This window comes from Psychrobacter sp. H26, from assembly GCF_059073035.1.
On the sequence record NZ_JCACRW010000001.1, the window covers coordinates 346030 to 576715 of the forward strand.

The window sequence follows — 230686 nt, forward strand, 5'->3', positions numbered from 1 at the left end:
CGCGAGTCATGGCATTACCGCGAGTCAAGGCTTTTAGCTTCTCGTATGGGTTTTCAACGCGGTAGCGACGCATGACCGTTTGAATCGGCTCTGCCAACACTTCTTGCGCTTGATTCAAATCATCATTCAAACGCTGCGCATTCAATTCAAGTTTACCAACGCCTTTTAGGCAAGCATCAAATGCAATCATGCTCTGTGCTAGGCCAACACCAATATTACGCAGTACCGTTGAGTCCGATAGATCGCGCTGCATACGTGAAATTGGTAGTTTTTCACCTAAGTGTGCCAACATAGCATTGGCAACGCCCAAGTTACCTTCAGAGTTTTCAAAGTCAATTGGGTTAACCTTGTGCGGCATGGTAGAAGATCCAACTTCACCATCTTTTAGACGCTGTTTAAAATAGCCTAAGCTGATGTACTGCCAAATATCGCGGTTAAAGTCGATCAATATTGTATTAAAGCGCTTAACAGCATCAAACAGCTCAGCAATATAGTCATGCGGCTCAATCTGAGTCGTATAAGGGTTAAACGTTAGCTCTAGACGCTGATTGATAAACGCTTCAGCATGGCTCTGCCAGTCGACGTCAGGATATGCTGAAAAATGCGCATTATAGTTACCAACGGCACCGTTTATTTTACCAAGTAGCTCTACTTGACCGATTTGCTTGATTTGACGAGCAAGGCGATAGGCCACGTTTGCCATCTCTTTACCAAGCGTCGTTGGACTAGCGGTCTGACCATGTGTGCGTGATAGCATTGGTTGGTCAGCATGCGCAATCGCTAAGTCAACGATACTGTCAGTCACTTGCTGCATTTTGGCAACGACGAGCTCACGGCTGTCTTTGAGCATCAATGCGTATGATAAATTATTGATATCTTCACTGGTACAAGCAAAGTGAATGAACTCAAGCGAATCAATTAAGGCATCCTGACCACGGAATTTGTCTTTGATAAAGTACTCAACTGCTTTTACATCGTGATTGGTCGTTGCTTCGATGTCTTTGATCGCTTGAGCATCTGCTTCGCTAAAGTCATCAACAATCGCATTCAAAAAAGCATTGGTCTGTTCATCAAATGCTGCTAATTCACCAATTGCGTTGTTGTCAGCCAATGACTGCAACCAGCGAATCTCTACCGTAACGCGGGCTTTGATTAGACCAAATTCAGATAAATAAGGACGTAAGCTGTCAGCCTTTGATGCGTAACGACCATCAATTGGAGAGAGAGCGGTAAGTGGGGTCATGGTTATGCCTCAGTAGTTATGAAATAAAAAACTGCAAGAGTCTGGCTAAAAATTACCATACAAAAAACGACATCGAAATCGCTGCGCGTAATATAGCAGAAATATGTTATTAAAAAAGCGGTCTATGCAAATAAAGCGATGTTGAGGCTCGTTAAAATCAATCTATTCACTGCATCAACATCTGTACCTCAAGTTGGGTCTTAGGAAGCAATTAGAATCCACAAGGTGCATCGATAGATTCAATCACGCCGCCGCCCAGACATACGTCATCGATATAAAATACGGCTGACTGACCAGGAGTGACGGCGCGCTGTGGCTCATCAAATATGACACGCACTTCGCTGCCATCAGTATTGGTCGCAAATACGCGACATGCTTGGTCTGGCTGGCGATAGCGAGACTTTTCCATACAGGCTAGACCTTCGTCACTAAACACATCCGCAGGCGGCAGATCATTCGTCCAATCGAGCTTATAAGCTTTTAGCTCGTTACTCATTAGCATGGGATGTTCATGCCCTTGACCAACGATTAAACGGTTTTTTTCTAAATCTTTCGCCAATACAAACCAAGGTTCTTCAGGACGGTCTTTGACACCGCCAATGCCAATGCCGCCGCGTTGACCCAGTGTGTAGTACATGAGGCCATCATGAGTACCGATGACTTTATTGTCATCAGTAAGTATCTCGCCTTTTTGGGCAGGCAGATATTGCTGTAAGAAGTCTTTAAAGCGGCGCTCACCAATAAAGCAAATACCTGTAGAGTCTTTCTTTTTAGCCGTCGCTAGGTCATGCTCTTCGGCAATTTGGCGTACCACTGGCTTTTCAAGCTCACCAACTGGGAATAGCGTTTTAGCGATTTTATCGCCGCCAACCGCATGTAAGAAATAGCTTTGGTCTTTATTGTTATCAAGGCCGCGCAATAACTGGGCAACCTCGTCACCCTCGGCATTTTTGTAATTCACACTGCGGCGCGTATAGTGACCTGTAGCGATATAATCTGCACCAAGGGTCAACGCGTAGTCTAAGAATGCCTTAAACTTGATTTCCTTGTTGCACAAAATATCGGGGTTAGGGGTGCGTCCTGCTTTATATTCCGCCAAAAAATGCTCAAAAACACGGTCCCAATATTCCATAGCAAAGTTGGCAGTGTGTAGCTTCATGCCGATCTTGTCACATACGGCTTGCGCGTCTGCTAGGTCGTCCATTGCCGTACAGTATTCGGTGCCATCGTCTTCTTCCCAGTTCTTCATAAACAGACCTTCGACCTTGAAGCCTGCTTGCTGAAGTAATACGGCTGACACAGAAGAATCGACCCCACCTGACATACCAACAATCACATGTTTGGTGCTAGGGTTTTCGACGTCGGCAAGGGTCAACGGGCGATGAGCATTAAAAGACTCAGAAACGACTGCGCTTGAGGTATTTTGTATGGCTGACATAGAACGGCTCAACTATTTGTACACTATCCAAATGAGACATTACGCCAATAGATATGCCTTAACCACAATAGGTAGTCTGAGCATACCAGTGTCAGCTTGTCTTTTGGATCTGGTATTATGATAAAATAAACGTCATATTATACCAGTTAATTGAAACTGGTGGCGACCGATGCTATCTAGCTATTGGGAAAACCGCTTTGAAAATTCAGATAGTCATTTTGAATTATTTTAATCACGTCTAACTCATCTTGGAACAACAATGATAAAAATTGGTCAAGGTATTGATGTTCACGCGTTTCATAACAATGGTCAGCAGCAGCAATACGTCGTGTTAGCAGGGGTGCCCATTGAGCATTCGCACAGTTTGCTGGCACATTCTGATGGCGATGTGGTCTTGCATGCCTTGGCTGATGCGCTACTTGGTGCTTTAGCACTTGGTGATATTGGTCAGCATTTCCCTGATACAGATGCTGCCCATGCAGGTCTAGACTCGCGTATATTGCTACGCTACGTTTATGGCAAAGTACAAGAGGCAGGTTATAGCCTAGGCAATGCCGATATCACGGTGATGTGTGAACGGCCTAAACTGGCACCGCACAACCAAGCGATGCGCGCTAATATTGCGAGCGACTTGCAAACAGATATTAGCAATATCAGTGTGAAAGCCACTACGACGGAAAAATTGGGATTTACTGGTCGACAAGAAGGCATCATGGCCAACGCCGTGGTATTATTGGTGCCTAATGCGGTTGGTCCATAATGCTATCGAATCTAGGAGCTGTTGAATCTAGAGTTTTTAGATTTAGTAAACAACAACTGGCTAAAACAATATGAAAGGGCGCTTGTAATATACAAGCAGTCACCCCATGTATCAGCCATATCTTCACATAATTATTTTTATATAAATAATCATTTTAATAAACCGCTTTATCAATAGGAGCTTTTATGAGTGAGCAAACCCCAAATACTGCTGCAAACGACGTTGAACAATTGATCCGTGATCAAATCCGTGACAATAAAGTCATTATCTACATGAAAGGCACGCCGCAATTTCCGCAGTGTGGTTTTTCTGCACGCTCTATTGAAGTGTTGACTCAGATTGGTCGTCCATTTGCATTTGTAAACATTTTAGAAAACCCAGAAATCCGCGCAACACTCCCGAAAGTTGCTAACTGGCCAACGTTCCCACAGTTATGGATCGATGGTGAGTTGATGGGCGGATCTGACATTATTTTGCAAATGTATCAATCAGGTGAGCTAAAGCCATTGGTTGAAGCAAACAGCCCTGCTGCTTAATACTTGAAAGTGTTGGTTGGATGTCCAGTTAGCCTTTGCAAGATATGAGCATAGCAAACCCAGATAGTTATTAATGGCTATTTGGGTTTTTTATTGTCCCCATTAGTATTCTCACGCGCCTATATCATTAGGCTTCGTTGTTTTTATAGTATTTACCCCCATATAGTGTCCAAGATATTAGCGATATAAATAATAATTACTAGATGAGTAAGAGAGCTTTATGAATAACAAAACCAATGAAGAGTTAAACGAGCAAAAAGAAGCGGCTGAGCAGGCGGCGATTGAAAAACGTCGTGAGCGTCTAAAAAACGAATCTACGCGTATCATTGAGATTGCTAGTAATGAGTCAAACTCAGCACTCAAGTGTATTCACCAGCTGAGTGTGGCAGGCGGTGCGACAGAAGCGACTTATATCGCTATCGAGCAGCGCGTCGTTGCAGATCAAGATACGGCAGGTGCCTATCACTTAGCATTATTGGCACAAAATACCCCCGATCTACCTATTGATGCGCGCCAGCTGATCGAGTTGGTGGTTAATAAAGGTGACAACGACCAGCGCTTGGCATTGCTCAAGAATTTACCATTACCGCCAGTCGAGCTCATCAAAGAGCAGATCTTAGCAAGTGATGACGGCGATGCCATCGGTCAAATGAATGCCTATTTACAAATCAATCCAGAAGGGTATGGTAGCCACCATATGCTGTCTAGTGGTCAATCGGATCAAATAGTACCGCTAAGCCGTGGTAACGGTAATGGCTGAGATATCATCATAAACTAAAAAGCTAACTATTAAAGTGATGATGGCTGCACCAGTAATGACGGTGTTACTGTCAACATCGTCATTACTGGTATAAATATCTTTTCGCTTAATTATAATAGTTTTTGTCCTAGCGTTTTTTAAGCGTCAAAAAATTGTTATAATGACAGGTTATCTAACCAATTATGAACGACTTATCTGAGTCGTTATCTTTTTTATAAATACGACTGACGTTTATTTGCCGACTACCATGTTATTCAATGAAATGTGGTACCAAGCAGCGTTATGAGTCAAGTGAGGCAAACATGCAATACCCAAAACATTATGACGTGATAGTGATCGGCGGTGGTCATGCTGGCACAGAAGCTGCTCTAGCGGCTGCACGTATGGGCGCACAGACCTTATTGTTGACGCATAATATTGAGACGCTCGGGCAGATGAGTTGTAATCCTGCGATTGGCGGTATTGGTAAATCGCATCTGGTGCGTGAGATTGATGCGTTGGGCGGTGCAATGGCGCTGGCAACGGACAAAGCAGGTATCCAGTTCCGCGTACTAAACAGCCGTAAAGGGGCTGCCGTTCGTGCCACGCGTGCGCAAGCAGACCGTATTCTGTATAAAGCGGCGATTCGCCATACATTAGAAAACCAGCCGAACTTAGATATATTTCAGCAAGCCGCTGACGATATCTTGGTAGAGAATGGCCGTGCGACAGCAGTTGTGACCTCTACAGGTATTGTCTTTAAGACTGAAACAGTGGTGCTGACCTCAGGGACTTTCTTGGGCGGTGTCATTCATATTGGTATGGAAAACTCAAAGGGTGGCCGTGCAGGAGATCAGCCGTCTATCAAACTTGCAGATCGTTTGCGTGAGCTTAAGCTACCAGTAGGTCGTCTAAAAACAGGCACACCAGCGCGTATCGATGCCCGTAGTGTTGATTTTAGCGTGATGACGGTACAGCCGGGTGATACGCCGCTGCCAGTCATGAGCTATATGGGTGATGTCTCTATGCATCCTGAGCAGGTCAACTGCTATATCACCCATACCAATGCGCGTACTCATGACATCATCCGTGAAAATCTCGACCGCTCACCGATGTTTTCTGGCAAAATCGAAGGCGTAGGCCCGCGTTATTGCCCATCTATCGAAGATAAAATCCATCGTTTTGCGGACAAAGACAGCCATCAGATCTTTATCGAGCCTGAAGGTCTCACCACGCATGAGCTATATCCAAACGGTATCTCGACCAGTTTGCCGTTTGATGTGCAACTGGAATTTATTCACAGTATGAAAGGTCTAGAAAACGCCCATATTACTCGTCCAGGCTATGCAATTGAATATGATTATTTTGATCCGCAGAACCTAAAGCCAACGCTTGAAACCAAATCGATTGATCGTCTGTACTTTGCTGGTCAAATTAATGGTACGACGGGCTATGAAGAAGCGGGCGTGCAGGGTCTACTAGCGGGTACTAATGCAGCGTTGGTCACCACTAATAACAGCGAGTTTGACACGTGGACTCCGCGCCGCGATGAAGCCTATCTTGGCGTGCTCGTTGATGACTTGATTACTCATGGTACTACTGAGCCATACCGTATGTTTACGAGCCGCGCAGAGTATCGTCTATTGCTACGTGAAGACAATGCCGATCAGCGCTTGACTGAGACAGGTCGTAAGCTAGGACTGGTAGATGACGTGCGCTGGCAGGCCTACCAAGAGAAAATGGAAGCCATTTCGACAGAAACCTCGCGTCTAAAAGACATGTGGGCAACGCCGAGTAATGCACTAGGTAAGCAAGTAACTGAGCAAACAGGTGAAGTGCTATCTAAAGAGTCGACGGCCTTTGATTTGCTGAAGCGTCCGCAGATCCACTTTGCGGATATTGCTGCTATCACTGATTCAACCGTTGATGCACAAGTGGGCGAGCAGATCGAGATTTCTGTGAAATATGCAGGCTATATTGATCGTCAACAGGAAGACATCGATCAGATGAAGCGACTAGAAAACACAGCGTTACCGCTAGATTTTGACTATAGCGTGGTGTCAGGTCTATCGAACGAGATCGTACAGAAACTTACGCAAGTGCGTCCTGCGACGCTTGCTCAGGCTGGGCGAGTCAGCGGCGTGACACCTGCTGCTATACAGCTATTGGCGATGACGGTCAAAAAATATAAGAAAGCAAAGGCTGCATTGGACTCATAATAGGTATGTAACAAAGCCTTTTATAATAAAGCACTTATCGTATAAGAAGCCTGTAATGACACTTCGTTACAGGCTTTTGTTTGCCAAAATACATGTCATTTTGATAAGAAAGAAGTATGTGAGCTTGTTTTACTATCTGCTTTATCTCTATACTAGGTCACCGAAACTAGGCTGCCGAAATCACCGAACCTCATTAATATTTACTAATTTATCTTGCTGATTCCTATATGATAGTGGGCTTATCAGCAAACTGAGCTTACTTATGATCGATGCTGTTATTTTTGCGATTACTATTGTCTTTCCCAACCTTGCACTAATGTGGTTGGGTTTTTTTATGCAAAGGCGAGGTGAAACCAGCCAAACTTTTATCGATCAGGCATCAAGTTTTGTCTTTAACTACTGCTTACCGTGTTTGTTATTCTTCAGCGTGGTCGATAGTGACGTCGACTATGGTCAGCAAATTAAGCTAATCTTTGTTGGCATCTTGGTGACGTTTGTTTTGTTTATTGGCGCGGAGCTGTATGCCAAGCGTTTTGTCAAACGTCCTGAAGATCAAGGCGTGTTCGTACAGGGTATTTTCCGTAGTAATATGGCAATTATTGGTCTTGCAACGGTTGCCAACGCTTATGGCGCGCAAGGTTTAAGTATCGGCGCTGTCTATATGGGCGTGGTGACGATACTGTTCAATATTTTAGCGGTCATTACCTTGAGCCGGGTCTCCAAAAGCGCAGATGATACCTTGATCAGTCGTAGTATTATGATCATCAAGAAGGTGTTTACCAATCCGCTTATCTTGGCATTGTTATCAGCATTTGCATATAAGGCACTGCCATTGCCACCACTGACAGGTGTGATACATACAACAGGTGACTTGTTGGCAGCGGTCGCATTGCCATTGGCATTGATCTGCGCTGGTGCGAGCATTGATTTGAAATCAATGCTGAGTGCATCAGGATTGTCCATGCAGGCTAGTATTGGACGCATTGTTGTTGCACCATTGGTAGCTGTTGCGATTGGACTGGCATTTGGCTTGTCAAGTGTGCATATGGGCGTGTTATTCCTGATGGTAGCGTCACCAACAGCAGCAGCCAGTTATGTGATGGCAAAAGCGATGGGTGGCAATGACATACTGGCGGCAAATATTTTAGCGTTTACTACGGTCGTTGGCATGTTCGGAATGGCGTTTGGGGCGGCAGCGCTGCGCGCGCTTGGTTTGATGTAGTATTTATTTTCTTAAGGACATCGGTTACATTCAAATTAACAGCATTATTGAGTATTGGCATGTCTTTGAACCAAAAAAAGCCCTTTCTCAAATAAGAAAAAGGGCTTTTTGTTATTGATTTAAATTATCTCGATTGCGCTTGTCTTCTCGGCGCTGTTTGCGTTTTGGGCTAGTACGATAGGTAAGATATGCAAAAATAGCCAGTACTGCAAGGAGCGCCACGATATACATAAATATTGATGAGCCAATCATCAATGACGCGCCAATAATGGGAGTTGCTTCCATGTCAAAGATCCAGTTTTAGGTTTACCAATAATTATGCAAGTCTCTCATTTCATTGTAAAGTAAATAAGTTTAGCTCCGGTGTAAGTTCAAGTGAACGGATACGGGCGGCTTGGTCATAGATGTTGGCCGTCACGATCAGCTCATCCGGCTGGTATCTTGCCAAAAACGCAGACAATTTAGGTTTAACGGTCTCAACAGAGCCAACGAAAGACACTGATAGCGCATTGTCTACCATCATCTTTTCTGCTTGACTCCAGATGCTGTCCATATCGTAAGTGGGTTTTGGCATCTGACCGGTTTCACCGCGGCGCAACCGTACAAAGCTCTGCTGCGCTGAAGTAAAGTGATATTCAGCGGTTTCATCGTCATCAGCAAGTAATAAGTTCGCAGCCAGCATCACATAAGGCTTGTCCAGATATGCAGATGGTTTGAACTGTTCCCGATAGGCATCGATTGCTTGTCCAAGCATCTGCGGTGCAAAGTGCGAGGCAAACACGTAAGGCAGCCCTAAATGGGCGGCCAAAGTAGCGCCAAAAAGAGAAGAGCCCAATATCCAAATAGGAATGCCTGATTTTGCACCAGGGAATGCCTGTACAGGGCTACCGTCAGTATCATTGCCCAAAAAGTACATCAGCTCTTGCACGTCTTGCGGAAAACGCTCAGCGTCTTTCATTTGTCGGCGAAGTGCCTGAAACGTCGCCCCGTCAGTACCAGGTGCGCGTCCCAGACCCAAGTCAACACGGTCACCGTAGAGCGCCTGCAAGGTACCAAACTGCTCAGCGATCACGAGGGGTGCATGGTTAGGTAACATGACGCCGCCCGCGCCAATACGAATGTGCTTGGTTTGACTACCGATATGCGATAGAAGTACCGAGGTTGCTGCACTAGCAATACCTGGCATATTATGATGCTCTGCCATCCAATAACGATTCAAGCCAGACTTTTCTGCTTGCTGTGCGGTTTCAACCGTTTGGGCGATACCTTCAGCGATAGTATGGTCTTCAGGTACGGGTGCTAGATCTAAAAAAGATAAAGGGATGTTGTTATTCATAAATTATCCAGTAGTGTGTAAATTACTGTCTACCGATATGCTCATGATTAGTGATAGTTTCAAGGGCTGCTAGTCGGTGTTAATCAATCATAACAAAGTAAGCTAACTCAGTATTTAAGCTCACTTAATAATCACTCGTTAACCATTGAGCGTCACATATAACGTTGTCATACGACATAGAAGTAGTACAAGCAATATTGCACCACCATAGAGAACAAAAAAGCAGGCAACCTAGGTTACCTGCTTTTTTTGGTTATTGATAAAGTAGCCATGATATGAGTCATCAATGCTTTATCAACATAACGTCATACAGCTGAGTGCCTGTTCAGTCTGTTAGCTATTTAGACTGGCCACCAAGTTTATAAGCCATGACGTAGTCACCAATAGTTGTACCTACTGAACCATGTCCACCAGCAACCAGTAGTACCATCTGCTCACCTTTAGAGTTTAGGTAAGTCATTGGTGTGGCCTGACCACCCGCCGGAATACGAACATTCCACAGCACATCACCGTTCTTTAGGTCATAAGCACGGAAGTTGTTTTCGGTCGCTGCTGATAAGAATGCAACGCCGCCTTTGGTGATCATAGGTCCGCCAATACCAGGGACCCCTAATTCCAGTTTAATTGGGATAGGAGACAGATCTTGTACCGTACCGTTTTTGCGCTGATAGGCAATCTCGCCAGTCGCTAGATCAGCACCTGCTATCGTACCCCATGGTGGCTGCTGGCAAGGGACGCCTAGTGGCGATAAGAAAGGACCTAGCTCGACTGCATAGTCTGCGCCTTCGTTGGCATTGACCCCTTGCTCACCTTTATTGGTCTCCGCATCGCCTAGCGTTTCTCTAGGAATGAGTTTTGAGGTAAATGCTAAATACGTCGGCATACCAAACATTACGCCATTTTCAGGATCGACCGCGATGCCGCCCCAGTTAAAGGTACCGAAGTTACCAGGATAGACCAAGCTACCATTGGTTGATGGTGGTGTATAGCGACCATCATAGTTGAGCTGATTGAACTCGATACGGCACATCATTTGATCAATGAGACTCGCGCCCCACATGTCTTTTTCAGTCATCATTTCAGGCTCAAAGCTCAAACCAGAGTATGGCTGAGTCGGTGCGGCGTGCTCGCCTGCTACCAGATATCCCTGCGGCGCTTCACGTTCTTTGATAGGTACAATAGGCTCGCCTGTTGCACGGTTCAATACGTAGACGTCGCCTTGTTTGGTCGGTACGACCAACGCAGGCTGAACGCCGTCAGCAGTATCTAAGTCAAGCAACGTAGGCTGAGCAGGGGTGTCCATGTCCCAAAGGTCATGATGCACAAACTGCTGAACCCAGCGCGCTTCACCCGTTTCGATATCTAGCGCAACCACAGACGTTGCATACTTTTCTTCAGCAGCGTTACGGTAGCTACCCAGCTGATCGGGAGTACGGTTGCCCATTGGGAAGTATGCCAATCCAAGCTCTTCATCAGCACTAGCAATCGCCCATGAGTTTGGTGAGCTGGTTTTGTAAGTTTGGGTTGGATCATTAACATCAAAAGGTGCGGTGTTTTCAGGATCACCTGAATCCCAGTTCCACATGAGCTCACCAGTATTGACATCATAAGCACGTATCACACCAGAAGGCGAGTTGACATCATAGTTGTCATTGACAGCGCCAGCTACAATAATGACGTCGCCTGCAACAACTGGTGGCGAGGTAGAGTAGTAATATCCTGCCTGAGTAAATGGCATGTTATGCATCAAATCTAATGCACCATCATCACCAAAGTCTTGGCAGCGCTGTCCAGTATTTGGATCAAGTGCATATAGCTTGGCATCAGACGTCGGAATAAATATTTTGGCATCACATTGCTTAGAGGTATTGTCAAATGTATTGCCAGCAATTTTTTGAACCAACGTGTCGCGAGTACCCGCTGCATTAGTCGCAGTAGTATCATCAGCAATCACAGGCGTATTATCAGTGCCAGCTTGCCCCGCATAATAAGAGACGCCGCGGCATGTTTGGTGCTGACGCTGTAAGTTCTCTTCTACTTGAGGGTCAAACTTCCATAGTGTCTCACCAGAGTCTGCATCTAATGCCATAACCCAGTTGTGAGGTGTACATAGATATAGTGCATTGCCAATTTTGAGCGGGGTTACCTGATAGGTGGTCTCACCGACATCGTTAGGACCTTTGACATCACCTGTCTGGATCTGCCAAGCCAGTTCTAAATCTTTGACATTATCAGTGTTGATCTGTGTCAGAGGAGAGTAGCGCTGTCCGTAGTCTGTACGACCATACGCGCTCCACTCGCCATCTGGCGTTTGTTGACCATTGGATAATGGGTCACCAAGATTGGCTGACGTTTCATCTGTACTGTCATCTTGGTCGCTTTTATCGGTCGCAGACAAATCAAGCTCGCCTAGTTTGTCAGTAGCGTTATTTGCCAAGCTCCCAAAAGAGAGCAATGCGCCCACAACGACACTAGCGAGCAGACCCCAATAATATAGGGGACTTTTCTTAACAGAGTCTGTGGTTGGTGATGTGCTCGCGGCTACTTGAGGCTTATGTCCACGCATCTTATTAGCTACCCATGGTAATAGCATGAGCAAACCAAATATCAGTGGGAAACCAACGCGAGGTGCTAGCGCCCACCAATAAAATCCAGATTCCCATAGTGCCCACACCATGGTCGCCACGATAAAGAGGGCGTAGAGTCCGTAAGCACTCCAATGTTTTTTGAACAATAAAAAAGCTGTCGTTAACATGATAACGCCAGCGAAAAGATAGTAAGGACTACCGCCTAGAGAGAGCAGATAAGCGCCGCCGATAAGCAAAGGGGCGGCAAAAACTGCCATAATGATCGCTACGAGTTTTTCCATGAGCGGTATCACCTGTTACATAAGAGCAAATGGACATGTAGTGATCGATACCCAGTAGCCATCAAAGCCTAAATTTTCAAATATTTAGGCCATTAAATGTCTAGGTGTCCAGCAATACATGCATAAATAAAAAATAAAACGTTGGATGACGTTTTGGACTCTATTTTATCATTTATGCATAAGTTCGGTAAAGGTGACGCAAGCTAGCAGTAACGGTTTGGTAGGGTTGTTTTAGTTGTTGAATTGTTTCTGACACAGTTCCATAAAGGCACGACCGTATTGGCGGATTTCGGCATCATCGCGTACTGCCATCCAACTGGTAAAGCGGCCAAAATGGTCTACTGGTATGGCAGTTAGGTTCTGATAATGGCTGGGTTCAAACGCCATTTCTGCGATGATGCCAATCCCCAAACCCAGTCCAACATAGGTACTGATCACATCAGCATCCAGCGCCGCTAGTACGATATCCGGCTCTAAACCTGCTTCTTCAAAGGTTTTATCAATGGCACCGCGTCCAGTAAAGCCGCCATGATAGGTAACAATGGGATAGCTGGCAAGGGTAGGCAAGTCGATAAATTCTTGACTAGCAAGCTCATGATCGCTCGGTACGATAACGCGGTGCGTCCAATCATAGTAACGGTAGCATCTGAGGTAGTTATTTTGCAGCAACGACTCGGTTGCGATACCAATATCCGCCTGACCACGAATCACCATCTGCGCGATGGTCTCAGGATCTGCCTGTTGTAAGATGAGATTTACTTTGGGAAAGCGGTCTTTGAACTCTTTGACCACTTGCGGCAACACATAGCGTGCTTGTGTATGAGTGGTGGCAATCGTTAGTGTGCCTATATTGGGATTGTTAAAATCTAGACTCAAGTTTTCAATGGTACGGATTTCAGCAAAGATAGACTCGATATGAGGCATGAGTGCTGTACCCATAGTGGTCAAACCTGTTAGGCGCTTGCCTTGACGAATGAATACTTCAGTCTTAAGTTGGTTTTCGAGGGCTGCGATATGCTTAGACAAACTCGACTGGCTCGTGTGTAGTACCGTCGCTGCTTGACTTAAGTTATAGCCATTGATCACCGTATGCCATACTGTTTCCAACTGTTTGAGCTGAATCTGCAAATGTCGCTGGTTGACCACTACGTCGATTGCCATAACCTAATCCTATTGTATAACTATATAAACCTTATCTATGTTTGAAAGGTCTGTATATGAAAGTAAAAACATATGAATATACCGCAATAGGCTAGTGTAAAACAAACCTATTATTCTTGTATATAATAAATAGCTATCAATTTATAATAATAATGAATATAGAGGCAGTTGATGTGGTGACATAGCTCTCAACATGGGTCATGATGGCTTATGTCAGTAAAACGTGAATGGCTTATAAGATGGTAGCCACTCATAAAAGACAAATTTCTTATGAAGGATAAGCGGTTTATAAAGCACAGAAAATTACAGCTTTCTAGAAAATAGATTTCAAACGGGTAAATTTTCAGCACAAAAAAACAGCTACCTTCTAGAAGGTAGCTGTTCGTGATTTATAGACTTACTTAATGTTCATGAATCCAATAAATAACGCTTACTTAGCAACATCATAGCGATCTGCATTCATCACTTTGTTCCAAGCGCTCACAAAGTCACGAACAAACTTCTCTACATTATCGTCTTGTGCATATAGTTCAGCATAAGCACGTAAGATAGAGTTTGAGCCAAATACTAGATCGACACGGCGTGCTTGCCATTTAACCTTTCCAGTGCTGCGATCACGCACTTCATAGTCATCAACAGTATTACTTGCTTTGTCGTCCGATTTTACAGGATGCCAAGTATAGTTCATGTCTGTCAAGTTAACAAAGAAGTCATTGGTGAGGACACCAGCACGTTCCGTAAAGACACCATGTTGGCTATGACCATAGTTGGTATCGAGGACTCGCATACCGCCAATCAATACAACCATCTCAGGCGCTGTCAATCCCATCAACTGAGAACGATCAAGTAGCATCTCCTCAGGAGAAACGGCGTAATCTTCTTTGACCCAGTTACGATATCCATCATGTAATGGCTCTAAATCAGCAAAAGATTCAGCATCAGTCATTGATGCATCGGCATCACCGCGACCCGGTGTGAATGGAACGGTTATGTCTACACTTGCCTCTTTTGCTGCTTGCTCGATAGCCGCGTTACCAGCCAACACAATTAGATCGGCTAAACTGATGTCTTTGTCAGAGTCAGCTTGAATGCGTGTCAATGTCTCAAGTACACGTTCTAGCTGCTCTGGCTCATTACCCGCCCAGTCTTTTTGAGGGGCCAAACGGATACGTGCACCGTTGGCACCGCCACGATAGTCTGAGGCACGGAATGTACGTGCGCTATCCCATGCGGTAATGATAAGTTCACGGCGGCTCAACTCACTATCTAATACCTGCGATTTTAGCGTTGCAATATCATCAGCAGTTAACTCTGCATTGCCTGCTGGGATAGGATCTTGCCAGATAAAATCTTCGCTTGGTACATCGGCACCTAAATAGCGAGCTTTAGGTCCCAAATCACGGTGAGTCAGCTTGAACCATGCTTTGGCAAATACTTCATCAAAATACTCTGGGTTGTTGTGGAATTTCTCAGAGATCTCACGATAGATAGGATCTTTAATCAACGCCATATCGGCATCAGTCATGATTGGATTGCGGCGTACACTTGGATCATGAGCATCTAATGGACGATCTTCTTCTTTTATATCGGTTGGTTCCCACTGCCATGCACCTGCTGGACTTTTGGTCAATGCCCAGTTTTGGTTTAATAATAGCTCAAAGTAGCCGTGATCCCACTGAGTAGGATTGGTCGTCCAGGCGCCCTCAATACCACTTGAGACTGTGTTACCTGCATTGCCGTTACCTTTAGGATTGCGCCAGCCTAGACCTTGCTCTTTCACATCAGCGGCTTCTGGCTCATCCTCTAGGGTTGTTGCATCACCATTACCATGACATTTACCCACGGTGTGACCACCAGCTGTTAATGCCACAGTTTCTTCATCATTCATTGACATACGAGCAAAGGTAGTACGCATATCTTGAGCTGTTTTTAGTGGGTCAGGGTTGCCGTCCACACCTTCAGGGTTAACATAGATCAAGCCCATTTGTACTGCTGCTAGTGGGTTTTCGAGCGAGGTACGGTCTTCATCATTGTCGTAACGGTTCTCTGTATCTGCTAACCATTCACGCTCAGAACCCCAATAGATGTCTTTTTCTGGATGCCAAGTATCAGCGCGACCACCAGCAAAACCTATGGTTTTGAAACCCATAGACTCATAAGCCATGTTACCTGCCAAAATCATCAAGTCAGCCCAAGATAGTTTGTTGCCGTATTTTTTCTTAATAGGCCATAATAAACGGCGCGCTTTGTCTAGGTTGACGTTATCTGGCCAGCTGTTCAATGGCGCAAAACGCTGGTTACCCGTGTTAGAGCCACCGCGACCATCAGCACCGCGATACGTACCGGCTGAGTGCCATGCCATGCGAATCATCAAACCGCCATAGTGTCCCCAGTCTGCTGGCCACCATTCTTGTGACTCAGTCATTAGGTTCTTTAAGTCTGTTTTTACCGCTTCTAGATCAAGTTGCTTAAACGCTTCGTTATAGTCAAAATCCGCTCCCATAGGATCGGTCTTTTTGTCTTGCTGATGCAATATGTCTAAATTCAAGCTGTTTGGCCACCAATCGGTTGCAGCAGAAGAAGTAGTGGTATGAGCTTGGTGTATGACAGGACAGCCACCCATGCTAGGACGCTGCGGCGCATGTGATTTGTCAACGTTTTCACTATGAATCGTTGGACCCTTGTTATCTCCTTGATCATAAGTGGTATTGGTTGGTGCATTATTGCTATGATCCACAGGGCAACCAGCAGTATCCTGCGTAGCGTCTTTGTTGGTTGGGGTATTGGTCGAATCGGACATGGTAAAACTCCTGGGCTATGATAATAGAAAGAACAAACAGTTAATCGAAATAATCATTGTTTATACATAGAGCATAGCGAAGCACTGTGTATTTATAAAACTAATATATAAGAATTATAAGTTTTAAATTATTAATCGTAAAAAGCTTGATGTTTTGTTTATCTAAATCGTCATTAACGCCTGTACTCGTTATCGCTAGTTGAGAATAAACCAATAGATTACGCTCAATCAATCAGATCTATTTCAATTTTATAGCTACCTTTATATTACCTATATATCATGACGTTGTCAGGTATGGCTTAAGAGAGAATGTAGCAAGAAAAATAAGGGTTAATTTAACCTTAGAGAAATATTGTTATAATCTGCGTGACTACTACGAAACATAAGTTATCGTACAAGCAGTATAGTCAGTGAGTTAGTGCAAAAACATCTAGTCAAGGTGAAGGTTCTCAAGTACCATAACTGGATTTTGTTGTCATATCTATATTGGTACAACTTTATATTGGTACAACGTCGAGCAGTTTTTATCGATTCTTTTTTATCGCTACTTTATTGAGTAACTGATTTTGAAGAGTGATAAGAATGGTGTGCAGTTGTGTTCCTTGTCTCAATTGTTGGTGAGTTATTATGTCTGCTGTGAAATCTGTACCACCCAATCAACCAATTGCCAAAAAATCATGGGGCGAGGCGACAAAAGCCTATCTAGACCCTCGTGTGATTATCATGTTGTTTTTGGGTTTTTCAGCGGGTATCCCTATTCTGCTTATTTTCTCAAGCTTATCATTATGGCTCAGAGAGGCAGGAATTGATCGTAGCGTCGTTACCATGTTTAGTTGGGCGGCATTAGGATATTCATTTAAGTTTATTTGGGCGCCATTAATCGATGCGCTACCTGTACCGTTTTTGACAAAATGGCTCGGTCGCCGCCGCAGTTGGATGGTGGTATCACAGCTGCTCATTGTGCTGGCCATCGTTCTAATGGCAAGGGTAAACCCTGTCAGTGAAGATGTTTTGGTCTATATGGCAGGTGCTGCGGTGTTGCTTGGCTTCTCTTCTGCGACGCAAGATATTGTGATTGACGCCTACCGTATCGAGCTTGCACCGCCGTCTATGCAGTCTATTTTGTCTTCTATTTATGTGTCAGGTTACCGTATTGGTATGATCGTTGCTGGGGCAGGCGCGTTGTATTTGGCGGACTATTTTGGCTCAAATGAGACTTTTTATAGTTACGAAGCATGGCGCAATACCTATTATATTATGGCAGGGGTCATGACTTTAGGGGTCTTGACGACGTTTGCCAGTTATGAGCCGACGGCTGACGTTTTACAAAACAACAAGCAAAAAGGCAATTTAAAAGTATTTCTTATTTATTCTGCATTACTGCTGATACCAGGGCTGCTATTCGGTTTTGTTTACCTAATTAATATCTTAATCAATACAGTATTTGATAGCACAGTGGCATTGATACCGCTAATGATAATGCCGGCTATCAAGTTTTACTTTTTGGCTTTGGTTGCTTGTGCCCCATTATTACTACTGTACTTCATCGTCAACCAACCCAAAATCATCAACAAAGCCCCACTGGTCGCTGAGACTCGTGAGGATTACGTCAGACTGGTGGCGTTGTTTGTGTTTTCAGTGATTGCCTTTATCGCTGCTTACATAGTGATGGGACAAGTCCTACCAGAATTTGAAGGCGCGTTTTCTAGTTTCTTTGTAGAAACTTTTCATCTAATGTTAAGTTTAGGCGCGGCGATGGTAGCAGGCTACGCATTGGTACAAGTAGGATTAGTCAAAAAAGAAGTGGCGATGGCAACATGGATTGAGCCTGTTTTAGACTTCTTCCGTCGTTATGGCAAAAAAGCCCTGTTGCTGCTGGCGTTGATTGGTCTGTATCGTATATCTGATATCGTAGCCGGCGTTATCTCAAACGTCTTTTATCAAGACATGGGCTTTAGTAAGACGGACATTGCGAATGCTGTGAAGCTTGTCGGTGTGATTATGGCGATTGGAGGTGGGTTTTTGGGCGGAATTTTAGCTCAGCGCTTCCGTATTATGCACGCTATGATGATTGGTGCTATTTTAGCCTGTGCGACCAATTTGTTATTTGTACTATTGACGTATAATCCAGGCAGCTTACCATTCATGTATTTGGCGGTCATTTTTGATAACTTAGCCGCAGGATTGGCAAGCGCTGTATTTATTGCCTTCTTGTCGGCACTGACCTCTATTCGCTTTACCGCTGTACAGTATGCTATTTTTTCTTCACTGATGACGCTCATACCTAAGGTCATGGGTGGGTACTCAGGTGCTATCGTCGACAATATGGGCTACCCGTTCTTCTTTATCTTTACCTTTGCAATTGGTATTCCTATCTTGGCACTGATTTATTTTGTTGATAAGCATATTGTTATTGGTGATAACGATGACATTTATGGCGACGACGATGGCAGCGGCGATAAATTAGCTAAGGCAAATCCAAACCTGGCTGATACCAAAGAGCCACCGCGCGCGTCAGAGTAGTTTAGTCCCTTTACTGATCTTTCTATTATTTTTAAGAGTGACTTATGTCAGCATCAACCATCCGTCAAATTAAGCAACAAATTGGAAAACTGACGAATGACAATACGAGTAACCAGCTGCCGTCGTTTTGGCTAATGGACTGGTTGCTACATGTCATTGATCGGCCAGCACTGTTTTTGATGACGGATGAAGATTACCAGCTGAGTGCCAGCGAGCTTGCACAGTTCACTGATGGTGTGAATAAGATGCAGCAAGGCATACCGCTTGCGTACTTGACTGGGCAGCAAGAATTTTGGTCACTTAATTTTAATGTCAATGAGCATACTCTGATTCCTAGACCGGATACCGAGGTATTGGTCGAGCAGGTACTACAGTGGATCAATGCTCAGCCGACATGTATTAATAATAAGCGTTTGCTAGATTTGGGGACGGGTTCAGGTTGTATCGCTATCAGTCTTGCTCATGAACTTAAGCACGCTAACTGGCAAGTTGTTGCGGTCGATTTATCGCTCGACGCGCTGAAGGTTGCTCAGCATAATGCTGTGAGCAATGACGTTGCTGATATTGAGTTCGTCCAAAGCAGTTGGTATCAGGCACTCGCTACTGGTTCTGAACATCAGTTTGATGTGATTGTCTCTAATCCACCATATATCGATGAGACAGATGAGCATTTGGCTGCGTTAAAGGCAGAGCCGATAAGCGCACTGAGTGCACCCAATCATGGCTTGGCGGATATTGAGCATATTATCCAGCAGGCACCGACATACCTATGCATAGATGGGTTATTGGCTATCGAACATGGCTATGATCAAGGCGCTGCTGTTCGACAGTTATTTTTGGATAATGATTTTGAGTCGGTGCATACGGTACAAGATTATGGTGGTAATGACCGTGTCACGTTAGGGCAAGTTCAATAGACAAGTTTTTTGGTAGTAGATTTCTTTGATTATAGGTTGTAGATAAATATGGTAGAAGAGGTGGTACCGCTATCCGATGATGAGCTGCTCCGTTATGCTCGACACGTTTTATTAGACGGTTGGGATATGGATGCTCAGCTGCGATTAAAATCAGCACGCGTGGTTATGATAGGGGCAGGCGGTCTTGGATGCCCAGCGTCTGAGACACTAGTACGTGCAGGGGTAGGCTATGTTCATCTGATTGATGATGATGAGATTGAGGCGAGTAACCTACAACGACAAACGTTGTTTTTGCCAGAAGATATTGGCAAATCTAAAGCACTGAGTGCAGCTGCCATGTTAGCGCGCATTAATCCTCTGATACAAGCTCACGGGACAGTCGCACGTCTAGATGAAAACAATGCTTATGAGCTGCTAGGGATGGCAACAAACAAGCCTGATTTACTCTTAGACTGTACGGATAATTTTACCACGCGTGATAGTATCAACCGTATCAGCGTGCGCTATAAAATCCCGCTGTTATCAGCTTCAGCAATTGCAATGCAAGGACAGTTGGCGTTGTTTGAGCCTCAGCTTGATACAGGCTGCTACCACTGCGTGTTTGGCTCAGTTGTGCGCGATGATGCCGCTGATGAACGTACCTGTGCCAATTCGGGTGTGCTCGCCAGTACTACAGCCGTCATGGGTAATCTGCAAGCCAATGCCGCCTTACAGTATTTGGGATTAACCAAAAATCCACTGACAAATAAGCTGCTCATATGGGATGGTAGTCAAATGCAGCAGCGGCTGATGGGTTATAGAAAAGACCCCCAATGCCCTGTCTGTAGCAGTGTTAATTAATATGCTAGTGCTGTAACCCTTTATAAATACTTTTAGTACATTATCTATTTTCAAACATCCTTCTTATTACCATAGTTGTTTCTTATGAAAATTCATCGTCCGCATTTATTAAAACATACCTTTAATGTCGTCAACCGTGTTCGCCAGACAGCGAGTGTGGCAGGTCTGTCTGCGCTGAGAGTAGCAAAAGGGGAGAAACCTGACGCGATGCTCCTCAAAGAGACCTTTGAGCAACTCGGCACTACTTATATTAAGATTGGTCAGTTTATTGCCAGTACACCGTCGCTGTTTCCACGAGAGTATGTCAAGGCATTCCAAAGCTGCCTGGATCAGACCACGCCATTATCTTATGCTTATATTGAGCAAGTGTTAAAAGAAGAGCTAGCGACTGAGGGCTTGACCCTTGATGACACGTTTGTGCATATTGACTCAGAACCGCTCGCATCAGCTTCTATTGCCCAAGTGCATGCAGCACGGTTGCATAACGGTGATGAAGTGGTGCTAAAAGTGCAAAAACCTGGCGTCGAGACCATTATGCAGACCGATTTGGGTGTCTTGCATGGCGTGACTAAACTGCTCGAAATTGTAATGCCATCGATGAAATTTGCTAGCATCGCACCGATCATCGATGAGATTCGTCTGCGTATGCTTGCCGAGACTGACTTTATTGCTGAAGCACAAAATATCCGCGATTTTCAGCAGTTCCTAACGGTGTCAGGTAATACGCGCGTAGTGGCGCCGCAAGTATACGAAGCGTTGACGACTAAGCGTGTACTCACAATGAGCCGACTATATGGCGTCTCGATGGTCGATGAGTCACTCATGCGTCAGTACTGTAGCGATCCTGCGCAAGTGATGGCAGATACTCTAAATACATGGTTTGCTAGTCTCATGCTGTGCAACAGTTTCCATGCTGACTTACATGCTGGTAATTTGATGCTGTTGACCGACGGCCGTATTGGCTTTTTAGACTTTGGTATCGTTGGTAAACTAAAAGCTGAGAGCTGGCGCGCGTGCATGGGTATGATGCAAGCGATGCAAGACAATGACTATCAAGCGATGGCCCGTCATATGATTGATATGGAAATGACGCATGGCGATAACAAAGTCGATGTGGCTGCATTGGGCAATGACTTACAACGCATGATGACAACCATCATGGCAGAAGATAAAGCATTTACCAGTGGCGTGCCTTTCAACAGCAAAGAACAAGCAGACGAGCTGAATCAAATGATGCTTGAGATCGTCGAAGTGGGTAAGCGTCATGGTATCCATTTCCCACGTGATTTTGCGCTGTTGACCAAGCAGATGCTATATTTTGATCGGTTTATGCGTACGTTAGCCCCTGATATGGATATGTTCAGTGATCAACGTGTACAGATGCTAGGACAAGATGAGACAGAAATGCCAACGCTAAACGTCTCGTAAATGTTGATTCGATTAGTGGGCTATGGTGACGCTGTTCTATGCACTAGGGCAGTTTTTTGGCTTATTGGTCACAGCCTTGCTGGCAGGGCAGGATGATAATGCTAATACTCCATCGTCCTGCACTAACAGTGGCTTAGATCCTCTAAACCACGCTCCGACTAAACACTTCTCGTAACTCAAAGCTGGTATGTACTTGGGCAACGCCTTCGATACGATTGAGTCGATGTAACAAAAACTCCTCGTAATGTGCCATGTCGCGTACCCTCACTTTGATTAGATAGTCCTCTGTGCGTCCTGTGACAATACTACAGCTAATAACTTCCTCAAAACTCTGAACCTTGCGCTCAAACTGCTCGAAACGCTCGGCTGTATGACGATCCATACTAATAGCGATAAACACGGCAAGTGGGTAACCGAGTTTTTGTGCATCGGTCTTGGTTTGATATCCTGTGATAACATTTGCATCTTCTAAGCGTTTGATTCGCCGCGCGCAGGGCGTGGCAGACAGATTAACGCGCTCAGCAAGTTCAGTTACACTCATGCGGGCTTGTGTTTGTAATAAGCGCAGTAGTTGCCTATCGATCTCATCTATATCTGCTATTACTGTATTCTCGATCTGATGGTCTGGCATTTTTATTGTCTCAATAGTGAATTAACTCGATTATAGAGCCTAATATAGTATTATCCACTAAAATAACAATAAATAGAGTGAAAAAAAGCAGGTTTCTGAGCATCAAACTTTGCTATTATTGTGATATAAACACTAGCTATCTTGTATGATAAATATTGATCTAACCAGCAGCTAATCGCCCACTAAATATACAAATAACGATACCGTCTAAGGATTGATTATGTCTGACCAAGCCACTCGCACTGCAGTCTCAGGGACTGCAAAGATCACACCAAAAAGTGCCGCTTTTGACTTTCGTAAATACCGTCCATTTGCATTTGCACCCTCGTTGCCAGATCGGACGTGGCCGAGCAAAACAATCGAAAAGTCACCGATATGGGCAAGCGTAGATCTGCGTGATGGTAACCAAGCATTGATTGACCCGATGACTATTGAACAAAAAATGCGTTTTTTTAAGACGCTAGTCGATGTTGGTTTTAAAGAAATTGAGATTGGTTTTCCATCAGCGGCACAGGTTGAGTTTGACTTTGCTCGTAAGCTCATTGAAGAAAACCATGTACCTGATGATGTGACACTGCAAGTATTGGTACAAGCGCGAGAGCATTTGATTGCCCGTACCTTTGAATCATTGAAAGGCGCAAAACGCGCAGTCGTTCATGTTTATAATTCAACCAGTCGTGTACAACGCGAAAAAGTATATGGCAAAGACAAAGCTGAAATCAAAGAGATTGCTATTACCGGTGCCAAGCTACTACAAGAATATGCGGCAAAGTATCCTGAGACGGATTGGGTATTTCAATACTCTCCTGAGAGTTTTAGCCAGACAGAGACTGAGTATGCTGTAGAAGTCTGCGACGCAGTTTGTGATGTGTGGCAGCCGAAGAACGGTCAAGAAGTTATTTTTAACCTACCAGCGACTGTTGAGGCATCTATGCCCAATGTCTTTGCTGACCAAGTCGAGTACTTCTGTCGTCATCTTGCCCAGCGTGAGCATGTCATTATTAGTTTGCATACGCACAACGATCGCGGATGTGCAGTGGCAGCAGCTGAATTGGGTGTACTTGCAGGCGCTGATCGTATCGAGGGTACTCTGCTTGGCAATGGCGAGCGTACCGGTAATATGGACATCATGGTCATGGCTATGAACTTGTTTAGCCAAGGTATCGATCCTGATCTTGACTTTAGCAACATGAGTGAAATCGTACAAGTCGTGAGCGAGTGCAATAATTTACCGTTGCATCCACGTCATCCTTATGTAGGCGAGTTGGTCTTTACGGCATTTAGTGGCTCACACCAAGATGCCATCAAAAAGTCTCTCGATTATAATGAAAATCATCAAAACGAGACGGATAACGTTTGGGATGTGGCTTACTTGCCAATCGATCCTGCACATATTGGTCGTAGCTACCAAGATGTGGTGCGTATCAATAGTCAGTCAGGAAAAGGTGGCGTTGCTTATATTCTACAGCGCAATTATGGCTTTAACTTACCGCGCTGGATGCAGATTGACTTTAGTCGCGTGGTACAAAAGCAGGCTGAAGCGGTTGCCCGCGAATTGCAAAACGATGAAATCCTACAGACCTTTGAAGATACTTACTTACAGCAAGGTAAGTTCGAGCTATTAGACTATAGTGTCAATAACAAAGGCGGCGAAGTGTATTTTAGTGGTCAGGTACAGATGAATAGTGACACTATTGATATTGATGGTACTGGTAACGGCCCATTATCATCGTTTATTGATGGTCTTGCACAGCATACGGGTAAGTCTTTGCATATCATTAACTATGCTGAGCATGCGATTAACCCGCACCATAACAGCGGCAATGGCATCGATGACGACACCAACAGTGACAACAAGACTAATGCCAATGCTGCCGCCTATATTCAGCTAAATGTAGATGGTGAAGTATACTCTGGTATCGGTACATGCAGTAGTACAGTATCAGCGATGCTCAAAGGGGCACTGTCAGCTTTTGCTCAAGCATTGAGTCCAGAGGTAGCCTAATACTAAAAAGTGTACTAAACAGCAATCTTTGAGTAGTCCGGTGACCTGCGCTGATCTCAACTTCATAAATATATAGCGCCATAGCTCCTTGTGTCTAACAAGCAAAGTTATGGCGTTATTTTTTGGTAAAAAGAAGACTGAGCGTTGGTCAATGTTCTATCTTCTTATGGATATAGCCTACGGTCATGCTGATATTTTTGAATACTTTATATATGTGATGCTGCGACCAATAGCATAATGTTACTTGTATTTTTGGTGCCTACGACTTACGCTAATGTATATATAAAAACATTATAAATAAAAGGTTAACCATGGAACCTACCACATTTGCTTCGTTCACATTGGCATCTATTCTAGCTTCATTACCTGCAAACGGTGAAGCGGTTACTGAGCCGACAATCACTACTCATATCAGCCCCGCTATTGCAGGACAATGGGAGATTGATTTGGATAGTCCTATCACTATGACTAAAGAGGCGAGGGCTAAGCAAGCGGCTGTGAGTGAGCAAAAACCCAGCAGCGTAGAGCCTAAAGTAATGGCTGGGATAGATGGCGGTATACTGACCCAAAACGAAGAGCGAGTTCTAAAGATTCCGCCAACTACCAGTAATAACCTCATTAGTTCAGCAAATAAGTCTGCGCAGTGCCGCGAGTTGTACAATTTCGGTGCTGATAACGAGATGCGAGCGTCGAGTGGCAAGGAGTGGACCTATGGTCGTTACTTGATCACTCATCGCGAAGAGGGGCTGCCTATTATCGCGATCAAGACCGTCTATGATAATAACGAGGTAGACTGCTCGGGCAATCAGATAGACCAGACTGATGAAGCGTTGATTGCCTTTATCAATCATGATGGCAATCAGATGCAGTGGTGCGCTGACCCTGATGGAAAAGAATGCTTTATGAATTTCAATAGAGTTTTGCCATAGTAGGTGGTATTAATAGTAAGTTATCTATCACATAGAATTCTAATCGTCCTGTTCTAAAACGACAGAAAAAAGCCGCTATCGATATAGCGGCTTTTTTCATATTAAGTTTCTAATAAGTCTGGTTTACAGATTACTAATAAGCGGATTAAAGTCTTTAACTATCTAGCCTCTAGCTATCAAAGCTCTAACTATTGTAATTTATGATTCTTTTTTGGTTTTGTCCGCATTCAACATCTCTCTTTCAAGATAGTGAATGTTTTGTGCTTCTTGAACAAACTGATCATCCGCCAAAATCACATCACGATGAAGTGGGATATTGGTCTTGATACCTTCGATGATTAATTCATCAAGGGCATGTACTGTCTTAGCGATAGCTTGCTGACGCGTTTGACCGTGACAGATAAGCTTACCGATCAACGAATCATAATAAGTCGGTATTTCATAACCAGGATATAAATGCGAGTCAAAACGAATACCAGAACCACTTGGTGTGAACAATTGGCTAATAGTACCAGGGCACGGCACAAAGGTCGCTGGATCTTCAGCATTAATACGGCACTCGATCGCATGACCTTGGATTTCAATCTCACTTTGGCGATAAGATAGACCATAACCAGCGGCGATTTTGAGCTGCTCAACAACAACATCGATACCAGTAATCATCTCAGTTACGGGATGTTCAACCTGCACTCGAGTGTTCATCTCAATAAAGAAAAACTCGTTGTTTTCAAATAAAAACTCAAACGTACCTGCACCGCGATACTTCACAAGCTCACAGGCTTTCACACAAGCTTTTAGAATTGGTTCGCGTACATCATCTGGGATATCTGGTGCAGGCGCTTCTTCTAGTACTTTTTGGTGACGACGCTGTAATGAGCAGTCACGGTCATACAGATGGATGGCATTACCATTCCCATCACCAAGTACCTGTACTTCTACGTGGCGCGGGTTTTGTAGATAGCGCTCCATATAGACTGTATCATCACCGAACCATAGCTCAGCTTCTTGTTTGGCAGCTTGTACTTGACCAACCAATTCATCAAAGCGCTCAACCACACGCATACCGCGTCCACCGCCACCAGAGGCGGCTTTGATCAGTAATGGAAAACCGATATTACGTGCTTGCTCTTCAGCGTTGTGGAGTGTCACAGCGCCAACAGAGCCTGGCACAGTCGGCACGCCTGCTTTTTTCATCGCGTTGATAGCAGAGACTTTATTGCCCATCAAGCGGATGTGATCAGCATTTGGACCAACGAAAGTCAATCCTGCTTCTTCTACTCGTTCAGCAAATTCGGCATTTTCAGACAAAAAACCATAGCCTGGGTGGATAGCATCTGCGCCAGTGATTTCAGCAGCGGTTAAAATGGTATTGATATCCAGATAGCTTTGGTTGGCATTAGGTTTGCCAATACAAATTGCCTCATCAACAAAGCGCAGGTGCATCAAATTGGCGTCAGCGGTAGAGTAGACACCTACTGTTTCAATACCTAGCGCTTTACAAGCTCGAACGATGCGCAGGGCAATCTCACCTCTATTGGCAATGAGCAATTTTTTTATCATGGGTTCATCCTTGTCGAAGCGTCAGTCATTGACCAAGTTTAATATAGCATCGTATTATTCAATATTGATACGATAGGTACACCAAAACTCAGCCATTATGAAATAAAGTATGGCAAATATCGTTACGCTTTATAGCGTATGACAGGTTGGCCGAACTGTACGACTTCAGAGTTGTCTACCAAGATTTCATCAATGATACCGCTTTGAGTTGCTTCAAGTGGATTCATGATTTTCATGGCTTCGATAATACCTAAGGTATCACCTGCTTGAACTTTTTGCCCGACTTTTACAAATGGTGGATCATTCGGCGTTGGTGCTGAATAGAACACACCTACCATAGGTGAGCTTTCGACGTTTCCAGCTTTTGCCGCAGGTTTTGCATCAGCAGCTGCCGTTGGGGCAGCGCCAGCAGTTGGGGCTGCCATCATAGCTGGTACAGGCGCATCATAGTGACGAGTCAAACTAATATGTTCATCATCTGAACTGATTTCTAAATTCACCAGTTCACTTTCTTCCATAAGGGCGATGAGGGTGCGTATTTTTTCAATATCCATAGTTTTTATCTGGCCTTGTACTAAATTCGAGAAATAGTGTAACTAAATATTGTCTAATTAGTTGCTAATGATACCTAGATTCAGGTCAATGAGCAATCAATGTACAGTTGTTAACTGAGAATTTTTACATATTTTGACGTAAGCGCTTTGTTTAGCAAGAAATCTTCTACGATTTATCATAGTCTATGTCACTAAGTAGCGCCAGTCATGTTGTGAGATAAGGTGCTCTATCATCGATGTTAGCCCCACAGTGCTGTCAGACGTTTTTGTTGATAACGCAGACGCAGTGTCAATAGGATAGAGGATAAAAACAGACCAGTGATAAGGGCCATCCAAAACCCCTGTGCACCAACATCAGTGAAACGCACTAAATAAATACCCAGCGGTAATGCAACCAACCAATAGCAAAAGAGCGTCACCCACATCGGTATCGTCGTATCTTGCATACCACGTAATATGCCAGCGACATTGACCTGCCAGCCATCAAATAGCTGATAGGCAAGGGCAAAGATAAGCAGGTGCATAGACTGAGCTCTCACAACGGGGTTATCAGTAAATGCAGCTGCCAATTCTGGCCTAAACAACCATATACCGAGCATGCAAACGACAGCAATAAGGACTGTCCAAATAAGCCCAGTGGCTTGCACTTGGCGTAGTGCCAAGAGATTTTTTTGACCAAATCGATTTGAGATCATGATAGTGAGTGCCATAGCGACGGATATCGGTATCATGAATAGTTGTGAGGTCACGGATAGAGCCACCTGATGCGCTGCTGTCGCAATCTCACCCAATGGGCTAATAACTAGAGCACCCAAACTAAATAAGCTGGCTTCAAAAAAGATAGAGATCCCGATAGGTATACCAAGCTTTAAAAGTTTTTTTATCTGTGTACGATTTGGACGCGTAAACCCATAAAAAAAGCGAGTAGTGGCAAACTCTTTTCGCTTGGTAAAACCAGTATAAGCGGCCAATAAAAGCACATTTATCCATAATACTAACGCGGTTGCCACACCGCAGCCAGCGCCGCCCATCTCAGGCATGCCAAATAAACCATGAATAAAGATATAGTTGAGCGGTATGTCGGCCATCAGACCAATAATACTAATGACAGTCACAGGCTCAGGTCGACCCAGTGCCTCACAGTAACTGCGCAGTACGGCATAGACTGCTAGTGCAGGGAAACCAAAGGACACACCATGCAAATACTGTGTTGCGATCGGCTGAATATTCTCAGGTACACCCATGAGACCCAGAACATTGGGTGCCAAATTGACAACAACAAACCCAATAATCCCAATCACCCCTGCGGTCCATAAGGACTGCTGCGTGATATGTGGAACCTGGTCATGCTGGTTTTGACCAACCGCTTCACCAATCAGAGGGGTCGTCGCGATTAATATACCTGTCGCTAACAAAAACAGTGGGAGCCAAATACCAGATCCAACTGCCACTGCTGCCAAATCAAGCGCAGACACCTGGCCTGCCATGATAGCGTCAACAACACCAAGTGCCGCTTGGCAAAACTGAGTGATCAAAATAGGTAGGGCAAGTACGCCTAAACGTAAACTGTAGCTTTTAAAATCTTTGAAAGACAATGGAAAAACCATGGTGAGCAACTTTTTATTCTTTGCGGTAATTGTTATTAAGAGCATTATTATGAATAAGCCCGCACTACTATTAATCCGAAGAGAGCAATGCATCAAAAATGAAGCAATAGCATAAGCAGAAAAGTCGTGCCGATGATGATACCTCGATAAACGATATGAGCAAGCTCATAAAGACCAAGCACGGCAATGAAAATAAAGGTCTTAAAATAAGGGTTCTAGAATAAAGACACTAAAATAAAAATAACCCGTCGATCCAAGCAGTGGATTGACAGGTCATATATAGATAAGATGGTAAAGAAGCGGCGCTATGATGTCAACGCTTTGAAAGGTCTATATACATATTAATCATAGACGCTTTGTACTTCACTGCTTATCACCGATAAGTGATGTGTTGAATCAATAAATTAATTAATGATTCGTTGTCTGCTCTGGTAATATCTCAAGTGTCTCCGCCATATTCATAATCGCGCGCCAGTGCTTGGGTTCTAATGGGATCACTGTTAATTGTTGACAGCCTTTTCTCAGTAGTAAGGAATCTTCGAGCGCAGGCAAAAATTTTAGCTCTGATAAGGGCAACACCTCGGTAAAAGCGTGCTCAAAAGTGAGATCTACCATGTACCAACGCGGCGCTTCTTCGGTCGCAATAGGGTCGTAGTGTCGATGCTCAGGGTGAAACTGGCTAGGGTCAGGATAGCCTGCTTGGCTCACGGTCATAATACCAGCCACACCAGAGGGTTTGGCACTAGAGTGATAAAAGAAAACCTTGTCACCAACTTTCATATCATCGCGCATAAAGTTACGCGCGCGGTAGTTACGAACACCGTCCCAACCGTCGGTGCCCAAGCGCTGCAAATCTTCAATACCAAAAAATTTAGGGTTGGATTTCATTAACCAGTATGCCATATATCTATCCTTTGAATCTTTGTTTATTCTTTAATTCGTTCTTAAAACTACTAGGGTTAGTTTCTATTAACTCACCCTCAAACATGTTTTAAATAGTGTCTATTCTTAGTAAAGGCTGTTTTTAATAGAGTCTCTATATACTGCCCATAAGTTGTCATGGTGAATAGAGCGTTTATACGTGTTTTTGTTAATAGTTTTATGATAGATAGGCTTTTCTTTATCCCATCTAGTCGCTATCCTAGCGTTACTTTTGATATCGATTATTATTGCTCACTACAAAATAAGTTTATTTATGCCCAAAGTGAATACAGAAAGCATGCCAAACGACCTAAATACATTAAGTCTTACTGAACCAACGACGGATACTATCGCGGTAGATGTGACTGACATTCCATTGTCTCTTTACATTCACATTCCGTGGTGTGTGAAGAAGTGTCCTTATTGTGATTTTAATTCGCATGAGTTGCCTGTAGACAGTCAGATCTCCATATATGATGACTATGTCGATGCGTTACTGCTAGATGCCGCAATGCAGCAATCACTGGTGCAAGGTCGCAAAATTTCTTCTATATTTATCGGTGGTGGCACGCCATCTTTGTTACCTATTGCTCAGTATCAGCGATTGTTCTCTGGTTTACGGTCATGTTTTGAGTTTGCAGCAGATATAGAAGTCACGATGGAGGCCAATCCAGGAACCTTAGAACATGCTCCATTTGCGCAGTATCTAGAGGTTGGCATCAATCGGTTGTCTATCGGCGTACAGAGCTTCGCTGCTGATAAGCTGACAGCGCTTGGACGTATCCATGATCCTGTGCAAGCATTATCAGCGATTAAAGCTGCCAAATCTGCTGGATTTACGCGGGTTAATGTCGATTTGATGCACGGTCTACCGCAGCAAACTATGAAAGAAGCTCTTAATGACATTCAAATGGCGCACGATGCTGGCGCCACGCATATTTCTTGGTATCAATTAACGATTGAACCCAATACTGTGTTCTATCGTAGTCAGCCGGTCTTACCTGATGAAGATAATTTGGCAGATATTGAACAAGCAGGTCAGACATTACTGCAGCAACTGGGCTATAGCAATTATGAAGTGTCGGCATGGGCAGGCGCATCAGACAAGCCATGCCGTCATAATATAAACTATTGGCAGTTTGGCGACTATTTAGCAATAGGTGCAGGAGCGCATGGTAAAGTGACGGTTGGTTATAACCTAAACAATGAGCCGTCAACGCAAAGCAATATGCTAGAGACTGACCTAGTAGCAGAAGCAGGTATTTATCGATTCAGTAAGTCACGTCTGCCGAAGGATTACGTGGGGTCTACAGATATCACTGAGCAGTCTCATATCAAGCAAAGCGCACCCAAAATGGTTGGCTGGCAAGAGATTGATCGTGATGAGCTGGTAAGCGAGTTTATGTTGAATGCGCTGAGGTTGCATGGAGGTGTGGCTTGGTCATTGTTTGAGGAAAGAACGGGGCTTAATCTTGATAGTATTAATGAGCAAGTGGCTGGTTTGATAAAACAAGGGTTGCTGATAGACAGTGATACGCAGTTACAACCGACACTGTTAGGGCAGCGCTACCTTAATCAGATACTACGTGCTTTTTTATAAGATAAATAGCCAAAAATAAAAAAGGCTTACCAAAAAATGGTAAGCCCTTAACAAATCTAAAAAAATCATACCTTAGATTTTGTTTTGTACTTCTTGTGCGCCACCAGTGACAGCATCGCCAGCACTTGATACGTCTTGACCAAAGCCTTTGAACGTGTTGCAACCAGTTAGAACGAACATAGCAGTTAAAGATGCGATGATTACTTTTTTCATAATAGTATCCTCAAAGATAAATGGATGGTTATAAATAACAACAGTGATGCAAAGCGGTCTGCTTAAGCGTCACTGAAGGGGTATTGGATGAGACAGTCACACTTAAATGCTATCGCGTTATCCATTACAGACATCATAGAGAAAGTTAAAAACGCTGCACAGTATCAAAATGTAATTATTGGCAGTAAACTGTAACTTTTAATTACCTGTCGCTCATAAACTTAAATAACAGAGCGTTAAACATTTTTGGAGTAAATAAACATGACCATTCATATCGTGCTGGTTGGCCCAAAGATGCCGAGTAACACAGGCAATATCATTCGCCTGTGTGCCAATAGCGGGGCACAGCTGCATTTAGTCAGACCGTTAGGGTTCGAGCTTGATGATAAAAAGCTACGTCGCGCAGGACTTGATTATCACGAATATGCGCATCTACAAGTACACGATGACTGGGCAGCAGCGAAGCAGGCGTTACAGATAGCGGACTGCCATGTCATTACCGCGCTGACGACTAAACTAAGCAAACCATTCTACGATTATGACTTTGGTAAGCACTCGGACTCTGAAGCATCTGATAAGGCTGCTATGCCCAATATCGCACTGGTATTTGGTTCTGAAACGGCAGGTCTTGCAGATGATATACGTGAGGATATCGGTGCTGATAATTGGTTAAGACTGCCCATGCTGGCTGACTCGCGCAGTTTGAACTTATCCAACAGCGTCGCTATCTGCTTGTATGAAATATGGCGACAGCAAGGGTTTGCAGGCGATGAAGGTCGTAGTATCGGTTATGAGAGCTTGACAGTCTACGACCCAAAGTAGTTATTCTAGCAAACAGCGATTTGTCTGATGAGACCGATAGGATTGCTTATCCTTACTCCATAAAAAATAGAACAGAATAAGCAATGATATGAATTATAAACAGTTGGGCGGTTTGGGTAGACCAGATAAGCGGTTGACATGACGTGCAACCAAACCGGTATTAAACAGCTGCTGCAGTTTTTGATTGCTAATGTCATGTTCTGGCAAGGTCTTTTGTAGCCATTTTATCAATGGGCGCGTTGCAGGTGCGTGGTTGAACTTCTCAAAAAATGCACGCACTTGCTGCAAAACCTGCAAATGCTCAGCTTTCAAATGAACGTCTAATGTGTCAGCCAGTTGCTGCGCGATGTCAGGCGTCCAAATAGTGTGGTCACATAAGTGACCATCTTGATCCAATGCAGCCTCAGTGGCTGCTATCATCACGTTGTTACTAGTTTTGGAGTTGTGATCTGTCATAAGGCAATGGTCACCACTTTATCAAATTGACGGTCCTGAGTCAGATTGACCCATTCAGCGTCTGTTAACACGCCAGTTAGCTTGGTATCTAAATTTAGCTTGCCAGTAGTATTCGCCGAGAGCTGCGCGACATCATCTGCCAATGCATAAATAGCAGCGATGCCATCTATCTCATTATCATTTAAATAAGCACTTAGCCAGTCGATAAAAGCGACCGTTGTACCGAGCAAAACAATGCTGTCGCCATTGTGCCAAGTGCGAGACATCTCTTCAGTGCTACGTCTGAGCGTGTCCATCGTACTGTGTAATTGATATAAAGTCGCCATAAAATTATCCGATGATGTGTTTTGTTATTTTTCTGATTATATAGTCATTTAAAAAATTAAAATCTGCTCAAAGTCTTGCGAGCTGATGATCTCTGGTACCAGTGTAAGCTGTGATGCCAGATCTGTCGGTAGCATACCAATGACCCAACCGCTAAAGACATCGTCAGGTAGCCAAGCTGCGGGCATATCGTAAAGATCAAGCGACTGAATCATACCGTGCAAACGGGACTCCGTTTGCATCAACAAACCAAATACAGGCGCATCCAATGATAACTGCACCTCATGCCCAAATGTTGCTAGTGTTAGCGCCAGTGCACAGCCTTCATAACTAGCCGCTTCAGTGGGCGTATGCAACTGAATTAATAATTTCATGTTATATTCCTAAATAGGTTTGTCGCTGTTGACAGTCGTCATCGTAATGCCATCAAAACTGTATCAATCGGCAGTCATCTTGCATCATTAGAGCAAGCTCACTGAGTCCTACCAACGTAAATCCTGCAGCAAGATTGGCACCCTCTAGCTGATGTCGTGTGCTGTTGTCAGCGTCAATCACACCGCGGCTCAGTGCAGTGCTGACACAAACGGGTAGTGATAATTGATACTGCTCAGCCAACGATTGCCATTCTTTTGTTAAATCTATTTGTTCTGCTGACTGCCAACGTAGACGGTTGGCAGTATGAGCTGAATCGCCGTAAAAAAAGACATTGAGCAACGCCCGTTTGGTGTTAGGATTGTCACTATCGTTTATGTCGTTATCGTCAATTCTACTATTCTCAGAATGGTTTGAGGCCTCTCTAAGATAAGCGTGTGCATAACGTAGTGCTAGGTGCGCCAGTGGGTGGGCGGGATCAGCAGTGATGAGCAGTAATGGAGTAGTCATAAGGTGCGGTATCACATATTGTCAATAAGAGTGTTATGAAAATTAGAAGATAGTAGTGAGTGGTTACGACTGTTTTGTAGACAGCAGTTTGTTTCTTTGATTTGCTTCATTGGTTTATGGTCAGGCATATAGTCTTTAAACACTATTATATCAAAATACTATTTTTATTGGTGAGAAGAGCATGTAGCTACATTACCACGTCGCTATAGTGGTGTAACGACAGTGACGGATCAGCGACGCATTTTAGTATGCTACCATAAAGCGCTTCACATCAAATAGAGCGACTAATTACTAAACGCGTCTTTATCTTTTGTGCTGATATACCAAGTATATCTATCTGACGTTGTGACTGTCTCGTAAGAAAAAACAATAAACTTATGAGCTTGGTTCACGTAGTCTTACCATTCTATGTAAGGAGTTTTTGTCACTATGTTACCTGCTATGCCCTCACGTATGAACAGTGGTACAGATTATCAGCCGACAGCGGAGCAACTACAAGTACTACAAACAGCAAGTGAATTTGCTTATCAGATTTGGGAGAGTCGAACGGTTTCATGTCAGACGTTTTTGCGTAGTTACCCTTTGAGTAGTACGCTAACCCGTCAACAAATCGATGATCTGATACAAGATTATACGCTGGATGAAAACTACCAACTCGCTGATGAAGCCAAAGTCATGAGCGGCTTGCGTAATCTGCGTACACTGTTGATGATGCGCTGGATTTGGCAAGACGCCTTACAGATGATCAGTCTTGAGCAATTGACCGATGAGTTGTCTGAATTTGCAGATGGTTGTATTTCTTTTGCTAAAGGCTATACCTACCAGCACTTAGTTGCCAAATATGGTGAGCCAACCTTTATCAATGCCCAAGGCAATGTACAGATTGATGACATGGCAATCATGGCTATGGGTAAGCTTGGCGCTCAGGAGCTGAATTTATCAAGCGATATCGATCTAATTTTTGTGCATCAAGCGCGCGGTGAGACCAATGGTGACAAAACCAAAGGCACACGTAGTATAGACAACAAGCGTTTTATGACTAGGCTTGGTCAAGGCATTATTAAACTACTCGATAACAAGACGGCTGATGGTTTCGTGTTTCGAGTGGATATGCGCCTGCGACCATGGGGTGATGGTAGTGATTTGGCCATTCACCTGTCGGCATTACAAAAATACTTCACGATGCATGGGCGGGCGTGGGAGCGTTTTGCTTGGTTAAAGGCGCGCGTCGTTGGACAAATAGAACAGCCGTTCTATGATGAGATACAGGCACTGATCAAACCTTTTGTGTTTCGTTACTACGTTGACTATAGTGCATTCTCGGCACTTAGAGAGATGAAGTCTCTCATTCAAAATCAAGTGGCACAGCGTGAAGATCTAGACAATATCAAGCTTGGTGCGGGCGGTATCAGGGATATTGAGTTTATTGTACAAGCATTTCAGTTGATCTATGGTGGCAGGCATCCACAGCTACAAACAAAACCTTGTCTACAAGCAATGAAAGTGTTGCGTGAGCTTGGATATCTAGAGCAGTCAACCTACGATAACTTACAAGCTGCGTATCGTTTCTTGCGCCGGCTTGAGCATGGCATTCAAGCCATCAATGATCAGCAAACTCAGCGCTTACCACACGATATGCAGTGGCAGCACAATCTAGCCGTGACGCTCAATTTTGAAAACTGGCGTGCATTGCTAGATCAGCTTAACCATCACCGAGAGCTCGTCAACGTACCATTTGAGCGTATGGTCACCGAGCGTCAAGTACCTGATAACGAAGACACTGATCTAGAGCCCGAACGCTTAGATGAGCAAATTGCTCGTTTAAATGAGGTATTAACAGAAGATAATCGCGAGCTATTGCAGAGCTTCTGGCAATCAAAGATGGTGGTGAATTTAAGTGAGGAAGCAAGAGAGCGCTTAGATGATGCTTACCCTGTTATTGTCCATGCGCTACTGGCCCATCAAGAGCAGCAAAAACTTGCTAATGCCGCTTTGCCTCGACTGATTTCATTGCTTGAAGCGATTTGCCGTCGTTCCATCTATCTGGTCATGATTGCAGAAAACCCTAATGCAACGATTGAGCTGATCCCGATGCTGTCTGCCAGCCCATGGATTGCAAAAGAGCTGGCACAGTATCCTGTATTGCTAGACACCTTTTTACAGCAGCGCTACCGTCATTTGCCAGACAAACGCGAGCTACGTGATATTTTGCGTCAACAGCTGCTGCGCGTCGAGCCGAACGACGAAGAAGAGCTACTAAGCGTTTTACGACTATTTAAGAAAAACCAAATATTGGCTGTGGCTGCGAGCGATGTATTGGCTGAGCGCCCAATCATGAAAGTATCGGACTCTTTGACGTATATTGCCGAAGTAGTACTGGAGGCCGCACTAGAGCGTGCTTTTGCCGAGATCGTCAACCGTTATGGTTATCCTATCGGCCAAGATGGAGACCCTGTCACTGAAGCTGATTGCGGATTTGCTATCATAGGCTACGGAAAGCTTGGCGGCTTAGAGCTCTCATACTCGTCTGACTTGGATTTAGTGTTTTTGCATAAGATAAAAGAGCGGGGCATGACCACAGGCGAAAAATCAGTGAGCGGAATGAAGTTTGCTGCGCGCTTGGTACAGAAATTGATGAACTATCTCAATACCCAAACGCGAGATGGCAGAGCATACGAGATTGACATGCGTCTACGTCCTTCAGGCAATGCTGGCATGATGGTGGTGTCTTACCATGCGTTTGAAACGTATCAAATGGACAAAGCCTGGTCGTGGGAACATCAAGCGTTGGTACGTGCCCGAGCAATTTGTGGTGACAGACGGGTGACGGCGCTCTTTTGTAACATTCGCCGAGATGTGCTCGCCCTGCCACGGACATTGGATCAAGTGCGTAGTGAAGTCACCAGTATGCGTATCAAAATGCAGAAGCATTTGGGTACCAATCAATGGCAGCAGCAAGCGGGCAAGTTCCATCTTAAACAAGATGCAGGCGGTATCGTAGATATTGAATTCTTGGCACAGTTTGCGGTATTGGCTTATTCGCATGAGTATCCAAGCTTGACCAAATGGAGTGATAACGTTCGTATCTTCGAAGAGGTTGCCTTACTTGGTATATGGCAAGAGCAGGTCTGTCAAGATTTGAGCGATGCGTATCTCAGGATACGTGCTGCCACGCATCAACTGGCATTATCGGAGCAGTCATTGCTGGTCGATGAGTCACTTTGGCAGGAGACACGCGCATTGGTACAAGCACAGTGGCAACACCTAATGGGTGTTGAATCTACCAAAAAGTGATTGATACTTGTGTTATTGAGGTCTTGCTGATAGCTACAGAGACGCTTACACTGTAGGGCCCTATGATGATTGATAAGCGTAATTAAAAGCCATGTGCTCCCAAACCAAAAGATTTCATTTGCCAGTACGGGCAGTGATATAATCGGTCGCGCATCGTCATAGCACTGTCAGCCATTTATCATAATAATGCTGGATTTTAAGCAATAAATAAAGGCAATGCAGTGTTATCATAGGGTGTTAATCACTACTGTTAAATAAAACCTACCTAAAAAAGTTAGACGTCAGTGCTAGCATAAGGACTATAAAATGAATATGGCAACACAAGATGGCAAGCTTTGGATGAATGGCACAATAATTGAACAGCCAGATGCTAAAGTTCACGTGCTTACACACAGCTTGCATTACGGCATGGCTGTGTTTGAAGGTGTGCGCGCTTACCAAACGGCTGACAATCGCACCGCTATTTTTCGCCTAAAAGAACATACTGAGCGTCTGCTTGGTTCAGCAAAAATCTTCCAAATGGATGTGCCTTTTGATGCAGCCGCACTAGAGCAAGCACATAAAGATGTGGTCAAACAAAACAACTTAGCAGAAGCCTATATTCGTCCACTCATTTGGGTCGGTGCAGAAAAACTTGGTCTGTCTTCACGCGAAAACAGTATCAATGCTATGGTTGCCGCTTGGCATTGGGGTGCTTATCTTGGTGAAGAAGGTATCAAAAACGGTATCCGCGTAAAAACCTCTTCATTTACGCACCATATGACCAACGTGACCATGTGTAAGGCAAAAGCATCAAGCAACTATCCTGTGTCTATCATGGCGAACCAAGAAGTCACTCGTAATGGTTACGACGAAGCGATCCTTATGGATCCGCAAGGGTATGTTTGCCAAGGTGCTGGTGAAAACTTGTTCTTGGTGAAAGATGGCGTGTTACATACGCCAGATCTAGCAGGCGGTGCTCTTGACGGTATCACGCGTCGTACGATCATTCAGTTTGCTGATGACTTAGGAATTAAAGTCGTTGAGCGTCGTATCACTCGTGATGAGTTCTACTTAGCAGATGAGATCTTTATGACAGGTACAGCTGCTGAAGTTACGCCTATCCGCGAATATGATGATCGCATCATTGGTAACGGCGGCCGCGGCGAAATCACTGAAAAACTACAAACCTTGTATTTCGATGTGGTTCATGGTCGTAATGAACAGTATATGGACTGGTTAAGCTTTATTGATTAACAATGTCACTACTTCGAAGACCGAAAAGGCTGAACATAATTGTTCAGTCTTTTTTTTATGCTAATATAGCCATCATATTTATTCATAAGATTAAAGCGAGCAGTCAATGCCAACAGATTCTAATATAGTAGATGATAAAAACATTAAGCAAATTATTTGCATCAAATGGGGCACAAAGTATGGTGCTGATTATGCCAATAAACTGTATGGCATGGTGTCTCGCAATATCACACCGCCGTTTCGTTTTGTTTGTTTTACCGATGATACAACCGATGTGCGTCCAGAGATTGAGTGTCAAGAGTTACCACCACTTGATGTGAGTATGCCAACCAATACACTGGGTAAATGGCCAAAATCTCGTTTGTGGGGTGAAAAGCTAGGTGATTTGACAGGCACAGTACTGTTTGTAGATTTGGATGTCATTATAGTAGATAGTCTTGACCCTTTCTTTGAATATGGCGCGCCAGATGACGTTATTTTATCTTATAACCCAAGTAATCCATTAGAGCGCTTGGGACAGACGTCTTGCTTTAGATTTCAGGTAGGCTCGCTTGTATCATTACAAGAGAAGTTCAAAGCAGATCCACAAGGTATCGCTGACGAATATCGTTTTGAGCAGCGTTTTGTTACTCGTAATGCGCCAGGTGGCGTGAAGCTGTTTCCAAAGGCATGGGTGGCTCATTTCAGACGTAAGTGCCGTCAGCCATTTCCACTTAACTATGTTAAAGAGCCAAAGATTCCTAAAGGCGCTCGTATGGTTATCTTCCCAGGCGACTTGTATCCAACCCATGCTATTGAAGGTAGATACAACAAAAACGCGGCCAATAATGCCAAAGACCATCTAAAAAGACTTACTGAGCCCAAAAACCTAAAAAGACCCCTACGTCATTTGCGTCATTTTATTTTGCCAGTAGGATGGATTGAGAAGTATTGGAAAGAGTAGGCTGAACGTTATATTTGAGCGTTATTGCATTAGTAGAAATCAGTATTGAGGTGCTTTATTCTAATGGAAATTAGAATAGAACAAACTCTCCAGTAAGCGGATAAAATTATGAACACAGAAGATACTATTAAAGTCTTTGTTGGCTGTGACCCAAATAACTGTGATCTAGAGCAGATGATGGTATTAGATTATAGTATTCATAAACATACCAGTGTACCTGTTGAGATAGTGTGGATGCAGTTGTCGCGTGATCCTAGCAGCTATTGGTATTCCAATCCTGAGACTGGTGATGGTTGGAATACCATCAAATGGTCAACGCCGTTTTCAGGATTTCGCTGGGCAATTCCGGAATACTGTAATTATTCTGGACGAGCTATCTATATGGATGCCGATGTTGTCATATTAGATGATCTAGTAAAGTTATGGCAGCACCCTATTGAAGGGCAGTCTATAGTAGCTGCCAAGACAAATGCTGATATGACACGACTATGCACGTGCGTATGGGATTGTAAAGCTGCAAAAAGTATTGTTCTACCAACACAAAGGCTCAAGAAAGATCCTAAAAGCCATAAAGAGATGATGGCTGTCTTCAAAAAAAATACACAACTGATTGAGCCTTATCAAGACAGTTACAACTGTATAGACGGTGAGGACCTAGCATTAGAAGATATTAGGATTTTGCATTACTCAGATATGGGTACGCAATTTAGTCATAAATATGCACTGCCAAGAGTGAAAAAAGAAGGGATTGAGCATTGGTTTGATGGTGAGGTAATGCCGCACCCAAGAGAGGATTTGTCCGAGATTTTTGATATCTATTATAATGAAGCGCTTGATAATAAATATTGTTTAGATAATTATCGGGTTGAGCCTTTTGGTGATTTCCCTAAAAAATCTCAGCAAGGTTATATTGGCAATAAGGTAACTCGTCCACACGCCTCTAAGTCATTTTTCTCAAAACTATTCAAACGCTAGTTTTTAATGAAGCAGTGATAAACCTTTTTAAAAAGTCAAAGATTTATTCTATAGGTTGTCGTTTATGAAGCAGCATAAAAAAATAGCGTTACTCGTTATTAATTGTTTACAAGGCGGCGGTGCGGAACGTGTTGTGTTGACATTGGGGCAAGGGTTCTATGAATTAGGATACGAAGTACATATTCTAAGATTCAAGCCACTGGTACAGTATGATTTGAGCCAGAACCTTAATTATCATGTCCTAAAGTTTAAGCCCTATAAATTAATACCAGGGGCACAAAGACGCGATAGAGTGTTTGCGCGCGCTGTTGATAAATACGTTCTGCAACATATCGGTCAGCCTGACGTCATTTTGTCTAATCTAGATCGTGCAGATAGTATTCTAAGTAATAGCAAGCTGTCTAATATTACTTATATTATTCATAACACAGTGTCATTACTCTATAAGTTCAATAAAAATCACGATGCTGAGCAATTAAAGCAAAGAATGGTGGAGATATACGCAAAGCACCCATGTGTGTGTGTGAGCGAAGGCGCGCAAAAAGATTTTATCAAGAGCTTTGGTCGTATTACGCCAACCACTGCCATCCACAATCCAATTGATAGAGACAGTATTCAAAAGCAGGCTGATGCTTTTGTTCCTGAATATCAAAACTATATTATTCATGTTGGCAGTTTCAAAGACGCAAAACGTCATGATATCTTAGTAAAGGCTTACGCACAGACTGATCAATCTATGCCGTTATTACTCTTAGGTCAGGGCAAGCACAAGACTGAGACAGAGCAGCTGGTGGTAGAGTTGAGTTTAGTAGGCAAAGTGGTATTTCTAGGGTTTCGTGACAACCCTTTTCCCTATATTAAGCATGCGCAATTCAAAATATTAACCTCTGACTGGGAAGGCTTTGCTTTGGTTATTGCCGAAGCCCTCGTACTAAATACGCCTGTTATTAGTACCAACTGTCCATCAGGCCCAAGTGAGTTACTGCCAGAAAGTAACTTGATGCCAATGGGTGATATTGATGCCATTGCTGAAAAAATGCGTCAAGCTATGAGTGACCCACAAGCATTTTGTGCGCCATTTGATGAAGCGCTGCTACCAGTCAAAATAGCAGAAAAATACGCAGAGTTCACTCAGAAGCAATAACTGAAAAAACAGTGATATCACTGTTTTTTTAAATCGAAATACTTATCTTTAAGAATACCTGATACATGATTAATAATACTATAGAAATAAAAGAAGATCTGAATAAGAAAGAAAAAGTGTTACTTGTGATTAATTGCCTACAAGGCGGGGGTGCCGAACGTTCGGTTTTAACTCTTGGGCAAGGTTTTCATGAGTTAGGTTACGACGTCCATATTCTACGCTTCAAATCTAAAACATCTTACGAACTCAGCGATGATATTTCCTATCATCAGATTGACTTGAACGACTATAAGTCTATACCTACTAAACAACTGAGGCACTGGTACTTTGCAAAAGTATTAGACAGATACGTGATCAAAGAGATTGGCACTCCAATACTGACGCTTGCGAATTTAGACAAAGCTGATATGGTCTTGCGCCACAGCAAGCTACCTAATATTGCACACGTAATTAGAAATAATCTTTCTAAAAAAATTGAGTTGTTTAGAAGCCAAGGCAAAAAAGCAAATGAGAAAAGGTTAAGCAATATATATTCTCGGCATCCTTGCATATGTATTAGCAAAGGAGTCGAAAAAGACTTTCAGTCTACATTAGGTGTTACAAATACCACGACAATATATAACCCGATTGACCAAATACAGATCATGCAATCGGCGTCAGAGTTTGAGCCAGAGTTTAATAGTTATATTATTCATGTCGGTAGTTTTAAGACTCAAAAAGCTCATGAGGTCTTACTTAGAAGCTATGCAAAAACAAGAAAAGTGGTTCCGCTTTTGTTGTTAGGTGAGGGAGCGTTGTTAGAGCAAATGAAGATGTTGGTTGCCTCTTTAGATCTAGACCATCATGTACATTTTTTAGGTTTTCAAAAGAATCCGTATCCCTATATCCGGAAGGCAAAATTTATGGTGTTATCATCAATATTCGAAGGGTTTGGACGAGTCATTGCTGAGTCACTGGCTTTAGGCACGCCTGTCATCAGTACAGACTGCCCATCAGGTCCAAGTGAGCTATTACCATCATACAATCTTATCCCTGTAGGAGATATTGACGCTTTAGCAGAAAAAATGGATGAGGCAATGATAGATGCTAGTGTGTATGAGTCCACATTTGATAATGAGCTGCTACCAACGAATATTGCTCAACAATATATAGAGTTTATGGCAAGCAGTAATTAGGTTCTTCTTAGTCGTAGCATCGATAAAAATCGAAAGCAGTGGTTCTGAGTAAAAGTATAAAAAAGGTAGCCTAATCCAACCACCATTTAGACCAATCGTCTCTGTGTAATGCTCGTAATGTGGCAAACGCACTATCATTATGCTGTAGTTTCTCAAAAACAGATAATAGTATGCTAGTAGCTAATTTATCGACTTTCTGAAATTTATTATAACGTTTGCACATGTTTCTCAAGCTGTCATCAGTGCCGATGCGAAAATAAGTAAGACCATCGTATAGAGGCAGATCGCCTGCATAAAGCATATCGGTTTTTTCAGTTAGCAATGGCAGAGATTCAGAAGTAGCGGGCAACTGCAGGAAGTTTTTGGTTTCGTAAGTGCGCAAAGTATTCATGAGAGTCACGACATTCATCAAGATAGCTGCTCTACAAGTATCGTCTGAATGGTCAATGAATGTGTCGCAGGCAGAAACAATCCAGCGTAGCGAGAGGTGCTCTAATAAGTAGCCGCTTTCCGCCTCCCATAATCTCTCAAATTCAGCAAACGTTTTAGCTATCTTATATTTACGGCGTATCAAGATAACAAGAGTATTATGATAAAAGCAGAGCTCAGATTCACCAAGTGATTTATATTTCAAATTATTTAAATGACTTTCTAAATCTGTGCTTTTGCGCTCATCAGTTAACGCTTTAATATCACACATCGACTCAGTAATCGTTGTCGCTTTCATCTCATCAAAACTTTTGTCATTATAGTTATTGACAACCTTACCTGCATTTAGTCTTTTTTCGCTTCGAAACAGTAATAGCAGTTTTTTTTGCCAGTTTGCAGGTGTGGTCATGTCATCAAAATCCTTTGAAAAAATACAAAGATGCTAGCGTTTTAATCTCTATAATATAAGTCTTAAAGATTATCACTGCTTATCTAAACTGAATAATATCGTTGATACCAATCGACAAATTGTTTAATACCCTCTTCGATACTAGTCTCAGGTTTAAAGCCGATATCCTCTACTAACTCATCTATATCAGCATAGGTAATAGGCACATCACCTGCTTGCATGGGTAATAAGTTTTCCTGCGCTTTTTTACCACATGCGTCTTCGATAGCAGTAATGAAACGCCGCAGCGTGACTGGCTGATTGTTACCAATATTATAAATCTTGTAGGGGGCGGTTGCTGTTGTGACAGTAGAACACTGAGGAGAGGGCGCTTTGTTGATTATACGAATAATGCCGTTGACGATATCATCAATATACGTAAAGTCACGTTGCATAACACCATTATTGAAGACGTTGATGGGTTCGCCCGCCAAAATTTTCTTAGTAAAAGAAAAATATGCCATATCTGGTCGACCATAAGGGCCGTAAACCGTAAAAAAACGCAGACCTGTGGTAGGGATATTGTATAAATGACTATAGCTATGTGCCATCAGCTCGTTTGATTTTTTCGTAGCCGCATACAAGCTGATAGGAAAGTCAACGCAGTCAGCGGTGGTAAATGGTTGTTTGATATTCATACCATAAACAGAGCTCGAGCTTGCATAAATCAAGTGCTTGATATCGTAGTGACGGCACCCTTCTAATATATTAACGAATCCAACCACGTTTGAGTCGATATAGGCATTTGGGTTTTCGATAGAGTAGCGTACGCCTGCTTGAGCGCCCAGATTAACAACGGTATCGAATTGATGGGTGGCAAAAAGCTCAGACATGGCTTCGCGATCAGCAAGGTCTAACTTGATGAACGTAAATGTGTCTGGCGATGCTATCTCACCTAATATTCTTAAACGCTCTTTTTTTAAATCTACATCATAATAGTCATTGATATTATCGATACCAATAATACAATATTCGCTATCAGATACGCCCGTTTCCAATAATGCTTTGATTAAGTGGAAACCAATAAAGCCCGCCGCACCAGTGACTAAAATTTTCATTAATCGTTCCCAAATAGATCTCTAGTAAATACTTTGTCCGCCACATCTTTTATCTCATCAGATAAGCGGTTGGCGACAATCACATCACTCATTGATTTAAAGGTTTCTAAGTCCTTAATAACCCGCGAGTTAAAGAAATTATCTTCTTTCAACACAGGTTCATAGACAACGACTTCAATCCCCTTTGCTTTGATACGCTTCATGATACCTTGGATCGCAGACGCTCTAAAATTATCTGACCCGCTTTTCATTACTAAGCGATGTATGCCTACGATCTTTGGCTGTCTTTCGATAACTTTATCAGCAATAAAATCTTTGCGAGTTCTATTAGAATCGACAATAGCCTTGATCAGGTTGCTTGGTACTTCATCGTAATTTGCCAGTAGCTGCTTGGTATCTTTGGGGAGACAGTAACCGCCATAGCCAAATGAAGGATTATTATAATGATCACCAATGCGTGGGTCTAAGCCGATACCTTCGATGATTTGTTTGGTGTCAAGTCCAAAGGTTTGAGCATAAGTGTCAAGCTCATTAAAATAAGCCACGCGCATCGCTAGATAGGTATTAGAAAATAACTTAATCGCTTCAGCTTCGGTAGATTCTACAAATAATAGCGGTACGTCCTTTTTGATTGCACCTTCAAGTAATAAGTTGGCAAACACGCGAGCCTGCTCAGACTGTGCACCTACAATGATCCTAGAAGGGTAGAGGTTGTCATGTAGTGCTTTACCTTCACGCAAAAACTCAGGTGAAAATACAATGCGATCAGTCGCGTAACGTTCTCTGATACTTGCTGTATAACCCACTGGTACTGTGGACTTTATGATAATAGTCGCTTGTGAGTTCACTAAGAGCACTTGTTCAATGACCGCTTCTACTGTGGAGGTGTTGAAATAGTTAGTCTTAGTATCATAATCAGTTGGTGTGGCAACGATGATAAAGTCAGCATCTTTGTAAGCTGTACTGGCATCCAGCGTCGCAGAAAAATTGAGGTTTTTATGCGATAAAAAGTCTTCAATATCTTCATCTTCAATAGGAGATTGCTTGGCATTCAACATCTCTATCTTTTCAGCAACCACATCGACAGCGATAACTTCGTTATGCTGTGCCAGTAGCATTGCATTTGATAAGCCTACATAGCCTGTACCTACGACTGTTATTTTCATAATATATCCAAGTAATGTTTATGCTTTTATTGGTTCAAACCAAAATTGGCTAGTTCTTATAGTTGTTTAAGATTGGTAGCTGCTCAAGCTTGAGCTAACCCGCTTTAGGCTTATTCATTAATGCTTGTTACCACAGAGGTAGGTAGATAAGCTGCGAGTTTATGTGTCATGGCTTGGCTGATTTTATTGTGCAAATCTGGCTTGAGTAGGTCCAAGCTTTGAATACAACCGTACTTAATAGATTTATCTTCTAAAGCAGTAATAAAATCATCGACACTACTCTCATTTTTCAGATAATTGACAGAGGTATCAGATTTTAAATGTACTTCACTCTTTTGAATTTTCAGATGATTCATCAGTGTTATAGGATTGACCTGTGCAACATCCCTGAATTTATATTTTATCTGCTCTTCTAGCAGTTTAGGGTTATTTAACAGGTGAGCTTCTAAAATATTTCTATCAACAATATGAGGGTAGTGGTGTATCTCAAAAAATTGATCCATACCTAATATTTTAGCACTTAACATTTGGGCTATAGTATGGCGTGGTTGAACGGGGGTACCAAATAATTTCAAGCGAGATTTTCGGAAATTAAGCTTAGCGCTCAAAATAGCATTATTGCGCCACTGACCGTGAATGATCAGGTTGTTACCATCTAAGAAATCATCTATCGTCACAGGCTGGTTAAAAAAGAAATCATCATTCATATAAACAAAATAGTCAGATAGCCCTTCGATATTCCATATCATTGTCTCAATTGACCGAGTATTAAACGTAGGTAAAAACTGCTCATAACCTGAAAATATTTCTTTATGATCGACGATACGTATTTTATCTGTCGAGCAGATATTCTGCTTGGCAAACTCATCGATGAATGCAGGTTTCTGTTGGTCGGTTACAACATAAATGTGACGGCAAAAAGGCACGTATTTGATGACAGAGGCAATATTATAATATATCTCATCATCGCTTGCGAAACGCGTCGCAGATGTCGCATCTGACGCTACTGCCTTACCTGACTTATAATGCTCTCTTTTTTGTTTGAGGATAGGATCTGCGCCATCCACCCAAGCGATGACAACGTCTACTACTTTTTCATTAAGCGGCTTCATAATAGATCCTACCTTTTGGGAATACATTTTATCAAAATGCTATTATTTTTAGTAGTGACGTTAGCTCAGCTACGATATTTACTGATATCAGTGTTACCAAGGCTTCATCAATTTATAAGAACAATGTTTATCACAAGTTTGCTATGGGTAGGCAGACCAGTTACACCTATACTTAATTAATTAAAATCAGGAGGGCAAAGGTAGATGAGACTAGCATATAAAGCCAGAATGCTGCAATAAATATGGCTACTGATACACTTATTTGGGCAATCAATCATACTAATACGCTTACCAAGCTAAGCTGAGACACGCATGCCACCCGTTATTTTATTTATTCTAAAAGCGCTTGAAGGTCGCGGTGCTGAGCGTATGGTTACTACGCTAGCGAGTACTTATGTACAGATGGGCTATAACGTACATATACTATGTCTGGAAGGAACGCAGGATATGCCGTTAGATACTGGTATTCACTATCATGTCGTACCATACGATGAAGTGTTTATTGAGCAAAATCTTAATCCAGGTTCCAAACAGGCACAGGCTTATAAGAAAGTTGCGACGCGTATTGACAATTATGTGCTTAGTCGAATAGGAACACCAAATCTAACCTTGGTTAACATTTATAAATTGAACTGGATCATGACGTATAGCCGATTGCCAAATGTCGTAAATGTGCTACATACAGCGCTATCTAAACAGTTCGAGCATCAGTTATTAGACATACCAGTACAGACTCTTAATCATTTAAAAATGGTGTATGGTGCACACCCTTGTAGCTGCGTCAGTGAAGGTACACGTAAAGACTTAGTCTCGCTTTTAGGAGAAGTGACTGCTACCACAACAATCTATAATCCTTGCGACGCTGCTTGGATTCAAAGGAAATCAGTGCAAACATCATATATTGAAAAGTTTGGTTTAACCCGTAAGCAGTATATGATTCATGTGGCCTCATTTGACACTATGAAAGGGCATCGCGAGCTATTACAGGCCTATGCACAGACGGCGCAGAAGCTGCCGCTAGTACTGGTGGGTAAAGGCACGCTTGAAGCTGAGATTAAGGCGTTAGCAGTTGAGCTTAATATTAGTAACCATGTTAGGTTTTTGGGTTTTCAGACCAATCCTTATCCACTGATTGCGTCAGCGGCATTGATGGTGGTCACCTCTAATTTCGAAGGTTTTGGCTATGTTATTGTCGAAGCGCAAGCACTTGGTGTACCCGTGATCAGTACCGACTGTCCTTTTGGTCCAAGGGAGCTGTTACCAACTAGAAACTTGATAGCTGTTGGAGATATTGAAGGATTAGCCATACTTATCGATCAAGCGGTAGACAATCTTATACGTTATATCGTGCCATTAAATGAGCAACTATTGCCGAAACAGATCGCGCAGCAATATTTGGAATTTGGTCTCATATCGAATTTACTAGGTAATGAAAGTTATAAAAAAGATTATAGACCATTAAATAAGTCTTTGGAGACGGGCGAATGATTGATAACAGTAACCCCATGTGCTCTGTACGCTCTACCTAGTAAATTAAACGAGGGTACAATGCGCTCGCTCATAACTTTACTCAATGTACTTGGCGCACTGTTGCCATCGTTTTCATAAAAACGCGGTTGATCACTATTGAGTAAGTCAATACCGTATAGATGAATAGTAGCTGCAAGACGAGAAAAAGCCAGTTGGGTGGCGACATAAGCAACGGTACCTGCCTCGACAAATCCATGAGTGACATTAAGAGAAACGCCAATTTCAGCAGCGCTATGAGTGCTCGCAATAACAAAGTTTGGATGATTTATAAAGTAAGACAATGGCGTTTTTTTATTCAGTCGTTTTTTCTTAAATATAAGCTTATTGAATGATAGCTTATTTGACTTAACCCCCCACGGTCTATCCACTGGATACAATACTCGCATGGCATGATGGTAAGTGAGCATGATGTCCGGGTGAGTGGTTGCCATTGCTTCAAAGACAGCCAATGTCGCGTATAAAGGTTGACCCGTATAATGCTGCCGTAGAATTTCAGGTTGATGATTGATAAAGCGGGCATCACTGATAACATAGCCGACGATAGCATTGAAATCATGCTCTGCGGTAAGGCTGATACTGCCGTTTACAAAGATAGTTGGCGTGTCTGATAAATCTGACAATACCATCTGCTGTATTGATGGGCCTGAGGCGATAATATTGACGTCTTTTCCAAGCAAACTTTGCTCTGCTTCATTAGCATTAAAAGCATTGATAACGACGAGCTCGTTATCAATATTGAAACTAGCAGTGGTCGGTAACCTTAAATACAACGCCATACCATTTTCCAGTAGTTGACCTCAATTATTTGATATTTTAATGACTAAACGTTTACTGCCAGTGTTCTTTTAACCAAGGACTTGGCTTCACATGCCGATACCATTTACCGCCGCTACCAGCAATGGCGTCTGGTGGATTAATCTCGCCATGGAATATAACAATCTTTGCATCGTCAGGTAGTGTGGGCGCTCGCACAAAGTTAAACGGAATGGGCGCGATACATTGGTATTTAAAACTCACGCACCATGATTTATCCCAATACTCTAGATGATGATGCTCACGCAGGTAGTTAGATAGATAGGCCTGTTCATGACGTACTTGAGTGCGAATGGTCTCAAAATTTCGCTCAAAGTTTGCTAATAGATCAGGGTAGGTATTCATACCAATATTGAAACGATAGACAGAGCTATTACCAATCATACGCCATGGTTTTTTCCAATCGCGAATGATGACCACACTATCTTCATGCTTTGCTACATAAGTAAAAAAAGCATCGATATTATCAACAATGACGATGTCAATATCCAAAAATAGTGCCACACCTTTTAAATCATACAGCTCAGGCTTAAAGGTTGTGAGCTTTTTCCAGCCACGTTCAGGACCTGCGGGCAAATCCATCTCAGGTATGGGGTAACAAGCAATCGCAGGATCGATACCTGTACTGTCATCGGTCAAACAAACCATTTGAAAATCTAGTGTCAAATGACGGCTTACCATGTTGTAAAGACGATTGACGTATTCGGGACCATATTTATCACCCCATTTCATACAAATAATATAACGCTGTTCAGTATTGTTGCTACTGCGCTGCGCTGGGTCTGTAGGTACGGCTTTGGTTACGTCAGATGTCATAATACACTCGTGATGAGATAATGATAAGGTGAATATAGGATCAATAAAAAAGAAAAGAATTTGAAAGTTAGGCAATATTAGCATAACTGTGATTGATGATACGTCTAAATCATTACATGATAGCACGGTCGTTGCTAGCGATTGTTAAGCTCGGTGCTATCGCTGAGAGCCGTTAAGATCATTGTTGGAACGATCAGTAGTAGCATGATGTGCTTGAATAAAAGCTGCTAGTTTTGCTTTATCCTTTCGGTAAGGGTTGCCTAAATTAGGTATACGTTTAAACCGTCGGTAGCCCCACATATAATGACTGCAATGATCGTTGATCATATGCTCCATAGCCTGGTTGAGCGCATGAGTCGCCACTTCAGCATTACGGTCGTATAAAGCAGAATTATCGAGCTGATAGCAGTAAATATCAAAACCGCGTCCATCAGTACGACGAATACATGCGAGACCAACTAAGGCGCATTTGGTTTTGCTCGCCAATTTTGAGGCAAGGGTGCTGGTTAATGTTTTGACACCAAAGAAGGGCACGACAACGCCGCCTGAGGGGTCTGGGACATGGTCTGGCAGTACAATACTAAAGCCCCCTTGCTTGAGGGTTTTAAAGACGGCTTTTACACCGCTACCGTCAGTAGGTACCAATGTGGCATTAAGACGCGCACGACCTTGCAGGATAAACTCATTAGCGAATCTGCCGTCTACGGGCTTGTACATAATAGTTGGCGAACCAAACTGGTTGAGCCAGGCGTTCATCATCTCCCATGTACCAAGATGGGGTACGATGGCAAGCATGCCATTGGGATTGGCAAGCCCTTCTAATAGAATGTCTTTATTATGGACATCGCAAATTTGAGCGATGCTCCATTCAGGTGGCATCGCCCAGCTTTTGATAGATTCGATACTGGTCAAGCATTGATGGTAGATGATGTCTTTAGTTAGTGCGCGCTTTTGTCGCTCAGACAAGGTATCAGTAATCAGAGCCATGTTGATCCGAATGGTGCGCATGATACTTAGACTGGGTATTTTAACGATAACCCAAGCGACAAAACGTGCCAGCATCTGCAGTACAGACAGTGGCACGAATTTGAAAATATGATACGGATTCATAACCACTCACATGGCAATGAATCACGTAACAAGCACGGTAGACAGCAACTACGCATCATCAAAGGTTTTATTGAGCAGGTTTGTTGGTATCAGCCTGTGCTTTTTCACGCACACGGATACCAAGATCACGTAACTGTTTGCTATCAACGCCAGCAGGTGCTTGGGTCAATGGGCACTCAGCAGTTTTGGTTTTTGGGAAGGCAATCACATCACGGATAGAGTCTGCACCTACCATAAGCATAATCAAGCGATCCAAACCGAATGCCAAACCACCATGCGGCGGTGCACCAAATTTCAATGCATCAAGTAAGAAGCCAAATTTGTCTTCTGCTTCTTGCTCGCCGATACCTAAAGCATCAAGGACAGCTTGCTGCATATCGTAAGTATTGATACGTAAGCTACCACCGCCGACTTCTGTACCATTCAATACCATGTCATAAGCGATAGAAAGCGCAGCTTCTGGGTTGTTTTTCAACTCTTCAACTGAGCCTTTAGGCTTGGTAAATGGATGATGCATTGACGTCCATTGACCGTTGTCAGTTTCTTCAAACATTGGGAAGTCAGTCACCCAAAGCGGCGCCCACTCACAAGTTACCATCTCAAGGTCAAGACCGATTTTTTGGCGTAATGCGCCGATTGCGTCGTTCACGACACTGGCTTTATCTGCACCAAAGAAGATAATATCACCATCTTCTGCAGCAGTACGCTCAATTAAGCTAACAAGCACATCATCAGTCATGTTTTTGATGATCGGAGACTGTAGGCCAGATTCTTTATCTACGCCATTGTTGATGCTGCTTGCATCATTGACTTTGATATAAGCCAAACCGCGTGCGCCATAGATACCAACAAACTTAGTATAAGCATCGATTTGCTTACGGCTCAATGAAGCACCGCCAGGGATACGTAGGGCAGCAACGCGACCTTTAGGATCGTTAGCAGGGCCAGCGAATACTTTGAAATCAACGTCTTTCATCAAATCTGCAACGTCAACCAGTTTCAATGGAATACGTAAGTCAGGCTTGTCTGATGCATAGTCGCGCATTGCTTCAGCATAAGTCATGCGAGGGAACTGCTCAAACTCAACGTCCATCATGGTCTTGAACAAATGCTTGATCAGACCTTCGTTGATGTTCATGATCTCTTCTTCGTTCAAGAAAGACGTCTCGATATCCACCTGAGTAAATTCAGGCTGACGATCAGCACGTAAGTCTTCATCACGGAAGCATTTAGCGATTTGATAATAACGGTCAAAACCTGACACCATTAATAATTGCTTAAATAGCTGTGGTGACTGCGGCAGGGCAAAGAAGTTACCAGGACGCGTACGTGATGGTACAAGATAATCACGCGCACCTTCAGGCGTTGCACGAGTCAAAATAGGCGTCTCGACATCCAAGAAACCATGATCGTCTAAATAGCGACGAATTGCTGAAGTTGCCTTGGCACGGAACACCATACGCTCTTGCATTTGCGGACGACGCATATCAAGATACCGATACTTTAGACGCAAGTCTTCAGATACAGTCGTTTTTTCGTCATTTAATGGGAATGGTGGTGTTTCAGATTTAGCCAATACTTCAATTTCTTTGCCCAATAGCTCGATCTGGCCACTGGTCATATTATTATTTTCAGTACCTTCATAACGACGACGTACGCGGCCAGTGATTTTTAGTACGTATTCAGGACGTACCGCATCAGCAGTTGCGAAAGCTTCTGGTGTGTCAGGGTCGACCACGACCTGCAAGATACCAGCGCGGTCACGCATGTCTAAGAAAATCACACCACCGTGATCGCGACGACGATGTACCCAACCTACGATGCTAATGGTTTGCTCAAGTAAGCTCTCGGTTACGGCTCCGCAATATTCGTCTCGGTATTCGCTATGCGTCATAGTGCTTTGCGTCATAATATAGTTATCCAGTTATCAGCCCAATTCGAAATACAGTAATGCAGCCATTGCTGTGCGTTTCAAGCGATTTGCAAAAAAAACACACAAACAACGCGATCAAGACAAAGGGTCATCACGTTGGCTGCAGAAAATTTGATATAAACGCATATTATGCCTAATATGCCCTTGTTATACAACCGGCTGAGTTCAATCAAAGTGCAGCCATGCACTGGTATCGGCTGTATTCATTGAGCGATATCTAGATTAGGTTAAATATTGTCATTTTGCTTGAAAACACTAACAAGCGTGCGCATATCAACCGCACCTGAATAAAAACATCTATATTGATATATCTACTGACTTGAGGATTTGTAATCATGCTATTTCATCCCCCTAAAAACCCGGTTGAGCTAAAAGTAAGACATCTAAATGAAGCCCAAAAACAGCGTCGCGAAGATTTGATGGAAGCGACCCAGGGCAAAGCCGCGCTTAAAGCATTCAAAAAAGCAATGGCAAAAAAAGCCAAGCAAGCCCTAAAGACAAAAAGCAAAAAGCAGAAAAAAAATACTGACACTGCGTCACAAGTTTTTGTACTCGACTTTGACGGTGACATCAAAGCCACTGCCGTCAATCATTTACGTGAAGAAATTAGTACCCTTATCAGTACAGCGAATAAAGGCGATGAAGTGATCGTACGTCTTGAGTCAGGCGGCGGTTTGGTGCATGGTTATGGTCTGGCAGCCGCGCAATTGGTGCGCTTAAAGGACGCCGGTCTAAAGCTGACAGTATGTGTTGATAAAGTGGCAGCGAGCGGTGGCTATATGATGGCGTGTGTGGCAGACAATGTTGTGGCCGCACCATTTGCGATTATTGGCTCAATCGGGGTGGTATCACAATTGCCAAATTTCCACAAATGGCTCAAAAATCACGACGTCGATTATGAAATGTTTACCGCTGGCGACTACAAACGTACGGTGACTGTGTTCGGGGAAAATGACGCCGAAGATCGTGCTAAGTATCAAGAAGAGCTAGAGCAGACGCACGAGCTATTTAAGCATTTCGTTAATGCTTACCGCCCAGAGTTGGATGTTGCTAAAGTAGCCACAGGTGAGCACTGGTATGGCGAAGACGCGTTGAAGCTTAACCTCGTTGATAGCTTGCAGACCTCTGATAGCTATATTTTGGAGCGTATGGAAAATAGTGAAGTATATTCATTGCATTCACGCCAAAAGCCAACGCTTGCAGAGAAGCTGGGTCTGGCACAAGCTGCCGAAGCAACCCTTAGCATTGCAGTGGATAAATTACCGGATGCATTAGCACGTTTTGAGTTAAACAGTCGTCTGAATATCTTAAAATAGTGTTAGATATCATTATGATGTCTAATAGCTAGTATTTTAGTCGCTTTACTCTTAACTACGCATTGTTTGTATTTTGTAAAAGGCGTGTCCTAGCTGGTCGCGCCTTTTTGCTGTTTATTCATAATTGCTGTGTTATAAATGTAGCATACTAAAAACAGTATACGTCCGTACACTAAAGCTTGCGCTAAAGGTCTAACAGCGCTTTTTATCAAAACTCGATTTAGACAATCAATAAAGAAAAGGAAGTCATTTATGTCTAACGACAATTTAATGTTTACCGCAACAGAACATGGTCAAGCCATGCATGCCAAAGTCAAAGCGTTCATTGAAACAAATATTGAACCCATCGAAGCCCAGTTCTGGGAAGAGTGTCATAAGAAAAACCCTGACGGTAACTGGGAGAACTGGGAATGGCCAGAAGCCTATGAAAACTTACGCAAACAAGCGCGTGAGGAAGGATTGTGGAACCTTTTCTTGCCAGATGATACTTTAGGTGCAGGGCTTTCGGTTACTGATTATGCGCCTATTGCAGAGCTGACTGGTCGTAGTTTGCTCGCGCCACATGTATTTAACTGCAATGCACCTGATAGCGGTAACATGGAGCTACTATGGCGTTATGGTACACAAGAGCAGCAAGACAAATGGCTCACCCCGTTGTTAGAAGGTGAGACGCGTTCTGTCTTTTGTATGACTGAGCCTGATGTGGCCTCAAGTGATGCCACCAATATGCAAGCAACTGCTGTGGTTGATGGTGATGAAATCGTCATCAACGGTAGTAAATGGTGGTCATCGGGTCTTGGTGATCCTGCAGTTGACATCTTGATTGTTATGGCATATACCGCTGACGAAACTGCCGGTCGCCATCATCAGCATTCGATGGTATTAGTTCCAGTCAATACTGCGGGTGTTAAGATCAAGCGCATGCTCAAAGTATTCGGTGATTATGATGCGCCGCATGGTCATGGTGAAATTAGCTTTGAGAATGTACGTGTGCCAGTCAGTCACTTTATTGGTGGACCAGGCAAAGGTTTTGAGATTGCACAAGGCCGCCTAGGACCAGGTCGTATTCACCATTGCATGCGTTGTATCGGTGCGGCTGAAAAATCACTAGAATTGGCTGTTAAGCGCGGCATGTCACGTACCGCTTTTGGTAAGCCATTACTACAATTGGGCGGCAACTTTGAGCGTATCAGCGATGCCCGTATCAAGATTGATCAGGCACGCTTACTAACCCTTTACGCGGCGCAAAAAATGGACGCCCAAGGTACCAAAGCGGCATTGACTGAAATCTCTGCTATTAAAGTAGTCGCGCCAACTGTACTACAAGAAGTGGTCGACATGGCGATTCAAATTCATGGCGGCATGGGTGTATGTCAAGACACGATGCTACCAGGGTTCTATGCCCAAGCCCGTGTACTACGCCTCGCAGATGGCCCTGATGAAGTACACCAAACGATGATTGCCAAGCTAGAGCTAAAGCGTCAAGGTTTTAGTCGTTCTAAATCTGACAAAGCTTAAGACTCATCAATAGGTGTGAGTAAACCTGAAGTTACTCATACCACTATTGCCGAAAATAAAAAAATTGAAAATTCACTATTAACGATTTAGTAGTGAATTTTTCATCACTAACAGTAGCTCATTGCTATTAAATAGTTGACTACTGGCTATAAAAATACATGATCACACGATAAGGAATGTCTCATGGCAACTGATAATAAAGTACTTGATAAAGGCGGTGCCGTACGTGAAGGTGAAGAGCTTGATGCTACAGCAGTGAGCGAATGGCTTCGCAGTCAGGGTGTCGATGTCGTAGGCGAGCCTAAAGTTACTCAGTTCTCTGGCGGAGCGTCAAACTGGACGTATCGATTACAATATGAAGGTGAAGGTAAAAACCAGGATCTTATCTTACGCCGTCCACCAAAAGGTACCAAAGCAAAATCTGCTCATGACATGGTACGTGAGCATACAGTTCAAAAGGCATTGAAAGACGCTTATCCTTATGTACCTGAAATGGTTGCATTATGCACTGATGACAATGTCATTGGTGCTGATTTCTATGTGATGGAGCGTATGGAAGGTATCATTCCTCGAGCCAACTTACCAAAAGGCGTTGAGCTGGACCCTGTACAAACTCGTCTGCTTTGTACCAATGTTTTAGATGCATTGGTAGAGCTACACCAGATAGACTATACAGAGCATCCTGATTTGGTCGATTTAGGACGCGGTGACGGCTATTGCGAGCGCCAAATTAGTGGCTGGGATAAACGTTACGTCAAAGCAAAAACACCTAACGTACCGAGCTTTGCATTGGTCAGACAGTGGCTTAAAAAACACACACCTGCGGATAGCAAAACGTGCATTATTCACAATGACTGGCGTTTTGACAATGTCATACTCGATGCGGATGAGCCGACCAAGGTGATTGGTGTACTCGATTGGGAGATGGCAACCCTTGGTGACCCATTAATGGATTTGGGTAGTGCATTGGCCTACTGGATTGAAGAAGATGACAATATTGTTATGCAGCAGTTCCGTCGCCAGCCAACTCACTTAGAAGGCATGATGACGCGTGATGAAGTGGTTGCTTATTATCTAGAAAAATCTGGACTCAAGATAGATAACTGGACCTTTTATGAAGTATTCGGTCTATTCCGTCTATCAGGTATTATTCAGCAAATCTACTATCGCTACTATCACAAACAAACCACCAATCCAGCATTCAAAAATGCATGGCTTGCTATACACGTCATGCACGCCAAATGTCTCAAACTGATTGCGCAATATGAAGGCGAAGCGCTGTTCAATACACACGTTCAGCCGCATTTAGAAGACAGAGGGGTAGACGCTGCTACCATCGAGCAGCTACCAAGCCCTGTACAGAAGGTTGTTAAAAGTATTTTACCAAAGGGATATTTTGCAAAATCATCTCACACTCCTGAATAAACTGTACTTTGGTAAATATGATAAAAGGTAGTAAGTTATGACAACCATACTTTTAGCCCGTCACGGCCAGGCTTCTTTTGGTCAAGAAAACTACGATCAACTCTCAGAGTTAGGTAGTATTCAAGCAAAAATGCTAGGTCAGCACTACGCTGCAACGCAGCGCCGTATAGATGCAATATTCACTGGTAATTTGGTTCGCCAGCAAGATTCAGCACGCCATTTTTGGGAGGGCTATCAGCCCTTTGTTTGTACCAATAATGGCGATGGCAAACCTACGATGCCAGCAATCGATTTTGATCAGCCCAATAGCTATATCGTGCCACAATTCGATGAGTTTAATCACAAGGACGTCTTTATTAAGTCAACTGACGGACTCAGTAATCGAGCCGATATCTCAGCTGAAATTGCTAAAGCGGAATCACCAGCCACGCGACTGGCAGAATTATTCGATCAGGCAATGCAGCGCTGGCACGGTGGTAACAATGATCAAGATTATGTTGAAAGTTGGCCACAGTTTAGTGAGCGTGCGCAGCAAGCGCTTGAGCAAGTACGTGCAAAAATAGCAAATATGAGCTTAGATCAGGACAGTACAGTACTTGTATTTACGTCAGGCGGTGTTATTGCTGCAATCACTGCGCAGTTGTTACGTCAAGGTAGCCAGACAGCCTACCAGTTGAATAAAAGCTTGGTTAATACAGGTGTGACATCGATCACTCTAAAAAAACAGAGTACTCGCTTGCTGTCTTTAAATGAATATAGCCATTTATTCTCTGAAGGCAAGCCGTTCGTGACATGGCGATAAACTTGTTAGTGATACGATGTTGTGTATACCTAAATGAAGTACACCGTCTGTGCTGATAAGATGCACTGATACAAGCGGACATGACGTTAACGCTATTCATTACTGATATTCAAAGGACTGTATATGCAAAATAAATTGATAAATTTGGTTGCCAAAAGTGCCCGCAATAGTAAAAACCAGTTAGTCGGTGCAGTTCAACCTGCACGTTACTTAAAAGGTCTGAACAGGCAGCAAGTAGGCAAGGATAAAACGGTACTGATCACAGGGGCAAGCTCAGGTTTAGGCGAGGGGATGGCGAGACTTTTTGCCAAATTAGGGTATAACCTGGCAATATGTGCGCGCCGTACGGATCGTTTAGAGCAGCTAAAATCAGAGCTAACGGCGCAATACCCTGATATCCGCATTGAGTATCGTGCTTTAGATGTCAGTGACTACGATGCGATTTTCCAAGTATTTGCGGCTTTTACAGAGGACTTCGGTAGTATTGAGCGCGTAGTAGTCAATGCTGGCATTGGTGACAGTCGCCGAATTGGTCAAGGGCATTTCGAGACCAATCGCCGTACTGCAGATATCAACTTTGTAGCAGCATTGGCACAGTGTGAAGCGGCAATGAGCATCTTTCGTGCCCAAAACAGTGGACACTTAGTAGTGATATCAAGTATGTCAGCCATGCGCGGACTGCCTAGACATCTAACTACCTATGGCGCGAGCAAGGCTGGCTTGGCTCACTTAGCAGAAGGTATTCGCGCGGATATGCTATTGACCAAATTGCCCATCAAAGTATCTACTATCTATCCAGGGTATATCCGTACAGAGATCAACGAGGGCTCCAAGCCATTGCCATTCGAGGTCGATGCAGATACTGGTACCAAAGCGATTGTGGCAGCGATTGAAGCGGAAGTAGATGAAGCCTGTGTACCAAGTCTACCGTGGTCAATGGTCAGTCATGCGATGAAACATTTGCCGTTGCAAGTAATGAGTAAATTAAGCTAGTAGAGTAGAATGGCAAAATATTAGACATGACAAACAAAACAGCCCACTATTATGATAGTGGGCTGTTTTGTACTTATCCAAAAATCATAGTATGAGTACTATAGTGTTTGTGGGTTGTCTGCAATATGCTGCTCACGCAGCTTTTGACGTAGTACTTTACCCACATTGCTTTTTGGTAGTTCGCTGACAAACTCAATATGACGCGGGCATTTGTAACCGGTCAAATTATCCAACGCAAACTCTTTAATGTCCTCTTTAGTGACGTTGTTGTCTGCAGGTACGATATAGATTTTAACGGCTTCACCTTGATGATCATCAGGAATGCCAATGACAGCACAGTCGACAATACCGTCGCAATCAAGCATGACCGCTTCAATCTCATTAGGGAACACGTTGAACCCTGATACTAGAATCATGTCTTTTTTGCGATCCAGCAAGGTGATATAGCCTTTTTCGTCCATGCTAATGATATCGCCAGTACGGAAATAACCATCGCTGGTGAAGTCGTTCGTATTGTCTTTGTTGAAATAACCGGAAGTAATGTTAGGACCTTTGATGCACATCTCACCAGCTTGATTCAATCCAACACGTTTGCCATTATCATCAACTACGATGATGTCAACGCTCGGAACTGGTATACCGATTGTACCGTTGAACTTGCGATCAGTAATGACGTTGGCGGTACCAGCTGCAACACCTTCAGTCATACCCCAACCTTCAACCATCGGGCAGCCAGTCACTTCTAACCAGCGTGCTGCTGTTTGTTCTGTTGCTGCCATACCACCGGCTTGCGTGATACGCAATGAGCTAAAGTCCAAATCTTTGAAATTTGGCTGATCAAGCAAACCTTTAAACAAGGTGTTTACAGCAGGGAAAATATGGAACGGTTGTTTTGATAACGTTTTGATAAACCCTGGCATATCACGTGGGTTAGGTATCAGCACAAAGGTATAACCTGAACGCATACCAAGCAGGCTAAGCATGAATGCAAAAATATGATATAGCGGCAATGCCATTACCATATTGATATATACCTCGTTGATATCCGAGGTAACAGGACGATACCATGCTTCTGATTGCATAGCAGCAGCGACGACGTTACGCTGAGTCAGCACGGCACCTTTAGATAACCCTGTTGTTCCACCAGTATATTGCAAAATAGCTTTCTGCTGCATGGTGGCTTTAGGTGCTTGAATAGGGAGGTTCTTACCTTTCTTAAGCACTTCAGGAAATTTGGTAACATGGTACTTAGGATCGTTAAGGTTGTATTTAGGTACTAAGCGTTTCACCTGACGGATAACGGTATTTACCAAAATACCTTTCAAGCCCATCATATCGCCCATTTTTGAGAGGACAATACGCTTGATATTAGTCTCTTCAATGACTTGCTCTAGCGCTTGAGCGAAGTTGTCAACGACAAAAATAACTTGAGCACCAGAGTCGTTTAATTGATGACGCAGCTCACGGCCAGTATATAGTGGGTTGACAGGGGTGCAAACGTAACCTGCGCGTAAGATGCCAATCATAGTTGGTAGATACTGTGGTACGTTTGGCATCATAAGTGCCACAACGCTGCCTTTAGGTAGGCCTTGAGCTTGTAACCATGCCGCCACTGCAAGTGATGCCTTATCAACGTCACCATAAGTATGAGTAACACCCATACAAATAGTCATAGGATGCATACGAAAACGGTTAAAGCACTCTTCATATAGCTCTATGAGGCTTTCATATTGGTCAGGATTAATAGTCTTGGGTACATTGTCTGGGTATTGAGCAAGCCAAGGTTTATCTACTGTCATGCCTAGCGTCCTTAAATTAAGATAAGCTAAGGTTCTATAGAGAAGTAGTCACATCCATGTCAACAATATAAGTCACTGCCTTATAAGCAGTGCATTGTCGAGTGCTATCCTATTTTTCACATACAGCTAAAATACAGAGGCCTTTATAAAGTTTTATTTAACTACTAAGAGTAAGCCGTTCGAATAGCAGACATCTGAGTAGATTAAACGACTGGTTACTGATTCTACAATCAAAACATTCATTTAAAGCGGTAGCAATAATGTGTCCTGTTTTTAGCCTAGAATCAAATTAAATCGATAGAAAGCATACTGACACATTGCGACATTACATTAACACAACTACAACTAATTTTGTTATTGCTATACAAGAACTTAATAGTTTATATTTAAGTTTGATATAATAAAAAAAATATGTTGCAAGCTAAAAAAGATAAGTGGTTATTTTAAATGGATAAAATTATTGATGAGATCTGAAAGCCTAAAAATTGATACGAGTCAAAAATCAACAGCATCGTAAAACTAACAGAGCAGTTACAACATTATAAGTTCTTGTATATAAAAAATCACTACAAAAAAGCCCCGCATTTAATGTGGGGCTTTTTTTCTGAAATCATGAATTAATATAAAATGATGTTCGAGATCAATATAGACCACTTATAGCTGAGGGTGCTCAGCATTATGTTTTTCACGTAGTTTTTGACGTAGTACTTTACCGACATTACTTTTCGGCAATTCGCTGACAAACTCAATATAACGCGGACATTTGTAACCAGTTAGATTGTCTAACGCAAACTCCTTGATATGTTCTTTAGTAACATTATTGTCTTCAGGGACTACATATAGTTTGACTGCTTCACCTTGACGTTCATCTGGGATACCGATTACTGCGCAGTCCAAAATACCTTTACAATCAAGCATGACTGACTCAAGCTCATTAGGGAACACATTAAAACCTGATACCAAGATCATATCTTTTTTGCGATCCAATAGAGTGAAGTAGCCTCTTTCATCCATGCTAGCGATATCACCAGTCAAGAAGTACCCATCGCTTGTAAAGTCATTGGTACTGTCTCTATTGTAATATCCGGAGGTGATATTAGGTCCTTTGATACACATTTCACCAGCTTGGTTGACGCCCACACGTTGACCATTCTCATCAATGAGTATGATATCAACACTTGGTACTGGTATACCGATAGTGCCATTGAATTTATCATCAGTAAGGATATTGGCAGTCCCGCCAGCCACCCCTTCGGTCATACCCCAACCTTCAACCATAGGACAGCCTGTGATTTCTAACCAACGCTCTGCTGTTTGTTTGGTCGCTGCCATACCACCCGCTTGAGAGATACGTAGTGGTGTAAAATCTAAGGTTTTAAAGGAAGGAGTATCCAGCAATCCTTTGAACAAGGTGTTGACAGCAGGGAATATATGGAACGGTTGTTTTGATAAGGTTTTGACAAACCCTGGCATATCGCGCGGATTGGGTACCAATATAAAGGTATAACCTGAGCGCATACCCAGTAGACTGAGCGAAAATGCGAAAATGTGATATAGCGGTAGCGCCATAACCATATTGATATATACCTCGTTAATCTCTGAGGTAATTGGGCGATACCAAGCTTCCGCCATTAAAGCGGCGGATACGATATTGCGCTGAGTTAATACGGTACCCTTAGATAGTCCTGTGGTACCACCTGTATACTGTAAGATAGCCAGTTGATCCAATGTCATTTTTGGCGCATGAAAGGGCAGATTTTTGCCTTGCTTGAGCACATCAGGGAACTTGGTCACTTCATGCTTGGGATCATTTAGCTTGTATTTGGGTATCAAGCGTTTAACTTGACGGACGATGGTATTTACCAGCATACCTTTTAAGCCCATCATATCGCCCAATTTGGACAAAACAATGCGTTTGATAGCAGTTTCATCAACCACTTGCTCAAGCGCTTGTGCAAAATTATCGACCACAAAAATAACTTGTGCACCAGAGTCGTTCAGTTGATGACGAAGCTCACGACCAGTATAAAGTGGATTGATTGGCGTACAAACATAACCTGCACGCAGGATACCGATCATGGTTGGTAAGTATTGAGGTAAATTTGGCATCATAAGTGCCACAATACTGCCTTTTGGTAACCCCTGTGCTTGTAGCCATGCTGCAATTGCAAGAGAGGCAGTATCCACGTCGTTATAAGTATGAGTTACCCCCATACAGATACTCATTGGATGTCCGCGAAAACGATCGAAGGACTCTTCATACAACTCCATTAAGCTGCCATAGGTATCAGGATTAATGGTTTTTGGTACACTTGCTGGATATTGGGCAAGCCAAGGTTTATTCGGCATCATGGTCAGCGTCCTTGCAATTTAGGATGGGTTAAAGTGTTGTAAGAAAGCAGCCATCTGCACGTAAACATAACAAAACAGCAGTAACCTACTTTATTTTCTGCTGTGTTCGACAACGTCCTTGTCTATCGACTGGCTACTCACTTGTGTTGCTGTTGTTCAATGCTTCTTAATTACCAAAGCAATTGGCTAATTAATTAAGTAACGTTGAACGAGTAGATAATCACCTAAGAGAAATTATAGATATTTCAGGTAAGTATTATCTGCTCTTTGCAACTCAGGTATCAAAAAAACGATACATTTAAGCAATACATTAGCATGAATAGCGTTGAAAACAACAACAGAAAGCAAAACTGAGCAGTCTATACATAAAGCTAAAAAAACTGAAAAATATATGACGTACAAGTATTTGGTAGATATGAGAGGTGCTTTTTTTATCACAATGGATGTGCGAATGGGAAATGACTATTCTATAAATTGACTTAATAATGAGATTTGTTACGGAGCCAGTACTACTCGACGATATCATAAACGCTTTAGAGCGGTGAAGTCTGATCATCAATTTATAGAGAGGAGAGAAAGAGGAAGCTACTGGGGGAGCATAAACTGCTTGCGCTTATTAAAAAAGCGTCGATAAATCAATAAAGCACTGATAGTACAACCAAGCGTGCTACTTGCACAGATCAAAAACATAGTGACAATCTGATAGCGAACAGCCTGTGTAGGATCAGCACCTGCCAATATCTGACCGGTCATCATACCTGGCAAGCTGACAATACCGACGACTAGCATAGAATTCAGCGTTGGGGTCATACCATTGGTTATTGCTGCGCGTATCTGTTCATGTACTGCCTCAAATGGCTTCGCAGAAAGGCTAAGCATCATCTCAATACGCCCTTGCTGCTCGTGAAAAGCTTCAATCAACTGGTTGCTGGTCAACGAGATAGCCGTCAAAGAATTGCCCAGTATCAAACCTAGTACAGGAATGATGAATTGCGGTGTATACCAAGGCTGAACCCCTAAAATAACCACAATAGCTATCGCGGTAACGAGTACAGCCGAGGTGCTCACTGCTAATAAGGTGTCAGTTAGTAAACCCTTATAGCTGCGTTTAACACGATTTTTTGCAGCACTGCCGGCAATAAGCGTCATGATGGTCAAAATCAGCAAAACTTCATACCATTGTTCACGTGCAAAAATCCACGCCAGGATCAGACCAATAAAGCTCAACTGCACGATGGTACGGACAGCCGCGATTAAGAGTGTCTTTGTCAGTTTTAAGCGCAGCTGCCATGACACCAAAAGCACGATAATAATTAGACCGCTGGCAAGAGCGATATCACCATAAGTTAGTAATACTTGCATATCATCCATACCAGTCGTAGGTGCTCATTGTGTAGTCAGTCCACTATAACAGCGTTACAGCGTCAATCTCGCTTAAAGTATGACATATATATCTGTACTCGGTTGTCTTGTAGCAGTCTTAAATTGGATCAACTCTAGATATGAAAAAATAAACGAGTAAAAAAGTGGGGGCAAGGGGGATTAAACTGCTTATCTAGCGTTGGATAATTGTCTCAAAATATCTCAGTTAAGACACCCGCCTGCATTTGCCAATGTCTATTGGCTAGCGACATGATGTCTTTAGTATCGTGAGTGACCCACAATAATGTGCGCTGTTTATTGGCCTGTAACCAGCTCATCAGCAGAGTTACCAATTGTGCTGAGGTATCAACATCCAGTGCAGCTGTTGGTTCATCTAGCAATAACACTCTTGGATTCAGTTGTAATAGACGCAACGTATTGACGAGTTGACGCTCACCACCAGATAGATGATAGGCCTCTTGCTGCAAAAACTCTGCATTTCTATTGAGCGTCTCAAGCTGGACAACATGCCAGTCGATATCAAAGCTTTGAGATTGATGTGCTTGTAGTTGATAAGGCATCTTTAGGTTGTCAAGGACACGGCCTTCCATCAGTTGCGGGTGCTGAGCAAGTAAAGCAACTTGTTTGCGCCATTCTGTAGGCTCAATGACTTCAATACTGTTGCTGCCAATAGGCGCACTGCTACTCTGTAAAAGAATATCACCAGCACTTATTGGTAATAATCCTGCAAGCACGCGTAACAATACGGATTTCCCACTACCAGAAGCCCCTGTCAAAACAGTTATTTGACCTGAATGTAGTTCGCCGCTTGCGCCACTGATTAGTGCGCTGTTATTAGCCGCCCAGTCATCGGGCGTCGTATTGTTCTTGAGCTTACCTGACCAGGTTTGATATATTTTTTGCAGAGCAAAAGCGTTTGTTCGCGTGCCTGTTATATCTTCATTATCAGACGTGCCAACTGCTCGTCTGCCATATACCCAGAGAGTGTCAAATGTAAGTAATGGCTTATCACTATCGATGCTCATAAAGTGCTATTGGTATCCACCCATTTGCGCGCTAATCGCTTGCCCAATACTATCGCGCAGTTGTTTTGGTACACGAATAGGGCGCATTGGGGTGGTATTCACTGTAGTGTCAGTTTTGCTATTATCTGTTTGCTCATTGGCCATTGGCTCTGGTTTGACAAGATTTTGTACACAGGCAATGACGATCTTGGTGCTGCTTAATAGCTGACTACTGGTTGTTTTGGTAGTGTCATCATCAGATAGGGTTCGATGAATGCTTTGATAAAATATCATGCTGGCAGGTTTTAGCTCTACTTTATCGATGCGGACACTGATGATCTCATCTAAGAGAATGGCTCTTTTGTATTGTAAATCTGCCTGACTCACAACAAAATGCTGTACATCGCCATCGTCAGTCTGCAAAAAATAACCATTAAGACCCAGCTTTGTAAACCAATCGCGGCGACAGTTTTCAAAAAATACTAGGTGGTTGGCATGATAAACTATACCGCCAGCATCAGTGTGGTTGATGTAGACGTTATAGTCTTTGGCAAACAGTGGTTCGATATTGTTATTAGGGGCTGTGTTATTAAGGGCTACATTTTTATTTTTTTGATCAGTCGTTGTCATAATAGTGCTCAGTATTTTAATAAGTATTGTTTGATGAAGACGCTATATATACTCGTGCCAATAAAAAAACGTCTATCATATTTATAATAAGAGCTACTCTAGCTCAAGATATAAAGCCATGCAACTGCTCGAACAGACGAGGTCTGTTATCATAGACATTTATAGTGTATTCGTTTTTATTAGCATCGTATTTTAACCAATCAGTATAGGACAATTTATGACCCGTTTTGTCAGTTTTAATATCAATGGTATCCGTGCTCGCCAGCATCAGCTTGAGGCGGTGCGCGAAGTAATCGACCCTGATGTCATGGGTCTGCAAGAGACCAAAGTCCATGATGATCAGTTTCCACTTGATAACATAGAAGGTTTGGGCTACCACGTAGAGTATTTTGGACAAAAAGGACATTATGGTGTGGCACTACTATCGAAAACTGCCCCTATATTTGTACAAAAAGGTTTTCCTGGTGAAGATGTAGAGGCACAAAAGCGTTTTATCCATGCGCGCTATGAGATCGAAGGGCGTGAGATAGATGTGCTCAATGGTTATTTTCCACAAGGAGAGAGCCAAGATCATCCCACCAAGTTTCCAATGAAGCGCGCTTATTATGCAGATTTGATGACCTATATTGACACGCTAAAGGCAGAAGGTCGCTCACTCATTGTGATGGGTGATATGAACATTGCACCAGAAGACATTGATATTGGTATCGGTGAGGTTAATGCAAAGCGCTGGCTGAAAAATAGAAAGACCTCGTTCTTGCCAGAAGAGCGTGAGTGGTATTCAGCATTGATGTCACGTGAATTGACTGATACGTATCGTTTGCATTATCCCGAAAGCACAGAGTTATATAGCTGGTTTGATTATCGCAGTCGCGGCTTCAATGATGAGCCTAAGCGCGGGTTACGTATCGACCATATTTTATGCACATCCGACCTTGTCAGTGAATGTATCGATGCTGGAATCAGCTATGAGCTACGCGCTATGGAAAAGCCCTCTGACCATGCACCAATTTGGTCAGCATTTGATCTAAAAAAACCGTAATATGCCTATAGTGTTTATTACGTTCCCCTTAAAAACAACGACAACAATTAAAAAGTAAGGATTTTATTATGGCTGTTGGAAACGTAGCAGTACCTGATACCATCTATCCGATTGACGGCATTAGACTCAGTGCGACCGCAGCAGGCGTGCGCTACAAAAACCGTGATGACTTGGTTGTCATAGAAATTGCGGAACAAGCGACCACGGCAGTTGTCACGACCAAAAATACATTTTGTGCGGCACCTGTACGCATATTACGTGAGCACTTTGCCAAGTCCAGTCCTCGTTATTTGGTCACTAATACTGGTAATGCGAATGCAGGTACGGGCGCTGATGGCAAACGCCGCGCCGTTGACATCTGTACAGCCTTAGCTGATAAAGCAGGCGTAGATAGTCATGCGATATTGCCGTTTTCTACTGGTGTGATTGGCGAGCCGTTAAATAGTGATGCAGTCATTGCAGGTCTAGATGATGCGTTGGCAACTTTAGCTGATGATAGCTGGCTGGCTGCCGCTAATGGTATTCGAACGACAGATACTATTCCTAAACTTACTAGCCAAAAGATTGAGGTGTCAGGTACCAGTTATCATATCACTGGTATGTCAAAAGGTTCAGGCATGATACGCCCAAATATGGCAACCATGCTCGGCTACGTAGCAACGGATGCCAATATTGCCGCTGACTTATTGCAAGAGATGTTGAGCGCTATTAATGAGCAGTCTTTTAATCGCATTACCGTCGATGGCGATACCTCAACCAATGACTGCTGTGTATTGATTGCAACAGGGGCTGCCAGCTCAGATATGATTGATAGTCCAGCACATCCGCATTATCAGCCCGTCTTTGACGCATTGACCCAAGTCTTTGTGCGTCTGGCACAGTTGATTGTACGTGATGGTGAGGGCGCGACTAAGTTCATGACGGTCAAGGTAACTGGCGGTCAGACCACACAAGAGTGCTGCGATGTGGCTTACGCAGTGGCGCATTCACCGCTAGTAAAAACCGCCTTTTTTGCAAGTGATGCAAACTGGGGACGTATCCTAGCAGCAGTTGGTTATGCGGGTATCGACGACCTAGACACTGAGCAAGTTGATGTATATTTAGATGAGGTCATGATTTGCCAAAATGGTGGTGTTGCGCCGAGCTATACGGAAGAGGCGGGTAAAGCTGTCATGAGCCGCGCTGAGATTACTATTCATATTGATCTTGCTCGTGGTGAAGCTAGCGACACAGTCTATACCTGTGATTTGTCTTACGACTATGTCAAGATTAATGCTGATTATCGTAGCTAACAAGCCTAACCCAAAATAATTCTCGAATACGTTAAAAAAGGCCAAAGCAATACTTGCTTTGGCCTTTTTAGTTTCTAGTCCTTTTTGCATTCTAATGTAGGCCGAGTATCAAAACACTCTGTTATTTAATACGTACTATTAACATGAGTTGCAAAAGCTGACGTTAGTTTACAAAGCAGTCATAGAGAGTAAGTTGGTTTGCAGCATATACTTGCCTAAGTAAATAAATGGCACTGTTTATGAGATACTTATAATATCGATAATAAAAAGAGACTTTGTGAAAAAGTATACTTGGATTGTTATCGCTTAATTAGCAATATAGCTGTCATAGAAAAATAGTTTCAATAATAAATCTAGACACACAATAAATAGTTATTACCACTCACTTGAGGAACACACAATGAAAAAACTAGCACTCGCAGCATTGATGACAACTTTCGCCCTTTCTGGTTGCTCTACTATGAGCATGGATGACGAGCGCATGATGGTTGTTGAAGGGCAGCCTATGAATGTAAAAGTGGTTAATATCCCAAGTTTTGAAGTTGAGATCGCACCGCGCAAAGCAGTTTGTGATCTGACTGCAACAGATGGCAGCATGGTAGAGTCACAGTGCTTACAGTATCGTCAAACCTATCAGAAAAACTACACGACTCTAAATGGTAACATTCAAGGCTTTACTTATGAGCCAAACTATCGTTATGTTCTAGATGTACGCCAAGAAGCAGTCGCTGCTGAAGGATCGAACATGGTGCAGCCTGTTTGGATTCTAAATGAAGTGGTTTCAAAAACTGCTGAGTAATTCTAATACTTAACGTCATGATTTAGTTTTATGAACTTGATGTCATGATGCTATTCATAAAAAGACCTCTAATTTTTTAGAGGTCTTTTTATATTGTTAGTACTGTATCTTTTTTTAGTTATTGTCTACTATTAGTACAACTAATAACTCAGATTAGCATTGACTGTAGTTAACACTAACACCGCGAGTGGCAGTAGGAATTCTGTTATCAGCGTAAACAGCAAGCCCACCACGTGCGGTCTCTTTATATTTATCAGACATATCTGCGCCTGTTTGCTTCATGGTTTCTATGGCTTTGTCCAAAGAGACAAAGTGCTGACCATTCCCTCTACAAGCTAGGCGTGCAGCATTAATCGCCTTGACCGCACCCATCGCATTACGCTCGATACAAGGTACTTGTACCAGACCACCAATAGGATCACAGGTTAGGCCTAGGTTGTGCTCAATACCAATTTCGGCGGCGTTTAAGCATTTGGCTGGTGTGCCGTCCATAATTTCTGCTAATGCTGATCCTGCCATCGCACAAGCAGAGCCCACTTCACCTTGACAGCCGACCTCGGCACCAGATATAGATGCATTTTGTTTGATTAGACTACCGATAGCGGTGGCGTTCAGCAAGAATTTACGAACGCCGTCTTGGCTATAGTTGGGCAAAAAGTCACGGTAGTAGTGCAGTACGGCAGGAATAATACCTGCGGCGCCGTTGGTTGGTGCTGTCACGACCTTACCGCCATTGGCATTTTCTTCATTGACGGCGAGTGCGTATAAGTCTACCCAATCCATAGCGGCGAGTTTATCCGTTTTGGTGATAGGCTGATCTTTTTCAGCGCACAGTTGTACGTGCAAATCTTGTGCACGGCGCTTAACATCTAAGCCACCTGGCAAGATACCACCATTTTCACAGCCTTGCTTTACACAGTCTTGCATGACCTCCCAAATACTATCTAAGTAAGCAAATATCTCTGCTTTATCATGGAAGTGGCACTCATTTGCCAGTACCAATTCGCTAATACTCAAGTCATGCTGACGACATTGCTCTAGAAGTTCTGCTGCGTTGTTGAACGGGTAAGGCACGCTATCGATGGTTGGGCTGGCATGATCTTCGTCTGGGTCGGTAGCATCTTCTTCATTGATAACAAAGCCGCCCCCAATCGAATAGTAGGTCTGTTGATAGCGAGTGCCATCGTTTGATATGGCACGCAGTGTCAGTGCGTTAGGATGGTAGGGCAATACAGTGTCATCGTACCAATGAATATCCTGCTCTGTATCAAAGGCAATGGTGTGAGTACCTGATATGTTCAATACTTTGTCAGAAAAAATAGGGGACAAGTAGCTGCTACTCATACGCGTATCAATAGTGCTTGGCGTATGACCTAGTAATCCTAGCAATATAGCCGTATCTGTGGCATGTCCTTTTCCTGTTGCCGCCAGCGAGCCATAAAGCTCGATTTCTATCTTAGTAACGGCTGTCAATGCTATCTGTCTGGTTAATGAGTCCAAAAACAGGTTGGCGGCTACCATTGGCCCGACAGTATGTGAGCTTGATGGACCAATTCCGATTTTAAATAAATCAAAAACACTAATCATAATAAGTTACCGAAAAGTTTAAGAGCCTTAGCAATCCTCACGATTACATTGAGCGCTTTTATTGAGAATATAACAGACGGTTATCGCCCGCAGCCACCATTAACAGGGGCATGCGAGACACTGTCTATAAAAGAATTAACACGAAAGAGTACAAGTGATGACTGAATAATAACTTTTATTTATTTTGAAACTCCGCTATCATGCTCGGAGTCAACGACTATGTAACATCCTGTAAGTAAATATCGCTACTGAGTATGCTAGCGTGCAAAAGGGCAAGTGTGTTTTTGATAATACTTTTCAGCCTTATGCAGCTATCAAGACTTGGCTATCATACCAAATAATACTTTTGGTTTGTCATATTACAACATAAATGAATGAATTAAGATGACATATTATTGATAGGGGACGTTAGGTTTCTTCGATTTAAATCATCTGTAACTTACGCGGTTTTTTTGGTCAGTCTATCAATCTCATTCAGTTTTTATCTCATTAGTTATTTTAGCCTATTACTTTAGCTCAGCTCACATAGGACAAGCGCGCATGCCATCACAAAAAGACCCATCATCAGCTTCAGAGAACAGCGCTCAAGATCAGTCAGCTCACAATGCATTAGAGGCTGCAGGTATTGATTCAACAGCCATAAACTACCCACACAATCCAGATTTTGAAAATGGTCGCTGGTTTCCGACATGGCGAGCCTACAAAGGTAACTTAGACCGTGATCCAGTTGGTATTAATGAATATCTGCCACCATCAAAGAGTGTCTTGCTAGGGATACAGCATACGTTTGCAATGTTTGGTGCGACGGTACTTGCGCCATTATTGATGGGATTTGATCCTAACTTAGCTATCTTGATGTCTGGTATCTGTACGGTGATGTTCTTTATGATCACTGGTGGACGTATGCCAAGTTACTTGGGATCGAGCTTTGCGTTTATTGGGCCCGTCATTGCGGTGACCGCTTATGCAGGGGCAGGGTTCAATGATAATTTGAATGTCGCGCTAGGCGGCATTATGGCTTGCGGTATTATTTATGCGCTGATTGGTTTGCTAGTGATGAAAACGGGTACAGGCTGGATTGAGCGTTTGATGCCGCCCATTGTGACTGGTGCCATCGTTATGATTATTGGTCTGAATTTGGCACCAGTGACCATTCAAGGTGTCTCTGCCAATCAGTTTGATGCTTGGATGGCCACGTTGACGGTATTACTCATTAGCAGTGTAGCGATATTTACGCGCGGCATGTTACGCCGTCTGTTATTACTGGTAGGTTTGGTGCTGTCCTATTTTGCTTATTTTGTCATGACCAATATCTTAGGGTTTGGTACGCCAATTGATTTTAGTACGGTCGCCGCTGCCTCATGGTTGGGGTTACCCAGTATTCATACCCCAAGTTTTGAGATGAGCGCTATTATTTTAATTGCTCCTGTTGCCTTTATTTTGGTAGCTGAAAATTTAGGGCATTTTAAGGCAGTAGAAGGCATGACTAAGGCTCGTGTCACCCCTTATATGGGTCGAGCATTTTTGGCGGATGGTTTGGCCACGACTTTTTCGGCTGGATTTGGTGGTACAGGGGTAACCACTTATGCTGAAAATATTGGTGTGATGGCAGTTACCAAAGTATATAGCACAACAATATTTGTCGTTGCAGGTATCGTTGCAATTATACTGGGTCTATCACCAAAGTTTGGGGCGATTATCCAAACGATACCAGCTGCGTTATTGGGCGGTGCGTCTATTGTGGTATTTGGTCTTATCACGGTGGCGGGGATAAAAATATGGATAGACAGCAAGATCGACTTCAGTAAAAACAGCAACCTCATTATCGCGGCAGTGACCATAATCATGGGTACGGGAAACTTTAGCTTGCACTTAGGTGGTTTTGATCTGGGCGGTATTGGTACGGCTACTTTGGCTGCTATCGTATTAAATGCATTGTTTAACCAAAGTGCTGAGACCAAAGCAACTAAGCAATCATTGGCTAAATAATTAGACTATATAATAAGTAAATCTGAAATGCTTAAATAAGTAATACAGTCTATTATGCCAATAAAAAGCGCCCATGCTATTGATAGCATGGGCGCTTTTCGTTGTTTGCTTTATTCAGTTACAAAAACAATCTTACTTATAGTCCCGCTTATAAAATTTTGAGAAAAATCCATAACGACGTAGTGCGCGAGGCTTGGGTTTTAGTGATCCTAAATAAATAGCAAACATAGTCAATAAGGCGCCGCCCCATTGTAAGCTATTGATGGGTTTGTCCAGCCAACTGTAATCAATCACGAGAGCGGCGATAGGTTCAGTCAATAGTAATAATCCAGTCAGTGCCAGAGACAGCTTAGGAATCGAGTAGGCAATCAGACCCCATGCCAGACACTGCATCACTGTACCGTAGACGAGTACCCAGCCAATCTCAGACCATGTATTGGGCAATATATGACCAGTATCAAATACGAACATCGGTATGATCATCGCTAAAACACCGCCAATACTGATCAGCTGCATCAGCATAAAGATCGGTACAGGTTCGGTATCGTGTGTCTTACGAATAAAGGTCATTGATGCGGCCAGCATCGCGCCTGAAACAATACCAGTAACAAAGCCCCAAGTAGCAGCTGTATTATGCGCAAACTCAGGACTGCCAATCATGGCCACGCCCAACATCGCCAAAAACAAACTGATGATCTGTACGATAGATTGGCGTTCATTGAAATATAAGAACCCGATTGCAGCCAAGAAAAAGATCTGTAAGCTGTTGAGTAGGGTCGAGATACCAGGACCAACGGCATAGATACTCTCGTGCCAAAGCGCCAAATCTAATCCCAAAAAGGCACCTGATAACAAACCATAAAAAATAGCACGCCTTGACTGAGGTATTCGTTGTCCCATTATTTTGGCTAAAAAGGCAAATACGACACCTGATATGGCCAGTCGCCAAAACGACATCGCCCAGCCACCGATATCGACATGAGCGACAATCAGACTGCCCAAACCAAAAATAATACAACCAATAACCAATCCAATAGGAGCGGCGCGTGAAGAAGCAATTGCCATAAATCGTCCTTATATTATTATTTTAGTCGGCACATATGTTGGTTGACCAAAGGCATATTGTCGTGGTTTTGGGCGAGAAATGAAATGGTAAAACCAAAATTTATTTTAGTTTTAGAAAGATTGCTACGATAAGTAGTGAAAGTGCTCGAATAGAGGGCAGATACAAAGTCAAACATTCACGAGTATTAATTTCCAAAAGCTTAAGTTTTTAAGAATTTATACACTATTTGAGAGTTTATACGCTATATGGCGGTGTTGATATTTATACCACAGCGCTTATATAATCGAGTCACATCCTTACAGGAATGGCGTTGGCGTGCACATGACTATTTGTTAGTCTAATGCCCTACGATGTGGTTAGCGATCAATGTGCTATACCAAACACTCTATACTATTTGCCTAGGTCTGCTCATGCTCCGACATTTTTTGTCAAATATACCGTCAAATGTAATCTCTAAATCTTCCCTAAGAATATCGCAGTTGAGCGTTGCTATTGGTGTTCTCTCTAGTGCTGTACTTTTGATACCAAACGCACAAGCAGCCAGCTGTAAGCTTCCTAAAAGCTACTACAAAAATGTCTCCTGTACGGCTAGTAGTCGTTACTTTTTAGCAGAGAAAGACTTTGGTGCACCAGTGGCTTTGATTGATAGTAAGGGTAAAAGAGTTGTCGACTTATCACGCTATCAAAAAGTTGATGCCAATAAGATATCAGGCGGTCTACTACCTGTGCTACGCAACAGCCATGTCGGTTATCTCAATATGCAGGGCCGTGAGGTTATACCGGTAATGTACGATATGATCACAGGAAACCAAGGATGGGCGCGCCCAGTATCAGATGGGCGTATCGTGGTAAAAAAGGACGGCAACTATGGCGTTGTTGACACGTCCAACAGTACCGTTGTCTCGTTTTCAGCGACAATCGATGAGATTGATGACTATCGTAATGGTGTGACGCGCGTCCGCAAAAACAGCACAACCAGCTGGTTGGACAAAAACGGCAATGCAACTAACGATCCAAACGCTCGGAGTAGCAGTCAGACAACTAAACAACCGACCACGTCTAGCAATACCAATGTATCATCATCACAATCGGAGCGACCCACACCTAGACCCTTTACGACGTTGCAACCCCGACAGCAAGATGGAAAGTGGGGTTTTGTAGATGATAGTGGCGTTACGATGATTACCTATTCATTCGATGAAGCCCGAGCATTTTCTGAGCAATTAGCTGGTGTACGTATTGGTAATGAGTGGGGGTTTGTGAATCTTGGCGGTGAGCTGGTGATTCCTTTTCGCTTTTCTAACGATGGGGTATTGGCCAATGATAGCTACAAAGGCAAGCCGTCATTTTTATTCACGGATGGCAAAGCATGGATTGGTAACCTAAAAAATGGCAATAAGATGTGCATTGATAAAGAAGGTACTGCTATTAGCTGTGAGTAGAGCAGTGCCGTGCTTATATAAGTAGGCAAAAAAAGAGTGTAAACCCCATCAGTGATTGATAAGGTTTACACTCTTTTTCACAACAGCTATTCGTCAGCTCTTTATCATAGACAAATGGTTATTTATCTGACAAGTGATTGCTGATCAAATCGACCATATAAGGCTGATAGTACTCTGGAATATCATGCGCCATGCCTTCGATCAGATGAAACGTAGCATTAGGAATGGTCTTAGCAACTACTCGGCCTTGTGATGCAGGTAATAGCCCATCAGCGCTGCCGTGCAGTACGATAGTCGGTGCCTTGACTTGCTTACTGAAGCGACTGATAGAGCCTGATGCCAAGATCGCATTGAGCTGCTGTACAGTACCAAGGGGATGAAAGTTGCGTTGATAACGGATTTTGGCAATTTCGCGCACCATACGTACATTGACATGACCTGGCGTACCAACCGTCTTCATAAACCACACGCTATGGCGTACGATATCACGCTCAGAGTGACTCTCTGGGCGATTGATGAGCGTATATAGCTGCTTGGGCTTTGGCGGTTTTAAAAAAGCACGATTAGTTGTGGTGAACATCAGTGCCATACGCTGAACCAAACTTGGATAACGCGCGGCCACAATTTGTGCAATCATACCGCCCATAGAGGCCCCAAGCAGGTGCGTTCTACCGAGTTTTAGAACTTTAATCAGACGTGCGGTATCCTCTGCCATATCAGTCAGGTTATAGGCAACCTGAGTGCTCTTATTTGACAGACCCGTTTGTAGACGCATCATCATTTTGAGCTGGCTAATACGGGGCAGACCATCGATCTGAACTTTAGAGGACAGACCGATATCACGATTATCAAAACGAATCACAAAAAAACCAGCATCAATAAAGCGTTTGATAAAATTATCCGGCCAAAATACCATTTGCGACCCCAACCCCATAATCATTAACAAAGGTGGGTTGTTGGGGTTGCCACCAGCTTCGATACATAGCTCAATACCATCACCAATATCAATCATCGCTTGGTAGAGGTGTTTGCTAAGATCGGAGTCTCGCCATTGGTGATCCCCAAACTTTTGCCATTCAGGCGCTGGATAAAAATCTGGCGTCTTGTCTAGATCTGTGTCTGAAGTTTCACGCAATTTGGCACTATTGATGTCATCTGATTTTGTCATGAAGTGTCCTAATTAGAGGGTCGTCTATTACAGCTCAAGCATCTCAAAATCAAGCTTGCCGACACCGCACTCAGGACACGTCCAGTCATCAGGGATATCTTCCCATTTGGTACCAGGTGCAATACCTTCTTCAGGGCAGCCAAGCGCTTCATCATATATCCAGCCGCAGACAATACATTCATAACGTTTCATAAATAGTCCTATCGATCATTGCTAGTGTTATAGTGAGTCATAAACACTCATGTGTAGCATCACAGTCATCATATTAGACTGCAAAAACGCACGTAGTTTAGCATATAACCGTTATTTTCATAGTTAAGTTTACACTTGTATATTGAGATGACTTGCCTTTTATCAAGGATAGCATATGCTCTATTTTGCTGCGATGTAATACAATCTAAGGCGTCAGTCCGCAATACGAAAGCCAGTTATGCTATAATAATCGCCGCTAAATTCACAGAGTCACCCGTTATTGAACGCTGATATATGATTGACCAATTAGTATAGAAGCCATACCCATTCATCATTCAAACCAGATAAACATATAAGTTAAGGGTTAACATGAGTATTAATGCCGCCGCCGCATCTGCCACTACCGAAAATGAGACGACTACCATGCTCAACACTGACCATCCGTTTTGGCAGATTATTCGCACAGTACCAGACTTTCCAAAACCTGGCATTGATTTTTATGATATTACCCCGTTACTGCGCAGTCATGTTGATGCTGTCATCGATGCACTACTTGATGCGTTACCAGAAGGTTTGATGGATGAAGTGGACTGTTTAGGCGCTGTTGAGGCACGCGGTTTTGTATTTGCCAGTATGTTGGCAGGCCGTTTGGGTAAAGGTATGATCTTGCTCCGTAAACCAGGCAAGCTGCCACCACCTGTTGCCAATAAGGCATACGCGCTTGAGTACGGTAAAGATACGCTTGAGATGCAAAACAATCTGCCACCTGAGCGTGTACTATTGGTCGATGATATTTTGGCGACTGGTGGTACGCTGACGACAGCGTATGAGCTGTGTCAATCAGCGGAGCATACGGTAGTAGGTGCATTGGTATTATTAGATTTAGTAGATCTGCATGGCGCGTTTCCAGTCCCCGTCTATACGGTACTAAAAGCCTAAAACCAATACTAAAAGACTAAGATCAATCGCAAGTCGTTGCTGTCAGCTACAAAAAAGCGCCCTGAAAATAATCAGGGCGCTTTTTTTATGATTGGTCTAATATATTATGCTTCATCTTGTTCGTAGCTTTTGCAAGCGCGTTCAACCAGTGTGCGACCGACTGTCTTTGGTGTCGTGACTTTAAAGTCTTTGGTTGTCAGTATGGGTTTTTCTGATTGCCATGACTTGATGACCTTGTTGTCAGCACCATAATTGACATAAGCCCTTTTGTAGTAACTGGCGTCTTTGCAAGAAATCAGAAGCTGCTGGTCACTATGATGAATGTTTTTTTCTTTCACTGTATCTTTTTCTTTTTGCTTAGGATAGGTCCTTAGCATAGAGACAGTGATATTTTCGACCTCTTTTTCATCAATGATCTTGATGTCAGAGCTCTCAATAGAGTCCAAATCTAAACTAAAAACCGATCCAGAGCCGCTCTTGGACACTTCTACCCAATTGGCTGCATGGGCGCTGAACGCTAAAGCACAGCCTGCCAATAACATTGATAGCCGTTTCATACTTAAGCCTTGCTTCTTGTTATCTGAAGTCGCTCATGATAGCCAACTTACTGTGGGCAGGCAAATATCTTTTGTGTGACACCAGTGTGAATCTTGTCTCTTTTATTACCCACGGATTGCAGTTAGTGCTTTGGCAAGCTCATCACGTGCACCAATAAAGCCATCGATACCTTTAGGTAATAAGTCTTGTGTGACTTTATCTTTTTGGTAGGCGGCGCTAAATTCCTCATGGGTTAAGCTGACTTGGGTCATTGCTTGTACGTCCATTGACATAATAGGCGATAGCTGGCGTGTCACCTCAGTGTCCATGGTTGCTAGCTCATCAATGAGATTGGGCGCAATAGTTAACAAATCACAGCCTGCTAATGCCAAAATTTGCTCAGTCGAACGGAAGCTGGCACCCATTACTTGCGTTTGGTAACCATGCTGTTTGTAGTATTGATAGATGAGCTTGACTGATTGTACGCCCATGTCGTCAGAAGCTGGTACGTTTTGACGGTTCTGTTGGCGTTTTTGCCAGTCTAAGATACGTCCCACAAAAGGTGAAATCAAGGTCACGCCAGCATCTGCACAAGCGATAGCCTGATGTTGTCCAAACAACAGAGTCAAATTACAGTGAATACCTTGGGTCTCAAGATAGCGTGCTGCTTCAATGCCTTGCCACGTTGCTGCCATTTTTATCAAGACTCGCTCTGAGTTGACGCCAGCTTTTTGATACGCGTCCATAAAGGCGAGGGCTTTATCTATAGTTGCCCCAGTATCGTAAGACAAACGCGCATCAACTTCGGTTGAAACCCGTCCTTCAATCAGCTCTAAAATATCACAGCCCGCTTGAATGGTCAGTGCATCAATCACGGCATCAACGTCACCATTATGACGGCTCATCGTCTCTGATAGCATGCCTTGATTGTCAGGGTGAGTCATAGCCTTAGTAATTAGACTTGGATTGGTGGTCGCATCGATAGGTTTTAAGCGTGCAATGGCCGAAAGGTCACCAGTATCAGCAACAATGGTAGTCATGGTGCGTAGCTGTTGTAATGCGCTCATCAGGTATCCTTTTTTTTAGTAATGATGTGATGCTCCTCTTATATATAGCAGGGTAGGGAGCTGAACTGAGACTGTAACACAGTTTTGAGCATGTGTTTGCCCAGAGTTGTGCTGTGCGACGCTGTTATGTGCCTTAACTGTGCTAATATTAATGGCTATTGGTATATTTATGCGCATTTACGAATGGGCACTGACTCAAGTTTTTGTTATAGTAGAGCCGACTATATGTCGAGCAGCTGTATTTGATGATGCATATAGTATCAGCAGCAAATGACGCTAATGCGTAACTGACTTTCGAATGACTCCATCATGGGGCTATACACAAATAACATTGTATATAATCATTGATATGTAAAGACAATCAAAGCGCTTAATAGTTAAAGCACCTGACAGTTAAAACATTTAATGATTGAGGCACCTAATAATTGAGGCGCCTAGCAATTAAAGTATATAAAAGACAGTAAGATTAAGCAGTATTAACACCTAAACAATAGCAATACCTAACAGTGATAAAATCTAAAAAGGATGGGCGGTAATGAGCGAGCAGTCACCAGATCAAAATATGGACAATCTAAATCAAACCACCGCAGGCGCTAGCGATACCGCAACTGAAAAAGAGTTTTTAGACAATATTCGCCAAAATATTGACGCAGTCGACTGCGAGATCCAAACACTCATCAATAACCGCGCCAAGCTGGCTCAGCAAGTCGCTACAGTAAAGAAAAACCATATTGCCACTGATGATACCAGTAACCCTATCTTTTATCGTCCTGAGCGCGAAGCACAAGTACTAAAAGCAGTAATGGAGCGTAATACCGGTCCTATCGCTGACGAAAAAATGGCGCGTTTGTTCCGTGAAATCATGTCAGTATGCTTGGATTTAGAAGCACCGCAGCGCATTGCCTTCTTGGGACCAGTCGGTACCTTTACGCATGCCGCCGCGCTTAAGCATTTTGGTAAGGCCGCAGATACCGTGCCTATGACGACGATTACGGATGTGTTCCGTGAAGTTGAAGCGGGTACCGCGATGTATGGCGTGGTTCCTGTCGAAAACTCTTCAGAAGGGGTGGTCAATCATACCTTAGATGGATTCTTATCTTCTACCCTAAAGATCATTGGTGAAGTTGAGCTACCGATTCATCAAAACTTCTTAGTTGCTGAACATACCAAAATTGATGGCTTGAGCCGCATTTACTCACATCAGCAATCGCTTGCCCAGTGCCGCCACTGGCTAGATGTGAACTTTCCCAATGTTGAGCGCGTTGCCGTATCGAGCAATGGTGAAGCCGCCCGCCGTCTAAAAAACGAGTGGCATTCAGCAGCGATTGCAGGTGATGTGGCAGCGGCAGAGTATGACCTGCACAAGCTTTACTCAAACATCGAAGACAACCCAAGCAATACCACGCGCTTCCTAATCATCGGTCATGAAGCCATCGCGCCATCTGGTCAAGATAAAACCTCTATCGTTGTGTCAGCACACGACAAAGCGGGTGCGCTTATCGAGATATTAAAGCCTTTGTCCTATCATGGCGTATCGATGACCAGTATTGAGACCCGTCCTGAGCGTCCTAATAAATGGGCATATGTGTTCTTTATTGATATGAATGGTCATATCAATGATCCAAATGTCAGTGCGGCTATCAATGATATTCGCCCATTGGTGAAAGATTTGCGCATATTAGGCTCGTATCCAAAAGCCGTCCTATAAAATATGTAGGTAGCACTTATTGGTATGAACATACAATAAGTGGGTCTTAGATTTTAAAGGCAGTATTTAGAGACAATATCTAGGGATGAACCATGCAAGATTCTCAATTGACATCATCAGACTTATTACCACTTGTGCCTGCTTATGACAGTATTCTGGCATTAACACCTTATCAAATAGGTAAACCGATTGAGGAGTTGACCCGCGAGTATGGTGTTTCAGATGTGGTCAAGCTGGCTAGCAATGAGAATCCAATGGGGTGCTCACCGCGTGTGACCCTAGCAGTGACTGAACAATTGGGTCAATTGGCACGATATCCCGATGGCAATGGCTATTACCTAAAGCAAGCTTTGGCTGACTTTAACGATGTCAGTGCTGATCAGATTACACTTGGTAATGGCTCTGACGATTTACTTGATATTTTGGCACGTAGTTTTGTTGGTACCGATGATGCTATCGTCTATAGCCAATACGCTTTTGTGGTGTATTCGATGTTAGCGAAAATGCAAGGCGCTGTAGATATTGAAGTGCCTGCCCAGCGTTTTGGTCACGATTTAAAAGCCATGAGCCAAGCGGTTCAGGATAATCCTAATACCAAAATTGTTTTTATTGCCAACCCTAATAATCCAACGGGTACTCAGCTAGAGCAAAAGGCGTTGCGTCAATTTGTTGCTAGTGTACCACCCTCAGTGCTGATCGTATTGGATGAAGCCTATATCGAATACAGTCCTGAGAGTAATAACCGCGCACTATTAGATGAGTTTGATAATGTGGTTATCGTCCGTACGTTTTCTAAAGCTTATGGACTAGCAGGGTTGCGCGTGGGTTATGCCCTAAGCTCAGTCGCTGTTGCGCACTTATTAAACCGTATTCGTCAACCGTTCAATGTCAGCCGCGTAGGTCTAGCAGCAGCAGCAGCGGCACTTGCTGATCAAGACTTTATCGAAGAAACTCGCGTGATGAACGACGAGCAAATGCGCTGGTTAGAAAAGCAGTTTGATGCGTTAGGTCTGGGTTTTGTGAAGTCGCATGCCAATTTTATTATGGTTGAGGTAAAAGTTGAGATGGAAGATATAACTGCTGACTCCATTCATCAAGCACTACTTGAGCAAGGTGTCATCGTCCGTCCATTGGCAGCTTATGGTCTACCTAACTGGTTACGCATTACGGTAGGTTTGGCTGAAGACAATCTGCGTTTGATAGATACGCTGCGCTCTATATTGACTGAAGATTGAGCGGCTTGATAGATGGTTTCAACCAAATAATATGATAATGAGTCATTAAATTTTATAACGCTAGGGTATGCTTTATCTAAGTTTATCTTAGCGTGTTCAACGAGAAAAGCCGTGAGTCATCAGAAAAAAAACAACATTCGACCATCTTTGAATATACCCCAACCTATGTTTAAACAAGTTTGTGTGATCGGACTTGGGCTGATTGGTGCCAGCTTTGCGCAGGCCATCAAAGATAATGGTCTCAGTGAGCGTCTGGTAGCAGTGGACAGACATGCACCAAGTATTGCTGAGGCTATTGAGCACGGCTTAATAGATGCTGGTAGCGCCACCCTTCTAGATGTTGCTCGCGGCAGTGATTTGATTATCATTGCCGTGCCAGTACAGGCAGTACAAGCAGTGTTTGTCGATATCAAGCAAGCAATGGATGATAGACAGCTTGCTACCGATTGCATCATTACGGATGTCTGTAGTACCAAGGTCAATATCATTGATGCTGCAAAAGTCGTATTTGGTTCGTTGCCAGTAGGGCTAGTGCCTGCGCATCCGATTGCTGGGGCTGAAAATTCAGGGTATCATGCCAGACGCGCCAGCTTGTTTGTCAACCATAGCGTCATTGTCTGCGAACTACCGACTACCAACACAGGGTCAATCGCAAGGTTGCGTCTATTGTGGGAAGCCGTAGGTGCAAATGTGATGTCCATGCCAGCCGATCATCATGATCGTATACTGGCGCATACCAGTCACTTGCCGCATTTGCTTGCCTTTAACTTGGTTGAGCAGTTGGCGAGCCATGATGATAATTTAGATATGTTTCGATATGCCGCTGGCGGGTTTCGCGATTTTAGCCGTATTGCCGCCAGCGACCCTAAAATGTGGCATGATATATTTTTTGCCAATCAAAGCGCCATTGTGAGTGCTCTCGATGAGTATGGTGTCTATCTACAAACCATGCGCCAGCTCATCATTGATCAAGATTCAACCGCCCTGATGGGACTTTTGGGCCGTGCGCAAGCCGCACGGCGACATTTTGGCCATATGTTAGCCAGCACCCCTTATACGGATACTTCTGCCATGTCAGCTTCTTATAATATTACCCCTAGCAACACTGTCTCTGGCACCATTGCGATCCCTGGTGATAAATCCATCTCGCATCGCAGTATCATGCTTGGCAGTCTTGCCACAGGCGTGACCAATGTGACCGGATTTTTGGAAGGAGAGGATGCTCTTGCAACACTACAAGCATTCCGTGACATGGGCGTCACTATCGAAGGTCCTGACAATGGAAACTTGATCATCCATGGTGTCGGTATGAATGGTCTAAAACCAAGCAAGACCCCACTATATATGGGCAATTCAGGCACCAGTATGCGCCTGCTATCTGGTATTTTAGCGGCGCAATCGTTTGATAGTGTGTTGACTGGCGATACCAGTCTAAATAAACGCCCGATGGAGCGTGTGGCGGCACCGCTACGGTCTATGGGGGCAGTGATTCAGAGTACGGGTCACAGTGGCACCGCGCCACTGAGCATCACTGGTCGTGACACGGTCGGTAAGCCACTGCAAGGTGCTGAGTATGATATGCCAGTTGCGTCAGCGCAGGTCAAGTCTTGCTTGCTCCTAGCAGGACTGTGGGCAGAGGGTACGACAACCGTCACACAGCCTGAGGTCAGTCGCGACCATACCGAGCGTATGTTATCGGCTTTTGGTTATCCTGTGACTGTAGAAGGCAATCGTATCAGTGTCACTGGCGGCGGTACGCTAACTGGCGGTGATATTGCGGTTCCTGCTGATATTTCTTCTGCGGCATTTTTTATGGTGGCTGCTGCTATCAGTCAAAATAGCGAACTGACACTGACACAAGTCGGTATTAATCCGACACGTACAGGTATTCTCGATATTCTCAAGTTGATGAATGCAGATATTAGCCTAAGCAATGAGACCCACGTTGGCGGTGAGCCAGTAGCTGATGTGACTATTCGCAGCTCAAATCTGGTTGGTATCAACATACCAGAGCATCTCGTACCACTAGCGATTGATGAGTTCCCTGTACTGTTTGTCGCGGCTAGCTGTGCGCAAGGGCGTACCGTATTGACTGGAGCTAAAGAGCTACGCGTCAAAGAGTCAGACCGTATTGCGGTGATGGCAGAGGGCTTACAGACGCTTGGCATCGATTGTACTGTCACTGATGATGGGCTGATTATTGAAGGCAAAGGCACTGCTACTGAGAACGGCGATATAAATAACAGCCAGCCTGTTTTTGGTGGTGGTCACATTGTCTCGCATCATGATCATCGTATTGCGATGAGTTTCTCTGTTGCTAGTTTACGTGCATCCAAGCAAATTACCATTGAAGGGGTTGAGACAGTTAATACCAGCTTCCCAGGTTTTGCGACGCTTGCCAACCAAATCGGTATGTCTATTGACGTTGATCAAGTGGATACTGGTGCCCAATAGATCATCAAATGCCAGTTAGTGTCATCTTCTTGATTGACAACACAGCGCATCAATAAAAATTTAGTATTACATCGTTAGCAATGTACTCATGTCACTACTGACATGAGTACATTGCTTTTTACCTTATAATCTCACTGTAGTAACCCTGCGCTTTCACCATGATGTCGATAATAACAATCAAAACTAGGTGAGGGCGCGCTTTGCTCTAAAAAGTTGTCCTATATTATGACTACCCAAAATGTCATCAAAAAACCTGTTGCTCCCATTACTACTACCAGGCGCGGTATTATCACAGCGCTTATTGCGTTTTTTATCTGGGGCGGATTTCCGTTATACTTCAAAAAACTATCTGATTATGATGCGACTGAGATCATTGGGCATCGTATCGTCTGGACGTTTTGCTGCCTACTGATTGTGTTAGTGGCTACCAAACGCTGGGGGTGGATAGAGACACTCAAAAAGAACCCAAGATGGATTGCACTATCGCTAGTATCTGGTTTGATTATCGCCACCAACTGGCTCACCTATGTCTGGGCGGTCAATCATGACCGTATCCTTGAGGCCAGTTTGGGATATTTTATTGGACCGTTGGTAGGCGTCGCATTATCAATGATATTATTTAAAGAGCGCTTGCGTCCTTTGCAGTGGATTGCTATTGGGTTTGCACTGCTGTCTGTCGTCATTCAAGTGGTGATGATTGGCAGCCTGCCATGGATATCGTTGATTTTGGCATTTAGCTTTAGTACTTATGGCACTATTCAACGACAAACGCCATTGACTGCTGTGGACGCTATGTTTGTTGAGACGGCGATGTTGGTACCGCTATGCCTGTGGTGGTTTTGGCAGTCTGATGTGGTTAGTCACCAGCTAAGCTTTTGGTTTAGCTCAAATATTTGGCTGCTTATGATTGCAGGTCCGATTACCCTGATACCGCTGCTATTGTTTAATAAATCTACCAAGCTTGTCGCGTATAGTATCTTAAGCTTTATGAATTATCTGACACCGACGTTTATCTTCTTCTTAGCGGTATTTTATTATAAAGAACCGTTTGATTTACATCGTTTAGCAGTATTTGGGCTGATTTGGTTAGGTCTGCTATTATTTAGCATCGATCTATGGCGACATCGTCCAAGTAAAGTGTTAAAGGCGGCGCGCTTACGAGAAGAAGCTTTGCAATAGTTTTGGACAAAAGATTCATCACTCAAATAAAAATTCGCAAATAAGGATAGACGTATGTTCCATACCCAGTCTGATGTCGTATTTATAAAGGGTTTAAAAGTTGAAGCCGTGATTGGCGTTTTCGACTGGGAGCGAGCCATTACTCAGCCTTTGCTCATTGATATCGCACTTGAGACTGATATTAGCGCTGCTGCACTGTCAGATGATGTGAGTGATGCACTCAGCTATAAAGAAGTTTGCGATGATGTGAGCGAGTGGTGCAAAGAGATAAAAGCAAAGCTGCTTGAGCATTTAGCGGGTCGTATCTCTGATAAGATATTTGCAAAATATGACTGTCAAAAGATAACATTGAGCATTGCTAAACCGACGGCTATCACTCAAGCCGACGCGGTCGGGGTGCAAATAACACGCTATGCACCAGCGTCAAGCAATGAGCCAGCTACTACAGACGCTGATGACAGCCAAGCCGATGATGCATAAAACGTCGATAGATTTAAACTTAGAAACGCTGAAACAAGGTGCATCGGAGACTCTGCAAACACAGCCTGTGGTAGAGGTAGTGTTAGCGCTCGGGAGTAACTACCAATCTGACAAGTATCTACCGCTTGTTCGAAATAGCTTAGCTGCGCTAGGTAACATACGCTTATCTACAGCTTTTCAAAATCCTGATTTTACCGCAAGCTTTGAACAACCAAAGCCTGACTATACCAATCAATGTGTCCATCTAGTACTCACAATGCCAATGAGTCTGCAGCAGCTACAGCAAATCTTTAAAACGCTTGAAGGGGACTGTCATAGATGTCGACAAACTAAACCGAATCAAGTGCGCCGGGTGACAATGGATATTGATATTCTGATGATTAAATTGGCTAATATAAAAAATAGCCTAAGCGAAAAATTGGTATCTAAACCAATATCTGGTTGGATAGTAATGGCCGATCGTTATCCCTTTAAAGCGCATGAGGAAGCGGGGGTTGAAGAATTAGAGATAACCAATCTATCGTTTCCAATATTGTTTTGAAAAACAGTAATTGTTGATATGCAAACTACTGGCAATCGAATTTGTAGAGGGTGATTTGATAAAAATATTATGGTGCCTACATTCCACTGCTCTGTAAGCGCCATAATATCGTCAATTTTGAATGTTAAGTCTGAATACTTCTACTACTTTTTCTCGGTACCTGCTTCTGCTTCGTTAATATCAGCACGACCAATCACATCTAAATCTTCTAGACATAGCTTATCGTATTCTTTTTTGCAAAAATTGGGATCAATATCGCACATCGCTAACTGCAATTGATCGAGGCGATTTTCTGACTGTTGGATATGTTCAAGCATTTTAGCAAAAGCTTCTGCAACAGGGTCTTGTGAATAAGGATCGATACCATAAGCACGAAACGTATTGGTACGTTTTGCGGTAGGGGTAGTATCTTTAGTTTGATCGTTGCTGTCACCTGCTTGCGCAACTTTTTCTTGCTGCTTGGCATCTTGTACCTTAGTCGTAAGCGGGTTGCCTTTTTCATCGTGATAATCTGAGATCATACGTGCTGCACTGCCGACCATCGTTGCACCTGCTGGCACCGGTTTGACTACGACTGCATTTGAGCCAATTTTGGCATTTTTACCGACCGTAAATGGCCCCAATACTTTGGCACCAGCACCAACGGTCACGCCATCTTCTAGCGTTGGATGTCGCTTGCCATTGTTCCAAGACACCCCGCCTAGAGTGACACCGTGGTATAAGGTCACATCGTTCCCAATCTCAGCGGTCTCACCGATAACGACACCGACACCGTGATCGATAAAAAAGCGCTTACCAATCTTGGCAGCAGGGTGAATCTCGATACCGGTAATAATACGTGAGCCATAAGAGATAACACGAGCCGCCAGTTTCTGTTCATGATTCCACAGACAGTGCGCACCGCGGTGTAATATCAGCGCATGAATACCAGGGTAGGTCAAAACAACCTCCAAGCTATTACGTGCTGCAGGATCACGGGTAAATACTGCTTCAACATCTTCTTTTAGATCTTTTTTGATGCTGGCAAGTGTTTTGAACAATTTGGCTGGCACTGACATAAAGCGTCCTATCTATTTGTCTATAGAGTACCGCTGCTAACATAGCAGGGTCTCTCATCTGTGGTCATGATATTCGGATAACAATGGAAACGTATAGCCGCTAGTCTCTTAAGTTATAACAGCTTTATGCCCTAAAATATAGTAAGGCGCTATCAAATAAACTGAGGTGATGAGCAATAACTTATCTTAGTCTTTTGAGAGTTTTGCAATTACAGCACTTAATAGCTGGTACTCTTTTTGATCAAGCTGCAAACGCGACCCAAGTCGAGACAGGCGCGATGGCAATGATTTTAGATGTTCGCTGTTTGCCAGACCACGATTGATCATAAGATCCGTAGTACGCTGAGTGAGCTGTTGTAGCTGCTGTTGAGTGATAGCAGGCTCGTCCCATTGCTGACGCAAATGCACATCAAGTGTCGGCTGAGTAGTATCATCTGACTCTGTATCTAAATCATCTGCTGTCTGAACGTGTGTCTGAGCATAAGCAAAAATAAAGCTAGCGATGACTTGCACTGCGGAGGCGACATTTAGTACTGGATAGGCAGGATTGGCATCGATTTGAATGTGGTAGTCTGCATAAGCCAATTCTTCATTAGTCAATCCGCGGTCTTCACGTCCAAATAGTATAGCGATATTTGGCTTGCAAGAAGGCGCAGTAGTTAAAGTATCACCATCACCTGTACTTAAAGCTGCCTGTGCATCAATAAAGTCAAACATGATTTTGGCGGCCTGCGTGGGTGTCACGACAGGGCGAGGCAGATGACGACTGCGACTGCTAGCAGCAAATACTAACTGACAATCCGAGATAGCAGTTTCTAGGGTAGGCGCGATCGTAGCAGAGGACAACAGATCGCTACCACCTGCTGCATGTGAGACACTGGTGTCATCAATCGGTAGTTTGGGATCAACAACTGTCAAGCGAGACAAGCCCATTGTATGCATGGCACGGGCAGCCGAGCCAATATTAGCAGGCAAGGTCGTATTGACCATAACGACTTGCAAACAGTCAAGATAATCATTTACTGTATGGGTTTGTTCAGTAGGTAATAAAGCGTCATTACTCATTATTGCCCCAATCTTTGATTGATTTCTTGTTCAGCGCGTTGTAATGCGACAGCGATGTCTTCAATCAGATCTGCGTGCTCACTGATATGGCGCTCACGGCAGTGTTCTTGTAGCTCGCTGCTCAGGCGGACTAATTGAGTGGTACCTAAGTTTGCACTCGCCCCTTTTAAGGCGTGAGCTGCCTCAAAACCAGTAGCATTATCATTCTCTTGCTGGGCACTGCGTAATGTCACGATTCTTTGACGACTGTCTGTGAAATATACGTGGATTAAATCGACAAAGTCTTCTTCTAGCAAGTCACGCATGTCTTCAAACTGTTCATGATTGACAATCTCTTCATCAGTCTGACCAGTTGTATTATTATTTGTCATGTCAGTCATGGCTTTTATCCAATTGTTAAAAGTTAAAGCTATAAGATTACTATAGTAAATTTTCGAGGGTATTGTACATTTTAGCTGTAATGAAAGTGTAAATTATCTTCACTAACTAACGTCTTCAATTGTTGCAAGTTGTCATCATTTGGGTAGACACGCCAGTGCTCGGACAGTCCTACATTGGCGATGCCATATACCTCATAGATGCTTAGTCCAAGGGGTAGGCAGTTGTCATTAATAGAGGCATCCGTATTACTAAGCGCGTTGTTTGCATAGCTTTGGAGCATACTGTTTTGGTTCATTGCGTCATGATTCATATCGTTCTCTAGAGCCAATAGATCATTACCATTTTCATCATATAAGCTGCCACCCATGGCAGGGTCGTAGGCGTTACTGCCCATACCACCTTGCTCGTCTTGTTCGTTGTTATACGCCAAACGTGGTTCAGGTATAATGTCAGCTTGGGCGGATTTGAGTAATGGCTGCAAGCGCGTGAGCAGGTCAATATCACTGCCATGAACCTTGATACTGATTTTTTTGAGCCAACGCAAGCGGGCATCGACCATACTCATAGCACTATCAAGGCGCGCAAATAAGCGCCCGTCACGCTCACGGATACTGCCTTTGATGATGACGACTTCATCGATTTTCAATTGTTCTTTGACGCGATTAAATCGCTCAGCGTAGCAACTGACTTCTAGCCTTGATGTGCCATCATCTAAGGTAATCACGTTACGATTACCGAAGTTTGCGATATCTATAATGAGTCCTGCAAAATAGCAGCTGCCGTTGTAGCCAGTATCTGCCAGTTTATTGAGGCGAGCGCCTGAGGTATAGCGTTTTAACTCATCCAAGTATTCATTAATTGGATGACCCGTTAGGTACAACCCTAAAGTGTTTTTTTCCGCTTTTAGGCGATGCTTGTCACCCCAAATCAGCTCAGGCGTCATCACGAGCGGCGGCGCGGCAACGACCCCATCCATCTCACCGAACAAGTCCATCATGCCAAGCTCATTATTTTGCCGATCTTGCTCAGCAGCTTGTACCGCGCTTGGTAGCTGGCTCATCAATGCACCGCGAATCTCGAAAGCTGCATCGGCTGGTAAGTCGGGTCGTAGCGTCGCGGCAAAGTCATCAAAACAGCCTGCACTAACCAATGCTTCGAGAGTACGTTTATTGACCTTTTTGATGTCCACACGGCGGCAGAAATCATATAAGTCTTTAAAAGGTCCGTCCGTGCGACGGGCATTAACGATCGACTCGACAGCCCCTTCGCCCACGCCTTTAATCGCTCCAAGACCATAAATAATATTGGTCGGGGTATCCGCGACGAAGTGCCATTCACTGCGATTGACCGATGGATTGACCACCGTCAACTCAAAATTTTCGCGACAGTCATTGATAAAGAACACTACATTGTCGGTGTTGTTCATATCTGACGTTAATACCGCTGCCATGAACTCGGCAGGGTAGTACTGTTTCAGATAAGCCGTTTGGTAGGCGAGCACCCCGTAAGCGGCAGAATGCGAGCGGTTAAAGCCATAACCTGCGAATTTTTCCATCAGATCAAACACGCCGCCTGAGGTGACTTCATCAATGCCTTGCGAGGTTGCACCAGTCACAAAGATATCGCGCTGCTTTGCCATCTCTTCAGGTTTTTTCTTACCCATCGCACGGCGCAGCATATCAGCACCGCCTAAGCTATAGCCTGCCATTACCTGTGAGATCTGCATCACCTGTTCTTGATAGACAATAACGCCGTTGGTGTTTTCTAAAATTGGCTCGAGATTCGGGTGATCATAAATGACTTCCTCACGGCCGTGCTTACGGTCGATATACATCTCTACCATGCCTGCATCAAGTGGACCAGGACGATAGAGCGCACACATGGCGATGACATCTTCGATGTTGGTCGGCTGCAGTTTGGCCAGATACTTTTTCATGCCCATACTTTCTAGCTGAAAGACGGCTGTTGTTTTGGCATCTTGCAGTAATTTGTAGGCTTTGACATCGTCTAATGGCAAATCTTCTAAAACTAAGGCAGGCACGTTTTCTTTGACACGGCGCAAGTTGATGTTCTCAACCGCTGCGTTGATAACCGTTAAGTTACGTAGACCCAAAAAGTCAAATTTTACCAGACCGACGGCTTCGACATCGTCTTTGTCAAACTGACTGACACGGTGCCCATCATCATCACAATAAATCGCGCTAAAGTCCGTGATCTTATGCGGTGCAATCAGTACACCGCCAGCATGTTTGCCGACATTTCGGCAGACACCTTCAAGTTTAATCGCCATCTCCCAGATCTCAATGGCATCTTCATAGTCCATATTGTCAGGGTTAGAGATTAAGTCTTTAAGCTGCGGCTCTTGCTCAAGCGCTTGGCTAAGGGTGATGCCGGGTGTTTTGGGAATCAGTTTGGATATTTTATTGGCCAAAAAGTACGATTTGCTTTGTACACGTGCCACATCGCGCACCACCGCTTTTGCAGCCATGGTACCAAAGGTAATAATCTGTGAGACCGCATCACGACCATAGGTCTGCGCCACATAGTCAATCACGCGATCGCGACCCTCGATACAAAAGTCGATATCGAAATCGGGCATGGATATCCGCTCAGGGTTCAAGAAGCGCTCGAACAATAGATCGTAATGAATGGGGTCGAGATCGGTAATATTGAGCGCGTAGGCGACCAGAGACCCTGCACCAGAACCACGTCCAGGTCCAACAGGCACGCCATTGGCTTTTGCCCAGCGGATAAAGTCCATTACAATGAGGAAGTAACCGGGAAAGCCCATCGATAGAATAATATCCAGCTCATATACTAGGCGCTCGTCGTATCTTTGACGAAAGTCGCTCCAATTGTCTGTACGTGCCTCGACTGGAAAGAGCTTGTCTAAGCGCCGCTCAAGACCGCGCTGGGACTCTGCACGGAAAAACGACTCAATCGTCTCGCCTTCAGGGACAGGAAAATCGGGCAATACATTAATGCCTAGCGTCAAGGTTACATTGCAGCGGGTAGCCAAACTTAAAGTGTTGTCAACCACTTGCGGAATATCAGCAAACAGCTGCGCCATTTGGTCTTGGGTTTTTAGATACTGCTCATCTGAATAGGTCTGCGGGCGGCTGGGGTCTGCTAAGACATAAGAGCCTGCGATACACACGCGAGCCTCATGCGCATCAAAATCTTCTTGCGCTAAAAAACGCACATCGTTGTGGGCAATGATAGGAATGTTGTGCTTGGCACCTGAGTGAATGGCCGCCCTAATAAAAGCATCTTCGCCTGAGCGATTGGTACGCTTGATGGCAAAGTACAAACGATCATCAAATTTTGCTTGCCATTCAGTGAGTAGCTCATCGGCTTTTTCTGGCATCGAGCCAACCAGTGCTTGACCCACGTCTGATTTTTCGGTCAGTAGTACAATGACGCCTGCCGCATGCTCTAAAATATGACTACGCTTAATCACAGGTGTGCCATGGTTGACAGGATCAGCGCGACCTTCGGTAAACCCAAGCGACACGATACGGGTAATGTTTTGATAGCCCTCGTTGTTCATCGCAAGTAGGGTAAGGCGTGTGTCTTCATTGTCCATGATGACGTCACTACCGATAATGGGCTTGATACCCGCACCTAGGCAAGCACGGTAAAACTTCACTGTAGCGTACAGGTTAGACAAATCAGTCAGTGCCAGCGCACGCTGATTGTCGGCTGCGGCCGCTTTTACGAGCGGTTTGATACGCACGATAGAATCGGTGATGGAGTATTCGCTGTGGATGCCAAGGTGTACAAATGCCATAGAAGACTCTTACTAGTACGATCAAGAACAAGCTTTAACTATAAATAAATGATTATTATCAATCGGTTATAGCGATGTCGAAAAGTAATTAAGACTTCGACAGCCATCTTGATACGCTTTAAATGGGGTCGTTAATAATATCATTATTTGCTACCAACAGCCACTGATTGCAAGGGTTTAATCTGAGTGAAATAAGTCACTATATGACTTCTGACAGGTCAAAAGATATATTAAAAAGCCCTCTATGCACAAGGTATAGAGGGCTATGTTATTGATAATTAAAAACAGTTTGATCTAGTACCCAACCACCGCCGCATCAACAATACGGGGATCAGAAGAGCCATAAACGCCGTTTGGTGTGAGCATAATCGACTGCGTGGAGCCAATGGCTGATTTTGGACTGACCGTGTGACCCATAGATTCCAATTTTTTGACCGTATCTACATTGAGCGCTTTTTCAATACGAATCTCGTCAGGTAACCACTGGTCATGAATGCGCGGCGCGTGCGTTGCCTCAGCGATATTCATATCGTGATCGATGACGTTGGAGATGATTTGGGTGACCGTGGTAATGATACGGCTGCCACCTGGGCTGCCCGTGACAATATAAGGTTTACTGTCCTTAAATACCAGCGTCGGGCTCATCGAGGAGAGCGGACGTTTATTAGCTTCAACGGCATTTGCTTCGCCGCCTAGCAGTCCGTAACCATTGGGTACACCTGGCTTTGCAGAAAAATCATCCATTTCATTGTTTAACAATATTCCTGTGCCCTCAGCCACGAGACCAGTGCCGTAAGAAAAGTTCAACGTATAGGTGTTGGCGATGGCATTGCCGTCTTTATCAACAATAGAGAAATGTGTGGTCTGGTCGCTCTCATAGGGCAGAGGGTTGTTGGCTTTGATGGTCGAGGCTGGCGTGGCTTTGTTCGGGTCGATCAGTGTACGCAGTTTATCCGCATAAGCTTGTGAAGTGAGGCCGCTGGCAGGGACGTCAATAAAATCTGAATCACCGAGATACTCAGCGCGATCTGCATACGCCAGTTGCATCGCTTCCGCCATCAAATGAATGGTTTGTGCGCTATTTTGACCATAGTCCCCCAGTGGATATCCTTCTAAGATATTTAATATCTCAATAATGTGAATACCACCAGAGGAGGGTGGTGGCATAGAGACAATCTCATAACCGCGGTAATCGCCTTTGACAGGCACGCGGGCGATGGCTTCGTAATCGGCTAAATCCTGCAAGCTCATAGTACCACCTGCCGTATTGACCGCGTTGACAATTTTACGTGCGGTTTCCCCTTTATAAAATCCGTCCGCCCCTTGTGCCGAAATCCGTTTTAATGATTGGGCAAGTTCAGGCTGTTTTAACTGCTCACCCGGCTGATAAGCGCTGCCATCCGCTTTAAAAAACACTTTTTTGGTGCTTGGCCATTTTTGCAATCGATCACTCAAAGCAGTAAGCGAATCGGACAAACCTGCGGTGACCTCTATACCATCTTCTGCCAATGCAATCGCTGGTGCCATGACTTGCTCGCGGCTCATCGTACCATGCTCTTCTAGTGCTTTTAACAGTCCCGCTACCGTCCCCGGCACCCCAATGGCTAAGCCATGATAACGAGATAAGTCACTAACTGCGTTGCCCTCATCGTCGAGATACATATCACGAGAGGCGCTACTTGGTGCCTTTTCACGGTAATCAAGGGCGACTGTTTTGCCTTGATTGGCATCATAAATCATCATAAAACCACCACCGCCAAGGTTGCCCGCGCGCGGTAAGGTCACTGCTAAGGCAAAGCCCACTGCGACCCCAGCATCGACGGCATTGCCACCGTCTTTTAAAATCTGCAAGCCAATATCAGAAGCAAGCGCTTCTTGGGTGGCAACCATGCCATTTTTTGCCCATAGCGGATGGTGAATCGCATCTTCAGAGTAGATTGCCTGATCGCTATTGGCATTATTGGACGTGGTTTTGAGAGTGCTGGTTTTGGCTCGTGTGATGCGTTTGGTTTCAGATAGGACGGTTGGATTGTCCGTCATGATGGCTAAATTGATTGCACTGGTATTGATAGAGGTATTATTAAGCGTCGCGCTGTTTGCCGGAACGGTTGGCTCAAGTGCATGGGCTGAGACAGACAGTAGCAAGGCGCTTGTGATCAGCAATATATTAGTTTTTAGCTGGTTTTTGGTTTTCGAAGGGATCTGCTGAGCAGTCTGATCAGCATGAAAAGGGAGTCGTGACATCGCAAAGTCCTTTTTGGGCGAGTAAAGATAAACCATTAGAGAGATGTCTGAATGATAGCGAAAATAACGAATAGTAGAAAGTTGTTTATTAACTTCTACAATGAGGTGTTGATACAAGATGAGCAACTCTGTCAGTAATTTCAGTTGTTTTCATTCAAGCACGACCTAGCATAATTGCCTCGTTGTATAGAGGAAATTACTTCTCATTGAAGTTTTCCTTTAAAAAATATACGCTAAGCTTACTAAACTGTAACGTCTTGTGATATAAATAACAGTACTACTGTACACTCATTATCGATGAGTCTATTTACAAAAAGAGACTGCTATGCCATTACGTCATTTGAACACCTGCAATCAACAACGTTTTACTGAGACTACGCCTGCCTGTTTTTCTAATACTAAGCGCCATAATGATCGTTTATATCAAACCTGCAAACTGACTTCTATCGCACTGTTAGTGAGTAGTGCATCACTAGTGCTCGCAGGTTGTCAATCTGCATCTCCTATATCATCGAATACAGGGTCGACCAGCACACTGATAGACTTTAGCAGTGCAGATACCGCGCAGAGTCAAAGCCAAGGACGCGCCTTTACAGCCAGTCAAGATGCTCAGGCCGAGCGTTACGCGCAACTGTTTGATCAAGAAAAATACCCGAGTACTGAGAACCAAGCCAAGACGCATTTACTAGCTGCGATTCGTCAGCACTTAGCGACAGAGCATGTGGCTGTCGCCCAAGCGAACTATCAGTCAGTACCGTTCATCGATGCAGACAGTATCGATGCAGGATCAACCAGCTTGCTCAGAACGATCATAGAAACCTATGCCTATCAGCCTGAAGGGATGGTCGATGAATATCAGCCTTATAGCGATGATTATGACGATTCATTGCAGTCTGACTATTACAAAGACAAATACGGTGAGAGTGACCCTGCCGAGGTAGAAAGAAAAGCCATTGCCGCGATACTGGCCGAAGCCGGTGAAAATGAACCAGTAGGTGATCCCAACGCTGATAATAAGTATGGCTATGATAAAGACGGTTATGGCAGCGATGACTACTATAGCAGTGAGGACTATGACGACTATGGCAGTGGTACAGGGGGTGCGCTCTCAGGTATGTCAAGGTTAAACCCAAAGACAATGGCTGCAAAATATGAAGCCATGCAATTGGCAAAACAGCAGGCTAAGACAGAGGCATCAGCTGATGATAAGCCCTCGATGTCTCCTACTGGGTTGATTGGTAATATACTGACCATGTTCCACCGTACGCCAGAGCAAATCGCTGCAACTAACGCCTATCAGTATCAGAACTTGACGTTCAATAGTGTCAGCCAATATAACCCCAAGCAGCGACAATTACAAAGTGTCTATAGCTACGATTACGCCACACCAACGATCAGCTCGTCTATACAGGTTCCTCTCGCTTTTGATTTTAATAACAGTAAAGTCACAGTCGATCCATCGGCTATTATGCCACTTGTCGCCATGGTCAATCCTGAAAACACCCCTTTACCTGAGCAAATGGCTGCACATACGGTAAGTTTTGGTTTACCTGAAAGTGTTACCGCTCAGTTGCCACCAGCAGTACTGTATGACGCTGTGCTTAACGCCATACAGCAAAGCATGGCAGAATTAGCGCCTGAGCATTTTAGTGCGGTAGATATTGATGGTGATGTATTTGCCAAAGAAGTCGGTGCGACCCGCGCAGTAAAAGTCTATTTTGGTAGTCAACAAAGCGGTGAGATGATTGGTAAAGCACTAAAGTATGTGACGCAGTCGCTACAAGCGCATGTCGATGCCAATTCACAACAATACCCTGATGGCGCTATGCTAAAAGCTGCACTTGCCAAAGCGCAGCTGTATAACAAAGGTTACCAAAGTGCCGATGTGGGCTCGCTGTTGCAGCTCATCGAAGCTATTGGCCCTATCTCATTTAATCAAATCAATTACTACTACTTAGACAGCTCAGATCGCCTACTTGCCAAGCAGCAGCGTGTCAATATTGGTAGCGATTTTATGGGCTCTACGACGACTATGCTCAATCAAATACGTTATGACAAAACCAGCTTTAATCGTCATGCATTAACGCCATTATTAGCGGAATCGTTTGGTCCAAAAGCAGCCGCTCCTATCGATGGTAATGCATGGATTGCCGCACAGCGTGAGAAAAAAGACAGACTACAGCTGGCACGCTATACCCGTTATGACTATCAGGATGGTGAGCTAGAGGATTATTATAATAGTGATGACTATAACAGTGGTGACTATGAGCGTAGCTATGGCGAAGAGGCCATCGAGCAGAGCCGTACTGACAACGGCGAAGATGATACTGATAGTAAATAACAACTCAGTTGCATCATCTCATTGCATTTACGCTCATACCTATTAGGAACAAATAATGAACACAATATATAAAACCATCGCTCTACGCTTGCCACCTATGATAAAAGCCAATCAATTATTGACCAGTGCCTGTCTATCAGGGGCACTATTATTAACAGGTTGCCAAGCCACTAATGTCAGTCAGGCAAGTACGGCAGCTAAGCCATTACCTAGTACTGCAAAAAAGACATTGGCAAATGCGTTGCAAAAACAGCGCCGTCAATCGTTTAGCTACCATAGCAACCTTGAAATAAGTAATGGAATCAGCAATAACCGACCGCTGACTGCTACAGACAGCCGACACATGGCCGTAGCAGACTATGTGGATCAACACTGTGAGGAGGCGCATAACCAAGCGTATGCAGCGCTGATATTGGAGGCAGAAAACCAAAACAAAGAGGTTCTAACAGCTGATTACGATGCTGAGCGAGGTAACATTAAGCAGTCGTACGTCGAATGCGTAAAGGCTTACAATGCTTGGAACGATCATTATTATGATAGCACTATCAAGGTTGAACCAGAGTATCAGGCGCTATTCGATGATTATGAGGACAAACCAAAACCACTAGATAACAAAAAAGCGCAATTGCTTGATGAGTATTTGCTACAACCATTATCTATCGATGCGCAAGGAATCTACCAACCACTCGCGGGCAAGACGACAATGCTCGCCAGCGCCCAGTATCAGGCGCGCAACCACCATAGTAGTATCAATCAGCCTATTTACGTTGATTTAAAAAACGGTGATATCTATCTATGGGCAGATAACCTTGCGCTGATCAACTCTGAGCTATTAGACGATAAGCTTGGAGAAAAATGGCGCAACAAGTGGCTAAAAATAGCCATCGATGATGGCACACTGCCCAAAGGGTTTGGTCGTGCGGTGATAAAAAGCCACTTTGCCGCGTTAGATATGACTTATGATGCAGCCCCAGTTGGTCAGTTTGATTATGTCGCGCCCAACACACTTACATCAGTGTCCCCGAAGTTACCTGCTCATCAACTATCAGCAATGTTGCCAAGCGAATCCATTATTCGCCGAGTACAAAGCTTTGATAATTATCGTGACGATTATAAAAGTTATATGCAGATTGTCTACGATCGTATCAGCAAGCAATATCCAGAACTCATCGAAGAAGCAGCGCCTATGACAGCCTTTGAGACGATTCAAGACTCAAAGGCATTCACTAGCAAAGCGATGGTGCAAAAAATACTAGCGATGATCAAAGATCAAATGAACGATAACGTATCAGAGGCGCAAGCAGCTGCCCACACAGAGGTACAAGAGCTATATGGTTTTGATAAAAAGGGTCAGCTCAAATGGCAGCATGTCCATCGCAAGCTTGATATCGACAACGCCTCTGATAAAAACAACCATATGATGATAGACGTGTTGCAGCAGTACGCTGCTATCAATACCAAAAATATGGCGTTCCCGAATCTACCACGTGATGTTCAGTCGCCGAATACCAGCAATAGTATCGATCTTAGAGAATACGCGCCAGAGTTACTGCAATATTACCGTGATGGTAATGGCACAGTAGTGGGTAAGATGATATTTAATATGCTACCGATGGCCAAAGAGCGTCTTAGTTCGATTGATTAATGCGTAAGACCAGTCGTTGATGAGCAGAAGACTTTCAATAAAAAAGCGCACCGTTTGTAAGATGCGCTTTTTTGTTCATATAGCGATAGGCACTGTAGTGATGGGTACTATGTCGATAAGCAATACAAAGACAAATTAGTACCGATCAGTACAGTGGTGTCCGCTTACATACCTGGACGTTGCTCATCATGACCTTTACGGTCTTTTGAGTGCTTGCGTCCTTTTTCTTGTCTTTCTGATTTCATTTGTTCCATTTTTGCACGCTGTTCAGCCGTTAGGACTTGAGAGATAGCATGCTGAGTTTGTACACGCTCGATAAAACGTTGTTTGGTTTTGGCCGCTTGTTGATCAGCCAAGCGGTTTAGCGCAGCGTTATTTAGCGTGCTTGCGTTGGTCAAAGCTTGTATTTGCTGATCCATCTGCGCACGCTCTGCTTGATGCTGTGCACGATCAGCAGTACGATCGCCACGCTTTTCTTGCATGATGGCTTTGATTTGGGCTTGCTGTGTGGTCGTTAGATCCAGCTTTGACATTGGACCTTTCATAGCGCCATTTTTATGTTTTTGTTGCATTTGAGTCGCGGGTGTTGTATCGGTGGTTGCATTAACACTAGTACAGGCGGTCACGGTAAACACGCTAGAAGCTGCTAATACTGAACCTAATAATAATTTTTTCATGATGAGATCCTTTATGAAGTTGAGTGTGGTTTAGTAGACACTAAAATCTTATCTTGCGAGCATCCTTTTCCAGACTGCGGCACTCGCTGCTGATAGGAGCTATATTACGACAGTTAAAGGTTACGAACATTTATGAAGTATTAAGAAAGGTAACGTTTATAGCGAACTGATATGCGCATGCCTGATAATATGGATAACCGGACCAATGAAAGCCAATTGAAATCATCAAAAGTGAAAGGAGAGGCGTATGCCAAATATACTGATAGGTGATGATGACGAAGAGTTAACTCAGTTATTACAAGAGTATTTGTACAATCATGGCATCCATTGTGACTGTGTTCACGATGGCGCTGCGGTTATACAGCGATTAAAAGCGGTGGCGCACGACGATGCTGCCTACGATTTACTCGTGCTCGATATCATGATGCCCAAAATAGATGGGCTGAGCGTATTACGTCAACTGCCAAGTATCAGTGATATTCCTGTGATTATGCTGACGGCAAAGGGGGAGGAGATCGATCGTATCATCGGCTTAGAGTTAGGCGCTGATGATTATATCACCAAGCCCTGTAACCCGCGCGAACTGCTGGCACGTATCAATGCGGTGATCAAACGAACCAATACCACCACATCTGAGCATACACCGCTACCAGAGAGCCGGTTATCTCTTGACCAAAACCAGCGTGTTTGTGAGATAGATGGCGTGGCGTTACAAGTGACTGGGACAGAGTTTGACTTGCTTGTGGCACTACTTAAGCAAAAAGGAGAAGTGGTAAGTAAGGCATGGTTATCAGAGAATGTCTTGCAACGTGAGTTGCAGCCTTTTGACCGTAGCCTTGATGTGCATGTGTCTCGTTTGCGCAAAAAACTACAGCCTTTTCATGACGAACCAATTAAAGCGGTGCGTGGAAAAGGCTATCAACTGGTGCTCTAATGACAAACTCATCAATAAAAGCGTCCCAGCAGGACGCTAACAAAAATACTCAAAAATCACCCAAGCTAAAGGTACGTGTGACGCTGTTTTGGCGTTTGTTTTTGAGCTTGTTGCTGACGATTCTGATTACCTCTATTTTATCCATTGTGGTCGAGCGCTGGTTGGCCGAAAAGGAGCTGACTGCTCGGATGGATATACAAATTGAGAGCCTATTAATTAAACGTCAAGAGATGGCTGCAGCACTACGAGTAGGCGACTTGACCACGGTCACGCAGATGTATCGTCAGGACAGACGGCTGATGAATCAAATCAGAGTCTACGACGAGCAGGGTGCTATTATATTCCCGCGATATCGAGACCGAGAGGATCGAGCACAAGAGCGGCTACAGAACGGTCAGCAGTCAGTTGAGCGTGCCATACCACCGATGCCTCAGCCCAGAATGGACAACAACGATAGACCAAGAAATTATAATGACGAGGTACCAAAAAAACCGCCGACGGTCTTGCATGAGATTTTGAAGCCATTAACCTCGAGTAGTGCTGCAATTGCAGAGATAGATGCTCGTCCTGAGCTGGCCGACATCTCGGTTGAGCTGCCCGATGGGCAGTCAGTTATCATACAGCTGCGCCCGCACTTGCGTTTCTCAGATGTCGTTGCGTTGCAACACGGCAATTTTCCTATACGTCTGCTCTTGATTATCGTTTTTAGTGTGTTGATCTGTGTATGGCTTAGCCGTACATTGACCCAGCGTATCGGGCGTGTACAAAGCACGGTTCACCGTATGATTGATGGGGATTATCAAGCCAATCCAGCATTGTCAAAAATGGGTGATGATGAGCTTGGGTTACTGGCCAAAGACGTGGCGCATTTGTCGACGAGACTGGCTGAGAGTGAGCTGGCGCGCAAACAAATGCTAAGCGATATCTCTCATGAGCTACGCTCACCGCTTGCACGACTTGATGTGGCAACTGAGCTGACTCGCGACTTTGCCCCCAATGCCAATCGCTATCTAGACCGTATTGACAAAGAGTCTACGCGGATGAATGAGCTGATTGAACAAATCATTCATATTCAATCATTACAAATGCAGCAATATACGATCGACAATCTAGAAAGTGACGCCGTTGATTTGACTGAAATTATCAGTGATATCGGACAGGATGTGTGTTTTGAGTTTCAGCATAAAGAAGTTCACTGGCAGTGGCAACCACCTGAAGATTTGATGTCCACTGAGACAAAAAACGTAAAAGATGCTTGGACGATACAGGGCAATCAGGAGCAATTGCATAGCGCGCTCGAAAACATCATCCGCAATGCTTTTATGCATACGGCTGCAGGTTCGACAGTCATTGCTGAGATGAAAGCAGTTCAGACAGATGATGGTCGATCTGCCATTCAAATTAGCGTAAAAGATGAAGGCGGCGGTATAGCGGACAAGGACCTAGAACGTATCTTTCAGCCATTTGTGCGGTTAGACTCTGCGCGTCATCGTGATACTGGGGGGTATGGGTTGGGATTGGCTATCGTTCACGCTGTTGTGATGGCGCACAAAGGCTCTATCACGGCCTATAACCGACAGGATGGTACCAAAGGATTGATAGTACAAATCGTTTTGCCTATGAAAGAGAAAATAAAGTATTAAAAAGCAGCTTAAATGAATCGTTTTCGTTTTCGCTCATGCATATGTGTAGTGTACATGAGTACATAACCTGTATGAGATTATGGACTTATGTTTATAAAGAAGCATCGTCTTGACAAATGCACTCAATAATAAAAATCTATTATATTCACTAATATGAATATAATAGACGAGCGGTATTAAATCACGGACGAACGGTATTGTCTCTCTATATATATTCGGTAATACTAATATATAAGAGAGTGATACATAACTTACAAAACGAAACGTCTTACTTCTTAAACCTTAATATCAGCAATACTTAAAAAGGCTTTACTACCACACACATAACTCGTCTTATTTTGTCATATCGACTCTCTTGCAAGATGGATTTTATCTCTGATTTTTTAAATCTGACAAATCTGTAAGGGAGTACATATCATGAACCGCATCTATAAAGTCATCTGGAATGAAGCCCTAAATTGCTTTACCGCAGTCGGTGAGTATGCAAAAGGGCATGGCAAATCTTCCAAATCTAGTGTCAGTGCTAACACACCCATCAGCACGACATCTCGTTCATCTACTATCAATACACTACGCCTGAGTGCCATAGCACTTGGGCTCATAACGGCTGGATTCGGCATGCAGGCAAGCGCTGTAGGCACAGAAAATCACCATAATGGTAACTATAGTCACAGTCATGGTAGTCATGGTGTCCATAGTCACACCGCTGGTAACAACAGCCATAACAATTCAGGTCAAGGCAACCCCGGAAGTTCAATAGCACTAAAATTTGAAGGGGATAATGCTACAACTATTACACGCAGTAATGGTGAGACGCTCAATATTTTGGGCGGTGCAACAGGAGCGCTAACGAATGGCAACATCGGGGTCTTTGGTATAGGTGATACTTTGACCGTTAAACTAGCAAAAGATTTGACGGGTTTGGAAAGTACTACCTTTAACAGCGGTATTGTTATTTCATCCACTGGTATCAATGCTGGTAATAAGAAAATAACCAATGTAGATAATGGGCTGGTTAGTGCTAGTAGTAAAGAGGCGGTCAATGGCTCACAACTGCATAGTTTAACCAATACCGTCGCCGCTAACAAAACCAAGTACTATAGTGTCAATTCAACTGCCTCTGGCAATGCCAATAACGATGGCGCAACCGGACCCAATGCTATGGCAATGGGTGGTAATGCTAGTGCTACTGGCGGGCAAGCTATTGCTATTGGTAGCGGTCAAAGCGGTCAGAACACCGTAGCGAGTGGACAACAGTCTATCGCCATCGGTGCAAACGTCGTGTCAACAGGGCATTCTTCTATCGCCATTGGCGGCGATGATCTAGATGATGCCTCAAAAGCCAATATCGATGGGACCTCAGTATCCACACTCAATGGCGGTGATGTTAATACTACTTTCTTCTCCTATACAGGACGTGATTTGGTTGAGACGCCGCGCTACAAGGTAAACACCGAGTCAGGTGGTGCCGCCTCCATCGCTATTGGGGCAAAGTCGCTATCTGAAGGTGCACTATCTACCGCTGTTGGCGTACAGTCCTCTTCATCTGGTGTTGCGTCTTCTGCCTTTGGCATCGGCGCCTCAGCAAGCGAAAAAGGATCAGTCGCACTTGGTGCAGGGTCAGTGGCCAATGTTGCAGGTGGCACTATAGGTTATGATCCAACAGGTAATGACAATGCTGCAATCATAGCAACCCAAAGTGGCGCAAGTTATGGTGCTGTTTCAATCGGGACCGGAGAAGCAGGTGGTACTCGTCAGATTGTAAATGTCGCTGCTGGTACCAATGATAGCGATGCAGTGAACGTGTCTCAGCTAAAAGCGTTAGATGCTGTCGTTGCTGACATTGATTTTCCTATCCGCTCTAGCAATGCACAGCCATACACCACATCAGTAACAGGTACTGATGCTTTGGCAGTTGGCTCTAATGCCAATGCAAGTGGTAATAACTCAACCGTTATTGGAGAAAATGCGTTTGGAAAAGGAAATGCGACCGTCATTGGTGAAGGTGCACGATCTTCATTCAATGGCTTCGCGGGTGGTCAAGATGCAAAAGCAGGTGTTAATTCAGTTGCGATAGGTCAGAGAGCCACAAACGGCAATGCAAGTCGTGCAGTTGCAATAGGCTATGAAGCAAAAGCAACTGCCCAAGACACCGTTGCAATTGGTCTCGATGCACAAGCCAAAGCGCAAGGCAGTGTGGCACTCGGTAAAGGTGCTAGTGCCAATGCTCTAAACAGCGTGTCTTTAGGTCAAAACTCTGTTGCTGCGTTACAAAGTGGTGCTTCATTTTTAACCAACGTTGCTGCTGATGCCAATAACGGTACAGTCTCAGTGGGCGCTGTTGGAAGCGAACGTCGTATCATCAATGTGGCAGGTGGCTCAGCAGACACTGATGCAGTGAATGTATCTCAGTTAAAAGCGGTTGCAGACATTGCAAATGAAGGCTGGGACATCAGCGCACAAGGCGACAGTACTACCGCAAGTACGGTAGAACCTGGCGACTCAGTAGACTTCAATAGTAAGAATAGCAACATCACCGTCTCCAAAACCGCAAACAGTAATGATGTCTCGTTCGAGCTTAATAACAACCTAGACCTAGGCAATAACGGTAGCGTGGAAATGGGATCAAATGCTCCCTTTGGATTTGGTAGCACCACGACACTTGATCGCTCTGGTCTGACAACAGGCAACTCGTACTTTAGTACAACGGTAGATGGCTTAGGGGTCAAAACAGGCAATGCCTTGGCTAGTACATCAGTCAATGGCTTAGGCGTATTTGTAAATGGTCCATTGGGTATTCCTAGTACTGCTTTAACTGGGAATGGCTTAACCATTATCGGCGGCCCAAGCGTAACAAGGTCTGGTGGTATCAACGCCGGAAATAAAAAGATTGTAAATGTTGATAATGGTGAGAATCCAAATGACGCCGTCAACGTCAGCCAGCTCAATAGCTCATCTGCTGCTGCCAGAACCAAAGTGGTCAAAGGCACTAATGTGGCCAGTGTGGACTTTTCAACTGACAATAATACAGGCCAAGACGTTTACACCGTCAATGCTAATGGTACCAAAGTATCAGAAGGGTCGTCAGCAGTAGAAGTAAGCAATACTACTGATGGTAATAACTTGACTGACTATGCCGTTGACTTAAGCGATGACAGTAAAGCCAGTTTGGGTAAAGCGGATAGTGCGTTACAAACGGTGGTCACCCAGATCAATGGTGACGAGGTTAAAACCCTGAACCAAGCGGACAATGCTGCCAACTTCTTAACCGGTAAGAACATCGTTCTCACCGATAAGAATGGTGATATCGAAGTCGCAACAGCCGCTGTAGTTGACTTCACTAGCGTCACTACAGGAGACACCTTACTCAATACAGGTGGTGTTAGCTTCTTAGGTGGTAGCAGCGTCAGACTGAGCAGCACCGGTCTTAATAATGGTGGTAACAGAATCACTGAGGTGGGTGATGCTATTGAGTTAGATGACGCAGTCAACCTCAGTCAGCTAAACAGTGTCACAGAAACAGCCAACAGAGGCTGGGACATCAGTGCACAAGGCAACAGTACTACCGCAAGTACGGTAGAGCCTGGCGACTCAGTAGACTTCAATAGTAAGAATAGCAACATCACTGTCTCCAAAACCGCAAACAGCAATGATGTCTCGTTCGAGCTTAATGACAATCTTGATCTAGGCAACAACGGTAGCGTTAGTACAGGTAATATCTTTGGTGGTACTCAAGTTAATCGTTTGGGTATGGTCACAGGTGGCCTAGCTATGGGCGGGGTGACAACGGTTAGCGGGCTTGGCGTGAAAGTAATAGGTACAAATCCACTATCTAAGGCAACGTTGACCAGTGATGGTCTAAGCATGTTCAATGGCCCAAGTATTACTAAATCTAATGGTATCAACGCCGGAAATAAAAAGATTGTAAATGTTGACGATGGTGAGAATCCAAACGACGCCGTCAATGTCAGCCAGCTAAACAGCTCATCTGCTGCTGCTAGAACAGAGGTCGTTGCAGGTACCAACGTGGCTAGTGTGATGAAATCTACGGGTGATAATGAGCAAGACGTCTACACTGTCAATGCTAATGGCGTCACCGCTTCAGCTGGATCTGCTGCAGTCACTGTCACAGCGGGTGAAACAGATGAGATGACCAACATAACTGACTACGCCGTTGACTTAAGCGATGACAGTAAAGCCAGTTTGGGCAAAGCGGATAGTGCGCTACAAACGGTAGTTACCCAAATCGATGGTAACGAGGTTAAAACCCTGAACCAAGCGGACAATACTGCTAACTTCCTCACAGGCGACAACATCGTTCTGAGTGCTGATGATGGTGGTATTAGAGTGGCCACAGCAGCAGATGTGAGGTTCACCAGTGTGACCACAGGCGATACGGTATTAAATACAGGTGGTGTGAGCTTCTTAGGTGGTAGCACCGTTAGACTCAGCAATACCGGTCTGGATAATGGTGGCAATCAAATCACCAACGTCGCAAGCGGAGTAGGTGATGAGTTCAATGCCGCAAACATCGGTGATGTGAATCGTGCATCGAGCGCTGCTAGAACCAAAGTGGTGAAAGGCACCAATGTCGCCAGTGTAGACTTTTCAACTGACAGCAATACAGGTCAAGACGTCTACACCGTCAATGCTAATGGCGTCAGCGCTTCAGCTGGATCTGCTGCAGTCACCGTCACAGCGGGTGAAACAGACGAGATGACCAACATCACTGATTATGCCGTTGACTTGAGCGATGACAGCAAAGCCAGTTTGGGTAAAGCGGATAGTGCGCTACAAACGGTGGTTACCCAAATCGATGGTGACGAGGTCAAAACCCTGAACCAAGCGGACAATACTGCCAACTTTCTCACAGGCGACAACATCGTTCTGAGTGCCGAGGATGGTGGTATTAGAGTCGCTACAAAAGATGACGTCACCTTCACTAGTGTCAGCTTCACTGACAGTACAGTCCGTCTGAGTAATGGAGGACTGGATAATGGCGGCAATAGAATCACTGAGGTAGCCGATGGTGATGAAGATACGGACGCTGTCAATGTTAGACAGTTAAATGCAACCAATAGTACAGTCGACTTGGGACTGAACTTCACAGGAGATGACACCGCAGCTGTTATCAATCGTAAATTAGGACAAACCTTAACGATTCAAGGAGGTGCAACAGCGCTGACTGATAACAACATCGGTGTGGTCGCTGATGAAGATGGCAACCTAAACGTTAGGTTGGCTGAAGATGTGAGGCTTGGTCGAAACGGCAGTGTGAGAATGGAAAGCACTGTACTTAACAATGCAGGTGTTACCATCACTGACGGTCCTAACGAGACCATTACCTTAAGCAACGAGGGTCTTGATAATGGTAATAATAGAATCATCAAAGTTGATAAGGGGATTGCACCAACTGATGCCGTAAACTTTGCACAGCTCACTATGACCAATGATGAAATTGCCAAAGGTATCAGGGTTGGCGATGGCAATAGCGATAATGATCAGCAGTTTGCATTAGGCGATACGATTAATGTCACAGGTGATAGCAATATAACCACCACTGCTTCTGCGACTGGGGTAGCAGTCCAGCTCAACAACCAGTTAGATCTTGGTGATGAGGGTAGTATGCAGATAGGCAATAGCATTATGAATAATACAGGCTTTACTTTCATTGATAGTGGGCTGGGGAGAACGGTCACACTCAGCAGTCGTGGTCTGGATAATGGCGGTAACCCTATCAGCAATGTTGGTCGAGGCGAGCTAAACTCTGATGCTGTAAACGTTGGGCAATTGAGAGAAGTGACCATTGCCTTGGATCGAGGTTGGGATATCACCGCTCAAGGTGATATTGCGACTCAGGTAAGACAAGGAGATTCAATCGACCTAAATAGTAGAGATGGTAATATCAAAGTATCTAGAACGTTAGTCAATAATGCGGCTGCCTTGGACGCTAGCACAGGTTTACGTGCGGCAGCTATACCAGCTAATGCTAATGACATCAGTTTTGATCTCAACCCAGATATTACCTTGGACAGTGTCACTACTGGTGATACCACTATCAGTGATAATGGGTTGACCATAACTGATGGTCCAAGCATCACGAAAAGTGGTATTGATGCTGCTAATAACAAAGTCACCAATGTTCAAAATGGTGAGGTGTCAGCGACCAGTCAGGATGCTGTCAACGGTAGCCAGCTCTACACCCAAGGAGTTGGTATCAGTAGCATCATTGGCGGCGGTACTGTCTACAATGCTGAGAGTGGCACCTTCACTAATAGCGATATCGGTGGAACAGGTCAGAGCAATATAGACGGTGCCATTGCTTCTATTAGACAAGGGACGATTGAAATCAACGAAAGTGTGCAAGTGAATACCACAAGCATAGCTACTAACTCGACCAATATCGCCACCAATACGACGAATATTGATAATAACACCAGCAATATCACAACCAATACCACCAACATTGAGACCAACACAGATAGGCTCGATGCAGGACTTAGCTTTGGTGCAGACAGTGGCGACGACATCAATAAACCAATCGGAGACAGCAGTGTCCTAAGCTTCACAGGTGGCAGTAACATCACCACCACAGCAGAGGGTAGTAGCATTAAGTTTGATCTGAACGGTAACATCAGCGTTGACAGTGTCACAGCTGGGACGACAGTTATCAATAGTAATGGTATCAGTATGCAAGATGGACCGAGTATGACAGCCCAAGGTCTATATGCTGGTAATCAGCGCATGACTGGAGTCGCTGATGGTGTCGAGGCAACAGATGCTGTCAACTATAGTCAGCTGAGTGCGCTTGATAGCAGACTAGGTCGCAATATGAGCGATCTTGGCTATAAGATCGATGAAGTAGAAGATGATGCCAATGCAGGTATATCGGCTGCGATGGCTATGTCTTCACTACCTCAAGCCTATATCTCAGGTAAGTCACTGATCGGCGGCGGTATCGGTACGTACAATGGAGAAAGTGCCGTAGCGATTGGTTTCTCTAAGCTATCTAACGATGGTCGCTGGGTTATTAAAGTGAATGGTACAGCAGATACTCAAGGCAACGTAGGCGGCGCAGTGGGTGCAGGTTTCCATTTTGACTAAAAGGTTTTGGATTATGACACTTAGTAACCTATAAAAAGCAAGATATTAGATATCTTGCTTTTTTTGTGGCTGATGGATAGGTGTTTAAACCAACGATGGCATAACGATTCTGCTATTAGCTGTTATTGGTTGTTATATTGGTGTTTTTTGCTCAATTTGCTACGTTTTGTCAGCTGGATTTATTGGAAATGCAAGAGGGTGGGCAGTAGATCTCGCACGCTTTTTTATTTATCAAATCATCAAAAAAACCCATATACAGGGTTGTTTTTAATGCGTATTCTATTAGCTATGATGATACCAAACCCATTTGCCCGTCCTATCACTGCTTGGATCACTGTGTTCGTTATTTTACTGCACGGGGTTACGGTGTGGGCAATGGTATCTATGGACAGTCCACAACCGCTGATAGAGACGAGCAGCGTTAACGCTATAGAGGTGGAGTTTATTACACTGTCTTCACAGCCCAAAAAACCGCCACAGCCCAAAGAATCAATCAGTACGGACATGCAGCCCAAAACAGCGACGACAAAGCCTGCACAGTCTAATGCGCCTACTATGCAGTCGCGTTCAATAGAGCGACAGCCTATTGAAACCCTACCAGCAGAAGGGCTAGCGCCTACTCAGCCATTGTCAGTTGCAAAAACACCCGAAACCTCTGAGACTGAAACTTTAGAGGTTGAGTCCTCTATACCTAAATCCTCGACACCTGAGCCTTTCATTCACCATATACAGCAACAGCAACAGCAACAGCAACAGCAACAGCAACAGCAACAAAGCAAAGATATACCGTCATCAGAAGAATCAGCCAGAAAAAACATGACGATTGATACGCCATCATCGGTAGCAAACCTCACAATAGTAGAGTCCAAAAAAGTAGCGAAGACCTCTAAGCAAGCAAACCAAGCAGAAGCCGAAGAAGAGGATTATCTGTCCTATATGATTCGTGCTGTGACAGAGAAATACAATAGAGAACAAGCCGTACAGAAGCAGGCAGCAGCCAAACAAGCCAATAGAAAACGCAACGAACAGGCGCAGTGGCAAGAACAAGCAGCTAACGAAACGGTCAGAAAAATGCTAGCGCTGGCTGCTGCTCAAGCTGAAGAACAAACGATGGATCGATCGGCATCAGACAATGATGCTAGTCAGGCAATTGACGAGACTGTTTTTTTGGCAGAGTATGGCAGCTGGATTGAGGGACAGGAACCTATTACTAGTATTCCATCGCTAGTATGGCGTAGTGTTGATAGGGAGTTGGGTGACGTCTTTATTGTAATGCTTGAGCTACACGTCGACACAGCGGGCAGTATTACCGAAGTGCAGTTACTTGAATCGTCGGGCAGTCCTATCATCGATGCCATAGCAACGACCCAAGTAAGAGCGGGGCAACTCAATCCAATACAACAAAATGACGTAGCAGTCGATGCTATCGTACCGATGTCATTGGTCTATGAGCGAGCGAAGCGCTAAAAGGCCCGCTCAAAAAACCACCATAGCGCCACCAAAATACCAATCAATGATCCTATATAAAACACACCCCATTTATAGAACTGCGTGTGACGTAGTAATAGTGCTATCGGAAAGACCACAGCGATAAATACTAGCTGTCCCAATTCGATACCAATATTGAAGCTCAATAGCGCCAATACGCGTGCGCTTGTGGCAAGTGGTAAATCGACCAGTACATTGGCAAAACCAAAACCGTGAATGAGTCCAAAAAAGAAAGCCAAATAAACAGCTCGAACGCGTAGCATCGGTACCAAATTGTTTAGCGCAGCAAACGCAATAGACAGCGCGATGACAGACTCAATAAAGCGCGCAGGAATACTAACGATTTGTAATGCTGCTAAGCTCAATGTGATGGAGTGGGCAAGCGTAAAAGATGTGGCGATCCAAAAAACTTCGATTAACGCCGCTTTTGGGTTGGAGACAGCTACCAACTGTTTTTGTTGACGTATGTATACGGCAGGAATGAGGAGTACGAACAAAAACAGCAAATGGTCCAAACCGATTAGCAAATGGTGTATGCCACTTTTTAGGAAGTTTGTTACTATTGCCATCCAACCAGAATCTGCTTCTGTGCCCAATGGGCTCTGTCCGACTGTCAGCACTTGCAAGGGTGTGTCAGTGTTCGCTTGTGTCAATATTAAGCGATGATTGGCATCAATACCTGCCAATATCTGATAATCAAGACTATCGATTGGCTGATCACAGTTCAATGAAAAACGAGTATATAAGTAATTAAAACCGCCACGAGTATTGACAGCTAATGGTGCAAAACGTGCTACTTGACACGCTTGCGCTGCATTAGCCAATGTTACTTTAGAGGTGATGAGCTGCTCGATAAGCGGCGTCTGTGACGTCACTTCTGCCCAGCTCACTTGATTATCAGAATTTGCATCGATATCTATTAATAGTGCCAAATCGCGTAGTGATAGCTCATAGGTAGCATCGTATATAATATCGGTCGTGCTGTCAGAGTCCTCAAGTGCAAGGTTGAGGTAGGCGGTACTAGACTCATGCGCTTGTGCTAGGGTGCAGGTCAGCATGAGCAATAATACAGTCAAGTAGCGGTAAGTATGATGCCAAACAAGTCTGGAAAGTGCGCTCATAAAGTCTCATCCTTAGGCTTAACTGGTATCCATGTATACGCCTTGATGTTCACTTGGTTACCGTGAACGTGGTCATTGTGAACAGAAGCGTTTGCCGCTTGTAGGCTTGATTGTCGTTCACTTGCAGCTTGGCAATGTAGACAATCGCTTATGTTGCCCTCACGTAGAGCACGCTCTAATGCAGGATATTCAAACTGCGTATCTGCCATAAACTCGCGTATCAGTTCGATATCTTTTTGGCTGTCAGCTTTTATTGCTGCGGTAGCGTACAGTACGATGTCTGCCGTTTCGCGCTGCTGTTGCCAATTTTCTTTTGCCAGTTGTAGGGCTGAGTCCACTTTATTAGTAAGTAGCGCATAGGTGGCCTGTTCGCGCATATGGGCATCTTCTTGACGTATTTGCCAGACGTTAATGCGCTCTTTCATTAATGCTAAATTTTGCTTGGCTTTCGGGTCATTGAGCGCCATTTGAGCAGTAATCAGACGTAAAAGCAGGGTATCTTTTTCGGTATGCGTTTTGAGCAGCTCACGGACTTTTTTGTATTCACCAATACTGAGTAGCCAATCAGCGCGAGCCATAAGTGCAGGCACAGTCTGATCATCCATAGTACCGAACACCTGAGTGGCAAGTGCTATATCGTGGCTACGCAAGGCAGCGTCAGCTTGAATCAGATAAACCCAGCGTGCGGTCGAGGCATCCAGACCAGGCGCGATAGCGGCCAGTGCACTGAGCGTTTTTTTTGCAGTGTCAAGCTCTCCTGTCATGGTTTGTATCTGAGCGGCACATGCCAGCTCATAGACACGCAGGTCAGGGTCGTTAAGTTTTTTACAGTAGCGCATCGCTTCTGCAAATTGCCCTTGTACAAGCAGTAACGAAGAAAGCGTCAGCAGGGCATCTGGATGAGCGGGTTCTTGATCCAATATTTGTTTTAGGCGTTCTGTTGCTTCAGCGAATTTGTGATCCGATTGGAATGCTCGCGCCTGTAGCATCAAAGCATCTATACTATTGTCTGTGCTCTGATCCAATTGCGCACGTGCTTGCCCGAGTGCCCTTGGGTCGCCTTGTAAATAAGCACGCTCGATCAACTGACTGGTCTGCTCAAGGTTAATTTCGTGTTCATCAGAGGCAAAGTCAGCCGAGCTTAGGTAGCGAGGTGGTGGCGAGTTTTCTGGTAGAGTGGCGAGAATTTGTTGATCGTCCGTGGGGATAAATGGGGCAGCATAAACCGCTTGGCTACCGACAAATACTAAAAACAGTAATTTGACAAGTGTCTTAATCCAATGCATAGAAATTACCTTGGCTCAATATATAAAGAAACACCTAATCAGTAGGCTGATTAGGTGCTGGAACAATCTCATATCAAACTATAGTGAAGCGTTGGCGTCTGTGACAGCAACAGGCTCAGCCAAATTGGCTTCAGGAAGGATGATTCTATCGATATCCTGAGGCTCATCAGTGTCTGGACGGTTACTAGCGTCAATCACATCAGAGGTTCTTTTAGCAGCCAGCTCAGCTTTTGCTTGGTCTACTGCAACGTCACTTTTCCCTATACTTGATGAACTATCGTTATCATTGAAACAACCAGAAAGCGCAGCTGATCCAGTGATCAATACGGCTAACATTACATAGCGCATAGTATTTCTCCTTGGTTGAATTTCAGCTTATTGGTCGTCTGTGGTAGAGGTTCGGGCACCTGGGGTTGGGGTTTTCAGATACGGAAAGACTGAATCAAACCCTTTAGCAGTTTTGAGTGCGCCATCTGTAAACAGACCCTCACCAGCTTTGGCATCAGTAGGGGCGCAGGGAATAACCTTGGCATCTAAACCAGAATGGCAGAGTGCGCCCATCGATACTCGCAAGGCAATATCAGTGACATCATCACCAGGGCGTCGACCGTTCGGGAATCCGGCAGTATCTGCACCAGCATTGGGGAGACCATCGGTTTGACTAGGAATAATACTGAGTAAGCCTAAGTCATTTTGATTGTCAGCCGCCACAGCTGGGATATTGGTATTCAAGCGTAGCATATCTGCAGGTACTTGATTTGCATTAGCAGGCTTGTTGACAGTAGGTATACCCGTCAAAAATGCGGTCACTAAATCCTGACGTGGGAAGTTCGTTGGCGCTACTGCACCGACATCGCCATACAAAGTTTCAATGAGTTTTGGCAGCGTTGGATAAAATACATAAGGGGCAAAATTATCTACATCATCTTTTGGCTCTGAGGCATTAAACTTGTCTTTGTCTTTTAGACCAATGACCACTTCATTGACCAGCGGCATACCCAATCTTGAGACCTGTGTCCATGCGCCGCCTTTTTTGGCAGTGGTGCTAATACCAGATTCAGGAGATGGATTGACTAGGGTCGCTTGACGGACACTAGCCGTCGTCCAAGCGCCAATCACAGGGTCGTTACTGGTGCTATTGACGAGACAAGATTTGGGTACTTCCATCGCAATAGAGGTGACGTTTTTGTCCGCCAGTATATTGGTGCCTTCATCACGCTCGCCCAGTGGACTGAGATTTACTAAGTCAAATACTTTACCCAAGTCAATGGCAAAACCTTCAGCGCGCTGCCCGACGAATACTCGTCCTTCACCGCAACTGCCTAGATTGAGCGGTTGGATAAAGCCACGCGCATAGTTAGGATAGTCTTTAAATGATTTGGTTCCAATATAATCGAACGGCTTATTAAAATTACCTAATGAGGTGCGCGAGCCACTACGGCGATCGCCTTTGACCATTGTGACATTATAACTTTCACTGGTTTGTACATTGTTAGGGTTTGAAGCATCACCAGCGTTAGACAAAGGAATAGCGACATTTGCTGTTGATGGATCGTTATCCGTATCAAGTTCAATACTGTTTAGGTTTTGCGTAAAATCAAACTGAAAGGTAATATCTTCGACCGCATCGCCGTTATTGTCGATATGAATTTCATAAAGGGCATCTGGATCTAGAGCAAAGTAGTTGGGCCCGCCATACGCATCTTGTAGAGGCAGATAGTTGGCAATAATCGTCACGTAGTCCGATCGATTATTCTCATAGCTATTGAACATATAAAAGTCAGACGCGTCGACTTTTGGGGTCTTGGTGATGGAAGGGGCTTCGCGGTGACTGGAGGCAAAGGCACTTGCACTCATACATAATGTCATTGCGGCTATTAGCGCTTTGGTAGTATATTTCATACGGATCCTTGTAGAAAAGCTTTAAGTGATGGGGCAGTTGATATTGAGTCTCACTTGCAATTACCAGTTAACGAAATAATGTCCTTATTAAGTTGGTTTTAACTATACACTTGTTTGCTGTATTGTGTCTACGATTTTATCCGTTTTAACTTTTTGATATTTCTTAATTTTTTGGTGCGTCAAGTTGCATCATAGGAGCGGCATCTGCAAAGGCTTTTAGTGCTTGGCAATGGGCATCAATGGCTACAATGTTGGGATACGCAGTGAGGTCTACCTTAAAACGTCGGGCAGAGGCCACTTGCGGAATCAAATAGCAGTCTGCGAGAGTCGGTCTATCACCGTAGCAGTAGTTTCCGCGATTCTTATCTGCTGCCAGTCGCGTCTCTAATGCTAAGAACCCATCCGTAATCCAGCGATTGCACCATGCAATGACGTCCTTATCCTCGATGGACAGCTCGTTGCGTAAATATTGTAGGATACGGCGGTTATTGATCGGATGAATATCGCAGCCAATCATCGCACTAAGCGCCCGCACGTGCATACGCCCAGTAGCATCATTAGGCAATAACGCGTGCTCAGGGTAGGTCTCTTCTAACCACTCCAAGATAGCTGGGCTTTGGTATAATAGTAAGTCATCAGCTTGCAGGACAGGCACCAGTCCCTGAGGGTTAAGAGCCTTAAAGGCTGCTTCTAGTTGCTCATCTTGAGCTAGATTGATAGCGACATCCTCATAATTTAAACCTTTTAGATTCAGGGCGATACGAGTACGGTAAGCGGTGCTACTACGGAAATAGCCATAAAGTGTCATCATTATTCATGTCCTTATTGTGATAGGTTATTGGTATATCAAATGAGTGCGTGACGAGTATGTACTGTAAAAAACGACTACTATAGAATGGTCATACAAAAACTCTATGTATATGAAACCTGTCTCTCATTGTTGGTTGGCTACATAGTCCATCAGCAAACAACCATCAAGCATATAATCAAATAAATATAATTGAGCCCATCATGCCAGCAGCCAAAAACGCTTCAGATAACCTAGGTATCAGTAAAAACCAGAGCGGGGTGCAGTCGCTTGAGATTGGGCTATCGATACTTGATGTGCTCATTGATCACAATGAGCCTATGATGCTAAAAGACATCGCTGAAACCATGAACATGCATCCAGCAAAATCGCATCGTTACTTGGTCAGTCTCATCCGCAAAAACTACGCGTGTAAGCTTGAGGATGGGCGTTATGGGCTCGGCGATAGAGTAAATGCATTGGCGGCATTAGGATACACCGGACTGAACCAAAACAATATCTTGGCACGTCTCACACAGGCTGCCAATGAGATCAAAGACACTTTAAATTGCGGTGTGCAAATCGCCAAATGGTTTAGTGAAGGCCCTATTATTATTCAGTCCGTTGAGCCTGATAGTCCCATTAGTATTATTACGCGCATCGGCTCACGAATGCCTTTGACGACATCAGCCACAGGGCAGCTGTTTGCCAGCTATCAACCTCAGAGTGTTATCCAGCCGCTGGTCATGGCTGAATGGCAAGCGGATGATAACTCAGCCGATAGCCTAGAGAAATGGCAACGTTTTACTCATCTACAAACCAAGATACGTACTCAGGGCTATGCGACCGTTACGGGTGATATGCTCATGGGTATTAACGCCATTACCATTCCTGTGATCCTGCCGACGATTGCCAGTCATACTAAGAGTCAGTCCGCGACTGAGAGTAAGGTGCCTAGTGACAACCTACCTATAGAGTATGCCATTACTATTATCGGTACCACAGAGCAGTTGCCGATAAGCACGCAAAGCAATGTGGTTGAGCAGATATTGACAATTGCACAGCGCTATCAAATAGCGTAGCCACTATACTAAAGTGCTTTGAGAACACTACAGTATAACGTGCTACTCACCAACGGGTGCAACGTCGCGTGCTTCGGCCAGCTCATCACTGTGTAAAAACTGCGTATGTGCTGGCGCGCGTTTGGTACGTGACCACTCATCTAACATGTCTTGTTTGATGGCATCTGTAATCATCGAGACCTTATCTTCTGAGGTCGGATCATCATAGGTCAACTCAAGGCGATGGCCATTTGGGTCAAAGAAATAGATGGAGTGAAAGATACCGTGATTGGTTACGCCAATGACGTCAATACCTGCAGCCTCGAGATGTTCTTTGGCAACCATTAGCTCATCACGGTCTTTTACCTTTAGCGCTAGGTGCTGTACCCAGTCTGGAGTATTGGGATCAAAGCCCATTTCTGGTTGGTTAGGTACTTCAAAAAACGCCAATACGTTGCCATTACCAGCATTCAAAAAGACATGCATATAAGGGTCAAAGGCTTTGGTTGACGGCACATGATCTTCTGCGAATGCTAAGATGAAATCCATGTTGAGGTTTTTTTGGTACCACTCGACCGTTTCTTTGGCATCTTTGCAGCGATAAGCCACATGATGGATTTTCTCAATTTGAAAGCTCATATCAAACTCCTTTTGATAGGGCGTGTCACTCATTTGGCTTGATTCACATAACTATGATTAAGTGAATGCGCTTGTCTTCCTATCAGCCTACATGAGCTTTTACACGCCTTTTTACTATTTCTATATCAGTGTCATTCGATGAATACTATTCTCAGTTACTATTCATCAAATGCTATTTGTTAAAGTCAAAGTTAAGCGCAGGCAGCACGGTGCCGCGTACTTCACCAAACCCAACACGAATGCCGTCTTTTTCGCTATAGCCCTTCATAATGACTGTGTCACCATCTTCGATGAAGCTACGGGTTGCGCCGCATTCAAGTGTGACGGGCTTGGTAGCATTCCATGCAATCTCTAGCATCGAGCCATAAGAATCAGGCGTTGGCCCTGAAATAGTGCCTGAACCCATCATATCGCCGACTTCTACTTTGCAGCCTGTTATAGTGTGGTGCGTCAACTGCTGTGCCATTGACCAGTACATATATTTGAAATTGGTCTTGCAGATTACTGTTGCGGTTTCTGCCTCTTCAGGCAGTAGCTCAACGGATAGAGTGATATCAAAACTGCTATCGCTATCTTTTTCGTTTAGATAAGCAAGTGGCTTAGGTTCTTGGGCTGGGCACGCGGTACTAAACGGCGCCAATGCCTCCATAGTGACAATCCAAGGGGAGACTTGAGAGGCAAACGTTTTGGCATTGAATGGACCTAGCGGTACATATTCCCACTTTTGGATATCTCGAGCAGACCAGTCATTGAGTAGTACCATGCCAAAGATATGACTAGCTGCCTCATCGACAGCGATTGGTTGACCGATACGATTGCCTTTGCCCACGACAAACGCCGTTTCTAACTCAAAATCTAAGCGCTTACAGGCAGAAAAAACAGGACGCTCATCAGGGTTTGGCTTTAGCTGACCTGAGGGGCGCACGATATCCATGCCGCTAACGATGACAGTACTGGCGCGCCCGTTGTAACCGACTGGCATTTCGGTCCAGTTGGGGAGTAGGGCATTATTTGGGTCGCGAAACATGGTACCGACATTGGTGGCGTGCTCTTTAGACGAATAAAAGTCAGTAAATCCTGGTACTTGAACGGGCAGATGCATGGTGACGTCTGCTTGCTTAAACAGCGCCTTTTTTTGCAAATCAGTATTATCGCGTAACGCCTCATTGTCGCTAGACAGTAACGTTTGAATAGTTGTACGTGCGTGCGTCCAATTGTCTGGGCCAGAGTCAATAAAAGCATTTAGCGTAGGCTGATCAAAATAAGGGCCGCCTTGTAAACTCAATAGCCCTTCTGTCTCCAGTACGGACAAATCAAGCACATGCTCACCAATAGCAACGCCTGCACGGCGAGCGCTATCTTTAGTGTCGCTAAAGATGCCATAAGGCAGATTGTGAATAGAAAAGTCAGAGTCTGCTTTGATATCGATAAAAGAGGTGAGAGTACTGTCAATCGTTGACATGATTTGCTCCTTGCTAAAAATATAGTTAATTACGTTATAGTTAATTACTTACGTATAATGTAATTTATTGATATATTGATTGCAAGCTTTTTATGGAGCATGCTTTGTGACTTATCCTGTTAAGGACTACACTTACGCTATCGCAGAAATACCCTAAGTGTAGTGAGTGTTACCTATAGCGCTCACTTTATCTTGGTTAGTCACACACTTTAGGGAAGCAGACACTTCGATTAGAAAAGCAAAAGGTAAGCACAAAAAAGCCGAGCAATCGCTCGGCTTTTTTATCACTTATTACGATAGCTTGCTGACAACGCTAGCCTTTTAGGACGTCTGCCATTGCGTTGGCAACATAGTCGATGTTGCTGGTATTTAGGCCAGCAACACACATACGCGAGTTGGATACCATGTAAATACCAAACTCACTTTGCAAGCGCTCGACCTGCTCAGGCGTCAGACCAGTAAAGCTAAACATACCGTTTTGACGGGTGATGTAGTCAAAGTTACGGTTAGGAATTTTGGCTTCTAAGACTGATTTTAACTTTAGACGCATGGCTTTGATACGGTCGCGCATAGCATATACTTCGCTCACCCATTGTTCATGTAGGGCTTCATCGTTCATGACGATATCGACCACACGACCACCATGTGATGGCGGGCTTGAGTAGATACGACGTACCATCGCATTTAGCTGACCAAATACGCGCTCAGATTCATCTACGGTGAGACAGACGACTGACAGACCACCAACACGTTCGCCATATAGCGATAAATTCTTAGAGAACGAGTTACTGACAAACAATGGCAGCTTCATCTCAACGGCTTTACGAATAGCGTAAGCATCGCTGTCCATGTCTTCGCCAAAACCTTGGTAAGCGATATCCATGAATGGAATCAATTCACGTGCCTTGATGACATTAAGTACGGTATCCCATTGTGCTTGAGTCAAATCCAAGCCTGTTGGGTTATGGCAGCAAGGGTGCAGCAAGACAACATCGTTCTTATTCAGCGTTTCAAAGAACGCAATCATTTCATCAAATTTGATGCTGCTATTGGCTTTATCATAGTAGGGATATTTGCCCACTTCAACGTCAGAGCCTTCAAAAATAGCGATATGGTTGCCCCATGTAGGATCGCTCACATAGCATTTAGATTGCGGGAACCATTGATTGATAAATTCGGCACCTACTTTTAGAGCGCCAGAACCGCCGATAGTGGCAATCGTTGCGACCAGACCGTCTTTTAAAATTTGGGCGTCTTTACCGAACAATAATTCCTGACAGCCTTTGCGGTGTCCAGGCAAGCCTGCCATTGGTAAGTAGGGACGAGGAGAGATAGGATCAGCAATACGCGCTTCAGCTGTTTTCACACAGTCGAGCACAGGTAGTACGCCATTCTCATCATAATAGATGCCAATGCCTAAGTTGACCTTGTTAGGATTGTTATCTGCTGAGTATTTTTCCATCAGACCCAAAATTGGATCACCAGCGTAATAATCGATACGTTCAAACATGCCATTTCCTTATAAGAATATAAACCAAGCAGCCGAAAATCATAGAGCAAATTGCCGATGAACTCAACACGAGAGTGCGCTATCTTGGATAATTAACCAAATAAATCACCAAATATCTTTTTTGCGCATCTGCCCATCTATCTAGCAGAAGCGTTTGAGTCATGATTTATCACTTAATCGCCAGTGTGTAAGGCTGATGCAAGTCGTTGTAGTGGGTAGCAAAGTACGTTTGCAAAAACTGTTTAAACGCAACTGTAGCGGGAGATAAAGCCCGTGAGGCACGTTGATAAATAAAGAACTGCCGCATCTTGACAGGCTGCGTGAGTGGTCGCATTTGCAGACCATTAGCACTGACCCAGTCGATAACCTCGGGCATATAGGGGAGACATAAGGTAATACCAAACCCTTGACGCGTCATCTCAAGTGCGGTGGACATAAAGTTCACCTTGTATTTAGCTTGTTGAACGTGAGCGGAGATAGAATCATCGAGCTCTGCGGTCACTTGCTCAAGAAACGGTCCTTGCAAGGTGATGAGTGGAATATCTAATAAGTCTTGCCAAGTGATTTCATTTTGCTCGGCCAATACATGGCTGTCTGGCATGACCACACAAAAGGGTAGCTGATACAACAAGTCAGCGCCAATATCATCTTCTGTCTCAAAGACACCCAGCTCAGTCCCCACACCCAAATCAACCTCAATATCTTGAACATGCTTGAGCAAATTTTCTGCTGAACAATCCAATAATGACACGCTGATATTGGGATGCTGTTTGGCAAACTGAGCGATGACCGCCGGCAGGGAGGACGCGGCAAACTGTGATACTGCCAAGCGTACCTGACCTTGTGCCAAGCTGGTCAAGCTGCTCGCTTCGTTTTCGAACAACTGCATCTCATTTAAGATACGCCGCGCTTGTGGCAGTAGGTGCCGTCCCACTGCCGACAGAGACAGCTGGCGGGTAGTGCGATCAAACAGCACGATACCGAGTCCAGACTCAAGCTCTTTGATCAGTCCACTGACAGCAGACTGGGTCAGATACATCTGCTCGCTGGCACGAGTGAAACTGCCATTGTCAGCGACTTTGATAAAGGCGTTTAATTGGCGAATGCTGATATTCATAAGTAAACCTGATAAATAAATCATAAAAAACAATTAGTCTTATAAATAAAGCTAATCTAATATAAATACAACGTCAACAATAAAGATTCATTACGAACCGTTTTAGCGACTTTCACTATTGATTAACTATTTACTACTCATTAATCGACTTTACTACTAATTGACATTAAGGATGATTGCAATGGCAGATTTATTTGACAACCCAATGGGACTAAATGGGTTTGATTTCGTCGAGTTTGCATCCCCGCAGCCTTATGCGGTCGATGCATTGTTTAAGCAGCTTGGCTTTTCTCATGTGGCCAATCACAGATCAAAAGACGTTGCGCTATATCGTCAAGGGGACATCAACCTTATCCTAAACCGTGAGCCAAAGAGTCAAGCCAGTTACTTCGTTGAAGAGCACGGCGCAGGCGCTTGCAGCATGGGATTTCGGGTAAAAGACGCCAAAAAAGCCTATGAGCGTGCTATTGAGATGGGCGCGCAGCCTGTAGACGTGCCAACAGGCGTAATGGAGCTCAGGCTACCAGCGATTAAGGGTATTGGCGGCTCATTAATCTATTTGATTGACCGCTATGAAGAGGGTGCGTCTATCTATGATGTTGACTTTGAGTTTTTTGCAGATGTGGACAGAAAGCCTGTCGGACATGGTTTTAAAGTCATCGATCATCTGACACACAATGTCTACCGTGGACGCATGGCGTACTGGGCAAAATTCTATGAGCGCATCTTTAATTTCCGTGAGATTCGCTATTTTGATATTAAGGGTGAATATACAGGATTGGCCAGTAAAGCCATGACCGCGCCAGATGGCAAAATCCGTATTCCACTCAATGAAGAAGCCAAGCAGGGCGGTGGACAGATCGAAGAGTACTTAATGCATTTCAATGGTGAAGGCATTCAGCACATTGCGCTGGCTAGTGATGACTTGTTTGCCAGTATCGATAAGCTAAAAGCCGCTGGTATTCCGCTTATGACTGCACCTACTGCCTCTTATTATGAAATGCTTAGTGAGCGCTTGCCAAACCACGGTGAAAACGTCGCGGATCTACAAACGCGCGGTATCTTGCTAGACGGCACGACAGAGGGCGGCGCACCGCGTCTACTGCTACAGATTTTCTCCGAAACTATCTTGGGTAGCCCAGTGTTCTTTGAATTTATCCAGCGTAAAGGTGACTATGCAGATGGGTTCGGTGAAGGTAATTTCAAAGCGTTGTTTGAATCGATAGAGCGTGACCAAGTGCGTCGTGGCACGGTCGGTCAGCAAGAGACCAATCAATCAGAAACAGAAACGCCGTAGGCCACGCTACATCTAGAAAAAATTTAAAAAACAAACGGACAAGGCAAAAGGAGTTTGGCTTGTCCGATATAAGCACTCTTCAATAAGTACGTTACTGACAAGTGTAAGTATAAAGGTAATGTACTCACTGCGATAAAAGGAACACAGGCATGGAACGCCTCTCACAGATAGATTCTCCTAATACAGCCATCGGTGTCAATAGTTCTGTGGCCAATCAGCAGGGCGGTGATGCGTCTGCTCATCATAACGCGACCGATAAAAAGCAGCCCTATATCTCACATCAGCCAGATGCCAACGGTCATATTCATTATAGTGATGATGAAAATGCAATGTGGCAAGCGTTGCTTACGCGTCAAGCTGAGCAAACGCCCAATCGCGCTTGCTTATCATATCTAGAGGGTTTGACCAAATTGAATCTATCGGCGACTTGTATCCCGCAACTGCAAGACATCGATGAGGTATTGCAAGCGACCACAGGTTGGCAAACCGCAGCGGTGCCTGCATTGATTAGCTTTGGTAAGTTTTTTAAACTGCTCGCCAATAAATTTTTTCCTGTGGCGACGTTTATTCGCAGGCCCTGCGATATGGACTATATCGAAGAGCCAGATATTTTTCATGAAATTGTTGGCCATTGTCCGCTATTGACCCATCCAGCATTTGCGACGTTTAACGAAACCTATGGTAAGTTGGGTCTGAGTGCGACCAAAGAAGAAAGATGGTTTTTAGCACGGCTCTATTGGTTTACTATCGAGTTTGGGTTGGTCGGTAGTCAGCTTGAGGACCGTAGAATCTATGGCGGCGGTATCTTAAGCTCACCTTCTGAAACAATCTATGCGCTTGATCAGACGGTACAAGATACATCCAAGCAGCAGCCTAGCCCCCAACCTGAGCACCGTGCATTTGATTTGCTTGATGTATTGCGTACGCCTTATCGTATCGATCAAATACAGCCGATTTACTATGTGATTGACGAATTAGACACACTATTTGATATCGTCAATAGTGACATCATGGGGACGGTCAAGCAGGCGATGTCACTTGGGTTGTTTGAGCCGACTTATCCAGAAAAAACCCCTTAAAATTCAAATATCAATGCAGTTACCTAAGTATGGAGTGTTGAAGTAGCACTAAAGCTATTTCAATATGGATATACGAGTATTAAAAAAACAGCTATTAAAAACAAACAACTTAAAAGGATTTTATTATGACAGCATTATCACAAAGCAGCTGCGAAGCCTGCCGCATTGGCGCACCAAAAGTCGACGATGCTGAGGCATGTGAGCTATTAACACAAATTCCTGATTGGTCATTGATTGAGATAGATGGCATCCAGCAATTGCAGCGTCAGTACAAATTTAAAAATTTCGTTGCAGCGATGGCATTTGCCAATCAACTGGCAGATATCGCTGAAGCAGAAGGGCATCACCCAGGCATTTTGGTAGAGTGGGGCAAAGCGACCGTCACATGGTGGTCACATAGTATTAAAGGGTTGCATCGTAATGACTTCGTCATGGCGGCTAAGACCGATAAACTACTTGATAAGTAACGCATAAGCCAGTCGGTTATTCGCTAGCAAACCCGTTTTCTAACGCTATAAAATTAACACTCCCAAATTCAAACCCACTCTAATGCCAGTATCTACTGGCATTTTAAGGATGTGTCATGCCACCAAAACCCCTCACCGAGATCAGCGCCAAGCTCGCCTTTATCATCTCCGCCATCGTCATCGGTATCATGGGCATCACCATGATTGGCTTTGGCTGGGTACCGCACCTGTCTCTTATCTTGGCCATCTGTGTATTGCTGGCTATCGGTATAGTTAAAGGTCTCAGCTTTGACGACATGCAAGCGCAAATGGCATCAGGGGTCATGCGCGGTATCGGTGCCATCTATCTATTCTTCTTTATTGGTCTTATGGTGGCGGCTCTCATGATGTCAGGGGCGATTCCTACTTTGATGTATGTAGGTTTTCAGCTGATATCGCCTGAGTACTACTATATCTCTGCCTTTGTCTTGACCTCTATTATCGGTATTGCTTTGGGTAGTAGTTTGACGACTGCTGCGACCTTGGGTGTGGCGTTTATCGGCATGAGTAATGCCTTTGATGCCAATGTGGCGATAGCAGCAGGAGCGGTAGTATCAGGCGCGTTCTTCGGTGATAAGATGTCGCCCTTGTCTGATACTTGTACCATTGCGTCCTCAGTAGTGGGTATTGATCTGTTTGAGCACATTCGTAATATGATGTACACCACTGTGCCTGCCTGGATACTGACAGTAATTCTGTTCTGGATGTTTTCAGGACAGACGACCAGTTCTGATCTGAGTCAGGTGACTATATTACAAGGACAGCTGATAGACAGTGGTCTAGTACATGGGTATTCGGTACTACCCTTTGTGATATTGGTAGGATTGGCACTGTTTCGGGTTAATGCGATCTATACGATTATCTGTACGATTGCTGCAGCATTGATTACTACTTATATCCATAGTTCACCAAGCTTTGGTCAGTTGGGTGGCTATCTGTTTGCAGGCTATGCGCCTGCTGAGTCATTAGAGCTGGGCGAGGTAGGTGGTATGCTGTCACGCGGCGGTGTACAGAGTATGTTCTTTACCCAAGCGATTGTGATACTGGCACTGAGTTTAGGTGGTCTATTAACCGCACTAGGGATTCTGCCAGCACTGCTATCTGGTATTAAAGAGACACTGACGACATCAGGACGAGCGATATTTGCGGCTGCAATGTCGGCGCTCAGTATCAATGTGCTGATTGGTGAGCAGTATTTGAGCATTCTATTATCAGGTACGGCGTTTAGGTCAACGTTTGAGCGTTTGCAACTACATCCGAAGAATTTGTCTCGGACGATTGAGGATGCAGGAACGGTAATCAATCCATTGGTACCGTGGAGTGTGTGCGGGGTGTTTATCAGTCAGGCGTTAGGGGTGCCGGTATTGGAGTATTTGCCGTATGCGTTCTTTTGTTATTTGTCACTGCTACTGACGCTGCTGTTCGGCTTTACGGGACTGACGATTAGTCGGGTGAAAGAGGGGAAGAGCGTTGAGGCATGATAGGTGAGGTTTAATAAAAAAAGGCGTGACTCATATTAGCTACGCCTTTTTTATAATGTGAAATCTGTATTTATTGATCTGCCGTTTGGGCATCCTGACTTTTCACCACTTTATGCTGATCCTCTGTGCTGTCGACTTTCCAGTAGCTAGACACATATAAATGCGTCTTTGGTATGTCGCGCTCCATTTTAAAATACTGGCGCAGTGCGCGCATGCTATGGAACTCGCAAGCCGCCCAAGCTGCAGGCTGTCCCTCAAGCCAAGTCAATGATTTGACCGAGTCAAGCAAAGGGCTGCTATCTGCATTCGGATGCGCGTTAATTACCCAATGAATCTCGACGTTATCTGGTTTTTTAAGTGATTGCTGGTCTGCCTCAGTCGTCACTTCAAGCACGGCATAGCCACGTGCATCAGCGGGTAATTGTGCCAGATTGACCGTGATTGCTGGTAGCGCCGTCATATCACCGACTAACAAAAACCAATCGGCGTCATTGTTGATGAGTTTTTTGGGTCCGGGTCCGCCTACTAATACTTGATCACCAGCTTGAGTGTTGCGTGCCCACGTCGATGCAGGGCCTGCAGCCTCATGTAAGGCAAAATCAACGTCTATCTCATCATCGCGCTGAACGCTGACGGTGTAGGTACGTACCACTGGCTTTATATCCTCGCCTTGAGGAAACATCAGTTTGATATAAGCGCTTTCTTGATCCACTGGAAAATCAGTCAGTCCTGTGCCACCAAGCGTGACACGGCACATGTTTGGGGTGAGGTATCTGCTACCAATAACATCAAGTAATCTAGGGGTTGGTTTTGCCATATATTATCTTCCTTCTTTTAGCGCGTGTAGCTTTTCGCGTATAACATTGGTGCTCAAACTATTATGTACGTTCGTTTGATAGTTTATAAGGCAAGAGCACTGCTTTGATAGTCTATTGTCTTAAAAATCTATACTGTCTTAAAAACACATCGCTAGAATGGTCGACTGCCAAACACCATTCTAACGATAACTGAGCTCATAAGGTTTAAAAATTGGCTTTTAAGCTAACGGACATTTGGCGTTCAGGTCCCATCCAGCAGTTCTCGGTATCGTAACAAGCGCCGACGTAAGTCTTGTCAAACAGATTATTGATACTAGCACCCAGCGCGAGCATAGGGTTAATCTGATAACTACCACCAATATCGACCAAGGTCACGCTTGGGAGCTCGTCTGAGTTTTGCTTATCGATCTGCATGCCATCTTCATAGCGAACGCCAGCATTTAGAGTCAGTTTGTCTGTCGCATAGTAGTCTGCCCATAGCGTGGCTTTGTGCTTCGCCGTTTGGGCAGGAGTGTTGCCGACCACATCTGGATTGAACTCATCTTCGGTAATCTCAGCATCGGTATAGCTGTAGCTTGCAGCCACGTCTACCCAGTCGCTGAGCATGCGGCTACCTGATATCTCAAACCCTTGTGATTCAATCTCACCCGTCTGAACTTTCTGTCGATAGTCAGCGGGATTGGTGACGACGACATTTTGCTGTGTGATATCGAATACGGCTAGCGTTCCTTTGGTCGCACGGTCTGGAGACAAGTACTTCACCCCAGCTTCGAGCTGATCAGCAGTGCTAGGGTCAAAGGGTTCATTGGTAATAAAGTTGCTACCAACCACAGGCTGGAACGACTCTGAATAGCTGACAAATGGGGAGAGTCCATTGTCAAAATTATAAATTGCAGCAAAACGGCCGCTGGTTTCGGACGCGTCATTACCAAACGTCTCGTTATTATAAACTGCACCTTGAGAGGCGTCGGTTTGCTTAGTCGTACTCTCAAAGTTGTCGTGACGTAGTCCAGCGACAACGGTTAAATCTTGCCACTTCATTTCGTCTTGCACATAGAATCCAAGCTGGCTTTGTTCGATATCCTGTGTCTGACGATAGGTATCCAGCGGTAGCGTAGCCGTATTTATTTGTGAAAAGTCTGGATTAGACAAGTCAAGATTTGGCGTACCGTTTGGACCAGCATCATAGTAAATCGCGCTGCTGTCTGTTTCTTGATACTCAGCACCAAACAATAAGTTATGTGAGGTGTTGCCAGTATCAAATGTATAGGCCAGTTGATTGTCTGTGGTCCAGTTATTCATGTTCTCATCAGTGGTATAGGCGACGCGATTGAGAATCGTGTCACTACCTTCTACAAACCCTCTATTGTACATATTGCGCTGCTGCGCCTCAGCATCGGTATAGCGCGTGATGTGTTTAAAGGTCAACTGATCATTGATATCCCAGTTCACGGTGACACTTGGCATAAAGACTTCTTTGCTAAATTTATTCCATTCATCACCTGCATAGGCGTCACTGTCCAATTTGCCATAGCTTGCTTTGTAGACCGTACCGACAGCAGGTAATGGGGTAGAGGGCACCATCTCGGGATCATCTTGATAAAACAAGTTGGCAAGTATTGAGACATCGTCGGTCGCTTGCCATTCAAGCGACGGATTGATTAGCAATCGCTCTTCTTCTGTGGTTTGCATTTGACCGTCTTTTTGACGTTTTAGCGCCACTAGGCGGTAGTTCAGCGAATCTGTGATAGGGCCTGTACTATCGACGGCGACTTCCTTTAGGTTTTGATTGCCGAGTCGCAGCTGTGCTTCATTTTCTTGTGTGCTTTTGGGTGTCTTGGCTATTTGGTTGACCATACCTCCAGGTGCTGCGTAGCCATAAAGCGAGGATGCTGGTCCTTTGATAACTTCTACTGCCTCTGTCGCATAGACGTCGACTTGCGGCATAAGATTCCAAGCGCCATCGTAGGGTAGTCTCAGTCCATCATAAAAATTAGAGTAAGTTTTGAATCCTCGGATGTTGTACTCATCAAATATCGATACTGTACCGCGGCTTTCAGTGCTCACGCCTGGCTCATAACGTAGAGCCGCATTGACGCTATCTGCTTGGCGTTTTTGCAATAAGTCTTGATCGATTCTGGTATAGCTCATTGGGGCATCGTCTGGGTCCAATGCAGTTTTGGTACCGGTACTGCGATAGCCATCTGAATAGACGGTAATAGCGTCTAAGGTAGTCGATGGCGCTGTGTCATTGCCCACTTTATTAATATCTAGAGAGTTTTCTACGCTTGTCTCAATCACGTTATTTTCAGTATTGTTAGCCGTATTGTTTTCGATACTGTTTGGGGTGTTATCAGCATAGGCTGAATGGCTCAGACCCATTGCTAGCCCCAGTTGGACGGCTAAGGTTAAACGTTTTTGGCGAATGAATTTGGACGTTGAGACAGAACGCATCATGTTTCCTTGTAAGGTGTTATTGAGTATCAGAAATAGAAGAAAAGGAATAATAACATTAACGATAATCATTATCATTAAAATTTACAAATAAAAAGGTTGTAGAGGGATATTAAGCGAGATGGTGCTGTGTCTATAGTCTGTACATGACCAGTAGTTATCATCATCAACGCTAGTAGGTACCGTCTATCCGCTAAAAGGCGTAACTTATCGATAATTACTGCCACAAGTAATAGCGTTTATAGGGCTTTTCTCGTATGATGCAGGCGTCTATTTGGGCTTAAGTAAACCAGTAGGCATTGTTAAGGGCAACTACTGATAGAGCGCTCTTGTTTATCAGTGACTAAAAAGCGCTAAAGGCCATATTTATGAACGAACCTATGCCGAAACCCACGAACAACCAACACTACTTTACGGTATGGCGTTGGCACTTTTATGCTGGGATGTTTGCGGCTCCTTTTTTGATTGTTTTGGCTATCACTGCACTTGGTATGCTGTTCATGTCCAACACTGCAGGCCGTGATGATGATCGTCTCACCGTGGCTATACCAGAGTTGACCAGCCCAGCACCTGTTTCTATCCAAGCCAAAAACGCGCTGAGCACTTTGCCCAATAGCACACTGGTTAAGTATATCGCGCCTCGCGATACAGATACGGTCGCCTTGTTTCAGATAAAATCAGACGAACACAGCAACATGGTGGCGGTCAATCCCTATACGGCTGATATCGTCCAAAGTACACCGTCTAATAGCGGGCTATATAGCACCTTTAATGATATTCACAGTGATTTGTTGATTGGAAAAGTTGGTGATTACCTCCTAGAGACCGCGGCGTCCTTGACTATATTGATGATATTGTCTGGCTGGTACCTCTGGTGGCAAAAACGCAAGTCCGTCAAAGCGATGTTAATACCTAACGATACGGCAACCAGTAAGAAAAAACGGTCTTTTATGCGTACCATTCATGCCACATTGGGCAGTTGGGTCTCTATACTACTGCTGTTTTTTTGTATTTCAGGAATGGCATGGGCAGGCGTATGGGGCGAGAGAGTCGTGCAAGCATGGAGCCAGTTCCCTGCGGGTAAGTGGGGTGTGGCACCAGTGCCAGTATCCATCGATCATAGCCAACATAGCACCATGCAGGAATCTGCTGCAGCACCACATGTACATGGTGCAGCCGCGCCTACACATGGTAGCGCCTTAAACTCAGGAAGCACTAAAGAAGTGCCTTGGGTCCTTGAACTGACGCCGATGCCAGCATCAGGCACAACTATGGGTGAAAATGGTATCGCTCCCAATATACCTATTATGATAGATACGGTAGATCTGTTCGCTCGTGAGATGGGGTTTGTAGGGCGCTATCAACTAAACCTACCACAAGGCAGTACAGGCGTCTGGACCATTAGCCAAGACTCTATGAGCTATGATATGAAAAGTCCAACAGCAGACCGTACGGTACATATTGACCGCTATTCGGGCAATATCTTGGCTGATATACGTTTCGATGATTATAATGCTTTTGGTAAATTTATGGCGGCTGGTATTGCGCTGCATATGGGTACGCTTGGATGGTGGAGTGTACTTGCCAATGTGCTATTTTGCCTTGCAGTAATCGCTATCTGTGTCAGCGGTTATGTCATGTGGTGGCAACGTCGCCCGCGTCATGTTAGTCAGAGCAGTGGGTTAAACCCGCCAGCACGTGGGCAGCACTTTGCAGTGTGGTGGCCGCTCGCCATTCCTTTATTAATAGTGGCGATCATATTCCCAACCGCTATTATTGCGATTGTGGTGATTGTACTATTAGACTTTTTAGTGATTTCTCGTGTTGGGTTGTTGCACAGATTATTAAAATAAATGGCTCAAAAAGTTATTCTTATTTGAAAAAGCGGGGCATCTTGTTAAGAGACGCCCCGCTTTTTTCTATTGTTTAAGTTGGCTCTGTACCGAGATGGTCTTTATGACAACATAGCAATGGCGTCCTTACTAGCGCGTTGTCTTTCTTCAGCATTGAGCTCAGTGAGGCGACCTTCTTTCATTAGCAGTAACCGATCAGCGTGCTCAAAGTAACCATCATCGTGGCTGATGATAAACAGCGTTTTACCCAATGCTTTTAGTTCAGGTATCAGTGTCTGGTAGAACACGCGGCGAAACGCAGGATCTTGGTCAGCCGCCCACTCATCGAGTAGTAAGATGTCTTTTTGTTCAGCGACCGCGATGAGCATAGCCAAGCGTTTACGTTGTCCTTGTGACAGCTTGTCTGTAGACAATTGATTGTCAGTCACGCTGACTTTGTCTTGTAAGTTCAACTTATGCAGCCACGCACTTACCAGAGACTCATCTGGCTGCTGTCCTTGCTGACCAATCAGTTGCTTAAATAGATGCTGATCGCTAAAGATAGCAGAGTATAGCTGTCTATAGTCAGCATTGTTCTGCGGCTCAACGCGCTGTGTATCGATATACACTGCGCCCGTAGTAGGGGTAAAGATACCCGTAATAATCTTGGCAAGCGTGGATTTCCCACTTCCGTTAGCCCCAATAAGGAACACCACGTCGCCTCGTTTGAGCGTCAGATTAACATCTTTTAATATATTGCTAGTAACGTTGCCAGTGGTATGGTCACCCTCGCTGTCATTGAAAGCGGTATTGTTCGAGGTACTGTCACTAGGAAGACCGTTACTGGAAACACCGTTACTAGAAACATGGTAGCGATAGTTTACATCAGTCAGCGAGATGGTCTGCCAGTGCTGGCTGGTATCACTTGTTTGAAATTTAGACAGGTGCTCAGCCAGTGCTAGTGATTGTATTTTGTCTAGCGCAACTTGAGCTGTTTGTAAGGTTGGATAAGCACCGACTGCATGAAGCAGTGGTGACTGCATAAACAGGATAGTCAAAGAAAAGGTAGTGGCGATGCCCATTGATATACCCAGATAATTGGCCACCGCAAATACCACACCAATCGCGGCAAACATCATAATGTTAGACCAGTTCACAGCGGATAAATGATAGGTGTCTGATTTGATCACTCGTTCTTTATAAGCTGCCGCGTGTTCTAAAAAGTCATGCGTGTATAGTTGTTCGGCGCGGTGATGGTTGAGTGCCAGCTCTTTACGACCATCGATGATTGACTGATAGTCTTGATACAGCGCATCGTTAATCTCTCTAATGGCTCTTAGATGATGATACACATGCTTGACCAAAATAGTGCTGATCCAAATCGTCATTGCAATCCAAAACATCACGATCAGTAATAGTGGTAGCGAAAGCCAGCCCAGATAAAATCCAACACCAACAGCCAAAATAACGCCTTGTACCAACTCTGGCATACGCACGAAAGCGACGGTAATGGACTGAATATCTGCGGATAGACTGGCGAGTAGCCGTGCACTACCCAGATGATCGATTTGAGGAACCGTAGTATCGATGATTTGCTTGACCAGTTTGGTTCTAAGCTCATAGACAAATTTGTGCCCCAAGCATGTCAGTGCATATTGCGATACAAAGGTGGTCATCAACAATAATAGTACCAGTAATACAAACTGTCCTAAACCTGCCCACGATAAGGTATTGAATACAGGCTGGCTGATAAAGGTGTGATTGATATAAGCAATAATACCGACACTAACAGCAGCATTGATTAAGTTGAGTAAGATGACTTTTAAAAAGGGCAAGCGATACTGTGCCCAAATCATATGATACAAAGAAGTGCTGGCACGAGAAGACATAATGACTCAGTAATAGTATAAATTTTTGATAGCAGAAAAGGGAGTAGGTCGCGCCTAGTCCCTTCTATGGAACTCAATAATGTCTAGAAATCGAACGTTGCGGATACTTTTAATGCAGTGGGTTCGCCAGCATTTAAGTAACCATAACCTGGCAGACCACCGACTGATTGCCAATAATCTTCATCCGTGACATTGGTGACTATGCCTTTGAGGGTGACATCTTTTCCGCCAAGCGTCGTGCGATAGCGAGCCCCTAAATCTAAGGTCGTATAGCCATCGACTTTTAGAGTATTGGCAGCATCTGCGTAACGTGCCCCTGTGTGGATAATATCGCCCGTTAACGTTAACCCCTCAACTGCGGCTAAATCATACTCTAGGTTGACGTTGCTTTGAAGCGTAGGAATGCCGATGACTCTGTTGCCATCTAGCGCGTCATTGCCCGTGTCTCTTTGCTTAGCACTTAAGTAGCTGACACCAGCATTGAGACGCATGTTTTCACTTGGACTACCAAAGACCGTCAACTCAGCACCTTGGTGACGGTTTTCACCCGCTTCGACAAACGTACTGGTGTCATTGATATAGGCACGCGGCTCATCAGTACTGAATAATGCTAGACTGCTGCCAATCATGCCATTGTCATATTTAACGCCCACTTCAGTTTGTTTGCTGACATAAGGGTCTAAGTTTTGCCCCGCATTAGTCAAGGCATTACCATCGCTATCATTCAATGGTGCTGTAGCCCCTTTTGCTAAGCTTTCAATATAGTTGCTATAAATAGACCAATCTAGCGTCGGCTGATAGACAATGCCTATGCTTGGGGACCATTTACTCTCATCATATGCAGACAGTTGAGATTGAGTGTTATAGTCATAGCTTGTCGTTTTTATATTCTGATGACGCACGCCTACCGTAGTCTTTAGCTTGTCATCAAAAAATGAGAGCGTGTCAGCGAGCGCAACGCTCTGTAGCTCGGTCTCAGACGTACGTTTGGGATTATCTAGATCACCACCAAAAGTAGCAGCACTTGACCACGCGTTATTAGCATAATCAATAGGATCATAGAGGTTGGTCGCAAATTGCTTGTTGAAGTCAAACCCATAAGCGCCTTTTACGTCTTGATCATAGTGATCTGCGGCTAATACCCAGTTATGATCAACTTGACCTGTTTGCCACTTACCCCGTAGTCCAAGCTGGGCACTTTGCACCAGATCTTCACGAGTATTATCGAAGCGATAAGTCGTGCCTGTGCCGTCGGCATCCGTGACAGTGAGGTTTGCTAAGGAGTTGGACTCGTCACTGCTTCGAATACCATAGGCACCGTAGCCTGTGATGCTGTCATTAAAGTCATACTCACCTCTAATGGTGCCAAAGATGTCTTCCTCGTTAGAGTAGGTCCAAGGCTGTGCCCAGTTTTTCGTACTTTTTGGCGCTTTTGGCACACCTGTGACACCGTCTAACGTGACATTGGTACGCGTCTCATTGAGCTTATTATCTTGCCAACCAAGATCGGCGGATAAACGGTACTTGTCGGATCTGTAATCCAAACCAAGCGCTGCTAGTCCCAAAGTTGAGGATTCATCATCGATAGCGCTGTCACCATCTTGATAGGCGGCATTGAAGCGCACACCAATGGCGTCATCCGTACCAAAGCGATCACTGACATCTAGTGCGACTTTACCTTGATCACCTTGACCATAGCCAACCGTTATCTCGCGCAGAGGCTCATTGTCAGCCCGTTTAGGTAACAGGTTGATAGTACCGCCCGCATTATTACCACTAGGTGCAGCACCATTTAACATCGCTGATGCTCCGCGTTGAACCTCAACGCGCTCGAACAGTTCAGTTGCGATGTATTGTCTTGGTAGAATACCGTATAGACCATTGAACATGGTGTCATCTGAGGTCGTCACAAAGCCGCGTATAAAGTACGCTTCTTGGAAATTACCATAACCTCTAGCGACACGCACGGTTGGGTCTTTTTTAAGTAGGTCGCCTACGCTTTGTGCTTGCTGGTTGGTGATGTATTCATTGGTGTATGAGGTGGTGGAGAAAGGAGTATCCATAATATCTTGATTACCCAAGAGTCCAACACGGCTACCGGTTGCGACTTGTCCGCCCTCATAAGCGCTCGGTAGTCCAGACGCTGACGCATCGGCGCTACTGGTGACGACGATGGTATCAAGCACTACACTGGGAGAGACAGACGAAGAATCAGTGTTTATATCTGTCTGCGCCCATGCTGCATGACTTGCGCCTAATAATAGTATTGATGTAGACAGATAGGCTGAGTGCCGCGCGCTTGATGATCGCGTGTGGCGAGATGTTTTTACAGTATTGATGCGAGATAAAGCAGAATATAAGCGAGACAGTTGCATTGGGTTTTCCAGCAAGTATGTTAAGCGTCTATTGTAATGATAATCATTTTCGTTATCAATATTATTACGGCATTAATGCTAAATATACTTTTAGGTTGTAGGGTAGAGTCTTTTATCATTGGGGTTTGAGAAAGTCACCAATCATAAGCAGGCTGTAGTTTGTGGGAAGTTAGCTATGCATTGGAATGGAATAGTATAGTTCTGGCGCTAAAACCTTAGTAAATTGCCAATTGCTAAGTATCAGTGAATGCGGCTCAGTCTAAATGCATAAGATCCGTTTTGTAGTGTTGACGACACAGTGATGGACTTACCATAAGAGTACATAACAACCAGTTAGTTTCTTTTATTTGTATCGTCTATGTCAGATAATGAACCGCGAATATTTTGCAGCTTGCGTATATTTAAAGGTTTTTATCACACAAACACATGGCATGATTTGTGCAACAACTGAAGTTAAAGTAAGACTTAAATACCTACCCAAAAATTATTAATCAGGAAATTATCATGGAAAAAGTACTAAAGAAAGCTATGGCTACTATTGTTTTACCTACTATTCTACTTGGTATTTCTGGCTGTGCTGTCACAGGCAACAGTGGTATTGATAATGAAGGTGACAGTCGTAGAGTGAATAACGTCATGTGGAATAATCAAGTCGACATGGATTTTCGTGATGTGCTAGCAAAAGAAGTCAATGCTAATGAAACGAGACTGGTGTTTATTCGTAAAAGTGATGATGACCTAGAACAAACCAGTGCCAATATTTCTGTCAATAATAGATATCAGGTGAGCTTACACCCTGGCAATTATACGGCCGTTAACTCTTGCGTTGGTAGCAATCAGTTAAGTGCTCATGCTACTGGTTTTAAAGACAATGATTTATTGGCAGATAAGACAGACTATAAACTTGATGGTGGACAAACATACTTTTTCTATGTTGACATGGATGCTTCTGGCAAAAGCACACTGGAACAAATAACGAGTGATAGTGCTTTACCATTACTAGAAACCAAACGTTATCAAACTCACCAAATTAGCCGAGTGGTACCCAACTGCGCAGTACCGACAGCAGTTATAGCGCCGATACCTGAGACTTTGCCAGTAGTACCAGTATTGGCTGAAAAAGTGACCATTGAACTTGAAGTGCTGTTTGAAACGGACAAATCTGTAGTACAGCCTGAATACTATTCTAAAATATCTGAAGTCGCAGAATTCATGGCTCAATACCCAAACACTATGGTTACTATCGAGGGACATACTGATAGTCGGGCAAGCGAGCGCTATAATCAATCACTATCACAACGACGCGTAGATGCTGTAAAAGAAGTATTGATTACTCAGTTTGGTATCGATCCTGAACGTCTAAATGCTATCGGTTATGGTGAACTACAGCCTAGAGCTACCAACGATACAGCTGCTGGCCGTCAGCTTAACCGCCGTGTTGTCGCTGTGGTCGAAGAACGCATGGGTAATTGATACAAGTATATTTATATTATAAATAAAGCCGCATCATAAAAGTATTTCAAGCGGCAACAAAGCATTTAAAAAAGGGTAACCAATGAATACTATCGTCGTAAAAACTAATAATACTACTGAGACTGTAAGCCAGATAGAAGTCGTCACAAAAGATGGCATACCTACAGTTATTCAAGCCTCAGAAAGAGTGAATTACGAGTTTCATGACAATGCCATAAACCGTGCTCCTAACCATATTATTACTAAACGTATTAAGAACGACCTCCATGTCTCATTTGAAAAAAAAGGCGAAGAGAGCGATCTTATTATTGAAGGTTTTTACGACAGTGCAGATAGTGCTCTACTAGGTATTGCTGAAGATGGTGAGTATTACTACTATATTCCAGATACTGGTGAAACCTATGATTATGTTACTCAATTAGAAGTGGGTGACGTGGAAGGGCAAGCATTGGGCGGGGAAGTCTATGCAGCTGTCATCCCTTGGTGGATACCTGCTGCTGCTGGATTGGGAATTGCCGGACTATTAGCGAGTACAAGTAGCAATAGTCGAGATGACACCCTCATTGAAGATAATACGCCGCCATTGGTAGAAAATGAAGTTATAGCTGGTAGTTTGGGGCAGTCGGTTACTATTACTTTGTTAAGTAGTGCTATCGACCTTGAGGGCGACATCGACCCAACTAGTGTCAAACTGATCAATCCAAACACTGGACTTGAAGTCACCAGTCTAACCGTACCGGGTGAAGGCACGTGGAGCGTGAATCCAGAAACAGGAGCAGTCACTTTTACCCCAGAGGCGGGCTTTACTGCTGATCCAACTCCAGTGGCATATATAGTGTCTGACTTGACTGGCAACAAATCCAATCAAGCCACTATAACCGTCGACTACCCACCAACGGCGCCAAACGTTGAAGATGAGATTCAAACAGGCAGTGTTGGTCAGCCAGTCGTCATCAATGTGCTAGATAACGCCACCGACCTTGAGGGCGACATCGACCCAACTAGTGTCAAACTGATCAATCCAAATACTGGACTTGAAGTCACCAGTCTAACCGTACCGGGTGAAGGCACATGGAGCGTGAATCCAGAAACAGGAGCAGTCACTTTTACCCCAGAGGCGGGCTTTACCGCGGACCCAACCCCAGTGGCATATATAGTGTCTGACTTGACTGGCAACAAATCCAATCAAGCCACTATAACCGTCGACTACCCACCAACGGCGCCAAACGTTGAAGATGAGATTCAAACAGGCAGTGTTGGTCAGCCAGTCGTCATCAATGTGCTAGATAACGCCACCGACCTTGAGGGCGACATCGACCCAACTAGTGTCAAACTGATCAATCCAAATACTGGACTTGAAGTCACCAGTCTAACCGTACCGGGTGAAGGCACATGGAGCGTGAATCCAGAAACAGGAGCAGTCACTTTTACCCCAGAGGCGGGCTTTACCGCGGACCCAACCCCAGTGGCATATATAGTGTCTGACTTGACTGGCAACAAATCCAATCAAGCCACTATAACCGTCGACTACCCACCAACGGCGCCAAACGTTGAAGATGAGATTCAAACAGGCAGTGTTGGTCAGCCAGTCGTCATCAATGTGCTAGATAACGCCACCGACCTTGAGGGCGACATCGACCCAACAACCGTCAAGCTGATTGATCCAGACAATGGTGATGAAGTAACAACGTTGACTGTTACAGGCGAAGGGGAATGGGTCGTTGATCCTACCTCAGGTGCTGTGACCTTTACACCAGAAGTTGGTTATACAGGTGATCCAACACCTGTAGACTACATCGTAGTGGACAGCACCAACTTAAAGTCTGACCCAGCTACCATCACCATCGACTACCCACAAACCGCCCCAGTGGCACAGAATGATGCAGACACTGGTGACTCTGGTGAGACTGTCGTGGTAGACGTTGTGGCCAACGACACCGATGCTGAAGAAGATCTTGACCCAACCACCGTCATCATCACCCAATCACCAGCCGGTGGCACCATTGCCGCTGATGGCAAATCAGTCGTGGTAGATGGCGAAGGCAGCTGGAATGTGGATGCAGACACTGGGGCAATCAGCTTTACCCCAGAGGCGGGCTTTACCGCAGACCCAACCCCAATCAGCTACAGCGTTGAAGACATCAACGGTTTGGTATCGAACGAAGCCACGGTCACCATCGACTACCCACAAACCGCCCCAGTGGCACAGAATGATGCAGACACTGGTGACTCTGGTGAGACTGTCGTGGTAGACGTGGTGGCCAACGACACCGATGCTGAAGAAGATCTTGACCCAACCACCGTCATCATCACCCAATCACCAGCCGGTGGCACCATTGCCGCTGATGGCAAATCGGTCGTGGTAGATGGCGAAGGCAGCTGGAGTGTGGATGCAGACACTGGGGCAATCAGCTTTACCCCAGAAGATGGCTTTACCGCAGACCCAACCCCAATCAGCTATAGCGTTGAAGACATCAACGGTTTGGTATCGAACGAAGCCACGGTCACCATCGACTACCCACAAACCGCCCCAGTGGCACAGAATGACGTAGGCGTCGGTCCTTTGAATACTCCTGTGACTGTCGACATCTTGAATAACGATAGCGATGCTGAGGGTGACCTTGACCCAACCACCGTCAAGCTAATTGACCCAGACAATGGTGATGAAGTAACAACGTTGACGGTCACAGGCGAAGGGGAATGGGTCGTTGATCCTACCTCTGGCGCTGTGACCTTTACACCAGAAGTTGGTTTTACTAATGACCCTACGCCTGTAGATTATGTGGTCTCTGATATCACTGGTCAAACGTCTAATCCAGCGACAATCGTTGTCGACTATCCACCAACGGCGCCAAGAGCAGCGGATGATAACCAAACAGGTATCACTGGAGAGCCAGTTACCGTTGCTGTATTAGGTAATGACGAAGACTTTGACAATGATATCGACCCAACGACCGTCAAGCTAATTGACCCAGACAATGGTGATGAAGTAACTACGTTGACGGTCACAGGCGAAGGAGAATGGGTCGTTGATCCTACCTCAGGCGCTGTGACTTTCACCCCAGAGGACGGTTATACAGGTGATCCAACACCTGTAGACTACATCGTAGTGGACAGCACCAACTTAAAGTCTGACCCAGCTACCATCACCATCGACTACCCACAAACCGCCCCAGTGGCACAGAATGATGCAGACACTGGTGACTCTGGTGAGACTGTCGTGGTAGACGTGGTGGCCAACGACACCGATGCTGAAGAAGATCTTGACCCAACCACCGTCATCATCACCCAATCACCAGCCGGTGGCACCATTGCCGCTGATGGCAAATCGGTCGTGGTAGATGGCGAAGGCAGCTGGAGTGTGGATGCAGACACTGGGGCAATCAGCTTTACCCCAGAAGATGGCTTTACCGCAGACCCAACCCCAATCAGCTATAGCGTTGAAGACATCAACGGTTTGGTATCGAACGAAGCCACGGTCACCATCGACTACCCACAAACCGCCCCAGTGGCACAGAATGATGCAGACACTGGTGACTCTGGTGAGACTGTCGTGGTAGACGTGGTGGCCAACGACACCGATGCTGAAGAAGATCTTGACCCAACCACCGTCATCATCACCCAATCACCAGCCGGTGGCACCATTGCCGCTGATGGCAAATCGGTCGTGGTAGATGGCGAAGGCAGCTGGAATGTGGATGCAGACACTGGGGCAATCAGCTTTACCCCAGAAGATGGCTTTACCGCAGACCCAACCCCAATCAGCTATAGCGTTGAAGACATCAACGGTTTGGTATCGAACGAAGCCACGGTCACCATCGACTACCCACAAACCGCCCCAGTGGCACAGAATGACGTAGGCGTCGGTCCTTTGAATACTCCTGTGACTGTCGACATCTTGAATAACGATAGCGATGCTGAGGGTGACCTTGACCCAACCACCGTCAAGCTAATTGACCCAGACAATGGTGATGAAGTAACAACGTTGACGGTCACAGGCGAAGGGGAATGGGTCGTTGATCCTACCTCTGGCGCTGTGACCTTTACACCAGAAGTTGGTTTTACTAATGACCCTACGCCTGTAGATTATGTGGTCTCTGATATCACTGGTCAAACGTCTAATCCAGCGACAATCGTTGTCGACTATCCACCAACGGCGCCAAGAGCAGCGGATGATAACCAAACAGGTATCACTGGAGAGCCAGTTACCGTTGCTGTATTAGGTAATGACGAAGACTTTGACAATGATATCGACCCAACGACCGTCAAGCTAATTGACCCAGACAATGGTGATGAAGTAACTACGTTGACGGTCACAGGCGAAGGAGAATGGGTCGTTGATCCTACCTCAGGCGCTGTGACTTTCACCCCAGAGGACGGTTATACAGGTGATCCAACACCTGTAGACTACATCGTAGTGGACAGCACCAACTTAAAGTCTGACCCAGCTACCATCACCATCGACTACCCACAAACCGCCCCAGTGGCACAGAATGATGCAGACACTGGTGACTCTGGTGAGACTGTCGTGGTAGACGTGGTGGCCAACGACACCGATGCTGAAGAAGATCTTGACCCAACCACCGTCATCATCACCCAATCACCAGCCGGTGGCACCATTGCCGCTGATGGCAAATCGGTCGTGGTAGATGGCGAAGGCAGCTGGAGTGTGGATGCAGACACTGGGGCAATCAGCTTTACCCCAGAAGATGGCTTTACCGCAGACCCAACCCCAATCAGCTATAGCGTTGAAGACATCAACGGTTTGGTATCGAACGAAGCCACGGTCACCATCGACTACCCACAAACCGCCCCAGTGGCACAGAATGATGCAGACACTGGTGACTCTGGTGAGACTGTCGTGGTAGACGTGGTGGCCAACGACACCGATGCTGAAGAAGATCTTGACCCAACCACCGTCATCATCACCCAATCACCAGCCGGTGGCACTATTGCCGCTGATGGCAAATCGGTCGTGGTAGATGGCGAAGGCAGCTGGAGTGTGGATGCAGACACTGGGGCAATCAGCTTTACCCCAGAAGATGGCTTTACCGCAGACCCAACCCCAATCAGCTATAGCGTTGAAGACATCAACGGTTTGGTATCGAACGAAGCCACGGTCACCATCGACTACCCACAAACCGCCCCAGTGGCACAGAATGATGCAGACACTGGTGACTCTGGTGAGACTGTCGTGGTAGACGTGGTGGCCAACGACACCGATGCTGAAGAAGATCTTGACCCAACCACCGTCATCATCACCCAATCACCAGCCGGTGGCACCATTGCCGCTGATGGCAAATCGGTCGTGGTAGATGGCGAAGGCAGCTGGAGTGTGGATGCAGACACTGGGGCAATCAGCTTTACCCCAGAAGATGGCTTTACCGCAGACCCAACCCCAATCAGCTATAGCGTTGAAGACATCAACGGTTTGGTATCGAACGAAGCCACGGTCACCATCGACTACCCACAAACCGCCCCAGTGGCACAGAATGACGTAGGCGTCGGTCCTTTGAATACTCCTGTGACTGTCGACATCTTGAATAACGATAGCGATGCTGAGGGTGACCTTGACCCAACCACCGTCAAGCTAATTGACCCAGACAATGGTGATGAAGTAACAACGTTGACCGTTACAGGCGAAGGGGAATGGGTCGTTGATCCTACCTCTGGCGCTGTGACCTTTACACCAGAAGTTGGTTTTACTAATGACCCTACGCCTGTAGATTATGTGGTCTCTGATATCACTGGTCAAACGTCTAATCCAGCGACAATCGTTGTCGACTATCCACCAACGGCGCCAAGAGCAGCGGATGATAACCAAACAGGTATCACTGGAGAGCCAGTTACCGTTGCTGTATTAGGTAATGACGAAGACTTTGACAATGATATCGACCCAACGACCGTCAAGCTAATTGACCCAGACAATGGTGATGAAGTAACTACGTTGACGGTCACAGGCGAAGGAGAATGGGTCGTTGATCCTACCTCAGGCGCTGTGACTTTCACCCCAGAGGACGGTTATACAGGTGATCCAACACCTGTAGACTACATCGTAGTGGACAGCACCAACTTAAAGTCTGACCCAGCTACCATCACCATCGACTACCCACAAACCGCCCCAGTGGCACAGAATGATGCAGACACTGGTGACTCTGGTGAGACTGTCGTGGTAGACGTGGTGGCCAACGACACCGATGCTGAAGAAGATCTTGACCCAACCACCGTCATCATCACCCAATCACCAGCCGGTGGCACCATTGCCGCTGATGGCAAATCGGTCGTGGTAGATGGCGAAGGCAGCTGGAGTGTGGATGCAGACACTGGGGCAATCAGCTTTACCCCAGAAGATGGCTTTACCGCAGACCCAACCCCAATCAGCTATAGCGTTGAAGACATCAACGGTTTGGTATCGAACGAAGCCACGGTCACCATCGACTACCCACAAACCGCCCCAGTGGCACAGAATGATGCAGACACTGGTGACTCTGGTGAGACTGTCGTGGTAGACGTGGTGGCCAACGACACCGATGCTGAAGAAGATCTTGACCCAACCACCGTCATCATCACCCAATCACCAGCCGGTGGCACTATTGCCGCTGATGGCAAATCGGTCGTGGTAGATGGCGAAGGCAGCTGGAGTGTGGATGCAGACACTGGGGCAATCAGCTTTACCCCAGAAGATGGCTTTACCGCAGACCCAACCCCAATCAGCTATAGCGTTGAAGACATCAACGGTTTGGTATCGAACGAAGCCACGGTCACCATCGACTACCCACAAACCGCCCCAGTGGCACAGAATGATGCAGACACTGGTGACTCTGGTGAGACTGTCGTGGTAGACGTGGTGGCCAACGACACCGATGCTGAAGAAGATCTTGACCCAACCACCGTCATCATCACCCAATCACCAGCCGGTGGCACCATTGCCGCTGATGGCAAATCGGTCGTGGTAGATGGCGAAGGCAGCTGGAGTGTGGATGCAGACACTGGGGCAATCAGCTTTACCCCAGAAGATGGCTTTACCGCAGACCCAACCCCAATCAGCTATAGCGTTGAAGACATCAACGGTTTGGTATCGAACGAAGCCACGGTCACCATCGACTACCCACAAACCGCCCCAGTGGCACAGAATGACGTAGGCGTCGGTCCTTTGAATACTCCTGTGACTGTCGACATCTTGAATAACGATAGCGATGCTGAGGGTGACCTTGACCCAACCACCGTCAAGCTAATTGACCCAGACAATGGTGATGAAGTAACAACGTTGACGGTCACAGGCGAAGGGGAATGGGTCGTTGATCCTACCTCTGGCGCTGTGACCTTTACACCAGAAGTTGGTTTTACTAATGACCCTACGCCTGTAGATTATGTGGTCTCTGATATCACTGGTCAAACGTCTAATCCAGCGACAATCGTTGTCGACTATCCACCAACGGCGCCAAGAGCAGCGGATGATAACCAAACAGGTATCACTGGAGAGCCAGTTACCGTTGCTGTATTAGGTAATGACGAAGACTTTGACAATGATATCGACCCAACGACCGTCAAGCTAATTGACCCAGACAATGGTGATGAAGTAACTACGTTGACGGTCACAGGCGAAGGAGAATGGGTCGTTGATCCTACCTCAGGCGCTGTGACTTTCACCCCAGAGGACGGTTATACAGGTGATCCAACACCTGTAGACTACATCGTAGTGGACAGCACCAACTTAAAGTCTGACCCAGCTACCATCACCATCGACTACCCACAAACCGCCCCAGTGGCACAGAATGATGCAGACACTGGTGACTCTGGTGAGACTGTCGTGGTAGACGTGGTGGCCAACGACACCGATGCTGAAGAAGATCTTGACCCAACCACCGTCATCATCACCCAATCACCAGCCGGTGGCACCATTGCCGCTGATGGCAAATCGGTCGTGGTAGATGGCGAAGGCAGCTGGAGTGTGGATGCAGACACTGGGGCAATCAGCTTTACCCCAGAAGATGGCTTTACCGCAGACCCAACCCCAATCAGCTATAGCGTTGAAGACATCAACGGTTTGGTATCGAACGAAGCCACGGTCACCATCGACTACCCACAAACCGCCCCAGTGGCACAGAATGATGCAGACACTGGTGACTCTGGTGAGACTGTCGTGGTAGACGTGGTGGCCAACGACACCGATGCTGAAGAAGATCTTGACCCAACCACCGTCATCATCACCCAATCACCAGCCGGTGGCACCATTGCCGCTGATGGCAAATCGGTCGTGGTAGATGGCGAAGGCAGCTGGAATGTGGATGCAGACACTGGGGCAATCAGCTTTACCCCAGAAGATGGCTTTACCGCAGACCCAACCCCAATCAGCTATAGCGTTGAAGACATCAACGGTTTGGTATCGAACGAAGCCACGGTCACCATCGACTACCCACAAACCGCCCCAGTGGCACAGAATGATGCAGACACTGGTGACTCTGGTGAGACTGTCGTGGTAGACGTGGTGGCCAACGACACCGATGCTGAAGAAGATCTTGACCCAACCACCGTCATCATCACCCAATCACCAGCCGGTGGCACCATTGCCGCTGATGGCAAATCGGTCGTGGTAGATGGCGAAGGCAGCTGGAGTGTGGATGCAGACACTGGGGCAATCAGCTTTACCCCAGAAGATGGCTTTACCGCAGACCCAACCCCAATCAGCTATAGCGTTGAAGACATCAACGGTTTGGTATCGAACGAAGCCACGGTCACCATCGACTACCCACAAACCGCCCCAGTGGCACAGAATGACGTAGGCGTCGGTCCTTTGAATACTCCTGTGACTGTCGACATCTTGAATAACGATAGCGATGCTGAGGGTGACCTTGACCCAACCACCGTCAAGCTAATTGACCCAGACAATGGTGATGAAGTAACAACGTTGACGGTCACAGGCGAAGGGGAATGGGTCGTTGATCCTACCTCTGGCGCTGTGACCTTTACACCAGAAGTTGGTTTTACTAATGACCCTACGCCTGTAGATTATGTGGTCTCTGATATCACTGGTCAAACGTCTAATCCAGCGACAATCGTTGTCGACTATCCACCAACGGCGCCAAGAGCAGCGGATGATAACCAAACAGGTATCACTGGAGAGCCAGTTACCGTTGCTGTATTAGGTAATGACGAAGACTTTGACAATGATATCGACCCAACGACCGTCAAGCTAATTGACCCAGACAATGGTGATGAAGTAACTACGTTGACGGTCACAGGCGAAGGAGAATGGGTCGTTGATCCTACCTCAGGCGCTGTGACTTTCACCCCAGAGGACGGTTATACAGGTGATCCAACACCTGTAGACTACATCGTAGTGGACAGCACCAACTTAAAGTCTGACCCAGCTACCATCACCATCGACTACCCACAAACCGCCCCAGTGGCACAGAATGATGCAGACACTGGTGACTCTGGTGAGACTGTCGTGGTAGACGTGGTGGCCAACGACACCGATGCTGAAGAAGATCTTGACCCAACCACCGTCATCATCACCCAATCACCAGCCGGTGGCACTATTGCCGCTGATGGCAAATCGGTCGTGGTAGATGGCGAAGGCAGCTGGAGTGTGGATGCAGACACTGGGGCAATCAGCTTTACCCCAGAAGATGGCTTTACCGCAGACCCAACCCCAATCAGCTATAGCGTTGAAGACATCAACGGTTTGGTATCGAACGAAGCCACGGTCACCATCGACTACCCACAAACCGCCCCAGTGGCACAGAATGATGCAGACACTGGTGACTCTGGTGAGACTGTCGTGGTAGACGTGGTGGCCAACGACACCGATGCTGAAGAAGATCTTGACCCAACCACCGTCATCATCACCCAATCACCAGCCGGTGGCACTATTGCCGCTGATGGCAAATCGGTCGTGGTAGATGGCGAAGGCAGCTGGAGTGTGGATGCAGACACTGGGGCAATCAGCTTTACCCCAGAAGATGGCTTTACCGCAGACCCAACCCCAATCAGCTATAGCGTTGAAGACATCAACGGTTTGGTATCGAACGAAGCCACGGTCACCATCGACTACCCACAAACCGCCCCAGTGGCACAGAATGATGCAGACACTGGTGTCTCTGGTGAGACTGTCGTGGTAGACGTGGTGGCCAACGACACCGATGCTGAAGAAGATCTTGACCCAACCACCGTCATCATCACCCAATCACCAGCCGGTGGCACCATTGCCGCTGATGGCAAATCGGTCGTGGTAGATGGCGAAGGCAGCTGGAATGTGGATGCAGACACTGGGGCAATCAGCTTTACCCCAGAAGATGGCTTTACCGCAGACCCAACCCCAATCAGCTATAGCGTTGAAGACATCAACGGTTTGGTATCGAACGAAGCCACGGTCACCATCGACTACCCACAAACCGCCCCAGTGGCACAGAATGATGCAGACACTGGTGACTCTGGTGAGACTGTCGTGGTAGACGTGGTGGCCAACGACACCGATGCTGAAGAAGATCTTGACCCAACCACCGTCATCATCACCCAATCACCAGCCGGTGGCACCATTGCCGCTGATGGCAAATCGGTCGTGGTAGATGGCGAAGGCAGCTGGAGTGTGGATGCAGACACTGGGGCAATCAGCTTTACCCCAGAAGATGGCTTTACCGCAGACCCAACCCCAATCAGCTATAGCGTTGAAGACATCAACGGTTTGGTATCGAACGAAGCCACGGTCACCATCGACTACCCACAAACCGCCCCAGTGGCACAGAATGATGCAGACACTGGTGACTCTGGTGAGACTGTCGTGGTAGACGTGGTGGCCAACGACACCGATGCTGAAGAAGATCTTGACCCAACCACCGTCATCATCACCCAATCACCAGCCGGTGGCACCATTGCCGCTGATGGCAAATCGGTCGTGGTAGATGGCGAAGGCAGCTGGAGTGTGGATGCAGACACTGGGGCAATCAGCTTTACCCCAGAAGATGGCTTTACCGCAGACCCAACCCCAATCAGCTATAGCGTTGAAGACATCAACGGTTTGGTATCGAACGAAGCCACGGTCACCATCGACTACCCACAAACCGCCCCAGTGGCACAGAATGATGCAGACACTGGTGACTCTGGTGAGACTGTCGTGGTAGACGTGGTGGCCAACGACACCGATGCTGAAGAAGATCTTGACCCAACCACCGTCATCATCACCCAATCACCAGCCGGTGGCACCATTGCCGCTGATGGCAAATCGGTCGTGGTAGATGGCGAAGGCAGCTGGAGTGTGGATGCAGACACTGGGGCAATCAGCTTTACCCCAGAAGATGGCTTTACCGCAGACCCAACCCCAATCAGCTATAGCGTTGAAGACATCAACGGTTTGGTATCGAACGAAGCCACGGTCACCATCGACTACCCACAAACCGCCCCAGTGGCCGTAGATGATCAAAAATTAAACCAACCATTTGGTGACCCAATCACAGTCGCTGTGGTAGCTAATGATACTGATGTTGAAAACGATCTCGACCCAACTACTGTTAAGCTGATCGATCCAGATGGTAACGCTGAAGTGACTACTTTGACGGTTACAGGCGAAGGGGAATGGGTCGTTGATCCTACCTCTGGGGCTGTGACTTTTACACCAGAGAACGGTTATACGGGTGATCCAACACCTGTAGACTATGTTGTATCGGATAGAACGGGCTTAAAATCGGATTCAGCGACTATCACGGTTGATTATGATCAGCTGACTAGAGTTGAGGTAGCATTACCAGGTCGCGTTTCTGAAGAGGGGCTAGAAGGTGGCAATCCAGATAGCGATCCAAACTCAACATTAGATACCACTGACTCTGCATCTGATACGGTTGATAATTGGATTAGAGTAACCGACACCGATACAGACTTAGCAGATGCCGTGGTTGGATTTACATTGCCAACAACTGGCAACAATATTATGAGCCAAGGTAACCCTGTTATTTTTAGAATTGATTCAGCCACAGGAAATATCATTGGTGAATATGAATACATAGACAGTAATAACATCACCCAAATACAGAATGTCCTGACCATAAGCCTAAATGGTAATAAAGAAGTCATTACTGACGGTTATCAATTTGGTTATGATGTTACATTGGGAGCTCCTGTAGATCATACGCAAGATGATAATGTTGAGGGTATATTGTCTGTCAACTTCGGTGTTGAGGTGTTCGAAAATGCGTCGGCTATTGAGTCATTAGTACAATCTGATGAGCTGTTAGCTATCATTGAAGATGACTCTCCAGCGCCTCAACCAGTGGTTTGGAATATCGATGTACAGCAAGAGACAATTACTATTAGTGGTTTACAAACAGGCTTTACTGAAACCTTATTTACCCAACCAACTAATACAGATAATCAAAACTATCTAGTAGCAAATAATCCAGCAGCTAATAACCCTGGCACTACGGTACCTAGTCGCGATTATGGTACGACGGGTGTACTATCTGCTGAACAAGATGCAACTTATACAGCACCAGATGGTAATCCATATATAGATTCATTAGATGAAGGTATCTATTGGGGTAGACCAGTAGATGCAAATAGCTCTCCTGCAGGCTATACCACCTATGAAAATACTACTTATCAAGGTGCTGGTGAGGAAATTAAGTTCGAGACCAATCTTGATTTGGGTGACTTCTCACATATCAACTTTGGTGTATTTGGAGACGGTGGTGTTTTACTTGAGACAACGCTAAACATTGATTTCACAATGGATGTAAATGGTAACTCTGAAACGGTAAATGTTGACTATTTGTTGAAGCATAACGAAACTCCTAATAATTTTACAACGGCTACTTTTGGGTTGGACACTGACACTTACTCAGATGTTTTTGTACAGAGCGATTTTATTGTCATACCAAATGCTTCGAAAATTATTGATATCGCTGGTCAACAGTATCAACTTGATATCACACTTGCCAATCAAGATACAGGTTCCACTATTGACTCCGACAAAAACAAAGATTTCCTGAAAATATATCAAGGCTATGATGGCATTGATAACGATGGTGATGGTAGAGTTGATGAGTCTTTATACTCTGCAATAGGAAAATTATTTTCAACTAATGCGTTTGTTAACCAAGTATCTAATGGCACTAACTATTATGACTTGAATGGAAACGGTATTTTAGGAGATAAAGGGGATGCACAATTTGTAGCTAATCTAGCAACAGGTTTTAGATATACTATTCTTGGCAATGGCGATATTGCTTATATTGATTCTAACAAGAATGGTGGTTCAGACGGTATTGATTTTGATGGTGATAACATAAATGATGCTGTCGATATCAATGGCGATGGCAGACTTGACTATATTGTGTATAGTACTACAGGTCAGCGTGCTGAAGATACTGATGGCGACGGAGTCATAGATAGAGTTGATACGAATAATGATGGCATCGTTGATACGGATCTCGTGTTAGATGGTTCTGACTATAACCCTGCATTGGATGACGCAGGTACTTTCGTGGTCAATAGTGAAGAAGGTCAAGAAAATACTTATGACGTCATTGGCAAGTTGACGCCACTAAACCCACTACCAAAGTTAAGTAATAATATCGTCGTTGAAGGAAAAGTTGCGGTTGGTGCTGATACAGTTAATTACCTTAACTCGACTGGAACTGGTATTGTTTGGTCTGGTGTATCGACAACAGATAGTGACGGCACAATTACCACCATTAATACTGACAGTGATGCAACTAATTATGAGTTCCAAACTGATTATGGTGTGTTTATTGGTTATGCCGATGGGAGCTATACATTCAATGCAGCAGACAATATCGCTGATATCGTTAATCCCAATGCAGACGACATTGATGTATTCTCATTCGAATATCAGGACTCTGATGGTGACACAGCCAGCTCAACGGTAACGCTAAACTACAATGAGTACGCAGCGCCTCAAAGCCCAGACTCAATTAACAGTATTCCATCGCGCACTACTGCCGATAATGATTACTTAGTAGGAACTAACCAAGCTGAAGTGATAGAAGGTGGCGATGGAGACGATACTCTAATTGGTTTGAGCGGTATAGACTCGTTGTTCGGTGGTAGTGGTAGCGATACTGTAGTGTTTGATAGGAACGATCTTGTCGTTGATGGAGGTGAAGGCGAAAGCTCAGCCAATATTCAAGATAATGATACGTTGCTAGTTAATGATCTCAATGTTGTTGCTAGTAATGATATGACTCAAGTCGTTAATTTTGAGACTATCGATATGACCAATGACACCGCTCAAACCCTGAGCTTGGGGCTGAGTGATGTGGTTAGTATCACTGATAACAACAATGAGCTATTCATCAAAGGCGATAGTACAGACACTGTTAATATATCGGACATGACTAAATCAGCTACATCTGATCAAGTTGGTTATGACTTATATCAAGATGGTGCTAACTCTGCCAAGCTATATGTACAAACTGCGATTGATGACAATGTGATTTAAGAATCATTAGCCACTAGCAAATAACAAAGAAAGCGCTCCCAAATGGGGGCGTTTTTTTGATATGTGCCTACAGTGATATTATAATTTGATAAGATTACTCAAAATCTATCTTACTTATAGTCAAGAATAGTTATAACTAGAGGTAAAGACAGTACTACCTTTGCTGTAAAATAGAGTTTATAAACTCACACAATAAAAAGTCAGCGAAATATAACCCGTTGTCCATTATGGAAATAACTATGAATGCTTCACTGCCACGCCTATACACCTTTCGCCGTTGCCCCTATGCTATGCGCGCTCGCCTTGCACTTTTATTTGCCAAGGTACCAGTTGAGCTGCGAGAAATCACGCTAAAGAACAAACCAGAGCACATGCTAGCGATCAGTCCAAAAGGTACTGTGCCCGTCTTACAGGTAACAGAGGAGACAGTGATTGAAGAGAGTTTGGAGATAATGATGTGGGCGCTTAAGCAGACAGATCCGCAGGGGTTACTCGATAACAAATCTCAATCTCAAGCCAAGTCTTTGATCGGACAAAATGACAACGAGTTCAAGCAGTGGTTAGATCGCTACAAGTATGCCGATCGTCACCCTGAGATGACTCAGTCCGAGTACCGAGAGAAGGGAGAAGCGTTTTTACAAGTTTTAGAGAGCTTATTGACTGATAATATCTATTTATTAGGAGATAATCCAACCATTGCAGACATTGGTATCATGCCTTTTGTACGTCAGTTTGCCCATGTGGATCGTGAGGTTTTCTATAATTTGCCCTATTCAAACTTACAGCGATGGCTACAACATTGGCTTGAGCATCCATTATTTGTCCAAGCTATGACTAAGTTTCAACCATGGCAGGAAGGCGATGAGGTGGTTGTTTTTCCTACTTAGTATGGGTGCCAAATCGATCCATGAAAAATTACAGTGAGAGTAGAGTAGTATATAAAACGCTATATCAAATAAGGCTACTATGTCTAATATAAATACCCCAATGCACCAACGCAGTGTATCGATATCTGATAAAAATAAATATATATCCAGCACCACAGACAAGGTGAAAGAGGCTTTTTTAACGCTACCAGTCGTCATACAAACAGCACTAGAACAATCCAAGCGAGTTATCTTAATTGCAAACAATCCTGCAATCACGACAGCGCAGCTTGAGAAATTGTTACAGCCTGATGATGTCCTAGTGCTATTTAACCATTTTATCCACGCTGATTTCTTTGCCAACCATCAGGCAATAAGTTTATTACCTAAGCTCTTATTTTTTCGGCAAATTGGCGATAGCAAACTGCATTTTGGCTTACCGCCTAGAAGCAATAACCTCTCCATGATGGAGCAAATGGCAAAAACAGCCCCGTTAGGTATATTTACGAGCAATCAATCTTATCCGTTTCCATCGCTGACTGACGACCCAAACCCTGACGATGACCCTATTGTCACTCATCGCGTTTTGAATGTTCCTTTTCCAATGCAAGAGTTGTTGATGAGCCCTACTTATTGTAGCGTGCTATCAGAACGTCATGCAGTTGTTGCTGACTATCCATATTTTGTAGATATTCATTCGTCAGCACCTTCGTCAGGTTTTTTGTTATATCGGTTGATGCTAGCAGCTCGAGAGTATGTGCATCATACCCAAAAAACAGAGCTGCCGTTAGAGCTACTCTTAATCGGCTTTAACGATAATGATAAAACGGCTCATTTTTGGCACGGTCACAACTGGGCGTTTGAACGTCAGGAGATGAGCGCATTACCGCCTAGGGTATCTATCCATCGATACTAAAATAATTATCACCGAGCATGTCGGTTACAGCTAAACGTAAGGCGCATTTGGACAGTGGGCATGCTTTACTTCATCGTCGCTAGGCTGCCGTCTCACAGCTATGGGTGAAGACTGTTCTTCTGCCCAATCAATCAGCCCCATGTCAGCAAATTGTGACAGCCATCCTGCCATGGGCCAACACTGCCATTTTTGATAAAAACGATTGGCATTGATAATGATACTATCTAAGTGATTGAGGGGCGGTCTATACACACTATGCTGCTGATGATAGATCACATCGGCAGTAAGGTAAAAATCAATATTCAACTGACGCGCGCTAAAGGCAAAATCTGTGTCCTCTGCGCCGTAGCCTGTATATTGAGTATCAAAGCCACCAATATCGTCGAAAGTCTGTCTTTTAATAGCAAAACATAAGCTCCAAAAAGCTCCGTAATCATCAGTTCTCTTGATCGCTGTTATCCCGGTTTCGGTAGGAATTGAGTCTGTCTCATCAAAGTTATACCGATAAGGGTTATAAACAGACAGCTCATTTAGAAAAGAAAGCAGCGAATGGTTGCTTTGTAATTGTGTACTCTCTACATCTGACAAAGGTCGGGTGAGATAGCGCGGTTGTCCCATCAATAGCGCATCGGGATGTTGCCTGAGCTTGTGATACATGTGCTCAATAAATGTAGGGGCGACGATACAATCGACATCTAAGAATATCAGGGTGTCATGAATAGCATGCTGCGCCCCAAGATTGCGATTGTGACCGATATCAAACGCTGCAGTCTGTGTATCGCAGTTATCATTCGTAGATGATTGAATAGTAGTCGGTAACTTTATGATATTCAATGAAAAATCAGCCAGTCGGTCACAGTCGGCATCATCATTGACGATGATGACCTCAGCCGGTCTTATGCTACTGTGCTCTAGACTGCTGAGCAAATTATAAAGGTGGCGGTTACGTCCATAGCAAGTCGTGATAATGGTTATCGGTGCTGTATTGGTATTATTAACAATGGTCATTGTGTATGCTCGTCTCGCTATTATATTACTTGTCGTGTTTGACATATCATTGCTTATGAGTTGATCCAGGCTTTGATTTGATTTTGGTAAGTAGCCAATCCTCAAACCAGAGTTTCGTACTAGGATAAGCGCATAGACTATCCATAAAAGCTTGAGCAGCCATTAATACAAGGGTCTCATCGATCTCGTCATCACTCACTGGTTCGCTATATTGTTTTTCTGGTGCGTGGCTCATAGCTTGACTCATAGTATCAAAACATTCAGATTGATTATTTTGAGATATCATTAGGGCTTTAAACTGCTCCCAGTTCAATGCCTTGTCTTGGGCGACTAATGCCTGTGCCATGACCACTTGTTCTTGATGTGGTCGGTCGTCAGGTATCACGATAAGAGGGGTTGCACAATGATACGCCTGCGCCACGGCATTCAAGCCGCATGCCATAATCAAATAATCGCTATGATTAACAAATGGTGTGACGTCATCTACTTGCCCTGAGATATCGACATAACCTCGTTTATCATCATCAATAGGACCAAGAGAGACAATCAGTGCGTGAGGCAGTAATTCACGAAGTTCAGGCAATTTTTCATCGATTAATTGATGTCCACCATAGCCTTTTATAACTGTGACGATAGGCTGAATGGTCGCTACAGGCGTTTGCGAGACTGTATGCTCGGACTCATATATTGATGCAGGTTTACTAGATTTAACTGTTGTAGAGAGACCCTTATCCGTGTCTAGCTGCGTCAGTATGTCTATAAAGTCTTCACGAGTGTGTGACTGGGTGTTGTGTGTATAGATAAAATCAAGATATAGCGTCTTATCGCAGACCCAACCAGCAGTATGAGTGGATTCCAGGCTCTGAGGATAAGGTGCCAGCAGGGCAAGCGCGCCCGCGAATGTCTCTAGATGGGCAGTATCATCGCGGATACCCGGCAGTCTAACATACAGATAAGGGACACTGGACACGCGGCATAACATAGCGATTTCGGCACTGACATCAATAATCATGAGATCAATATCATAGTGATGAATAGCATCGAGTATTTGATGGCTGCGTCTTTGAATATCAGTATTACCTACAGGAGAGTAGTGCAGACCTGCAGGTTTCCAGTATTCTCCAGCCCGTCCTGTTAGCACGTCATCACGACGCTCATCTTCTGGGTACAGCCGCATGATCTGCTGCTCATTGATCGAAGTAAAGCGATAAGTATCTGCTTCTAAGCTTGTGAATACTATCATTTGTTCTTTGACATCATCAGGTAGTAGCGCTGCGAGTTTGTCGGCTTGTCGGCAGTGTCCTGAGCCATGATGATGAGCATAATAGCCGATACGCATTATGCTCCTCCTGCAATACTGACCAGCTCATGGTCTGTTACAACGGATGAATGAGCGTCATCATTAGAAACTTTAAAAGAGTCATGCACCATATCAGACTGCATTTGATGGTTAATGGTTTGATCACTACTATCAGCGCTCTGATAATCTTTTATGGAACTGTCGTTTTTTAGCGCTGTTTTATAAAGTGCCAAGTAGCCTTCGACCATGGCAGCCACAGAACAGAATTTCAATGCGCGTTTGCGACAAGCCTTACGTGATATTTGCTTGATCATAGAAAAGCCATTAATAAAAGCAGCTTTGTCGCCTTTAGGTACAATAATGCCGGTATCTGAGGTAATAATTTCGGCACTGGCGCCAACATCAAAACCAATCACTGGCGTACCACATGCCAAACTCTCAGCCAAGATCAATCCATAAGGCTCGTCCCAAGTACTGGTGAACAGCATGGCAGTGGCTTGACACAAATAGTGATTAATTTCGTCTTTAGTGGCATGACCGACGTAGCTAAATAGCTTGTTATTGCCACGTTCACTATCTTTAGATAATAAGGGAGCTACATATTGATCGAAGTACGCTTCGTTGCTTTTAGGTCCTGCAATGACGAGATTTTTTCCTGCTTCTAGGCAATACTGCATGGCTAAGTGAGTGCCTTTTTCGGGGCAGATACGTCCATACCAGAAATAGGTTTCGTTATCACTATTTTTACTCGATTCAGTATTGGCAACAAAAGACTCGACGTCGATACCGTTATAAACGGTGTGTGAGGGGACAAACTCAGAAAATAGTTGCTGTTGGTGGTTGCTCACGGCTGTAAATTGAGTGGCTGTACCAGCACGAAGGGTCAAAAGTGCTAACCGCAGTTGCGGGAAGATAGGCGTATGAAAAGTGGTAAAAAATCTTTTGCCAAGCGCTTGACCTGTCATCATTGGGATGTGATGCAAACTGTGGTTGTGTACGATATCGATTTCACCGCGCTCGTCACGTTCGATGATATCTCGTAGGGCTATCTGATAAGCAAGATACTGATACATCTCCTCGCGATCCATCGCTACTGCTTCGTGCTCATTGTCATAGACCATGTCATCAAATTCATGACGAGTCAATAATGGTACCAGCGTTGCGTTGGTCTCGCTATCTTCGTGCGCATAAAGTAGTACGTCATGCCCTTGTGCCACCAGTTCATCGCAAATGAGTTGGGTGATCATCTCTAGACCACCCGCATAGGGCTGGGCAATAGGGTACAGTGAGTGCGCAATGATAGCGATACGTAATGGCGAGGTTGAAGACCGAGTCATGTTATTAAGACCTTTATAATGATAAACGTTTTGGCTATCGGTAAGACGATACACAGTAGCCCTAATATACAAATAGTAAAAAACAAGCTAATAATGCTTAAAATCCACCTCTATGAGTCGATGGTTTTTTTGTCTTTGAATAACGCTGACATATAAGAAGTGGTTACGACTCTGTTCCTATCATGCGCTGTTCTGAAGGTGTACTTGAGCGTTTCATTCATACTAGGCGTGCCTGATGCGATATCAGTAAAATTGTTTATGGCTACACTGGCTGCTGCAAGTTTTAAAATACAAACCAGCATGGCACATATGAATAAGACAGGGGAGTAAAGCGGTGAGAACGGGGCAACAGCCACTGCGGTAATGATATTTACGATCAGCAGTAATTTTGGTAAGGCTGTGATGTTTTTTAGAAGTAACGAATAACGGCTACGGACGTCCTTGTGTTTTGGTGTACAGACAAACGGTTTGTTTTGACCCCACAACACAGGTAGCCATGATAATGCACCAATCTCCCAAAAATTTAAGTGCATCAGCCAGGCTCGTACGCCTTTTACAAAGCGTGGTTGATGACTGCGGTCTAGTTGTTTATTCAAAGGCGTTTGATCACGGCAGTATGCCCATAGACGCCTGACGATAAAAAATGCATACCCTGCATAGACCAGATACAAAGGGGCAAGCATAGCCATATTAGAATCACCCATCAGGACTAGATTGGCGATTAAAAACAAAGAGCAAACATGCAAAAGGATAAAAAATCCTGTGAAATTTACCCAAGCGCTCAGCTGAGACAGATGAGCCCGTATGTATGCTAGATGGTCACCAATGCTTTTGTATTTAGAAGGAGGTGTTGATTGAGAAGAGTGTGGCGTTGATAGATAATCAGTAAGCACTTGCATATTGCCATATATCCAGCGTCGTCGCTGACAGATGAGATCATGTAGTGTATTGGGCAGTAGACCTGTGGCAATCACCTCTGGTATGAACTGACTGCGAAACCCCTGTCGATGCATGAGGACGCCCATCTGAGCATCTTCAGTAATAGACGCCCCTGACCAGCCACCTATGGTCAGAAGATCTGAACGCCGAATCACTGCGTACGTACCCGTTGATAAAGCACGTGTACGATTAAAAGGTCGATATAAGTGATGATTAAAGTAATGATTTAACTCACTATGGGCATCTACTTGTCCCTCATTACGATAGAACTGCGGAAACTGGAGTAGCGTATGGTCAGGGTGCTGTGCGATAGCTTGCGCGATAGCATGTCTAGCATGTGGTAATGCCTGATAATCACTATCGACAACGACAATATGAGTACATCTCGGATCCATCAACCCCAGTGCTAAGTTCAAAGCCCCTGCCTTAAATCCTGCGACATGATCGACATGATAAAAATGAACATTTAGCGCATCATCCAAGCCGTTACAAAATGCTGCTAAGGGCTCATATAGCGCCGACTCTGTATTGTTGTTATCGATAATAAGTATTTCATCGTGAACGTTTTTGACTGCTAATAAAGACTTGATAGTGGCAATAACTAGCTCTGGAGGCTCAGCCCGCGTCATCAATTGAAAACTGAGCATTGCTGTTGTCAAAGCTTCTGGTTTGGCAGTCATATCTAGTCCTTAGGCATATGAAGCAGGTGAAAGTTATATAAAGAAATAGAGCTTTTATAGAAATTGTGTGCTTGTAGCAAAGGTAGGGGTGTGTATCTCCAACGACTCAATCAATATCAATGAATACTAATACAAAATTAGGTAACTATTTAGCCGATAATTGTTTATGGTGAATTAACGGTGTAAGTCTGTGTAATATGACTGGACGACAGTCGATGTTTGGTCAAATAGAAAAACAGGAAGTTGGTCTATAGAAAATTGATCTATAAAAAGTTGGTCTATAGGGAATCAAGCTATGTAGAGGAAGGTGTATTGAAGTTCTAGGTTATAGCGTTGAGTTTGTGAGAGATGCAAGAGTAAAAGGGTTGTTAGGCAGGCAGCATCAGTTAGTGAGAAATATCGGAATAATTATTGTAGTGTTTATCAAAAGCTATAATGAAAGCTAAAATACTGGCACTTGCCACTTTAAGCACATCTTGTCATCAGCCAAAATATCTATACTGCCATCGATCTAACCATTAGGCTGACCGTGATGGCAGTGAGGGTAATCAGCTTCGATATTATAGATATTGTGAATTGTAGAGAGTCATACTCAATAGCATTGTGCTTAAGGGGTGTTGTATCTATGCAGAAGGCGTACCCGAAAAGTAGCTGCTCAACTCCTGAATATGCTCAGGACCAATACCGCAGCAGCCTCCGATCAATGAGGCACCTTGTGCTTGCCATTTTTGTGCCCAATGCAGATAGGCAGGTGGCGTTAGGTCATCACGTACCTGATTGAGTGTATCATTTGCCGCGGCGTTTTTCGGTTGCGGCGGAAAGGCATTGGCATAGGCACCAAGCTCAATATGGGTCGCATTTTTATCTCGCAACGTGCTTTGGGCAACATCTAATGCTTGATCGATAACATTAGGCTGACAGCAGTTAAACAGGATCGCTTCGACGTCGCGGTCTGCCATTGCCGCAACTGCTTCTGCTACCGTCTCTCCTGAACGCAGGCGTGGTACATCGATATCCACGTTATCTTCTAAAGTAAAAGCAATCCATATTGGCTTATTATCTGTGTCTAGCGTACTTAGTAATTCACGAACAGCGATAGATTCTGCGATCAGACTTTGTGTTTCAGCGAGCCAAAAATCTACATACGGGCTCAATCCATTTATAAGCGGAGCCGCAATGTCTTCTACATGGTCAGCATCAAACAAATCGGCACGGTAAGAGCCAAATAATGGCGGGATAGACCCTGCTACTTGGGTTGTAGTGCCTTCTAGGATAACTGCTGCACGTGCCATTTCGCCTGCTGATGCGGCTAACTCTTGCCCCTGCTGCGCAAAGCGTTCTGCGCCAATATGAAAGGGCACAAGAGCGTAGCTGTTGGTGGTGATAACATCGGCGCCGCTTTTGATATAAGCGCGGTGTACGTCGCGAACGACTTCGGGCGCTTCTATCATCGCCAGTGCTGACCATTCAGGTTGACGAAACGGTGCGCCGCGCTTCGCTAATTCTCGTCCCATGCCGCCATCGATAATTGTGGTTTTTTTGGTTGGCATAACGCATCCTTCTTGATAATAAATGTATATATCTACTGAGTCTGTATCTTAAAAAATAGAGTGTTTTGACGGGGCGAAATACTAGGCGCTATATGCAATAGATGCAACCAATAGTTTGGTAAGAATGTTAACGGATGGTTTTTCAAAGATAGTATGACGCTGGTTACAGTAAAATGGCGATGAGAAGTGCTTGGTTAAACTTGTTATGCCGACTTGTCATGTCGACGCTGTTTGGTTGATTGAGCGCATAAGACAGCGTTAGAGTAAGAAAGTTTTAAAGTAGGACAGTGTTAAGGAATTTTTAATCCAAACACAAAATAAGGCAGATACTATGATCAGTATCTGCCTTATCTCACTTTAGGTGTATCGTTTCACTCTCTATAGGTAGCAACCTATTGCTAGGGGCTTAATATATAGATGTGATTAACCTTGTGGTGTGATCAAGTACTTCTCACCAGTGGCTTGCTTGCCATAAGTGGCGATTGATTTTAACTGCAATGCTTCTTCTAGCGTCACCTCATGGGTATAGCTGCTTGCAAACGTGGTGGTGATTTCTTCTGCAACTCTTTGACGCATCGACATAACGGTTTTGGTACCTAGTTTGCCGAGTGCATTGAATAGTAAGAAACCATTAACACCCCAAGCAAAACCAAAGTTACGATTTAGCGTGATAGGTCCACGGTTAAGAGCGCCGTAAATATAGGCTTGTTTGAAGGTGTTTGAGCCGTATACGCTGTACTCTTCCACATCGCGGGTGATGGCCGCTTCCATGCAGTTTAGGATATCGCTGGTCAATTGACCGCCGCCCACAGGGTCAAATGAAATAGTAGCCCCTGTTTCAACAATCGCTGCTGTCAAATCTTTCAAGAACGTATCATTGCTTGAGTTGACCACGTACTTTGCGCCCATATCACGCAGTAGTTTCTCTTGTTCTTCTTTACGCACGATGTTGATCAAATCGATACCATCTGCCATACAGATACGGTTGAGCATTTGACCTAGGCTAGAGGCAGCGGCGGCATGAATGATGGCTTTGTGACCTTCAGCGCGCATGGTTTCGACCATTGCTAGGGCAGTAAGTGGGTTCACAAAAGAAGACGCACCTTCTTTGGCAGTCGTGCCTTCTTTTAGTTCAAGGCAGCTTTTCACATTGACGCAGTGATATTGGCGATAAGTACCACCGCCGATCACAGCAACCATCTTACCCATCAATGCTTGTGCCGCCTCTGACGACCCTGCTGCAACGACGGTACCGGCGCCTTCATTACCTACTGGAGTGTCTTCATTGACACGTGTTTTCAGCGATGGCATGAATTTGGCGGGTATATCGGCAGTAACGACTGGGCTTTGCTCGGTGCCTGACTGCACAGCAGTTGACATATCAGCGGCGCTGAACATCACCCCAAAGTCAGAAGGGTTCAATGGGGCGGCTTCAATGCGCACAACGACTTCATCTGCACCAGGTGTTGGCATTTCGATATCTTGTAGCGCTAGGGTCAGTTTATTGTCATCACTAACGGTCGAGGTCAGTTGGATATTTTTATCAGTCATAAGATTTGCTCCTGCAAATAATTATAGGTATTGGACCACTCATATTAGTGTGTTGGTTAGGTTTTGAGTGTTGTTTAATCAACGCACTTATTTTAATAGTGGGTGTTTTTGTTGCTCATTACTTTCATACTTTATTTAGCTTGGGTCGCTTGTATCTGAGCTTGTACATGCTGCATAAATTCAGGCATATTTGCCAAACGATCTTTTTCGACAGTCTGGGCAATATCAGACTGACTCATAGAGGTGCTCCACTCTTTCATACCAGGGATTTGTGCCAGTACATCCCATTCGAGCTGGCTTGAGGCAAAGGTATTAACAATAAGGTTCACATAGTGGACGTAGATGTCAGCCATGGTGAACTGCTCGCCTGCAATCCAAGGTGAGAACTGGCACAAGCTATTTAAAGCGCCGATACCGCGCTCCAACACTTGGCGTACTTCAGCTTTGAGTGGCTCAGGCGCTGCAGCACCCGAAAATACATACGGTATGAGTCGGCGACTTGGCAGCTCGAAGTAAAGCTCTGCTATTTTCATGATTTGACGTACGACAGCACGCTCACCAGCATCTGCAGGGTATAGCGGCATATCAGGGTGAGTCTCTTCGATAAAATCACAAATCACGCTCGACTCTGAAATATTGAGTCCGTCATCAGTGGTGATGGCTGGTACTTTACCCACGGGGCTGACTGAAAGTAGCTCGTCGCTACCAGCGAAGATTAAGTTTTCTTCAAAAGGTATCTGTTTGTACAGTAGGGTATGTTTGACGATGTTGTAATAGTTGCTTGCAGCAAAACCGTGCAAAGTAATCATATGTCATTCTTCCGTTATTGACGTGATGGGTTATTTTTAGTCGTGTTTTAATCGCGTTTTAGTCGTGACGCTCAAGTTAACCACATTATTACTGGTTTTAACATGGTTATATATAGGATAAAACGTCAATCACTATTGCTTTTAAGACAACAATAAAGCCAAAATACTTGGCTACTCAAGCTTAGATAGTGAATGGAGAAGTTAGTTGGATCAATTACGTGCAATACGATATTTCAGTAAAGTGGTCGAAACAGGGAGCTTTACCAAGGCTGCAAAGGCATTCGACGTACCGCCATCCTCACTATCGAGACGCGTGTCTGATTTGGAGAAGAGTTTGGGGGCGACTCTATTACAGCGTTCGACCCGAATGGTTAAGCTGACCGAAGTGGGGCATGTCTACTACAATGATGTGCAGCACATACTGAATCAACTCGAGCAAAGCAAAGAAACGGTTCGGAGTTACCAAACAACGCCAATGGGGCGTCTGCGTATCAGCTCGATGGTAGGGTTTGGGGAGAGGATACTGCTGCCTTTATTGGATGATTTTAGTGCTCTATATCCTCAGATTATATTGGATGTCAGCTTGAGTGACGAGCTATCGGCACTCGGACGTGATGACGTTGATATTGCGATTCGCGGTGGCTACGCGCCAAACGAACGTGTGCTGGCTATCAGGCTTATGGACAATAGCTTTATTCCCGTTGCCTCTCCTAGCTACCTAGAGCAGCATGGTACTCCCAAGCATGTGATGGAACTCAAGGATCATCGTGGTCTGTATTTTAAAGCGCCAAACGGCCCAACACCGTGGCTGTGTCATGTAGATGATCAGTGGCACGATGTCTCAGGGCCTGCGGTTGCGATCTCAAATAACGGACCATGGCTGGCACAAAAAGCCAGTAATGGCGAAGGTATATTAATGTCAACCCGATGGGCGCTGGCGTCGTATTTTGAGTCAGGCGCACTGCAAGAGTTAAACTTCGAACACAAGTTAGCCATCACTCAGCATTCTGACATGGCGGTTTATCTGCTGTATCAAAAACAGCGCTACCTAGTACCCAAAGTAAAGGCGGCGGTGGATTTTTTGGTGGAGAAAATAAAAGAAGGGTAGCGGGTGTCAGTCTAAATAAATAGCCTAAGCAAAAATTAAATTAATTTGTGCAGAATTAAATATTCTATGTGTCTGATTGATACGAGCAAATATCGATAAGAGGATTTGGTACCTAGAAAATATGGTGGTAGTCTGTAAATACTTAACATGTGTTGCCTAAAAACGATAGGTGATGATGCAATATAAGCTGCGAGTCGCATCAACACGAAAGCTTTAGGCTACTTTTAATAAGGAGTGCAAATGTCAGAGTATTTTGCCACAATCAACTGGGCGAGAGATAGCCAAGAAAGTTATATTGATAATAAATATAGCCGAGGGCACGAATGGCATTTTGATGATGGCGTCGTTGTCCAAGCGTCATCTTCTCCTCATGTCGTGCCCTTACCGTACTCTGTTGAGGCCAATGTCGATCCTGAATAGGCTTTTGTGGCTTCTCTGTCAAGCTGTCATATGCTGTTCTTTTTATCTATTGCCGCAAAAAGAAAATATGTGATCGATTCATATATAGACAATTCGGTCGGTATGATGGAAAAAGACAGCGCCGGTAAAGTCTCAATGACCAAAGTCATCCTAAAACCGCAGGTCACATTCTCAGGTGATAAGCAGCCGACCATGGCGCAGCTGGAAAAAATGCATCATCAAGCGCATGAGCTATGCTTTATCGCCAACTCGGTGAAAACTGAGGTGGTGACTGAGATTGTGGTTTAACAAACTATGACTTTTGGCTATTTCAATAATTTTCAAAGATAATTACTGTTGAAATTATTGGAGTACGTGATATATATCGTTTTGAGGTGTTATAATCGCCCCAAAAAGGTTTTCAATAAGCTGTGAGGTTTAAAAGGGAGATAGTATGAGTAAGCCGAAAGATGTGAAGGAGTATTTAGAGTGGGCTAAAAATAATCTTGATACTTCTTTTGATGATCAAAAAACAGAAAGTGTTTATGATACAAATATGAATAATATATTTAATTCTGTTTCAGAACATCAGTTTTTTGTTGGTTTTTCAAATATATCTAAAGATTGGCAAAAAGAATATGAAGTAAAAACTAAGACAGCTCTCTTTATGGATAATGAGGAGCCGAAACTTCTTATTAAACCATTTGAATCAACAGTTGAAAAAACATATCGTTTCAACATCCTTTGGAATAGAGAATTTCCTCAACAGCCTGATCAAGGCTGGGTTGATCAACATACTATCTACACTCATTTAAATGATTTAGTTCGTGGAAGTTTAGTTTGCCGTTTCATTGATGGGCCTGCATTCGTAGCCGATTCGATTGAGAATTATGCTAAAGCGTTAGGGCTAGAATCGCGACAATATACCCAAGAAAGAGATGATGGCTATTATGCTTATCATGTCTATGTGAAGTTTCCCGTTTCCATATTTAATTTAGATTGGGAAAGGTTTGATGTTCTAATTGAAATTGAAATTCAAATAACGACTCAACTACAAGAAGTCCTCAGAAGTCTAACTCATAAATTCTATGAAAGTCAGAGACTAAAGGACACTAGCGATGATGGTAAGTGGAAATGGGAATTTTCCTCTAGTAAATTCAAAGTTGGCTACCTAAGTCACACTCTCCATTTACTCGAATCAGTAATTCTTGAATCCAGAGATAGTGTAATGAAAGATGATTCACCAGAGGAGTGTAAATAATGGCTTTAAATTATATTTCTAGTTATTCGTTAATTGAACTTATTCATAAAATGGAGAATGGTAGTATTTCAACTCCAGCATTCAATCGTGGTTTTGTTTGGGAAAAGGAGCTTATCAAAAAATTATTTGAAAGTATTGACATGGGATATCCTATAGGAACAATAATAGCCATAAAAGGTGACGCTATAGATTTTTCACATTCATTAAGCGAAAACTCATACTTTCCAAACCCTGAGAATAATGGTTATTCAAATAAATCGACTCTTTGGATTATTGATGGAACACAACGATTATCTGCGCTCTACAATATTCTGAGATCAGGAAATCTACAGTTAGATCTTTATTATCAAGTAAATATTGGAAAATTTACTTTTGAAAAAAATGATAGAAATTCACGATATATAATCAATATATCAGATATTTTCAATTCTAATGCATTTATGGATGCACAGATTAGGTTCGCAAGCTTTGATGAAAAAGAAAGAATAGAATTGATGAAAAAGCTCAATGCTGTTCATAAAAGATTTCAAGATTATCAAGTTCCAGTGCAAGTGATATCAGACGTGGATAATAATGAAATTCGAGAAATATTTATGAGGTTAAACATGTCAGGCATCTCACTGAGTAAAGCAGAAATAGATAATGTAAAAAAGTCAAAATAAATCTAACAAGTTACTTAAATGAAAAAATAACTGTTGGACATCGATTTTCGATTTTAGCCAACCACTATTTTTCCTCTTAGCAGGGCATTACCACAGCCCACTTTTGGCACTGAGCTGACCCTAAGCACTGAAAAGGTATAAACCCTTACTTCTCTTTCAAGTGTGCAAAACAACAAAGCTCAATCGGTCATAACCCATTGAGCCAGTACTATCTATACACTTATTCTATCGGAGACGGCTTGCCATGCGGGCTTGAGCGCAGATATTGTTTGGTCGCTTTGACGGTTGCGCCAAGCTCGGCCGCCGCGTGCCACGGCCAGTGCGGGTCATAGAGGATACCACGTGCCAAGGCAACCGCGTCCGCTTGCTGCTCGGTGATGATGCTTTGCGCTTGCTCGGCCTCGGTGATTAAGCCCACCGCGATGACGGGTATATCCACCGCTTCTTTTATCGCGGCAGCAAAAGGCACTTGGAAGTTCGCTTCCACAGGGATTTGCTGCTGTGGGCTCAGTCCTGCGGTACTCACATTTAAATGATGCTAACTAATATACAAATTACTCTCAATCATATTTTTCATATGCAGCAGACGAGGGGCAATGTCTTCTTCTAGCTTAGTGCGGCTCAGGATAAAACTGGGCGCGCCGCAGTTAAAGGTGAGCAAGCCTTCTGTCGGATGCATCAGTGCAATAGCCACCGCGTTGACATCCTTTTGCCATTCACTAATCGAAAAACAATAGCCGTACTCTTCGTAATCTTGAAAGGCTTTATCTAATCCTCGTCTGATTTTGAGCCAATCATCCTTATACTTACTACGAATAGCATTCAAGATAAACTCTTGCTCAGCAGGTGGCATACTGGCTAGGCAGGCTCGCCCCATTGAGCTTAAATGAATAGGTAAATAAGAGCCGACGTTGCGCTGCATGGTAGTGCTACCGGCACCTTGGACCACATTGAGATAAACCATCATCAGCCGATCGCGAGTCGCCATAGCAACAGCGCTATTGGCATAATCTGCCAACTCTTCCATATAAGGGGTAGCAAGATTGTTGATAGAGATATTGGTCATCATCGTATAACCAAAACCAAGTACGCCTGTTGAGAGCTGGTACTTACTGCTATTGGTAGATTGCTTTAGATAGCCCAACTTGACTAGGGTATAAGTTAGACGGGTAATAGTCCCTTTGGGCAGTCCTGTCAGCTGGCTTAAGTCTTGATTGCCCAGATAGGGACGCTGCGGCGTAAAACAGCGCAGCAGTTCTAGCCCTCGAGCGAGCGCGGTGACAAACTGTCTGTCATTTTTGTCACGCATCTCTGCAATGGGTTCTAACAGCTCGATATGCATCTCAGTGTTGGCATCTTCATTGGCAAGGGTATCATTCGTCATATGCAGTCTACTATTCCCAATTAAGTCCGTACAAACATCATAATTTCACTACCTAGCGCATCTATGAGCCAATACGGTCACTCATATTGACTGCTACAGTGACTGATAGCATCAGCCTATAGTCATGTGCTGAGGGCAGTTTATCCCTTCAATTATACTATAATAAGTTATCATTGAACGCTTAGCATAGCACGATATGTATAGATTGTTTCGCTATGCGGTATGAGTGGTAGCGACATAAGCTACTAAAGGAGGTTGCTAAAGTGGCTACTAAAGGCGTCACTAAATGTGCGCCTAAACTCAAAGTGCGTCTAAGCTTGTTGCGGGTCATACTGCTTTTCTTTGATGAATAGCGTTGGGATAAGACCACATAAGAAATAAGCACCTGCCATTAATAGGAGACCAGCACCGATAGAGTTGTGCATCGCCATATAACCAATCGCAACAGGGGCAATCACAGAACCCAAGCGACCGATATTGAACGCGCCACCAATGGCTGTACCGCGAATAGCAGTAGGGAAGCTTTCGGTTAAATAAGTGGCGTTAATCGCATAAGGAATACCATACAAGAAACCAAAGGTAATCATGAGCCAACCAATGTTGGCTGGGGTATGCATATAGACCAAGATAGGAATAAAGAGTGCGGTACCCATGGTGCCAAAGGCAAAGACGATTTTGCGACCGATTTTGTCTGCCATATATCCTGCTACTACTTTGGCAAACATCATGGTCAAGTACGTACCGGCCATATATAGTGCCATTTCTTTAAACTTAATCCCAAGCTCGGTCTCTAGGTAAGAGGGCAGCCAGTTGCTCACGCCAAAATAACCGAACAGTAAGAGCCCTGAACTCATCGACCACAGAATAAACATGATACGGTGTTTTGGGTTGTCTAATATCGCCTTGTAGGGGTTCTCTGCTTTTTTGAGTGGATCTTGTGCGCCGCTCAACTTCAACGCTCGAGCGTCTTTCCAAGATTGAGGTTCAGGGACAAGAAAGTACATCGCAACGGCGAGGATAAGGGGTAAGAAAGTCAATAGATATAGTGTACGCCAACCATAACTGGGGATGATCCAAGCGGATACACTGGTGATAACCAATGAGCCTAAAGTAAATCCAGTCATTAAGGCAGCAAGGACGGTAGTACGATGCTTGGTAGGCACCATCTCTGACATCAGCGTGTTTGTAGCGATATAAAGACTACCCAGACCCAAGCAAGCAAAGGTTCGTAAGGCTATAAACTGCTCGTAGCTCTGTACCATGCCACTAAAACCAGACAAGATTGAAAACATCCCAGTAGCCAGAACGATCACCCGCACTCGGCCAAACCGATCGCAAGCCCAGCCACCAAAAAACCCACCGATAGCCATACCAAATAAAGACCAACTACCAAGCGCCCCTGCTTGTACATTGGTCAATGCAAACTCCAGTTTTAGGCTGGATAAGGTAAAGGCGAGAATACCAATATCAGCCCCATCACATAACAGAACCAAAAAACAAAATACAAAGGCCAGTTTCCAAGGTTGTTTTTGGACAGCGCTTGCGCTTGGATCTGACGTCATAACAGCACTTTTCACAATGTATATCCTTATCGTTGTGAGAACAAAAGAGTAACGAAGTACAAAAAAAGACGGTACCGGCATCCTAGCCAATACCGCGATACATATCGATGATCAACCAAGCCTACTCGCTGGCTTCTTTGATCATGTTGCGAGCGATGATAACTTGCTGGATCTGAGTGGTACCTTCATACAAACGGTACAGACGCACATCACGGTAAAAACGCTCGATACCGTAGTCAGCGATATAGCCTGCGCCGCCATGAATCTGGACGGCTCTGTCAGCCACGCGGCCACACATCTCGGTGGCAAACATCTTGGCACACGATGATTCGGTGACGACGTCTTTGCCCTCATCGCGTAGACGTGAGGCATCTAGTACCATAGAACGCGCCGCATATATCTCTGCTTTTGAGTCAGCAAGCATGCCTTGGATCAGCTGAAAACTGGCGATAGGCTGACCAAACTGCTTGCGATCGACGGCATAGTGTAGGGCATCGTCCAACATACGAGTGGCAGCACCAGTACTGGCGGCGGCAATATGTAGGCGACCTTTATCAAGCACTTTCATGGCGGTCTTAAACCCAACACCTTCAACACCTCCAATCAGCGCGTCTGCTGGTACCACACAATTATCAAAGATCACATCGCAGGTATGCGCGCCTTTTTGCCCCATTTTTTTGTCTATCTTGCCCAAGGTAATACCAGGTGTGTCACTCTCAACGATAAACGCTGAAATCCCGCCAGAACGTTTGTTTTGTGGATCTGTGCGTGCCATGACGGTAAATATGCCAGCCTGCGGGGCATTGGTGATATAGCGCTTGGTACCGTTGATGATATAAGTATCGCCATCTTTTATAGCAGTCGTCTTCAGTGACGCCGCATCTGAGCCTGACTCCGGCTCAGTCAAACAAAACGAACCGATAATCTCACCGCTGGCCAACCTAGGTAAGTATTTCTGCTTTTGCGCTTCAGTACCGTCGATCACCAGTCCAGATGAGCCGATACCGTTATTGGTCCCTATAAGCGAGCGAAACGCAGGGGAGGTGCGGCCTAGTTCAAACGCCAATGTAACCTCTTCTTCCATCGTGACACCCAGTCCGCCGTACTCTTCAGGAATAGTCAGTCCAAAAAGCCCCAGCTCACGCATCTGCTCAATAATCTCTTCTGGGAGACGATCGTTTTCTGCCACCCAATGCTCCAATGGGACGAGTTGATCGTTTACGAAGTTACGAATGGTTTGGGTGATATGGTCGAGGGTTTCTTTATCTCTAATCATGTGAATCTTCCTTGTTTGATTAACCGCTACTCTTAGTAGTGGTTTTATAAGCATCCTGAGTTGGGAGAAATCTTAGTTTTTGATAAACAATATGATTAATACTGAACAACAATCTAATTGTCTTAGGTAAACAGCATAATCGATGATTTATTAAATTACAATAGTTTTGGTTTAAAAAACCGCATTGCGGTTTAAATACAAGTGGTGTTTATAGGAGATTGAACAAATATTTTGATTTTTAGCCAGTTTTTGCTTCACAAATGAAAATAAACGCTATATATTGGTATCAAATATCGCTATGCGGTATTAATTATTTAAAATAAATATTCCTTATTATCATTTATAAAGCAAACAAATGTAAAAAAGAGGCAGTCATGGAAGAACAACTTATTATTTGTGAAAAACAAGGAGAGGGTGTCAGTGTCATTACACTGAATCGACCCAAAGTACGCAATGCATTAAACAGCGAGCTGCGCCAACAAATGGCAGAGCTATTCATTCAGTTAAATGACGATCCAGAAACCAAAGCGATCGTGCTGACGGGTGGTGATAAGGTGTTTGCCGCAGGTGCTGACATCAATGATTTTTTAACCGCTAAGACAGTCGATGTGTACTTACGTCGTAGTGAGCGATATTGGCGCGCGATTACTGATTGCCAAAAGCCGATTATTGCCGCGGTAAATGGCTATGCGCTTGGCGGTGGCTGTGAGCTTGCCATGCATGCTGACATCATTGTGGCAGGACAGTCTGCCAAGTTTGGACAGCCAGAGATTAAAATAGGGCTCATGCCAGGTGCAGGCGGCACTCAGCGATTGTTTCGTGCTATTGGCAAACACAAAGCCATGAAGATGATACTGACAGGAGACATGATTGGCGCTGACGAAGCTGACCAAATGGGATTGGTATCTGAAGTGGTCGCAGACGATAGTACCCTAACCCGTGCTATTGAGATTGCTAAGCAGCTGGCAGGTTATTCACCTATTGCATTGACTCAGATTAAAGAAGTGTCGATGCTCGGTCCCGATATGCCTTTAGATAGTGCATTGGCATTGGAGCGTAAGGCATTTCAAATCCTATTTGATACTCATGATCAAAAAGAAGGTGCCAAAGCATTTTTGGAAAAGCGTCCTGCAGAGTATAAAGGCTATTAAACGCCATCACGCCCCTTATTTCTTTTGAGGTCCACGCCGACCAAATCCTATCGTAAATTATATAGAGAATGATTATGACCGTGAATACACTTGCCATTGTTGGCACTGGCATCATGGGCATGGGTATTGCCCAAATTGCCGCTCAAGCGGGTATCCAAGTCCTTTTATATGACGCCAAGGCAGGCGCGGCTGAGCAAGGGCGAGCGTCACTACAAGCCATGCTCGAAAAGCTCACCGCCAAAGGAAAATTCAGCGATGATGAGCTACAGTCGATGTTAAGCAACTTAACCCTCGTCCAAGAACTGAGTCAGATTGCTACCGCTGAAATTGTGGTTGAAGCCATTATCGAAAATCTAGACATAAAAAAACAGCTGTTTGCCCAGTTAGAAGAGGTTGTTAATACCGATGCTATTTTGGCGACCAATACCTCATCGCTATCTGTCACAGCGATTGCCGCTGACTGTGACCATCCAGAGCGCGTGGTCGGTTTTCACTTCTTTAACCCAGTACCACTGATGAAAATCGTTGAGATTATTCCAGGAATATCCACGCAGCATTCAGTTGTTGAGGTTTTGACCGATTTGGCCAAACGCATGGGACATCTGGGTGTGGTCGCAAAAGACACACCAGGATTTATCGTCAATCATGCAGGCCGAGCGTATGGTACCGAATCCTTAAAAATACTGGGCGAGGGTGTCTCAAATTTTGAGCAAATCGACCGTATCTTACGTGATGGCGCCGGGTTTCGTATGGGTCCGTTTGAGCTGATGGATCTGACTGGCGTTGACGTGTCGCACCCTGTGATGGAGTCGATCTATGAGCAGTACTACCAAGAAGCGCGCTACCGTCCGCATCCACTAACCCGCCAGATGCTGGTAGGCAAAAAGCTTGGCCGTAAGGTTGGCGAGGGGTTTTACCACTACGAAAACGGTCAAAAGCTTTCAGTAGATAGCGCTCAAAATCAATCGTCCAAAGTACTAGCATCTGATGCCACCATCACCTCAGTTTGGATTGGGGCTGATTTGGCAGAAGACAAAACACAGCTGGTCGACTATCTAAATAATCGTGGTGTCCTTATTGATAACAACGACAAGCCGAGTCCTGATAGTTTGGTGGTGCTCGCCATCTACGGAGAGGATACGACCAATGCGGCGATTCGTTATCACATCGATCCGAAGCAAGCGGTTGCCATTGATATGCTTACCGAGCTTACGAAGCATCGTACGTTGATGCCAAGTCTTGTGACACAAGAGCAGTTTGTAGCACAGGCCTACGCGCTATTTAGCAACACAGGTAATAAAGACTCAGATAGTAGCAAAGCAGATATGCAAGATACGGGGAGTGCCACGCTAGTTACCGAAAGTATAGGTTTTGTGGCGCAGCGTGTGGTTGCGATGGTGATCAATCTTGGCTGTGATATTGCGATGCAAGGAATTGCCACGCCAGAGGATATCGATAATGCTGTCAAGCTTGGGCTAGGTTATCCATACGGCCCGATCTCTTGGGGTGATCATCTTGGTTCCTCACGTATATTGCTTATTTTAGAGCGTATCTATGCGCTTACAGGCGATCCGCGTTACCGTCCAAGCCCTTGGTTGCAGCGCCGTGCCAAACTAGATGTGTCATTGTTCACCCAGCAAACCACCTATTAGTACGAGCGACAAAATATCGTAAGAACGACAAAATATGGTTATCAAACCATAGAATAATTATTCAGAGTTAAAAAATACGACAAGGAAACGTTATGTTAGATGCTTATATTTATGACGGATTGAGAAGCCCATTTGGTCGCTATGTTGGCGCATTAGCAACCGTGCGCCCAGATGATCTCGTTGCTGCAGTCATGAAAGCGTTGGTCGAAAAGCATCAATTGTCTAATGATGTTTTTGATGAAGTGTTGCTAGGCAGTGCCAACCAAGCTGGCGAGGACTCTCGCAATATTGCACGTAATGCGGCTCTATTAGCAGGATTAGATGTCACAACGCCAGGTCAGACCGTCAATCGTCTATGTGCGTCAGGTCTATCTACCGTGGTCGATGCTGCACGCAGTATCACGTGTCATGAAGGAGACATTATATTGGCAGGTGGTGTTGAATCCATGACGCGTGCGCCCTTCGTCTTTGCAAAGACAGAAAAGCCCTTTAGCCGTGACTTTAAGGTATTTGATACGACTATCGGTAGCCGTTTTCCCAACCCAAAGATTATTGAGCAGTTCGGCAGTGATACCATGCCGCAGACGGGCGATAACGTCGCGCAAAAGTATGGCATTACGCGCGAGGAAGCCGATAAATTTGCAGCCGCATCACAAGCCAAATACCAAGCTGCCAAGCAAGCCGGGTTCTTTGACGATGAGATAACGCCTATCACCGCCCCCCAAGGTAAGAAATTGCCCGAAAAAGTCGTTACAGATGATGAGCACCCTCGCGCCAGCTCCGACATTGCAGCGCTAAAAAAGCTTAAACCCTTAAATGAAAATGGTGTTGTTACGGCAGGTAATGCGTCTGGTATCAATGATGGTGCTGCTGCGCTCATCATCGGCTCAAAACAAGCAGAAGAAAAGCTAGGCTTCAAACCGATTGCCAAGATCTTATCATCAGGGGCGATGGGTGTTGAACCTAATATTATGGGTGTGGGTCCTGTTGAAGCGATTAAGCTGGCGCTAAAACGTGCGGATTTAACCCTTGATGATATGTCTGTCATTGAGATCAATGAGGCTTTTGCCTCACAGGTACTGGGTTGTCTAAAAGGGTTGGATATTGATTTTGATGATAAACGCGTTAACCCCAATGGCGGCGCTATCGCGGTCGGCCATCCGCTGGGCGCATCTGGTGCACGGATCGCTTTGAGTGCCGCTCGAGAGCTACAGCGTACGGGCGGTAAATACGCAGTGGTTAGCTTGTGCATTGGCATCGGGCAAGGACTTGCCATGGTGATAGAGCGCGTCTGATATTAAAAGGGCGCACACCGAATTACTGATTATAGTTGATTTAGCTTAAAAGAGAGACCAGGCAACCAAGCGCAGATGACTATGTGATACTTCAAGTGAGGGCAGCGCGGTAACTCTTTATAGAAGATTGACTATATCAAGGACTATTCAATATCAAGGAAGACATTATGACAACCATACTCAACCAACACGATAACTACCACCAAGCCGAAGACGCGTATGGTTTCCCGTTAATTATTAAGCAGCTACTCAACCGTGCCAAAATCGCCTCTACTAACCAAACCATTAGCTACGCGGATAAAGTCACTTATACCTATGCTGAGTTTTTTAAGCGTATCAACCGCTTGGCGAATGTCCTAAAAAACATGGGCTTACAAGCAGGCGATGTGGTCGCGGTCATGGATTGGGACAGTCATCGTTATCTTGAGGCGTATTTTGCCGTACCGATGTCGGGTATGATTTTACAGACCGTCAATGTGCGTCTGTCTGAAGAAAAAGTGCTATATACCGTCAACCATGCTGCCCCAAAAGCATTGCTGTTAAATGCTGAATTTGCGCCAATGATTAAAGACTATCGTGACGATGCGCCTTCTATTGAGCATGTAATGTGGGCAGATGACGCAGAGGATGACAAAGTAGGTGGTGAGAAAGCAGCGCTGCCTGACTATGTCGATGGTGAGTACGAGGCACTGTTGGCAGCCGCTAGTGATGAGTTTGATTTTCCAGATTTCGATGAAAACACCATCGCCACCACATTCTATACCAGTGGCACGACAGGTGATCCAAAAGGGGTTTTCTTCACTCATCGCCAGATTGTACTACAAACGATGGCAAGCACACTGGCATCAGCGCTCAATGCTGAAGGCCAAGGCGCGCGCTATAACGATGTATACATGCCGATGACGCCCTTATTTCATGTCCATGCATGGTGCTGGCCGTATGGCGCTACCATGATCGGGCTAAAACAAATATATCCAGGACGATATCTGGCACCAAAATTGGTCGATTTGATTGAGGAGCATAAGGTCACGCTGTCACATGGCGTCCCTGCAATACTGCAAATGCTCCTCAAAGAAATGGCAGAACGCGGTCGCAAATTTGAGAATCTAAAACTACTGCTAGGTGGCTCAAAGCTCAACGAAGGCTTGGCCAAAGCCGCTATCGAGTGCGGTATCGAGTTTATGTCAGGGTTTGGGATGTCAGAATCATGCCCTGTGCTGTCTCGAGCGGTATTTGATGACAAGACCGAGTCGATGAGCTTAGAAGACAATCTCAATTATCGCTGTCTATCAGGTTCGCCAATTATGCTGGTATCGATGGAGATCTGGGACGAAAACGGACAACCTCAACCAATGGATGGCAAATCGACGGGCGAGCTTGTGATACGAGCACCGTGGCTGACCCAAAGCTATTTTAAAAACCCCGATGCAGGTAATGAGCTGTGGAAAGGTGGCTGGATGCATACGCAGGATATTGCTTGTATGACTGCCGATGGCACGCTCAGCATTACCGATAGACTAAAAGACGTCATCAAGTCAGGTGGTGAGTGGGTATCCTCACTTGAGGTCGAAACAATTCTTTCCTTTCATCCGAGCGTCGCTGATATCGCTGTGATTGGTGTTCCAGATGAGCGTTGGGGCGAGCGTCCTCTTGCATTGGTCGTGCTAAAGCCAGATTATATCGGTACAACATCGACAGATATTTTGGCACTGGGTCATCAAGCGGTTGAGAGAGGTCACTTGCCAAAATATGGCGTCCCAAGTGAAGTAAAGTTTTTGTCAGAAATGCCAAAAACCAGTGTTGGTAAACTTGATAAAAAACGCATGCGCTCGATGTACTCAGAACATTTAATCTAACCGAACAACCTTATTACCATCATAGTGACGCTAATAATAGAAAAAACTACATCTCCCTAGTGTCTGACTAAATGCTAGGGATGAGGGAGGTGTGTGTCACGAGCACCCTGAGTCACATTCATCATCTATATAACAGAATCTGTCTAATAAAAAGAGAAAAACTATGGAAGCTGCACCAACGTTCCCAGAAATACAAGAGATTGTCACAAGCGATGACAATCACCCATTGCATGACTTTACGGTTATCTATCCTCAGCAAGTGGAATGGGGAGATATGGACTCCTTTGGTCATGTCAATAATGTGGTTTATTACGAATATGCTCAAAACGCTCGTATTTATTACAACAGGCGACTTGGTTTATTTAACGAACAGACGTCTTCGGTGATGGCAGCCTCGTCATGTCGATATCTCAAATCGGTTGCTTATCCTGATGAGTTATGGATTGGTATCAAAGTCAAAAAAATCGGTAACTCAAGTTTGATTCACGAATATACCTATTATAGTAAGGCGCTTGAGACAGTCGTTGCAATCGGTGAGTCAGTACTGGTCTATCTCGATAAACTGAGCGGACAAAAAAAGCCAATTGATGAGTCGCAAAAAGAGGCGATAGCGGCATTAGAGAATATTGACCAAGAAGCATAACGCCCAATACGTCGATCACATCGTGATTGTTTTTGTGAAGAGGAGCCAACCTTTATATAAAAAGATAATGCAGCGCAAAAACACTACTGATGGTGACGGAGCTGATAGTGACAAGGCTAATGGTAACGGAGCGAAAAACGTCACAGCAATTTGGATTGATAAGGATATCAACATAAAACAGGGAATGGATGAATGATGCTTTTTACAAAGAGGCTATCTGTAGGTTTGGCTATAGCGGCAACATGTGCCTCTGCACAAGCGATAGATATTGTGACGACGGGTGATACCACGTTGAGTATCGGTGGTTATATCAAAGCAGAAGGATTGTTTAACTCTCCTGATGACGAGGATTCGGAGTTTAAGGGAAACTTACGTCAGTCACGCATTAACATCAAGACGACTAAGTCGGTGGATGATAAAAAACTAACTGGGTTTATCGAAGGCGATTTTTATGGCGATTATGCCAAGGGTGGATCGAACCTACGTTTGCGCCATGCGTATATTCAGGTAGATGATCTGACAGTGGGTAAAACGTGGAATGGTCAGTTCTTGGCAGTCGCGCCACTCTCCACCGAGCAGCTTGACTTTTGGGGTACAGGTATCGGTACAGCCTCAGGTGGCGGCTCATATATTCGTCCAGATTTGACGGTGCATTATACTTATAAGGGACTGCGTTTTACTGCCCAGGATCCTGTCTATGACGATGCCAGCCTGCCTGATATGGTGGTCAGCTACAAAGATAAGATAGCTGATTTTGATTATAATGTGGCGGTGACCGCTCGCGAAGCTGAGAATGGAGACGACTCGGATGTGGGCGTTGGTGTGTCCTTAGCAGGTAAGCTGGCTTTGGGAGAGCATTCGCTTCATGGTAGTGTGTTTAATGGTAAAGGCATGGGTGCCTATTCTGCCGTCTGTGTTGGTGGGCCTCTTATTATGAATGGCGGTGCTGATTGTGATGCCGAAAATGGTAAGCTGATCTCACAAACGGGCTATAGCGTCGGTTATAAGCATCAATTTACTCAAAAGCTGCGTGGCAACTTGCGTTATGGCGAGGTCAATGTCGAGGATGCGGCAGATACTTCTGCTAATGTCAAAAGCGCCAATCTTATCTATGAGTACCTACCAGATTTGGATTTGGGTATTGAGTGGAGAAATCAAGATGTCACGACCTTTCCATGGATGCCAGCAGGTCAGCAAATAGAAGTGATGGCTAAATACGAGTTTTGAGAGTGATAAATTGAGAGGGGTGCTATTTTTGGTGACATTTATAATATAGCTCACGATAGACTTGTCATACTACCAAGCACATTAAAACACACCCCAGACATTTATCAATGTAGGGGGTGTTTTGTTTGGTGAGGGTTGCTACTAAATATCTATAAGTGCTGTATCGGTTCATCCCAATAGGGCGGCGAACCGTAATACCCTTCGATAAAATCAATAAAACATCTGATTTTGTGTGGCAATAGCTTTCTATGAGCATACACCGCATACAACCCCAACGTCTCGGGCTCGTAATCAGGCAACACCATCATCAGCTCCCCTTTACGTAGTGCTTCACTCGCAATAAACGTAGGCTGCAATGCTATTCCAGCGCCAGCCACTGCAGCATTGACAAGCAAATCTCCGTTGTTGCTGGTCAGCTCCGAGCTGGGCTGATTGCTGGTATGTAGACACTGATAAATATCTTCTTTGCCGTATTTTTCCATATAACTGTAATGCAAATACCGATGGTTTTTTAGATCTTCAGGTTTGCTAGGCACGCCATACTTTTTGAGATAGTCAGGGGCTGCGCACAAGATGACGCGGATAGGCGCAACTTGCTTGGCAATCAGTGAAGAGCTTTTGAGCTGACCGATGCGCAGCGCCACATCAAACCCTTCCTCAACGATATCTACTTTGCGATCGTTCAACTGCAAATCAACATTAACCAAAGGGTAAAGTGCCTGAAAGTCCGTGACCAATTGTGCCATATGTTTGAGGGCAAAGGACACAGGCGCGCTTATTCTTAATGTGCCTTTTGGGTTTTGCTGCAGCCCACCTAATTTGGACTCCATATCATCGATACTGAGTAATACCTGCTGTGCATGCTCAAAGTAATGAGTCCCTGCCTCAGTTAAGCTAACCTGACGGGTAGTGCGGTTCAGCAAACGTATACCCAGTCGCTCTTCTAACTTTGACACATATTTGCTCACCAGCTGCGGCGACAGTTGCATGGCTGTAGCGGCATTACTAAAACTGCCCTCAGTCGCTACTGATACAAATGCCCGCATCGCATCAATTCTATCCATAATTTGGACTTTCCTTCCAGCGGTTATCAACACTCTGTTGTCAGTTATCTTACGCTGTTGCTTGACTCATAGTAAAGCGCGTCATCGAACCGGAAGCATTTTCTTTTATTGAAAAATCAGGTTTAATCCATTACCAGCTATCTAAAATAAATAATGACTCAGACTAAATATCGACAGCAAGGTAAAGCGTTGTTATGGAAGTCAGAAATATTATTGGCTAAGAATACGCTATCTACTACGTGTTCGGCTCGTCATCCAAAGGTGACTCAGATAGAGTGTTGATAACGAGGTAAGGTTTCTGCAATTTTTGGAAGGGTACCAACTGATGGTACTTAAATTTGTTTTAATATATTTAATCAGTCGCAAATCACGGAACATTTTATGTGCTTTAATATTGTCCGAGCGACCGATCCACATATTTTGAGGTGTTGGATCAAGCGCTTGCTGTGGAGAGGTTGGATGATAATATTGAATATGTAGGTTTCATCATCTTAGCCTATAGTGCTACGTGAGCAGCGGAAACTGATAAATATTGGCATAAATGAAGATAGCAGTCAGCACAGAGACGATACTGAACCACACCATATATCGCTGAGACACTGTCCATGCGATGCGCCAATTAATTTTGCCCCACGCGGTCAGCCACTCCATTATGCTAATAGCAATGATTAACCATAATGACCCTACCAAAAACCCACCCATCACATCGCTAAGATAATGCTCATTGAGTACGATTCGACTCAGTCCTATAAGCAAAAACAGCAACAGAGCAAGTGACAAGACACGTACTTGTCGAACAAAACTTTGGCTAAAACGAATCATCATGTACGCAAGAAACCCATACAGTGCAATGCTGATGGTGGCATGACCACTTGGAAACGAATAGGTATGCTCTTGCAGCAAAATATCAATCGGGCGAGCGCGCTGAAAGACCATCTTATTTATAAAAGTAAAAGCAGTGCTGCCAATAGTCGAGATCAGTAAGCCTATGATGATATAAGGCTGACGCAACATCATACATAAAATAGCAGTCAGTAAGATGATCAAACAGGTGACGGGAGTAGAGCCTGAGCTGGTAATCAAAATAAAAAAATCTATAATGCCAGATTCGCGCAGTACACTCATATGCTGCGACACAAACAGATCGGTGGTAACGATAGAGTCAGCACTCACCACATCCTCAACCAACCCTGCAAACAGCGCCAAAATATAGATATTCAACAGCGTTGATACAGTGAGTATCAATCCAGAAAAGTGACCACGTGCAAAGCGCTCTGCGATAAAGCCAAATAGCGCTGGGTATCTACGCTGGAGTCGTACCATCATTGGCAGGCGTGCCAGATGTTCGCGTAGCCAAAGATCAGTGCGAGAGACTAATGCCAACGCACGCTTGCCATAACGAATCAATAAGTGCTGTATCAGCCACAATAATGCCATAATAAAAATAAGTACCACGCCCAAGCTAAGCAGCTGAGGATGTCGTTCAATAAATTGGATCATGGATAGACTTATTCCTTTTATCATAAAGGTTAGGTATCCAACTACCGAACCGTGTGCTGATTGTCGTGATTATTATGGCGGTTGAATGGGGTTGAGAGCTAAACATATAAGTCATAAACGGGATAGTCCCAGCATAACCAAACGGCAGACACTGTAACAGACCCTGTGATCGTTGCTGTCTAATTTTCTTTACAGTGTGTCGTTATTTAAATAATTGGTGATTTTATTGAATAGTGTTTTAAGAAAACTACTTTTTTAGGCCCAATAGTTGTTTGAAAGGATAGGGTGCGTTATGGTTTTAGCCAGATTACTGTTTTTCATTATTGTTCTTATCTGACGTCCCACAAATTAAGCTCAGGTTGTTGAGGGAGTCACTCAAATAGTACTTCTAAAACTTAGAATAACAATTTTTACTTCACTCTGATGGAATGCCTAATCATATGAATATCAATTTTGCAGATCTAGAAAGACTCATCGAACTGGCAGAAGGTGCCGATATACAATCCTTAGAAGTGAGTGATGGTGATGCGCGTATCTCTATCGTTTGTCAATCTAATCACAGTGAAGACAGCTCAAATCACATCAATAATAGCCACTCCAAAACAGCACATCTAAAGCCGCAAATTGATACCGATGTAGAGGGTGATTATAAGGCTGGCGTTACAGCGGCAGCAGACACTCATTCTCAAGTAATAGCGCCTATGCTCGGTACTTTTTATCTTCGCTCTGAGCCGACCGCTGAGGCGTTCTTTGAGGAAGGTGATCAGGTAGCAGTAGGGCAGACACTATGTATCATTGAAGCCATGAAAATGATGCATGAGGTAAAAGCAGAAGTTAACGGTACGATTCAAGAGATTCTGATCGAGGAAGGTGAGGTCGTAGAATATGCACAGCCCTTATTTATTATAGTGCCAGACAGTTAAAGTCACTCAATAGTTGCTCAATATTGTATAGACGCTGCACAAACACTGTATTTGACACTATATTTTTAAGGGAATAAACATGTTCACAAAAATCTTAATTGCCAATCGTGGCGAGATTGCGCTACGTATTATTCGAGCTTGTAAGCAGTTGGGTATTCAGTCAGTCATTGCCCATTCTGAATCAGACAAAGACTCGTTACCCGTACGCCTAGCCGATGAAAAAATCTGCATCGGGCCTGCCCATGCCACACACAGTTATCTTAACCAACGAGCGATTGTGTCTGCTGCAAAGCTTACCAATGCGCAAGCTATCCATCCAGGCTATGGCTTTTTTTCTGAAAACGCTGACTTTGCCGCTTTGGTTGAAGACTCGGGTCTCACGTTTATTGGCCCAACGGCTGACAATATTAGAAACATGGGCGACAAGGTTGAAGCCAAAAAACAAATGACCATGGCTGGCGTGCCTTGTGTACCTGGATTAAATGGCGCGTTGCCTACCGATTCAGATGAGGTTATCAAGATTGCCAGTGATGTTGGCTATCCAGTCATCATCAAAGCAGCAAGTGGCGGCGGCGGTCGTGGTATGCGTGTGGTCGAAAAAGAAGCCGACTTACTCTCTGCGATTTCTATGACGCAAACAGAGGCCAAAGCCAATTTTGGTAGCGCTATCGTTTATCTTGAAAAATACCTACAAGCACCGCGTCATATCGAAGTGCAAGTCATGTCTGATACCCACGGTAATGCCATTTATTTAGGCGAGCGTGATTGCTCTATGCAGCGCCGTCATCAAAAAGTCATTGAAGAAGCGCCAGCACCCGGCATTACCGAAGAACAGCGCTGCACAATTGGTCAAGCCTGTGTCACAGCTTGCGAGCAAATGCAGTATAGAGGCGCCGGCACGTTTGAGTTTTTATATGAAAACGGCGAGTTCTTCTTTATCGAGATGAATACTCGTGTGCAAGTTGAGCACACCATTACTGAGATGGTGACGGGCGTGGATATTGTGCAAGAACAAATTAGAGTAGCTGCAGGACTGCCACTGGCATACAAGCAAAGTGATATCGCCATTACCGGACACGCGTTTGAGTGCCGTATCAATGCTGAAAACGCGCAGACATTTTTGCCAAATGCTGGGCGCATAGACTACTGCCACATGCCAGCAGGGTTTGGTATCAGGGTAGACAGTCATGCTGAATCGAACTACACCGTGCCGCCATCTTATGACAGTTTGATTGCCAAGATATGTGTACAAGATCGTTCAAGAGAAAAAGCGATAGAAAAAATGCGTGCAGCATTATGGGAGGCGCAAATCACCGGGATTGATACCAATATTGGTCTGCATCAACGTCTGTTTGAAGATGAGGTGTTTTGTCAGGGTCAAATGAGCATTCATTATCTAGAACAGTGGATACAAGACAATATATAAATCCAGTCTTGCCCGCAAAAATGAAAAACTAATCTGACATTAGCGTCAGAATAAAGATAACAGATAATGGAGCCCATACTGATGGAACTACAATGGCAAATATGCAGTGAAACCAATCTAGCGTTGTTTTTCCCTAAACCAACCACCTTAGAAAAACAACAAAAATGCTGGGCTTTATCAGATAGCATCCAGAAAATGCCAGAAGTCATCGAAGTAGTGATTGGCATGAATACGCTCAGTGTATTCATCGTGCCATTAACATGGGCTGAGCTGAATACTTTCAAAGATAAGCTATCAGACCTGCTCAATGATATCCCTTCAAAAACCATCCAAGGTAAGCACGTCGAGATACCAGTGCAGTACGGTGGAAAGTATGGCCCCGATCTAGCGGCCATGGCGAATGACCTAAATCTCTCAGTTGAAGCGGTTGTCGATCTACATACTAAAGCTACTTATACCGTTTACTTTATCGGTTTTCAGCCAGGATTTCCTTATCTTGGCGGCTTGTCTGAGCCCTTATACATCCCAAGGCATGCCGTACCTAGAACCCAAGTACCCGCAGGCTCAGTGGGTATCGGTGGCGAGCAGACAGGGGTGTACCCTTTTGAGTCTCCAGGCGGCTGGCAGTTACTCGGCCAGACGGATACTGCTTTATTTGATTTAACCAAGTCTTCTCCGACGTTACTTAACGCAGGCGATACTTTGGCGTTTAAAGCGATTGATATTCATCAATAAGCGATACATAAAAAAATGCATGAATCAAAAAGACAGGTGGTATCAATGAAAATTTTAACTGCAAGTGCCCTTGCCAGTATTCAAGATTCGGGACGACTGGGTTACCGCAGTATGGGTGTGGGTAGAAATGGCGTAATGGACAGCTGGGCGCTACAAGCTGGTAACGCTTTGATGAAAAATGAGGCAAACGAACCTGCTATTGAAATAGCGCTCGGTGAGCTAACCATACAGTTTGAAGAAAACGTCAGTTTTTGCTTAACCGGTGCTTTATACGAGGCCTATCTAGACGGCAAGCGTGTTCCTTGTTATTGGCGTATCAATGCAACAGCTGGGCAGACGCTCAAACTTTTGCGCCCGCTACAAGGTATGTATAGCTACTTGTGTGTGCACGGTGGCTTTGATATTGAGCCAGTATTACAGTCAGCCAGCACCAATCTCAAAGCCGAATTTGGCGGATTTGACGGTCGATATCTAAAAGCCGATGACAGCTTAACGGTAAAAACTGAATCAAGCTTGCCTGTCATTGGGGTGGCTCGACTTGCACCAACCGAGGTTATTCGAGTGATAAAAAGCAGTGAATATGACTGCTTCACTGAGTCGTCGCAACAAGCGTTTGAGACCCAGCCTTGGAAACTACAAACCAGTAGTAACCGTATGGGCTATCGTTTAGACGGGGCAACCGCACTTGAATTTAGTGAGCCAGTAGAGATGAGTTCACACGGTGTTGATATTGGAATGATTCAAGTGCCACCGCAAGGGCAGCCGATTATTTTGATGGCGGATGGGCAAACGACGGGTGGCTATCCGAAAATTGCAACCGTGATTCAAGCAGACATAGGTCTGATGGCACAGATTAGATTTGGCAAAACCTGTCAGTTCGTCGTTGTGTCATTAGAGCAAGCGTTAAAGGAACAGCAAAACAGACAACACTATATCGATCAAATAAAGGAGTATGCCAATGAAAATTGATTTAAATGCTGATGTGGCGGAAGGCTGCGGGCAAGACGATAAATTATTAACGATAGTTAGCTCAGCGAATGTCTGCTGCGGTCTTCACGCGGGTTCTTACAGCGAGATGCTAGCCACGTTGCAATTGGCAAAAGCAAACAACGTGAGCGTAGGCGCACATCCTGGTCTAAACGATAGAGAAAACTTTGGCCGTATTCATGAGCCGTTAAGCGAAGCCGATTATCGTGCTTTATTGGTGTATCAGTTGGGTGCAACCAAAGCGCTCTGTGACTTGGTTGGTGTGTCATTAGACTACGTAAAACCGCATGGTGCGTTGTACAACCAAGCCGCCATTGATGAAGACTTATCAGATATCTTGGTGAGTGAAATCAAACGATTTGATCCAAGCCTAAAGGTCATGGGTTTGTCCGGCGGCTATTTGGTAAAATCAGCTAAGAAGCATGGTTTAGAAGCCATATCAGAAGTGTTCGCTGATAGGAACTATGAAAAAGACGGCTCGCTGGTCTCTCGTAGCAAAGACAATGCCCTGATAACCGACACAGATGATGCGGTTAGGCATGTGTTACAGATGATTACTGAAGGGACAGTCACCAGTGTCTGTGGTCAGACCGTACCAGTAGAGGCGCAAAGTATTTGCTTACATGGTGATGGTGAACACGCTATTTTATTTGCCCAAGAAATAAAGAAACAACTAGAGCTCAAAGGTATCACGATATCTGCCTACTAAATATCTCGGTCTCAGTTAAATATTAAGTTAAGGAATCTATTATGGATATAGAGCAAATAGCGCGTGTGGTCACATTGGTTGAAAGCAGTCAATTGAATGAAGTGACTATTGCTGATGGTGATCAGTCCATCAGAGTGGTCAACAATCTAGGAGTGCCAAGTAAGGCAAGTCATGTAACCACTGACGATACTACTAACGATGTTACTAGCGCTACTACTGAGCCCAATAAACCAGATAGCAAAATAAGGCAAGTCTGTGCGACCTATGTGGGGCAGATCTATTTAAGCGAGGACGCTACAACTGACAATCTCATTAAAGAAGGCGACCATATTCAAAAAGGTCAAACCGTTTGCTTTATTGATGAGTTGACCCGCTTGCTACCAGTTGTGAGTGATAAGAGTGGTATTGTCACGGCAATCTTGGTTGAAAGTGGGCAGGGTGTTGAGTATGGGCAGCCCATCATGGTACTCGCAGACCACGTGTAATTTAGGTACTCCTATATCATTATGGTCACTTTTATTGCCTTTATTGCCTCAAGCGTTTAATACGCATATTACATCGATGTCATTGTTATCCATTTTTTCTACTATTCAATACCAAACCAACTATAAACACTGTGTTGATAATCATTCAATATAAGTGGGTTTACTCTTTTATAGCGACGATAGTAAAGTATGTTTATACCAATATTCAATCACTTATCGCACTAATACGTTATGGAGTAAGTACTAATGACATCATCGCTACTAAATAAAATGTTGGCCTCTAAAGCTGGAGTAGCGGCCCTAATTCTTCGTGTACCCGTCGGCTTGATTTTGATGGCGCACGGTGCCCAAAAGCTCTTTGGCTGGTTTGATGGTAATGGGCTCGCAGGAACGGCACAGTGGCTTAGCAGTATGGGCATGGAGCCTGGGTTGTTGATGGCCATATTGGCAGGAGGCGCTGAGTTTTTCGGTGGTCTTGCTTTAGTTTTTGGACTACTGACACGACCTGCTGCACTGGTCGCTGCATTCACGATGCTAGTGGCTATTTTTTCTGTGCATATCAGCAATGGGCTATTCTCTGCTAATGGTGGTTACGAGTATGCATTGACCTTGATGGTTGCTTTACTGTCTTTGGTCGTACAAGGTGGTGGCTCTTTTAGTATGGATAAAGCATTGTCAGAAAAGCTGGGACGTGCATCATAGTTGGCTTTAGAAAATTGCCTTTGATTAATAGGACAAGGAGAGAGTTATGACAGCACGTTCATCTGGTCAGAAAGTCATTCAACCTGTCCTGTTTATACCACATGGTGCTGGACCTTGTTTTTTTATGGACTGGCAGCCTACGAACACATGGGATAGCATGGCAAAATTTTTGACAGGTATTCATACTCGACTTCCGGAGCGTCCAAAGGCTATCTTAATCATTAGCGCGCACTGGCAGGCGCCTGAGTTTAAAATTACTACGAGCATAGCTCCTGATCTCATTTATGATTACTATGGTTTTCCTGACCATACGTATCAGCTGACTTATCCTGTAACAGGTGACCCTGCACTAGCCGATCAAGTTAGTAAGCTGTTGGACGGAGCAGGTATACAGCACCAACAAGATGCTTCATGCGGTTTGGATCACGGGGTCTTTATACCGTTAAAGGTGATTTTTCCTAAGGCAGATATTCCAGTAGTACAACTGTCACTGCGTAATGATCTAGACCCAAAAGCGCATCTGGCGGCAGGTCAAGCACTGCAGGCATTACGTCAAGAAGGCGTATTAATCATCGGAAGCGGTATGAGCTTTCATAATATGAGGGGCTACGGTGATGCGCATTTTACAGCGCCATCAGAGATTTTCGATGACTGGTTGACCCAAACGATTGAATCTGACTCAGAGCAGCGAGATGTAGCGCTTAGAGACTGGTCGATGGCGCCTCACGCGCTTGACTCACATCCATTAGGGGCAGAGGAGCATTTACTGCCGCTGATGGTGATAGCAGGTGCGGCAGGTAATGATAAAGGCGCCAAAATTTACTCCGAGCAAGTGCTTAAAACGCAGTTATCGGCTTTTCAGTTTGGCTAAATGTTGATACAGCAGTTCTGCGTTTTCTCAGTAATGTATAGTGGTAGTCTCTCAAAAGTTGCGAGTATGACTCTTATCGTCTCATCAGAACGGACTCGCAAACGATAAAACTCTTACGTTTGTCTCATAAAAACCTGCACAAGAAAACAGTATTATTCTAGGGCGTGTCTTCAATTCAATCGATGGTCATCTAAATGGACTAAAAATGGCTAAATTTTGTCAAACCGCGTCAAATAGCTGGTTAATATCTCGATATTATCTACACTATTTTCCTTGTTTGACGGCAATTTATCTCATTTTTATTACCATTTTTAAAATGAAGACACGCCCTAGAGGAAAGTCGCTGTTTTGATGGTTATTAAGAGGATAGCAGGTAGGCAATCGACACAGAATAAAAAGGGAGTAGTAGCCATGATGAGTAACAGGGTAAGTAGGGTGTGTCAAAAGGTAGGCGTTGTACTGTTGAGTGTTAGTATGGTTTCTGCATTTGCTGCAAATAATGAAGGGGAAGAAATGAACATTACTGTTTCTCAAGGTGAGTTAAAAGGCAAAGCAGATAATGGCGTTACTACCTTTTACGGTATTCCTTATGCACATAACCCTTTCACAAAAGCGCTTAGATTTAAGGCGCCGCAGCCCTACGAGAAATGGGAAGGCGTATTAGATGCTACCGCAAAAACGGCACCCGTACCGCAGCCAGGACGAGAGAAAAAAGTTCAACTTGTGGGCGCTGCAGGTGACTTGACATTAAATATATGGGCACCCACAAACGCCCGAAAATCAGATAAACAGTTACCTGTCATGGTTTGGCTACCCGGTGGTGCTTTTATACGGGCAGATGCAGGCGAGGAAGCCTATAACGGTACTAGCTTTGCAAAAAACGACACGATTGTCGTCACGGTAAACTACCGAGTTGGTGTTGATGGATTTATGCATTTAGATGGCGCTCCAGATAATAGAGGTATCCTAGATCAAATCGCTGCATTAAAATGGGTGCAGCAAAATATTGCTAATTTCGGTGGAAATCCAAATAAAGTTACCTTGTTTGGTCAATCAGCTGGTGCTGAAAGTGTCGCGGTACTTTTGGGCACTGATAGAGCAAAAGGTCTGTTTCAACAGGCAATTATGCAAAGTCCCCCGATGCAGTTTGTGACCACAGAACAAGCAGGTCGAGTCAGTACCCTTTTTGCTGAAGCGCTTGGGGTAGCACCTACGACGACCGGTATCTCTCAGGTACCGCTTGACGATTTGGTCTCTGAAGTGATTAATATTGGCAACACAGTAAAAGATAGAGACGAGTGGGGCATGATGTCTTGGGGTGGTACGGCGTTTTTGCCTGTGACCGATGGTGATATCATCAAAGAATCACCAATGAAAGACCTGATAAAATATGCAGATGCGTCTATTCCAGTGATTGTCGGTAGTACCGATCAAGAGGCAAGGCTTTACTCTGTACCAGGAGGTGCTATTGATAAGATTACCTCTACACAAAGATCTCAGTTGCTAAATGACTTATCGTTGAATGGTAAGCCACTTAAGGTATATGCACCTACTAATAGCGACAAATCTGTTGGCGATAGCTTTGCTGATATTCAATCAGATTATACTTTTCGCATGCCAGCAGTACACATCGCTGAGCATTTAATCAAAAACGGCAATAAAGTATGGCATTATAACTTTTCGTGGTTTTCGCCAGCATTCGATGGACGGCTAGGCGCGGCACACTTTGTAGATGTGCCTTTTACCTTTAATGCGCTCGGTAGCGAGCAAGCCAAAAGTTTTGTTGGCGATGAGCCACCGCAAAAACTTGCCAATACCATACACCAGAACTGGATTGAGTTTGCTCGTACTGGGCAAGTGAGCTGGGACAGTTATAAGCTTACAGATCGAACAACTATGAGATTCGATGTAGATTCTGAAGCGGTCGATGACCCTGAGCACGATGTCAGAATGTTATGGTCCGATTACTCGTTCTAAATGGGTTCTATAGCTGATGACGGCTTTGCTAATGTAAGGCCGTTATTTTATTGTGCGGATATAAATATTTGATGGCACGAGAAGCAATCTGATCGAGCAATAGTGGGTGTAGTATCCTAGTGTTTTTAGACATAGGACGCTAGTACCGTCAGCTTAGTAAGTTTCTGACTTGAAAAGAATTGTACCATGACCAATTAAGTATAGCAGTTATAGGCGCTAGCAAAATAAGTATTGAGATAAAACCATCAGCTTATAACAAACCGATAGAGTACGATCATAATAATGAGATAAGGAACCATTATGCATATCACGGACAATTTCGACGCTGGTAACATTGAGGTTATCACTATAGATGATAACAAAAACATTCAACTGGCGATTCGTCCGGACGTTGGTGAAGAATTTTTTCAGTGGTTTAACTTTCGCCTCTCAGGTGAGGTTGGCGAAGAGTATGTTCTCAACATTATCAATGCAGGAGAGGCGTCTTATGTAGAAGGGTGGGAGGGTTACCAAGCAGTAGCGTCTTATGATCGTCAGCATTGGTTTCGTCTACCGACTTCTTATAAAGAGGGCACATTGACTATCGTAGCAGCGTTAGAGTACGAAACCATCCAAATTGCTTATTTTGCCCCTTATAGCTATGAGCGTCATCAAGACTTATTGGCTGCCGTCCAGACGCATCCATTCGTGACTCTAGAGCATTTAGGGGACACCCTCGACAAGCGTGATTTAACGTTAGTAAAAATCGGTGATGGTGACACGAGTAAGCGTAACATCTGGATTACAGCGCGTCAGCACCCTGGTGAGACGATGGCAGAGTGGCTGATTGAGGGGTTGCTGTATAGCTTGTTAGATAGTGACAACGCAACAGGCAGACAGTTATTAGAAAAAGCCAATTTCTATATCGTGCCCAATATGAACCCCGATGGTAGTGTGCGTGGACATCTACGTACGAATGCCGCCGGAACCAATCTCAATCGCGAATGGGCAAATCCAAGTTTGGACAAAAGCCCTGAAGTCTTTTATGTGATTCATAAGATGAAAGAAACGGGCGTTGATCTGTTTTATGATGTACATGGTGATGAGGCGCTGCCATATGCGTTCCTCGCAGGCTCTCAAGGAATACCAAGCTATAATGAGCGTCTAGCACATCTACGCGATAGATTTTCAGAAGTATTGACACTCGCCAGTGCGGACTTTCAGACTGAAGTTGGGTATGACGTTGACGCCCCAGGAGAGGCAAATATGACACTTGCAACCAATTGGGTCGCTGAGCATTTTGATTGTCTTGCCAATACTTTGGAGATGCCGTTCAAAGATAACGATAATCTGCCTGATGAGGAGATGGGCTGGTCGCCAGAGCGTTCTGTGCAGCTAGGTGAGGCCTCGCTTGTTGCTATGCTGGCCGTCGTTGATAATTTACGATAGTTGCTAGGTGAGCAATGCAGCATAACTTTATGTACGACACTAACCTCTGCTATTCATTCATATGATAGCAGAGGTTTTTTGATTCAGTGCCTACTTTGTAGCATGCGTTATTGGTGAGATTCAGGCTTTGGCAAAGGGTTACCATTTTCGTCAACAGGGGGAGTACCTCTATTGCCACGCATATCTGCCTTGCATTCAGTTTCGCCCGCTTCAACGCTACAACCGGGTTCTGATGTGAAGCAACCTAGAATTTTATTCGATCCTGCTGCCCCAGCATGGTAATGATAGCCTAGCGCCTGCGTACTATGACCATTGCATTGATCTAGGCCTGATACCTCACTGCCTTTAGTATCAGTATGGCTCCAAAGGGTAAATCCATCTGCTGCATAGCCAAGTAACGTCGCGTGATCGTTTGCCACACCCAAGCTTTTGGTCGTTTTGTCAGTAACGGCATGATAGTGATAGCCGACGTGAGGATTGACATGACCGCCAAAATCATCGAATGGCGCAAGCGTATGCGCACCCAAAATAGCATCAACAGGTGCCGAAGCATCAAATTTTACGCCATTTAAAGCAAGTCCCACACCAGAAGCTGCAGTAATTTGGTACATATCAGCACCGGTCTTTGGGTAAGCTGGGATCAGATAAGTAAGGGTTTGTGTCTCTACATATTCTGGTTGGCACTCAACACAGTAATTTTGATATTCAGCTTCTACATTAGGTTTAGCTGCTGCCAAACACGCTTGCTTGCTGTCTGTGACTTTAATATCACCTGTGATCGGATTATATAATTGCCATCCGCATCGTACACTTGACCTTCATCTAGCCAGATACCAGCACTATCAGCACCTTCACTGACGTTGCGTGGACACCATGGACCTACTTCATGCCCTCTGTTCTTATTTAGCTCCACGGTTAACTGAAAACACTCAGTTTTTGTACCACTTGCCAAGGTACATTCTACCAATTCATCTGCTATCTCGATGGCATCATTTGCAAAAGCTTGCTTAAACATTTCTACATCAGTATGAGGTTCTACATGGTCATGGCTGTGCACTTCACCATTATCATGTGAGTGTTCTGCACTCTCATCAGTAGTCGTATTACATCCTGTTAATCCAATCGCTACTAATAGAGGCAAGCCTAGATTTCTGGTTATTGCACCAAATGAATTTTGAAGTTTCATCTTTTGTTTTCGCTCACGTGAGTTAAGTTTTTTTACACAACATATGTATCTATAATACACTGTCGGGATATCCAATATCACCGATATTACCTTATAGTAACGGACTTGTTACACTTCTTAATTCTGAGCGTTTAGGTATTCGCTATATTTTTTTTAATTATCTTACGGTCAGAGTGACATATGCTGTACACAGCTAATTAAGTAGTCCTTTACTGCGTTAAACAAGGGATCAATCAAACGCCTTTCAGGGCAAATTAGATATAGCGGATAGCGCGCGACTTGCCAGCCACCTAATTTGATCTCAATCAGTTGTCCTTCCTTTATGTCAGAGGCAACATCCAGACGAGATTTCAGCGCAATACCATGACCCAATATTGCCCAACGTCGGGCAACGTCACCATCCTTACTGCGTCGATTGCCCGACACGGCGACACTCGCTTGCTTGCCTGCACGCTCAAACGCCCATTGACTAAAGTATTTGTCATTGTGCCCAATACAAAGACAGTTATGGTCAGTCAAATCTTGCGGCGTTCTAGGTTCGCCAAATTTTTCTAGATACGCTGGTGCAGCGCATAGGATAGGACGGTTGTCCAAAACGATAGGCAGTGCAATTAGTGAAGAGTCTTTTGGGTTGCCATAACGCAATGCTAAGTCAATCTGTTGTCCATATAGGTCTACCTGACCATCAGAGACATGAAGCTGCAAATCAACATTGGGATGAGTCTGCATAAAGTCGTCTAACCAGTGCAACACACAGTTACGACCCAAGTCTGAAGGTGCTGACATGCTGATAGTGCCGGTGAGCTCAGCATCATTATTCTGTAGCTCAGCGTAGGCATTGTCCAAGATACCCACCGCTTCTTTACAGTGCTGCAAGAACTGCACACCCTTATCAGTGAGACGAATTTTGCGTGTTGAGCGAATAAACAATACGGTGTTGATATCGCTCTCCAAACGTTTGATAGCGGCACTAACGACTGCTGGAGAGAGGTCCATGTGGCGCGCGCAAGCAGATAAGCTCTCCATCCGTGCTGTCTCTATAAAAATACGTAAGTCCTGTAAATTTTTCATAATATTATCTTATCGGAGTACCAAATATAGGGTGTGTCAGCTATTTGCTCGCCACACGAATAGAAACTATTGTCTAAAATATAGCAAAGAACTGACGATAAAATAAATTATTTTCAAAATAATATTGAAAGTGTTTTTGATAATGGCTGCTGTTTGAATGACAACACTTTCATTACAATAGGTGCCATAACGGTGGATAAAATAAACCATATATCCAGAGCGATAACTATAATTCGAACCATAAGGATGGTTGATAACTATGAGTAAAACTAAAACTATTTTAATCACCGGTAGCACCGACGGTATCGGTAAATTAGCTGCTTTAAAATTAGCAGAGGCTGGGCATCACGTTTACCTGCATGGCCGCGATGCTGACAAGCTTGCTAGTGTGATAGCTGAAGTCCAAGCAGTGGCAACAGGCGAAGTGATAGATCATATTGATGGGTTTGTCGCGGATTTCTCAAATCTGACAGAGGTACTCAAAATGGCCGCTGACGTCAATGAAAAGCTACCAATGCTTGATGTCCTCATAAACAACGCAGGAATTTATACCACGGCATCAGCGATGACCAAAGAAGGTCTAGATGTACGCTTCGTGGTGAACTATCTCGCGCCTTACGAGCTGACCAACGCGCTATTACCGTTGCTCAAACAGTCTGCTCAATCGAGTAGCGTAAATCCGCGCATTATAAACTTAAGCTCAGCTGCCCAAGCGCCGATATCTCATAAGGCATTTATGGGACAAGAGCGTCTGGATGATAAAGCCGCCTATGCGCAAAGTAAGCTGGCATTAACGATGTGGAGTATGCACTTAGCGGATAGGGTTGCCAGCGATAATATTAACGTGATTGCGGTCAACCCAGGATCGCTATTGAATACCAAGATGGTCGATGAAGCGTATGGTCAGTATTGGTCATCAGCAGACAAAGGCGCAAATATCTTAACGGCATTAGCGGTCTCGGATGAGTTCGCGGACAACACGGGCAAATACTTTGATAACGATATCAAAGCTGGCGTGCATGGCGATGCCAGAGGCGAATTTGGACAACCGCATGCCAATGCTTTAAATAAAGACACCATTGCCGAGCTTGAGCAGCAAACGCAAACTGTATTGCAGTCCATTTTTGCCTAGCACTTATATTTTATAGGGCTTATAACTTATGTCATCAGTTAACTGCTAGAAGTTAACTGTTAAACCATCAAAATCACTTTTATTAAAAATAGGATACAGCATTATGACCACCATCAAAGCCATTGGCTATCAAGACAATCTGGCCATCGATAACGAAAAAGCGCTACAAGATATCACCCTTGATAAACCAACTGCTACAGGCCATGACATTCTGGTAGAGGTCAAAGCCATATCCGTAAATCCAGTGGATTATAAGATCCGTCAATCGCGTCCTGCACCAGAGGGTGAGTATGCAGTGATTGGTTGGGATGCCGCGGGCATCGTAACAGCGGTTGGCGAAGAAGTCAGCTTATTCTCAGTTGGGGACAAGGTGTATTACGCGGGGGATCTGACCCGTTCAGGGAGCAACGCTGAGTATCAACTGGTTGATGAGCGCATCGTTGGGCGTATGCCAGCATCGCTGTCATTTGCTGAGGCAGCGGCATTACCACTTACCACAATCACGGCTTGGGAGATGTTGTTTGAGCGCTTGCAAGTGCCTGTTAATAATGGCTCGGCAGATAAAAACGGTAGTGATGAGCGTGCTAATGACGTTTCAGTATTGGTCATTGGTGCAGCGGGCGGGGTTGGTTCTATTTTAACGCAGCTATTAAAAGCACGAACCTCTGCCACAGTCATCGGTACGGCATCACGAGAGGAGAGTGTACAGTGGTTAAAGGATCTAGGCGCAAATCATGTGATCAATCATCGTAACCCGTTGTTTGATGAGCTACAGAAGACAGGTATCAGTGAAGTAGATTATGTCATCAGTCTAAACAACACTGATGAGCATTATGCAGAGATCATCAAATGCTTGAAGCCACAAGGTAAATTAGGACTCATCGATGATCCTGAATCATTAGACATTAAAGCGCTTAAAACTAAATGTCTGAGCCTACATTGGGAGTTTATGTTTACGCGCTCTATGTTCCAGACACCAGATATGATTGAACAGCATCGTTTATTGACGGACGTCGCCAACATGATTGATGCAGGCGAGATCAAAACCACCGTTGCCCACAATCTTGGTACTATCACGGCTGAACATGTGCGTCATGCACATCAAATGCTAGAGAGTCAACAAGCGCATGGCAAGATTGTATTAGAAGGTTGGACTGCGTAAGACTTAGATATACATTAGAAAGCATTATTTTAAAACCAAACAAAAACCACCCTCGCTTGCATGGCGAGGGTGGTTTTTTTTGTTTACGAGCTGACATTCTATACTTTCTTTATCTATCATTTGGCTTATGTGCATTTTATTTAATCGTTTGCTTTTTTCAGTGATGATCCAATCAACATGGATTATCACTGAATATTTTCGCATTAAATGTTTCTATAAAGTAACTACAAAGCAGCTATAAAATTAACAAACTATTTTCGATAAAGAGTTTTATAAGACCTTTCTTTGGCTATTTTTCTGTTATAGGCATTTTTATAAAAATAAACAATACATAGCTTAACCAGTGATTTAAATAGGATTGTTGGTATATAGAATCACTTGGTTGTCTATTTATATCATTTTATAAATATATCCTTGCAATAATTGCGAAACAATAATACTCTTACAAAGTAGTAGCTATTAATTACAAATATACAACTGTAATTAATTTTATGTTATAAATTGTGTAAGCGACGAACGGTCATTTTAGTGGTATGAACGGTTATTTTTATATGACAAACGGTATTGTATATAAACTAATTTTGCGGTATGGATTTTTAACATTTTTTATATAGCTGTCTCACTTCTTGCAAGCCTTTTGTATGTAGTATCTATCAGACATGGGTAAAACTCGAAATTTATTTATAGTTTCAAGCACATTTTTACTGCGTGTTGTAATGAATTTTTATTTAAAAAAAGAGTATGACTTATGATAAAGACCACTACCAAAAAACCTACACTACAAAAAACGGCACTCATAATCGCTATGAGTGCAGTGAGCTTTCCCTCATATGCACTAGCTCCTGGTGATGATACTTATACGTATGGTGATGAAGGCCAAGTTATTGTCAGTAATCGTGATCGAAGTATCGATAACAGTAATCGAATCGGTGCCAATGAGCCTTTCATACAAGAATTAAGAGATCTTAGAGATAATCCACCAGCAACACCAGTTGTTCCACCTGGACCAACTGTGCCAGATCCAAATGCGCCGCCTCCATCATCTGGGGGTAATGGAAATTTAACATCAGCGCCTGTGAGTGGTAGGACCTGTTCAGAAACAATTGAAAATGATATTCGTGCTATAGAATATACACAGCTAGGTGTCGATATAGCGGCAATAGCCATAGAAGCAGCTGGTGAAGCAATACAAGCGGCACCTTTTGGTGCAGGGGCTGGAGGTTCCGTTCTGATCGTTGGGTCACTAGCGACTCAAGCAGCTAATATTGCACTGGGGTTTGGTGCATTGGAACTAGATGCCCAAGCTGCTGATGCACCATCATGTGGGCAAGAGTTTGTCGGTGATGTAGAGGTGACAGAAGGTGCAAATGTCGTCGTTAGTGATGCGCAAGGCAATAGAACAATATCATTAGGTCCTGATGGAAACGGCAACCTACAACCCGGCGTAGCTATTGGTGGTGGACAAATTACAGGAGCAGGTGATGGAAACTTAGCCACAGCATCAAACCGTACTGCTATTGCGATCGGAAACAGTGCTAGAGCAACAGCCTTGAATAGTACGGCTATTGGGGAAACCGCCGTAGCTAGTGGATTAAATTCAAGTAGTTATGGTGGACAGTCTCAAGCGACAGGCGAAAACAGTACTGCAATTGGACGAGATGCTCAGGCAACTGAAAACAACGCCACCGCAACGGGTGCAAGTAGTAGAGCGATAGGAGAGAACAGTACAGCTGTTGGACAAGGCGCATTAGCTAACCAGCTGAATACTACAGCAACAGGTATGAACAGTAGAGCGACGGGTACGGATAGTACGGCTAATGGACAGGATGCGCAAGCCACCAATACAAATACAACGGCAATGGGCGTGAGCAGTAGAGCGACGGGTACGGATAGTACGGCTAATGGACAGGATGCGCAAGCCACCAATACGAATACAACGGCAATGGGTGTGAGCAGTAGAGCGACGGGTACGGATAGTACGGCTAATGGACAGGATGCGCAAGCCACCAATACAAATACAACGGCAATGGGCGTGAGCAGTAGAGCGACGGGTACGGATAGTACGGCTAATGGACAGGATGCGCAAGCCACCAATACGAATACAACGGCAATGGGTGTGAGCAGTAGAGCGACGGGTACGGATAGTACGGCTAATGGACAGGATGCGCAAGCTACCAATACAAGCAGCACAGCAACAGGTGTAAGCAGTAGAGCAACGGGTCTAAGCAGCACAGCAACCGGACAAAATGCACAAGCTATTGCAGAGAATGCAACGGCACTTGGACAAGGTGCATTAGCCGACAAACTGAACACAACTGCAACCGGTGTGAGCAGTAGCGCAACTGGTCTAAACAGCACAGCAACCGGACAAAACGCACAAGCCACCCAAGCGAATGCAACAGCGTTAGGTCGCAATGCGAAAGCCACCGCCGTCAATACAATCGCAACTGGTGTCAATAGTACAGCGCAAGGTATAGAAGCCACTGCAACCGGCTTTGAAACTACAGCATCAGGTGCTTATGCGACTACTTCAGGTAGTAGAGCAATTGCTTCTGGGTTTGGCACAACCGCAAGTGGTGCACAAAGTGAAGCGATAGCAGATCGCGCAACAGCAGCAGGTTATGACAGTGTGGCCTTAGCCAATAACAGTACAGCAACCGGTGCAAACTCACTCGCAACTGGTCTAAACAGCACAGCAACCGGACAAAACGCACAAGCCACCCAAGCGAATGCAACAGCATCAGGTCGCAATGCGAAAGCCACCGCCGTTAATACAATCGCAACTGGTGTCAATAGTACAGCGCAAGGTATAGAAGCCACCGCAACCGGTTTTGAAACCACAGCATCAGGTGCTTATGCGACTACTTCAGGCAGTAGAGCAATTGCTTCTGGGTTTGGCACAACCGCAAGTGGTGCACAAAGTGAAGCGATAGCAGATCGCGCAACAGCAGCAGGTTATGACAGTGTGGCCTCAGCCAATAACAGTACAGCAACCGGTGCAAACTCACTCGCAACTGGTCAAAACAGCACAGCAACCGGACAAAACGCACAAGCAACGGCCGTAAGCACAACAGCCATGGGTGCAAGCAGTAGAGCGACAGGTGTAAACAGCACGGCAATTGGCCAAGATTCATTGGCAGACAATATAAACACCACCGCAACGGGCGTTAGAGGTAAAGCGACGGGTCTAGAAGCCACCGCAACCGGTTTTGAAACCACAGCATCAGGTGCTTATGCGACTACTTCAGGCAGTAGAGCAATTGCTTCTGGGTTTGGTACAACCGCAGGTGGTGCACAAAGTGAAGCGATAGCAGATCGCGCAACAGCAGCAGGTTATGACAGTGTGGCCTCAGCCAATAACAGTACAGCAACCGGTGCAAACTCACTCGCAACTGGTCAAAACAGCACAGCAACCGGACAAAACGCACAAGCAACGGCCGTAAGCACAACAGCCATGGGTGCAAGCAGTAGAGCGACAGGTGTAAACAGCACGGCAATTGGCCAAGATTCATTGGCAGACAATATAAACACCACCGCAACGGGCGTTAGAGGTAAAGCGACGGGTCTAGAAGCCACCGCAACCGGTTTTGAAACCACAGCATCAGGTGCTTATGCGACTACTTCAGGCAGTAGAGCAATTGCTTCTGGGTTTGGCACAACCGCAAGTGGTGCACAAAGTGAAGCGATAGCAGATCGCGCAACAGCAGCAGGTTATGACAGTGTGGCCTCAGCCAATAACAGTACAGCAACCGGTGCAAACTCACTCGCAACTGGTCAAAACAGCACAGCAACCGGACAAAACGCACAAGCAACGGCCGTAAGCACAACAGCCATGGGTGCAAGCAGTAGAGCGACAGGTGTAAACAGCACGGCTAATGGACAAAATGCACAAGCCACTGCTGATAACACAACCGCAATGGGTGTCAATAGCAGGGCGACTGGTCTAGAAGCTACCACAACAGGCTTTGAGACCACAGCATCAGGTGCTTATGCGACTACTTCAGGCAGTAGAGCAATTGCTTCTGGGTTTGGCACAACCGCAAGTGGTGCACAAAGTGAAGCAACAGCAGATCGTGCAACAGCAGCAGGTTATGATAGCGTAGCGTCAGGTCTAAACAGCACAGCAACGGGTGCAAACTCAATAGCAACAGGCTCAAACAGTACGGCTAATGGACAAAATGCACAAGCTACCCAAGATAGTGCCACAGCGTTAGGGAGTAGTGCTATTGCGAGTGGTATCGATTCGTTGTCTATAGGTTCATCGAATAAATCTTTGGCGAGTAGGGCTCTATCGATCGGTTCTAATAACATCGTTGAGGCAGAAGGATCCTCTACTATTGGGCAGTCTAATATTATAAGAGCTACAAGCCCAAGCACTATCAGAGCAGCAAATGATATATCAGACAGTCACGCACTTGGAAATAATAATCTTATTACCTCTAGTAATACGTTTGTTCTAGGCTCCAACATCAATAACTCAGGACAAACTGATAGCTTTGGTAATGCCATTCCAGTAGGTGATACGGTTACAAACTCGGTTTATTTGGGTAGCAATACAATTGCCACTACTGGCGATAAAGTAGGAACACAATTGTTGCAGAGTGATGGACAACAAGGTAGTACAACGACTGCTGGCAATACTGGCAGAGTAATAAACACAGTAATAGGTAGCGTCGACTACAGCAATTTTGCAGCAAGTACTGCAAATGGTGTCATCTCAGTCGGGTCAGCCAATGACGAGCGAAGAATTCAAAACCTAGCCGCTGGTGAAATCTCGCAAACCTCTTCAGATGCTATCAATGGCAGCCAATTGTATTCTGTGGCTAAAAATGTCTCACTAAACAGAGATATGGCTACTCAGAATCAGAGTGACATTACCGCTGCGAAAGTTGAAATTAATGAGAACAGGACTGCGTTGACCACAGCGAATAATCTTATTTCTCAGAATACGTCAAATATTGCAACTAATAAGACTGATTTAGTCAATGTTAAAGCCTCAACTTCTAAAAATACTGCCGATTTATTGACAGCTAATAATGCTATTTCTCAAAACACTAATGCGATTGCTAATTACTCCACTGCTTTGGGCAACACTAACAGAAGTGTGTCCAATAATGAAAGTGCGTTAATTATTGCTAATGCAGCGATTGCAAAAAACACTGGTGATTTGGTTACAGCTAATAATTTAATTTCTGAAAATACAGTTGCCATTGCAGAAAATTCAGGAAAGTTGATTGTCGTTGAATCAAATGTTTTAAAAAACACAAACGATTTAGCAAATGCCAATACCAAAATTTCAAACAACACCAATAATATCCTGCAAAACACTCAAAACTTAGCGTTAGCGAGTAGCCAAATAACTCAAAACAACAATAATATCTCGCAAAATGCAACAGATCTTGTTGTTGCCAATACCAAAATTTCAAAAAACACGGATGATATTTTGAAATACGGTCAGAGTCTATCTACTGCTAATAGTCAGATAACTAGGAACATCAGTAGTATTTCACAAAACGCTGAAGGATTAATGGCAGCAAATACAGCGATTACAGAGAATGCTAATAATCTAACAACGGCCAATGTCGCTATTGCAGAGAATGCCGAAGGATTAATGGTAGCAAATACAGCGATTACAGAGAATGCTAACAATCTAACAACGGCCAATATCGCTATTTCACAAAACGCTGAAGGATTAATGGCAGCAAATACAGCGATTACAGAGAATGCTAATAATCTAACAACGGCCAATGTCGCTATTGCAGAGAATGCCGAAGGATTAATGGCAGCAAATACAGCGATTACAGAGAATGCTAACAATCTAACAACGGCCAATATCGCTATTACAGAAAATGCCGAAGGATTAATGGCAGCAAATACAGCGATTACAGAGAATGCTAACAATCTAACAACGGCCAATATCGCTATTGCAGAGAATGCCGAAGGATTAATGGCAGCAAATACAGCGATTACAGAGAATACCGAAAGCTTAGTAACTGCAAATACAGCGATTGCCAAAAACAAAAGTGACTTGGTAAGTACTGATGCTAACGTTGCTAATCTGGGTTCAGCCGTCCAGCAGAATACTACTAAGATCGCTCAAGGAGTGACGTTTAGTGATGGCAATAGTAGCAATACTTACCAGTTAGGTGACACAGTTGCAATAAAGAGTACCAACCAAAATCTGTCTGTTCAGACGACAGGGGATGGCATTAGTGTAGGACTAAGTAATGATATTCAGTTGAATAGTATTCGAGTGAACAATGGTCCTAGCATGTCTAGTAATGGCATAAATGCTGCTAATACTAGAATAACCAACGTATCTCCAGGAATTAATTATAACGATGCTGTCAATGTCGGACAGTTATCAAAAGTTTATGAGTACAGCAGACAAGGTGATGAGATCGCCTATAAAGGTATCGCAATGTCAGCGGCGTTGTCTAACGGCTCAGATGCGGTAGCTAGACCTGGTCAGCTAGCAGGTATGGTTGGAGTAGGAAGTTTCAAGGGTAACACAGCTATGGCACTTGGGATGACATATCTGAGTAAGGAAAGTAACTATAAGATAACAGGAGGATTTGCATATGCTGGAAGCGACGACATTCTATATCAAGGTGGGCTTGCTTTCGCGATAGGTCGATAACACGTTCTTTCAACACCACAGTTTAGTATTTAATTAAATTATTCAGAGAGGAAATATTATGCAAACCAACTTTCAGCGCAAGCTTTTGGCTATAGCAATTACCACCGCGACAGGTGCATTGTTTGTATCACCAGTTATGGCAGCTGGTACTCCGGGCGTAGTACAATGTGGAGCAGGTGGAGCGGAGACAGTAAACTGTGCTACCAGTTCTACTTTAAACTCGGATTTAATTATTGCAAATGGTAGCAATGGTGGTTCTCTATCGGTAGCAGGTCCAGCTACAATAACAGGTACAACGACGACAAACGGTATTACTAACACTGGTAATATAAGTACAGGTACCATTACTACGACTGGTACGACGACGACCAACGGCATTACAAATACTGGCAATATTACAAATACTGGCAATATTGGCACTAATACCCTCAATGCGACTGGTCAAACGACTACAAATGGTGTTACCAACGCAGGTCTTTTAACCAACAATGGTGCAAGTCAACTAAATGGTACGCTAGGTGTTACAGGTCAAACAACGACAAGCGGTATTGCCAACACAGGTAATATTACAAATACTGGTAATATTGGCACTAATACCCTTAATGCGACTGGTCAAACGACCACAAATGGCGTCACCAACACAGGTCTTTTAACTAACAATGGTGCAAGTCAACTAAATGGTACGCTAGGCGTTACAGGTCAAACGACGACAAACGGTATTGCCAACACAGGTAATATTACAAATACTGGTAATATTGGCACTAATACCCTTAATGCGACTGGTCAAACGACCACAAGTGGTGTCACCAACACAGGTCTTTTAACCAATAATGGTGCAACAGATCTAAATGGTATACTAGCAGTTCAAGACGCGACTACTTTAGAGAGCACACTAGACGTTACTGGTCAAACGACCACAAATGGTGTCACCAACACAGGTCTTTTAACCAATAATGGTGCAACGGATCTAAATGGTACACTAGCAGTTCAAAATGCGACTACTTTAGAGAGCACACTAGATGTTGCCGGTCAATCTAGTACTAATGGTTTAGACAATACCGGTCTTTTGGCTAACACCGGCAACTTAACTAACTCAGGCACCCTGACCAACACAGGCGCGACTACCTTAGAAGATACATTGAGCGTAGCCGGTCAATCTAGTACTAATGGTTTAGACAATACCGGTCTTTTGGCTAACACAGGCAACTTGACTAACTCAGGCACCCTGACCAACACAGGCGCGACTACCTTAGAAGATACATTGAGCGTAGCCGGTCAATCTAGTACTAATGGTTTAGACAATACCGGTCTTTTGGCTAACACCGGCAACTTAACTAACTCAGGCACCCTGACCAACACAGGCGCGACTACCTTAGAAGATACATTGAGCGTAGCCGGTCAATCTAGTACTAATGGTTTAGACAATACCGGTCTTTTGGCTAACACCGGCAACTTGACTAACTCAGGTACCCTGACCAACACAGGCGCAACAACCTTAGAAGATACATTGAGCGTAGCCGGTCAATCTAGTACTAATGGTTTAGACAATACCGGTCTTTTGGCTAACACCGGCAACTTGACTAACTCAGGTACCCTGACCAACACAGGCGCAACAACCTTAGAAGATACATTGAGCGTAGCCGGTCAATCTAGTACTAATGGTTTAGACAATACCGGTCTTTTGGCTAACACCGGCAACTTGACTAACTCAGGTACCCTGACCAACACAGGCGCAACAACCTTAGAAGATACATTGAGCGTAGCCGGTCAATCTAGTACTAATGGTTTAGACAATACCGGTCTTTTGGCTAACACAGGCAACTTGACTAACTCAGGTACCCTGACCAACACAGGCGCAACAACCTTAGAAGATACATTGAGCGTAGCCGGTCAATCTAGTACTAATGGTTTAGACAATACCGGTCTTTTGGCTAACACCGGCAACTTGACTAACTCAGGTACCCTGACCAACACAGGCGCAACAACCTTAGAAGATACATTGAGCGTAGCCGGTCAATCTAGTACTAATGGTTTAGACAATACCGGTCTTTTGGCTAACACAGGCAACTTAACTAACTCAGGTACCCTGACCAACACAGGCGCAACAACCTTAGAAGATACATTGAGCGTAGCTGGTCAATCTAGTACTAATGGTTTAGACAATACCGGTCTTTTGGCTAACACCGGCAACTTAACTAACTCAGGCACCCTGACCAACACAGGCGCGACTACCTTAGAAGATACATTGAGCGTAGCCGGTCAATCTAGTACTAATGGTTTAGACAATACCGGTCTTTTGGCTAACACCGGCAACTTAACTAACTCAGGCACCCTGACCAACACAGGCGCGACTACCTTAGAAGATACATTGAGCGTAGCCGGTCAATCTAGTACTAATGGTTTAGACAATACCGGTCTTTTGGCTAACACCGGCAACTTGACTAACTCAGGTACCCTGACCAACACAGGCGCAACAACCTTAGAAGATACATTGAGCGTAGCCGGTCAATCTAGTACTAATGGTTTAGACAATACCGGTCTTTTGGCTAACACCGGCAACTTGACTAACTCAGGTACCCTGACCAACACAGGCGCAACAACCTTAGAAGATACATTGAGCGTAGCCGGTCAATCTAGTACTAATGGTTTAGACAATACCGGTCTTTTGGCTAACACCGGCAACTTGACTAACTCAGGTACCCTGACCAACACAGGCGCAACAACCTTAGAAGATACATTGAGCGTAGCCGGTCAATCTAGTACTAATGGTTTAGACAATACCGGTCTTTTGGCTAACACCGGCAACTTGACTAACTCAGGTACCCTGACCAACACAGGCGCAACAACCTTAGAAGATACATTGAGCGTAGCCGGTCAATCTAGTACTAATGGTTTAGACAATACCGGTCTTTTGGCTAACACCGGCAACTTAACTAACTCAGGTACCCTGACCAACACAGGCGCAACAACCTTAGAAGATACATTGAGCGTAGCCGGTCAATCTAGTACTAATGGTTTAGACAATACCGGTCTTTTGGCTAACACAGGCAACTTGACTAACTCAGGTACCCTGACCAACACAGGCGCAACAACCTTAGAAGATACATTGAGCGTAGCCGGTCAATCTAGTACTAATGGTTTAGACAATACCGGTGCTATCAGTACGGACAGTTTGACTACGGCCAACCTGACAGCAACAGGTACCATCACTACAAATGGTCTTGATAATACAGGTATTTTGGCTAACGATGGTGACATTACCAACACAGGCACACTAACGAATACTGGCGCAGCTACACTAGGTAATACATTAAGTGTTGCCGGTCAAACAACTACAAATGGTATTGCTAACACAGGCGCTATCAATACGGATAGTCTGACTACTACCAACTTGACAGCAACAGGTACCACGACTACTAATGGTATTGTTAATACTGGTGACATCAGTACTACAGGTAATTTATCAGTAGCAGGTAGTGTGACTGCTAATGAATTGGTTCTAACAAATACTTTTAGACCTGATGACATTAGTACACAAACGCTAGAAGTGTCAGAGTCACTTATTGCTAGTAGAGGTGCTACAGTTAGTATGGGCAATAATGTTGTAAGGAATGTAGCAGCGGGCGAAGTCTCTGCGTCATCAACTGACGCTGTGAACGGTGGTCAATTATTCCAAAGTCAAGCTGCAGCATTTGGCTATACAGATCGTGAGATTAACTCATTAGAAGATCGTCAAAACAAAGGGTTAGCCTCATCATTAGCATTTGCTGGTCTTAAATATTCAACTGTACCAGGTAAGTTCAGTGTTGGTTTAGCAGGTGGCACCTGGTCGGGTGAAACTGGTTACGCGCTAGGCGTTAACTACACAACAGTAGATGGTAAATTTGGGTTCAATAGTGCTTTCGGCGGCAACAGCGATGAACAAGGTGGTAATTTAGGGGTTTCTTTCCTTATTAATTAATAGTTATCTTCATTGATTAGAGCTAGCATAGAGCCTAGCAATTAATTATGTAAAATACATAACGACGGTTAAGCTTAAGTGGAGTGTGCTATTTTACTTCAAAGACTGAGTTCTACAATTTGTAGGACTCAGTCTTTTTCATTCGTGTAGATACTAACCATCAAGTGCCGCCTACTTTGTTCTGATAGCCATTATTTCATCTTAGATATGTACTGGTTTTTACAAGTAGTCAATGCAAGTAGTCAATTATAGGCTTCTAGGGAATTGATGCTTATAGATAGACTCCCTTTATGGCTGTCTTAAAAACGTTTTAGATAACAATATTGAGTGTTTTTACATCGCTCTTAACTATATTACTATTTACTGAAAAATATTTGCTATCTAGTCCTACTGCTACCATTTTTCGTAAAACTCATCTAGCTTACTTCTTCCATATCTTATCTAACACAGCAAACCAATTTTCTGACGTGATTTTTTCAATAAGCGCATCAGAGAAGTGCCGCTGCTGCATCCGCTCAATCAGTTTGGCGATTTGACTGATATCAGACAATTCATCCGGCAATAGACAACCATCAAAATCAGAGCCAAAGCCAACATGATCTTCGCCCAAATGGTCAATCAAGTAAGCAAGATGATCTACAATCACATTAAGGGAGGTCTGCGTATCTCGCTGCCCATCCGCACGCAAAAATGCCACATCGAAGTTCACCCCAACTAGACCGCCATTTTGCTTGATGGCAGCCAGTTGTCGATCAGTCAGGTTTCTTGCTTGCGGACATAAGGCGTGCGCATTGGAGTGGGTTGCAACAATGGGCTGATCCGCAATCTCTAGCGTATCCCAAAACGCGCGTTCATTCATATGGGACACATCAATCAGCATATGCTTATCACGGCAGGCCAAAATAAGGTCCTTGCCTTCGCAGGTTAGACCAGAGCCGGTATTTGGAGAGTGCGGAAAAGACGCATTTAAACCATCACCGAATAGGCTTTTTCTATTCCATAGTGGGCCAATACTTCTAAGGCCTGCCTCATAAAAGACATCCAGCAAATCAGGCTCAATAGCTAAAAACTCAGCACCTTCAAGATGTAAAACGATAGCCAGTTGCTGGTTCTGTTGACAGGCTTGAATTTGCGCCACCGACGTACAGATCTGAATCTGACCATCTGATCGCGCCTGCAATTGCTGGGCAAGCGCCAATTGCGCACAGCAAATATCAACGATTTCTTGCGGAGTGAAGTCTGAGTTTGATGGGTTGGATAACTTATCAGGATGGTTGTTTTTTACATAAGCGTAGGGCGGCAAAAAGATAGAAAACAAGCCGCCCATCCATCCTGCTTTTTGACAGCGAGCTAGATCTAAATGTCCCGGTAGTATGCCATAAATAAAATCATGCACGGGGTCATCAGCCGAGCTTAGCCAAAGGCGGGTTAATAGATCATTATGACCGTCAAAAATTATGGGCTGGTTATTCATCATTAATCCGTGACCGTACGCGTGGGAATGAGTTGCTCTTGACTCATACTTAACCGCTTAGAATTTTTAGGGTTCCTAAAGCGCAGCTCTTCAAACGGAGTTGGCGTCTCGCTATTAACACGTGCTTCCTCTATCAGGTAGTGATATGGCGATTTGCCGCACACAGGATCGGCGTTTTTGGCATCGCCTGTCAGCATAAACGCTTGGCAACGGCAGCCGCCATAATCGCGCTCTTTGTCGGGGCAGCTTTGGCAGATGTCAGGCATCCATTCATCACCGCGAAAGTGATTAAAGCTGTCTGAGTCATACCAGATTTCTTTTAATGGCGTTTGTCTTACATTGGGAAAGGACATGGGCATCTGTCTGGCAGCATGACAAGGTAGGGCGGTGCCATCGGGCGCGACGGTCAAGAAAATCTTTCCCCAGCCATCCATACAAGGTTTTGGCCGTTCTTCGTAGTAATCAGGCACCACAAAAATGAGTTTGCATTTGATACCACGTTCTTCGATTTTTTGGCGATATTCATTGGTAATGCGTTCGGCTCTAACCACTTGTTCTTTGGTCGGTAGTAAACCCTCAATGTTTTCAAATGCCCAACCATAAAACTGACAGATAGCCAGCTCAACCGTATCGGCTTCTAGCTCTAAGCAGAGATCAATAATCTGATGGATCTGATCGATGTTTTGCCGATGAATTACAAAGTTAAGCACCATCGGATAGTCGTACTGCTTGACTAGACGTGACATCTCATACTTTTGCTCAAAAGCATGTTTGGAACCTGCTAAGGCATTGTTTACTGACGGATCACTGGCTTGGAAGCTGATCTGGATATGCTGTAGACCTGCTTCTTTTAGGCTCGCGATTCTAGCCTCAGTAAGTCCCATACCTGAAGTGATAAGGTTGGTATAAAAACCTTGCTTATGCGCATAAGCGACCATTTCTTCTAAGTCTTGACGCACCAGTGGCTCACCGCCAGAAAACCCCAGCTGTACCGCGCCCATTTGCCGTGCCTGATCAAACACATCAAACCACTCCGCTGTCGTCAGCTCGTCTTTATACTGAGCATAGTCAATCGGGTTGGAACAATACGGGCATTGTAAGGGGCAGCGATAGGTTAACTCGGCGAGTAACCATAGCGGCAGTCCGACGGGTGCAGTCATACTAAGTCAATCCAATGTTCACGCTGGGCGACCAGCATATATTCTATAATGTCTTGCTCGATTTCAGGTACATCACCAAACATCGCCTTCACCTTTTTGATAATATCAGCAACCGATGCTGTGCCATCAATATGTTGTCCAATGATACTGGCACTGTCATTGAGTGTGATCATACCCTCAGGGTAGAGTAGGACATAAGCATCTTGCGCTGGCTCAAACTGAAAGCGATAGCCATGACGCCATGTGGGAACCAGAGATTGATCCAGCTCAGGTAAACTCGCGGGTATACTCATTTGAACAATCCTTTATGCCAGACATGGTCAGTGGTGACGCTTTGATAAGGCGCTTGGTCATGCACATAAGCGAGACTTAAGGCATCCAATATCGTCCACAAAATATCGAGTTTAAATTGTAATATCTCAAGCATGCGTTCTTGTTCTTCGGCTGTCTTGAATGAGTCAAGGGTAATGGTCAGGCCATGCTCAACATCGCGGCGCGCTTGGCTGAGGCGCGAGCGAAAATAGGTATAGCCTTCTTCTTTGATCCAAGGGTAGTGCTTGGGCCAAGACTCTAAGCGCGACTGATGAATCTGCGGCGCAAACAGCTCGGTCAATGAACTACTCGCCGCCTCACGCCATGACGTACGGCGGGCAAAGTTCACATATGCATCAACCGCGAAACGTACACCGGGCAAAACCAATTCTTCCGAAATCACCTGCTCACGCGTCAGTCCAACCGCTTCAGCCAGACCGAGCCATGCTTCACGGCCGCCGCCATCAGGATAAACGCCATCTTGATCAATCATGCGCTGGATCCACTCTTGACGCACGCGCTGATCGGGACAGTTTGCCATAATCGCTGCGTCTTTTAGCGGGATATTGATTTGGTAATAAAATCGATTGGCGACCCACGCTTGGATTTGCTGCTGCGTCGCGCGCCCTTCATGCATCATGATATGAAAAGGATGGTGGATATGATAATACTGACCTTTTGCCATAATCGCTTGTTCGAACGCTTCTGGGCTAAGTGCTGCGGTTTGTTCTTGCATTATTTTTACCTTGCGATTGCTGTCTTTATCTTACCGTTTGTCTTAAAGCTCTATCTGCATACCATCAAAGGCCACTTCAACACCGTGCTGTTTTAATGTCGCCGCTTGTTCAGATTGCTCGTTCAATATCGGGTTGGTGTTGTTGATATGAATGAGTACCTTGCGCGCGTTATCGAGCTGATCTAAATAGTGCAGCGAGCCATCGTCACCACTGATGTGCAAGTGCCCCATGTCTTGGCCCGTTTTAGTGCCAACGCCGCGCTCTTGCATCTCGTTGTCTGTCCATAGCGTACCGTCAATCATTACGCAATCAGACGCTTTCATGATTTGCATGACTTCATCATCAATTTTGCCTAGACCTGGCGCATAGAACAGCTGCTTTTGTGTTTTCAAATCTTTCACAATCAGCGCGATATTATCGCCATCATGAGGATCATTGCGATGCGGCGAATACGGCGGTGCTGAACTTCTAATCACTAAAGGTGTTAGCTCTAAATTACTATAACCGTCAATTTGAAAGCTTTGTTTTGGGTCAATTTGATTGTACTGTAGGCCGCCGTTCCAGTGCTTTAGCATATTAAATAGCGGAAAGCCTGTGCTGAGATCTTCATGTACCATGTCCGTACACCAAACAGAGATGGGGCAGCCTTCACGTAAGGTTAATAGCCCCGTGGTGTGGTCAAGCTGACTGTCCATCAATACCACATCGGTGATGCCTGTGTCTCTTAGATGACGAGCTGGCTGAGCGGCTTTAAAGTCAAATAGCTGCTGGCGAATGTCAGGGGATGCGTTAAATAAAATCCAATCGGTACCATTTTCTGAGATGGCGATCGAAGACTGGGTACGGGTATGTGCGTCGATGGTGCCTTGGCGTACACCGTGGCAGTTTTCGCAGTTACAGTTCCACTGCGGAAAGCCGCCGCCCGCTGCTGAGCCTAAAACGTGAATATACATAGATCAATATTTCCAAATTGCTAAAAAAGTAAAAGCCCTAATCATCTAGGGCTTTTAATGTATTCAGGTTTATGAGTTTTTAGCGTGCTTCAAAATACATAGTGATTTCGAAACCGATACGGATGTCTTGAAAAGCTGGTTTAGTCCACTGCATGAGGTTACTCCGAAACGATCTTACATGTGATAGGTAAGATTAATAAAGTGAGTTTTCAATGGTAGTATAAGCCAACCCTTGCTGTCAATTTGTTAGATGTTAATGAAGCGTTAGCTTATACTACTTAACGAAGTATTCATTTATACGCTAACTTCAATTGCTATTGCCTTTGTACAGAAGTGATAATAGCCGTAGAGCCTAAAAAAAGTCTGAAGCAAATATCAACACTACATGCGGTGACACCAATGATAAGAGAGCTTAAAACCTTTGTTGCAGTTTGCGAATTGGACAGTTTTGCAGCGGCTGCTCGGCACATCAATCTTACCCAGTCCGCTGTGAGTGCGCAGATAAAAAGTCTGGAAGATACGCTGGGTTTGGCGCTCTTTACTCGCTCTGCTCGTGCTGTCACGCTTAATCCGCAAGGGGCACGGGTACTACCAATCGCTAAAGAGATATTGCAGCTCTATGCAACCATGCAGTCGCCTTCAGACACAGATATTGCCAGCTATTATGGTCAGCTTAGAATTGGTGCGATCAACTCAGTTCAAGTTGGTATTTTGCCAGAGGCACTAAAAGCCATTACGATATTGGCGCCGCTGATGCAGACAGAGATCATCCCAGGGCGTTCTATAGAGTTGTTTGAAAAACTGGCAGTAGGGAGTATCGACGCTGCCATTACGATACAGCCGGCTTTTACCTTGCCCAAAGACATCGTTACTCAGTCTATTATGACTGAGCCTTATGTACTGATCACACCAAAAAAATGGCCTTTTCATAGCTTAAAGCAAACGTTTGAGCAACACCCTTTTATTCATTACAGTTTGCAGTCTTCTTCTGGGGCAAAATTGAGTAAGTTTTTTAAGCAGCAAGATATCAAAGTAAACACTATTATGGAGATCAATGATCTTGATGCCATTGTCAGAATGGTTGAGTCTGGTTTGGGCGTGGCGCTGATTCCGTATGCTGGTTTATGGATTAGGAGTACGGCACCAGTCCAGATTCATCATTTGGGTGATAATAGTCTGGCTCGAGAGGTGGTGCTTGCCTACCGTTACGTAGACCGTCAGCAGCCACAAATTATTGCCTTAAAGCAAGTATTGGGTCTGTGATAACCAGTTTTTTATATCTAGTCTCGTGCCAGTCGTTGTCTGTATGGCCATTGTCCCTACAGCGTTTCTTTATCCGCTATGCTCAAACCATAGAACACTTATTCTTATAAGTAAGAGCGTCTAACAACTCTTTTCCTGTTTATTGTGTGCCACGTATTTTCCACGCTTTATTCCTCCAAGAAATCTCTTAAAGCAGTTGTAAATAAGATGGTTCTCTTTGTAGGACAATGTTATTTGCTACCTATGTCAATGAGTACCAAAAATTTTGGGGCTGAGAGCAGAATGTTTACGTTTTTCTTGTTACATCTTCTCCGTTACGATGGCTCTGCTTTATGTGATTGAGAGCAGTTGTTGATTAGTTATAGATCTAACGGTTATAGCGCACGGCGCTGAGTATATTCATGTTCGTCTAGTCCTTTATGCTTAGCAACTGGTATCAATTAGCTGTCAAATGATCAGCATATAACAATCATATTGCCACTTTTATACTGCCACCTTTTCTATTTGATTAACTTATAAGAAGAACGACTATATGAACCATACTGAACGTCTAAGTAACGACCAAACACCCACCCGTATTGAAAAAGACCTACTTGGCAAGCAAGCTTTGCCAGCGACTGCCTTGTATGGTATTCAAACGCAGCGAGCGTATCAGAATTTTAATATCACAGGAGTGTCAATCAGTCATTTTCCTGAGTTGATTAGAGCGTTGGCTATGGTTAAGTCAGCGGCTGCCAAAGCCAATCACCGTTATGACTTGCTCAGTGATGCTAAGCTTAGCGCTATCACCGATGCATGCACAGACATCATCAATGGTGAGTATCATGAGCAGTTTATTGTTGATTTGATACAAGGCGGGGCAGGCACGTCCACAAACATGAATGCCAACGAAGTGATTGCTAACATTGGACTTGCAAAAATGGGGCTGAAGTACGGTCAATATGAGTACCTACATCCCAATAACGATGTCAATCGCTCGCAGTCTACTAATGACGTCTATCCTAGTGCCGCGCGTTTGGCTATTGTATTTGCAGCAGCGCCTCTAAAGGATACGATCATTAATCTACAGCGCAGTTTAATGGATAAAGCAGAAGCGTTCAGTGGTGTTCTAAAGATGGGGCGTACGCAATTACAAGATGCTGTGCCGATGACATTGGGTCAAGAGTTCCGTGCCTTTGCCAGTGATATCGGTAGCGAAATCGCACAAATCGAACAGGCTTGCCTGCAGCTGTGTGAGCTGAATTTAGGAGGCACCGCTATTGGAACGGGTATCAATGCACCAAAGGGTTATGCTGCGGTAGCGATTGATGAGTTGGTTGCGATCAGCGATCTACCTGTAAAGACAGCCGAAGACCTCATTGCAGCGAGTGCGGATATGGGTGCGTTTGTGGCGTTTTCTGGTACGCTCAAACGCTTGTCTATCAAGTTGTCTAAGTTGAGCAATGATTTGCGATTGCTATCGAGTGGACCGCGTACAGGATTTGGAGAGATTAATCTACCAGCCATGCAGCCTGGCTCATCCATTATGCCAGGTAAAGTTAATCCTGTGATCCCTGAGGCCATGAACCAAGCGGCATTTCAGGTTATGGGGACAGATACGACGATCACTATGGCCGCAGAAGCAGGTCAGTTGCAGTTAAATGCAATGGAGCCGCTAATTGTTTATAACCTCCTCAACAACACACGTATATTGGAAAAATCGATTCGTATGTTGGATGAGCGCTGTATTCAAGGGATTACAGCAAATGAAACGCGCTGCGCACAGCATGTCGAAAACAGTATCGGTATTGTCACTGCACTAGTGCCGCATATTGGCTATGAAAATGCCAGTCGTATTGCAGGACATGCATTGCTGAGTGGCTCAGGTGTAGCAGAACTGGTCAAACAAGAAAAACTACTCAGTGATGAGGCGTTAGCCGCTATTTTATCGCCTGATACTATGGTGAGCAGCCTATAAAACAGACAATATCAGTAATAGGTAATATCAGTAAAAGACCGTATTGATAACGGTTTGCTAACGATAAAAAGCAATGCCGAAAATAGCCATATCGGAAAAAGTGAGCCATATAATAGAGCGCTGTACCAGATAGCATAATGTCATCACTATTTGGTACAGCGCTCTGTCGGGTAGGGTAGTATATTTATTTACCGCTCATACGTTAGCCAAGGAATTGAATAAGGTGCTCACCAATCTCAGTTGGTTTTTCATCAATCAGCCAATGACCAACGTCATTGATCCAGATGAGCTGAGCATTTGGAATGGCCTCTTCTAGTTTTGGCGCATATTTTGGTTTTTGGAAAGGGTCTTGATCACCCCACAGTATCAAGGTCTGATGAGGTAGATTGCGCAGCTCGTCAGTAATGGCCTGAGTATATTCTTTGTTTAACCGTCTCAGATTGCGGAAAAACGCCTGCTTACCGTCTTCAGTTGACCAAGGCTTAACGTAAGTCTCAATTAGCTCATCAGTCATGACGTTTTTGTCTTCTACGCCTTTTGGCATAAAACCATGCATCATGCTAACAAAGTCCTCTAAACTCATGTCTGATTCAGCGCCAGGCTCTTGTAGCGGCTCAAAATCTGGGATAGGCCACGAATCAAAACAGATACTATCGATCAATACAAGCTTGCGAACTTTTTCTGGATAGCTGAGTGCTATCAGTTGAGCAACCCCTCCACCAATATCATGCCCAATAACATCCGCTTGACGCGCACCTAGCGCATCCATGAGCTTTATCACCATGCTGCTTTGAGCATTGATAGATACGTCAGCACGTTTTGGCTTCGCAGATTTGCCGTAATTGAGAAGGTCAGGGGCGATGACACGATGTGTTTTGGCAAGCTGTGGAATGATATTGCGCCACATAAGGCTGTTGGTTGGAATACCATGTAACAAGATAACTGGACTGCCAGAACCTTGCTCTAAAAATGAAATTTCATGCCCATCAATATATGTACTGTTTCTTGTTATATTAGTGCTCATACCATTCTCCTAAAGATGAATATCAGTAATCGTGGTTTTGTAAAGTGATTATTCAGGAAGTGTATGGTCTTATCTCACTATCATTCTCTATGCTCGATCAACTGTTCCATCTCAATAGAACACCAAACCCATCAGTCTTGCCAAACAGTAATATTGCTGAAATAACAAGAGCGTGAGGTGGCAAAAATATAGGACAGCATGATTTTATCAAGAGCTACCTTGTTGACGTAAGACAAACCAACCTGACGAAATCCATAATACATTAATGCTAAAAATATTATGGCCTTCGCCGTTATGGGTTTGTACGTCAACCGTTATTGATTTGTTGAACGATCAATCAAGTTGCCTCAAGATAGAAACATTGAGGCGACTTGCAGTATCACATGATGCGCTTTAGCATTATTATTCATCGACTGACTTTATGTTGTCCACGTTATCGTGACTGGTGTCGTAGAGAATGGCTTTTATAAGCGCTATGCCCATCAGTACCATAACAAAGCTAAAGGGCAGGGCACCAATAACCATTGCGGTTTTGATCGCCCCTAAGCCACCACTGATCAGGAGCACGCCAACAACCAATGCCAATATGACGCCCCAAAAAATGATATGTGGACGACCTTTTGGACCTTCGTTACCGCCTGAGTTGATCGTATTGATGACCAAAATGGCTGAATCTAACGTGGTCACTAAGTAAGTTAGGAGTAACACTAAAACCAACAAGGCCATTGCCCAAGCAGCAGTTGGCGAGAGCATGACATCGAGCATCGCTAGTAATTGAGACTCCTGTCCTACGCTTGAGATAGCATCCGTACCACCTAGCGTTAAGTCAATCGCGGTACCGCCCACAATTGAAAACCAAATAAAACACATGAGCGCGGGGAGAACGACCGTACCAAGTAGATAAGCGCGAATACTGCGACCCCGTGAGATACGGGCAAAGAACACACCAACAAAGGGACCAAAGGCAATCCACCACGCCCAATAAAACACTGACCAGTCCTTTTGCCAAGTAGCAAGCGTTTCGCCAACAGGGGTACCATCTGGCTGCCAAACAGTCACGAGCAATTCAGGCAACGCGACAACATAGTCAAACAAACCGACGAAAAAGGACTGTAAGCCAAAGAATGTTGAACCAAAGATTAAGAAAAATGCAAAGAGAATAACACTTAAACCCATATTTAGGTTGGATAGCCATTTAACCCCTTTGCCGAGACCAGAAAGTGCTGAGAGTGTGGCAACGCCAACGATAACAACCAGCGCGACGATAATCGCTGCTGCTGACGATTTTCCATCAGTGTTGATTAACCAATCGCCCATACCGACACGGTGCATACTAGACACAAACTGCTCAACCCCAAATCCTAGTGTCTGAGCCACGCCCAAAATAGTCGCAATAACGGCGACAATATCGATTGCATCACCAAGCCTGCCGGAGAGTCTTTTGCCAAATAACGGTGCAAGTCCTGAACGGATAGTAAGCGGTAATTTGCGCCGAAAAGAAAAGTACGCCATCGACAGACCGACTAAGGAATAACAAATCCAAGCACTAAAGCCCCAATGTAGAAAAGCCCACTTGTAGGCGTATCGCACATTATCAGCATCATAACCAGTTGCCATGCCTTTGATGACTTCAGGATTATTGGCAAAATGATACATGGGCTCTGCGGTCGCAAAGGTCAACATACCCACACCAATGCCTGCGCCGAAGATCATAGAAAACCATGAAAAATTAGAGAACTCAGGCGTGTCACCTGAATCTCCTAAAATCAGCTTGCCATAGCGCGGAATAAATGCCAAAAGCATCGCTAAAATCAAGAAAAAAGCGACGGCTAAGATGTACCATGTCGAGAAGTGGTTGAGTAAAAAACTATTGATCGAACCCAATACGGTCATCGAGTTTTCAGGAGATATGACAGCCCAAACAATGAGTAGGCCAAGTAATATTTTAGCGGTGATGGTAACGTCTTTGTTAAACCCTTCATAAAAGCCTTTGGTTGCGACTTTTATGGGCAGTTTGGTTAAAGGGGGTTTGTTTTTATATCTCATGACTAATCCTTTAGATGATATCTCTTTGCTTAAGTGAACACCAAGTTCCACAATCCTTTGGGTCACTTGGTGCTTTTTTGTAGGCTAAATTTTGATTTAACTTGGTAAAAACTCATCACCCCAACTGTCACTCAAACTGCCACTGGCGATACCCGCTTCGATGTCCGCCTCACTATAGCCAAGATCTAGCATGATTTGGCGGGTTGATTTGCCGAACTTTTCAGGTCTAGAAAGCGCGTATATTTTGCTATTAGAGGGTCTAATGGCATAGGGGTCAAGCTGCGTAACTCTATGACCACTTGGATGGTCTTCATAAATTGAGAAAGAATAACTGCCACGATCAGTGCCTGGCGTGTTGTCTGCAGGGTGACTGTATTCGGCACGCAACGCATTGATATCTGCACAAATGACCGCCGCAATATCAGCTGCTTGCAAGCGTTCTATCCAATCATGAGCAGGTGCTTTTTGGAAAATGTTAGATAAGAAGGCCGCGCGATCGTCTTTGTCGAGCTGGCTAAAGCCTTCCAAACCTTCGACTTTCTCAAAGTTTTTGACGTCGCCTTCATAAGCGTTCAGTAGCAAATAATTCCCCGAAGAGGTGTAGTAAAAACGCGTCAATTCATCGTGACCGTTGGTCTCTCTGCCTGAGGGTTCCTCAAACAACCCCCGTTTTTCAAAGTCATAGCAGTATGGAATTTGCAGCAATGCGCTGTTTGCGACTAACGAGGTGCGACCACGCCCAATTTGACCTGTGCGATACTTCTGATAGAGCGCAACCCCAATGCTCATTGCGCCGCCAAAACCGCACATAACATCGATGGTACCGACGTGCGCATGTTCTTCAGGCGTATCCATAGCGCCGCCGCAACGTAACATGATGCCAGTAGATGCTTGCACGACGTCATCATAACCAATGAAGTCACTGCATGGACCTTTGCGAACACCACTGAAACAATCTAGCTTGCAGAAGATCGCTTCAGGATTTAATGCTTTTAAACCCTCAGTATCCAATCCCACTTTTTTGATTTGTGTGTCTGTTGCATTCCAAACAATGACATCAGCTGAACGAACCAGTTGCTCGAATACGTCTCGTCCTTGTCCATAACGAATATCAGCAAGTATCGACTGCTTGCCTACCATTTGAGACATACCGTAAATAACGGTGTTCCAGCTATCGTACAGTGGTGACGCAGGATCGAGCTTGATGACTTCTGCACCAAACCGTGCCAAGTAAGCTGCTGAATGCGGTCCGGCAATTACATTACATAGATCAAGAACTTTGATACCATCTAGCCAGCCATAGGTCTCATCACTGTCTTTCACTGAAGGCAGCTTGGTCTTGATGCTCTTTAGTTTTTTAAAAGCCTTATCAAAATCTATAGGCATCGGCGGTTTGGGTTGCAGCATTTGTTCGCCGCACTCTTCAAGCCACACAATTGGGCCTGGTTGAATCATTTTGCCATAGGTGGGGTCTTCGACTTCGATCATCAGTCCCGTCGTTTCGGCATGATCATCATGGATCCACTCCTGTAGCCAACGTTGGGGCGCCCCAGGTATACCGCGTTTCCCAAAGATCTTTTGCCACTCTTTTGAGGTGCGTTTCAAGAAAGCGCCTTTCATTTTTTCAGCGATATGATCTGCCCAGTATTTTGGCATCGGATAAACACCAAGCGAGGTATCAGACTGCCACTGACTAGAAGGTACATAAGTATCCTCCTCTTCAGTTAATCCTTCCTCAATTAATTCATCGTACAACCCTAAAACCTCTAGGCAACGCTTTGCATGATGTTTGTGGCTAGGGCATACCACGTAAAACATGCGCCCATCTTTGCACATATAGCTGCGATAAAAAGGATCTAGCAATTCTTGTAGCTCTTCATAGCCCATGTTCATTGGAATACCTTCGACACGGCGGCGCTGAATCTCAACCTCACGCTGAGTCAAATAACGCTCAGGCAAGTCCTCGATTTCTATCGAATTGTAACAAAGACCTTCCATAACAGCCGCTGCAAGTGGAACCTCAATGGCGTCGCCAAGCCCTGTGTTTTCACGAGCTTGTAGAGCAAAGACAACGGCAGAACCTGCCAGCATAGCGCCATAAGCAGAAGGTAGCGGTAGCGGCGAGAATGACGGGTTGATACCCATGAGTACGCGATTGAGACCCATGTCAGTAAATACCCCTGAGCTTGCTGAAATGATGCTCTCATAGGCGCGAAGCTCACGGCGGTTTTCATCGTTTGAGGCAAACCCGGGAATTGATAAGGCAATCAGCTGTGGACGTTTTTTGCGCAGTGCTACCAGATCGAGTCCCATCTCTGCCATTTTTCCAGGGCGAAAGCCTTCAATCACAATGTCACTTTCCAAGATCAACGCTTCAGCCTGCGCTACTCCCTCAGCAGTCTTAAGGTCGATTTTTAGCACTAATTTATTGCGGTTTAATACGGCATTAGCCGGGCTGTGCCATTTTGGACCTGACGGCGGGTCTATATGAACCACGGTAGCGCCGAGATCGCCAAGCATCATGCCAACAGCAGGACCTGCAATATATTGACCAAAATCGATGACTTTGACACCTACGAGGGGTAATTCAAAAGTTTCTCGCATAGTTATCTATCCTTAGAATATTATGGTGTTACTACAAAAAGCCAGAACGTCATGGGGTTTGATAGCCGATACACTAGAGGCCATCAAACTGACATAAGAGACCATCAAACTGACACAGTCAGAGTGCTCGCTATCTATCCACGAGTGATGTGGGTAAGACGCAAGCACCAGTTTTTGACATACTATGTAATGTTTTTGAGAGCAATGGTGAGGTGGTGCTCTTAAGAGGTAATAGGGTTAAGTGGGCATGGAGAATTGCTTTTCATCTCTCACTGCCGTGCTCGGCCAGCGCTGAGTGACGGTCTTGCGTCGAGTGAAAAATCTCACGCCGTCTGGTCCGTACATGGCCAAGTCGCCAAATAATGAGCGTTTCCAGCCACCAAAGCTTTGTGATGCTACGGGTACGGGTAGCGGGATATTAATACCGACCATGCCAACTTCAATATTGTCAATAAAGTGACGCGCCGCCTCACCATCGCGGGTGTAGATACATGTACCATTACCGTATTCATGGTCATTAATAAGCTGTATTGCCTCGGCCATGGTTTGTACGCGCATGACTTGCAGTACTGGACCAAAAATTTCAGACTTGTAGCTGTCCATGTCTTTTGTGACATGATCAATCAGCGTTGGACCAACAAAAAACCCATCTTCATGACCTTCTGGTTGTACATCAGAGCCATCTGTAACTAAGGTGGCACCTTGATCGGCAGCACTCTTTATATGCTCGACGACTTTAGATTTATGTGCCTTGGTAATGACAGGACCAAAGTCGTTATTCTTCTCTGAGTGAACCCCGAACTTGAGTGCATCGATAGCTGGCTGCAGAGCGGCAATCATTTTATCCGCGGTTTCATCACCGACAGCCACAGCGACAGACAATGCCATACAGCGTTCACCTGATGAGCCAAAAGCTGCGCCAAGTAATGAGGTTACGACATTATCCAAATCAGCATCTGGCATCACGATCGCGTGGTTTTTTGCACCGCCTAATGCTTGGCAGCGTTTGCCTTGTGCTGCTGCGGTCGTATAGATGTATTCAGCGATAGGGGTAGAGCCGACAAAGCTGACAGCCTTGACATCTGGATGATGCAAAATGGCATCAACGGCTTCTTTGCCACCATTGACCACGTTGATAACGCCTTCCGGAAGCCCTGCTTCATGCAACAGCTGCGCAATAAACAGCGTAGAGCTTGGATCACGCTCAGATGGCTTTAGGATAAAGGTGTTACCACAAACGATCGCCATCGGAAACATCCACAGTGGCACCATGGCAGGAAAGTTAAATGGTGTGATACCAGCCACAACACCTAATGGGTGAAATTCACTCCAAGAGTCTATATCTGTACTGACATTACGACTGTGTTCCCCTTTTAATAACTCAGGTGCACCGCAAGCATATTCGACGTTCTCAATACCGCGCTGTAGCTCACCTGCCGCATCATGGACGATTTTGCCATGCTCTTCACCGATCAGGCGGCAAATCTCATCTGCATTTTGCTCGAGCAATGCTTTGAACTTAAACATTACGCGTGCACGTTTTAGTGGCGACGTTTTGCTCCACGCTGGAAAGGCAGCCTTGGCGGCAGCGACCGCTTCGCCGATGGTTTTTGCACCACCTAACGCAACTTTTTTGCTGACATCGCCCGTTGAAGGGTTGTAGACGTCTTGAGTTTGGCTGTCATTGTTGACTAAGCTACCGTTGATGAAATGACCGATAGTTTGCATAGTTTATGTCCTTTAAACAGGTGTGTTATTGGGTGGTCGATAGTAAATGGGTGTAATGTTGGTATCACAGAGTGCTAGGCGTGATCTGTGCTGCTGTCATCCCACAGCATGGTATAAAGCTGAATCATTTCTTCTAAATTGGGTATGCGTGGGTTGTTATTGGGTGAGCCCGATGCAAATGCTTGCTCGCACATGGTATTGACGAGCTTGTCAAAGTCGGCTCGCTGCACACCAAACTCTGCCAATGTGGGCACATGCAATTCTTTGTTTAAGTTTTTGAGAAAGTCGATTAAACGGGTGTTGGCGTCATCATCTGTATCACTAGAGTCAGCGACGCCTAATGCACGTGCGCAGTCAGCATAGCGGTCGGGCGCACTTGAGATACCAAATTCGGTAATCGTTGGCAGTAGCATGGCATTCGATAGACCATGTGGCACATGGAAAAACGCACCGATCGGACGGCTCATACCATGTACAAGCGCAACTGAAGAGTTGCAAAAAGCGATACCAGCCAAGGTAGAGCCGAGCATCATGGTCTCGCGGGCCGTGTCATCTTTGCCGTCATGATAAGCCGTTTGGATATTGGGTCCAATCAGACGCAGTGCCGCCAATGCTTGCTGATCGCTATAGGCATTTCGTTTGGGACTGATATACGCTTCGATGGCATGAGTCATCGCGTCAATGCCTGTATCTGCAGTAGTGCGCGGCGGTACGCTAAGCGTTAGGGTATAGTCGATAATCGCTGCTATAGGCATGAAGCCCATACCCACGCACAACAGTTTTTCGTTATTGAGGTCATCAGTGATGATGGTAAAGCGAGTGACTTCTGAGCCTGTACCCGCAGTGGTTGGTATGGCGATGATAGGCAGTCCCGTCTCATCTACTTGACGAGGAAACTTATAGTCACGCATGACCCCGCCAAACTTACCCAGTATTGAGATAGCTTTGGCACTATCAATAGGGCTGCCGCCGCCTAGTGCAATAAGACCATCATAGTCCTGCGCTTTGACTTGCGAGACACCTGCGCTGATAGACATCTCAGTAGGTTCTGGAACGGTGTCCGAAAACACATCAGCGCTGATTTTCGCTTCTTTTAAAATGGCTTGGATATTATCGACATAGCCAAGTTTGACCATCATATCGTCAGTGATAATCAGGGGTTTTTTGATACCTAAACTCTTTAATATCTGCGGTAGCTTTTGGCAAGCATCGCGTCCGATCTCCATGGTCCTTGGCAGAAGGATACTGTGCGACATAGTTACTAATCCTTGTATGAATGACTTCCGTTATCAGCTTGCTAAGTTGTTTATTGGTCGTATGAGCTGCTGACAAAATAATGTATACCTAACAATTAAACTTCACATAACGATAAATATTTTCTCGTTATGTGAAAGGTAACAGAATATGTTTATGATGACAAGACGCAAAAGCATAAATTTTATCGTTATAATGAATAAATTTATTTGCTGAGCGTCAGCTAAAAGTTTTGGAGTAATTAATGAGTGAGGCTAAGAAGAAGAAAGGATCAAGTGTTGAACGTGTTTTACAGATTGTAGAGGTGTTGGCAAGCTCTCAAAGACCAATGAGTGTCAGTGATTTGTCAGAAACCCTAGAGGTGCCAGTACCCAGTATGTATCGATTATTGGATCAATTGCAGAGTCTTGGATTTATTCAATTAGACCTGCCAGGAAAGGTCACTTGCGGAAAGCGCACGTACAAGCTTGCTATGAACTTGTTGCAAAACAGTGATTTTAAAAATGAGCGATTGGCAATACTAAATGAGCTATCAGCGAAGATAGGGGAGACAGTTGGTATTGCGATTTTGCAAGACTTAGATGTGGTGTATGTTGATCGCGTCATGTCAGACTGGCCACTACAGATATTTCTACCGTCCGGTACTCATGTACCCGTGTGGGCCAGTGCCAGTGGCAAGTTGCTGCTGGCACAGCTGTCAGATGACAAATGTGAGCGCATCATTGAAAAGATGTCGATACATGCGCTTACGACCCATACCCAAACGGATAAAAAGCAACTCATGCAGACAATTGTAAAGACACGTGAGACCAAGGTGGGTATAGATAACGAAGAGTTTATTCCGGGGATGGTCGCCTGTGCGGTGATGATTCCTAATGGTGAGCAGCAAGCATTTGCTACGCTATTTACTCATGGTCCAACCGTTAGAAAAAGTATGGATGAGTTACTCAGCTATGTGCCGTTGATGCAAGAAGCCGCGAGTGAATTGTCTGTTATCTTTAACCAAAATTATGAATAGGTCAGCAGTTGATGACATTGAGTAGTTGATGACATCGGTAGTTAATAAAGCAGAGCAGTGAATTTTGATACTTTAAAAAAGTACCACTCAAGGTATAGACAACAAAGAACCCTTGTAGTATTTAATCTACAAGGGTTCTTTGTTTGTTCAAATAGTCATCAGTGCAGCTTTACCAGTCTACCAAGCTAATAGTCTACTAAGCGATGACTGGTAGAGTTACGGCTTTATTTAACAGAGTTTATATTCTTTATCATTTCAAAAAATCAGGATTCATAAAGGCAGGGTTTGGATAAGTGTAGAATCCTTCACCAGTTGCAGACCCTAGCTTGTTTTGATCGATTAATTGCTCTTTCAAATACTTAGCAGCCTTGAACCTTACCGGGTTTTGAGTGGCTTCAGCAGATATTTTGGTGATGTTGTAGGCAGTGTTGATACCGATAGTGTCCAATATGGCAAATGGACCTGACGGCGCGCCAGTGACTATCATCCACGTCTTATCTATCGTATGCGGATCGGCAACCTCTTTTGCAACCAGTTGTAAAGCTGCATCTATAAAAGGCGCTAACAAACTATTCATGATGTAGCCAGGCTGCTCTTTATCTAGCGGCGTTGCCACCATACCAATAGCAGTAGCAAAAGCAACAACATCATCAAATACTTGAGGGTCTGTGCCAGGATGTCCCATGATTTCAGCGACATTGTGCATCCAAATTTTATTGGCAAAATGAAGCGCTAAAAACTGGGCAGGGCGCCCTGTTGATTCTGCAAAATGGCTAGGAAGCAAGGTTGAAGTATTGGTGGCAAATATGGTTTTCTCTGGGGCGAGCTTGGCTAGCTTTTCATAAAATTCGATTTTGATCTTGGGGATTTCTGGAATGGCTTCAATCATGAGATCAGCATCTTTGACCGCTTCAGCTAAGTCTGAAGTATAGCTCAGATTGTCAAAGGCTTTATCTAACTGCTCCTGGGTTGCCCTCAAGTCTTTTCGAAAAGCCTTGCACATCAATTGAAATTTTGATTTTGCCTTTTCTAATACCTCGTCATTGATGTCATAAACACTGACATTAAAACCATGAAACGCGGCTTGAAAAGCGATTTGGTAGCCTAGGACGCCGCTTCCCGCGACAGTTACATTCTTATACGTCATTGTAGTCATTTCCTAAAAATAGTGGATATAAGTTGCTAGATAAATGTCTAGAACCTACAAACCTATTATTAGATTGTTTTGCGCGATTATTCAACCTTAATTTTTATCAGTGTACCGAAAGTATTACTAGTTAAGTACCCAATATGCGAACTTATCTTGACTTTTATATTGTCAAACAATTCAACAGCTTACTTTTGATATTATAATTTTTATGACTTATTTTTTTGTAGTGATTGATATCGTAACGATATTTTTAATGACTATCGATATCAAAAAACTACTAATAAAGTTATGGAGGAGGGAAAAGGGTGGTATGGGTATTAAGCCATGTATTAGTGATTCGCTACCAAATTAATGGTGATAAAAGAGTGGGCATTAGTGCTGTTGGGTAGTGATAGGCAGTCAACAAAGAGAACCATAGAATATGAGCGGGATAAAACAGGCTGAGATAAGATTATGTCTAAGTACTATGATTGGTGCGCCCACCAAGAGTAGGCTATGAGTCTAAGAGTCTTTAAAACCAACCTATACAGCAATTTTATAATTAATTTTAACAACATATTTAACAACAATTATATGTCGTTAGAATAGCGGCTCTACTATAAAAATAAGCAAATATTGCTTACAAGAAATATTGTTTATACCTATATATTTTTAATATTGACGTATATATTGAGCACGAAAAATAGAGCAGCCTTTATAATGTTAGAACTACTAGTAAAGTAGAAGCTATTAATAATTGACTTGAATGCTTACAATGTCAGAGTATTTATCAGGCCGAAAGTCGGCACTGAGAACAGTAACGTAGACAGTCTTTAGTTGAGAGGTTCCATCGCCAGTACCTATTACGCCATTCCCGACGTTATTCGAGGTGGCGGTGTTTCCCCATATATCTCCACTTTCACCATCAGTTGAACGTAATTGATAAGGTATCTTATCAGTATTGTTACCAGTACCACTCATCATGCCAGCACCATCTATATTATTATTGGATGGCATTAAGCCAATATTATAGGGTGCACCATTTGTGCAAGTGACGCCAATCGCACTAGAATTATTGCCTATGATATTGTTTCTATTTGCAGAATGAGAACCTAAATTGACGTCAGTGGTAGAGGTAACTAAACAGCTTGGAATTACGGTCGCTTGAACGGTAAATGGGAATTGATCTACTCCTAAATTACCCGTTGAGCAATCAAGGCCAGATGAGATTTCGTTAGCCTTAAACGTTAATGCGGTCTGACTACCATTGAAATCGTTGGTGTAGGTTCCGGATGTTGCGAGAGCGTTGTCATAGTTTGAGAGCAGAGAAATGTTAATAGCTACACTGCCTGAGATAAATGAGTTTTCGGCAATGGCGAGTGAGCCTGAGTTGAATTCAGAACCACTAGAATTGCGGGTACCCCAAATAGTATTTCCTGGCAATGTCATAGTAAAAGCCAAGCTTGAATCGACAGCCCCATTCTTCATGTAACGCGGAGGGTAAGTGCTGTTGTTGTTGCCACCATCTACCGCAAGACAGACCGATACATATCCTGCGGAGCCACTATTAGTGCATCTGTAGTTCAAACCCCAATATTAACAACACCACCTGAGAAAAGTGGATTTCATACCGCAGTCTTCTGCACTATATAAACCATAGCATTTAGGTGATTTTCGAATCATCAGAGTAAAAAAATTTCATGGTAATGGATAGGTTAATGATATTTCGGACACCATAATATTGAGGTGTTTATCACCCAACAAGTTATAGTTTAGATTATTGGTCTATTCTAGCATTGAAAAATTCTTTAAAATTATAATCCCTCAATGTGATATCTACGGATTTGACAGCAGAGGTCAGTATTCATCAAGCTTTGCGACAGAATTGTCAATTACAAATACGCTATCAAAATAAATGGGAAGAAAAACCATCGCAATTTTGCAGTCAACCGTATTACCAAGGCAGTAGTCATAAATAAGCCAATACCTGACTGAGTAGGTCGAGATGCCTTTTCATTACTGAATCTGCGCAAACTAGGTAGGTTAGAGCCGACCGATGACACCCAAATTAAACTAGTTTTAAAGGTGCAAAGGTATGCCTGTCAGCATCTTTACGAGCGTCCATTATCGATAGATCAGAAGATTACTATTATCGATGACACTTGGAAACAAGTCAGCGCTACAGTTGCTCATACTACTCGTCTGCAAGATTGGCTGGTAAGTATGTCGCAATTGTCCGTCGTCATTGAACCATTAGAGCTAAAGGTAGTTATTCTTGAGCGCCTAGAAAGTGGGATGCAGCTTTATAACCGTAATTGATGATTTCACTTTAAAGAGGAGCTGAGTATGACAGCAGATAGTATTTGTACAGATAAACAGACTACAAAAAACGATATTAACGAAGAACGTAGTGATGAGCTTCAGATAAAGCCCATACCTTTAGCTACTTTATATACGCCACAATCAGATAGCTACCTCTTGTCTGAGGTTGGGTTTATTGTTATCGAAGATGGCTGGGATGAGCAGTCACTGCTAGCGTTAAAGCAACAAGTCGGTTGCACATTGTTTGCGTTACAAATCACAGATAAGCGAATTGATAGATTCGAAGTAATAGACGGGATCATTATTTGCAAAGTGGATGAAGTCGGGCAGGTAATAACCGTATTTGAATCAGTACTATCTGATCGGGATAAGGTTGGTATAGATGTTAGTGATATCAAAACATCCTGCGGGGCTGAAAAGACTGCTAAATTTATACAGAATACTGTAACTGGTCAGCCAGACTCAGAACAAGTAAAGCATGCCGTTAATCATCTGCTCAATCAAATTCCTGAAGGTCTTAGTACTCAGTATATGATGCTTGATATTGAAAGCGATCATAAGCTATCTCTTGATGAGTTTTTTAGTATCACAACTGCTGTTGAAAGTCGGATTGCTGATGATGCAGAAGTGTTTTACGGCAATAGGATAATTGATAAGTCTAACAATTATTGGATGGGGGCGATATATGTGGCTGGTTAGCGTGGCAGGTAGGCAAATGCTCATTAATTAAATCGTAAGGAGTGCAGAAAATGACAATGACAGATAAAGGTTTATTTGATGATTTTATCCAAGCTCAAGATGCTATCTATTCACAAGTGATTGAAGAGCTGACCCAAGGACATAAACGTACACATTGGATGTGGTTTATTTTTCCACAGGTGAAAGGGTTAGGGCACAGTGTAAGAGCTCGACGATTTGCAATAGAAAGTCTGGAGCAAGCGAAAGCGTATTTGCAGCATGAGGTCCTTGGAGCACGGTTAATAGAGTGCGCTGAATTATTACTATTGCACCCTGAAAAAAGCGCTTTAGATATCTTTGGTTCACCGGACAATCTGAAGCTGCAGTCTTCGCTAACGTTGTTTGCCTTTGCCGCTGGTAACAAATGTGTATTTGAGCAGCTTTTATACCAGTTCTTTGCTGGTAGTTACGATATAAATACTATAGAAATATTAAAGCAAATCAATGACCAGTAATCTAAGTAAACAAAACTGAATAAGATTTAACCAGCACTAAAACCAGCACTAAAATTTGATACTTCTAACCATTTTAGAAAACATTAATTATCAGTGAGTATAACGATGAAATACCATATGGACGAATCGTATATAGATGAAACACCTAATGCATTCCTATACCAACAAATTATGGATCGTTACCCTAAGTCTGTTATTGGTTGTTTTATTATCAGCGAGGATTGGAATGAGCAGGCGCTACTAGAGCTAAAAGAGAAGTCAGAAGCTTGGTTTTTAGTGGAATTGCAAATAGATGATATGGATTTTGATCGCTTAGATATTATAGAGGGCATTGTTAGGTGTCAGCCTGAAGACGTAAATCAAGTAGTTAAGTTATTGAATATTAGTCCACGTGGCTCAATAGCTATCGATGTTATCGATATCAAAAGTTTATTCGAAAGAGAGAAATCATATAAATTTACTCAAACTCATGTAGCAGATGGATTTGAGACAGATATGGCAAAAAAAGCAGCAAATGAGATCGTTAGTCAGCTCCCTAAAAATCCTAATATCAAAGGGCTATTGTTAGGTATAGAGAGTAGCGTAAGCCCTTCATTAGATAGTACTGCTTATATAATAGATTTTATTGAAAAGAGTATTATGACTGATGAATTATATATGGACTCCTGCACAAGTATGAGCGATGAGCCTAACTCTTTTCGATTAAGGGCAATGTATGCTGAGACGTAGGTATAGGCTCAGATCTAAGTGTTAGTCTATAATTAAAGGACTACTCTTTATATTTCCAACTCTCTTGGTTTAATGGCATTTGGTTGAGTAAATCCGTCTAGATCGCCAATCGGGCATGTGAGTGTCGAGCAGGGCCTTAAATCTATCGTTGTGCTGCCTTTCTTTGAAGTGTAGCAATTCATGCAAGATAATATATTCCAAACAAAGCAGTGGTTTTTTGGCCAGGTCTAAGTTAAGCCGTATACTGCCTTCTTCTATATTACAGCTGCCCCATTTGGTCTTCATTTTTTGGATTTGCCAATCGCTGATAGTGACGCCAGTTTTCTTCGAACATTTATCGATAAGATCGAGTGCTTTAGCTTTTAGTCGGCCACGATAGTATTCAGTCAATAGCTTAAGTTTTACTTCATCAGATAGCCCTGTATTTACAGTTAGGATAAGCTTACTGCTCTTTAGTTTGATTGTCTGAGATTTGAGGGTATCACTCTCAATCGCTTCAAGTCGGTAGCGTCTGCCCCATAGATAATGCGTTTCACCATTTACCATCTCTCGAGCCGATTGGAGCTCTTACTTGGTAAAGGTAGCCTGCTGATGCCTAATCCAAGGTATACGGTAGATAACAGCCATGCGAATGGCCGTCTCAGTCATGTTATCAGGTGGCATCACACTAATATGTAGGTTTTTAATATCTTTGCGAGTCAGATTTATATCTAACTCACCAATCTTAATAAGGGCTGACTGAACAATCACTGATATTTCTGCTGTGCTTTAACCAAGTCAATCAACGCTTCGATATCGATATCAATTTGATACTCGGAGACG

The 230686-nt window shown here is 44.4% G+C and carries 171 protein-coding genes and 1 pseudogene (2 of these 172 running past the window's edge); 85 read left to right on the forward strand and 87 right to left on the reverse strand.

Features of this window, described 5'->3' with window-relative positions; all coding sequences use genetic code 11:
- Both purB and mnmA read right to left on the reverse strand, forming a co-directional pair.
- Positions 1–1243 carry the 5' portion of an adenylosuccinate lyase gene (gene purB, locus AC5JPT_RS01550; protein ID WP_493856826.1) on the reverse strand. It extends 149 nt beyond the left edge of the window, so 1243 of the gene's 1392 nt are visible here — the first part of the coding sequence; the start codon lies at positions 1241–1243; the stop codon falls past the left edge of the window.
- A gap of 211 nt (positions 1244–1454) precedes the next feature.
- A complete protein-coding gene (gene mnmA, locus AC5JPT_RS01555) occupies positions 1455–2567 on the reverse strand; it encodes a tRNA 2-thiouridine(34) synthase MnmA (protein WP_493858407.1) in 1113 nt (370 codons plus the stop codon).
- 373 nt (positions 2568–2940) lie between these two features.
- On the opposite strand from mnmA, the gene ispF reads away from it, so the two are divergent.
- The 5 genes from ispF to AC5JPT_RS01580 all read left to right on the forward strand — a co-directional run bounded on the left by ispF (position 2941) and on the right by AC5JPT_RS01580 (position 8157).
- Positions 2941–3441 carry a 2-C-methyl-D-erythritol 2,4-cyclodiphosphate synthase gene (ispF, locus tag AC5JPT_RS01560; protein WP_493856827.1) on the forward strand — a complete coding sequence of 167 codons (501 nt, stop codon included), beginning with the start codon at positions 2941–2943 and terminating at the stop codon, positions 3439–3441.
- 185 nt (positions 3442–3626) lie between these two features.
- Entirely contained in the window at positions 3627–3977 is a 351-nt protein-coding gene (gene grxD / locus AC5JPT_RS01565; RefSeq protein WP_193012410.1) for a Grx4 family monothiol glutaredoxin, read from the forward strand.
- Positions 3978–4197: 220 nt separating this feature from the next.
- A complete protein-coding gene (locus AC5JPT_RS01570) occupies positions 4198–4737 on the forward strand; it encodes a hypothetical protein (RefSeq protein WP_493856828.1) in 540 nt (179 codons plus the stop codon).
- Between the two features lie 302 nt (positions 4738–5039).
- Positions 5040–6935: a tRNA uridine-5-carboxymethylaminomethyl(34) synthesis enzyme MnmG gene (gene mnmG, locus AC5JPT_RS01575; protein ID WP_493856829.1), complete on the forward strand. Its 1896-nt coding sequence runs from the start codon at positions 5040–5042 to the stop codon at positions 6933–6935.
- Between the two features lie 262 nt (positions 6936–7197).
- Positions 7198–8157, forward strand: coding sequence for an AEC family transporter (locus AC5JPT_RS01580; RefSeq protein ID WP_493856830.1), 960 nt, complete (start codon positions 7198–7200; stop codon positions 8155–8157).
- Between the two features lie 111 nt (positions 8158–8268).
- Here the strand turns inward: AC5JPT_RS01580 and AC5JPT_RS01585 are convergent, their stop codons facing one another.
- From AC5JPT_RS01585 to katG, 5 genes are all read right to left on the reverse strand, one after another.
- Positions 8269–8442 (reverse strand): hypothetical protein, encoded by a 174-nt coding sequence (locus tag AC5JPT_RS01585; RefSeq protein WP_493853221.1) that lies wholly within the window; start codon positions 8440–8442, stop codon positions 8269–8271.
- 49 nt (positions 8443–8491) lie between these two features.
- Positions 8492–9493, reverse strand: coding sequence for an LLM class flavin-dependent oxidoreductase (locus tag AC5JPT_RS01590; RefSeq protein ID WP_493856831.1), 1002 nt, complete (start codon positions 9491–9493; stop codon positions 8492–8494).
- A gap of 337 nt (positions 9494–9830) precedes the next feature.
- Positions 9831–12362 carry a membrane-bound PQQ-dependent dehydrogenase, glucose/quinate/shikimate family gene (locus AC5JPT_RS01595; protein WP_493856832.1) on the reverse strand — a complete coding sequence of 844 codons (2532 nt, stop codon included), beginning with the start codon at positions 12360–12362 and terminating at the stop codon, positions 9831–9833.
- Between the two features lie 231 nt (positions 12363–12593).
- Positions 12594–13523 (reverse strand): LysR substrate-binding domain-containing protein, encoded by a 930-nt coding sequence (locus AC5JPT_RS01600; protein ID WP_493856833.1) that lies wholly within the window; start codon positions 13521–13523, stop codon positions 12594–12596.
- Positions 13524–13953: 430 nt separating this feature from the next.
- Complete coding sequence (gene katG / locus AC5JPT_RS01605; protein ID WP_493858408.1) at positions 13954–16146, reverse strand: catalase/peroxidase HPI; 2193 nt, start codon at positions 16144–16146, stop codon at positions 13954–13956.
- Between the two features lie 804 nt (positions 16147–16950).
- On the opposite strand from katG, the gene AC5JPT_RS01610 reads away from it, so the two are divergent.
- From AC5JPT_RS01610 to AC5JPT_RS01625, 4 genes are all read left to right on the forward strand, one after another.
- Complete coding sequence (locus tag AC5JPT_RS01610) at positions 16951–18846, forward strand: AmpG family muropeptide MFS transporter (protein WP_493856834.1); 1896 nt, start codon at positions 16951–16953, stop codon at positions 18844–18846.
- 44 nt (positions 18847–18890) lie between these two features.
- On the forward strand, positions 18891–19763 hold the full coding sequence (gene prmC / locus AC5JPT_RS01615) for a peptide chain release factor N(5)-glutamine methyltransferase (protein ID WP_493856835.1): 873 nt from the start codon (positions 18891–18893) through the stop codon (positions 19761–19763).
- 48 nt (positions 19764–19811) lie between these two features.
- Positions 19812–20603 carry a HesA/MoeB/ThiF family protein gene (locus AC5JPT_RS01620; protein WP_493856836.1) on the forward strand — a complete coding sequence of 264 codons (792 nt, stop codon included), beginning with the start codon at positions 19812–19814 and terminating at the stop codon, positions 20601–20603.
- Between the two features lie 84 nt (positions 20604–20687).
- The gene (locus AC5JPT_RS01625) at positions 20688–22031 is read left to right on the forward strand and encodes an ABC1 kinase family protein (RefSeq protein ID WP_493856837.1); all 1344 of its coding nucleotides are present in this window, start codon (positions 20688–20690) and stop codon (positions 22029–22031) included.
- 142 nt (positions 22032–22173) lie between these two features.
- Here the strand turns inward: AC5JPT_RS01625 and AC5JPT_RS01630 are convergent, their stop codons facing one another.
- Positions 22174–22662, reverse strand: a complete 489-nt coding sequence (locus AC5JPT_RS01630) for an Lrp/AsnC family transcriptional regulator (RefSeq protein ID WP_319050345.1) — start codon at positions 22660–22662, stop codon at positions 22174–22176.
- Between the two features lie 220 nt (positions 22663–22882).
- On the opposite strand from AC5JPT_RS01630, the gene leuA reads away from it, so the two are divergent.
- Together leuA and AC5JPT_RS01640 are read left to right on the forward strand one after the other, a co-directional pair.
- Positions 22883–24667, forward strand: coding sequence for a 2-isopropylmalate synthase (leuA, locus tag AC5JPT_RS01635; RefSeq protein ID WP_493856838.1), 1785 nt, complete (start codon positions 22883–22885; stop codon positions 24665–24667).
- A 311-nt stretch (positions 24668–24978) separates the two neighbouring features.
- The gene (locus tag AC5JPT_RS01640) at positions 24979–25596 is read left to right on the forward strand and encodes a hypothetical protein (RefSeq protein WP_493856839.1); all 618 of its coding nucleotides are present in this window, start codon (positions 24979–24981) and stop codon (positions 25594–25596) included.
- Positions 25597–25794: 198 nt separating this feature from the next.
- Here AC5JPT_RS01640 and accC (AC5JPT_RS01645) read toward each other — a convergent pair whose 3' ends face one another.
- The 4 genes from accC (AC5JPT_RS01645) to AC5JPT_RS01660 all read right to left on the reverse strand — a co-directional run bounded on the left by accC (AC5JPT_RS01645) (position 25795) and on the right by AC5JPT_RS01660 (position 30220).
- The gene (accC, locus tag AC5JPT_RS01645; protein ID WP_493856840.1) at positions 25795–27156 is read right to left on the reverse strand and encodes an acetyl-CoA carboxylase biotin carboxylase subunit; all 1362 of its coding nucleotides are present in this window, start codon (positions 27154–27156) and stop codon (positions 25795–25797) included.
- Positions 27157–27278: 122 nt separating this feature from the next.
- The gene (accB, locus tag AC5JPT_RS01650) at positions 27279–27710 is read right to left on the reverse strand and encodes an acetyl-CoA carboxylase biotin carboxyl carrier protein (protein ID WP_319050349.1); all 432 of its coding nucleotides are present in this window, start codon (positions 27708–27710) and stop codon (positions 27279–27281) included.
- 239 nt (positions 27711–27949) lie between these two features.
- On the reverse strand, positions 27950–29317 hold the full coding sequence (locus AC5JPT_RS01655) for an MATE family efflux transporter (protein WP_493858409.1): 1368 nt from the start codon (positions 29315–29317) through the stop codon (positions 27950–27952).
- A gap of 408 nt (positions 29318–29725) precedes the next feature.
- A complete protein-coding gene (locus AC5JPT_RS01660) occupies positions 29726–30220 on the reverse strand; it encodes an EVE domain-containing protein (protein WP_319050350.1) in 495 nt (164 codons plus the stop codon).
- A gap of 316 nt (positions 30221–30536) precedes the next feature.
- On the opposite strand from AC5JPT_RS01660, the gene hemW reads away from it, so the two are divergent.
- Complete coding sequence (hemW, locus tag AC5JPT_RS01665; RefSeq protein ID WP_493858410.1) at positions 30537–31838, forward strand: radical SAM family heme chaperone HemW; 1302 nt, start codon at positions 30537–30539, stop codon at positions 31836–31838.
- Between the two features lie 72 nt (positions 31839–31910).
- Here hemW and AC5JPT_RS01670 read toward each other — a convergent pair whose 3' ends face one another.
- Positions 31911–32051 (reverse strand): entericidin A/B family lipoprotein, encoded by a 141-nt coding sequence (locus AC5JPT_RS01670; RefSeq protein WP_057759705.1) that lies wholly within the window; start codon positions 32049–32051, stop codon positions 31911–31913.
- A gap of 261 nt (positions 32052–32312) precedes the next feature.
- Here AC5JPT_RS01670 and AC5JPT_RS01675 point away from each other — a divergent pair, with 261 nt between their 5' ends.
- A complete protein-coding gene (locus AC5JPT_RS01675) occupies positions 32313–32873 on the forward strand; it encodes a tRNA (cytidine(34)-2'-O)-methyltransferase (protein WP_493856841.1) in 561 nt (186 codons plus the stop codon).
- A 93-nt stretch (positions 32874–32966) separates the two neighbouring features.
- On the opposite strand, the gene AC5JPT_RS01680 is transcribed toward AC5JPT_RS01675, so the two are convergent.
- Genes AC5JPT_RS01680 through tusD form a run of 4 tightly spaced genes read right to left on the reverse strand, consistent with a single transcriptional unit; the run spans position 32967 to position 34535 of the window.
- Positions 32967–33293 carry a TusE/DsrC/DsvC family sulfur relay protein gene (locus AC5JPT_RS01680; protein ID WP_493858411.1) on the reverse strand — a complete coding sequence of 109 codons (327 nt, stop codon included), beginning with the start codon at positions 33291–33293 and terminating at the stop codon, positions 32967–32969.
- Between the two features lie 32 nt (positions 33294–33325).
- On the reverse strand, positions 33326–33655 hold the full coding sequence (locus tag AC5JPT_RS01685) for a hypothetical protein (protein ID WP_493856842.1): 330 nt from the start codon (positions 33653–33655) through the stop codon (positions 33326–33328).
- A 48-nt stretch (positions 33656–33703) separates the two neighbouring features.
- Positions 33704–34027: a hypothetical protein gene (locus tag AC5JPT_RS01690; RefSeq protein ID WP_493856843.1), complete on the reverse strand. Its 324-nt coding sequence runs from the start codon at positions 34025–34027 to the stop codon at positions 33704–33706.
- A 52-nt stretch (positions 34028–34079) separates the two neighbouring features.
- Complete coding sequence (gene tusD / locus AC5JPT_RS01695) at positions 34080–34535, reverse strand: sulfurtransferase complex subunit TusD (RefSeq protein ID WP_493856844.1); 456 nt, start codon at positions 34533–34535, stop codon at positions 34080–34082.
- 429 nt (positions 34536–34964) lie between these two features.
- On the opposite strand from tusD, the gene glnE reads away from it, so the two are divergent.
- The 6 genes from glnE (at position 34965) to AC5JPT_RS01725 (ending at position 43302) form a co-directional block, all read left to right on the forward strand.
- A complete protein-coding gene (glnE, locus tag AC5JPT_RS01700) occupies positions 34965–37829 on the forward strand; it encodes a bifunctional [glutamate--ammonia ligase]-adenylyl-L-tyrosine phosphorylase/[glutamate--ammonia-ligase] adenylyltransferase (protein WP_493856845.1) in 2865 nt (954 codons plus the stop codon).
- Positions 37830–38135: 306 nt separating this feature from the next.
- Positions 38136–39065, forward strand: a complete 930-nt coding sequence (locus tag AC5JPT_RS01705) for a branched-chain amino acid transaminase (RefSeq protein WP_493856846.1) — start codon at positions 38136–38138, stop codon at positions 39063–39065.
- Between the two features lie 106 nt (positions 39066–39171).
- Positions 39172–40008, forward strand: a complete 837-nt coding sequence (locus tag AC5JPT_RS01710) for a glycosyl transferase (protein ID WP_319050359.1) — start codon at positions 39172–39174, stop codon at positions 40006–40008.
- 108 nt (positions 40009–40116) lie between these two features.
- Positions 40117–40983: a glycosyltransferase gene (locus AC5JPT_RS01715; RefSeq protein ID WP_493856847.1), complete on the forward strand. Its 867-nt coding sequence runs from the start codon at positions 40117–40119 to the stop codon at positions 40981–40983.
- Between the two features lie 64 nt (positions 40984–41047).
- Positions 41048–42127 carry a glycosyltransferase gene (locus tag AC5JPT_RS01720; RefSeq protein WP_493856848.1) on the forward strand — a complete coding sequence of 360 codons (1080 nt, stop codon included), beginning with the start codon at positions 41048–41050 and terminating at the stop codon, positions 42125–42127.
- A 65-nt stretch (positions 42128–42192) separates the two neighbouring features.
- Positions 42193–43302 (forward strand): glycosyltransferase, encoded by a 1110-nt coding sequence (locus AC5JPT_RS01725; protein ID WP_493856849.1) that lies wholly within the window; start codon positions 42193–42195, stop codon positions 43300–43302.
- A gap of 70 nt (positions 43303–43372) precedes the next feature.
- Here the strand turns inward: AC5JPT_RS01725 and AC5JPT_RS01730 are convergent, their stop codons facing one another.
- The 4 genes from AC5JPT_RS01730 to AC5JPT_RS01745 all read right to left on the reverse strand — a co-directional run bounded on the left by AC5JPT_RS01730 (position 43373) and on the right by AC5JPT_RS01745 (position 47515).
- Positions 43373–44140: a hypothetical protein gene (locus tag AC5JPT_RS01730; RefSeq protein ID WP_493856850.1), complete on the reverse strand. Its 768-nt coding sequence runs from the start codon at positions 44138–44140 to the stop codon at positions 43373–43375.
- 83 nt (positions 44141–44223) lie between these two features.
- The gene (locus AC5JPT_RS01735) at positions 44224–45237 is read right to left on the reverse strand and encodes an NAD-dependent epimerase (protein WP_493856851.1); all 1014 of its coding nucleotides are present in this window, start codon (positions 45235–45237) and stop codon (positions 44224–44226) included.
- Positions 45237–46403 carry a nucleotide sugar dehydrogenase gene (locus AC5JPT_RS01740; protein WP_493856852.1) on the reverse strand — a complete coding sequence of 389 codons (1167 nt, stop codon included), beginning with the start codon at positions 46401–46403 and terminating at the stop codon, positions 45237–45239. Before AC5JPT_RS01740 ends, AC5JPT_RS01735 begins: the two co-directional genes overlap by 1 nt.
- A 110-nt stretch (positions 46404–46513) precedes the next feature.
- A complete protein-coding gene (locus tag AC5JPT_RS01745; protein WP_493856853.1) occupies positions 46514–47515 on the reverse strand; it encodes a capsular polysaccharide biosynthesis protein in 1002 nt (333 codons plus the stop codon).
- Between the two features lie 312 nt (positions 47516–47827).
- Between AC5JPT_RS01745 and AC5JPT_RS01750 the strand changes: the two genes are divergently transcribed.
- Positions 47828–49003 carry a glycosyltransferase gene (locus AC5JPT_RS01750; RefSeq protein WP_493856854.1) on the forward strand — a complete coding sequence of 392 codons (1176 nt, stop codon included), beginning with the start codon at positions 47828–47830 and terminating at the stop codon, positions 49001–49003.
- Here AC5JPT_RS01750 and AC5JPT_RS01755 read toward each other — a convergent pair.
- The 4 genes from AC5JPT_RS01755 to aspS all read right to left on the reverse strand — a co-directional run bounded on the left by AC5JPT_RS01755 (position 48964) and on the right by aspS (position 53678).
- The gene (locus tag AC5JPT_RS01755; protein ID WP_493856855.1) at positions 48964–49821 is read right to left on the reverse strand and encodes a WaaZ-like lipopolysaccharide core biosynthesis protein; all 858 of its coding nucleotides are present in this window, start codon (positions 49819–49821) and stop codon (positions 48964–48966) included. The two genes, AC5JPT_RS01750 and AC5JPT_RS01755, sit on opposite strands and share 40 nt — an antisense overlap.
- A 52-nt stretch (positions 49822–49873) precedes the next feature.
- Positions 49874–50674: a glycosyltransferase gene (locus AC5JPT_RS01760; protein WP_493856856.1), complete on the reverse strand. Its 801-nt coding sequence runs from the start codon at positions 50672–50674 to the stop codon at positions 49874–49876.
- A 156-nt stretch (positions 50675–50830) separates the two neighbouring features.
- Positions 50831–51784, reverse strand: coding sequence for a lysophospholipid acyltransferase family protein (locus AC5JPT_RS01765; protein WP_493856857.1), 954 nt, complete (start codon positions 51782–51784; stop codon positions 50831–50833).
- Positions 51785–51851: 67 nt separating this feature from the next.
- Positions 51852–53678 carry an aspartate--tRNA ligase gene (gene aspS / locus AC5JPT_RS01770; protein ID WP_493858412.1) on the reverse strand — a complete coding sequence of 609 codons (1827 nt, stop codon included), beginning with the start codon at positions 53676–53678 and terminating at the stop codon, positions 51852–51854.
- A 374-nt stretch (positions 53679–54052) separates the two neighbouring features.
- Here aspS and sohB point away from each other — a divergent pair, with 374 nt between their 5' ends.
- The 5 genes from sohB to AC5JPT_RS01795 all read left to right on the forward strand — a co-directional run bounded on the left by sohB (position 54053) and on the right by AC5JPT_RS01795 (position 59771).
- The gene (sohB, locus tag AC5JPT_RS01775; RefSeq protein WP_493843279.1) at positions 54053–55033 is read left to right on the forward strand and encodes a protease SohB; all 981 of its coding nucleotides are present in this window, start codon (positions 54053–54055) and stop codon (positions 55031–55033) included.
- Between the two features lie 270 nt (positions 55034–55303).
- On the forward strand, positions 55304–56551 hold the full coding sequence (locus AC5JPT_RS01780; protein ID WP_493858413.1) for an acyl-CoA dehydrogenase family protein: 1248 nt from the start codon (positions 55304–55306) through the stop codon (positions 56549–56551).
- Positions 56552–56734: 183 nt separating this feature from the next.
- Complete coding sequence (locus AC5JPT_RS01785; protein WP_493856858.1) at positions 56735–57976, forward strand: phosphotransferase family protein; 1242 nt, start codon at positions 56735–56737, stop codon at positions 57974–57976.
- Between the two features lie 37 nt (positions 57977–58013).
- The gene (locus AC5JPT_RS01790; RefSeq protein WP_493856859.1) at positions 58014–58778 is read left to right on the forward strand and encodes a histidine phosphatase family protein; all 765 of its coding nucleotides are present in this window, start codon (positions 58014–58016) and stop codon (positions 58776–58778) included.
- Positions 58779–58901: 123 nt separating this feature from the next.
- Positions 58902–59771 (forward strand): SDR family oxidoreductase, encoded by an 870-nt coding sequence (locus AC5JPT_RS01795; RefSeq protein WP_493856860.1) that lies wholly within the window; start codon positions 58902–58904, stop codon positions 59769–59771.
- 98 nt (positions 59772–59869) lie between these two features.
- Here AC5JPT_RS01795 and AC5JPT_RS01800 read toward each other — a convergent pair whose 3' ends face one another.
- The 5 genes from AC5JPT_RS01800 to AC5JPT_RS01820 form a co-directional block, all read right to left on the reverse strand.
- Positions 59870–61570 carry an AMP-binding protein gene (locus AC5JPT_RS01800; RefSeq protein WP_443524065.1) on the reverse strand — a complete coding sequence of 567 codons (1701 nt, stop codon included), beginning with the start codon at positions 61568–61570 and terminating at the stop codon, positions 59870–59872.
- A gap of 654 nt (positions 61571–62224) precedes the next feature.
- Entirely contained in the window at positions 62225–63922 is a 1698-nt protein-coding gene (locus tag AC5JPT_RS01805; RefSeq protein WP_493856861.1) for an AMP-binding protein, read from the reverse strand.
- Positions 63923–64507: 585 nt separating this feature from the next.
- Entirely contained in the window at positions 64508–65284 is a 777-nt protein-coding gene (locus tag AC5JPT_RS01810; RefSeq protein WP_493856862.1) for an ABC transporter permease, read from the reverse strand.
- Between the two features lie 212 nt (positions 65285–65496).
- Complete coding sequence (locus AC5JPT_RS01815; protein ID WP_493856863.1) at positions 65497–66330, reverse strand: ABC transporter ATP-binding protein; 834 nt, start codon at positions 66328–66330, stop codon at positions 65497–65499.
- A 6-nt stretch (positions 66331–66336) separates the two neighbouring features.
- Complete coding sequence (locus AC5JPT_RS01820; RefSeq protein ID WP_493856864.1) at positions 66337–66939, reverse strand: hotdog domain-containing protein; 603 nt, start codon at positions 66937–66939, stop codon at positions 66337–66339.
- A gap of 217 nt (positions 66940–67156) precedes the next feature.
- On the opposite strand from AC5JPT_RS01820, the gene xthA reads away from it, so the two are divergent.
- From xthA to AC5JPT_RS01835, 3 genes are all read left to right on the forward strand, one after another.
- Positions 67157–67981 (forward strand): exodeoxyribonuclease III, encoded by an 825-nt coding sequence (gene xthA / locus AC5JPT_RS01825; protein WP_493856865.1) that lies wholly within the window; start codon positions 67157–67159, stop codon positions 67979–67981.
- 68 nt (positions 67982–68049) lie between these two features.
- The gene (gene argJ / locus AC5JPT_RS01830; RefSeq protein ID WP_493856866.1) at positions 68050–69273 is read left to right on the forward strand and encodes a bifunctional glutamate N-acetyltransferase/amino-acid acetyltransferase ArgJ; all 1224 of its coding nucleotides are present in this window, start codon (positions 68050–68052) and stop codon (positions 69271–69273) included.
- Between the two features lie 400 nt (positions 69274–69673).
- On the forward strand, positions 69674–70072 hold the full coding sequence (locus AC5JPT_RS01835; RefSeq protein WP_493856867.1) for a DUF4377 domain-containing protein: 399 nt from the start codon (positions 69674–69676) through the stop codon (positions 70070–70072).
- Between the two features lie 153 nt (positions 70073–70225).
- Here the strand turns inward: AC5JPT_RS01835 and AC5JPT_RS01840 are convergent, their stop codons facing one another.
- On the reverse strand, positions 70226–71662 hold the full coding sequence (locus tag AC5JPT_RS01840) for an L-serine ammonia-lyase (protein WP_493858414.1): 1437 nt from the start codon (positions 71660–71662) through the stop codon (positions 70226–70228).
- Positions 71663–72199: 537 nt separating this feature from the next.
- Between AC5JPT_RS01840 and AC5JPT_RS01845 the strand changes: the two genes are divergently transcribed.
- A complete protein-coding gene (locus tag AC5JPT_RS01845) occupies positions 72200–73648 on the forward strand; it encodes a solute carrier family 23 protein (RefSeq protein WP_493851749.1) in 1449 nt (482 codons plus the stop codon).
- 132 nt (positions 73649–73780) lie between these two features.
- Here the strand turns inward: AC5JPT_RS01845 and AC5JPT_RS01850 are convergent, their stop codons facing one another.
- A complete protein-coding gene (locus tag AC5JPT_RS01850) occupies positions 73781–74713 on the reverse strand; it encodes a DMT family transporter (RefSeq protein WP_443524052.1) in 933 nt (310 codons plus the stop codon).
- 480 nt (positions 74714–75193) lie between these two features.
- Here AC5JPT_RS01850 and AC5JPT_RS01855 point away from each other — a divergent pair, with 480 nt between their 5' ends.
- Positions 75194–76156 carry a WG repeat-containing protein gene (locus tag AC5JPT_RS01855; protein ID WP_493856868.1) on the forward strand — a complete coding sequence of 321 codons (963 nt, stop codon included), beginning with the start codon at positions 75194–75196 and terminating at the stop codon, positions 76154–76156.
- A gap of 118 nt (positions 76157–76274) precedes the next feature.
- Here AC5JPT_RS01855 and AC5JPT_RS01860 read toward each other — a convergent pair whose 3' ends face one another.
- Entirely contained in the window at positions 76275–77324 is a 1050-nt protein-coding gene (locus AC5JPT_RS01860; RefSeq protein WP_493856869.1) for an alpha/beta fold hydrolase, read from the reverse strand.
- Positions 77325–77351: 27 nt separating this feature from the next.
- Complete coding sequence (locus AC5JPT_RS01865; protein ID WP_057759803.1) at positions 77352–77516, reverse strand: rubredoxin; 165 nt, start codon at positions 77514–77516, stop codon at positions 77352–77354.
- A 423-nt stretch (positions 77517–77939) separates the two neighbouring features.
- Here AC5JPT_RS01865 and AC5JPT_RS01870 point away from each other — a divergent pair, with 423 nt between their 5' ends.
- Entirely contained in the window at positions 77940–78455 is a 516-nt protein-coding gene (locus AC5JPT_RS01870; RefSeq protein WP_443524811.1) for an adenine phosphoribosyltransferase, read from the forward strand.
- A 104-nt stretch (positions 78456–78559) separates the two neighbouring features.
- Here the strand turns inward: AC5JPT_RS01870 and AC5JPT_RS01875 are convergent, their stop codons facing one another.
- Both AC5JPT_RS01875 and AC5JPT_RS01880 read right to left on the reverse strand, forming a co-directional pair.
- A complete protein-coding gene (locus AC5JPT_RS01875; RefSeq protein WP_493856870.1) occupies positions 78560–79012 on the reverse strand; it encodes a surface-adhesin E family protein in 453 nt (150 codons plus the stop codon).
- A 105-nt stretch (positions 79013–79117) separates the two neighbouring features.
- Positions 79118–80059, reverse strand: a complete 942-nt coding sequence (locus AC5JPT_RS01880; RefSeq protein ID WP_493856871.1) for a transaldolase — start codon at positions 80057–80059, stop codon at positions 79118–79120.
- A gap of 535 nt (positions 80060–80594) precedes the next feature.
- Here AC5JPT_RS01880 and pheA point away from each other — a divergent pair.
- The 6 genes from pheA (at position 80595) to AC5JPT_RS01910 (ending at position 87656) form a co-directional block, all read left to right on the forward strand.
- Complete coding sequence (gene pheA, locus AC5JPT_RS01885; RefSeq protein WP_319050389.1) at positions 80595–81767, forward strand: prephenate dehydratase; 1173 nt, start codon at positions 80595–80597, stop codon at positions 81765–81767.
- 92 nt (positions 81768–81859) lie between these two features.
- Entirely contained in the window at positions 81860–83002 is a 1143-nt protein-coding gene (hisC, locus tag AC5JPT_RS01890) for a histidinol-phosphate transaminase (RefSeq protein ID WP_493856872.1), read from the forward strand.
- A gap of 165 nt (positions 83003–83167) precedes the next feature.
- Complete coding sequence (locus AC5JPT_RS01895; protein WP_493856873.1) at positions 83168–85456, forward strand: bifunctional prephenate dehydrogenase/3-phosphoshikimate 1-carboxyvinyltransferase; 2289 nt, start codon at positions 83168–83170, stop codon at positions 85454–85456.
- Positions 85457–85681: 225 nt separating this feature from the next.
- Positions 85682–86635 carry an EamA family transporter RarD gene (gene rarD / locus AC5JPT_RS01900; protein WP_493856874.1) on the forward strand — a complete coding sequence of 318 codons (954 nt, stop codon included), beginning with the start codon at positions 85682–85684 and terminating at the stop codon, positions 86633–86635.
- 54 nt (positions 86636–86689) lie between these two features.
- Positions 86690–87115, forward strand: coding sequence for a dihydroneopterin aldolase (gene folB / locus AC5JPT_RS01905; RefSeq protein WP_493856875.1), 426 nt, complete (start codon positions 86690–86692; stop codon positions 87113–87115).
- Positions 87066–87656, forward strand: coding sequence for a 2-amino-4-hydroxy-6-hydroxymethyldihydropteridine diphosphokinase (locus tag AC5JPT_RS01910; RefSeq protein ID WP_493856876.1), 591 nt, complete (start codon positions 87066–87068; stop codon positions 87654–87656). Before folB ends, AC5JPT_RS01910 begins: the two co-directional genes overlap by 50 nt.
- 143 nt (positions 87657–87799) lie before the next feature.
- Here the strand turns inward: AC5JPT_RS01910 and cysE are convergent, their stop codons facing one another.
- From cysE to ggt, 5 genes are all read right to left on the reverse strand, one after another.
- Complete coding sequence (gene cysE / locus AC5JPT_RS01915; RefSeq protein ID WP_493856877.1) at positions 87800–88714, reverse strand: serine O-acetyltransferase; 915 nt, start codon at positions 88712–88714, stop codon at positions 87800–87802.
- Between the two features lie 186 nt (positions 88715–88900).
- Positions 88901–89779 (reverse strand): RNA methyltransferase, encoded by an 879-nt coding sequence (locus tag AC5JPT_RS01920; RefSeq protein WP_493856878.1) that lies wholly within the window; start codon positions 89777–89779, stop codon positions 88901–88903.
- Positions 89779–90159, reverse strand: a complete 381-nt coding sequence (locus AC5JPT_RS01925) for an Hpt domain-containing protein (RefSeq protein WP_493856879.1) — start codon at positions 90157–90159, stop codon at positions 89779–89781. The genes AC5JPT_RS01920 and AC5JPT_RS01925 overlap by 1 nt, the downstream gene beginning before the upstream one ends.
- Positions 90160–90230: 71 nt before the next feature.
- A complete protein-coding gene (gene dnaE / locus AC5JPT_RS01930) occupies positions 90231–93950 on the reverse strand; it encodes a DNA polymerase III subunit alpha (RefSeq protein ID WP_493856880.1) in 3720 nt (1239 codons plus the stop codon).
- 294 nt (positions 93951–94244) lie between these two features.
- Entirely contained in the window at positions 94245–96194 is a 1950-nt protein-coding gene (gene ggt, locus AC5JPT_RS01935) for a gamma-glutamyltransferase (RefSeq protein WP_493856881.1), read from the reverse strand.
- Positions 96195–96519: 325 nt separating this feature from the next.
- On the opposite strand from ggt, the gene AC5JPT_RS01940 reads away from it, so the two are divergent.
- A complete protein-coding gene (locus AC5JPT_RS01940; RefSeq protein ID WP_493856882.1) occupies positions 96520–98535 on the forward strand; it encodes a hypothetical protein in 2016 nt (671 codons plus the stop codon).
- 55 nt (positions 98536–98590) lie between these two features.
- Complete coding sequence (locus AC5JPT_RS01945; RefSeq protein ID WP_493856883.1) at positions 98591–100180, forward strand: hypothetical protein; 1590 nt, start codon at positions 98591–98593, stop codon at positions 100178–100180.
- A 164-nt stretch (positions 100181–100344) separates the two neighbouring features.
- Here AC5JPT_RS01945 and AC5JPT_RS01950 read toward each other — a convergent pair whose 3' ends face one another.
- Positions 100345–100857, reverse strand: coding sequence for a Spy/CpxP family protein refolding chaperone (locus tag AC5JPT_RS01950; protein WP_493856884.1), 513 nt, complete (start codon positions 100855–100857; stop codon positions 100345–100347).
- 247 nt (positions 100858–101104) lie between these two features.
- On the opposite strand from AC5JPT_RS01950, the gene AC5JPT_RS01955 reads away from it, so the two are divergent.
- From AC5JPT_RS01955 to AC5JPT_RS01970, 4 genes are all read left to right on the forward strand, one after another.
- The gene (locus AC5JPT_RS01955) at positions 101105–101791 is read left to right on the forward strand and encodes a response regulator transcription factor (RefSeq protein WP_493856885.1); all 687 of its coding nucleotides are present in this window, start codon (positions 101105–101107) and stop codon (positions 101789–101791) included.
- Entirely contained in the window at positions 101791–103434 is a 1644-nt protein-coding gene (locus tag AC5JPT_RS01960) for a sensor histidine kinase (RefSeq protein WP_493856886.1), read from the forward strand. The genes AC5JPT_RS01955 and AC5JPT_RS01960 overlap by 1 nt, the downstream gene beginning before the upstream one ends.
- Before the next feature lie 417 nt (positions 103435–103851).
- Entirely contained in the window at positions 103852–110538 is a 6687-nt protein-coding gene (locus AC5JPT_RS01965; protein ID WP_493856887.1) for an ESPR-type extended signal peptide-containing protein, read from the forward strand.
- 270 nt (positions 110539–110808) lie between these two features.
- Positions 110809–112005, forward strand: coding sequence for a TonB family protein (locus tag AC5JPT_RS01970; protein WP_493856888.1), 1197 nt, complete (start codon positions 110809–110811; stop codon positions 112003–112005).
- Here AC5JPT_RS01970 and AC5JPT_RS01975 read toward each other — a convergent pair.
- The 5 genes from AC5JPT_RS01975 to maiA form a co-directional block, all read right to left on the reverse strand.
- Positions 112002–113147: a HupE/UreJ family protein gene (locus tag AC5JPT_RS01975; protein WP_493856889.1), complete on the reverse strand. Its 1146-nt coding sequence runs from the start codon at positions 113145–113147 to the stop codon at positions 112002–112004. The two genes, AC5JPT_RS01970 and AC5JPT_RS01975, sit on opposite strands and share 4 nt — an antisense overlap.
- Positions 113144–114433, reverse strand: coding sequence for a tetratricopeptide repeat protein (locus AC5JPT_RS01980; RefSeq protein ID WP_493856890.1), 1290 nt, complete (start codon positions 114431–114433; stop codon positions 113144–113146). Before AC5JPT_RS01980 ends, AC5JPT_RS01975 begins: the two co-directional genes overlap by 4 nt.
- A gap of 78 nt (positions 114434–114511) precedes the next feature.
- Entirely contained in the window at positions 114512–114781 is a 270-nt protein-coding gene (locus AC5JPT_RS01985) for a hypothetical protein (RefSeq protein ID WP_493856891.1), read from the reverse strand.
- A 27-nt stretch (positions 114782–114808) separates the two neighbouring features.
- Positions 114809–116335, reverse strand: coding sequence for a DUF4331 domain-containing protein (locus AC5JPT_RS01990; protein WP_493856892.1), 1527 nt, complete (start codon positions 116333–116335; stop codon positions 114809–114811).
- A 163-nt stretch (positions 116336–116498) separates the two neighbouring features.
- On the reverse strand, positions 116499–117143 hold the full coding sequence (maiA, locus tag AC5JPT_RS01995; RefSeq protein WP_493858415.1) for a maleylacetoacetate isomerase: 645 nt from the start codon (positions 117141–117143) through the stop codon (positions 116499–116501).
- Positions 117144–117346: 203 nt separating this feature from the next.
- On the opposite strand from maiA, the gene AC5JPT_RS02000 reads away from it, so the two are divergent.
- Positions 117347–118204, forward strand: coding sequence for an IclR family transcriptional regulator (locus AC5JPT_RS02000; RefSeq protein ID WP_493856893.1), 858 nt, complete (start codon positions 117347–117349; stop codon positions 118202–118204).
- Between the two features lie 42 nt (positions 118205–118246).
- Here the strand turns inward: AC5JPT_RS02000 and AC5JPT_RS02005 are convergent, their stop codons facing one another.
- From AC5JPT_RS02005 to AC5JPT_RS02020, 4 genes are all read right to left on the reverse strand, one after another.
- Positions 118247–118822 (reverse strand): VOC family protein, encoded by a 576-nt coding sequence (locus tag AC5JPT_RS02005; protein WP_493851774.1) that lies wholly within the window; start codon positions 118820–118822, stop codon positions 118247–118249.
- A gap of 172 nt (positions 118823–118994) precedes the next feature.
- The gene (gene fahA / locus AC5JPT_RS02010) at positions 118995–120284 is read right to left on the reverse strand and encodes a fumarylacetoacetase (RefSeq protein WP_493856894.1); all 1290 of its coding nucleotides are present in this window, start codon (positions 120282–120284) and stop codon (positions 118995–118997) included.
- 313 nt (positions 120285–120597) lie between these two features.
- Positions 120598–121794, reverse strand: a complete 1197-nt coding sequence (locus tag AC5JPT_RS02015) for an amino acid aminotransferase (protein WP_493856895.1) — start codon at positions 121792–121794, stop codon at positions 120598–120600.
- A 169-nt stretch (positions 121795–121963) separates the two neighbouring features.
- The gene (locus AC5JPT_RS02020; RefSeq protein ID WP_493856896.1) at positions 121964–122911 is read right to left on the reverse strand and encodes a LysR family transcriptional regulator; all 948 of its coding nucleotides are present in this window, start codon (positions 122909–122911) and stop codon (positions 121964–121966) included.
- A gap of 181 nt (positions 122912–123092) precedes the next feature.
- On the opposite strand from AC5JPT_RS02020, the gene hppD reads away from it, so the two are divergent.
- From hppD to AC5JPT_RS02040, 4 genes are all read left to right on the forward strand, one after another.
- Entirely contained in the window at positions 123093–124208 is a 1116-nt protein-coding gene (gene hppD / locus AC5JPT_RS02025; RefSeq protein WP_493843242.1) for a 4-hydroxyphenylpyruvate dioxygenase, read from the forward strand.
- Between the two features lie 149 nt (positions 124209–124357).
- Positions 124358–125287, forward strand: a complete 930-nt coding sequence (gene phhA / locus AC5JPT_RS02030; RefSeq protein WP_493856897.1) for a phenylalanine 4-monooxygenase — start codon at positions 124358–124360, stop codon at positions 125285–125287.
- A gap of 125 nt (positions 125288–125412) precedes the next feature.
- Positions 125413–125754, forward strand: a complete 342-nt coding sequence (locus AC5JPT_RS02035) for a 4a-hydroxytetrahydrobiopterin dehydratase (protein WP_493856898.1) — start codon at positions 125413–125415, stop codon at positions 125752–125754.
- A 116-nt stretch (positions 125755–125870) separates the two neighbouring features.
- Complete coding sequence (locus tag AC5JPT_RS02040; RefSeq protein WP_493856899.1) at positions 125871–127274, forward strand: Na+/H+ antiporter NhaC family protein; 1404 nt, start codon at positions 125871–125873, stop codon at positions 127272–127274.
- 70 nt (positions 127275–127344) lie between these two features.
- Here AC5JPT_RS02040 and AC5JPT_RS02045 read toward each other — a convergent pair whose 3' ends face one another.
- Together AC5JPT_RS02045 and AC5JPT_RS02050 are read right to left on the reverse strand one after the other, a co-directional pair.
- Positions 127345–128091: a siderophore-interacting protein gene (locus tag AC5JPT_RS02045; RefSeq protein ID WP_493856900.1), complete on the reverse strand. Its 747-nt coding sequence runs from the start codon at positions 128089–128091 to the stop codon at positions 127345–127347.
- A 205-nt stretch (positions 128092–128296) separates the two neighbouring features.
- Positions 128297–130549: a TonB-dependent siderophore receptor gene (locus tag AC5JPT_RS02050; RefSeq protein ID WP_493856901.1), complete on the reverse strand. Its 2253-nt coding sequence runs from the start codon at positions 130547–130549 to the stop codon at positions 128297–128299.
- Positions 130550–130914: 365 nt separating this feature from the next.
- Between AC5JPT_RS02050 and AC5JPT_RS02055 the strand changes: the two genes are divergently transcribed.
- Entirely contained in the window at positions 130915–132399 is a 1485-nt protein-coding gene (locus AC5JPT_RS02055) for a PepSY-associated TM helix domain-containing protein (RefSeq protein ID WP_493856902.1), read from the forward strand.
- A 101-nt stretch (positions 132400–132500) separates the two neighbouring features.
- On the opposite strand, the gene AC5JPT_RS02060 is transcribed toward AC5JPT_RS02055, so the two are convergent.
- Both AC5JPT_RS02060 and AC5JPT_RS02065 read right to left on the reverse strand, forming a co-directional pair.
- Positions 132501–134267: a cyclic peptide export ABC transporter gene (locus AC5JPT_RS02060; RefSeq protein WP_493856903.1), complete on the reverse strand. Its 1767-nt coding sequence runs from the start codon at positions 134265–134267 to the stop codon at positions 132501–132503.
- Positions 134268–134350: 83 nt separating this feature from the next.
- Positions 134351–136642 (reverse strand): TonB-dependent receptor, encoded by a 2292-nt coding sequence (locus AC5JPT_RS02065; protein ID WP_493856904.1) that lies wholly within the window; start codon positions 136640–136642, stop codon positions 134351–134353.
- Positions 136643–137146: 504 nt separating this feature from the next.
- Here AC5JPT_RS02065 and AC5JPT_RS02070 point away from each other — a divergent pair.
- The 4 genes from AC5JPT_RS02070 (at position 137147) to AC5JPT_RS02085 (ending at position 154352) form a co-directional block, all read left to right on the forward strand.
- Positions 137147–138115: an OmpA family protein gene (locus AC5JPT_RS02070; RefSeq protein ID WP_493856905.1), complete on the forward strand. Its 969-nt coding sequence runs from the start codon at positions 137147–137149 to the stop codon at positions 138113–138115.
- A gap of 82 nt (positions 138116–138197) precedes the next feature.
- Positions 138198–152570 carry an Ig-like domain-containing protein gene (locus AC5JPT_RS02075; protein WP_493856906.1) on the forward strand — a complete coding sequence of 4791 codons (14373 nt, stop codon included), beginning with the start codon at positions 138198–138200 and terminating at the stop codon, positions 152568–152570.
- Between the two features lie 239 nt (positions 152571–152809).
- On the forward strand, positions 152810–153457 hold the full coding sequence (locus AC5JPT_RS02080; protein ID WP_493856907.1) for a glutathione S-transferase: 648 nt from the start codon (positions 152810–152812) through the stop codon (positions 153455–153457).
- 79 nt (positions 153458–153536) lie between these two features.
- Complete coding sequence (locus AC5JPT_RS02085) at positions 153537–154352, forward strand: hypothetical protein (protein ID WP_493856908.1); 816 nt, start codon at positions 153537–153539, stop codon at positions 154350–154352.
- Positions 154353–154382: 30 nt separating this feature from the next.
- Here AC5JPT_RS02085 and AC5JPT_RS02090 read toward each other — a convergent pair whose 3' ends face one another.
- The 7 genes from AC5JPT_RS02090 to AC5JPT_RS02120 form a co-directional block, all read right to left on the reverse strand.
- Positions 154383–155360 carry a glycosyltransferase family 2 protein gene (locus AC5JPT_RS02090; RefSeq protein ID WP_493856909.1) on the reverse strand — a complete coding sequence of 326 codons (978 nt, stop codon included), beginning with the start codon at positions 155358–155360 and terminating at the stop codon, positions 154383–154385.
- A 46-nt stretch (positions 155361–155406) separates the two neighbouring features.
- Positions 155407–156699, reverse strand: coding sequence for a hypothetical protein (locus AC5JPT_RS02095; protein WP_493856910.1), 1293 nt, complete (start codon positions 156697–156699; stop codon positions 155407–155409).
- Positions 156699–157997, reverse strand: a complete 1299-nt coding sequence (locus tag AC5JPT_RS02100) for a glycosyltransferase (protein ID WP_493856911.1) — start codon at positions 157995–157997, stop codon at positions 156699–156701. Before AC5JPT_RS02100 ends, AC5JPT_RS02095 begins: the two co-directional genes overlap by 1 nt.
- Before the next feature lie 110 nt (positions 157998–158107).
- Entirely contained in the window at positions 158108–159616 is a 1509-nt protein-coding gene (locus AC5JPT_RS02105; RefSeq protein WP_493856912.1) for a glycosyltransferase family 2 protein, read from the reverse strand.
- A 623-nt stretch (positions 159617–160239) separates the two neighbouring features.
- On the reverse strand, positions 160240–161166 hold the full coding sequence (locus AC5JPT_RS02110) for a homocysteine S-methyltransferase family protein (RefSeq protein WP_493856913.1): 927 nt from the start codon (positions 161164–161166) through the stop codon (positions 160240–160242).
- A gap of 423 nt (positions 161167–161589) precedes the next feature.
- Entirely contained in the window at positions 161590–162717 is a 1128-nt protein-coding gene (locus tag AC5JPT_RS02115) for a zinc-binding dehydrogenase (protein ID WP_493843225.1), read from the reverse strand.
- 131 nt (positions 162718–162848) lie between these two features.
- A complete protein-coding gene (locus tag AC5JPT_RS02120) occupies positions 162849–163526 on the reverse strand; it encodes a glutathione S-transferase family protein (RefSeq protein ID WP_493856914.1) in 678 nt (225 codons plus the stop codon).
- 205 nt (positions 163527–163731) lie between these two features.
- On the opposite strand from AC5JPT_RS02120, the gene AC5JPT_RS02125 reads away from it, so the two are divergent.
- The 5 genes from AC5JPT_RS02125 (at position 163732) to AC5JPT_RS02145 (ending at position 166956) form a co-directional block, all read left to right on the forward strand.
- Entirely contained in the window at positions 163732–164634 is a 903-nt protein-coding gene (locus tag AC5JPT_RS02125; RefSeq protein ID WP_493856915.1) for a LysR family transcriptional regulator, read from the forward strand.
- Positions 164635–164874: 240 nt separating this feature from the next.
- Positions 164875–165054, forward strand: coding sequence for a hypothetical protein (locus AC5JPT_RS02130; RefSeq protein ID WP_493856916.1), 180 nt, complete (start codon positions 164875–164877; stop codon positions 165052–165054).
- A gap of 6 nt (positions 165055–165060) precedes the next feature.
- The gene (locus AC5JPT_RS02135; protein WP_493856917.1) at positions 165061–165342 is read left to right on the forward strand and encodes an OsmC family protein; all 282 of its coding nucleotides are present in this window, start codon (positions 165061–165063) and stop codon (positions 165340–165342) included.
- A 145-nt stretch (positions 165343–165487) separates the two neighbouring features.
- The gene (locus AC5JPT_RS02140; RefSeq protein ID WP_493856918.1) at positions 165488–166294 is read left to right on the forward strand and encodes a nucleotidyltransferase family protein; all 807 of its coding nucleotides are present in this window, start codon (positions 165488–165490) and stop codon (positions 166292–166294) included.
- Positions 166294–166956: a DUF262 domain-containing protein gene (locus AC5JPT_RS02145; protein ID WP_493856919.1), complete on the forward strand. Its 663-nt coding sequence runs from the start codon at positions 166294–166296 to the stop codon at positions 166954–166956. The genes AC5JPT_RS02140 and AC5JPT_RS02145 overlap by 1 nt, the downstream gene beginning before the upstream one ends.
- Positions 166957–167176: 220 nt before the next feature.
- On the opposite strand, the pseudogene AC5JPT_RS02150 reads toward AC5JPT_RS02145, so the two are convergent.
- From AC5JPT_RS02150 to AC5JPT_RS02165, 4 genes and pseudogenes are all read right to left on the reverse strand, one after another.
- A pseudogene (locus AC5JPT_RS02150) lies at positions 167177–167491 on the reverse strand (oxidoreductase); the annotation flags it as partial.
- Between the two features lie 3 nt (positions 167492–167494).
- Entirely contained in the window at positions 167495–168340 is an 846-nt protein-coding gene (locus AC5JPT_RS02155; protein WP_493853197.1) for an IclR family transcriptional regulator, read from the reverse strand.
- Positions 168341–168651: 311 nt separating this feature from the next.
- Positions 168652–169902 (reverse strand): MFS transporter, encoded by a 1251-nt coding sequence (locus AC5JPT_RS02160; protein ID WP_493854004.1) that lies wholly within the window; start codon positions 169900–169902, stop codon positions 168652–168654.
- Positions 169903–170023: 121 nt separating this feature from the next.
- On the reverse strand, positions 170024–171178 hold the full coding sequence (locus AC5JPT_RS02165) for an acyl-CoA dehydrogenase family protein (RefSeq protein ID WP_319051848.1): 1155 nt from the start codon (positions 171176–171178) through the stop codon (positions 170024–170026).
- A gap of 374 nt (positions 171179–171552) precedes the next feature.
- Here AC5JPT_RS02165 and AC5JPT_RS02170 point away from each other — a divergent pair, with 374 nt between their 5' ends.
- The 6 genes from AC5JPT_RS02170 (at position 171553) to AC5JPT_RS02195 (ending at position 179002) form a co-directional block, all read left to right on the forward strand.
- Positions 171553–172329, forward strand: coding sequence for an enoyl-CoA hydratase (locus AC5JPT_RS02170; protein WP_493856920.1), 777 nt, complete (start codon positions 171553–171555; stop codon positions 172327–172329).
- A 74-nt stretch (positions 172330–172403) separates the two neighbouring features.
- Positions 172404–173981 (forward strand): 3-hydroxyacyl-CoA dehydrogenase, encoded by a 1578-nt coding sequence (locus AC5JPT_RS02175; RefSeq protein ID WP_493856921.1) that lies wholly within the window; start codon positions 172404–172406, stop codon positions 173979–173981.
- A gap of 92 nt (positions 173982–174073) precedes the next feature.
- Positions 174074–175276, forward strand: coding sequence for a 3-oxoadipyl-CoA thiolase (locus tag AC5JPT_RS02180; RefSeq protein ID WP_493856922.1), 1203 nt, complete (start codon positions 174074–174076; stop codon positions 175274–175276).
- 167 nt (positions 175277–175443) lie between these two features.
- Positions 175444–177132 (forward strand): fatty acid--CoA ligase, encoded by a 1689-nt coding sequence (locus tag AC5JPT_RS02185; RefSeq protein ID WP_493856923.1) that lies wholly within the window; start codon positions 175444–175446, stop codon positions 177130–177132.
- Between the two features lie 163 nt (positions 177133–177295).
- Positions 177296–177775 carry an acyl-CoA thioesterase gene (locus AC5JPT_RS02190; protein WP_493856924.1) on the forward strand — a complete coding sequence of 160 codons (480 nt, stop codon included), beginning with the start codon at positions 177296–177298 and terminating at the stop codon, positions 177773–177775.
- A gap of 192 nt (positions 177776–177967) precedes the next feature.
- Positions 177968–179002 carry a hypothetical protein gene (locus AC5JPT_RS02195; RefSeq protein ID WP_493856925.1) on the forward strand — a complete coding sequence of 345 codons (1035 nt, stop codon included), beginning with the start codon at positions 177968–177970 and terminating at the stop codon, positions 179000–179002.
- A gap of 149 nt (positions 179003–179151) precedes the next feature.
- Here the strand turns inward: AC5JPT_RS02195 and AC5JPT_RS02200 are convergent, their stop codons facing one another.
- Positions 179152–180066: a LysR family transcriptional regulator gene (locus AC5JPT_RS02200; protein WP_493856926.1), complete on the reverse strand. Its 915-nt coding sequence runs from the start codon at positions 180064–180066 to the stop codon at positions 179152–179154.
- A gap of 504 nt (positions 180067–180570) precedes the next feature.
- Positions 180571–181566: a phosphatase PAP2 family protein gene (locus AC5JPT_RS02205; protein WP_493856927.1), complete on the reverse strand. Its 996-nt coding sequence runs from the start codon at positions 181564–181566 to the stop codon at positions 180571–180573.
- 440 nt (positions 181567–182006) lie between these two features.
- On the opposite strand from AC5JPT_RS02205, the gene accB (AC5JPT_RS02210) reads away from it, so the two are divergent.
- The 10 genes from accB (AC5JPT_RS02210) to AC5JPT_RS02255 all read left to right on the forward strand — a co-directional run bounded on the left by accB (AC5JPT_RS02210) (position 182007) and on the right by AC5JPT_RS02255 (position 191809).
- Positions 182007–182489, forward strand: a complete 483-nt coding sequence (accB, locus tag AC5JPT_RS02210) for an acetyl-CoA carboxylase biotin carboxyl carrier protein (protein ID WP_493856928.1) — start codon at positions 182007–182009, stop codon at positions 182487–182489.
- 79 nt (positions 182490–182568) lie between these two features.
- Positions 182569–183915, forward strand: coding sequence for an acetyl-CoA carboxylase biotin carboxylase subunit (accC, locus tag AC5JPT_RS02215; protein ID WP_493856929.1), 1347 nt, complete (start codon positions 182569–182571; stop codon positions 183913–183915).
- A gap of 81 nt (positions 183916–183996) precedes the next feature.
- Positions 183997–184650: a 5-oxoprolinase subunit PxpB gene (pxpB, locus tag AC5JPT_RS02220; protein ID WP_493856930.1), complete on the forward strand. Its 654-nt coding sequence runs from the start codon at positions 183997–183999 to the stop codon at positions 184648–184650.
- Positions 184651–184695: 45 nt separating this feature from the next.
- The gene (locus tag AC5JPT_RS02225) at positions 184696–185619 is read left to right on the forward strand and encodes a 5-oxoprolinase subunit C family protein (protein WP_493856931.1); all 924 of its coding nucleotides are present in this window, start codon (positions 184696–184698) and stop codon (positions 185617–185619) included.
- Positions 185609–186346: a 5-oxoprolinase subunit PxpA gene (gene pxpA / locus AC5JPT_RS02230; RefSeq protein ID WP_493856932.1), complete on the forward strand. Its 738-nt coding sequence runs from the start codon at positions 185609–185611 to the stop codon at positions 186344–186346. The genes AC5JPT_RS02225 and pxpA overlap by 11 nt, the downstream gene beginning before the upstream one ends.
- A 41-nt stretch (positions 186347–186387) precedes the next feature.
- The gene (locus AC5JPT_RS02235; protein WP_493856933.1) at positions 186388–186831 is read left to right on the forward strand and encodes an acetyl-CoA carboxylase biotin carboxyl carrier protein; all 444 of its coding nucleotides are present in this window, start codon (positions 186388–186390) and stop codon (positions 186829–186831) included.
- Between the two features lie 246 nt (positions 186832–187077).
- Complete coding sequence (locus AC5JPT_RS02240; protein ID WP_493856934.1) at positions 187078–187533, forward strand: DoxX family protein; 456 nt, start codon at positions 187078–187080, stop codon at positions 187531–187533.
- Between the two features lie 46 nt (positions 187534–187579).
- Positions 187580–188404, forward strand: a complete 825-nt coding sequence (locus tag AC5JPT_RS02245; RefSeq protein ID WP_493856935.1) for a DODA-type extradiol aromatic ring-opening family dioxygenase — start codon at positions 187580–187582, stop codon at positions 188402–188404.
- Positions 188405–188815: 411 nt separating this feature from the next.
- Positions 188816–190381 (forward strand): carboxylesterase/lipase family protein, encoded by a 1566-nt coding sequence (locus tag AC5JPT_RS02250; RefSeq protein WP_493856936.1) that lies wholly within the window; start codon positions 188816–188818, stop codon positions 190379–190381.
- Between the two features lie 300 nt (positions 190382–190681).
- The gene (locus AC5JPT_RS02255) at positions 190682–191809 is read left to right on the forward strand and encodes a M14 family metallopeptidase (protein WP_493856937.1); all 1128 of its coding nucleotides are present in this window, start codon (positions 190682–190684) and stop codon (positions 191807–191809) included.
- Between the two features lie 107 nt (positions 191810–191916).
- Here the strand turns inward: AC5JPT_RS02255 and AC5JPT_RS02260 are convergent, their stop codons facing one another.
- The 3 genes from AC5JPT_RS02260 to AC5JPT_RS02270 all read right to left on the reverse strand — a co-directional run bounded on the left by AC5JPT_RS02260 (position 191917) and on the right by AC5JPT_RS02270 (position 194066).
- Positions 191917–192546, reverse strand: coding sequence for a YHYH protein (locus AC5JPT_RS02260; RefSeq protein ID WP_493856938.1), 630 nt, complete (start codon positions 192544–192546; stop codon positions 191917–191919).
- On the reverse strand, positions 192522–192995 hold the full coding sequence (locus AC5JPT_RS02265) for a hypothetical protein (protein ID WP_493856939.1): 474 nt from the start codon (positions 192993–192995) through the stop codon (positions 192522–192524). Before AC5JPT_RS02265 ends, AC5JPT_RS02260 begins: the two co-directional genes overlap by 25 nt.
- A 168-nt stretch (positions 192996–193163) precedes the next feature.
- Positions 193164–194066 carry a LysR family transcriptional regulator gene (locus tag AC5JPT_RS02270; RefSeq protein ID WP_493856940.1) on the reverse strand — a complete coding sequence of 301 codons (903 nt, stop codon included), beginning with the start codon at positions 194064–194066 and terminating at the stop codon, positions 193164–193166.
- A 259-nt stretch (positions 194067–194325) separates the two neighbouring features.
- Between AC5JPT_RS02270 and AC5JPT_RS02275 the strand changes: the two genes are divergently transcribed.
- From AC5JPT_RS02275 to AC5JPT_RS02290, 4 genes are all read left to right on the forward strand, one after another.
- Positions 194326–195198, forward strand: a complete 873-nt coding sequence (locus AC5JPT_RS02275) for an SDR family NAD(P)-dependent oxidoreductase (protein WP_493856941.1) — start codon at positions 194326–194328, stop codon at positions 195196–195198.
- A 112-nt stretch (positions 195199–195310) separates the two neighbouring features.
- Positions 195311–196360 (forward strand): zinc-binding alcohol dehydrogenase family protein, encoded by a 1050-nt coding sequence (locus tag AC5JPT_RS02280; protein WP_493844426.1) that lies wholly within the window; start codon positions 195311–195313, stop codon positions 196358–196360.
- A gap of 748 nt (positions 196361–197108) precedes the next feature.
- Positions 197109–203000: a beta strand repeat-containing protein gene (locus AC5JPT_RS02285; protein WP_493856942.1), complete on the forward strand. Its 5892-nt coding sequence runs from the start codon at positions 197109–197111 to the stop codon at positions 202998–203000.
- Positions 203001–203058: 58 nt separating this feature from the next.
- Entirely contained in the window at positions 203059–206961 is a 3903-nt protein-coding gene (locus AC5JPT_RS02290) for a beta strand repeat-containing protein (protein ID WP_493856943.1), read from the forward strand.
- Positions 206962–207382: 421 nt separating this feature from the next.
- Here AC5JPT_RS02290 and AC5JPT_RS02295 read toward each other — a convergent pair whose 3' ends face one another.
- From AC5JPT_RS02295 to pqqA, 6 genes are all read right to left on the reverse strand, one after another.
- The gene (locus AC5JPT_RS02295; RefSeq protein WP_493856944.1) at positions 207383–208438 is read right to left on the reverse strand and encodes a dipeptidase; all 1056 of its coding nucleotides are present in this window, start codon (positions 208436–208438) and stop codon (positions 207383–207385) included.
- Positions 208438–209595, reverse strand: coding sequence for a pyrroloquinoline quinone biosynthesis protein PqqE (gene pqqE / locus AC5JPT_RS02300; protein ID WP_493856945.1), 1158 nt, complete (start codon positions 209593–209595; stop codon positions 208438–208440). Before pqqE ends, AC5JPT_RS02295 begins: the two co-directional genes overlap by 1 nt.
- The gene (gene pqqD, locus AC5JPT_RS02305; protein WP_493856946.1) at positions 209592–209888 is read right to left on the reverse strand and encodes a pyrroloquinoline quinone biosynthesis peptide chaperone PqqD; all 297 of its coding nucleotides are present in this window, start codon (positions 209886–209888) and stop codon (positions 209592–209594) included. The genes pqqE and pqqD overlap by 4 nt, the downstream gene beginning before the upstream one ends.
- Complete coding sequence (gene pqqC / locus AC5JPT_RS02310) at positions 209885–210643, reverse strand: pyrroloquinoline-quinone synthase PqqC (protein WP_493843192.1); 759 nt, start codon at positions 210641–210643, stop codon at positions 209885–209887. Before pqqC ends, pqqD begins: the two co-directional genes overlap by 4 nt.
- A 42-nt stretch (positions 210644–210685) precedes the next feature.
- Positions 210686–211597 carry a pyrroloquinoline quinone biosynthesis protein PqqB gene (pqqB, locus tag AC5JPT_RS02315; RefSeq protein ID WP_493851831.1) on the reverse strand — a complete coding sequence of 304 codons (912 nt, stop codon included), beginning with the start codon at positions 211595–211597 and terminating at the stop codon, positions 210686–210688.
- 79 nt (positions 211598–211676) lie between these two features.
- Positions 211677–211751: a pyrroloquinoline quinone precursor peptide PqqA gene (gene pqqA / locus AC5JPT_RS02320; RefSeq protein WP_075107140.1), complete on the reverse strand. Its 75-nt coding sequence runs from the start codon at positions 211749–211751 to the stop codon at positions 211677–211679.
- Positions 211752–211996: 245 nt separating this feature from the next.
- Between pqqA and AC5JPT_RS02325 the strand changes: the two genes are divergently transcribed.
- Together AC5JPT_RS02325 and AC5JPT_RS02330 are read left to right on the forward strand one after the other, a co-directional pair.
- Positions 211997–212860 (forward strand): LysR substrate-binding domain-containing protein, encoded by an 864-nt coding sequence (locus AC5JPT_RS02325; RefSeq protein ID WP_493853175.1) that lies wholly within the window; start codon positions 211997–211999, stop codon positions 212858–212860.
- Between the two features lie 532 nt (positions 212861–213392).
- Positions 213393–214817, forward strand: coding sequence for an aspartate ammonia-lyase (locus tag AC5JPT_RS02330; RefSeq protein WP_493856947.1), 1425 nt, complete (start codon positions 213393–213395; stop codon positions 214815–214817).
- A 202-nt stretch (positions 214818–215019) separates the two neighbouring features.
- On the opposite strand, the gene AC5JPT_RS02335 is transcribed toward AC5JPT_RS02330, so the two are convergent.
- The 5 genes from AC5JPT_RS02335 to AC5JPT_RS02355 form a co-directional block, all read right to left on the reverse strand.
- Complete coding sequence (locus tag AC5JPT_RS02335) at positions 215020–215841, reverse strand: alpha/beta fold hydrolase (protein ID WP_493856948.1); 822 nt, start codon at positions 215839–215841, stop codon at positions 215020–215022.
- Positions 215842–216243: 402 nt separating this feature from the next.
- Positions 216244–217887 carry a BCCT family transporter gene (locus AC5JPT_RS02340; protein WP_493856949.1) on the reverse strand — a complete coding sequence of 548 codons (1644 nt, stop codon included), beginning with the start codon at positions 217885–217887 and terminating at the stop codon, positions 216244–216246.
- A 96-nt stretch (positions 217888–217983) separates the two neighbouring features.
- Positions 217984–220491: a CoA transferase gene (locus AC5JPT_RS02345; RefSeq protein WP_493856950.1), complete on the reverse strand. Its 2508-nt coding sequence runs from the start codon at positions 220489–220491 to the stop codon at positions 217984–217986.
- 237 nt (positions 220492–220728) lie between these two features.
- A complete protein-coding gene (locus tag AC5JPT_RS02350; RefSeq protein WP_493856951.1) occupies positions 220729–222219 on the reverse strand; it encodes a CoA-acylating methylmalonate-semialdehyde dehydrogenase in 1491 nt (496 codons plus the stop codon).
- A gap of 74 nt (positions 222220–222293) precedes the next feature.
- Positions 222294–223475 (reverse strand): iron-containing alcohol dehydrogenase, encoded by a 1182-nt coding sequence (locus tag AC5JPT_RS02355; RefSeq protein WP_493856952.1) that lies wholly within the window; start codon positions 223473–223475, stop codon positions 222294–222296.
- Between the two features lie 242 nt (positions 223476–223717).
- Between AC5JPT_RS02355 and AC5JPT_RS02360 the strand changes: the two genes are divergently transcribed.
- Entirely contained in the window at positions 223718–224491 is a 774-nt protein-coding gene (locus AC5JPT_RS02360; RefSeq protein WP_493856953.1) for an IclR family transcriptional regulator, read from the forward strand.
- A 250-nt stretch (positions 224492–224741) separates the two neighbouring features.
- Here AC5JPT_RS02360 and AC5JPT_RS02365 read toward each other — a convergent pair whose 3' ends face one another.
- The gene (locus AC5JPT_RS02365; RefSeq protein WP_443526617.1) at positions 224742–225638 is read right to left on the reverse strand and encodes a 3-hydroxyacyl-CoA dehydrogenase; all 897 of its coding nucleotides are present in this window, start codon (positions 225636–225638) and stop codon (positions 224742–224744) included.
- A 732-nt stretch (positions 225639–226370) separates the two neighbouring features.
- Complete coding sequence (locus tag AC5JPT_RS02370) at positions 226371–227207, reverse strand: Csu type fimbrial protein (RefSeq protein WP_493856954.1); 837 nt, start codon at positions 227205–227207, stop codon at positions 226371–226373.
- Positions 227208–227705: 498 nt separating this feature from the next.
- Between AC5JPT_RS02370 and AC5JPT_RS02375 the strand changes: the two genes are divergently transcribed.
- From AC5JPT_RS02375 to AC5JPT_RS02390, 4 genes are all read left to right on the forward strand, one after another.
- Positions 227706–227939, forward strand: a complete 234-nt coding sequence (locus AC5JPT_RS02375) for a WCX domain-containing protein (protein WP_493856955.1) — start codon at positions 227706–227708, stop codon at positions 227937–227939.
- Positions 227940–227966: 27 nt separating this feature from the next.
- Positions 227967–228641, forward strand: coding sequence for a hypothetical protein (locus AC5JPT_RS02380; RefSeq protein ID WP_493856956.1), 675 nt, complete (start codon positions 227967–227969; stop codon positions 228639–228641).
- A 50-nt stretch (positions 228642–228691) separates the two neighbouring features.
- On the forward strand, positions 228692–229135 hold the full coding sequence (locus AC5JPT_RS02385) for a DUF1810 domain-containing protein (protein WP_493856957.1): 444 nt from the start codon (positions 228692–228694) through the stop codon (positions 229133–229135).
- Positions 229136–229252: 117 nt separating this feature from the next.
- The gene (locus tag AC5JPT_RS02390; protein ID WP_493856958.1) at positions 229253–229864 is read left to right on the forward strand and encodes a hypothetical protein; all 612 of its coding nucleotides are present in this window, start codon (positions 229253–229255) and stop codon (positions 229862–229864) included.
- A 69-nt stretch (positions 229865–229933) separates the two neighbouring features.
- On the opposite strand, the gene AC5JPT_RS02395 is transcribed toward AC5JPT_RS02390, so the two are convergent.
- The 3 genes in view from AC5JPT_RS02395 to AC5JPT_RS02405 are tightly spaced (at most 21 nt apart) and all read right to left on the reverse strand, a layout consistent with a single transcriptional unit that may run on beyond the window.
- On the reverse strand, positions 229934–230410 hold the full coding sequence (locus AC5JPT_RS02395; protein WP_493856959.1) for a M48 family metallopeptidase: 477 nt from the start codon (positions 230408–230410) through the stop codon (positions 229934–229936).
- A 21-nt stretch (positions 230411–230431) separates the two neighbouring features.
- Positions 230432–230614 carry a hypothetical protein gene (locus tag AC5JPT_RS02400; RefSeq protein ID WP_493856960.1) on the reverse strand — a complete coding sequence of 61 codons (183 nt, stop codon included), beginning with the start codon at positions 230612–230614 and terminating at the stop codon, positions 230432–230434.
- On the reverse strand, positions 230611–230686 hold the final stretch of the coding sequence (locus AC5JPT_RS02405) for a hypothetical protein (protein WP_493856961.1). It continues 224 nt past the right edge of the window; only the last 76 of its 300 coding nucleotides appear in the window; its start codon lies off the right edge, out of view; the stop codon is at positions 230611–230613. Before AC5JPT_RS02405 ends, AC5JPT_RS02400 begins: the two co-directional genes overlap by 4 nt.

What these genes read in the sequence shown, in the direction of transcription:
- AC5JPT_RS02340 (WP_493856949.1), bottom strand. Translation starts at nt 217,887, where the DNA reads ATGAGATATAAAAACAAACCCCCTTTAACCAAACTGCCCATAAAAGTC.
- AC5JPT_RS02145 (WP_493856919.1), top strand. Translation starts at nt 166,294, where the DNA reads ATGGCTTTAAATTATATTTCTAGTTATTCGTTAATTGAACTTATTCAT.
- AC5JPT_RS02390 (WP_493856958.1), top strand. Translation starts at nt 229,253, where the DNA reads ATGGACGAATCGTATATAGATGAAACACCTAATGCATTCCTATACCAA.
- AC5JPT_RS02190 (WP_493856924.1), top strand. Translation starts at nt 177,296, where the DNA reads ATGGAAGCTGCACCAACGTTCCCAGAAATACAAGAGATTGTCACAAGC.
- AC5JPT_RS02080 (WP_493856907.1), top strand. Translation starts at nt 152,810, where the DNA reads ATGAATGCTTCACTGCCACGCCTATACACCTTTCGCCGTTGCCCCTAT.
- AC5JPT_RS01805 (WP_493856861.1), bottom strand. Translation starts at nt 63,922, where the DNA reads ATGATGCCGAATAAACCTTGGCTTGCCCAATATCCAGCAAGTGTACCA.
- AC5JPT_RS02000 (WP_493856893.1), top strand. Translation starts at nt 117,347, where the DNA reads ATGCCAGCAGCCAAAAACGCTTCAGATAACCTAGGTATCAGTAAAAAC.
- AC5JPT_RS01745 (WP_493856853.1), bottom strand. Translation starts at nt 47,515, where the DNA reads ATGAAGCCGCTTAATGAAAAAGTAGTAGACGTTGTCATCGCTTGGGTG.
- AC5JPT_RS02015 (WP_493856895.1), bottom strand. Translation starts at nt 121,794, where the DNA reads ATGTTTGAACGTATCGATTATTACGCTGGTGATCCAATTTTGGGTCTG.
- AC5JPT_RS02140 (WP_493856918.1), top strand. Translation starts at nt 165,488, where the DNA reads ATGAGTAAGCCGAAAGATGTGAAGGAGTATTTAGAGTGGGCTAAAAAT.
- pqqB (WP_493851831.1), bottom strand. Translation starts at nt 211,597, where the DNA reads ATGTATATTCACGTTTTAGGCTCAGCAGCGGGCGGCGGCTTTCCGCAG.
- prmC (WP_493856835.1), top strand. Translation starts at nt 18,891, where the DNA reads ATGTCAGCATCAACCATCCGTCAAATTAAGCAACAAATTGGAAAACTG.
- pqqC (WP_493843192.1), bottom strand. Translation starts at nt 210,643, where the DNA reads ATGCAAGAACAAACCGCAGCACTTAGCCCAGAAGCGTTCGAACAAGCG.
- hemW (WP_493858410.1), top strand. Translation starts at nt 30,537, where the DNA reads ATGCCAAACGACCTAAATACATTAAGTCTTACTGAACCAACGACGGAT.
- AC5JPT_RS01705 (WP_493856846.1), top strand. Translation starts at nt 38,136, where the DNA reads ATGAATATGGCAACACAAGATGGCAAGCTTTGGATGAATGGCACAATA.
- AC5JPT_RS01675 (WP_493856841.1), top strand. Translation starts at nt 32,313, where the DNA reads ATGACCATTCATATCGTGCTGGTTGGCCCAAAGATGCCGAGTAACACA.
- AC5JPT_RS02360 (WP_493856953.1), top strand. Translation starts at nt 223,718, where the DNA reads ATGAGTGAGGCTAAGAAGAAGAAAGGATCAAGTGTTGAACGTGTTTTA.
- aspS (WP_493858412.1), bottom strand. Translation starts at nt 53,678, where the DNA reads ATGACGCATAGCGAATACCGAGACGAATATTGCGGAGCCGTAACCGAG.
- AC5JPT_RS01815 (WP_493856863.1), bottom strand. Translation starts at nt 66,330, where the DNA reads ATGAGCATCGATAGTGATAAGCCATTACTTACATTTGACACTCTCTGG.
- AC5JPT_RS02110 (WP_493856913.1), bottom strand. Translation starts at nt 161,166, where the DNA reads ATGCCAACCAAAAAAACCACAATTATCGATGGCGGCATGGGACGAGAA.
- AC5JPT_RS01685 (WP_493856842.1), bottom strand. Translation starts at nt 33,655, where the DNA reads ATGGCGACTTTATATCAATTACACAGTACGATGGACACGCTCAGACGT.
- AC5JPT_RS01880 (WP_493856871.1), bottom strand. Translation starts at nt 80,059, where the DNA reads ATGAGCGCATTACAACAGCTACGCACCATGACTACCATTGTTGCTGAT.
- rarD (WP_493856874.1), top strand. Translation starts at nt 85,682, where the DNA reads ATGACTACCCAAAATGTCATCAAAAAACCTGTTGCTCCCATTACTACT.
- AC5JPT_RS01860 (WP_493856869.1), bottom strand. Translation starts at nt 77,324, where the DNA reads ATGACAAAATCAGATGACATCAATAGTGCCAAATTGCGTGAAACTTCA.
- AC5JPT_RS01640 (WP_493856839.1), top strand. Translation starts at nt 24,979, where the DNA reads ATGGAACCTACCACATTTGCTTCGTTCACATTGGCATCTATTCTAGCT.
- AC5JPT_RS02385 (WP_493856957.1), top strand. Translation starts at nt 228,692, where the DNA reads ATGACAATGACAGATAAAGGTTTATTTGATGATTTTATCCAAGCTCAA.
- ggt (WP_493856881.1), bottom strand. Translation starts at nt 96,194, where the DNA reads ATGTCACGACTCCCTTTTCATGCTGATCAGACTGCTCAGCAGATCCCT.
- AC5JPT_RS02245 (WP_493856935.1), top strand. Translation starts at nt 187,580, where the DNA reads ATGACAGCACGTTCATCTGGTCAGAAAGTCATTCAACCTGTCCTGTTT.
- AC5JPT_RS01730 (WP_493856850.1), bottom strand. Translation starts at nt 44,140, where the DNA reads ATGACCACACCTGCAAACTGGCAAAAAAAACTGCTATTACTGTTTCGA.
- AC5JPT_RS01570 (WP_493856828.1), top strand. Translation starts at nt 4,198, where the DNA reads ATGAATAACAAAACCAATGAAGAGTTAAACGAGCAAAAAGAAGCGGCT.
- xthA (WP_493856865.1), top strand. Translation starts at nt 67,157, where the DNA reads ATGACCCGTTTTGTCAGTTTTAATATCAATGGTATCCGTGCTCGCCAG.
- AC5JPT_RS02200 (WP_493856926.1), bottom strand. Translation starts at nt 180,066, where the DNA reads ATGGATAGAATTGATGCGATGCGGGCATTTGTATCAGTAGCGACTGAG.
- AC5JPT_RS02335 (WP_493856948.1), bottom strand. Translation starts at nt 215,841, where the DNA reads ATGAGCACTAATATAACAAGAAACAGTACATATATTGATGGGCATGAA.
- AC5JPT_RS02275 (WP_493856941.1), top strand. Translation starts at nt 194,326, where the DNA reads ATGAGTAAAACTAAAACTATTTTAATCACCGGTAGCACCGACGGTATC.
- AC5JPT_RS01980 (WP_493856890.1), bottom strand. Translation starts at nt 114,433, where the DNA reads ATGCATTGGATTAAGACACTTGTCAAATTACTGTTTTTAGTATTTGTC.
- AC5JPT_RS02355 (WP_493856952.1), bottom strand. Translation starts at nt 223,475, where the DNA reads ATGTCGCACAGTATCCTTCTGCCAAGGACCATGGAGATCGGACGCGAT.
- AC5JPT_RS01715 (WP_493856847.1), top strand. Translation starts at nt 40,117, where the DNA reads ATGAACACAGAAGATACTATTAAAGTCTTTGTTGGCTGTGACCCAAAT.
- sohB (WP_493843279.1), top strand. Translation starts at nt 54,053, where the DNA reads ATGCTATTTCATCCCCCTAAAAACCCGGTTGAGCTAAAAGTAAGACAT.
- pxpA (WP_493856932.1), top strand. Translation starts at nt 185,609, where the DNA reads ATGAAAATTGATTTAAATGCTGATGTGGCGGAAGGCTGCGGGCAAGAC.
- AC5JPT_RS02270 (WP_493856940.1), bottom strand. Translation starts at nt 194,066, where the DNA reads ATGAAAAATTTACAGGACTTACGTATTTTTATAGAGACAGCACGGATG.
- AC5JPT_RS01990 (WP_493856892.1), bottom strand. Translation starts at nt 116,335, where the DNA reads ATGAAATATACTACCAAAGCGCTAATAGCCGCAATGACATTATGTATG.
- AC5JPT_RS02285 (WP_493856942.1), top strand. Translation starts at nt 197,109, where the DNA reads ATGATAAAGACCACTACCAAAAAACCTACACTACAAAAAACGGCACTC.
- cysE (WP_493856877.1), bottom strand. Translation starts at nt 88,714, where the DNA reads ATGTCAGTGCCAGCCAAATTGTTCAAAACACTTGCCAGCATCAAAAAA.
- fahA (WP_493856894.1), bottom strand. Translation starts at nt 120,284, where the DNA reads ATGTCAACGATTGACAGTACTCTCACCTCTTTTATCGATATCAAAGCA.
- AC5JPT_RS02040 (WP_493856899.1), top strand. Translation starts at nt 125,871, where the DNA reads ATGCCACCAAAACCCCTCACCGAGATCAGCGCCAAGCTCGCCTTTATC.
- AC5JPT_RS01850 (WP_443524052.1), bottom strand. Translation starts at nt 74,713, where the DNA reads ATGGCAATTGCTTCTTCACGCGCCGCTCCTATTGGATTGGTTATTGGT.
- AC5JPT_RS01870 (WP_443524811.1), top strand. Translation starts at nt 77,940, where the DNA reads ATGCTCAACACTGACCATCCGTTTTGGCAGATTATTCGCACAGTACCA.
- AC5JPT_RS02180 (WP_493856922.1), top strand. Translation starts at nt 174,074, where the DNA reads ATGTTAGATGCTTATATTTATGACGGATTGAGAAGCCCATTTGGTCGC.
- mnmA (WP_493858407.1), bottom strand. Translation starts at nt 2,567, where the DNA reads ATGTCAGGTGGGGTCGATTCTTCTGTGTCAGCCGTATTACTTCAGCAA.
- AC5JPT_RS02160 (WP_493854004.1), bottom strand. Translation starts at nt 169,902, where the DNA reads ATGACGTCAGATCCAAGCGCAAGCGCTGTCCAAAAACAACCTTGGAAA.
- AC5JPT_RS01595 (WP_493856832.1), bottom strand. Translation starts at nt 12,362, where the DNA reads ATGGAAAAACTCGTAGCGATCATTATGGCAGTTTTTGCCGCCCCTTTG.
- accB (WP_493856928.1), top strand. Translation starts at nt 182,007, where the DNA reads ATGAATATCAATTTTGCAGATCTAGAAAGACTCATCGAACTGGCAGAA.
- AC5JPT_RS02085 (WP_493856908.1), top strand. Translation starts at nt 153,537, where the DNA reads ATGTCTAATATAAATACCCCAATGCACCAACGCAGTGTATCGATATCT.
- tusD (WP_493856844.1), bottom strand. Translation starts at nt 34,535, where the DNA reads ATGACTACTCCATTACTGCTCATCACTGCTGATCCCGCCCACCCACTG.
- ispF (WP_493856827.1), top strand. Translation starts at nt 2,941, where the DNA reads ATGATAAAAATTGGTCAAGGTATTGATGTTCACGCGTTTCATAACAAT.
- accC (WP_493856929.1), top strand. Translation starts at nt 182,569, where the DNA reads ATGTTCACAAAAATCTTAATTGCCAATCGTGGCGAGATTGCGCTACGT.
- AC5JPT_RS01835 (WP_493856867.1), top strand. Translation starts at nt 69,674, where the DNA reads ATGAAAAAACTAGCACTCGCAGCATTGATGACAACTTTCGCCCTTTCT.
- glnE (WP_493856845.1), top strand. Translation starts at nt 34,965, where the DNA reads ATGTTACCTGCTATGCCCTCACGTATGAACAGTGGTACAGATTATCAG.
- folB (WP_493856875.1), top strand. Translation starts at nt 86,690, where the DNA reads ATGTTCCATACCCAGTCTGATGTCGTATTTATAAAGGGTTTAAAAGTT.
- AC5JPT_RS01925 (WP_493856879.1), bottom strand. Translation starts at nt 90,159, where the DNA reads ATGACTGACATGACAAATAATAATACAACTGGTCAGACTGATGAAGAG.
- AC5JPT_RS01760 (WP_493856856.1), bottom strand. Translation starts at nt 50,674, where the DNA reads ATGACATCTGACGTAACCAAAGCCGTACCTACAGACCCAGCGCAGCGC.
- AC5JPT_RS02295 (WP_493856944.1), bottom strand. Translation starts at nt 208,438, where the DNA reads ATGATGAATAACCAGCCCATAATTTTTGACGGTCATAATGATCTATTA.
- AC5JPT_RS01780 (WP_493858413.1), top strand. Translation starts at nt 55,304, where the DNA reads ATGTTTACCGCAACAGAACATGGTCAAGCCATGCATGCCAAAGTCAAA.
- AC5JPT_RS01670 (WP_057759705.1), bottom strand. Translation starts at nt 32,051, where the DNA reads ATGAAAAAAGTAATCATCGCATCTTTAACTGCTATGTTCGTTCTAACT.
- AC5JPT_RS01600 (WP_493856833.1), bottom strand. Translation starts at nt 13,523, where the DNA reads ATGGCAATCGACGTAGTGGTCAACCAGCGACATTTGCAGATTCAGCTC.
- accB (WP_319050349.1), bottom strand. Translation starts at nt 27,710, where the DNA reads ATGGATATTGAAAAAATACGCACCCTCATCGCCCTTATGGAAGAAAGT.
- AC5JPT_RS02095 (WP_493856910.1), bottom strand. Translation starts at nt 156,699, where the DNA reads ATGCGTATCGGCTATTATGCTCATCATCATGGCTCAGGACACTGCCGA.
- AC5JPT_RS02130 (WP_493856916.1), top strand. Translation starts at nt 164,875, where the DNA reads ATGTCAGAGTATTTTGCCACAATCAACTGGGCGAGAGATAGCCAAGAA.
- AC5JPT_RS02325 (WP_493853175.1), top strand. Translation starts at nt 211,997, where the DNA reads ATGATAAGAGAGCTTAAAACCTTTGTTGCAGTTTGCGAATTGGACAGT.
- AC5JPT_RS02070 (WP_493856905.1), top strand. Translation starts at nt 137,147, where the DNA reads ATGGAAAAAGTACTAAAGAAAGCTATGGCTACTATTGTTTTACCTACT.
- AC5JPT_RS02225 (WP_493856931.1), top strand. Translation starts at nt 184,696, where the DNA reads ATGAAAATTTTAACTGCAAGTGCCCTTGCCAGTATTCAAGATTCGGGA.
- AC5JPT_RS01610 (WP_493856834.1), top strand. Translation starts at nt 16,951, where the DNA reads ATGTCTGCTGTGAAATCTGTACCACCCAATCAACCAATTGCCAAAAAA.
- AC5JPT_RS01945 (WP_493856883.1), top strand. Translation starts at nt 98,591, where the DNA reads ATGAACACAATATATAAAACCATCGCTCTACGCTTGCCACCTATGATA.
- AC5JPT_RS01940 (WP_493856882.1), top strand. Translation starts at nt 96,520, where the DNA reads ATGCCATTACGTCATTTGAACACCTGCAATCAACAACGTTTTACTGAG.
- AC5JPT_RS02350 (WP_493856951.1), bottom strand. Translation starts at nt 222,219, where the DNA reads ATGCAAACTATCGGTCATTTCATCAACGGTAGCTTAGTCAACAATGAC.
- AC5JPT_RS01590 (WP_493856831.1), bottom strand. Translation starts at nt 9,493, where the DNA reads ATGAATAACAACATCCCTTTATCTTTTTTAGATCTAGCACCCGTACCT.
- AC5JPT_RS01585 (WP_493853221.1), bottom strand. Translation starts at nt 8,442, where the DNA reads ATGGAAGCAACTCCCATTATTGGCGCGTCATTGATGATTGGCTCATCA.
- dnaE (WP_493856880.1), bottom strand. Translation starts at nt 93,950, where the DNA reads ATGGCATTTGTACACCTTGGCATCCACAGCGAATACTCCATCACCGAT.
- AC5JPT_RS01740 (WP_493856852.1), bottom strand. Translation starts at nt 46,403, where the DNA reads ATGAAAATAACAGTCGTAGGTACAGGCTATGTAGGCTTATCAAATGCA.
- AC5JPT_RS01865 (WP_057759803.1), bottom strand. Translation starts at nt 77,516, where the DNA reads ATGAAACGTTATGAATGTATTGTCTGCGGCTGGATATATGATGAAGCG.
- accC (WP_493856840.1), bottom strand. Translation starts at nt 27,156, where the DNA reads ATGATAAAAAAATTGCTCATTGCCAATAGAGGTGAGATTGCCCTGCGC.
- AC5JPT_RS01765 (WP_493856857.1), bottom strand. Translation starts at nt 51,784, where the DNA reads ATGAATCCGTATCATATTTTCAAATTCGTGCCACTGTCTGTACTGCAG.
- AC5JPT_RS01755 (WP_493856855.1), bottom strand. Translation starts at nt 49,821, where the DNA reads ATGGCGTTGTATTTAAGGTTACCGACCACTGCTAGTTTCAATATTGAT.
- AC5JPT_RS01970 (WP_493856888.1), top strand. Translation starts at nt 110,809, where the DNA reads ATGCGTATTCTATTAGCTATGATGATACCAAACCCATTTGCCCGTCCT.
- AC5JPT_RS02155 (WP_493853197.1), bottom strand. Translation starts at nt 168,340, where the DNA reads ATGACGAATGATACCCTTGCCAATGAAGATGCCAACACTGAGATGCAT.
- AC5JPT_RS01795 (WP_493856860.1), top strand. Translation starts at nt 58,902, where the DNA reads ATGCAAAATAAATTGATAAATTTGGTTGCCAAAAGTGCCCGCAATAGT.
- AC5JPT_RS01580 (WP_493856830.1), top strand. Translation starts at nt 7,198, where the DNA reads ATGATCGATGCTGTTATTTTTGCGATTACTATTGTCTTTCCCAACCTT.
- AC5JPT_RS01800 (WP_443524065.1), bottom strand. Translation starts at nt 61,570, where the DNA reads ATGACAGTAGATAAACCTTGGCTTGCTCAATACCCAGACAATGTACCC.
- AC5JPT_RS02395 (WP_493856959.1), bottom strand. Translation starts at nt 230,410, where the DNA reads ATGGTAAATGGTGAAACGCATTATCTATGGGGCAGACGCTACCGACTT.
- leuA (WP_493856838.1), top strand. Translation starts at nt 22,883, where the DNA reads ATGTCTGACCAAGCCACTCGCACTGCAGTCTCAGGGACTGCAAAGATC.
- AC5JPT_RS02365 (WP_443526617.1), bottom strand. Translation starts at nt 225,638, where the DNA reads ATGACGTATAAGAATGTAACTGTCGCGGGAAGCGGCGTCCTAGGCTAC.
- AC5JPT_RS02115 (WP_493843225.1), bottom strand. Translation starts at nt 162,717, where the DNA reads ATGACTGATAAAAATATCCAACTGACCTCGACCGTTAGTGATGACAAT.
- AC5JPT_RS02195 (WP_493856925.1), top strand. Translation starts at nt 177,968, where the DNA reads ATGATGCTTTTTACAAAGAGGCTATCTGTAGGTTTGGCTATAGCGGCA.
- AC5JPT_RS02060 (WP_493856903.1), bottom strand. Translation starts at nt 134,267, where the DNA reads ATGTCTTCTCGTGCCAGCACTTCTTTGTATCATATGATTTGGGCACAG.
- AC5JPT_RS02090 (WP_493856909.1), bottom strand. Translation starts at nt 155,360, where the DNA reads ATGACCATTGTTAATAATACCAATACAGCACCGATAACCATTATCACG.
- AC5JPT_RS02345 (WP_493856950.1), bottom strand. Translation starts at nt 220,491, where the DNA reads ATGCGAGAAACTTTTGAATTACCCCTCGTAGGTGTCAAAGTCATCGAT.
- AC5JPT_RS01720 (WP_493856848.1), top strand. Translation starts at nt 41,048, where the DNA reads ATGAAGCAGCATAAAAAAATAGCGTTACTCGTTATTAATTGTTTACAA.
- AC5JPT_RS02235 (WP_493856933.1), top strand. Translation starts at nt 186,388, where the DNA reads ATGGATATAGAGCAAATAGCGCGTGTGGTCACATTGGTTGAAAGCAGT.
- AC5JPT_RS02020 (WP_493856896.1), bottom strand. Translation starts at nt 122,911, where the DNA reads ATGAATATCAGCATTCGCCAATTAAACGCCTTTATCAAAGTCGCTGAC.
- AC5JPT_RS01910 (WP_493856876.1), top strand. Translation starts at nt 87,066, where the DNA reads ATGAGCCAGCTACTACAGACGCTGATGACAGCCAAGCCGATGATGCAT.
- phhA (WP_493856897.1), top strand. Translation starts at nt 124,358, where the DNA reads ATGGAACGCCTCTCACAGATAGATTCTCCTAATACAGCCATCGGTGTC.
- AC5JPT_RS02035 (WP_493856898.1), top strand. Translation starts at nt 125,413, where the DNA reads ATGACAGCATTATCACAAAGCAGCTGCGAAGCCTGCCGCATTGGCGCA.
- AC5JPT_RS02290 (WP_493856943.1), top strand. Translation starts at nt 203,059, where the DNA reads ATGCAAACCAACTTTCAGCGCAAGCTTTTGGCTATAGCAATTACCACC.
- AC5JPT_RS02165 (WP_319051848.1), bottom strand. Translation starts at nt 171,178, where the DNA reads ATGATTAGAGATAAAGAAACCCTCGACCATATCACCCAAACCATTCGT.
- AC5JPT_RS02265 (WP_493856939.1), bottom strand. Translation starts at nt 192,995, where the DNA reads ATGAAACTTCAAAATTCATTTGGTGCAATAACCAGAAATCTAGGCTTG.
- AC5JPT_RS01960 (WP_493856886.1), top strand. Translation starts at nt 101,791, where the DNA reads ATGACAAACTCATCAATAAAAGCGTCCCAGCAGGACGCTAACAAAAAT.
- AC5JPT_RS02075 (WP_493856906.1), top strand. Translation starts at nt 138,198, where the DNA reads ATGAATACTATCGTCGTAAAAACTAATAATACTACTGAGACTGTAAGC.
- pqqD (WP_493856946.1), bottom strand. Translation starts at nt 209,888, where the DNA reads ATGAGTATACCCGCGAGTTTACCTGAGCTGGATCAATCTCTGGTTCCC.
- AC5JPT_RS01785 (WP_493856858.1), top strand. Translation starts at nt 56,735, where the DNA reads ATGGCAACTGATAATAAAGTACTTGATAAAGGCGGTGCCGTACGTGAA.
- AC5JPT_RS02065 (WP_493856904.1), bottom strand. Translation starts at nt 136,642, where the DNA reads ATGCAACTGTCTCGCTTATATTCTGCTTTATCTCGCATCAATACTGTA.
- AC5JPT_RS01750 (WP_493856854.1), top strand. Translation starts at nt 47,828, where the DNA reads ATGCCACCCGTTATTTTATTTATTCTAAAAGCGCTTGAAGGTCGCGGT.
- AC5JPT_RS01975 (WP_493856889.1), bottom strand. Translation starts at nt 113,147, where the DNA reads ATGAGCGCACTTTCCAGACTTGTTTGGCATCATACTTACCGCTACTTG.
- AC5JPT_RS02055 (WP_493856902.1), top strand. Translation starts at nt 130,915, where the DNA reads ATGAACGAACCTATGCCGAAACCCACGAACAACCAACACTACTTTACG.
- AC5JPT_RS01680 (WP_493858411.1), bottom strand. Translation starts at nt 33,293, where the DNA reads ATGATAGCAGCCACTGAGGCTGCATTGGATCAAGATGGTCACTTATGT.
- AC5JPT_RS01875 (WP_493856870.1), bottom strand. Translation starts at nt 79,012, where the DNA reads ATGAAACGGCTATCAATGTTATTGGCAGGCTGTGCTTTAGCGTTCAGC.
- pheA (WP_319050389.1), top strand. Translation starts at nt 80,595, where the DNA reads ATGAGCGAGCAGTCACCAGATCAAAATATGGACAATCTAAATCAAACC.
- AC5JPT_RS01620 (WP_493856836.1), top strand. Translation starts at nt 19,812, where the DNA reads ATGGTAGAAGAGGTGGTACCGCTATCCGATGATGAGCTGCTCCGTTAT.
- AC5JPT_RS01655 (WP_493858409.1), bottom strand. Translation starts at nt 29,317, where the DNA reads ATGGTTTTTCCATTGTCTTTCAAAGATTTTAAAAGCTACAGTTTACGT.
- AC5JPT_RS01965 (WP_493856887.1), top strand. Translation starts at nt 103,852, where the DNA reads ATGAACCGCATCTATAAAGTCATCTGGAATGAAGCCCTAAATTGCTTT.
- AC5JPT_RS02050 (WP_493856901.1), bottom strand. Translation starts at nt 130,549, where the DNA reads ATGATGCGTTCTGTCTCAACGTCCAAATTCATTCGCCAAAAACGTTTA.
- AC5JPT_RS01625 (WP_493856837.1), top strand. Translation starts at nt 20,688, where the DNA reads ATGAAAATTCATCGTCCGCATTTATTAAAACATACCTTTAATGTCGTC.
- AC5JPT_RS01920 (WP_493856878.1), bottom strand. Translation starts at nt 89,779, where the DNA reads ATGAGTAATGACGCTTTATTACCTACTGAACAAACCCATACAGTAAAT.
- AC5JPT_RS02105 (WP_493856912.1), bottom strand. Translation starts at nt 159,616, where the DNA reads ATGACTGCCAAACCAGAAGCTTTGACAACAGCAATGCTCAGTTTTCAA.
- AC5JPT_RS01845 (WP_493851749.1), top strand. Translation starts at nt 72,200, where the DNA reads ATGCCATCACAAAAAGACCCATCATCAGCTTCAGAGAACAGCGCTCAA.
- katG (WP_493858408.1), bottom strand. Translation starts at nt 16,146, where the DNA reads ATGGGTGGCTGTCCTGTCATACACCAAGCTCATACCACTACTTCTTCT.
- AC5JPT_RS02205 (WP_493856927.1), bottom strand. Translation starts at nt 181,566, where the DNA reads ATGATCCAATTTATTGAACGACATCCTCAGCTGCTTAGCTTGGGCGTG.
- AC5JPT_RS01725 (WP_493856849.1), top strand. Translation starts at nt 42,193, where the DNA reads ATGATTAATAATACTATAGAAATAAAAGAAGATCTGAATAAGAAAGAA.
- AC5JPT_RS01985 (WP_493856891.1), bottom strand. Translation starts at nt 114,781, where the DNA reads ATGCGCTATGTAATGTTAGCCGTATTGATCACTGGATCAGCTGCGCTT.
- AC5JPT_RS02045 (WP_493856900.1), bottom strand. Translation starts at nt 128,091, where the DNA reads ATGGCAAAACCAACCCCTAGATTACTTGATGTTATTGGTAGCAGATAC.
- AC5JPT_RS01790 (WP_493856859.1), top strand. Translation starts at nt 58,014, where the DNA reads ATGACAACCATACTTTTAGCCCGTCACGGCCAGGCTTCTTTTGGTCAA.
- AC5JPT_RS01955 (WP_493856885.1), top strand. Translation starts at nt 101,105, where the DNA reads ATGCCAAATATACTGATAGGTGATGATGACGAAGAGTTAACTCAGTTA.
- grxD (WP_193012410.1), top strand. Translation starts at nt 3,627, where the DNA reads ATGAGTGAGCAAACCCCAAATACTGCTGCAAACGACGTTGAACAATTG.
- argJ (WP_493856866.1), top strand. Translation starts at nt 68,050, where the DNA reads ATGGCTGTTGGAAACGTAGCAGTACCTGATACCATCTATCCGATTGAC.
- AC5JPT_RS02250 (WP_493856936.1), top strand. Translation starts at nt 188,816, where the DNA reads ATGATGAGTAACAGGGTAAGTAGGGTGTGTCAAAAGGTAGGCGTTGTA.
- pqqE (WP_493856945.1), bottom strand. Translation starts at nt 209,595, where the DNA reads ATGACTGCACCCGTCGGACTGCCGCTATGGTTACTCGCCGAGTTAACC.
- AC5JPT_RS01710 (WP_319050359.1), top strand. Translation starts at nt 39,172, where the DNA reads ATGCCAACAGATTCTAATATAGTAGATGATAAAAACATTAAGCAAATT.
- AC5JPT_RS01950 (WP_493856884.1), bottom strand. Translation starts at nt 100,857, where the DNA reads ATGAAAAAATTATTATTAGGTTCAGTATTAGCAGCTTCTAGCGTGTTT.
- AC5JPT_RS02120 (WP_493856914.1), bottom strand. Translation starts at nt 163,526, where the DNA reads ATGATTACTTTGCACGGTTTTGCTGCAAGCAACTATTACAACATCGTC.
- AC5JPT_RS02100 (WP_493856911.1), bottom strand. Translation starts at nt 157,997, where the DNA reads ATGACTCGGTCTTCAACCTCGCCATTACGTATCGCTATCATTGCGCAC.
- AC5JPT_RS02330 (WP_493856947.1), top strand. Translation starts at nt 213,393, where the DNA reads ATGAACCATACTGAACGTCTAAGTAACGACCAAACACCCACCCGTATT.
- AC5JPT_RS02175 (WP_493856921.1), top strand. Translation starts at nt 172,404, where the DNA reads ATGACCGTGAATACACTTGCCATTGTTGGCACTGGCATCATGGGCATG.
- AC5JPT_RS02240 (WP_493856934.1), top strand. Translation starts at nt 187,078, where the DNA reads ATGACATCATCGCTACTAAATAAAATGTTGGCCTCTAAAGCTGGAGTA.
- AC5JPT_RS01690 (WP_493856843.1), bottom strand. Translation starts at nt 34,027, where the DNA reads ATGAAATTATTAATTCAGTTGCATACGCCCACTGAAGCGGCTAGTTAT.
- AC5JPT_RS02380 (WP_493856956.1), top strand. Translation starts at nt 227,967, where the DNA reads ATGACAGCAGATAGTATTTGTACAGATAAACAGACTACAAAAAACGAT.
- AC5JPT_RS01735 (WP_493856851.1), bottom strand. Translation starts at nt 45,237, where the DNA reads ATGAAAATTTTAGTCACTGGTGCGGCGGGCTTTATTGGTTTCCACTTA.
- AC5JPT_RS02170 (WP_493856920.1), top strand. Translation starts at nt 171,553, where the DNA reads ATGGAAGAACAACTTATTATTTGTGAAAAACAAGGAGAGGGTGTCAGT.
- AC5JPT_RS02005 (WP_493851774.1), bottom strand. Translation starts at nt 118,822, where the DNA reads ATGAGCTTTCAAATTGAGAAAATCCATCATGTGGCTTATCGCTGCAAA.
- AC5JPT_RS01810 (WP_493856862.1), bottom strand. Translation starts at nt 65,284, where the DNA reads ATGCAAGTATTACTAACTTATGGTGATATCGCTCTTGCCAGCGGTCTA.
- AC5JPT_RS01895 (WP_493856873.1), top strand. Translation starts at nt 83,168, where the DNA reads ATGTTTAAACAAGTTTGTGTGATCGGACTTGGGCTGATTGGTGCCAGC.
- mnmG (WP_493856829.1), top strand. Translation starts at nt 5,040, where the DNA reads ATGCAATACCCAAAACATTATGACGTGATAGTGATCGGCGGTGGTCAT.
- AC5JPT_RS01660 (WP_319050350.1), bottom strand. Translation starts at nt 30,220, where the DNA reads ATGGCATACTGGTTAATGAAATCCAACCCTAAATTTTTTGGTATTGAA.
- AC5JPT_RS01820 (WP_493856864.1), bottom strand. Translation starts at nt 66,939, where the DNA reads ATGACAACGACTGATCAAAAAAATAAAAATGTAGCCCTTAATAACACA.
- hppD (WP_493843242.1), top strand. Translation starts at nt 123,093, where the DNA reads ATGGCAGATTTATTTGACAACCCAATGGGACTAAATGGGTTTGATTTC.
- pxpB (WP_493856930.1), top strand. Translation starts at nt 183,997, where the DNA reads ATGGAACTACAATGGCAAATATGCAGTGAAACCAATCTAGCGTTGTTT.
- maiA (WP_493858415.1), bottom strand. Translation starts at nt 117,143, where the DNA reads ATGACACTTTATGGCTATTTCCGTAGTAGCACCGCTTACCGTACTCGT.
- AC5JPT_RS02255 (WP_493856937.1), top strand. Translation starts at nt 190,682, where the DNA reads ATGCATATCACGGACAATTTCGACGCTGGTAACATTGAGGTTATCACT.
- AC5JPT_RS01630 (WP_319050345.1), bottom strand. Translation starts at nt 22,662, where the DNA reads ATGCCAGACCATCAGATCGAGAATACAGTAATAGCAGATATAGATGAG.
- AC5JPT_RS02185 (WP_493856923.1), top strand. Translation starts at nt 175,444, where the DNA reads ATGACAACCATACTCAACCAACACGATAACTACCACCAAGCCGAAGAC.
- hisC (WP_493856872.1), top strand. Translation starts at nt 81,860, where the DNA reads ATGCAAGATTCTCAATTGACATCATCAGACTTATTACCACTTGTGCCT.